The sequence below is a fragment of the Flavobacterium sp. B167r genome (assembly GCF_056824315.1).
Window position 1 is genome coordinate 2,330,344 of record NZ_CP124859.1, and the last position, 230,686, is coordinate 2,561,029.

A 230,686-nucleotide genomic window follows, 5' to 3' on the forward strand; every position below is an offset into this window, starting at 1 on the left:
TAATTCTAGATAATTTAATTGCAGAAAATAAAGCGAAAAAAATGGTTATCGTAATGCTTGACGGCAATATGGCAAGTACAGGAGGTATTGCAGGTTTTAGTGAAGAAACCTTAAAAGCATTTGAAAATGAATTAAAAAATGGAGCAATTCCTTATGTCGAAAGCAATTTTAAAGTAGCAACAGACAGTAAAAACAGAGCTTTAGCAGGTTTATCAATGGGAGGTTTACAGACACTTTATGCCGGAATTAAAAATTCGAATATGTTTTCAAGTCTGGGTGTCTTTAGTTCAGGCTGGTGGGCAAACAACCCAAAATTAGCAGAACCTCAATATGAATTTATGAAAAACAATGCACAGACTATTAATGCAAACCTGAAAACTTTTTGGATTTCGATGGGAGGAAAGGAAGATATAGCATACGAAAACTGTAAAATAATGATGAAAAAGTTCGATCAATTGGGCATTAAATATAATTACAGTGAATATTCTGGAGGACACAGCTGGCCAGTATGGAGACATGATTTATTTCTTTACTCTCAATTATTGTTTAAATAATAAAGTTTAGCTAATTGATTATTTCTGTCCGATATTTTTCTAGAAATAATGAAAATTGAAACCACGATGAAAACAAAAAGGTTTATATATACTTTTCTAGCAATTACATTGATCATTTTGACAGGTCAGGCTCAAAAGGGCAAAGCTCAAAATCCCATTATTTTTGCAGATGTGCCTGATTTATCTATAATCAGGGTTAACGACACGTATTATATGAGCAGTACAACAATGCACATGAATCCGGGCGTGCCAATTATGAAATCCAATGACTTGGTAAATTGGCATCTTGTCAATTATGCCTATCAAACCTTAGAAGATAATGATGACCGGCTGAATTTAGATCATGGAAAAAATGATTACGGAAGAGGTTCATGGGCAAGCAGTCTCCGTTACCATAATGGTGTATATTATGTGAGTACTTTTTCAGGAACAACGGGTAAAACCTATATTTTTTCAACAAAAGACATTGAAAAAGGGTCTTGCAAAAGAATTGTTTTAAAGAATTCCTATCACGATCATTCCCTTTTTTTTGATGATAATGGGAAGGTCTATCTTGTTTGGGGAGGCGGAAAACTTCAAATTGTGGAATTAAAAGAAGATTTGTCGGAAGTTAAAGAAGAAACTAAGAAAGTTTTAATCGAAAACGCCAATGCGCCTGCACAAAGCGATATTATGTTGCCAGCAGAAGGATCACAGCTATTTAAAATTAAAGGCAAATATTATCTATTTAATATCTGCTGGCCAGAAAATGGTATGCGTACGGTAATTATCCATAGAGCAGACTCTATTGAAGGACCATGGGAGGGCAAGATTGGACTTCAGGATTTGGGTGTTGCGCAAGGCGGACTTATTGATACTCCAGATGGCAGATGGTTTTCTTATTTATTTAGAGATGCAGGAGGCGTAGGACGAATTCCGTATCTAGTTCCTGTAAATTGGGAAAACGGCTGGCCAATCTTAGGAGAAAATGGAAAAGTACCTCAAGATTTAGACCTTACAGCCAATAAAAGCTTAATTCCCGGAATTGTAAACTCGGATGAATTTACCCGTAAAAATGGAGAAAACGATCTTCCTTTAGTTTGGCAGTGGAATCATAATCCAGATCATGCAAATTGGTCTGTCAAAGAAAGAAAAGGATATTTGAGATTAAAAACATCCAGAATAGATAGCAGTTTTACGCAGGTAAAAAATATTTTGACTCAGAGAACTTTTGGTCCCGTATGTTCTGGAACGACGATGCTGGAGCTTTCAAACATGAAAGAAGGCGATTTTGCCGGTCTTTCGCTGTTGCAAAAGGATTTTGGACTGGTCGGAGTAAAAGTTGATCAGGGAGCGAAAAGGATAATCATGATGGATGCTGAAAAAGGAAATCCGAAAGAAATTGAAAGTGTTTTATTCCATCAGAACAAAATATATTTTAAGGCAGAATGCGACTTTAAAAACCAAGCAGATCAAGGAAGATTTTATTACAGTTTAGACGGAAAAAAATGGATTAGTATAGGAAAACCTATCAAAATGCCATATACCATTCCTCATTTTATGGGCTACCGATTTGGCTTGTTTAATTACGCTTCCAAAACGATAGGAGGCTTTGCAGATTTTGATTATTTCCGAATAGATGATAAAATTTCGGAAAAGAATTAATCGCTATAAAAGGTTTTAAATACAATTTAAAATAGAAAAAATGAAAATAAGATGTTTGTTGGCCATAAGTTTTTTTTCAGCAGTTAGTGCAAGTGCGCAGTTGTTGCCTTATAAGAATCCTTCGTTAAGTTCTTCCGATCGGGCAAAAGATTTAATTTCAAGGTTGACACTCGAAGAAAAGGCGACGTTAATGTGCGATCAGTCTGATGCTATCCCGAGACTTGGAATTAAAAAATTTAATTGGTGGAGTGAAGCTTTACACGGTTATGCAAACAATGATAACGTGACTGTTTTTCCCGAACCTATAGGTATGGCTGCGTCATTTGACGACCAATTGCTTTATCGCGTTTTTGATGCTGTTTCCGATGAAGCTAGAGCCAAATACAACCAATGGATTAAAGATGGAAACGAGAACAAACGTTTTTTAAGCTTATCAGTTTGGACACCAAATGTCAATATTTTTAGGGATCCAAGATGGGGGCGCGGACAGGAAACGTATGGTGAAGATCCTTATCTGACCTCTAGAATGGGAGTTTCGGTTGTAAAAGGATTGCAAGGTCCTGCAGACGCCAAATACCGGAAACTTCTAGCCTGTGCCAAGCATTTTGCTGTACATTCTGGTCCTGAATGGAGCAGACACGAATTGAATTTGAATAATGTAAATCCGCGTGAGCTTTACGAAACTTATCTTCCTGCCTTCAAAGCATTGGTGCAAGAAGCCGATGTACGAGAAGTGATGTGTGCCTATCAGCGTTTGGATGATGAGCCTTGCTGCAGCAATACGCGATTATTACAGCGGATTCTTAGAGAAGATTGGGGGTACAAATATATGGTCGTTTCAGACTGCGGTGCAGTAACCGATTTTTACACCACACACAAAGTCTCTTCAGATGCGGTACATGCTGCTTCTAAAGCGGTATTGGCAGGAACAGATGTAGAATGTGTTTGGGAAAATTACCCTTTTAAAAATCTTCCCGAAGCTGTTGAAAAAGATTTAATTAAAGAAACAGACATCAATAAAAGTTTACAGCGGGTCTTGGAAGGACGTTTTGAAATAGGAGAAATGGATGACGACGCGATAGTGCCATGGGCTCAAATTCCAGCTTCGGTGCTTAATAGTAAAGAACATCAGCAGCTTGCGTTAGAAATGGCACAGAAATCTATGACATTACTTCAAAATAAAAACAACATTCTTCCTTTAGCGAAAGCAAAAAAGATTGCCGTTATAGGGCCCAATGCAGCAAATGAACCGATGTTATGGGGAAATTATAACGGAACACCAGTTAAAACCATTACCATTAAAGAAGGAATAGAATCTAAAATAGGAGCAGATAAAATCTATTATGATAAAACCTGTGATCTGGTAGAAGATAAAGTAACTCAGACTTATTTTGATCAGATTTCTTTTGAAGGTAAAAAAGGAATGAAAGCCACCTATTGGAACAATTCAAATAGAGAGGGAAATAGCGTTATTTCAACCCAGATTACAAATCCGATAAAAATGACAACAGCTGGACAGCACGAATTTGCTTCTGGAGTTAAATTGGAAGGCTTTTCTGCAAGATACGAAACCGTATTTACTGCAAAAACAACCGAAACACTTGTTTTTAAAACTGGTGCTACAGGTTTTTTTGAGTTATTCGTTAACGGAAAATCAATTGCAAAATATACAAATTGGAGAACAGTACCCGCAAATATTTCGTTTCCTGTAGAATCGGGCAAAACCTATAAAATTGAAATTCATTTTGCGCAGTCAAACAATTGGCAAGCGAATCTTGAATTTGATTTTGGGAAAGAATTTGACATCAATTTCAGCGCTATAATTCAAAAGTTAAAAGGTATCGATACGGTTGTGTTCGTGGGTGGTCTTTCTACTTTACTGGAAGGAGAAGAAATGCCAGTTTCTTATTCTGGTTTTAAAGGAGGTGACAGAACTAATATTGAACTGCCAGCCGTGCAGCGAAAATGTTTGAAAGAATTAAAAGAAGCAGGAAAAAAAGTGATTTTTGTAAACTGCTCTGGTTCTGCAATAGCTTTAACGCCCGAAACGTCAAGTTGCGATGCTATTTTGCAGGCATGGTATCCGGGAGAATCTGGTGGGCAGGCCGTTGCCGATGTGCTTTTTGGCGATTATAATCCAGCAGGAAAACTGCCAGTTTCATTCTACAAAAATTCGGAAATATTAGGCGATTTTGAAAATTATTCCATGAAAGGGCGCACTTACAGATATACTACAGATGTATTATTTCCTTTTGGTTTTGGATTAAGCTATTCTAAATTTGTTGTTGGCGAAGGTAAATTGAGCAAAACTAAAATAAAAGCAGATGAAAATATTCAGTTGAAAATTCCAGTGCAAAATGCCAGTAAGCGCAACGGAACCGAGATAATTCAGGTATATGTTAAAAAAGTAAATGATGCAGACGGGCCTTTAAAAACATTAAAAGCGTTTAAACGAGTGAATGTAAAAGCAGGAAATAAAGAAAACGTTCTGATTGATTTGCCCGCTTCTTCATTTGAATTTTTTGATGCTGCAACGATGGCTCTCAAAGTAAATTCTGGCGAATATGAAGTTTATTACGGCACTAGTTCGGCAGCAAAAGACCTTAAAACACTTAAAGTAGTGGTACAGTAAAACAACGCACAGAAAAAAAGCAGAACTTAAAATTGATTTTTTATCTTACCGAAGAATAATGAGAAGCTTCAGCAAGAAAAATAATCATTAGTAAAGCGATAAACAGTAAAAGGTTATGAATTTTAAAAGTCTAGTATTTTTATGTTTAGTTAGTTTCTTCAAACTAAACGCCCAATCTATAGTAAAAAGTCCAGATGGGAAGTTGGCAGTATCCGTTTCTGTAGAAAACGGAATCCCAAAATATAGTGTTTCATACAATGAAAAAACGTTTATTGAAAAATCGCCTCTTGGTTTAAAAACAAATGCAGGAGATTTTAGCTCTGGATTAATTTTAGAAACAAATGTCAGCCAGAATAAAATCGACGAATCATATCAGTTGCTCAACATAAAAAAAAGCAATGTTCAATATACTGCAAATGAAGCCGCTTTTTCATTTACAAAAGGTGGCAATTCTGCCTTTGATGTAATATTTAGAGTAAGCAATAATAATTTAGGATTTAAATATAAAGTATATCCGCAAAAAGAAACTCTCTCTTGTGTGGTTCAGGAAGAAGTTTCAGGTTTTTTACTGCCTAAAGGAACCACTACATTTTTGTGTCCGCAAAGTAATCCGATGACAGGATTTGCTAGAACGGCTCCCAGTTATGAAACCTCATATACCCTCGATGATGCAATCGGAAAAAATGGTTTAGGAAATGGATACACATTTCCATGTTTATTTAAAGTAAATAACAGCGGATGGGTTCTAATTTCTGAAACAGGTGTTGACAGTGGTTATTGTGCCAGCAGATTAATAGGGCATGATAACGGATTATATACGATTGGATTTCCGATGCAGGGAGAAAATAACGGAAACGGAACAACTTCTCCAGGAATCCCGCTTGCAGGAGAAACCCCATGGCGTACTATTACTATTGGAGAAACATTAGCCCCGATTGTGGAAACTACTGTTCCATTCGATTTGGTTAAACAAAAATACCAAGCTTCGAAAGAATATCAATATACAAAAGGCACTTGGAGCTGGATTATGAAAATGGATAATAACACCACTTTTCCAGTACAAAAGCAGTATATTGATTTCAGTGCTTCGATGGGATATGAAACCATTTTGGTTGATGCGCTTTGGGACACCCAGATTGGCCGTGATAAAATAGCAGAATTAGCAACATACGGCTCCCAGAAAGGCGTGGGGCTTTATTTATGGTATAATTCAAATGGATATTGGAATGACGCTCCGCAGGGACCAAAAGGATTGATGGATAATGCGGGTATTCGACGCAAAGAAATGGCATGGATGAAAAGTATCGGAGTAAAAGGAATAAAAGTTGATTTTTTTGGCGGTGATAAACAAGTTACCATGAAATTATACGAAGATATTTTAACAGATGCCAATGACTACGGAATAATGGTTATTTTTCACGGTTGCACACTGCCAAGAGGTTGGGAGCGAATGTATCCAAATTTCGCATCAAGTGAAGCTGTTTTGGCAAGCGAAAATTTGCATTTTGGACAGCAAAGCTGCGATAACGAAGCTATAAATGCTGCAACGCATACTTTTATTAGAAATACTGTGGGAAGTATGGATTTTGGAGGAAGTGCTTTAAATAAATTCTACAACAGCGACAATATTCCTAATAAAGGTTCAAAAAGAATGACTTCTGATGTTTTTGCTTTAGCGACTGCGGTGCTTTTTCAAAGTGGTGTGCAGCATTTTGCTTTAGCTCTAAATAATTTAAATGATGCTCCCGATTGGGCCATAAAATTTATGAAAGAAGTACCAACCATCTGGGATGAGGTTCGCTTTCTAGAAGGATACCCAGGGAAATATGTAATATTGGCGAGAAGAATAGGAGTAAAGTGGTATATCGTCGGAATTAATGCTGAAAATAAAACATTGAAAACAAAAATAAAATTGGATATGCTTATTGCCAACACCACAGTTAATTGTATTTATGATGATGAGCAGTTAAACGGAAAAATTAATTCTCTCAAAATAAATAAAAACAAAGAATTAGAAATAATAATACCTCATAACGGAGGAATTGTAATTACAAATTAAAAATTCTACTTAATTAGATTTTAAAGATTCAAAACATAAGCCAGCCCAATTTCGGGGCTGGCTTTTTATTTTATAAATAAAAGTAAAATAATAGAATTTTGGAATTTTTTTGTAGCAACCGATTGCTATTTGAACTTTTTTTACATAGTTATGGTCTATTTTACCATAAGTTATCGCCTAAAACTTACGTTAAAAAGACTTATTTAATAGTTCTTAACTTGTTAATTTTTATTTTTTTAAGGATTTTACCACAATTTTTAATATTATATTTTATTTAGAAAATTAATTAGTTAGCTAATAAATCTATAAATTTTATTTTTAAAATTATTTTCAAAATGAATAATCAATAATTATTTGCTTTTAAATTTATTTTTTATGTTTTTATTATAGAGTTTTTTTGCTTTATGTTTAACATAAATAAAATGCAACCGATTGTTTATGAAAGTTGTTTTTTTATATTTGTTTAGAGAGATGTAATACATTTTAATAGATTCAAATCGAGATCGTTTTAGTCGATCCAAAATTTTTTCAGCTAGTAAATAACCACAATAATATAATACAAACTTTTTCATGAATTAACAAAAACAACCATTAACTATTTAAACCAAACAAAAAACCATTATGAAGTTAAAATTCAAAATTGCAATAATCGGATTGCTACTTAGCAGTCATAGTATAATGGCACAATCGAAGACTATTCACGGCGTGATAACCGATCCGTCAGGTTTTCCTTTGCCAGGTGCCAGTATTAATGTAGACGGTACGCAGAATAGCGCATCAACAGATTTTGACGGTAAATACACTTTGCAAGGAGTTAATCCTACCGATAAAATAACATTTTCGTTTGTAGGCTTAATTTCGCAGACTATTACTGTGGGAGAAAGAAATTCTATTAATGTTGCTCTTGCTCAATCTACTCAAAATTTAAATGAAGTTGTAGTAGCCTATGGAACTCAAAAGAGAACTAAGGTTACAGGTGCGGTCTCGACAGTAAGTTCAAAAGATATTGCAGCTGTGCCTGTTACAAATGCTGAATCTGCTCTGCAAGGACGTGCGGCAGGGGTTACAGTCGTAAATGGTGCGCCAGGCTCTAATCCTACAGTTAGTATTCGTGGTTTAGCAACAATGGGAAACAGCACGCCTCTATACGTTATCGATGGGGTTTTAACCGGAAACCTTTCTGGCATAAGTCCTAATGATATTGAGAGTATTTCTGTTTTAAAAGACGCTTCAACAACTGCTTTGTACGGATCGAAAGCTTTTAACGGGGTAATAGTTGTTACAACGAAAAAAGGGAAGAAAGGTCCAGGTCAGTTAAGTTTCAGTACTTATGTTGGAGGACAAGAAGTGACTAAAAGATATAATGTTTTAAATACACAGCAATATCTTCAATACGCTAAAGATTTGGGAAGTGATTTGACGGCAAGAGCAGCAGAGTTTGGAAATGTAAATACGAACTGGCAGGATCAGATTTTTCAAACGGGAGTTATGCAGGATTATAATTTGAGCTTTTCAAATGGTACAGAAAATTCAACAGCACGTTATTCTGCAGAATACATGAAACAAGATGGAGCTATTGTAAATACGGGTTTCGAACGTTATTCTTTTAGAGCAAATAACACTCAGGATATTGGTAAACTTAAAATAGGAAGCAACATAGGAGTTTCTTTCAGCACCATTAATCCAGAACGCAGCGCAGGAGGAAGAACTTTATTGGAACATGCGATTAAAATGGCACCATACTTTCCTATCTACAATGAAGATAATGTAGGAGGATATCAAGGACCAAGCGCTATCGACAGTAATGATGCAGAAAATCCTGTTCGTGTTGCTAATTTAGGATTTCAAAAGATTAATAATTTATCTATAATTGGAAACATCTTTGCTGAAATAGAAATTTACAAAGGATTAAAATTCAGATCACAAGTTTCATTAGATTATTATACAGGAAAAGATCATACGTTTGTTCCTAGCTTTCAAGATGGTTCGGCGCATAAACAAGCTTTCTCTGCTACAAATGAAACCAATACCCAAGGACAGACCATTGTATTTGATAATAGTTTGAACTATAAAACAACTATTGCCGAAAAACACAACATTGAAGTCTTAGGAGTTATAACTAAAATTGATGGAAAAGGACAAAGTTTAGCTGCTGGAAGCCGTTATTATATTTCAAATGATATTGACCAATTGAGATATAACGAAGGAAGTTTAAGTTCTTCGAATTTCGTAGAAAAAAACATTGGTTATATCGCTCGTATCAATTATGATTATAACGAAAAATACCTGCTAGCCCTTTCAGGACGCCGTGATGCCTCTTCTCGTTTTGGAGGTAACAATCGCTGGGGGAATTTCTACTCAGTGGCTGTAGGATGGAATATAGCCAAAGAGAGTTTTATGGCAAATACTATTTTCAGTACACTAAAACTTAGAGCAAGTACCGGAACAACAGGAAATGACAGAATAAATAACTATCAGTACAGTGCTTCATTATTAGCAGATTATAATTATCCAATTGGAGGAGCTAACGCACAGGGAGTTTCGCTTAATAATGCGGCTAATCCAGATTTGAAATGGGAATCAAAACAAGATAGAAACATAGGTTTAGATTTTGGTTTATTTGATGAAAAATTCACTGGTTCTTTCGAATACTTCAACAATAAAAGTACAGATGTTCTTTTTGCAGTGCCTCTTGCCGCTTCTGTTGGATCTGCCGGTGGAACTCAGATTCAGAATGTTGCCGACGTAAAAGTTAGCGGATTTGAATTGTCATTGGGTTATAATGACAGAAAAGGAGATTTTACATGGTCTGCCATAGCAAATTTAGGAACGAGTAAAAACGAAGTTGTTGGTTTGGCTCCGGGAGTCTCAGGTGTTTTGGGCGGACCGTCTGCAAGAGCAGGTTTAGAAAATTTCTCAAGACTTGAAGTAGGTCAGCCGATGTTTTATTTTTATGGATATCAAACCAACGGAATTTATCAGAATCAAGCAGAAGTAGATGCTGTTTTCGGTCCTGGTCAGACAGCAATAAAACCAGGAGATCTTAAACTTGTTGACCGTGATGGCAATAAAATAATCAATGCTGAAGACAAAACAAATATCGGAAATCCATATCCTGACTTTACGTACGGTTTAAATCTTAATGCAGCGTACAAAAATTTCGATTTCAACTGTTTTATTTCAGGTGTACAAGGAAACGACATTTACAATGCAAATAAATTTGATTTAACAGGTATGAATCGATTATTTAATGTTGGAACAGAAGTTTTAGACAGGGCCATTGTAGTCAATGGAGTCGTGACCAATCCTTCTGCAACTTTACCAAGAGCACAAGGGGCAGATATTAACTGGTCATCTGCAAATCAGCGTTATATTGAAGACGGATCTTATACTAGATTAAAAAATATAGCTATAGGATATACATTAACGGGTGATGCGTTTAAAAGTTATTTTTCGAAAGCAAGATTCTATCTGAGCGGACAAAACCTTATTACAATTACAGATTATTCTGGTTTAGATCCTGAAATTGCTCGTGCAGATGCAAATGCAAATTCAGCCGGAATTGATTTAGGAAGGTATCCGCAGCCAAAATCAGTTATTTTCGGATTAGAGGTAACATTTTAATATTTAAAGATTAAAGATGATGAAAAAAATCAAATATATATTTATAGTATTGTCGGGAGTTTTAACAATGACTTCTTGTGACACTGGCGAATTAGAATTAACCAACCCCAATGCTTTATCTCCTGATACTTTCTTTCAGAATGAAACACAGGTGCAGTCTGCCGTAAATGCCTCGTATGCAAATCTTCAGACAAGAGGTTTGTATGGAAGAAATTTTTCTTTCGCTATGGATCTTATGGCGCATGACGCTTTAGGAAATCCGCAATTGGAAGGAAATAAGAAACCTTTTCAAGATTTTTCTTTTAACGCTGGAAATGATATTATTCAATTCTACTGGGAATCTTGTTACCTAGGAATTTCCAGAGCAAACTTTGTATTGGACAATGAAGCTAAAATCAATGCTTTGCCAACTTTTGTTTTATCTCAGGAAAGAAAAAATAAATATTTAGGAGAAGCTCATTTTTTAAGAGCATATTACTATTTTCTATTAGTGAAACGTTTTGGGGACATCCCAATTTATAAAACAAATACGATTATCGGTAATGCAAGAAGCCCGAAAGCTGAAGTATATGCCCTAATTGAAGAAGATCTTACATTTGCAAGTCAGAATTTGTTAGAAAAAGGATCAGAAGCAGCTGGAAGAGCTAATAAAGGAGCTGCATTTGCTTATCTGGGGAAAGTGTTGCTTTACCAAAAGAAATACGATCAAGCTTTGGCAGCTCTTAATCAGGTAGCAGGTTACAGTCTTGAAGATAAAGGCAATTTCTACAACAACTTTATGGAAGAAACCGAGCATGGTAAAGAATCGATTTTTGAAATCGAGTTTGACGAAAAAAATGGAACAGGAGATCAATGGGGAGCTGTGGGTGATAGTCAAGGAACTGGTTTTGAGGAGTCAACACTTAGAGGTCAAGAATATGGAAATCTTAGCTGGTACAATGTTTATCCTTCAGATGATCTTCTAGATTCGTATGAAGTAGGTGATAACCGCTTTGGTGATACTTTTTATGTACCTGGTTCTAGCTATTTAAAGGGGACTAAGGTAATGGTTGCAAGTAATTTTACCACCTCTGCAGGTATCAGAAGATCAGGCTGGAAAAAATATCAAAACTATTACACAAGAGAGGATGAGGCAACTCGATCAAGCATTAACTTTAAAGTAATGCGTTATGCTGATGTATTGCTTATGAAAGCAGAATGTGAAAACCAAAGAGATGGCGGTTCTCAAACAGCGGCGATAGCATATATTAAAGAAGTCCGTGACAGAGCAAATTTAACCACTGCAATTACTCCAACAAAAGAAGCTGTTTTTGCTGCAATTGTACACGAGCGCCAAGTAGAATTTGCTGGAGAACAATCTCGTTTTGATGATATCATACGTTGGGGTATAGCGAGTACTGCACTACAAGGTACAGGGTTTACTGCTGGTAAAAGTGAACTTTGGCCAATACCAAATAGAGAAACATCTTCAAATCCTAAAATAAAACCAAGCGATAACAATCCTGGTTATTAAGACAAATAAATTTTGGTTAGTTTAAGTTAAGTTAGTTTTTTTATAAACAGCGCAGTGATGCGCTGTTTATTGTTTAAGACAATTCGATTCGATATTTTGTACATTATAAATAAAGACGGAACCATTAATATAAGTTGTTGAAAGTGTTGGTTCTATAAATAATAATCTCATTTTTTTTTTTTTTTTCTGATGAATAATTAATATTTAAACAGACAAATATGATTTCATATAAAAAAAACTCAAACAGGCATGTCATTAAAATTTCCGTTTTGGCAACAATCTTGATGCTCACTGCTCCAATTTTAGTGATAGGGCAGAATAAAAAGAAGGCAGAAAAAACAGAATTTAAAAGGCCTCAATACCGAAATCTTTTTAAAGAAGCAGGCTACAGCCAAGGTGAAATAGACAAAAAAGTAGCCAAGGCTTATTATGATATTTTTGAAGGACCAAATAAGGTATATTTTGAAGAAGGAGATTCTCTCGGATACGTTTCTGATGTAAAAAATAAAGACGCCCGTACAGAAGGTATGTCGTACGGAATGATGATTGCTGTTCAGCTCAATAAAAAAGAAGTTTTTGATCGTATTTGGCGATGGTCTGTGAAATATATGCAACATCAAGAAGGGCCTAGAGAAGGTTATTTTGCATGGAGCGTTGATCCTCTTACTAAAAAGCAGAATTCTCCAGGTTCTGCTTCAGATGGAGAACTGTATTATATAACCAGTCTTCTTTTTGCTTCCAACAGATGGGGAAATGATACAGGAATAGACTACTATAAAGAAGCAAGAAAAATACTGGATGCCATGTGGAAAAAAGATGGCACTGGCAATGTGCATAATATTATAAATACAGAACACAAGCAGATTTCATTTGTACCTGAAGGCGGAGGCTACAATTGGACAGATCCCTCTTATCATGTTCCTGCATTCTACGAAATATGGGCATTATACGCCAAAGACGGCCATGAGGAGTTTTATAGAGAATGTGCAGAAGTTTCGCGTAATTTTTTGCATAAAGCCTGCCATCCCGTAACGGGTCTAACTTCAGATTATGCCGAGTTTACGGGTGAACCGCACCCGACTCCTTGGATGCCTCCAGGATTTCGATATGATTCTTGGCGTGTTCCTATGAATGTGGCAATGGATTATACTTGGTACGGGAAAGATAAAAAGTGGCAAGAAGAATATGCGAAGCGATTTCAAAATTTTCTCAGATCTAAGGGTTTGGACAAATTTGATGATCAGTTTAACCTAGATGGCTCTACTCCAGATTTCATACTTCAGGCTGGTCCGGTGAAAAAATTAAGGCATTCAATTGGGTTAGTTGCGACTTCGGCAACCGCATCATTAGTTAATCACGATAAAGAAAGTACGGATTTTGTTCATGCGGTCTGGAATGCAAAACTAGAGCCTTATGAAGACGGTTACTTTGACCCTTACTATGACGGGCTTATGTACTTTTTCAGTCTAATGCATCTAAGCGGAAAATATCAAATTATTGTTCCAAAAGTAAAATAACTTTTTAAGCAAAAAATTATGAAACAGTAAGGAAAAGAAAACTTAATTTTAGACAATCTGATTGTTTTAAAAAAGCGGTTCCAATGATTGTTGTGATGGACAATGTTAGACCAGCAGGGCATCAAATATGAATATTACGAATCGCAATAAACAGCCCATGAGTAGCTTACATGTAGAACATGTTTAAATGAGTTTATTTCTAAGTTATTCAAGTAGAAAAGCGATAAAACTAGGTGTATTTCTAAGATTTAAGGCATAAAAAAGCCTTTAAGCAATAACGCTTAAAGGCTGTTAATTTTAAAAAGTCACTTTTTCAGACTTTATCTGGCGGAGAAAGAGGCTCCGCCACCTGTATCGTAAGCACCAGCAAACACTGGGTGTCATGTTATGTCAAAAAAAGCAGGGCACTAATAGGGCACTCTTAAAATTTCTGGGTATATTAACCTTTGTAAATGTAGGGAAAAAAATCGAGAAATGGCTGGAGAATTTCAAGAAAATAGGATGTGATTTTTAGAGTTTGGAAAAAAATGTGCGTTTTGTTATTGATTCGCGGTGGTTTACTTTTAAATCTTCTACCAAAAAAGAATGCAATAAGCTTGATAGCTTTTTGTAAAAATATACTTAAAGATTAAAATATATCTTTATATAAAATTAAAGATTATTGACAATTATTTTTAATATGTTTCTGTAAAGATTTCATACAAATTTAAAGCTATGGTTCGAGTCTTGTTCCCGCTCAATTGGCTTGGAAATCTTCATTGCTATTACAGTAACATATGTCTCCTACAATTATGCGTGAGGCAGATTGGGGAACTTTACATCATTCCGTATTACATAGCCCTAAAATTTTCTATGTGGGGCAAGATTATGGAGATTCCGCAACCTGATGACAATCTTGTTTATCCAAATGTAATCGTGCATTACGCAAAAGGAATGGCTTATCTAGGAAAAAATGATATTGCCAATGCCGAAAAACAGCTTGCTTCTCTTAATGAATTAGCCAAAGACAAAACCTTAAAAGACGTTACGATTTGGAATATCAATAAAACGTATGATTTGGTTCAGATTACCAATAACGTCCTTTCAGCTAGAGTTGAAGCGAAAAAAAACAATTTATATAAAGCATTCGTACTTTTAAATAAAGCCATAGAAATCGAAGATCACTTAAACTACAATGAATCTCCTGATTAGTTTTTCTCTGTTAGACATTATTTAGGTGCTGTTTTACTTAAAGCATGAAAATATGTCGAAGCAGAAAAGATATACAGACAAGATTTGCAAACGCTCCCTAAAAACGGCATCGCCTTAATCGGACTTTATAATGCTTTAACACTACAGAAAAAAAAGAGGTCTTAAAATCAAAACCTCTTTTGATGATACTTGAAAATATGCAATGAGAAGATTACGGCTTCTTCTAGTATTTTGGAGTGAGTTTAGTTTTTAAGAAATTGATAATACATTTGCGCTTAATTTTATTTTTAAGAAACATTACTAAAAACGACAAACTTTTTATCAGGTTTATTTACAAATTTGTTTAAACTTTTGGGTGAAATCTAGAATGTTTGCGTAACTTTTGAGTTCTGACAATTCTCGCAAAGCTTGGAATCGTCAAATGATTTCTTTTTTTACATTCTAAAGTTAATAAAATCACTCAATGATCTAGTTTGTACTAAGTCACTCTGCATAAAATGTTCTACGCTTTCTGCTTTTTTTCTATCAGACTTTTTAAGTCTAGGTTCAATTATTTCATAATTAAACTTTGCGATTTCATTCCTTAATTTCTCAACCTCAAACCTATCAACTTCGTCTCCTGATAAAATCTTATCCAACTCTAATAATTTGCCTTGACAATAGCATCTTTCACCTAAACTTAAAAATGCTTGTCTTTTGAAAACAACTAAAAATCTGTTTTGTAGTAAAGTGATAAAGCTACTGCTAAATTCTGAATCAAATTCATAGTTTTCACAACATTTGACATCCATACATAGATATTCTGCAACTTTTCGAGGTTCAATATGTGTTTTATAAAAAGAAACCAGCTCCCTTAGGGAAACATATTTGCTTCTATCTAAAGATAAATCAGCTTGTCTCAAATAGGCATAGATAAAAACCAAGAAACTATATTTTATTTTATTTTTTTTCATCTCCACCAACGTATTACAAATTTGGGATTCGTATTCTTTAAACCAAAAGAGGCTCCATTAGTTATTATTTCACCATAATTACCTAACCCTTTATATACTTCTGGATAGTAAATACTAGATTTTAGAACTGAAAATTCAATGTAAGCACCTCTTTCCATTTGTCCAAAATGAGCTCTAGAAGGATTCATAAAGGGCTCAACTTCAAAATGAACACTTCCGTTTCTTGCCGGCCAAATAGACATCGTTCTTTTTATCCCCTTTGCACCAAGTGGACCAGTGTGATGACGCACTCTAACCATATCACCTGCTAAAGCCACTTCTTCATTAACTACGGAAAAATCAAAAGATTTTACTACTTTATTTGTTGCAAGACTTCTAGTATTAGATATTCCTACACCTGTGGCTCCAAAACCCAATTCATACAATTCTTTAATAGGTTCCATTTGTCTAGCCCAAATTTTTCCAGCTCCTATACTTGCATGAGCTGTACTATAGTCAGTTGCCCATTGGCTGGTAACGCCAACTATTTGTCTAGCATCGTTTCCAAAGGCATTATCTACCCATTTACTAGCAGAATCAGCCATCTGTCTAAAATTAGAGCCAATATTGTGAGTACTCATATTAGGAGCAGGGCTCTCACTTTTTTTGCCTCCAAACCTATTCCTCAGATTGAAGGTGTCCTTGGTCCATCGGCTTAGTTTATCGCCATTAATATTTTTGTTTGCCCAATCTTTAATTCCCCAGTTATCCCAATTTTGAGCGATGGTACTAATTCCGCTTCCAATAGCTGCCCCCCATCCGCAATCTACACAATCTTGTCCGGGCCCCTGAGCCGTATTCCCGCTTGGATCAGTATATTTCAAAGGATTGTTAAGAACGTAGCCATATTGGCTGTAATTTTGGGTATTTGTCGGATCCTGTATAAAATTATCGGTCTGCAAAAATCTATGAAGCATAGGATCATACAATCTTGCATTCATATTGATCAGCCCCACACTCTGCAAATGCTCATGTCCAGTGTAGCCTCTATCTAAGACCGTTAAACCGTTCAGTATATTTCCTGCACCATCCTGAACTTTTATAATGCTCCCCCAGGCATCAAACAATCTTTTTTCAACCAGATCACCATTGTCATTTGTTACCGCTAAAATAGTCCCCTGATAATCTCTGTGTAAATATAAATAATTTTGGAATGTTCCATTATATTTTGATACTATTGGAGCAGAATAACCGTCTCCGCCAATATACGTAATGAATTCAATAGAGCCTGTTTTGGTATTCTGTTTTACCTCCATGCTTCCATCTGCAGAATAGTATTTTCGAAGAGGGCGTTCGAATTTAACCGTCTGAAAACCTCCATAATACATTACGCTTCGCTGGTTGTCATCGTTATATGAGAAACTTACTTTATCAACATTCGTCTCCTCAATTTCAATTGGACTTTTAAATGCATTGTAAGTGATGTTCAATTTTCTTTCTAATGAAGCTGGGTCATTTGTTTTACGAATTTCCACATCATCAAACCAGACATTCCCCAACCCGTTATTGTCCAAACGCATACGCAGCTTTTTGATTCCAGCAGGAACCGTTACCGTCTTAGTGATAAAAGTCCAGCTCCCTTTCGCATCTGAAACCGCATTATCTGCTGACAGATTACCAGCACTGTCCTTCATGAATAAAAATACCTGAGACTGCGGATTGTCGCTAAATACCCATGCAGAATAAGTGTAATCTGTTGGCACAGCATTATCAATATCAATCCATTTGTCTAAAAAGACATACTGCTCTTCTGCACTTCCATTAGCCAATTTTAACGTGTGGTTCCCTGAAGCATGCCCTGCCTTTTGATCATCATAGCTGAAAAAGTCAGTATTTGGATATTTCTCAATTCCCCATCCTGTTTTATCCTCCATACTGTCATTAAAAATCCCTTCTCTGTTGGAGTAATACCCAGCAGTTTCTGGAGTCATGGTAATAGCAGTATTCTGATATTTTTTTTGAGGATCGTACTCATAGATGCCTAAACTATTGCTCAAGATTTTTCCCGATGCATCATAAGCTTGAACTTCTTGGATTCCTGATTTATTAGTAAAGGATATTAATCGGTCTAAATCATCGTACTCAAATGTTTCAGTATAATTTCCAAATGCGCTGTTTGTTCTATTTTTTAAATTATCTGTATTTTTATCAAATTTTGTGTCAAGTGTTAGCAGATTAGCGCCTGATGAAATTTTAGCATATTTTATCGCAGACAGATAGCCATCATCAGGATTGTAAACATTAGACATCTTGATTCCATTGCCGGTAATAGCTTCCTTAAGCAGTCCTTTCTCATTTAATTCATTGGTCTGCCATAAAACTTTATTGTTGGCATCAACTATCTGGTAAAGGTCTCCATTTTTATATACATAGCTTGTAAATACAGAACTTCTGGCCCCGCCAATTTCTGCTGTTTTCGTTTCTGTTGCTATGCGGTCAAGACCGTCATAAGTAAAAGTTTGGGTGAATTTATAGACATTAAACTTTTCTTCGACGATATCTGATATTCTTTTATAAGCGTCATATGATATAGTAGTGAGAGTTCTATTGCTCCCTGCCGGTTCAGTATTATCCGTAAAATCTATCGTAAGCGGCAGAGAATCTTCGTATGCATAACTAGTCTTACTGTCAGTACCTGAACCTTTAATTGTTTTTGTCACAGGTCTGCCTGTTTTAGGATCGCGTGTTATTGTGGTTGCAATTCCAGAGTTTTCCTTTGTTTCGGAAATAAGTTCCTGAAGATCGTTATAGCCATAATTGTAAGTCCCAGCAGATGGATCCTGCAGTCTGGTTTTATTTCCCCACCCGTTCTGCTCCATAGTTATAGCTATTCCATTATAAGCTGTTTTCCGCATATTGCCGTCAGCGAAATACTGGTAATCAATATTCCCTCCGGTGTTTTCTGTTGTTAAAATGGTATTTCCAGCAGCATTTTGCGTGTTCGTTTTTGATCTTTGCCCATCAGTAAATGTAGAGGTTAAGCTAGATGGATTATACGACATTGAAAAAGACCTTCCATTGTATAAAATGCCATCCGTATTTCTGCCATAAATATCATATTTAACTTCATTCCATTTTGAAGCGGAAGCTCCAAAATAAGGCTCGCTCGTTTTGTAGTTTCTATCATAAAGATCATAAAGATAAGATACATAAGACATGTTCCCGTTTAAGTCTTTCGTTCCTGATTTTATTTTTCTTCCCAAATCATCAAAAGTATCCTCGCTCACACTAGCATCCAAACCTGGCGAGGTTACTCTCGAAGTTAGAATTATCTTTTCACCGATAACTTTGTATGAAATAGAATCAATTCTGTTGATCTGATCATCGGTAGCTGTTGTATTCTTAAACCATGAGTCGTAAGTATACGATCGAGACACGCTATATGGATTTGTCTGTTTCTTCAGCAAACCGTTTGGGTAATATTCAAAAGCGGAAACTTTGTCATCATTGTCCTTAACTTTACTGACAAACCTGCCGGACGGTTCATATTCGTATTCCGTAACTCTTGGCTGCAAAGGCAGAGGCGGTTTTACTGTAGTTTTGGTCACATTCCCATAAGAATCGTAATCAGTTTTCTCTGATATTACCGCTGTGCCCGAAGCGCTTTTATCTAAATTGGAAAGCAGCTGGCTGCCATTGTAAGTATACTCTTCCTTATTGGCCATTGTATGTCCAGAGACAGATACGCTCTCATTTTTGCTGGCAGGCCTGCCCACTATATATGGTGATGAAATAGGAGATTGATAGACAATATCAGTTGTGGCCGTTTGGACAACTGCCGTGCCTTCTTTCTTTACTACTTTAGAGCTTACTATATCATTATTTTCATTAAATGCATTGATGTTCTGCACACTCGTGCCGTCAAGAGTATTAAATTGATTTGCCTCTGTATTCTGCAGTTTAAAGACTTTATTCGCGAGCAGCTCACTTTCGTAAGTTGAGATTGTTTTGGTTATAAAATCTGTTGGCGTATTGCTTGATTTATTTGCTTCCGGGTTTATTTTTGCAGAAAAAGTGCTTCCCGCTTTTATCCATGCCCCAGGCTGTAAAACAATGCGCTGCGTTGCGGTCAGATTATCAGAAGCTGTAACCGTATAATTTTCCCCTTTAGTAATTATCCTGTCAATTGGGTTTGGAGAAGCATATAATGGAGTGGATTGCCCCAGAACATTATAATTCTCTGTCACTGCACCACGCTGGTCCAGGTCAAACTTTCGAACATTTGAGATCATTTGAGAATCATTCTCGTGCCAGTTAGTCTCACTTATTGAGCGGAATCCCATAAAGCCGAGCCCTTCGAGGTTTGATACTGCTCCATAGTAGCCAAACAGCTTTTTTTTGTAAACGTCTTTGCTTTTCTGCTCAATTTTCGATACCACATATAGATTTGGGCCAGTCTGAATATCTAAATTAGGATACTTTGCAATGTACTGGCTTGGATTATAGATGGAATTGTATGCGTTTTTATAACTAGAGTTTAGAGGAATATAGCTTATGGCCTGTTCAACACCATTTCCTAAAGTAATATTGGTAAGCAGATTATTCCTCAAGTAATCGTTTTCATATGAAAAATAGTAAATTTTATTGTTATTGAGAAAAGCAACCTGAAGAGTAGAATCAGCTGTATAAACTCCTTTTTTTAAGGTCGGATGAGATGTAGGCAGATGCACTGGCTGGGCATATATATTGATGTCAGCCTGATTTCCCGTACTTGCCTCTCGCACGCTAGAAGGAAAATATCCACCATAATTGAGAAAACAATTAAGGGTAATGCTGTTGTATCCATTGGAGCTATAAGTGGTGGAAAAGATTACATCTGTTTTATTGTCATTATTTATATCAATTGATATATAGTCGAACGTTGTGTATGGACTATTTGTCCTGAAAAGAATACCGGAAGCCACTTCTTCTTTTAGCAATTTAATACCCGTAGAAGCAAACCTATACCACTTGGACGAATTCAATGCCTTTGGAGCCATAAAATCAGTTTTCCCATCTCCATTAAAATCCCCCATCAGAATGGGGCGATCCAGAATAATGCTTGGATCTGCCTTCTCATCCAGCAGTACAAAATGCAAAGTGTCATCGAGTCCAAAGATTTTAACCGATCCTTCGTTAAAGACAAACACATCAGATTTCCCGTCTCCGTTAAAATCACCAATTCTTATATCGCTGGCATCATTAGATTGAATGCTGCCCGCTCCGCTTAAACCAACACTGGCTCTTTTATCCAAATTTATAAAAAATGTTTTTCCTCCCTGATAAGTTTGAGTATAAGTTGTACATCCAATGCGATAAGGATAAGTAAAAGATTTTTCAACAGCAACCACATCTGTAATTCCATCTCCATTAAAATCTCCGCTTATAAACCTTCTGGGAATATCACTTTCATAATGTTCATAGGTTGGATTGTTAGGATCTTCTGGCGGCGGCCTTAAAGTACTGGTTTCTATCTCTTTTTCAGAACTAGATGCCTCTACGTCACTATTAAGGGAAGAGCTGACCCCTGCACATTCATACTGATAATCCAAAACAAATCTCGGAAAACTAAACCATTTTTGATCATTTTGTAAAATTCCCCATATGGGATGAAGATAAAAGGTGGTAAAAGTATTGCCCTTAACCACAGTCCACCCTTGCTTTGGCTCCATTTGCCCTTGACTATTAATGTATGTAGTCGGAAAAATTTCATCAAATGCCCCAACGTCGTGCGGTTTATTCATGTTAAATGGCCTAGTAGGGTCTACATCAGCAAATAGCCAATATTTTGCTTTTGCTGACGGTCCCGTAGTTGGATATAAAATGAAATCCATGTTCCCATCTCCATCAAAATCACCTGATACTGTTGCTGTATTTCTTCTTGTAATATTCTTGACATCAATCTCAATATCCTTCTCAGTATAACTAACATCCCTTGTGAGTTCACCATATTCAAAACTGGTTGGATTAAAACTCTTTGTATTATCGCCGTTTTTTTCAGTTACCGTACTAATTTTATCTCCGTAACGATATCCAAACACATAGTTTCTAAAACCTATGCCTTCGCTTTTTACATTAACATTTGTTAACTTTTTGTCTCGTTTATAATAAAGTCCTCCTATATGTCCCCACTCAGATGTTTCTCTTGCATCATAAACAAATTGGATTTCATTGATAGACGGCTCGGCTCCTAATGAGCCATATTTTATCGAATCAATAAAAAGAATGTTATCAGATGACGTATATGTATAATTGATTCTCACGCCTTGCGGATTTTCAATATGGGTCATTGACCATTCCATCACTGATCTGGAATCAGTAGAATTGCCATAATACGCTTTTGTTCCGTTTGGATATTCTACTATAAAATATTCCGGTCCAAAATTAGCTCCATTTGGATGGACGCCGCGAGAAGTAACTTTTACATTTGAAAAATATTCCGTTTCATATATTGCACCATCTGCACCATAATTTTTTGAAGTTCCATTTTTTAATATAAGGCGCTGTCCGTCTAAGGCAAACCGGTCAAAACTGTTAAAATCTACAGGATCAATTTTCCCGTCATGAAATTTTGTAGAAGGAATTCTGGTAATTGCAGACACTCCTGATATATCCCACCCATTTGCGGCATTACCTCCCAAACCTCTCTGGCTGTTATAGGTTATACTAATCTGCGGCTCAAAGCCATTAATCCCGGGGAGTGTCAATATCGGTATTGAATAGCTTGCATTACCTGTCAAAGAAACATTTAGAGATCCTTCTGTAACACCAGCTTCTGCTGAATTTCCAGTTGTTGAAGTAGATGCGCTGATAGGTCTGGCAGTTATCTCTGTCTTGGCGGGTAAATTTTCATTTTGAGCAGTAAGCATAATTGCAAAAAATGAAAATAAAAAAGTAAAGTAAAATTGCTTCATATAAATTTACTGCTTGATAATTTTAATTGTTTTCTGTTCTCCGTCTCTGTAATTAAGAACTACTAAATAGACTCCTCTCGGATATTCCCCAAAAGAAATAATCTGATTGTCAATGCTCTCTGTTCTTGAAAAATTCTGCAGAACCTGCCCCGATATTCCATATACTGCAATAGAGGCAACCTTGTTGTCGTTTATCAATTCCCATTTCAGATAAAGCTGTTCTTTTACGGGATTGGGATAATAGGAAATCACATCTTCATTCGAAAATTTAAGCAGATCGTCTTGGGTCACCGCTTCCATTTCTTTAAGCTCTTCAGCTGGCTTTCCTGTGGCATTGCAGCCTGAAATGCATAAGCTCCTAAGAATCTGGTTTCCTGCCGAATCATAATTGAAAGTGATTTTCTGCTGGGCATTTGAAAAAGCACTGATTCCAAGCAATAAAAGTGTAATTAGTTTTCTCATAGTTTATTTTCAAGTTTTTCTAAACGCTTGCTCTGTTCTGATATAATCATTTTTAGGCTTTCAGTTCTCTTTTCCTGTTCAATCATATATAGTGTTAGCTCTTCAATCTTCTGAAGAAGCTTGGCATTCATTTCGCCAAGATTGATTCCATTTTTTAAAACCTCTTCTTCACTTGGGATATTTTCCAAATGCCCTTTTTCAGCAATGTGCTTTTCAACTTCTCCAAGTGCAGGAAGAGCATAATCCTTTTTGAATACAAAATCTGGCCAGCTCCAGTTCATATCCACCTTTACTTCTTGCGAATGTATCGTTCCTTTGACATCTAATTTATTGGTTGGGTTAGATTTTCCAATCCCTACATTTCCATCTCCAGATATCTCCATCGCGATGGCTCCTGAAAAAACCTGATTCTCTGTAACTGGAGCAGGAATAGAAGTGTAGAAAAGAATCTTTCCTTGATTAGGTCGGCCATTTCCAGGCAACATAATTGCTCCTCCAGACAGAGACGGATGTGTATTTGCAGTTTTTAAATCTTCATTATTAGAAAAATATAGATTCGATGATATTAGAACACTTCCATGATTATTAGTGCTGAAATTTGCATAGTTTTTAGTACTTGTTTCTATATCCGACTGGCCAAATGCCGCATTGAAACTATTAATCTGCCCCGCAACCTCCAGTTTTGATTTTGGACTTAACGTACCAATGCCTACATTTCCATTTTCTATTAGCCTTATAAAAGCGCTATTCGGATTTTTGCCAACAACTCTTAATTCAGTGAAATCGCCAATTCCTGATGTCCAGCCGGTGTGAAGAATATTTTTATTTGCCCATCCTGTACCTCCTACAGACAATTTTATCCCGTGAAACTCTCCGACCGTCAATGGAGACGTTAGCTGATTAGTGCCTATCCCGATATTGCTGAAAATGACATCTCCATTGTCATTTAAAGCGTTACTAGTCAAATCTTGCGAAAAACATAGTGCATTAGAAAAGAAAAGCAATAAATAAAGTATTCTTTGTTTCATTTTTAAGATGATATAATTAATTATTCAATTGATTCTGTAATCCTGAGATCCTTTCTTGCATCGATTTTATAGCTCGATTTTCTTTTTTGAGAGTATCTATTTCGTCACTTTGCTTTTTGTTTATCTTTTGCTGTTCGATCATATATAAAGTCAGCTCTTCAATTTTCTGTAAAAGTTTGGCATTCATGCCCCCTAGACTGATTCCGTTTTTTAAAACCTCCGCTTCACTTGGAATGTTTTCTAAATGACCTTTTTCAGCAATATGTTTTTCAACTTCTTCGAGAGTTGGCAGTTTATAATCCTTTTTGAAAACAAAATCCGACCAGCCGTCTAAAGTAACCTTAACTTCTGTAGATCGTATTGTCCCATTTACATCTAATTTATTTGATGGCTTTAGAGTGCCAATACCGACATTACCATTTTGCTGAATACGGATCAAACCGTTGCTATATCCATAACTGGCTACTTTCAAATCTGTAAAATCACCCGTTTCAGCAGTATATCCGGTTTCAATTATCGCTGTATTACTCCAAACATTATTTCCAATTGACAGCTTTACTCCATGATTATTGCCTACTGAAAAGGGCGATGTAGATTGATATACGCCTACCGATAGCGTTCCTGCAATATTTTGGTTTCCAGCAAAGTAATTATCCCCAAGAGAAGTCACAATTTCATTCCATGGATTCCAGTATCTTTGATCCCCGTTTCTAGTTCTAAACGAGATGCGATTTTTTCCGTAATCAGAGCTAATCTGTGTATCGTAACCATTATCAGCAGCTCCGCCATAACTGATTAGCGAGCCAACCCAAGGCGCACCAGACGTGGCATGGGCAAGAGTATAACCTCCTCTAAAATTATCAGCACTTCCTGGCGCTGAAATGCTAGAAGTTGGATTTAAAGTTTGTGCCTGTACGGTCAAAAATAACAGCATGCATGGCAAAATAAATTTCATTTTTTTCATTACTTGTTTTTAAGATTTTTTATTTCTTTTTTTAGATCCCCAATAGACTTGTTCTGTTCAATCATATATAAAGTCAATTCTTCAATTTTCTGTAGAAGCTTGGCATTCATTTCTCCCAAATTAATTCCTTTTTTTTAAACTTCTTCTTCACTCGGAATGTTTTCTAAATGACCTGTTTCAGTAATATATTTTTCTACCTTTTCAAGAGTCGGCAGATTGTATTCCTTTTTAAAGACAAAATCTGGCCAGCTCCAGTCCATATCCACTTTTATTTCTTGTGAATGTATGGTGCCTTTAACATCAAGTTTATTCTTTGGGTTTGTCGTACCTATACCACCATAACCATTTGACTCAAAAGTCATTTTTGCTTCACTCTCCATTAAACCATCTGAACCTTCAAAACTTAATAATAATTTCCCTTGATCTAATGAGCTGTTAGGAATCCATTCAAATCCAGCATTCTGGATACCATATCCTCCAAAGCAAAGTTTTGAGGAAGGCTGTCCCGATACCGCAGCAGGATCTACAAAATAAATATGAGAATTATTTATTCCAGGATTTTTTCTAATAATCATACTGCCTATTCCCCTGTTGCCATTTGCATCTGTCATTAATAATTGTCCCCATCCTCCCCATTGTGAATCTAACGGATAAGCATTTCTGTAATAGATGCCGTCATTATTGAAATTCAATTGGTGATTTTTTTCACCACTGTTATCCGTCCCTACCCATTGGCCGATGCTAAGTGTAGTAGAATATCTGCCGTTGCCTGATAAGCCTGTAACGCTTCGATCTTTAAAGTCTGCTCTAATTGCATGTGCAATAAAATTGGGAGCATCATTATTATCTCTAGTATCATTGACAAGCAAAGATGTCGAACTTTGAGCGTAAAATAAATTAGACAGGCAAAATGCCAATAGAAGAAATGTCTTATTTTTTTTCATTAGAATATTGTTTATTTGAATTATTATTTAACAAATGAAAATCTATTAAATATAGAAACAGACAAAATAGAAAAGTGATTATACTACAAGCCTCGGTAAGGCTTCATTATGTATAATTCTCAAGGAAATGCAAAAAGGAAACAGTAAGTAAAGTTGTCGCACACACTTTAAAATTTAAGGTTGTTGTTCAAAATCCGGCGAAAGTAATCTAGTGGCATCAAAATTCCTTACGGTTTCCCGTAAAACCTTAACTTTTGTTCATCTTTATTTTCTGAATAGCTTATTCCTTACTGGAACAAAAGCATTATCCCAAACGAATTAGGCATTTGGGAAAATAAAAAATCTCTGATCAGAAAAATAGACAATTTCAGCGGTTTCCGAAGGCAATTGTAGGTGTAATAAGTGCTTTAATAGAAGCCAATATTCATGAAAGCGAGTTTGCCGTTAAGAACAAATTTTATAAATAATTGCATCTGTTTTTGCTTATAGAACTAGCAATAAAATATTATACGAGAAGAATTGAAAAAATCAATCTTGAATTAAATCTAATTTTGTCAAATCAGCTTGAAAATGGTTCGAGAATTGTCCCGTTAGGGCTACTAAGGTAAAAAGCTTTAGATTTCTCTAAAGCTTTTTAAATTTTAACTATTTATGGCTTTTTGGTATGTTCCCAAGACCTTCTAATTAGCTAAGATTAAGGAACATTTTACAAAACTCAAAAAAAGAACAACGTAGGTTTTTAATTTGCATTATTCCAGTTTGTAATTATCCAATCTGCAATTTTCTTATGAGTTCTTATCTCCGGAGGGACTGCATAACGTATCATTCTTTCGATTTTATTGTATGTAGACGTATTCGCAGGGGCACTTGTCCAATGTTTTTTACCAATATGATTTATAAAATAAAGAACCTCATAACCTTCAGTTCTGTTTAATTGCGAATAATCAGTTCCTTTTGTGTAATAAGGATCGTCTTCATCCGCTTTTGCAGTCCATTTATAATGCTTCCCATCATCATAAAGCATTTGTGATTTTAAATAACTCATAGTTTAATTTAATTAATTATTAATAATAACTTTCCAACCAAGAAAAGTATTAAAAACAAATAACATTAATAAAAACACAACTTTATTACGGAAAACCATAATGTTAAATAAAAACATTCAAAGCTATGAAGTATTGATACTCAAATTAAACTTTTCCTGCTAGAGTGCCTCTTTCTTTTATACATATACACGAAGAATCAATTAGCATAAGTTTCTAAAACAATTTTGCGTAAATATTTTAAACTTTTTAGAATAAGACATTTTTACGTTCACTAGTGTCTGAAGCTTTTTCTTAGTAGCGGGAAGCATCGAAATATCTAACCAGTTTTTTGAAGATTATTATAACATTATTGGATATGCATCTTGATGATTTAAAAAGAGAAAGATAAATTTTTCATAAGATATATCTGTTTAAGATTCATGAACTGGCTTTTGGTTTTTCAAGCCTTTCTAAAAAGTGGCTCATCAATTTCTTTATTATCTTCAGCAAATACTGAAAAGAATTTAGGATTATTTTTTATTAATCCGTCGAATTTACAATATTTCAATATTAGAGTTGTCACTAGAAAATGTAATTTGTACGTTATAAACTTTAGTTCATGATTTTGTTTTACACCTTCCTCATCTTCGAATGGAATTCTTCCATGCAAGAAATCATTTCTTTTGAGTAGTGCCAGTTCATCAATATCTGTTAATGAAAAGTCGCATAAAGAAAATGCAATTTTAAAACTATCTTTGTTTGTAACTTGATTAATTTGCTCAAGTTTATTAAGTATTGTTTCTTTACTGTTGAAATAAGAAATATCTATAGGTATAATAACTTCTTTTAAACTTTTAATTGCTTTACTAGCAACTTTTTTATCCTTAAAGGGATTGATCTTTTCACTGTGTTCTTCTAAAACGATATTTTTTACAGTTTCCAAAGCAATTGAATATGCTGATGCTCTTATTTCTAATGGATATTCATTGGCTTCAGAAATTATTTTTAATGCTCTTAAAAAACGTTTATCCTCGAACGCTTTAGTGACAAAATTTGAGAAAACCTCCAAATTAATATATCCTTTTGAATTATTTACTTTTGTAATCTCCCAAATTAAGTTAGGGGATACAACTTCCATCCCAGAGGATAGACTGTCTTCAATTCTTCTGAATTGAAAACCTGTAATCAATTTAAAGTCATTATTTGATGATTGTAGAATGTACATTTCATCTCTTATTACTTCACCAGTAATAGCACCTAAACTATAAAAGATAGCACCAATTGATTTTTCAAATTCATCATATTTTAGAGGAGTCATAGAATCAATAAATAAAAAATGTTGATCATTTTCGTCATAATCAAACAAATGAAATAAGTTAAGAGTACAATTAAATTCCGTAAGTCCTCTAAATTTTAATGATTCCTCTACATTAAAACTTTCACTTTGGATAAAGTTATAATGATCTTTAAGTGGATTGTGTTTTTTTGGTAGTGCTAATCTAAAATATTGTATTTCAGAAGTGTTAAATGAATTTTCTAAATGCCAAAGTTCTCCCTCTGTAGTTAATTTATCATTCATTTCCATGGAAAAATTAGCTACTCCGTTTGGAACTAACCAGCGAATTTTATCATTTTGAATTGAGAATGGCTTTGCTAATCCATAGCTGTCTCTTTGATATTTTGCAATGTCCGATACTAAATTAAGATAAGGGACTTTAAAGTTAAAACATCTTTCTCCTTTCTGAACTTCAAATTTAACCTTGTTAACAGGAGAGAAGTCAGAAAAACTTATAAATTTTTTAGGTTTACCTATTTCAATTATATAATCAAAAGTTTCTTTTAGGTACTTTCTTTTAGAATTTAGTCGAGCTTCTTGTAGATAATCAATCATTAGATCAGAAATTATTTTATAAGTTTAACAAGTTATCGATAAATTATTAATTAGCCCTATCTTCATTTACAGTTTAATTTGTGGTTAAATAACCGATTAAATTGTTTACTTATTTTTAAAATAAAATTATAAATCTTTGTAGTAATCGTAATCTTCGAATTTTTTAATTAGATAATCTTCAATTAGCAGGATTTCTTCAACATGATCTACCTGTTTTCTTATGTAAGATAATCTAAATTCGATTGATTTATTTGAGCCCCATTGTCGGCTTATTCTATTTCCATTCTCTTTTTGTTCAGAATAGTCAAGTTTTGACTCACGACAAATAATAAAGATATCATTCTCACGTTCAACAGGCTCATCCCATACGCCATGAATAAATAAATTTCTTATCTTTTTTATACTTGATATTTTTTGAATTAGTTTTTTTACAGTTTCATTCTCAAAATCTTTAAGATCATTTATGTTTTTAAGCATTTCAATATTAGATGCTAAAGTGTTTCTTTCAAAAAGAGTATTGGCTAAGACAAAATCAGAAGTAATATGTTTTCCTACTATTATTAGTAATTTTGATTCCATCTTGGCAAAAAGAGTAGATAATAAACCAAGATAAAAATAAACTTCTTTTTTATTTTCATCAGTATTTTTGAATTTGTATGTCATGTAAGTTTTTTTTAATTTCAATAAATGCAATATAAAGATTATAATCACTTCTTTGGTAAGTCAATTTCTTCAAATTCATTTTTTGATAGTTATTCATTTTTTCGTTTTATGATAGTCTTTTTAATTTAGATTATTAATCAAAAGTAAAAACACACTACGCAAAGATTTTGCGTAGTATCTGACGAATGGAGCAATTACAAAAAATAAATGCTCCAATTCCATTGTTTATAGTTTTTATGATTAGTGTCAAATGAAAAGAAGTTAAGAAATTACGATTGGATTATTTTACAATTCTTCTTCACGTACATAATCTATATAGGGCTTCATCCATTCTTGCTCATTTTCATTTGGGATATATTCCAAATGCATACTAATCAAAGCATAAATGGATAAAGTTTTAAATTCACTTTTAGTATTTACACTTCTATTTAAGTTTTTTTGCCATTTATCTAGATGATAGAAATCATTTGGATTATTTAATACTCGATATGTCCAAAACTTGTATGCAAATGGATATAGAACAAATAAATGAGCTCCTTTAGAAATCCCTTTAACAACCTTTTCTAAATATGGCATTACTGCAAGATGTAATTTCAGAGCATAATTTGTCGATAAATTTAAAGAACAGATTAAATAACAAATAATTTGGATAGTCCTTTTGTTTTCAGATTCTATGTCATTTACCCACCTAATTAATTTGTGACATGCATGATAATTTAGTGGAAAATTCTCTAAGATATATAGTATATGTTTTATTGCTTGTTTATCTAAATATAAAAAATCAGTATCACTTAAATGTTTTTTTAAATTAGCAAATATTATCTTTTCATTAGTTTTATTTTCAAACCAATGTGTTAATTCTTGTAGAAGAATTGGGATTAAATTATGTGTGAAATAATATTCATCTTTACCATTTAATTGAGGTAATTTATTAAGCAAAGCAAGAAACATTTTTCTTTGTAGTTTATTAATAATGTCATCGGCCATTTCAATATTAATGATATTTTCATACTCATTAAGTTCTTCTTCAACTTCAATTGTTTCTTGATATTTATTTTGTAAAACTTTATATACACCAATACTTCTTAATGTATTTTTAAAAGTTAAGAGATTTATTTTTTTATTTAATTCAAAAGAAACATTAGCCCATTTTATGGCGCTTTCTTTATCATTAAAATACTCAAATGATTGAACCAATAAATAACTATTCATATACTTTCTTTCTTCATAATACCACTCATTAAGAAGTTTTGAATCATAATTACTGTTAAAAACTCCTCTTGCGGGAACAAGATATGCTCCTCCATCTTCCGTTTCTGTGGGTGGATTTCCATAATATAATGTTTGATAAATGTAGTTTAAAGTACTCCCTATTTGAATAACAATTACATTGTAATCATCTACTGTACTAAAAGTGTCAATCTCGTCGTATGAACTTAATAATATTTCATAAGATTCAGCCAATTTATAAATTGCAGTTTTAGAATCTCTTAAAAGCCAAAATGAAATAGCATATTCACCTATTATTTTTGAGCGTGAAAGTTTTGTTGTTTTAAGTTTATCCTGCAGAAAATCAACAGCTTTTTTTGTGTAAAAATGCGCTATATTCTTGTCTTTGTCACCAAATATTTTTGCAATAGTAAGTAGACTATCAACTTTTGCGATTGTAAAAATCTCGACATCTAAAACATCTAATAAATTTATTAATGCTTCTTCTTTTTTTTCTTTATAAAATTGTTGTCTCCCAAATTCATCTTTTATTATAAACTGTGCTGAGGTTTTTATAAAAGAATTTTTAATAGAATTAAAATATAGTTCTGCTTCGGGCAAATTATTTAATTTTTCAGAAAGAATAAAAATTTTAGATTTTACCGCATAAGCTCCTAACAACTCTAGGTTATTAAGGATAGATTTATCAACAATAAGATCTAAAGTGACTATAATCTCGTCCCAATCTTTTTTACATTCAAGGATATTATCAAAAAGCCTTCTTGAAAATATATGTATTATATCTTCTCCATAAAAATCTTCAGGTTTCGCAATTTTGGCAAAGCTTTCAAACCATTTTTCAATTTCTGATTTTTCGGATATTTTATCTAATGTTAACCATAAATTATTAAGTACTGTTTTATCTGGCTCCTTATAATCGATTTCATTATATTCATTTAAGGAATTAAAATAATCTAGTGAACGAATAATGTTATCTTCTGTATAACTTTTAAACAGTATTAGACTAGCTAATTTTTTAAATTCAATTGGTTGAACATCTTCCAATTGAATTATATTTTCTAAATCCTCTCTAATAAAAAACTTATTTTTTTTATCAAACTTTTCATATTTTTTAAATTCCAAATCAACCAAAATATGCAATTGTAAAACCCTTATAGCCAATCTTAAAGTGAAACTCATCTCTTTTGGCAAATGCGTGTTCATCCATAATTTTGAAAATAATGTTTCAATAAAAGTCTCCGGATGATTAAAATAAAATTGTAAACCCATCGCCATTACCATTCCAGCATCATCAAAAGATTCTCCTTCTATAAAATGATTTATCGCAAACTGGGCATCATATTGTGAAATGTTTTTTTTAGATAATATGTTATGAGCTAGACTATTATTTATTTCTTTTTTTGTTTTTAGCAATAAGTTATTACTTCCTAATCTTTTTATTAAGGGAGAAACAGAATATGTCTGATCACTGTTTTTTTGTAACCATGTTCCAGATAAGTTGCTAATTTTTTCAAAAGAATGCTTGATAGGAGGTTCAACATTACAAACAATTTCAATTTTTTCATTCGATATTGTACCATTAATGATATTTAATCGATATAAAATTTCTCTTGCAGTATCATCTTGGGTCGTGTTAAGTAATTTTTGATATATATCATCGTCAAACTCATTAAATGCTTTTCCTGAAATAAACAAAGCGAATTTGTCTTCGGATAAACTCCAGTTTACACTTTCTAAGTATTTACAAATAATTTGAACATAGAGAGGAAACCCTAATGAAATTGCTTCAATAATTGTAGAATAAGAAGTTTTTGATTTGTCATCAGTATAAGTTAATATTATTTCCCCAATTTCTTCTTTATTCAATAGAGGAACTTGTAATTCTTTAAAACCATCAGTTATTTGTTCATGAATTTTGAAATGAATCTTATAATTAGAAGTTGAAAGTATTTTAATATTATTAGAGTTGCAATGTTCAAAAAGTTGTATAAAAAGTTGATTAATACTGTCATCAAATCCTAATTGAGGAATATCATCAAATATTATTAGTGGATTCGTTATTTTACTGAAATCATAAGAAATGATTTGCTTCGTTATTATTAAGAATATTTTTTTGAATTCTTCTTTAGATAAATCTTTAAAACTAAAGCTTAAATAATGGCAGTTTAAATAATTACTTAATAATAATGATATATGTGATTTCCCAGTATCATAACCTCCATAGATATTTAACCAAGTTTTCTCCTCCCATTTTTTTATAATATCAAGAATTGTTTTGTTCCTATAACTAATATTCTTTGATAAGATAGTTAAGGATCCATTATAAGAATTAGGGTCTTCAATAACTATATCAGTATAACGATTATTAAGAAAAAGGGAAGAAATATCTTTTAAATGTGTCTTAGAATCAATTTGTAAAATAAGAACATTAGAGTTCTTCAAATGACTGATCTCATAGCTTTCTGTTTTCTTTTTGGTATTAAATATTTTATCAAAAACCCCCACTAATTATTTGTTTTTTTTAATTTTTATATTTGAATTATTTCTTATATCAGAGATATCAAAATCCGAAGTATCATCTTTTGATGTGTCGATATCTACAGTAGAACTGAATACTTTTTTAATAGAAAATTTACTTTGTAAAGTATCTCCAAATACTAAAACTATTAAAGATAGTAATTGTCCTAAAAAAACAGTTATTGGTTCAATTTCAAAATTAGATTTCTTAATCCAAAAAATTGATAAAATAAAAATTGAAAAATTTACTACTACAGCTATATTTTTAATGCTTTTGCTCATATCCATAATTTATTACAAAGATTAAAAACAAATATAAACCATTGTGGGGAACTTAATCATGTAGATGATTATTATTTAATTTTCGAATGTAAAGGTTTTTGTAGTAAGAAATATAGAGTTAACTCTGACATAGATAGGAAGGAAATTGGTCATGCTTTAAATTATGAAATAGTTAAAGAGGTTAAATGTAATAATTTGATAATACTGTTGAAGAGGTTGATGAAAATTATAACAGTGAAGTTTGTTTTGAATATCAAATAATTATTGCCTTAAAATGAAACAGTATAAAATCTCTTATTCATTCTTCAGAAATTAAACTATAGAAATAGTAAGCTATATATTTTCACTTGATTATAATATTTTCGCAAATTGTAGTAAAAATATTTATATATTTAGCAAAAGATTAAGGTAATTAAAGTCGAAAATTGCTACTTAAATCTGTATGTTAATTAATTTTCACAACTTAATTTAAGCGTAAAAATGCATCACTAGACGGCATGACTCGATAACAAATTGGTTGGATCTTATATATACAAATAATAGAAAAAGATTAAGAAAAACGTAAGACCTTAAACAAATTTTAATTTTTAAAACCGAAGTTTTATAACGATTCGAAAGGGTAAAAAATAATTAATAATCCAATCCAGTATGTCAAATAAAGAGCCATTCTCTAATAATAACACAAAGAAAGGAATTGGGTTAGACTATCAGAAATTAATTGCATTAAGTTATTGTATTAATGCCAAAAAAAATGAGTCAATTTGGATTGAATGTTTTGGAGATATAGCTACTGATAGTGAGAGTTTAGAAGTTAAGCATCATTTAGGGGATCATAACTTAACTAGTAATTCCACTGATGCTTGGAAAACACTAAAAAATTATTTTGTTGAATTTAGTAAAATTATTGATAATGATAAATTGATTTTATTCACAACTTCTTCAATAAACTCTGACTCTATTTTTTATGACTGGAATAGAAAAACAGCTACTCAGAAATACTCAATTCTGAATAAGCATGATCCAGCTGAAGGAGTCAAATCATATAAGGATGATTTTTTTAAATTAGCGAAGAATGATGCTTTAAAAGTACTTGGTAAATTTACCATTAATTCAGATCAGCTAGGTATCATAGAATTAAAGAACGAGATATTAGACAATCCTTTTTTTGCTTTAATCAACGATGAATTTAAGGTTAGTGCTTTACAAAGTGCATATGGGTATATAAGTTTAAAAGCGTTGGACGATCTTGATAGATGGGAAATAAATTCCAATGATTTTATTAGAGATATGAAATTTCTATTAAGAAAATTTACTCAAAATAATATACCTTTTCCAATAGTAGAAAAAGATGAATTAAAAAAAGATGAGTTGGAAGATAGAAATTTTCTGTTTATTGAGAAAATAAAAAAAATTGGACTAAAGGATAAAGATCAAGCTAGTGCAGTAGAGGATTACATAAAAGCAAATTTAAGTGCTGAGAAGCTTTTAGCTATAACACCTATAATTTTTAAAGAGTTAAAAATATATGATTCTAATATTGAAAGAAGTTTAAATGACGAAAAGAGTAGAAAATCTTATAATTTAAAAAAAGATGATATTAGTACAGATAAAGCCATTTCAGAATCAAGGGAGGTTTTTTTTGAGTGCATAAATAAAGAGCATCCACAAATTATTAATGTGTCAAATACACAACGTTATTACAGAAATGGACGGATTCATAGTTTACTTGAGAATACATTATTTGATTGGGAATATAAAGAAAATGATTTATGAAAATAGACAATATAAATACTATTATTTTTAATCCAATATTAACAGCAAATTTTATCTTGTATTTTTTAAGCGGAACAAAAAATAATAAGATTAAAACTGAACTAATATATTTTGTATTGCCTATTTTGTATAATAATAAATTAAGATTAAAGCTGTCCACTTGTAAATCATCATCAAGCTTTAAAACTTTTCTGAGTGATGAAATAAAAATTGAACTAATTGATTTATCAAGGCAAGCAAGCGATTTTTTTACTTTAACAAATGAGTCATTAATAACTCTTTCAGGTTATTCAAATATGGAGTTGATGATTTCTGATTTTATAAAACTATCGCAAAAAAGCACTCTAAACTACAAAAATGAAAAAAATGAAATATTGAGAGAATATTATAAATCAGCTTTTTATTTAGGATTAATTTTTTCTAAAGAAAATTATAAATCAATATTTTACAAATTTTAATTAACGAATCATGGATATATATATATCTAGAATATTTCTTTTTAATTCTTCAGGAGAAATTAAAACAGTAAAATTAAATGATGGCTTAAATATTATAACTGGTGATTCGAAAACTGGTAAGAGCGCAATAATTGAAATAATAGATTATTGTCTCTTTTCAAGTCGTTCTACTATACCTAAAGGAATTATTAATAATTGGGTAGAACTATTCTGTATAGTTTTAAAAAACAAGGACAAAAATATTTTAATTGCGAGACCAAAAAGCAATTCAATAAACAGCAATAAAACATATTTTAGTATAGAAACGGATGAAGAATTTCTTGAAGATTTTGGCATTAGTTATTTTGACAATATTGAATTAAAAGATATTAAAGAAAATCAATCTGAATTTGAAAGACATTTAGGTATATCCGCATTAGATACTAGAATTGATGATGATGTTGATAAAAGAAAAACAGGATCAAAAGTGACCATGAGGAGTTTTATTCCATTTTTATTTCAACATCAAAACTTAATAGCCAATAAACATAGCTTATTTTACAGATTTGATGATCATTATAAAAGAAAGAAGACAATCGAGGATTTTTCTGTTTTAATGGGATGGGAGAACAGTAAGTATTTTATGCTCAAACGAGAATTAGAAGAAAAAACCAAAAAACTGCAGGCAGAGAAAAAAATTGTTGAAAAAACGAAAATTGATAATAATCAATTACAATCTCAATTATATCCTTTAGTAAAAGCTTATTATGGATTTATTGGGCAAGAATTAGAACAAAATCTTATTTTAAAAGATTTAAAGAGAATAGCTATAAACTTACCAGACGTAACTAGAAAATCATTTAGTAATTCTGAAATTAAATTAATCCATAGCAAATATGTTATAGAACGCAATGAATTGAAGGATAAATTAGATGGAGTACTTGAACTTATAGAAAAACTCAAATCAAACAGTGATCTTTCAAACGATTATAATGGTAGTTTAGAAAGGTTAAAATCATTTGTTTCGTTAAAAAATAATATTAGTGATTTACATTGTCCGCTCTGTAATCATGAAGTAACTGAAATTAAGGAAAAGATTAGTAAAGTCAATGAGTCAAAAGATAAATTACTTGAAGAATTTGGTAAAATAGGTAATTATACTAATGACTCAAGCAAACAGGTAGAAAATTTAATTAAAGAAAGAGATGAATTAAAAAAAAGTATTAATTCAATATCAGGAGAAATTTCTAATATTGAGAAACAACTAGGTGAAATTGACAACGATAACTCATTTTTTGAAAGAGCTTACATTTTAAAAGGTGCTACAAAAGCGAATGTTGAAAATTTGATTGAGCGTAGTATTTTAGCAAACTCTAATCCTCTTTTAATAGTTGAGCTTGAAGCTGAAATAAAAAGAATAAAAGGTGAATTGAGTGGATATAATATTGAAGAAGTAATAAGAGAAGCGGAAATTAAGTTAAATAATAAAATGACAGAGATTTGCGGTAAATTAGACTTTGAAAACGAGTTAAGACCAGGGAAATTGATTTTTTCATTCAAAGATTTCGCCTTTAAATATAAGTTTAATGGCAAAGAAAATATACTTCTGACTGAAATGGGAAGTGGATCTAACTGGTTGGCAGTTCATTTATCAGTATTTTTAGGATTTCTTAATTTAATTAGTACGTCTGAGAAATCGACCATCCCATCGATTTTAATTTTAGATCAACCTAGTCAAGTTTACTTCCCTTCTCAATATGGTAAATTACGAAAGGAAGAATTAGAGGAGGAAATTGATGATACATCTGAATTAGAAGTTAAAATTGATGAAAATATTGAACAGGTAAAGAACATCTTTCGAGTTTTACTTGAAGAAATAGAAAGTATATTTAGTTTAACTAATTACAAACCACAAATCATTGTTCTCGAACATGCTGATGAAGAAGAGTTCAAAGACTTTGTAAATTATAGATGGAAAAAAAATGGTGAGAAATTGATTTAAAACAGAAAAGGATAATTTCAGTCCGGATTATTTTAATATTTCATCTAAAAAATCTAATATCTCCAGACATTTAGAGTAATCATTATGATTTTCATCTTTATTGGATAAACTTTCATTAAAAATAGAACTAATTGAACTGTGAATAAAGTCGATCTTATTTCGATAATCATTGAGAGGCTCAAATTTATTTTTAGCTTGAATAGGGCTCCATTTTTTTTCAAGTAATAATACAGCATATACTTGTAAGCTAAGGCTTATTTTTCCAGTAAAACGATTTATTAGGGGGTTATTTGGTGCTAATTTTATTTTGCCAGCCTCATAATAATTATTGGAAGGATTATATTTTATTCCTACTTCAATATATCCTTCATTTTTACCCATATTCATCGTGATTAAGTCTTCTATAAAAATTGATCTGTTTTTTAAGACCCATCTATTATCGTTCATTTTGCCTTCATTTGTACCACTTTTAATCCAATTATCATTAAATGAATCTTTCACAATTTCTTCTAAAATTGACCAAAATACAATGAATGATATAATTTGATTGTTAAAAATTAAGTTTTCATTCTCAATAGCTGAAGTTTTTCTGAATAAGAGTCCGTAACCAATTTTAAGTTTTTCTTCAATTCTGGATTTAATATTTAAATTATCTATTATGGATAATTTTTCTTGAATTTTTTTAATCTTAAACCAGACCTCTCGTCTTCTAATTCCTAGCTTAATTAAGTCAGAAACAGTTAATTTTAATCTTTTGAAATTTTCTATTGAATATTCGGAATCAGAACTATAATCAGGATGTTCTTTGATGTAGTAATTGTCTGCTCCATAATGAATCATTGTATCAATATTCCATATTTTATTTGTTGCCGAAAATATAATTACAGGTGATGGGAAATTAATTGAATTGAAATTTTTTCTAATACATTCATTCATTATTTTAAATCCATTAAAATTCCTTATAGAGGTATGATTATGATCATCTTCATCTAATCTCAAATCTAAAAAAATTAGATCATAAATATTATTTTCAAGTTTTTCTTTAGCTGATCTAAAGTTTTCTGCAAATTCAATTACGTTATTTTCAAATAAGCTTATTTCAAGAATTTGTTTCCATCCTTTTTGAGCCTGATCATCAATTAATAAAACTTTCATCTCTTATTTTTTTTAAATTTACTTAAATCGATAATTGGAGCATTTTTAATTTTCTTTTCTAATTCTCGAAATTCATTACGATATTCTTTATTAATTTCTTCTACTTCATCATTTTTATTTTCTGGCTTATTATTTTTTGCATGCAGCCATTTGAAATATATGTTTTTTAAATCGTCAATATTTAAAGTCTTTATTTTTTGTATATCTATTTCAGCGATCTCTAAAAGTCGGAATGCTCCCCAAAGATTTGCGATACTGTGATTGTCAAAATAATTAGTTGGAATATTTAAATTTATTTTAGCTATTTCTTTTGGTAGATCAAATTTTTCAAGTTGAGTAATAAAGACTTCTGTTGATTCTTCAATATCAAATAAATTATAATCAATTAATGAGACGCCTTTAGTTTTAAGAATTAAGAAAAAATCATTATGAATTAGATTGTTTAAGCCTGTAAAACCATAAATAAATATATTTTTATTTTGGTTAATTGTTACAGTTGTTCTAATATGAACAGCTAATCTTAATCCTAAATAATCACTAAGAATATCACCAAAACATAAGGGTATAATTATATTTTGATATTCCTCTTCAGATAATAAATGCGTTATAATTCGATCAAATTCGATATCTACGTTTACATTTTTATCATACGATAGCGTTTTGCAAACAGATGATTTAAAATCATAAGGAGAAATATTAGAATTTTGAGAATATAAAATTAGACTTTTCATGTGCTTAAATGTCTTTTAATACCGATTTTAAAAATTCTAAATCTTGTATTTTAGTAATGTCAAGATTAGGATTTAGTGCCAATAACAAAGCGCTAAACTCCATGTTTTTTTTAGGAATTTCCTTTAGATCATAAACTAAATTCCATATTTTTTGTTTAATAAGTAAATTTTCTTCCTTCCTGAAGTTATTACCAAAAACTAAATATTTAATATTTACATCTTCTTTAGAAAATGAATCTAAAAACACTTTAAGATTAGAATATAGTATGTTGGTTGGTATATATGCAATATTATCGTTTACAGTTCTATTCCCTATAGAGCCACTAAAGAAGACCAAAATAGATTTACTTTTATTTGCATTATTAATTAAATCTTGTCTAATTCTATTAACCTCTTTTGAATGTTTGTTTTCTGGATTATCAAAAAAAGATTCGTGAAATAAAATAATTTTTGCATTTGAAAAAATATTATTCTTAACCTCGTCAGTTAATTCACTAACTGAGTAAATTGGGCATAAAATTTCTTTGTAATTTTCAAACTTTTCTAAAGTCCAACCATTGTCTTTTTGCCTTATCTTTTTGTCGTCTATTAAGTATATCATATTTACCTATAAAATATTAAATCATATTGAACTCCTTCAAAAGTATCTAATTTTTTTATCTCTTTTTCCTTTTCATTCCATAAGTTAATTTCTGCATAATCATTATTTCCAAAATCCGCTTTTAATATGAAATCACAAACTCCATTAATTTGATTTTCAATTATTTGTGTTATTTTTTCTCCTTGTCTTATTAAAATTGTTGTTGGTGTTTTACCAAAAATACTATTTAAGTGGTGAATTGAAAATACGATGGTTTCATTATGTTCGATTAATGAAAGTTTATAAAGGGGTTTATTTACGTGTGTTAAACTGTTATGGGATTCGTTACACATTTCAATGATCTTCTTATAAGCTTGTTTAACTTTGTCCATGTCTGTAAAAAATTCAATATTATCTCTAATATTAGTAGTGTCAATGATACTTATATTAGAAAAACTATAATTGTTTATTAATTCTATAGATTTTTTTAAAGAGTTGTCTCTTCTTACATGATAAAGGGATTTAAAATGAAGGACTAAGGCATCGAAATTTTGAACTCTTGTTTGTTGATTATTTATTTTAAAAGGTGGAAAATTAAATGGAATTGCATTTAATGTAGGATCAGGGTTAGGGCATTTTCCAGGATTAAGCTTTGCCCACTCTAATAGTTCTGGAGATGACCAAGTAATTTTAATTTTATCAGAAGACCATCCGATCGTCGAATAGTTATTGAGATAATTTCCCATAAGACCATGTATGTTTTTATTTATTTTTTCTTTGTATTTTTTTGTAAGTTTAAAAAATTCCTTTTTTATTATTTTTAGATGTTTTTGAAAATCGTACTCACTTGTTTTTGTTAAAATATTAATTTTTAATAATGCATCACCGTCTATTAAATGACAAGTATATTTTAAAATGTCATTCTGGTTGAATTCGATTAAAAAGTTTTTTAAGTCTTTTGGGGATATATATGTTGTTTTTTTCTTATCAAAGTTTTCAAAATTAGTATTTATTGTTTTTGCTTTTTGAAATTGTTGATTTGCATTTTCATCTTTTATTGTTGCGTCTGATGTATTTAGATTTTTACTGTTGGTGAACTTGTCATTATCGGCTATTTGATCAATTTTATTTTCAGAAATTTCAGCTTTTATAGTATTTAATTCAGGAGCGGTATTATTAGATATGCCATTTAGATTATTCTTGAAATATTGGTCAATTTTAATAGTAAATTCATCATCGGAAATTAGATGAGAGGATTGCAAAAAATCTATTTTTTTTTCTATTTCAGAAATTTTCATGTTTAAGAGATCATTTGAATCTCCTAATAAATTCAATTCTTTTTTTGTCAAAAGTAAAATTCTTTCTCGATGAGAATCGTTTAGTTTATTAGAATTTAATAATTCATATATAAAAGATATTTTGTTTTTCATGTGTAAATTATTTGAAACTACTGATTTCTTCTATTTCTTTCTTAATAGTGGTTTTGTTCATTAGGTTATTCGGTTTTTGTGAATAAAAGACATCCATTGCTTTTTCAATACCTTCGTTCTCCCAAATGTTAAGTATTTCTAATATCGAAGCTTTTGAATCAACTAGCTTTTCAAATCTGTCTCTTAGCTTAATATAAGTGGTGTCATTTACTCCTTTAACCATTTTTAAATAAAGTAATTTGCCACTAATAACCATTATCATATTTGGCTTTCCTTTTAATAAAGACCCCTTTTCTAATAAATAATTTTGAAGAAATATTATGTATGCCTTATCATATCCATAAGTCTCCCAGTAATATATCCATTGTCGCAATTGTTTAATATATCGACGAGGAACATTTACTTTATTATTTACAATTAGACCTGTTACTTCTTGGCGAAACCCTTCTTTTTGAAAACGTACTTTACTTTCATTTACATTAAAATTTTGATCTTCGATAATTCGTCGTACTTCTTTGTCAAATGTACTATCAGCAACAAATATTTTTTCGAAAACATTTGGTTTGATTTCATAAGTATTGTGTTTACCGCTAAAAGTAATATCATCTGCATATCGAGTGTAATTGATGCCAAAACGTTTGGAAACGCCCGTTAATTGTTTGTCTAGTTTTTCGCAAATGGCATTTGTTAAAATAGGAGAAGTGGGGGCTCCTTGAGGAAGAACAGAGCTGATTGTTTTTATCCAAATATCATCCACATGCCTCTCGACTTCTTTTAAAGTACAAGATAATCCGGATATCATATTGGCTATTTTTTTACGCTCTGGAGTTGTGCCTAGATTAAAGGGAGGAATTAAGAGTCTTCCCCAAATACGTGATTTGTCCACACTTGAGAAAAAATCTTTTAAGTCCAAGTTATAAACGTAAATTTGGCCTACATGCACTTTTGAATTATCTACAATGGATTTGCCTATAACAAACCCATTAGCATTAATATGGGGGTGATAAATACATTGTAGTATTACATTTAAAGCTTTTTGAAGTTCTTTTAAACCTTTAGTTGGTGAATGAATAATTCGATCTTCACCAGACTTCTTTTTTATATTAAATGTAATATAGGATGGTTTACCTAGATTATTAAGATCTATATTGTCTTCATTTAAAATAGATAATATTTTCTTTTGTGATTTTATACTTTTGAAATCATTTGCATAATTGTTTATATGGTAATTTAATTGCTTTTCTTCAAAAGGAATAGACTTTTCACCATATTCAATCTTCTTTGCTTCGTTTAGTAAAGCAAGAAAATCTATTTTACTATTCATGTTTTTGAATAGTTCTTGAATGTTTTTTGTTTGAGCAGGGGTAATTTTCATTTTACATAAATTTAGTTCTTATGATAACCGTAGCATATTCTTTCTTTATGTATTCTGAAAACTTAAATTGAATTAAAACTTAAATTGAATTAAAACTCAAATTGAAATAATATTAAAGCTAAAATTAAATTAAAACTCAAATTAAATAATATTAAAACTTAATAATTATAAAAAGATTTTTAAAAAGTAAAGATTGAAAAAGATATGTGTTCCAAAAATTACTCTAATAACATTCAGTTCTAGATTGCTCTAGAACCACCAGCCGATTTGAGATATTAATTAAATATTTCCAGCTGGCAAGCCAATCTTACGATTGGCATTTCAATATTTTTGCTACGGTTTTCAAAGAACTTCATTTTATTTTACAAACTTATAATTAAGGAAGTACTGGAGTTTATGGATTAGTTACATCTATTAGCCATAATTTATGAGGTAAATATATATAAAATCTAATGATGACAATTAGAAAAAAAATCTCTTTTCGTATTAATATATAATTTTATACCCATCAACTAAGTAATAATGACAAAAGCGTGTTGATCACCAAGAAAAAAAGAAAAAATAATGAGGTGTATAAAGGCAAGTTTTAATTTTCAAATTCGTTTACTAATTTTTCTTTTCTTCTTTGCTTTAATTGGTTTTGGCACATAATCTGTTGTATTTTCTATAATTAATAAAGTGTCGATCAGATTAATTTTTAAATCACTTGTTTCTAAATTTTGCATGTTTTCGGGAAAAATTAAAGCAGAATTTTTATAGTAGTGCTTTTCATTATTAGGATTGCTTGCTTCACAACGGTCCAAAATTCCTTTTGCACTGTACTGTTTTCCCAGAGTGCTACCATTAAAGACAGATTTAGTTTTATGATCTACAAAGGTAATTCCGTAAAGTTGTCCGTCCTTGCTCTTTCTCAAAACCGTATAAATTCCTTGCTTTTTTAATTTTTCTGCTAATTGCTCAGGAGAGTTAAATGTTTCATTGATGAATGTCTCTCTAATATTAGATCTCACATGTCTTTCATGAGACATTTTTTTTGTAGTATTAATTTTAAATCTTTCTTCTAGAAATTTCAAAGTAGGTTTGCTGTAAAAGTCACTTGCCTTAATTGGTACTCCAACTGGTTTACAATCTTTGTCAAGTATTTTATAAAGAAGTCCGTTATTTTTAAAAACTCTAGAATCTTCAGTTCCTCTGTCAGCATGAACATTGTACTGGTTTAAAACTACATTCAACTCTGGAAGGCTTGAATATTTATATTCCAATAAAACTTTGTTTAAAACTCCATTGATAGCCTTTTTGGACTCTGCTTTTCCATATTCTACTTTACGGTTTGCAATTGGCTGTAAAGAAAATTGCTCTTTCGTTTTTCTTCCATCCGCTTTTACAAGCCCAAAAGTTTCTTCAATTTGTTTCCTTGCAGGTTCTGATTTTCTAATCCCTAACAAATGAAGATCAATCCTTTTGCCGTCTCTCTGAATATTATTTGTAATCACATGCAAATGAGGATGTCCTGCATCATAATGCTGATAAACCAGATAAGGTTGTTTGCCAAAACCAATTTTCTCCATGTAAACCTTTGCAATCTCATTAAGCTTCTCTTTGGAATGGTTTTCCGAAGGATCAAAATTCAATGAGATATGTACAGCGTTTCGCTTAACGTTTTCGTTAAGCGAAGCCTGTTTTGTAAAACGATGAAGTTTTAAAGTAAAATTAAGCCTGTCGAGTTCCAGAGGAAAGTTAATAGCACTTATGCATTCAGCCTTTCCTTCTTTTACTTTTATCTCATTGTAGTTTAAAATTCGCTGTACTGAATTACTGGTTTTTATAATTGCAACCATTGCTCTGAGAATTTTTGAGAGTGGGTTTTAATTTCCTCTATTTTTTCTAATAGCTTCTTTTTATCTACTTCAAACCAGAATACCTGTGTTTTAAATTCGGATATAGTCTTAAATGAATTCATCCTTTTAGCAATCTGGTTGATGTTATTTCCTATTGAATTAAGCTCACTGTTGAGAGTCATTGTTTCTTCTATATAATCATCAAAAGAAGCATTGCGGTAAGTTGTTACAATAGGTTTGTTAAATAAGTGCCTTCTTATATGGTCACTTAATTTTCGACAGGTACTTGCTCTAAATCTTTTTTCCAGTTCGGCATACTCCAAAGGAGTTAATCGCAGTCCTACGATTCGTGTTCTGTTTGAATTTTCTCTTTTCATCATCTTTCATTTTCATTATTTTCAAACTCTTTTCTTTCTAGTGTCTCCACCACCGAGTTCCGAGGTAAAGGGTGGCAAGATATGCGGTTGTTTAACAACCGTTCATCTTGCCGACTGCAGGAACGTGGCAGTCTTTGGAGATTTTAAAAGTTAGAAACTAATTTAATGAGAATCTTCGAAATTTTGACAAGTAAAATTTACCTGTGATGACTTTAGACTATTACGATGAATAATACTTAAAAAAAGAAAAAGAGAAAAAAGAAAGCAGTCTTCAAATTGGATAAGCAGACAGTTGAAGTGCTATAAGTCCCGAAGGGTGACTTTTTGGAGGAACGAGAAAAGGTCATTATGCGCACTTCTCTGACTGTGTCCAATATTTTGCTTTGCTTTTTTTCTGATTTAAACAATGATTAGAGTTTCATTTTATTTAAGGACTGGTTATCATTTCAAAAACTTTAACTAAAAAAGCGTGTTTTAGAAAAATCTTGGCCTGTTTTTGATAACAAGCAGCTAAAAAGTGTATTGTAATTTTGTTGTAGCATTGATTAAAATAGCAAATTTTTAAAACTCGAAAAAAGCTCTTTAAAATCAGTGTTTATATGTGAAATAAAAACAAAACAAGAAAAACGCTACTTTATTTATAAAAAAAGCACGTTTTTGAATGTTTTTGGCTTGATTTTGATAGCAAGCGTTCAAATCAACAGCGGTAAATTTGTATCAACAGAAATCTTAACTACATAAACTTACCAAATTTGAATCACTTTCGTAATAGTCTACAGCATTTAATATTATATAAATAATGTTTAAAATGAAACTGGTATGTTTTTGATGTTTTTTGGTTTGTTTTTGATGTGTCTTTGTTAATAAGGCCGTTGTAATTTTGATACAGGTTATTGTCTGTATATCAATTTTAATTTATTGGTTATGTATTGTGAACAATTGAAAATAAAATTAAAGTCTCCATAAACAGGAAGGATTAAATCATTAACTAAAAATGAGAAATAATGAAACTTAATGCAGCTATTAAAAGTAAGATTCTCGATGCAATTAGTTTATTGTATGTGATTCTATTTGTATACGCAGCAGTAAGTAAATTGCTTGATTTTGAAAATTTTCGTGTGCAATTGGGACAGTCGCCTTTATTAAGTGCTTTTGCAGGATCAATTGCGTGGATTGTACCAATATTCGAATTACTAATAGCATTATTTATTGTTTTAAAAAGATGGAGATTAATCAGTCTTTTTGCATCTTTTAGCTTGATGGTTATGTTTACATCATACATCTATATTATATTAAATTATAGTTCTTTTATTCCTTGTTCATGTGGAGGCATCCTAGAAAAAATGGGATGGAAGGAACATTTCTTTTTTAATTTGGTTTTCATAATGCTGGCAGCAGCGGGTATCCTGATATCGGCCGGTAGGGTGTCCAAGACATCTTTTATTTCAAAACCCGCTGTTCTTGCCAGTTCTTTTGCACTTTCGATCTTTTTTAGTGTTGGTCTAGTGACTGTTTTATTTATTTCATCTGAAAATATCATACATCATCGGAATAATTTTGTACGCCGTTTTCCTCATCATCAGGCCGTAAAAAGGAGTGAAGTTGATCTGCTTTATAATTCGTATTATTTTGCTGGAACAGCAAATGGAAATTTATATTTAGGAAATAATACTGCGCCGTTACATCTCTTGTCATTCGATAGTGTTTTGCAAAAGAAAACATCATTTAAAATAGAATTGGATAGTAGCAATTTTGAATTTAAAGCTGTCAAAATTAATGTTTCAGCACCTTACTTTTTTGTTGCGGATGGAAATGTCCCTTGTTTGTTTAGAGGAAAAATCTCAGATTGGAAAGCATCGTTATTTATGAATCAAAAAGCGTTTTTTTCACTAATTACACCGGTCGATTCTCTTAATGTTGCCTTTAGAGGGCAGGCTGTAAAGAATAATGAAAATATAATTGGATCCATCTTTCTCGGAAAGACTCAAAAAGTAAAGCTAAATCCAAAACTGTTACAAAAACAAATTGATGGAATTTTTGATACAGACGGAATGCTGCATTACAGTCCAAAGATAAAATGTATTGTTTATGTTTATTTATATCGAAATGAGTTCGTTGTAGCTAATGATTCTCTTGACTTAAAGTATATAGGAAAAACTATAGATACTACAAGCCAGGCAAAAATTAAAATTTCCAACATTTCAAGCAGGAATCAAAAGAAAATGTCTGCACCACCGCTTATTGTTAACAAAGCCAGTACAGTATATAAAAACCTTCTTTTTATTTATTCGCCAGTTCATGGATTATATGAATCGAAAGATTTATGGAGCCAGGCAAGTACTGTTGATGTTTATGATTTGAATGATGCTTCTTATGTCTCAAGCTTTTATGTTTATAATATCGGAGACCAAAAAATAAAAAATATGATTGTTCATGAGAATTACCTCTATGCCCTTATTGGTAATTATATAGTTTGTTATCAACTTAGTAATTCACTCTTACAACATTACAAAAGTGAATTATGATTATCATATACTTAGCGCTCAGTATCAGGAATGTAGTCGAACACCTGTAAAAAAAGTAGATATTTTTTTAATTTAATTTTTATTATCATGGAAACATTAAATGTGAAAAAGCTTTTGCCTGTGGCAGCGTTTGCCTTTGCAATTGCAGGTGCTTTTGCCTCAAGTCCAAATGGCAAAGCAACTAATGTAAGTGCGCCTGAACAAGGATACATCAATAATCCGAATCCATGTTCTGAATCGATTGATTGTAACAATCAAGGGAGTGAAATTTGTACCATTGAGAACACAAATCAACAAGTTTTTGGTTTAAATGCCAGTGGTACTACTTGTAACAAAGTTTTATACAAATTAAACTAATCTTTAAAGGGCCTGACTAGAATGTTAGGTTCATTTACAATGCAGTTCTATTTTTATTAAGAACTGCATTGTTTTTATTTATAGCTAACCCAAGATGGAAGGCTTTTATTTTGAAGATAATAATCAAACCATTGTTTAATATGATTGCTGAGATCTTCCTGATCTTTTGGATTCATTACAACATGCTTTTCCTGAGGATACACTAATAAAATATGCTCTTTTTGCAGTCTTCGCAATGCTAAGTAAAATTCTATGCTTTGATACCAATGCACTTGCCGATCCTGCTTGCCTGTCCACGAGAGTAATGGAGTTTGAATGTTTTGTACGAATTCCAATGGAGAGTTGCGGTTGTATGCCTGCTTATCTTCAAAAAGTGATTTACCCATACGCCATTGCTGATTTTCAAAACGCCATATCTCTGGAGTACCAGTATTCCATCCCATTGTTAAATACCAGCTTGTTAAATCTGCTACACCTGCACCAGATACCGCAGCTGCAAATAAATTGGTTTGGGTAATTATAAAATTAGTTTCATAACCTCCAAAAGAGTGGCCTATCAAACCTATCTTATCTTTTTGAATAAAACCTTTGTCGATTACAGACTGAGTTGCTGAAACAACACAATCTAGTGCAGAAATGCCGGGATTCCCAATTTCGTATATAATATCAGGACATAAAACAAAATAGTCTTGAGCGGTATAATTCGTTACATTAAATCCCGTGTCAGAATACAGAGTGGGATTAACATATTGATACAATTCATGAGATTTTAGTTCATAGATGCTGACGATTAAAGGGTATTTGTTAGAGGGATTATAATTAGCAGGATAAAAAAGCGCTCCATTTAAAGATGTTCCATTTTTGTTAGAATAATGAATTTTTTCAGTTTTACCCCAATAATAATCTTTCTGCTGTCTGTTGCTTTGAACAATTAACTCGGCTTTGCTTTTTTTATTTTTTTTAAACCAGATTGATGGAGCATTTTGATAGTTCTGCTGCTGAAAAACATATCTTTCTCCTTTTGAAGATTTCATCAGATAGCTATTTTTCATTTCATTAAAAACCAGAGGCTTTTCTGCGTCGGTTTTATTCCAAATATAATAACCGCTTTTTTCATTGTTTTTTGCCTGAAGAATTAATGCATGATCGAGATCAATTTCTAAAGCATAGAAACCATTGTAGTTTTCCGTTCTAAAGTTTTCATACTGCTGTTTTGCTATCCTGAATTGTATGTTTTTTTCTCTTCCGTGTGTTAATCTTTTTGCTGAATTTCCTTCAGGAGAAACTTCCCAAATATCAAATTGATCATAAATTAATAATGAAGAGTCATTTTTTGTCCAGCCTAAAATCCCATATGCCGGAATTTCACCTGCTGAGTTATAGTTTTGATCAAATAGAGGCTGGCTAATATTTGCTGAACAGTTAATGTGAATCTTTTTCGATATATCATATACCCACCAATTCTGACCTTTAAAATATGTTATGAAATTACCTTCTGGGGATATAATAGTGTGATTTTTATTTCCAGAATGTTTGGTTAATATTAGACTTGAATCCCCTGATGTAAGATTTATTAAGCTGAGGTCGATATCTCCCTGCTGTTTGTATTGGGTTTCATATTGCCACGGATTAAATGTGATGGCAAACTTTTGGTTCCCAGCCAGGATTACTTTAGGAAGTTGATTGCTCGTTATTTGTTTAAATTTATTTTCATAAGGGAACCAAACACCTAGTTTGGCTACTTTATCCCATTGCCCAATTTCTTCTCGCTGCGAATATAATAACTTATCAGAGGCATTCCATATTTGTACTTGTGTTGAATCAATTACGGAATAATTATAGTCCCGTTTTTTTATTCCAAAGAAAACATGCTGTCCATCATCAGATATGGTCAATTTAGTCGTCACGGTAGGATTAATTGTGAAATCATCTTTAGGGTTTAAAAACTTTTCAGAATCGAATTCAAAAAGCTTATTATTTTTAAGGCTAAAGAAAAATAAATTGTTTTCACCGAGATCATCTTTTTTTTGTAAAAAGGCAACAGCATTTCCATTGCTTTGCCACGTTAAATTAAAAAATGGATTTTCGGATTTTTCAACAATTATAGTCTTTTCCAGTTTGTCAGTTAAAGTTATAAATCCGATGCAACGGCCATCAGTAAACATAACAGCATTTTCTTGTGGAGCTATTTTATATTCGCGAACATTATCAATTTTCATTATTGTTAATCCTGAGGATTTTTTTATTTCCAGAGAAGGATCTCCTGCTTTGCTGTATGTAATAATATATTTTTTATTTTTTGTGTATTTGTATTGGGTTATTCCAGCATAAGTATGCGATTTGCCAGTTTTTAAATTAAGTATTTGTAGTCCTGCTATTGGAGTAATGCAAGCGAAGCTTTCTTCCATATTGAAACTTCCATTAAACGAATTTGGAAAAACATACTGTATGTCCAGTTTTGTATTTCTAACAAAAAGAGTGTCTTTACCATTTGGATAAACAAGTTTGTAACTTATCCAGTTTCCATTTTCAGAAATATTTTCAGATTGCAGTGTGTGCCACAGATGATAGTCGGATTCCTGAAGCATCTTTTTTTGTTTTACCTGCCCCAATAAGGGGCAGGTTACTAAAACAAAAAATAAAAATGTAATACGGGATAAAAATGACTCAACCTGTACTAGTCTTTTGTTATTGATTTTCATTGGATGTGTAAATGTTTTTAATATCCGTCATTTTGAGGAAGCAGATTTGGATTTACCCTCAACTCAGAATCAGGGATTGGAAAGAGTCTGTCAGTAGTATTCCATCCAGGTTTTGTTCCAGAGAGAAAATTATCCAGGTTTGCTGTTCTTTTAAGATCGAAAAATCGATGTCCGAGCTCAGTAAATAACTCAAGCTTTCTTTCGTTGAGAATAGCCTGCAGAAGATTTTCAGTTGTCGTTGTCGTTGTGTTTTGAAGACCTGCACGATTTCTAATCTTATTTAAGTCTTCTTTGGCTTCTTCCAATTTATTGAGATGTACTCTTGCTTCCGCACGCATGAGATACTGTTCTTCTAAACGCATTATAATTGAATATTCAACTGAGGTTCCCGTTGGACTTTTTTGTTTGTATTTATTAGCGTGATACCAAGTTAAGGTTCCGTTGGTGACTGATTTTATCCAATGGGTTTTTCTTAAATCATCAGAACTAAAGGCTTTAAATAGTTCATTATTTAAAGCAACAAGTGGCGGCGGTCCACTGGTAAATACAAAAAGATTTCCTTCATCTGTATTTTTACCAGCTGTTGAGGGCATCAGCTGCCAAATGGTTGAGGTGCTTTCTTTTATAAATACTTTATCAATATTGCTTTCCCAAGGGTATAGATTCGTGTTATTAATTAGCAGAGAAGCGGTTTGTTCGGCCAATTCCCATCGATTATCGTACAAATATACTCTTGCTAACAACGCTTGTGCTGCTGATTTATTTGGACGAACACGACCCGAAGTAATATAATTAGACGGTAATAATGATATTGCTTTTTGTAAATCATTTATAACCTCAGAATATATCTCAGAGACAGGTTTCTTAGAAACGACAGCATTTGTTTGGTAAGAAGTGATTGTAATGTATGGTATATTCCCATAAATATTAGCAAGATAAAAATGAAGCAGTGCTCTGATAAAAAGAGCCTCGCCTAATAATTGATTTTTGTCTGATTCAATAAGTTTTGTATTATTAGATACTCCTTCAACTACAGCATTTGCAGCATATATTTGTTTGTATGTATTATTCCACCATCCTGCGATAGTAGTATTTGATGCTATGATAGTATTATTATAGAAATCTTTAGCAGCATTGCTGTCTGTTCCATAAAACGTTAATTCATCCGAGTAGTTTCCTAAAAGATTAGAAATTCCTGTCGGTTTTCCTGTTATTAATCCGTTGTCTCTTATCTGGGCGTAAACATTTACCAAAGCAGCATTGGCGGTATTTTTATTTTCAAATACTGTATTTCCCGTTAATTGAGAAGTCGGAAGATCCACATCTACAAAACTGTCACAGGAATAGAGTAAAGAGCAAAATATTGATACCCAGATGAAATAAATTGATAATTTTATATTATTACCATTAAAGAAAATTAGCTGTCTTTGTTGTATATAATTTTTCATAGTCGTTTCGTGTTAGAAAATAAGCTGTAATCCCAATGCATATATTTTAAGAGGAGGTAAAAAGCCAGATACTATAAACTCAGGATCAGCTCCTTTATATGAGGTGAAGGTTAGTATATTCTGGCCTTGAAGAGAAATACGGCATTTTAAATTTTTTAGACTGTTTTCAGGTAAATTGTAGGATAATGAGATGTTTTTAAGCCTAAGATATGACGCATCGGTTATAGCGGCATTACTGTTAGTGTACAGGTTATTTGTAGCTGTTACCAGTGAATTTGTTCCTGAACTATACATTTGATATGGACCAGTATCTCCAGGATTCTGCCAGCGGTTTAATACTTCTTCAGTTTTATTAGACATACCCCCAGGCAGGCCTAACATGCTTATTGAATTCCAATTTTCCTGTTTAACGTATTGAAATAGAAAATCAAGTTGCCATCTTTTTAAGTTGAACTGATTTTGCAAGCCTCCATAATATTTTGGACTGAAATCTTTAACCGTTTGCCTATCATCAGGGGATGAAATTTTTCCGTCTTTGTTGATATCTTCAAATTGATAAATTCCCGTTTGGGTATTGAGGCCTATATAATTGTAAACCTTTTGAATGTTGATGGATTTTCCAATTACATACTGATTAACATAAGTAGAGTTTTCCAATTGAGGGAACGCTATTAAATTATTTTTTGGAACGGTTAAATTCAGATTTGTTGTCCATTTGAAATTTTGTTTTTCAATATTTACTGTTCGAATAGTCAGTTCTAGTCCTGTATTTTCAACCGTTGCATTTAGGTTTGCTAATATTGAATTGAATCCTGTAGTTCCGGGCAGTGGAACTCCAACTAATTGGTTGGATGAACGATTGCGGTAAAAGGCAGTCGTTAAAAAAATACGATCTTGAATAAAGCCTAGATCTAAAGCTATTTCCATTTTTTTGTTGGTTTCCCATCCAAAGTTCGCATTATATAAACGATTGGGCTGCAGACCAACTGTTCCTTGATAATTGTTGCCTGCAGAGCTGTAGGTATCTAAGAAATTATAATCTCCGATTTGGTCATTACCAGTAGTTCCATAACTGGCTCTCAATTTCCCAAAGCTTATAATTTTATTTTCTAGCAATGGTTCTCTTGAAAATAACCAGGCTGCTCCAACGGCACCAAAATTGGCAAATTGATTACCCGGACCAAATCGACTTGAGCCGTCTCTTCGTCCTGTGAAATTTACAATGTAACGATCTTTCCAATTAAAATTTACTCTGCCAAAAAAAGCTTGATATTTATATTGTGTCTGCTGATTTGTAAACACATATAGGTATGTGGCTGAAGCAAGATCATAAATTAAGCTGTTACTTGCAAAACCATCTGCTTCTTGTACAAGCTGCGAAGTTTTTTGCTGTTGAAAAGTAGCGCCAGCCAAAAGTTCTATTTTGCCATTACTAATTTTTTTACTCCAGTTCAATTGAGGTTCAATAATCCACGATTCTCTTGTGCTGTTATTGACAAATAATGATGAAGATTCGCTTCCCAAGCCCAGTGAAGGATTATATATTGTGGATGGTGAAGTCCTGGTTTCATCATAATGCAGATTACTAAATCCAATGTTTGTTTTTATTTCTAGCTCTGGGATTATCTGGTATGATAAAATTGTATTTGCAATAAGATTAGCTGTATTGGCTTTGTATACTGCTTCGAGATTACGTAGGGGATTATTAAACGTTCCGTTTTCCCAATTGAGATTTCCAAAATTATCGTAGAGGGCGGGGGCATTTGGAGACAATGATCTTGCCTCTCTTGTAAAGTCGGTTGCGGGTAAATTGTTATTTTGTGAAGAATATGAGGCAGACAAATTTATCTTAAACTTATTATCTGCTGATTGATGATTTAGATTAAAGTTTGCTCCACCTCTTTTATATTTATAATCACCAGGAAAAACGGTTGTTTCATTATGATAATTCCCACTAAGAAGAAATTGCGTCTGAGCAGATCCGCTATTTATTGATATCTGACCATCATTTATTTGAGCCGTTCCTCCAATAAGTTCTTTCTGCCAGTCAGTATAGCGACTTTGATCCCAAGTGCCATTTATATCATAGGCTGCTGCTGGATATTTTACAATTCCATCATTTGCAAATGCTTCTTTTCGCATTTCCAAGTATTGATCCGTATGCATTAAATTCATGTAGCGAGTTACATTTCCTACGGCTGTGTTTGTATTGATTGTGAATCTAGTTTTTCCTTCTTTGCCTTTTTTTGTGTTGATTAAAATAACTCCATTAGCACCACGGGATCCGTAAATTGCAGTGGCATCTGCATCTTTTAAAACTTCAATGCTTTCAATATCAGAAGGATTAATTGTGCTTAGTGGACTGACATTAGAACTTGGAATTATAATTGACGAAATATTATTATTTGATATAGAATTCGACGCATAAGGTACTCCATCAATTATGTAAAGAGGCTGGTTTCCATCAGTACGTAAACTATTAGTCCCTCTTATCTGTACATCAAATCCACCTCCCGGTGTTCCGGTTGTTTGTGTAATTGTAACTCCTGCCATACGACCTTGCATTGCAGAAAGTATATTGGTAACAGGCTGTTTATCTATATCCTTTGCTGTTATTTTTGCTATACTGCCAGTACGTTCACTTTGTTTTACAGAATAATAACCAGCATTGATTTTTACTTCCTGAAGTGTTGTGGTATCTTCTTGCATCTGCACATTGACCATCAAGCGTTTAGCTACAGGGATTTCTATTGTTTTGTAGCCGATATATGTAAAAATAAGAATATCATTTGCGGACACTGTTATGACAAATTTGCCATCAAAGTCAGTAACAGTAATGTTTTTCTGGTTTTTCACAGAAATACTAACGCCTGAAAGAGGAAGAGCACCATCGGTAACAATACCAGAGATCTGTGTTTGTTGTTGGGAAAGCGGAGAATGCAAGGTATTCCTTGCTAAGGCTGGTGTGCAAAAGAGGTAGAATCCGAAAATAAACGGATACCAAAGTGCTGCCAACCCTTTTTTCAATGAATAAGTTTTCATAATTTTGGGTTAGTTAATTTGAAACGAAAGTTTTTATTAATTCGGCTCTCTAAACTTGTTTGATCGCGGGTTAGAGGGCTTTTTTTATAGTATTAGAAATAAGAAGTGCTTCTATACTATATTTAATTCTGCCTTTTTTTAATTCATAAGCATGTAGGTTGATTTGTTAGACAATAAATCTAAAAGCGAGACAATAAAAATAAAAGCGGTGCTAAGAATTTAGGTTAAGTAGTACGAATCTCTAAAAAAATAAAAGAGGCGCGGAACTCAACATATCCGCTTCCGAGGTACTGCTAAGAACCTTTTCACACGAATAAGTGAGCCCACGCCAATTATTAGAGGCGTGAGCATTTACACTTAGTCATCTCGCGTGATTAAAAATTAGCAGTTTTCGGAAACGAGACTCCAAGCGAATGCTTCATATGTTTTAAATGAAGAATCGCAAATATATTAATTCAGTGACAAATATAACAAAATAATCTATAATTCGGATTTTAATCCGAATTATTTTAAGCTTTAAAAAGTTACTTTGTTAATTATGAAGGATAAGAATCGTATAATCGTTGATTACATAGCAGTGGAGTGGGCTTCAAAAGCCAAATCTCAAAGCTCATTTGCTAGGGAACACAATATTGACGAAAAAACTGTTCGAGAAATAAAATATAATAAAGATTACACCATAAGTTTAAATACTATAATTAGAATTTGTGAAGCGAAAGAAATGAAGTTGTGTGATTTTTTTAAATTACTAGATATTTAATTAATCATTACAAAAGATTATCATCTAATTCTTTGATTACAGTTTTTTCAATTACAAATCACCCCCCTCCTTTTGGTCCTTTCCTCCGATTTGATTAGTAATATTTTATCGAAAAAAAATATTTTAAAAAAATATCTAAATGCTTTTTATGGCGCATTTGATGCATAGTTTTATTTCAGTCTTTTAATTAAATAAAGGGGTACAACTGGGGTACAACAAAAGTTGTACTTGTGGATAAATTTGTTTAATTGTTACTTTGATTTTTGTTGAATTCAAAGAGAAATAGGATGGATGAGTCAAAACCTTTATCAGATTTTTTTCTAGCTATTGAAAAAGATTTTCGAATCAATACTACTCATATTGCAATATTTGTAGCACTTATTCAATTTCGAAAAAATTGTGGTTCAATAAACCCTATACAAGCATACAGTTTTGAAATTCAGAAAATAGCTAAAATTGCTTCACCCAAGACTTATTATAAATGTATAGGAGAATTGCATGCATACGGTTACTTAACTTATGTTCCAACTAAAAATAAGCAAAAGCGTAGTACGATATATTTTCATTTCAAATAGGCGAGTAAAATGAAAAAAGTTAAAACATATGATATTATAGATAATTTTTTTAAACTCGATACGAGATTAAAAAATATAGAAAGCCTAGTACAAACTAATAGATTTAGTAATGTTCAGAGCGAAGCTTTCTCTTGTTCTAATAAATGTAGAAGCTCTTATACTAAAATTGAGCTTGCAAATCTTTTCTATATTTTAATGGATGAGGGAATTTTATATTTTGACTCAAATGATACGAAAAAAAACCGAAGCAGTTTTCAGAAATTTATGAGTGAAAATTTCACTTATAATGATAATGAGGGCAGCCAGAAAATAATAAGTACAATAAGCAGGCAGTTTTCCGAGTGTAAAGGCTACACCTATAAGGTGAAACAGATTAGATTTTTAGATGAATTTATTTCAGTAATGCAGGAACGTAAGAAAAGGCTAGAGAGCTGGTAGAATGGATTAGAGAGAAGATTAATAATATGTAAAAGACTCAATGATGATGAAGAAGGAAAAGTGGTTGTCCTATATGATGGAAATGAAGGAGTTGATAGGGCCTATAGTGGCAAAAGTGGAAAGGATTGATTCAAAAATCAGCCAGGGAAAAGTCTTGAGACCTGAATATTACCGTAATGAAGATTTAAAAAAGATATTCGGGCTGTCCAATAATACTATTATAAAATACAGGCAGACCGGAATTCTGCCCTACACTAAGCTTGGAGATATTTTTTTGTATGACAGCGGCAAGATCGATAAGATACTGAGAAGCAATGAATCATAATTCAGCATTTAGTTTGTTCCCCAGATTTTTAAAAAACAGTCTAAAATAAAGAGGGTAACTGGAATGAGGGCTGTTTTTCAAGCAGGGTTCGATACCATTCCAAATGAAAAAGCCTTTAAACACTGATGTTTAAAGGCTTTTAATTTTTAAAAGTCACTTTTCGGACTTTATTTGGCGGAGGAAGAGGGATTCGAACCCCCGGACCTGTTACAGTCAACAGTTTTCAAGACTGCCGCATTCGACCGCTCTGCCATTCCTCCAGTAAGATGCAATCATTTTCTCATTGCGGGTGCAAAGATAAAATCTTTTTTCGATTGTAGAAATTTTTTGGACACTATTTATAAAGAAAGATGTTATCCACATCAAAAGTGGAAGAAAGGATAAATGAATTGCAGTAGGAAGGAAATAAACCAATTTTTGTTCTCACTTGAACAACAAGCAATTTTGCAGATTTACGATGTGTTTAGTGAAAAAACAATTTAAAATGAGAAAATATTAAACATGAGTATCAGATCTGAATGTAGCTCTTGTCAATTCATAAAATAGGGCTAGAACCTTAAAAAGAAAAGATAACTTAAAGTGTTTTTTAAATATTCGAGACTAAGTGTTTAAGTGAATTTTTTTTATGATTTTTTATTCTAAATTATTGCTAAGAAGCTCTATGAGTTTTTAGTTTTTTATAAATTTAATCCAGTGAAAAAATTATGCACTGGATTAAACTTTTATTTTAAATTTTAATAATCTAAGCGGTCTCGTTTAGCCTGCTCGTCCTGTATTTTTGCTTCATGGAGATATTCAGATGCAATTCTGATAAAAATTTCACACAGGTTGGGATGTTTGAATTTATGTATATCAGCAAGCTTTTGGAAATGTGCAGCATTCTCTCTTTCAATATTCCCACCGTCAAATGGTCCTCTTGATGTAAATCCTCTTTTATTGGTTACGGTAATGGCAAAATTATTCTTAAGACTTTCAGTATTAATTCTTTCAACAATGGAGCTGATCTCGTCAGGGGGCCAATAATCCTTATTTTCTTCAGAATAGTGGGCAAGAACCTTGCCGATCTGCATATCAGCTATCTCAAGGCGGTCTTCTTTCTCAGCTAATGATCTCACTCGATTTACCCAGTCATTTAAATGCTCTTCATCAATTTTTCCGTCTTCCTGTTGGCCGGGTATAGTTTTAAAATTATATAATAATTTAAATCCCTGTTCAGCGTAAGTTTTTAAAGCGTCAGAAGACAATTTTTTCCTTTCCTCTTCCTTGCGCTTCTCATCTTTGGGCATATATACCCATTTTAGTATTTCAATGAAAAATTCCGGGTTTTTAGCTAGCTCTTCATTCAGATGTTTTGCCTTATAGGCAGAACTGTGCGATTCTAAAATATTGAGGTACTTCCATTCCAGAGGGATTAATGTGTCTTTAGGAAGGTCTGGTCTTTCTGATAGCTCTTTGAATAGACTCGAAACCTCATGTGTCCTCAAAGCATATTTTTCAGATGATTCCTCCGTAGCAGTTTTCTCCAGCATTACAATTAAAAGAGTAGTTGGGATATCTTTTTTAAACCTGTAGGCACTGTGAACGGCTGAAACAAAGCGTTTATGCTCTATTAAATAATTGATTCCCCTAATTTTTTCCTCCTCAGTGTTTCTAAAAAATTGTGGATTAGTATTCTGCCAGTATGTATTCTGTAATGCAATATCGGTATTGTCAATGAAATTCCAGAGACTTTCTGAATGGTCTAGGGGAATAAATAGCTGCGCGGCCTCTTCCTGAGAAAATCCTTTTTTAAGAATTGTATTATATGTTTCATATACCCAATCCAGACCATCTTTTACGCTTTTAATCTGTACATAACGATGTCCTAAAACCAAATTGGGTTTTTCCTTTTTTAGACTGTCCAGAACTTCAAGTGTTTCCTGTTCGTTCAGAGAAATCCTTGCCAGTGTTTCTCCAATTGCATCTGCACTGTCATAGGTATCTGCCAGAGCAATAGTCTCTGAAAGGCCAATTTCACCGATAATACTCCTTAATGCTGCTGTCCTAGTATCATCCAGCCGTTTAACGCTCTTTTGATAGTTATGCTCATCATCGTCGGGATATTTGCCATCAGGGAATGGAACATATGCAGATTCAAATAACCATATATGCTTTAGAACAATATTATCCGGATCCAAAGCGTCATAAAGCTTCTGATATCTCTCTAATATATTATCTGGAAGCGCCCAGTCCGCATCCGGATATGATCTGTGATGATTGAGTAGCTTACGGGTTTCATTTCGTGCTAGGATGCTGTCTGGCGGTAAACTGATGTAGGATTTCTCGATAAAAGAAAGTAATTTTTCACTGTCCTCCGCTGTAGCCATTCCTGGTGAGTTTTCAATGAGCTCTGCCATCTTGATGTCGGTATTATCGTAAAGCTCAAGTAGCAGCTCAAGTATAAAGGTATAGGTTTCGTATAATTCTTTTTTGGTATGGACTACGTTGGTATTTTTTTCAAAGAGCCTCCATCTCATCTTATGAGTAGGAGATGCAATAGAATGAGCCTGAGGCAGAAGCCTGATCAGGAGTTTCCAGCCTTCTTCTTTCTCAATTGATACAGCTTTTTTAAGTATTTCCATGCGCTCCGGCAGTTCTGTTAGCGTTTGAAAATGCCATGGTTTATAAATTTCAGTAAGGCTATTTTCAGGCCTGTTTACAGTATTACCACCTGGATCCAATCTTGATAGTCTTAATAAAATAAGCGTTGAATCATAGAGATATTCAGGTAGCCACGCAAGGCCTTCCAGCGCCCAAAGGAGTCCTGTATGATTAGTGCTTTCACCCAGAAAGCCTGACTGGCTTTTGAACATTTCCATTATCGTAGGCTCTTTCGTAGATAATGAAGCAGAAACAGCCTTCAAAAAACTTTTAGGAGATGCTTCTGCAATCAAAGGCAGTTTCTGGTCCAAACTTGTCCATAAACGGCCGTCTGCATTATGTAGAAGTTTTTCAACTAAATTATCTACCCATATGGCTGGCTGACTTAAACGCGGTATTCTAAGTCCTTGCCCGTAATGGCTAACTAAAATCAAGGACTGGACCAGACCTTCTTTGGCCCAGCCCGAATATTTTGAAGGTTTGCTGAATGACGATCTCAATGAAACCGTGTTGTCACGTATTTCATCCATTTCTGCAGATTCTGTAAATACAGTATGAACACATTCTTCTAGCATGGTAAAATCGCTTTCTTGTAGTGAATTTGCCAAGCTTCCCCAGAGGTCTAACGGAGACGCCAATCTCCAAGTATCGCCGATCTGCAGTAATGGAGAATCCTCAAAATCCCTCCACTTAGCAGCAATTTCCATATAGTCATCGTAAGATTTTCCAGATAGTTTTTCCAGCATTTCGCGGTCTCCCTCATTATATTTATTCCACCTTCCCAGAAAAAGAGCCGGTACAATTTCGCGAAGATTTTCGCTCTTATACCATTCCGCTTTATTGTCCCAAAACTTCAAAAGCCTTCTAAGTATGGTAATGTCATTTGCAGCCTCTTTGCAATATTTTTGCGCCTCTTCGCGGTTGTAGCCCATTTCATTAAGTGCTTTTAAAAGCCCGTCCTTTGAAATAGAGGGAAGTGTAATAACGTCCTGCGGAAATGGATCATCTCCGCCTAACGGGACAATTACGTGATGCCCTTTCGATACTGCATTATATAATATAGATTTTTCTTCAAATTTTGGAATTAAATTTAATGCACTTCGCTGGCTGTTTATAGAAATTGAACGATAGCTGTGTTCAAGTTCCACCAAAAGTGTTTTTGAGAAGAAACGATCTCTATAAAGCTCAGAAAATTGCTTAGCTGCAGCCACAATAAATGCCACGGCTTCATTTTTTGTACCCGCTTTAAAAGCCTTAATCCCAGGCGCGTCGTTTAAAAAATGAAAAAGCTGTTCCATTTCATTTTCTCTTCCCGCAGTGACCGTTTCAGGAAGCAGGGTACACATCTCGCTCTTCGACCATTCATCCCAAAACTGCTCTGGATCTAATATGCCGTTTGGCGGTACTACTGCCAAATGCACAGCAAACCATGATGCGACGGCAACTGAATTTTCGAGCCACTGGGAAATGTTGGTAGAGTCATATACAATAACATCTTTCCATATTCCTTCTTTTTTTCTATCCTGTTCCCAAGTGGTTTTGTTGGTCCATAATCTTGGGGTAACAAAAATATAAGTGCATTCCGATGGAGTATAGCCAAGAGGATCCTTTACCCTCTTTTCATAGTCTTCATCTGCTTTTCCCTTGACTGCGGAGTTCGTGCCAAATTCCCAAAGGGATATTCCTTCTGGAATAAATCTGGAAGCTTTCTCTGATTTGACGACTCCATCCCAGCCCCCAAGTGAGATGGCACTGCCAAGTGCAATATCAATGCTGGATGTTGGATGTGCAGTTGAATGTATTAGCTTGGAAATTAAATGAGGGAAATACTCATTAGAGGAATAGGTTTTAGCCCAGTTTTCAATGTGAGCTCTGTCAATATATATCATAAACTTTTCGACTCTTTTTGGTGTAGTTAATTTCTAGTAACCAAATTTAAAAAATTATCTCAGTGTTTGATGCAAACTATTAAAACATTTGCAAGTTAATTCTGTACTAGCACAATACAAACGAAGTCATAAGCTATGCATCTGGAACGGGTATGAGTACAGCCTGACATTTTTTAATACAGTAAAATTACTAGCTTATTATTTGCTGTACTTTGGCTAATGCCTCACTAAAGGTAAAAGTTTTGGACTGAGAATTCAAGTAACCTTTTTTAGATTCTTCGACAAGATGATTAATATAAAATAGTTCATTGTCCAATGAAGAATTCTTTAGGTTATCCTTTATCAATGATAATTCGCTTTGTACAGTATTGAAGCTTGTTCTCCCTGAAGATAAATTCGATACATAAGTTGACATAAAACTTTTCATATCAGACAGTCTAAATTTATCTTGATTTTCTAAATAGATTTTTTGGTATAGTTTAGATAAAACATTATAATCCTCTATTGCATTATAGTTTTTAAATGAGGTCTGATTTAATGCTGGAATATTTTCTAGATCCATAAAAGAAATAAGGTGATATACTGCATTTTTTGAATTTAATTCAAATTGAATGGATAAGGCAGACGAAAGATAATGCTTATCATCGTAATTTAAATTATTAAGGTATATGTTCGCTTTCTCAAGACAAAAATCAGGCTCTGCTTTTAATTGCATCATTATTTTTAGTGCTGTCCAGCATTTATGAGAATTTAAGTCGTCACAAAGTTTCTTCAGCAGTTCAGTATCGTTTGTTTGTTCAATATATTGGTTAAGGATTTTTTCTATATTGTAATTATAATTTTTACTGATGAGATGTTCGCCAATTTTCTTATAAGATTCTTGAAGGTTATGATCAAGGGCATATTGAATATGAGAACTTAAGGACAAAGAATATAGATTTTTAGCTGTTAAATTTTCAAGAATTCTACTCGTAACTGCTTCTCTATTTCTAATTCTACTCAGAAGTTGATTTAGCGTACCTTCCTGACCGGCAGTTCTGTTTATGTCTATGAACTCAATACTGTTTAAAAGAAACTCCTCAGGAAAATCAAATCTGAATTTAATAACGAAATACAATGTGGCTTTCAGTTTTTCGTAGTGGTCAAGCAGATTTAAAGAGTTATGATTAATTAATCTTATAATTTTTGTAAAATCAATTTCATCTTTGGTTTTATGGCACCATTTGTAAATTTCACGAAGATGGTCACTGTTAATTTCAAATAAAACGTTTGAATTGCTTAATTGCTGGATTTGTGCTTTTATTTCCTTAATTAGAAGTAAATCATCCTCTGTAATAATATGCTCAATCTGATCATAATTCAATGGAGTTTTCATTTTATGGACGATTCTGTTCAATAAAGAATGGGAAATTTCCATCGTGCCTGAACGACCATTTTCGTTGTACCAGTCCATTGTGATCTGACGAATCATTGTAGGATCGATATTTTTGCCGTATCGATCAAATATGGATTTAATTTTGGAGAGCAAGAGATGTTTATCGAAAAGAAAATCAAAGTTTTCTTGAGGTCTCTTTCTGTAATTTGCTGTTAAATTTAGATACTCAAGTTCATCTAGATAGATTTCCTCAAACTCAAAACCTTTCGCAATCATTACAGAATTAAAGTATTCCGCCAACTTTCGATCTTGTGTATAACCCAGAACATTTCTATACAGATCAATATTATTCGCATCTATGCTACCATCTTCAAATTTTTTGATGACTATTCCAATAGTTTCCTCATCTGTAACCGAGGCAAGAAAATATCCAAATGTCTTAAAGTCTGTGTTTGACGTAACATATTCAAAAAGGTTCAGTTTACTAATTCTGCTGCTTTTTGAGATTAAATCTTTTAACGCCGTTTCTCTGAAATGGCAGTCTTTTATTTCTTGAAAGGATTTAAATAGGTTTACCAAAAAGTTGGAATCCAAGCTTTCAAAATAGGAGCAGCGGTTGATAATTTCCTCAATATATTTACTGTCTATATAGTTGTCTTCATCTTCATCAAAGCAGTGCCTCGCCAGATCTATAAAATGGGAAGGTACATTAAATCTTAATATTAAACGGTCTAGAGCAAAACTGGTTCCTCGAATTACTTCATCTGCTGTTTCTCTTTTGCTAAACCCTCGTTCCCGGAAAAATTCAGACTTTACATACCAAAAAAAGCGATCAATATTCTCGTATACCTCAAGTAATGACAAGAGCGCTCGGTTGAGCTGCTTGTTGGTTTCGTTCTTAAATAAGTAAAATATGTCATCTAAAAGTTTTTCGTCATTGATACACAGCTTGAGATCATGAATACAATCTATAATATGAGATTTCACCATGGCGCCGTTTTCAGAGTTTTGCAGTAAGTAATAGAAAGTGTTTTTAAGTTCTTGCTTTTTATTTGGCGGAACTGAAAAATAACTTAGGAGTTCTAATGCTGAAACTTTAACTCTAAAATGGGTATCTGTATCATTTATAAAAGTCAGAAGGTACTCAAAGTTTGTTTCGCAGTTTGCAAATTCTGCTATTTCTTTAGTGGTAAAAGTTTTATTACTATTAATCCAAAAGGTTTTTTCTACACATTCTGAATGGAAATAGTGCTGAAAAACAGTCACTTTATAGCTATCGGTTCTATTGGAATCAGCTTTAAAAAGTAATTCGGGCTCGTGTTCTATTAGCCAGTTTACTAATTCATTATGTTTATCCTTATCAACAATATTAATTAAAAATGTTATGGTATTGAATAGGGAAGGATGCGTGTTATTTATTTCATTACCAATGAGTATAAAACTTTTGATTTTCTCATAAGATAATTTACTTAATGCAGTAGCTGCAAAATACTCCTGTAGATTTCGATGCTCAAAAGAATATTTATCTTGGTTAATCAGTTTAGTAATAAGCGGATTTTTCTTAAAATTTTCATATTCTTTACCACTGCTGTCAAGGGTTTCATAGAGATCATCTTCGTTGATGACGTTGCTTTTCATTAGTTCGTTGATCAATGAAACTTTCATTGACCATTTTTTAAGAGCAGGTACGTTTAGGGGAATTTTTTTTAGTTTTTCGTCCTTGTCATGTGAAAGTCTATTTTGAATGTACTGCTCCCAAAGGATATTTGTGTTCTGCGGCATTCGCCCATTGTTTTTAATGAACTCTGCTAAAATTTCTAACTGAAAAGGTGTTTTTAGAAAATTTATAAATGAGTTGTCGAAAGATAAAGTTTCAATTACATTGCCACACTTTCTCTTTAAGATTTCAAAACTTTCATTTGAATATAGATCCCTCAGATAAAATACCTTGAACTCTGGTATTCCTTTTACAATACTTTCGTAAACATTCGAACGGCAACTAATTATATACTTAATTTTTTTAGGTCCATTGGAGCTGTGAGCGATAAAGTTTTCTAATTTGGATTTGAAATATTCTATATCTGAGATTTCATCTATGCCGTCGAGTATAAAGATAATTTTATTTAAGGTTTCCCATCCGGATGGAAAGTAGTCGGCAATAGAATCAGTATTTGTAAAGTTTTTTAAAGTTTTAAAAATCGGTATAAAATTTTCATTCTCACCTGTTTTCCAGTTTTGAAGCGCAAATTTTTTTAGCTCGGTGGATTTGCCGATTCCAGGATTGCCAATAACAAAAAATTTATTTTCTTTATCCAAAATCTGTGAAAGAGTTAGATTCTCTTTTTTCTCTTTTTTAAATAGAATGTTATCATAATGAGGTTCTTGTGTAAAATATCGTTCTATATTGTCCTTATTTACATTTATTTCACCAATAAACTTATTTTTTTCGGTATTTGTTAATATTATTTTTTTGAAAGGTTTTCTAGAAAAAATAATGGCTTTAAATCGTTCTATTTCTTTTTCTTTATTTACGACAAAATCTACGTCTTTTCCATAAACAGACCTGTAGAAATTGTTATTTAATGCAAATAATTCCTTGATACCATTTGAAAGATCAAGTGCGTAGTAACTGAATTTAAACTTTTGGCTGAGAATTGGCGATAATTTTTCAGAATTATCTTCATTGCTGAAGTTTGATTTGGGATTTATTGCTATAAAAAGATCATTTTCATCAAGTTCATAATTTGATTCTAAGTTCAACCCTTTCTTGATGATATTCCCAATAGATAAATCAGTTTCATAATTTTTACATTCAATGAAAATCTTCTTTTCAGTGTAATCCTTGGATACGATAGCTAAAATGTCAAAACCATTTTGATTTCCTGATTTTTGGGACCTTGCTTTGATTACAGTCAAATCAATTTCCTCCAGTAGCCACACGAAAAAGTCTTTCGTTATAAGTTCGAAACTGCTTCCTAATTCCTGGCTTGTCATAAGATTGATCCTTTTTCCAAATATAGAGAAATATTTTTTATATGGAAATACATCAATAAATCTATATAACATGCCTTGCCAGGAATTCTATGAATCAGCACAAGGCAGCTGTAGGTGGGAATTCAGGAAGCGTAAATTTTTAAAATCAATTTAATGGAAGTCAAAGAAACAATTAACTTTTCAAAAAATATGTATAAAGAAAAACTGCACTGTAATAAAAATGAAAAGTTGCTTTGATCTGATAAATCTTATAAATTTATAGCATAAACAAAAAATTAGACAAATGCAATTAGGACTTAGACCTTCGTCATTTAATTTCGCCTATAACGCTGTTAATCTGTTAAAGAGAGACTTGCTTTACTTTGAGCAGGTGCATATCTGCAGCTTTAATAATTTTACAATTTTTGATGAGCTCGACACCAGTGATCCTCACTATCTTGAAAAGCTGCGCAAAGAGCTACAGCCCGCTTATGACGCAAATTTGCTGCACCATTTCAATTTGTCAGAAATGATAAATTTCGTTGTAAAAGAATTTAAGGGCGGAATAGTTCCGGAACTGTTGCCTTTGGTTAAGAAGGTATCAAAAATCAATAAACCGATGGACGTCAAAGATTTTCCAAAAAATCCTTCAAAAAAAATGATGGAAGAAATAATTAATCAGTACATGGAATCGGTTGATGCTTCTGAGAATGATGCTACCCGTATTTCTTCGATTTTTTTAAATAGTTTTTCCAGAGATCAAACGGCCGCTCTTTTGGATTACGGACTTGGGGAATCAGAAAAAAACGCATCGAAGGTTTTAGAAGTCGTGCTTTCTAAGCTGCCAGTTCCAGATGAGAATGTTTCCTGGCAGCAGATTCTAGATTACCGGTCTGATCCAGATTCAGCCGCGAGATTTACAGCGTTAAGGGTATGGATGCAGGATATCAGTAGACAGGATTATACCAAAAATGAAATTAGCGAAAGAATTGATCATCTTCTGCATGAATATGAAATGCACTTAAAATTTCACAAGTTGAAATACGCCCATAGCGGCATGCGTATTTTTGTAACTGCAGCAGCTGATATTATAGAGAATGTGGTTAAACTTAATTTTGGTAAAATTGCAGAAACAATGTTTTCGCTTAATGAAAAAAAAATCGAACTTTACGAAGCGGAATTGCAAGCACCGGGAAGGGAAATAGCTTATCTTTCTGCACCTAAAAAATTGTAAAGAAAATACAGCCTCTGCTGCTAGAATTTTATTGTTTGTTAATAGTGAAAGTAATTATTTGATGATTTTAAACCCCAACGAATTAAGTATCAGTTTTTTTGATGCACACGGAGGAGATGCGATATGGATAAGATATCTTGGAAATGACCAATTATGGCATAATATCTTGATAGACGGAGGTTATATAGGATCTTACGATCAGATATTTAAGCCAGTCCTCGATTCTATCTCTAAATCGGGAGAGTTTGTTGATTTATGGATAATTACCCATATTGATCTGGATCACATCGGCGCAGTTATGAGTTTTCTTACCGATAAAACTCATAATGAAAATGAAAAATTGATAAAGTTATTCTGGTTTAATCACGCAGAGTTTAAATTGCCTTCAACAGCCAGTAAAGTAGGTTACAAGCAAGGAATCGCACTTCGAACCTATTTAGAAAATACAGGCAAACTTCTCAAGGAAAAAATTACCATTGAAACGGGAACACTGGACTTTTACGGACTGGAACTAACACTTTTGGGACCGACCGTAGAAAAGATTGCAGCTGCCGATGTGGATTGGATCAAAAGAGAAGTAAGGGGAACAGCAAAAATTTCTCGCCGACAAAGTGACCATCATAAGAAAATTGAGGAGTTTTCCCTAACCGAATTTACAGAAAATGCAGATATTGTAAACGGATCTTCCATCATATTTTTACTGAAATTCAAATCAGTCCGTGGCTTATTCCTTGCAGACGGACATCCTTCAGACGCAGTAAGCGGACTTAAAGCCTTAGGCTATACAAAAAAGAATCCCATAAAAGTAAATTTTGTAAAAGTTTCGCATCATGGAAGCAAGAACAATACAAGTCCCGAGCTGTTAACTTTGATTGATACAGCTGTATACGTAATTTCTGCAAACGGAATAAGCAATAAGCATCCAGATAAAGAAACGATGGCAAGAATTTTACATCATCATCAGCAAAACGGGCGCGAACTTGAATTTAAGTATACCTCCGGAACTAAGCAGATCAGATCAATATTTGATTCAGATGAAAATCCCGAGCAGCGCTTTAATTTCATCCAGACCTTTATTGAAGAAGAGCATCCGGCAATCATTTTAAATTATCCCTCTTTAAATAACAGCATATGAAAAAGGAGTTATTTCAGTATGCTGCGGTAAAAATCAGGTGCAAAGAGGAAACGGGTACAGCCCTTCTGTATTCCCCAGGCGAGTCCTTTGACTATATTTATGCTTTTACGGCCAAACATTGTCTTGTCGGGCAAAATTTTGATCAGGATTACGTTAATGAGGATATAACATTAGAAAAGATTTTTAATCCTTCCGACAACACCTGGCATTCTTACACTGTTTCTCAAACCGATAAAGTAGTCTGCACCAGCAGCAATGAACTTGATCTTGCTTTAATCATAATCTCTAAAAGACATATTGAAGAATTGTCGGGGGTTAAGTATTTTTTTCCGATAATTGACAGAGCATCTTTAACAAGGGAATGTGTAATAAGAGGATTTGCAGATTTCAACAGCGGAGAAGAAGATCGTCCATACGAGCTGAATTTCGAAGAGCATTCTAAAGAGAATAAAAATCTATTCAGTCTAAATTTCGACGGGTCTCTTGATACACGATATCAGTCAGCGGTTTCAAATGTTCAGGGACTATCAGGAAGCGGAGTGTTTACTTTGATCAAAGATAACCTTTATTTGATGGGCATACTTCATACTTATGAAGAAAAAAGCAGGTTTTTTGCAACAGCAATTATGACCTACAATCATCTTGTGCCTGAAGGTTTTGTAAAATTGATGACTGTAAATCCTGAGGAAGATGATGCGGTAATTGCTGCGTTTGATAGAATAGAATTAAACAGATCTGCAGTAGATATTAAAACGCGCAACACGATTGGCGAAGTGCATATTGCAAGAGATATGAAAAGACCGTTGCAAATTCTTGCAGAGAGCAGTATGCTGGTGCTGCACGGCAAGGCCGGTACGGGAAAATCGGCGATGGCTAAAAGTTTAATCCATGAATTAGAAAAAAGCACCGACACCGTAGTTATTGCTTTTACTTCCGAGCAGCTTGCTTCGCCCTCGCTTCATGAAGCTCTCGATAAGGCAGGTTATGGCGTCAGCATCCAACAGATATTAGAGAGTCCCTTGGCAGGGAAAAAAGTTGTTTTTTGGATTGAAAGTTTTGAAAAACTTGCAGAAAGTGGATTTGGAGGAGCGTTTACAGAACTTTTGGCCCTGGTCAAAAAGAGTTCGAACATTGGAATGGTTGTGACGATTCGCGATTACATGCTTCAGAAGTTTAAAATTTTTTACAACCACGAATTCCCTGGGTCAGATCTATTTTACAAAATCAGTGAATTTAATGAGCAGGAAATGAAGCAGATTGAAGAATCATTGCCGCAAATCCGCCTGCTGCTTAAAAATCAAAAGCTGACCCATCTTCTTCGCACGCCATACTATCTTGATAAAGCCCTGCGAATCTACCCAATGGTTAAGGATGCGGAAAGCCTTGATGAAGCAGGCTTTAAAAAACTAATGTGGGAGGAGATTATAGAGGCAGGCGACAGCAAAAGAGGAGCCGCGTTTGCTGCTATCGCTCTGAAAAGGGCGAAGGCCATGGAGCTCTATACTTTTTATGAGGCTGACCACAACACTCAGGCACTTGTGCAAGATAATATAATCTATTCAGAGCCGGGAGAGCTGCAAAATAGGTTTTCTCCTTCGCATGATATATTGGAGGATTGGGCGCTGGTGCGTTACATTAAGCAGCAGCGGCAGAATGCCGAATCAGAAGAGCATTTTCTTTCGGGACTTGACAGCAGTCCGGCTGTCCGCCGGGCATTCCGATTGTGGCTTGAAGATTTTTATACCGAGCATCCCTCAGATGCCGATGATTTCAGCCGAGGTGTACTTCTCAGTGTTACTGTTGGAGATTCGTGGAAAAACGAATTGACAGTTTATATATTGCGTTCGGGAAATGCTTCCGGTCTTTTTTATTCTTTAAAGGAGTATTTTCTCGCGGATAATGCCAGTCAGCTCCTTCATGTTGTTTACTTTTTGCGAACGTGCTGTAAGAGCATCAGAGAGGCAGGCGATCTTGAAGACCTTATCCCTCTGGGCGCCGGATGGGATGCAGCAATTGATTTTGCGGCTAACAATAAAGAAGTCCTTTACGCAATTCCGCAAATGCAAGAAGCAGTTTTGGAGCTCATTTTTGACTGGGCTCTTCAGCTTGCTGAATTTAACACTGTGCTGCTGCCTATCGGTTCAAAAAGTGCGGCGGTTCTTCTAGAGGATTATCTAATAAAACATCAGGATGTATTTTCTGATTATTCAAGAAAAACAATTCCCAAAAACGACTTTAAAAAAGCGCTTAAAATTTTTCTAAAGTTGACCTCCAAGGCCCAACCAGCGGTAAAAAAACTGCTTGATGCAATTGTGGATCTCCAAAACAAAGGAAGTGAGTGGCATCATAAGGGCTTGCTCGAATATGTAAAAGAACTGATTATTGAGGATGTAAGCGGTGAGCAGATCTGCAGGTTTTATCCTGATATTATATTAACTCAGGCGATGCAGACTTGGATTGAAAAGAAAAGGGAACATCGTCCTGGCAGCCTGATCAGCAAGTTGGAAATCGAACCAGGACCTGATTATTATGGTTTGAGCGATGATATTGATTATGATTCGCCCAGTGCATACCGAACATTTTTTTACTGGATGTTTCTCCATCACCCTGATAAGGCGGTTTTATTTCTGACAAGCTTTTTAAACGATGCCTTTAAGAAAAATTATGAAGCCAGGCAACGGGATTTTGACCAGAGGAAGAAGATTGAGCTGCAATTTAAAGAACATGGAAGCAGAAGTTATTACGGAAGCTTGGAATACTGGACCCTTTATAGGGAAGCTAATGCTTCTAATATGCTGATAAGTTCGCTTCTAATGGGACTTGAAAAGGGTCTTCTCGATTTGGCTGCAAATGGAACTGAAGGCTTCAAAAAGGTTATGGAACTCAATGAGCAGCTGGTGCTTAATTCAAACAATGTTGCGGTTCTGGCTGTGGTAAGCAGCGTGGTACAGGCATACCCTAATCTTCTTGATTCGACTACTGCGCGGCTGCTTGGGAATCGCCAGCTGCTGGAATGGGATTCCTCCCGATACACCTCGGACTTTATGGGGCATAATTTTTATTATGGTGCGGATCTGTTTTTGAAAAAAGAGAGGATTGCTGCCGATAGAGAACTGCACCGCACGGCTTACCGCCGTGGCTTAATTGGTTTTGCAGCGAATTATATTTTTAGCTGCCGAACCATGAACCTTCAAATTTTTGAACAGCTGGATGTATTATGGCAGGAAGTTCCGGAGTCGGATTCTTCATGGCGCAAAGCTTTATTTGAAATGGACTTGAGGAAATATAAATTCAATGCTGTTGATGTTCCGGGAGCAAAAGGAGTGATTGAAATAAGCCCGGGATATGACACAGAAATTGAAGCGTCAATTAATGATATTCAAAGTATGTCATTTCCAGAGATTGGCACGGTTTGGGCTTCACAAGCTTTCAATAGGGAACAAGGGGGGGATATTTCATATGCCTCATGGAAAAAAGGCTACAGTTACCTGCAGGGTAAAGATGCGGAATTTGACATCATGACTGCACCGGGTAAAATGGCATGTTTGGGACTGCGTGATTATTTCGATGAGCTCAGTGAGGACGAGAAAGGCTGGTGCCACGAAAAGCTTATTTCACTTGGCAGTGAACTAGCGCGTAATATAACAGGATTTGCTACGGATCTTACAACCAGTTTCATCGACAAGGAGGCCGTATTGTACGGCATACCTCTTCTCTTTAAACTAGATTTGGATAAAGGTGCTGAGATGCAAGCCAGAGCGCTGGTTTTTCAGCTCCTTACAGCACGCATTGAGAACAGGTTTAAACACTATTTATACATCAGCATAAGTGAAAATTTATGGAAATTGAGAACGGAGTTTTCTTTAAACTGCTGGTATGGGCTTTTTGAATACCTAGAGAAAAGCAATGCGGATTATAACAGCAGGAGCGGTCACTTTTTTGCACCTCCAGAAGATAAAAATCCACTTTGGAAAGAGCACCTTCAGAAAGCTGTAGTTGCAGATGAACCTTTTATAACTTCCTCTGTAATCCCAGAGCTTGATCATGGTTCCCGCTGGCATCTTGACGGTATACTCGAAATGATTTCCACCGATACAGAGATTGAGGACCAGAAACGTTTTATTGCCGGGATGCTTTCCCTGCATCTTTCGCAACTGAAGTTACAGCAACGTAATTACGACGAGTATAATGAATGCAGGGAAGTATTTAAAAAGTTTTATTCCAAGTATCTCCTGGGGTGCCCCGGACAATATGCAGAAGAGCTTCTGGTCCAGCTTTTGGACATTACCCTTATAGGACCTGAGAGAAAAGACGGCCTTAAGGATCTGCTTTATATCAAAGATATACTAAAACAGTTGGTGCTGGATGTGATCTTCGCAGATTCCGAATCGCAGACGGTGAAGCAATTCTGGGTTTTATGGCGTAAGCTTCGAGACTGGATTTTATCAAGCGGCCGTATATTCCTCATTTCAGTTCTCCTCCTGGATATAGAGTGGAACGAAAATAGGGAGAAGTGGGACAATCTTAAAGGGGAAGAGCAGTTCTACAAAGATTTCATAACAAAATACGGCAGTTATGCCGTTAACGAATGTATGGATCTACTTGCCGGGGCGGGTTTCAGGAATTTTATGCCGAATTCAGTTTCATGGCTGGCTGCTCTTTTGAAAACTGATTTGAATGATGCGCCAACATACAGGAAACTTGAACGTTTTGTCCACAGGGCATTTTTCAATTATGCCGCCAGGATAAAAGGAAGCACTGTTTTGAATAGGGATTTTCTTTACCTGCTTGATCTGCTTATAGTCAAAGGTTCTCCTAAAGGATACATTCTCAAAGAAGAAATGATCCAGTTCAAGTAATTAAATGAAAAGCTTGAGCAGTTGCAAGCTGTAAGTCACACCACCTTGAGGTCTTCGGGAAAGATATTGAAGACCTCTTTGAAGTTCTTCCTTATCCAGTTTTTCATATCCTCTTCGCTGTGTTCATTTGTAAGCCACTGGTAATCGTATTTAAATTCCCCGTTTTCTTTTATCCATTTGAAGATCATATCGTGCATTGTATTGTGGGCATAGAATAGCTGGAAAGTAGCATCGATGTTTTCCTCTGTGCAGTTTTCAAACAGAATTGGTTTTATTATACCGTCCGATTCATCAATAAAAAGCGCCTGATGTTTATTGAAAATAGATTCCACCATTTCAAAATTCAATTCCTGGTCTGCTTCCACGGTCATTGATTTGCCAGTCCAGCAGAATATTTGAGGGTAACGCAGCTTGTCCTGCTGAAAACGTATATATTTGGAAACAAAGAGTCTGATTTCCATATTCTCGGGTTTATACTTCATTTCATTTTCTTCTCTTAGCAGCTCCTTCACAGATTCGTGGTTGTCTTCCCATTCAGCAACTATAACACTGCCATAAATGGGAGGCGGGCATACAATTAGGGCACATAGTTTCTCTGTAAGGTCGATATATTCATCCCGTGAATAGTTTTGGACCGCTGCGGCCCATTTGTTCTTATCCTGGCTAACAGCTCTGCAAAGAAGACTGAACCTTATGCCTGGATCATTGGAAATAATGAAGCTTTCATAATGGGTAATGTCGAATGGAAATCCATCAACGGGGTTAATAGCGATGTCGCAAAGCAGAAGAAAAAGACCAATTACAGGATTATTAAAATCCGCAGGGCGCTCTATTTCGGTAATTTGCAGGAAGAAGTCAAAGGCCTCTATATAAATACCGTGCAGCATTCCAAGTTTTCTAAAATCTTCATATACATATTGATTGTCAAAAGCTATCGCAAGGTACTGAAGCTGATTGAATCTGGCCTGACCTTCATATATCGCTTTGGTTCCGAGAGTCGAAGCCGGATTTGGAGAGTCAATATCAAAACCTAAGGCCTTTTCATCAGCCAGTTTTTTAAAATTTTCAGGCCACTGGTTGACTTTTGGAAGAAATGAATAGTCAGGGTCAATGGAAAGAGAAACAACGTGGATAGATGTGGACCATAAGATATGAAAACAGTGCCCGATGCAAAGAAAAAATCGGTTGTCTTGGCTAATCTTTTCGATGTATTTGTTATCTAAAATAAATAATTTAGCGTATTGTATATCATAATAGTAATTAAGGATAGTGTTGAGCTCGATGTTGCCAGTATTTCCATTCTCACTAAACGCAATCCGGTCATAATTGATCAATGGCTTAACTTTGTCACCTTTTTCTATCATTATCTTTAAGTCTCTGTGCGCTGAATGAGCCATTGCTGGATAACTCAGGCTCGTCAAAAATCCCAAATGCGAGCCTACATGCTGCCACCAATGGATGGTTTCATGCATATAGGTTGAAAAAGCCTGAATTTTTTCCGCGCTCATCCCTTCACTTTTTAATGCATCATTGATGTCGTCACGAAGCCTTATTACAAATTGCATTGGATTGTACACACCTTTGGCACCGGTGCCGTTTAAAGAAGATTCTAGTTCTTGGAAGGCAGTTTCCTCGGAAGTTAAAAGATTTGGATTTAATTTCATTTTGGAATGGATTACTATCTAATTAATATTTCTAAATTATTATACTGTTTAGTTCATTTGATAACTATTTATTTTATTCACCGAAGACTTTTTTGTTTTCATAATACTTAAAATAATTTTTTAAGTCGTCATCATGTTTGTTAATATTTTTTAGAAGGGCATACTTTTCTAAGAGAGGTTTGAATTTTACGCCGAATTCAGACAGACCGTCTAAAAATAGCCATTTTAATTCATAATCGGAAAATTGCGCACGGACGATAGAGGTATAAAAATATCTTTTTTGATGATCCTGCTCGGGGTCTTTTATTTTAAAATCGTATTGATCAATTATTTTAATAAGCCTGTAAAGGTTTCTGAAATAATTTCCAAATTGGTTATCGATCTCGTCGCGGTAATGCGCAGTATAAGCTTTTCTAAAATAAGAATACCGCGTTTCATTTGCTTCAAAATACCCAGGTTCAAATTCTTTAAGATATCTTTTTTTCTGATAGTAGGACTCCTCAATTAAGTCGCTAAATTGCTCGTATTCGATTTCAAAAACCTGCTTTCCTTTTGCAATAAATTCCGTTTTATTGTCAGAGTTGTATATCTTGCTGATGGGACTAACTTCACTTCTAATGTAGGTCTTTTCAATGCTGTTGACTATGTTGAGATGAAAATTTATTAGGTTGAAAAATGAATTTTCAAAGTTTTGAATGTTTTCTTTCTGCTGCTGCAACGAAAACTGATCGGTAATAATAGTGTTAGCATTTATCTGTGCTTTAAGTGCCATATAAACTAAAACGGATCCAAAAAAGCTTAAAAAAGGTGCAGTAGTTCCTCCTATGGCATCTCCGCTGGCAGAGGGTTGCGCAGCAAACTGAAAAAAAAGTATGGGCACTGAAACAAGTATAAGCCCCAAGCCGCCCATCCATATTTTTTCCTTTTTGGAAAGCTGAAAAATACTGTTTTTTTGTTTGTTGTCTTCCATAGATAAAAGTTAATCCTTTTCGGTTTTATACAGACTCTTTACACATTTCCCGCAGACGGTTCTTCCCAAATGAGCGGCCGTGTATCTTGCCTGGCTTTCATTAAGGCATTCTGTATCTGGAATTCTTTCTGCCTTAACGGCATCTTTTTTTTTGCATATGCTTTTAGTGTCCTGCCTGTAGGTTACTTTTAGCTTTGAATAGGTGCCTTGGAAGATGTGTATCTCATCGGTGTCTTTGCTTTTTTCAAAATTGTAAGCTATATCCATTTGTTTTTAGTTGAGATTAGTAAGTGGTGTAAAGGTCGCTCACGCAGGTAGCGCATACCAGTCGGCCCAGTTCCGCAGCTTTAAGCCTTGCCTGCTTTTCATCAAGACAGGTTTTAATCCAATCATTGTCTTTATTTTCATATTTTTGGCAAATTGAATTTGAGGATTCTGGATAAGGCAGAGTAGAATTGAGCTCTCTTTCAAAGATATGATGCTCCCCATCTTTTTTGTTTTCTGAGAAACTGTATGTTTTTGTCATAGATTCTATTAAATGGTTATACCATTATTAATGATTTTGTGTACTGCAAAAATCAAGTTTATAGTACACAAATTACTACGTAAAAACACCTGATTTTAGTAGTTGAACTTGATATTTTTTTAATCAGACCATTTCATGCAATGGCGGAGCATATCGCGAAGGACGATAATTTACTTTGGGGGCATAATATTATACTCAGTTAAAAAAAAGATTATATTTGGTTATATTAAAATGCAAATTAATATAGATCTTTCACAATTAAAAAAGAGATACAACAACGGAGTGAGAAAAGATTTGGATGCCTGCTAGCAGTACAGTATCCTAATAAACGGACTAAATCGGGAGGGCTTAATGCAGAGGACAAAACCACAGCTCAGGATGCGTGTGGGAGACAAATTTGTTTATGGACTGGTGAATGTGCGTACGGATGGCAGCAAAATATTATGTGCTGTTTTAAATGAAGGAAACAGCAGCTGGGAAATTAAGCCTTTTGAATCAAGATTTTAGGCAGGGTTCTCATTTTTTAGTTTTCAACATTTGTCAAAAACAGGTGTAAATACCTGCGGTTTTTCTTTTAATTCTCTTTATTTTGGTTTTATTTTATCAAGATTTTTTAAAACTATTCACCAAAAAATATGAGCTTAATGTTTGAGAATAAGACCGAAGGGCCTAAAATGCACGTGCTGTTAATAGGGATCGGAGGCTACAGATATCTTAAAGAAGGAATGCAGCCTATTGATCAGAAGTTTGATGTCGCAAAGGATCTTGAACAGCTGACCTCACCTCCTGTGTCTGTCGAGGCTTTATACAAATGCATAAAAGAGCTGGATGAAACTCAAAAATGGATAACACCATTGGGAAGTGTCCAAATATTATTATCCAAGGCTCCCGCTGGAAAAGAGGTGTTTCCGGGGGAGGATATAATTCCTGCGACAATTGATAATATTCAGCAGGAATACGAAAAGTGGAAAGAACGCTGCAGTGAAAATCCGGATAATGTTGCTTTTTTCTTTTTCTGCGGCCATGGATATGAGAAAGATTCCATGCACTACCTCTTAGCAGAGGACTTCGCTAAATCTACCCTAAAACCCTTTGCTGGAGCTTTTTGTTTTACGGAAACAAGGGTGGGTTTTCAGTCCTGTCAGGCAAAAACGCAGTTGTTTTTTATTGATTCCTGCAGAGGTCTTACAGAAGATATGCTGTTCAATAGATTAGCAGCACTTCCTTTGGATCCTCCTTCGCATGTCCAGACAAACTGTCTCTATGATCTTACCCAGCATTCCGTTGCCAGGAATAAGAGAGCCCAGGGTAAAAAGGATAGTGTCTCGCATTACACGAGATCACTTATTAAAGCGCTTAACGGCGGCATATCAAAAAAGAAAAACAAGGGCTGGGTTGTTTCAACCGAGGGGATCTGCGGGCAGATGAATACTCTTATGGGTATAGAAAACCCCGGAAATGACGGCATTGAGAAATGCAGCACTTCGTATAGTGACAGCACTGACCTGCTTCATCACCCGGATGCTCCAATGGCTTGGATAAATATAACATGCTCTCCTGATGAGGCGCATTCTGCTGCAGGTTTATCGTGCAATAATCTTGATACGCTGGAAGAGTTCAGCAGAGTGCCGCGTCCTGAGCCCTGGATATTTCCAGCCATGGCCGGAATGTATAGAATAAGTGCTGATTTCAGTGACGCGTCATTCTCAAATCATGTAGATTATTATCCGGTTGAACCGCCTTTAATGCAAACGAAACTTCCTATAAAATGAGCATGTCTTCCGTAAATATTCGTATGAATTTCCAAAATGATCGGGAATTAAAACAATTGGAGATTCTGGATTCCAATCTAAACATTGTGGCAACTGAATGGATTTCGGCAGCTGAATATAATATTCCTGTACAGGAAGGAGTATATGCTGTGAGGGTTACTGATCTCAGAGGAGTAAAATATCTGAGAAGCTTTACTGCTGGCAAAGAGCCAAATATTATTGTAAATATTGAAAATGAAGGCATTGAAAATGAAGAAAGATATAAAATTAAAACACATGGACGAGAACTGCTTGAAATAAAGAATTTAATGTATTTTCCGTATCCCTATGATGGAAAATTTAACTATGATGAGAAATTTATAGATGAATTTTTAATTGGTGAAAAATTTTTAAATATTTTTCCGGTAAGCATTTTCAATGAGGGAAATATAAACCAGGCGTATCAAATTAATACTGATGATAAGCCCAATTCCAGATTTTATCTGAAATATGGCACTATCAATTTCCTTGTTAAACTTCCTATAAATGAGCATTTGATTGTTGTTGCTTCTAAAAACCGCGGCATACAATCAACTCATGAACTCTGCTTCACAATCGAGCTTGAATCAAAAGAGACCGAAACACTCTTAAGAATGCTTTCAGCTGGGGAAGTGGAAAAAGCAAAAAGTCTTTTTGAACATATTAATTTTGCGGAAAAGCTTCTTTACGATAAAATTGAAAACCCTTCCTACGCTTCCTTAGGTGGCTATTTTCTTCTGCGTACCAATTCAATGGAAAATCTGCACCACTGGCCGAAAAATCTTGCAGATTGGTTTGACTGGCTTCCAGACGGATGCATTATACATGCAACTCAGTTGATGCGCGGGCTGAATCCCGATCTTGATGAAGTCCGGAAATATCTGCTGAAAGCTTATTACAGGGGTATTCCTCAGTTTACAGACGGTTTAAAGCTGCTGCATGAAGGTTTAATGAGGCTACACTATATAAACGATAAGGAGGAGGAAATTGCCGATGCGTATAAGGAAGTTCGAAACTGGCTTTCCTGTGCTGATCCTTCCAGTGCATTTACGGTTTTGCGAAGCAGACAGAAATTATAAATAAAAAAAGTAGTATGAAAAATGTTTTCAATGTTAATGCGCTTCCTGCCACATTTGGCGATTGTCTTCTTGTTGAATATGGAGACGAAAAGAAATTACACCGTATTCTCATAGATGGCGGGACAGGCGGGACAAAGGCTTCCATCAAAAAAATCTTCAGTCTTCTTCCAGAGCAAGATAAAGAATTGGAACTGCTTGTGGTAACGCATATCGACAAGGATCATATAGAAGGAATTTTATCCATTCTTGAAGAGGAGACCCTGCCTTTCAAAATCAAATCCATCTGGTATAACGGCTATCTGCATCTTCCCAGCGACGATACCGAAAGTTTCGGCCCGGGACAGGGTGAGCGTCTGACAGCGGCAATACTTAGGCATTCGCTCAAGTGGAACACTGAATTTAATGGAGAAGCGGTTGTAGTTCCTGATAATGGAGAGCTGCCGGCTGTAATATTGGACGGGGGGATGAAATTAACCCTTTTATCACCAACGAATGAAAAGCTCCGCCTTCTGCGCCCTGTATGGGAGAAAGAACTGGAAGAACATGGATTGAAAGCAGGTTTTGGATATAATATGGACACTAAAGACGAAGCGGATGATACTGAAAGTTTTGGTGCAGGCCTTCCTAATGTCAAAGCGCTTGCGGCCCATCCTTTTAAAGAAGATAGAAAGGAAGGAAATGGAAGCAGCATTGCCTTCAAAGCGGAATATTGCGGAAAATCAGTACTTTTTTGCGCAGATGCCCACCCTTCAGTATTAATTGAATCATTAGATAAATTGAAAAAAGAAGTTCATGAATTTGATTTGGTAAAAGTTTCACATCATGGGAGCCACAGTAATACCGGACCTGATTTTCTAAAAAAGATTTCCAGCCCCAGATTTCTTGTTTCAACTGATGGCAGCAGATACAAGCATCCTCATGCTGAAGCCATCGCACAGATAATTATTTCTGATAAAAATCAGAAGGAAATAATTTTTAACTATACAACTAGTTTCAATTCAATGTGGAATAAAGAGAGTCTGAAAAGCAGATATAATTACAAAACTGAATTTTCTGAAAACGGCAGCAACACCCTGATAGAATTATTTCCTAAGGACTAAAAAAGATTATAGGCCCCAGCAGTTTATCAAACTCTCAGATTTGAACTTTCAGATGCATGATTATTGCTGTTTTAATGTTCAAGTCTGACGGGGCTGTATGAAATTCGGGTTATTATAATTCGACGAAAAAATGATTTTTGTAATAATCAAAAATCAGAAATAGTCGGTTTTGAATTTAGGAACCTTTGCTATTGCTATTCTGGTCTGGACCCATTTCCGGAAGGATGGAAAAGTCAAGCTTAAAAAAGTCTTTTATAGACCACTCTGTTTTAGAATCCATCTGCTGGTCACTAAGCATCCGGTAGCAGTCAATCTTATTTTTTGCCATAAAATCCTGAATGCTGTTCATATGAAGGGTATATCTTCTGATAAATTCTTCATGCGGGGTGCCGCTGCTAAAGACAGGTTCATATTCTTTTTTTAATCCTTCGAATCCGTACAGATTTATGACCTCCAATATTTTTTCTTTCATGAGCTGGGCGGCCTGGTAATGTCTTGAGAAATGAAGAATCTCAAATTTAAGGACCATGCTTGAAATCATATTTTCCTTATATTCCATCGCTTCGTATAATTGGGCCAGCTGATCAAGCGAGCTGCATAATTTTTCCAGCATCTGCACCATCTTCTCATCAACAGACTGCAGCAGGTCAAAACTTCTGCCTTTCCAGCACGTTAAATAATGGTGGTGAAAAGCTTTTTGATAATTCCATTTTATGGATGTCAGCGTCAGGTTCCCAACACCTATATGATTGCCGCATTTATCGGCGTATGCGGCAATGCCATTAAGTCTTTCCACAAATTTTTTTTCGAGTTCCAGCCATTCCCTGTACGCCCTGCTTTGAAGCGGCTGTTTTACGCGGCCGATAAAATAGGCAAAATTCATTGCCAGATCATGGAAGAGAACTACAGATTCGGCATCAACAATTTTATTATAGGCCACAACACGTATAACACCGCTTTTTTCATTTTCAATGATCTTCGTCATTGAATCGTAAAACTCCCTTATGGAAACAGCGGGTTTTGTCTTGTTTAATGAAAGTTCTTCAAAAGCTTTTTCAATTTGAAAAAATGATCCTGCCTGTTCAAGACTGTTTATTTTTTTCATTTCCAAATCGTATACTTCCTTGGTTATCATGTCCAGGAGATATCTGGCGCTTAATATGGTGTGCGCAATAATAGCCTGGCCCTGGAGGTCGAACTCTGCGGAGTGTTTCTTTGCCTCGTTCAGCAGTTCCAAAGCCCTGTAAAGATTTCCCCGCTGAAAATACGCAATGCCGCAGAAAAGATAAAAGCGGGGCGTTGCATTGTTGCGCGGCCAGCTTCTTTTCTCAATTTCTATGACTGTATTAAAATAATGCCTATTTACCAGATCTGCCCCAAACTGGTCAATAAATTCTATGTTTTCCGAGACACTGTAGATCTCATGATCAGCATCAATGAGCAGTCTTTGGGGGTTTTGCTGGGCAGTATTAAATTTAAGGCGCTGATTGATTCTTTTCAGGATATTGCCGCTGGTATATATTTCTTGGTAAATTCCCTCAATTGCCTGCTGATCCAGTGTCTTTTTGAAATGGATTTTATGTTTTTCTTTATTATGCCACTGCGGGTTTTTGTGCTGCAGCTGCAACACAAAATTTTTGACATTTTCATAGTAAAAAGACTTGGTGGGATGGTGATAAAAGACATAATAAGCTGGCATGGCGTTATTTAGCAGATAGGTAATATTTGAAGAGAAAATCTGTATGCCGAAGCTTCCGTCAGCTGATGGCCGGATCGTATTGGTTGCTTTTAACTGTATCGCTGATCTGTAATTGGTGTACCGAAGGTCGCCGGAGGCCACTTCTTTTTTGAGTTCAATATGGAAATCAATTCCTTTGTCCCTGTATGTTTCAGCCCTGATCTCAAACTTTTCAACAGGAAACAGTGATCTGAACATATTAGCGGAAATTGTTTCAAGGCTTTCATTTGGGTTTGCTTTTGGAAGGTCAGCATCTTCAAAATTATTGAATACCATAATACGAGGATTTGATAGTAAAGTTAAATAAAATGGTAGGAAATTTTCTAATGAAAAAAGAAATGTTTCAACATTCATAAGAAGCTAAGAGTATCTAAAAGGTAGTTGGAGTTGCTGCACTTCTTTATGTAATGGGATTGGTTTTAATGGTGAATAGTACGGTTTTATAATAAGGCATCTAATGAGCGTTTAAAGATTTATTTTTGAGATTACATTCTATAATTAGTAATTTAGTGGTAAAGTAAGAGGTGGATAAATGAGAATCCATTTCCAATTTCTAATAAGAATCCCTGAAGATGAGTGATAATTGCCTTTTTCAGATCTTTTTCATAGTATGCAGCTTCGCGTTTTAAGCCTAAGAATTCTAAATAAATGGATCCTTTGTAGTTTCTCGGACATCTGAAGGTAGTTTTTCATTTTGTGCGACTGTCAGTATACTTTCTTGATCACTGCTTATTAGGAGTCGTTCAAATAAACTGCTGTTTATCTGGCGCTCCAGCTGGCGAACTGTCTAATTATTTTTTACTGTTTCTGCAATGTAAAATTCTCTTTTGCTTTGATTATAAATTGCTAATAGTAATTTGTACTGGCTCCAGCTCAATTGTGTCCACAGTGTAGACACAATTGGAAAAGTCCTGTAAGACTGTAGGTACGTATTTAACTGTCGGCATGAACAGCCGCTGCCATATTCAGGTTGCAACTGCTTTGCAAGATATTTGATTAAGTAACTTCTGTAATAAGCTCTTTCTTTCCCCTTTTGTTCTTCCTCAAAAATGCGCTTTCCGATGGATAAGTGTATCGCAGTTCTTTCATTATCGACAGCTCTAATTGCACGCTCTTTTGAAGTCTAAATTATTGCTTTTATATAAGGAATTAAGGATTGGTTTTGAAGCATTTTTTTTAAATTTAATAGTTAGGCGTAGTTGATTAAAGTATTTTATCTGAATTTAGATTTCAGTTTCTCCATGTCTTCCATTATGTTAACATCTAAAACTTTTGCATAATGCTGAGTTTGTTTAGTATTGGTATGCCCCATCATCGCAGATACATTTTCCAGTCTTACTCCGTTTCCTAAGGTTACGGTGGTGGCAAAGGTGTGTCTGGCAACATACCAAGTAAGGTGTTTATTTATGCTACACACATCAGCGATTTCCTTAAGGTAGGCATTCATTTTCTGATTAGAAATTTTCGGAATAAGACCTTTCTGCTGGTTTTTATATTTAGAAATAATTTTCTCAACGGTAGGCAGTACCGGAACATTAGCTCTGATGGCAGTTTTAGCTCTGCTGGTCATAATCCATAAATTTCCGGTAGAATCTTCGGATAAATTTCTTTCAGTCAGCTCCAGGGCATCAACAGGTGCGTATCCTGTGTAGCAGCTAAAGAGAAATATATCCTTAACTTTTTCCAGACGTGGCGTTGGAAATATTTTATTCTCAATTGTGTTCAGTTCCTGCTGTGTCAGGAAAACAGCATCTTTTACACTCAGCCTGCCGTCATAAATGTTGAATGGATTTTTTATGATTAAATCCATCTTGATGGCGTAATTGCAGGCAGTTTTGTACATTTTCATATATTTTACTACAGAATTGTTTTTGATGCCTGTCTGATCTTTAAAACTGCTCTCATATTTAAGATATTGCTCAAGTTTGAACACAAACGAGCTTGATATTCCAGACGCTGGCATATCTTCCTTCTTATAGTTGCTAGAGATGAAACTCAAAAGCAGGTCTTTTGCCCTTTTGTACTTCTGCAGTGAAGCAGATGCGCGCTCTCCAGTATCTACTCTTTTGGTGAAGAATTCATTGTATGTATCCATAATCTGAATTATGGTTGGGCCCTCAGGCTGGTCGATTTTGGCTTTTCCTGTGAGTTCAGCTTTTAATAATTGAAGGTCAACCTCTGGATCGATTCTGAAGAGTTCAGTAAATTTTTTGGCTGCATTGAGATGGAAAAGATCAAGCAGGTTTTTGATTACTATTTCCTTTTCAATTTTAAGCTGGTTTCTAAGGTTATTAGTGCTGGCCCATCTTTCTTTTGAAATGCTTTGTCCGGTTGACATGGAAATTTGTTTGTCATTGTAGCTAAAACGGGCATAGATCGGAGATTCGCCGTTCTTGTTTGCTCTGTCGGATTTCTGGTAAAAAATTACTTTTAACATGTTATCTAGTTTTTAAAATTAATAATCAAATTGAATTAAAAATTTTAAGAGAGCCTAGTGACAGCAGGGAATTCCCGGGGAATTCTTTCTTTTTAGTTACCCTTTTTTGAGAAAAAAGATTCAAAAAAAGATAGGGTAACTAATAGGGTAACCATTCTTTGATAAAACATGTGCTTTTTGAAAAGTGTGTAAAAACGAAAAAGCCTTTAAACACTAGTGTTTAAAGGCTTTTGACTTTTAAAGTTTCTTCTGAAACTTCTACTGGCGGAGAAAGAGGGATTCGAACCCCCGGACCTGTTACAGTCAACAGTTTTCAAGACTGCCGCATTCGACCGCTCTGCCATTTCTCCAGTATGTCGCTCTCATTGTTGATTGCGGGTGCAAATATAAGACGGTTTTTCGGTTCTGAAAACTTTTTTTGGACTTTTTTTTGAAGTTTTTTAAAATAATTCTCAAGTGTCTTATTATCAGTATTTCCGAAAATGATATTTTTTCAAAAATTAATCCAAATCGTCTGAAATTGGTGTTGGTTTTTTGTTTTCATCAACAGCAACAAATGAAAAAGTTCCTGAAACTACTGTTTCGCGAAGCTCAGAATACATTTGTTCCATAAAAATATCGACATGAATTTTGCAACTTGTTTTTCCAACACTGTCTACTTTTGCTACTAATTCGATTAATGTTCCTGCTGGAATTGCTTTTTTAAAGTCAATTTGTCCTGTAGAAATTGTTACAACTTTTTTACGGCTGAAACGCGTAGCACAGATAAAAGCAACTTCATCCATTAGATGTAATGCTGTCCCTCCAAATAAAGTATCGTAATGATTGGTTGTGCTAGGGAAAACTGCTTTAAAAATTCGAGTTTCTGATTTTTGAATTCTTTCTTCTATTGTTCCCATATTAATAATTAACGTATTCTGTTATTTCAAGTCCGTATCCAATCATACCAACTCGTTTTGTTTGCTCTGTATTCGAAACCAATCTAATTTTAGAAATATCTAAATCATGAAGAATTTGAGCTCCAATACCATAATCCTTACTATCAATAATAACTTTTGGAGCTTTTAAAGTTCCGGTTGCTTGTAATGATTTAAGTTCAGAAATTCTGTTTAAAAGATTAACAGCTGTCATGTCTTGATTAACGAAGATTACGGCGCCTTTTCCATTCTCATTAATAACTTTAAACATGTCGTCTAATTGCTGTTCAGCATTATTAGTCAGCGTACCTAATAAATCATTATTTACTTGAGAAGAGTGAATTCTCGTTAAAATAGGCTCACCAAGATTCCAAGTTCCTTTTGTTAAAGCAATATGGATTTGTTTATTCGTAGTCTGTTCGTAAGCTCTTAATCTGAAAATCCCAAAACGAGTTTCAATATCAAAATCTTCTTTTTTAACAATCAAGCTATCATGCTGCATTCTGTAGGCAACTAAATCTTCGATAGAAACTAATTTTAAATCGAATTTTTTAGCCACTTTAATCAATTCTGGCAAACGCGACATTGTTCCGTCTTCATTTAAGATTTCGCAGATTACACCTGCAGGTTTAAATCCTGCTAGACGCGCAAAATCAATTGCAGCTTCAGTATGTCCAGTTCTTCTAAGAACACCGCCTTGCTTTGCAATTAAAGGAAAAATATGACCAGGACGAGCTAAATCATGAGGCTTTGTATTGGGATCAACTAATGATTGAACTGTTTTTGATCTGTCAGCGGCAGAAATACCAGTCGTAACACCATTTCCTTTTAAATCAACAGAAACTGTAAATGCGGTTTCCATATGATCTGTATTGTTGGTCACCATTGCGCGAAGATCTAATTCCTTGCAACGGCTTTCTGTAAGTGGCGTACAGATTAATCCGCGCCCATGAGTTGCCATAAAGTTGATCATTTCTGGTGTTACTTTTTCGGCAGCAGCCAAAAAATCACCTTCATTTTCGCGATCTTCATCATCGACTACAATGATTACTTTACCTTGACGAATGTCTTCTATAGCTTCTTCAATGGTATTCAGTTGTATTTTTGTTGTTGACATAATTATTTTTGCTTTTGAGCAGATAAAAACCGCTCAGAGATTTTCTGAAATAGTTGTGAAATCGGAGTTGTAATTGCATCAAAATTAATTAATCCATTGTCATTTGTTGCGCGATAGGTTAATAATACTGCGAGTGGCGACAAGATGAAAGACGACATCCATGATCCTATAAAAGGAGTCATTCCGCCTTCTTGAGACAGCCTTTTTCCGAATGTATTGATGAAATGGAAAGTAATAAAGATTAAAACTGCGAATACAATAGGAAGTCCAAGTCCTCCTTTTCTAATAATAGCACCAAGCGGAGCTCCAATAAAAAACATTAAGAAGCACGCAAAAGCAATAACGAATTTCTCGTATAACGCATTATAATGTTTGTTGATTTCTCGCTGTTTTTCTTTTAAGTCCTTCTGAGTAGTTTCTATAGAATAGATGTTGCTAGTGATATTGCTTCCAGCCATTTTAAAAATATCTACTTTGTCTTTATTGGAATAAATAGATAAGACATCATTAGGAAGCGGTTTTTTCTTGATGTCTTTTTGTGAATTAGCAAATCTTTTAATTCCAACTCGCTGATTTATGTTTTCAGAAAAAGAAACAATTTCGTTATCTAAATTTTTGCTCAATGAGTCTAAAGTGTAACGTAATTCATTAACATTCAGCATTGCATTTGTTCCTGCAATACTTTCTTTACTTTCGTCTACTTTGTTAAGTTCAGATAAGTCGATGTTGATGATCTGCTTTTTAAATTTTCCTTTTATAAAAGGCACTTTTGCACGATCTTCATATTTTTTAGGGGTAACATCCTGATAGTAATAACCATCATTTAAAACCAGTTTTAAAATACTAGATTTTTCGTTGCTTACTAATTCACCAGTTTTAGCTTTAATTACGGTTTTGTTTTCACCCATATTATTCGCTTTTTCGTGAATAGTTACGCCAGTTAAGTGATTACCGTTTTCGCCAGATTTTTTATTTACTTTAATGTTATAAGTGCCGACATCGTTAAACTGACCTTCAGCAATAGCCATCGCTGGTTTAGCTTGAGCAATATTTTTTCTAAAGTTCACAAATTTATATTCGGCATAAGGAATAACATTGTTTGCAAACCAAAATGCGACAATACTTAAAACGAAAATAAAAATAATCAAAACTCTCATTGCTCTTTGCAGTGAGATTCCTGAAGATTTCATGGCTGCGAACTCATAATTTTCGGCTAGATTTCCGAAAGTCATAATCGATGCTAATAATACCGATAATGGCAAAACTAGCGGTATAATTCGTGGCATAGAAAAAAGCAGGAATTTCACGACCAATAATAAGTCGAGATCTTTACCTGCTAGTTCTGAAATAAATAGCCATACTGTTTGAAGTATGAATATGAAAAATAAGATTACAAATACAGTAGTAAATGTAATTAAGAATGTTTTTAATAAGTATTTGTCTAGTATTTTCAACCTTCTGATTAATCTAATTTATTGATGTAGTATTTCGGGTATTTACTCGCTACAAAGGTAAATTGATTTTTTGATAATGGCTGATTGGTTTTAAAAGAATTAACGGTTAAAGTTGTTTTTGTTCCGTTTTTTCCAGTTTCAATCAAATTGTAGATGTGTTTTGTCTGAACGTCAATGCCTAACAAAATTTCTTTTCTTTGGTCTTTTCCGCTTGTAGGAACTAATTTGATGTATTGAATTTTTCTTCCTTTTACATTCTGAACAATGTCCATATTGTATTTGTAACCAGAATTGAAGAAAGTAAGCATTTTAGAAGGAGTGATAGCGTTATCATCTTTCTCATTCACTTTAGAAATAGTAACTTCTTCGTCTTCAGGAACAATAGTGTATGTTTTTTGACCGTCGAAAATTTTAGTAACGCCCATGAAGTTCAAAACATATTGATTTCCTTTCATGGTTACGTTTCCTTTGCTGTCTTGATTGATGTTTTCTTTGGCATTATTCAAAGAATATTTAAAGTCGATAACAATATTGTCGTAGCTTTTTATTTTAGAAGTTACTTCGTTCAATAAATCTTTCGCTTTTTTATCTTGAGCCTGAATTGAAGTGAAGCTCAAAAGCAATATAACTGCCATTTGAAAACACTTTTTAGTCATTTTTGTGATAGAATTGTTATTGATTTCTTGAATTTTTGCTTTCATGATTGGATTAATTTTGTTCATTATTAAAAAATTGATCAAGAGCACTTAAATCTAAAATATTTACACTTCTGGCTTTACTGCCTTCAAACGGACCAACAATTCCGGCTGCTTCCAATTGATCGATCAATCGTCCGGCTCTGTTGTAACCTAGTTTTAATTTTCTTTGCAATAATGAGGCAGAACCTTGCTGTGCGTTGACAATTATCTCTGCTGCTTCTCTAAATAAAGTATCTCTTTCGGAAATATCTATATCAAGATTAATGCCACTTTCTTCACCAACAAACTCCGGAAGCAAATAAGCGGTGGCATAAGCTTTTTGACCTCCAATAAAATCTGTAATTTTTTCGACTTCTGGCGTGTCAATAAAAGCGCATTGAACACGAGTCACGTCGTTTCCATTTGTGTATAATAAATCTCCTCGTCCAATAAGCTGATCTGCACCTTGAGTATCCAAAATTGTTCTTGAGTCAATTTTAGAAGTTACTCTAAAGGCAATTCTGGCAGGGAAATTGGCTTTAATTAAACCAGTAATTACGTTTACAGAAGGTCTTTGTGTTGCGATAATCAAGTGAATACCAATAGCACGTGCTAACTGAGCCAAACGCGCAATCGGAACTTCGACTTCTTTTCCTGCAGTCATAATCAAATCGGCAAACTCATCGACAACCAAAACAATATATGGTAAAAATCGGTGACCCGCTTCTGGGTTTAATTTTCTAGACTTAAATTTTTCGTTGTATTCTTTAATATTACGAACCATCGCATCTTTTAATAAAGAATAACGATTGTCCATTTCTGTACAAAGTGAATTCAAAGTATTTACAACTTTTGCATTATCTGTAATAATAGCGTCTTCTGTATCAGGAAGTTTGGCTAAATAATGTCTTTCGATTTTGTTGAAAAGCGTAAGCTCTACTTTTTTCGGGTCAACCAAAACGAATTTTACTTCTGCTGGATGTTTTTTGTATAAAAGCGAAGTTAAAACGGCATTCAATCCAACAGATTTTCCTTGCCCAGTTGCTCCAGCCATCAATAAGTGAGGCATTTTTGCTAAATCGACAACAAAAGTTTCATTAGAAATAGTTTTTCCTAATGCAATTGGCAATTCCATTTCGGCTTCTTGGAACTTCGCAGCTCCAATAACGCTCTTCATAGAAACCATAGTTGGGTTTTTGTTCGGAACCTCAATACCGATAGTACCTTTTCCAGGAATTGGCGCAATTATACGGATTCCTAGCGCTGATAATGATAAAGCGATATCATCTTCTAAACTCTTAATTTTAGAAATTCTAATGCCTGCTTCTGGCACAATTTCATATAAAGTAACTGATGGTCCAACGGTTGCTTTGATCTGTGCGATTTCAATTTTGTAGTTACGAAGCGTGTCTACAATTCTGTTTTTATTTTCTTCTAATTCTTCCTGATTAATTGTAATTCCGCCAGTCGAATATTCTTTTAATAAATCGATGGTTGGGAATTTGTAATTTGATAAATCCAAAGTTGGATCAAACAAGCCGAAATCTGCAACTAGGCGAGAAGCTAAGTTTTCTTCGATAATGTCCTCTTCTTCCGATTTTTCTATTACAAATGCTTCCTCTGGTGTGGCTGTAATTTGTGTAGGCGGTTGAATTGGCTTTAAAGTTGGAGTTAACTCGATTTCTGATGAATGAGAAATGGTCGGTTTTAAAGCTTCTTTGTTGATTTCGAATTGAGAATCGACAGTTTTGAGATGAATATTATCCAATTCAGGATCATTTTCTTCTTCTGCTTCTTCTTTAATAGAAAATTCTTCGAGATTATAAGCGCTTTCAGGCTGTTGAACAGCTGGTTTTAAAGTGTCTAATTCTGATTTTAGTTCTTTTTTTGTAGAATCAAAATACGACTGAATTTTTTCTGGAGATAATTTGATTTTGAAAATCAGATAAACAATTAAACCAAAAAGCAGCGTAAGCAAAGTACCTGTTTTTCCAATGTAATCTTGAAGGAATAAATTTAGTTCATAACCGATTGTTCCTCCTAATTCTGGTGCAGAAGTAGCAAAGAAACCAAATAGTACAGAAACGATAATAATGGCGAAAATATCCCAAAACCAAGTGTTTTTTAGTTTATGGGTCGAAAGCTCCAAAGCTAAAAACATTCCCGTAAGGAAAAATAAACGTACAAAAATGAAAGAAGCAAGTCCGAAACCTCTGTAGATAATCAAATCGGCAAGATAAGCTCCGAATTTACCTAGCCAGTTTTCAGCCACTTCAGTGCGATCTCCAAGCTGATTTACAACACTTTGATCATTTTGCCATTGTCCGTTAACATAAAAAGAAATAAATGCGACCAATAGTGCAATAGAAAAAAGAACCAAAAGACATCCTAGAACAAATTTTTGCTGTTTGGATATCTTAAATGATCTTTTATTTCCTTCTTGTTTGTCGTTTTTTTTTTCTACAGTTTCTTTTTTACTTTTTGCCATTCTTGCGTTTTCCTTTGCCTAAATAAATTTTGGAATATAAATAATCAAGCCTATTGCTATTGCAGTCATTGCAGCAAAAAATACTGCCCCTGCAGCAATATCTTTAATAAAACCGATTCGTTTGCTGTAGTCAGGATGGATAAAATCGGCAATTTTTTCAACTGCGGTATTTAATCCCTCGATAGCTAAAACTAAACCGATTGCCAATGTTTGACAAAGCCATTCGGTTTGTGAAATATGAAAATAAAAACCTAAAATAGTCATTATGATTCCCAATGAAAATTGAACCATAATACTATGTTCGGTCTTAATTAATTTTACAGCGCCGTTAAAAGCATAAGTCATGCTTTTTAAACGGCCTGTAACAAAAGTATTGTCTTTTTGAAATTCCATAAAGGGTATTATAGTGCAGCTAAAGCAGCTTCGTAATTTGGTTCGTTTGCAATTTCTGCAACTTGTTCTGTGTGAAGAACTTTTCCGTCAGCATCAACAACAATGATTGCTCTTGAATGTAAACCTGCTAAAGGTCCGTCAACGATTTCTAATCCGTTTGCTTTTCCGAAAGCACCTGTTTGAAAATCTGATAAGTTTACTACATTTTCTAAACCTTCAGCACCACAAAAACGTTTTTGAGCGAAAGGTAAATCTCTAGAAATACATAAAACAGTAGTGTTTTCTAAATTGCTTGCGCTTGCGTTGAAAGTTCTAACAGATGTTGCGCAAGTTCCAGTATCAACACTTGGGAAGATGTTTAAAACTAATTTTTTACCAGCGAAAGTGCTTAATGAAGCAACTGATAAATCGTTTTGAACTAATTTGAAGTCAGCTAATTGTGATCCAACTGCTGGCAATTCGCCTGACGTATGAACTGGATTTCCTCCTAATGTGATAGATGCCATGATTTTTGTTTAAAATTAATGAGGTTCAAAAGTAAGGATTAATATTTGAATCTAAAAGTATTTGTTAACGGTTTAAGGAGAGATTAAGGACTCTGTTTTGATAGTCATGAATTCACGAATTTGGGATTTATTTTAGCAGATTATCTCTAGATAGTAACTTTTATTTTAGGAGAATATTGTTCTTCTGGTTTTTGCACTCTTTGAGTTCAACTTTGATAAAGTTTTTAGACTTTGACAAAGTTTATTTTTCAATTGCCTCCTGCTTTAGCTGGAGGTTTTGTAGGTGAAAGAAATGGCTTTAGCCAAAAAATGCGCATTTCGGCTAAAGCCATTTCGTGACTTATTTGTCTACCTCCAGCTAAAGCTGGAGGCAATTGATTGTTTTTTCTTTGTTAGGAAACGTTAGACCAGAGATTTCAATTGAAACCGTTTGCTCGCGAGAGGGATAGGAGCTAGCTACCGAAGTAGCGCGGATAGCCCGACAGCATTAGGAAAAGGGGCTGATGTAGACAAAGTGTGTTTGGCCCCTTTTCCTAATGGTGGCTCGCCCTAATGATTTTAGATTTTAGAATGTAGATTTTAGATTTATGTTGATAGTGGGTTTAGCTTTGTCAAAGTTTTAATTCAGATTGTGGAGCTACTCGCGTGGGCTTCGACTTCGCTCAGCCTGACAATGCGTGAAGACTGAGACTGAAAACCGCGACTGCGACTAAAAAAAAAGCGTCCCTAAAATAGAAACGCTTTCTCAGTCATGTTTTTTTGTTTTTTCTTTGAAAAAGAGATCGATTTATTTATCGATAGAACCTAAAACACGTTTCATGAACGTATTTAAAGCTTCTTTTTTATCAGTTCCTTGCGCGATAAGTTTTTGCACTTCAAGGGCACCGTACATATTTGAAATCAATTCGCCGATTACGTCTAATTCTTCGTCTTTAAGAGAAGAAATTTCAGTCATCGCTTCAAGGACTTCGATCGTTTCAATGATATAATCCTGATCGTTTTCTTCAATGAATTGCGTTAAGTGCTTAATTACTGGTAATTTCATGTTTAGATTTCTTAGATTTTTAGACATTTTAGACTTCTTAGACCTAATTAAATTTCATAGACAGCATCTGAAGTCTAAAAATCTAAGTCAGTCTAACCAATCTAATTAAGCAATTGCGTTTACTAAGTCGATTAAAACTTCTTGTTTGTTAGTTTGCGTTTCGCCAACTAATTGTCCGTTTACGAAAGTAGCGAAAGTAGGCAAGTTGCTCACATTAGCTAATTTTCTTGATTCAGGAGAATTTTCTGCATCAACCAAAACAAAAGTGATAGCTTCATTTTCTGTTGCTAATTTTTTGAATTTTGGTTTCATAATACGGCAATTTCCACACCATGAAGCTGAATATTGTACTACTACTTTTTCGTTTTTAGCAACTAAATCTGCTAACGTATCTTCGTTTAAGTCGATTAACATTTGTTTATTTTTTTTAGGTTCAAAGTGGCAAAGGTTCAAAGGGACAAAGTTTTTAGAAACTTTGCCTTTAAGTATTCTGCAAAACCAGGTTGTTTTGCATTTTGACCTTTGTTGTATTTAATCAGAAAGGATTTTAAAGTAACAAAAGTTCAGGGGCAAAGTCTTAGACTTTGTTATTCGCAGCAAAAAAGCCTTTGCCACTTTGTACCTCTGAACCTTTGTACCTCTATAAAAAATTAGTTTGCGCTTAAGTATTCAGCAGTACTAACTCTGTCAGCAGACATTGCTTCTTTACCAGCTTCCCAGTTTGCTGGACAAACTTCACCTTTAGTTTGGATGTGTGTGTAAGCGTCAACCATTCTTAAGTATTCGTTTACGTTACGTCCTAATGGCATATCGTTTACACTTTCGTGGAAAATTTTTCCAGTTTCATCAATTAGGTAAGTAGCTCTGTAAGTTACGTTTGAACCTTCGATGATAACTGAATCAGTATCTTCGCTATAGCTTGTAGATTCGATATCCAAAATACCTAAGATGTTAGCTAAGTTACGGTTTGTATCCGCTAAGATTGGGTAAGTAACACCTTCGATTCCACCATTGTTTTTTGCAGTGTTTAACCAAGCAAAGTGAACTTCGTTAGTATCGCAAGAAGCACCAATTACGATAGTATTTCTTTTTTCGAATTCTGGTAATGCAGCTTGAAAGGCGTGTAATTCAGTTGGACATACAAAAGTAAAATCTTTTGGGTACCAAAATAAAAGTACTTTTTTATTGTTGTTTACTGCTTCTTCAAAAATGTTGATTTTTAAATTGTCACCCATTTCTGAGATAGCATCTACTGCAATACTTGGGAATTTTTTTCCTACTAAAGACATAATATTCGTTTTACGTTAAAAATTTATTTCTGGTGCAAAAGTAGGGCATAAGTGCAGGTACTTACAATAAGATGTGATTATAAAAATTTATAAGTTGATAAGTTTTGACTATTTTAAATTGTAATTTATTGAATATCAATATTTACGGGTAAAACACCGTTCCAGCTATTTTTGTCTAAAAATTGAATTCCTGCTGTTTTTTGAAATTCTTCAAAATCTTGATACGCCTGAATTAATCCAGAAGCCTTTTTCAGATTCGGAATAAGTGGTAAAACATATGGATTTCCGAAAACGTAAACAATGCATTTTTTTGTTTGAAGTAAATCAGAAAGCAGTTTTAAAACTTCATCGTTTACTTCGAAATTATTCAAAGGTTTTGCTTTCGGAACAAATAATGAAATGATAAGCGTTTCGAATTTTTCTAATTCATTTTTAATTGATGAAATATCCGAAGCTTCTAAACTTTCAAAAGCAAATTCTGGTGAAGATAATTTGGTATTTAAGGTTTTGAAGAATGTATTCTCAGTATTTTTATACAAACTCAGTTTAGCTAATTTATTGTTTTTGTGAGCTTCTAAAGCTAAATCTGAAATTCCATTATCGATTATTTTGGTAATTGCATTTTGAGCAATTTCAAGATTTAAATCGGAAGTTTTTTCGAAATTTAATTCGCCCGAAACGGCCGTATTTCCAGAAAGAATTCCAGCTTTTTCTTTAGCTTTCATAATTCTGTTATAACTTTCAAAAATACGATCTGGCGATGCATTTTTATATATAGCTTCAATTCCTTCTGGAACATTTTCGGCGAAACATAAAACATCATTTCCAGCGTTGAAAGCTTCCCATTCTAATTGACCTTTTGTTTCGTACAATTTAGAAACGCTGTGCATGTTTAAAGCATCAGAAATTACCAAACCGTCATAACCCAATTTGTCGCGCAAAAGATCTTGAATCACTGCTTTTGATAAAGTTGCCGAAGTATCTTTTCCGTCATTTAAACTCGGAACAGCCAAATGTCCGATCATAATCGAATCGACATTATTTTCTATTCCTTTAATGAAAGGATATAATTCGTTTTCTAATAATTCTTCTAAAGTTTCTTTTAAAACCGGTAATCCTAAGTGTGAATCGACATTCGTATTTCCGTGTCCGGGAAAGTGTTTTAGGCAACCTAAAATTCCAACTTCCGACATTCCGTTTAAATATTCAACTGCAAAATCGGCTACTTTTTCTTTGTTTTCACCAAAAGAACGATAGCCAATTACAGGATTATTCGGATTGTTATTGATGTCTGCCAAAGGCGATAAATTATATTGAATCCCAGCTGCTTTTAAATCTAAACCAATCTGTTTTCCAACTTCATAAACCAATCTTGATTTATTTTCTGGTAAAGCGCCAAGCGTAATTGCATACGGATATTGCGGTGTTTTTTCGATTCGCATTGCCAAACCCCATTCGGCATCAATACTAATTAAAAGTGGAGTAGGAGCGGCTTTTTGATAACGAACAATTAAGGCTTTGATTTTTTCGTAACTATCATCATTAAAAACAACTTTTTTCTTGCTTTCGTAATTTGTCGCAGCGCTCGCACGACTGTGAAAAAAGGTCAATCCACCAATATTATGTTCTGCAATAAGGCGTTCTGTTTCCTGAATATTTTCTTCGGTATCGTTCATGAATACTGCAGGAAAGAAAAATTGTCCTACTTTTTGTCGTAATGCTTCGGCTGTAATTTTCATTATTATAAAGTCTTTTTCATGCATATACTATTATCCATTTCCTCGTAAGGCGGATAATTCGGTATTTATAGTATAGTTGTTTTTTACCATTAAGGCATTAAGTAATTTAAGCCAAGCTTCATCAACTTAATCTCTTAATGGTAAAAGAAAATTAGCTTAATTTAGTTATTTCAACTTAGCTTTCTTTTGTTTTGCTAATTGTTTTTTGGTTTCAATTGCTTTTTCCAATCTGTTTTTGAAACGGAAAAGTTTTGGCAACCCTTCTAATCGGTCTTCAATGGTGATAATTTCGTAAACCACAATTGCTTTTTCTAAAACGCGGATTTCATTGTCCAGATCGTTTTCGTTTTTGTAGATCGTTGCTAATCGATCGTAAGGATGATTTCCTTTAAAGCCTTCCGCAACATTTTCTTCATACAACTCAATTGCTTTTTCAAGATTTCCATTTTTCTCGAACTCAGATCCTTTCAGATTGCGTTCGTTCTGCAAATTTTCATTGATTTCCATAGGTAAAGTTTGATTTGGGGTTTAAACTTCTTCTGATTTTTTCCCAAAATCTTTCGGGAAAATTAAAAAACGTGATAAAATAAGACCTGGAATTGTAGCTAAGAAAACCCAAATAAAGAAATTTTGATAGCCTAAATATTTTTGTATAAAACCGCTTAACATTCCCGGAAGCATCATTCCTAATGCCATAAAACCAGTTGCCAGTGCATAATGTGCTGTTTTTGATTCTCCTTCGGCAACATGAATTAAAAACATCATGAAGGCCGTAAAACCAAAACCGTAACCGAATTGCTCTACAATTACAACGGCATAAATATAATAAATTGATGTAGGATGAAAGAAAGCCAATAATATAAATCCTAAAATTGGAAGGTGCATTGCTAAAAACATTGGAAACATCCATTTGGTCAAGCCTTGTTTTGAGATTGCGATTCCGCCTAAAATACCTCCGATAGTTAAGGCTGCAACACCGCAAGTTCCGTAGATAATTCCTACGGCTTCAGTATCTAATCCCATTCCGCCTAATTCTTTCGAATCTAATAAAAACGGACTTAACATTTTAAGCAATTGAGATTCTCCTAATCTGAAAACCAAGATAAAAGCCAGAATTAAGCCAATTTGCTTTTTCTTGAAGAAACTGATGAAAATTGTTCCAAAATCCTGATGGTGTACGGTTTCTTTATTTGCTACAGTATTGATTTCGTTTTTTGGTGTGAAAATGAAATTATAAATTGTTATAAATGTCATTAATAAACCAACGCAAATCATGGTGTAAGACCAAGCTTTGGTATTGTCTCCAAATTTATGTTCTAAATAACCTGCAAAAAGCACAACCAATCCGTTTCCTGCAAGCATCGAAAGTCTGTAAAAAGTACTTCTGATACCAATAAAGAAAGATTGTTTGTCTTCTGGCAAAACCAATAAATAGAAACCATCGCTTGCAATATCGTTAGAAGCCGAAGCAAAAGCTGCGACCCAGAATATAGACAAAGTCATAATGAAGAACCCATTTGTCGGAATAGTGACACCGACCAGTATGAAAGCAATTGAAATGATGAATTGCATTAACAAAAACCATTTTCTTTTGGTTCCGATTAATTCAATAAGCGGACTCCAAAGCGGTTTAATAACCCAAGGCAGATAAAGCAAACTGGTGTAGACACCAATATCTTCATTAGAAATCCCTAGATTTTTATACATAATTACCGAAACGGAAATAATTATGGCATACGGCAATCCAGAAGCGAAGTTAAGAAGCGGAATCCAAAACCAAGGTTTGTTATCTATTTTCATTTGGTTGAGCTGGTATATAGTTTTTTAATGGCTTTTTTAAATCTATTGCAATTGGAGAACTTTCGTTGGCATAATAATCAATAAAAGTTACCGCACAGGCTTTATAAAGATTCAGTTTTCCGGCCGCTATTGCGAAATAGATTTTTCCGTCAACTTCTTTAACCGTTACTTTTTCGATGATTTTTGTCGCGTCGTTAACGTCAATTTTCGAAATATGTTCGCCTCCATAAACCACCATATAACGAACTTTTGTATTCAGCGGACTTTTGAATGTAAAGTTATATTTAATGCTGTCTTTATTGTACTCCAATACTTTTGGCGTATCAATAATGACATGTCTTAAATTTGGAACTGCAGCGGGAAGCGCAGGATATTTATATTGATTTTCTTCTAAATGGCGAACAACATCAAAGTTTTTGCCCATAAACCATTTTGAACTGAAATAAGCGCTTCCAGATACATTTTTGAAACTTCTTAAATAATCAATTTGGGTTGGAATTTCAGTCATATAATTCCAGTTTTTATCTCCGTCAGCTCTAATTTTGTATGTAGCGTGACCAATATAAACCGCTGTATTATTGGAGTTTTCAGACCACCATTTCACTAATTTTGAATACGAAGCCCTCGGATTATTCATGCTCCAATACAATTGCGGCAGAATATAATCGATCCATTTTTGGTCCATCCACAACATAGGATCTGCGTATAAATCGTCGTAATTTGAAGTCGACTGCGTTTCAGAACCTCTAGGATCTTGAGATTTATTTCGCCAAACCCCAAACGGACTGATTCCGAATTGAACCCACGGTTTACTTTCTTTAATGGTGTTTGAAATAGCATGTACAAAGTTGCTCACATTCGCACGGCGCCAATCGGCACGGCTTAAACCTGAACCAAATTTTTGGTAAGAAGCATTGTCGTTAAATGTTTTTCCTGGAACGGCATAAGGATAAAAATAATCGTCAAAATGAATCGCGTCGATATCATATTTGTCAACTACTTCTTTTACGACTTTAGTTAAATGCGCTTGAACTTCAGGAAGAGCGGGATCATAATAGTATTTTCCGCCGTATTCAATCATCCATTCTGGATGTTTAAAAAGATCGTGATTTGGACTTAAAAGGTTTTTATTTAAATCGAAAGTCGCGCGATAAGGATTCAGCCAAGCGTGAAATTCAAAACCTCTGTTGTGAGCCTGTTCAATCATCCAAGCCAATGTATCGTAATACGGGTTTGGAGCTACGCCTTCTTTTCCTGTCAAAAATCGAGACCAAGGCGCAAAATCTGAAGGATAAACCGCATCACCAACGCTTCGAACCTGAACAATTACAGCATTAAAATTTAGTTTTTTATAAGTTTCTAAAATTTCAAGGTAATCAGCTTTCTCTTTTTCAACATTGTCAATTGCTGTTTTAGGCCAGTCAATATTAACAACCGTTGCAATCCAGACACCTCTAAATTCATTTTTAGGATACATTATTTTTTCCTGCGCATGTGTAATCGAAGTAATGAAAAATGAAAATAAAAGAAAATATATTAAGTGCTGATTTTTATGCATTTCAATGTTTTTTAACAGGAATCAAAAATAGTTTGTTTTTGCCACGAATTACACTAATTGCACTAATTTTTGTTCTTAATTATTCTTTTAAAAAATAATTCGTGAAAATTCGAGTAATTCGTGGCCATTTTTTAGCCACAGATTAGAAGATTAAAATGATTAATCCTTAAAATCCGTTAAGCTGTGGCAAAAAAATAATTCGTGCCAATTTGTGTAATTCGTGGCAGTTTTTCTTAATCAGGAAACGAAATTTTTCCCATTGTGACCGATGGAATTCCTTTGCTGTTTCCGAAATTATAATCGCCTCCAGAAACGGTTTCATTCGCTAAAAGCGCAAATAAAACAGCTTCTTTGGCATCGCTTAAAATACCCAAATCGTCGCTGGTGTGAAACTGACAAGGCAATAATTCCTTTAACCATTTTACCAACAACGGATTATTTGTTCCGCCGCCAGACATATAAATATGAAAATCTTCTGCTGGAATTGGAGTATTTTTTATGCTGTAATAAATTGCTTCTGCAATCGTTTCTGCACTTAAACGTGTTAAAGTCGCCAGCAAATCTGATGCCGAAATGTTTTCTAAATTCAATTTTGCCAAAGCCGATTGCACAAAATCGAAATTAAACAACTCTTGTCCAATCGTTTTTGGAAAGCTTTTCTGGAAGAAATCATCATTTTTAAGTTCGCTTAAAAGTTCTTGATTTACAGTTCCTTGTTGCGCGATTTGGGCATCTTTATCGTAACTTTTTTCAGGGAAATAATGTTTAGTGAAAATATCGATTAACGTATTTGCCGTTCCAGTATCGGTTACAAAAACTTCCTCGGCGTTTAGAGAGGCTGGGAGATAAGTATAATTCCCGATTCCGCCCATGTTGAGCATGATTCGGTTTTCGCCTTTTTTTCCAAACAATAAATAATCGCCGTAAACTGCAAGAGGCGCGCCTTCGCCACCCGCCGCAACGTGTTTTTGTCTGAAATCTGAAAGCGTGATAATTCCCGTTTTAACCGCAATATGATCACCGTCTCCAATTTGTAAAGTCGCATTTGGAAATTTTTCCTGCTGATGCAAAAACTTCGGCGCGTGCAAAACCGTTTGTCCGTGCGAAGCAATTAAATCTACTTCGCTTGACGAAATATTCCATTTTTTTAAACAATCGTTAATCATGCCGCTGTGCAATATTCCGATCCACTCATTTAATAAAGCCAAATGCTGAAAATCGATTGTTTTCTTGGCAAATACTTTTCTGATTTCATTTTTAATGTCTTCAGAATAAGAAATCGTTTCAAATTCTAGGATTTTTACCTCTGTGTTTTCGCCAGAACCAGAAACAGCGCACAAAGCAATATCAAGTCCGTCGAGAGAAGTTCCAGACATTAAACCGAGTATTTTTCGGGTTTCTTTTTGAGCTATATTGTAAAGTGCAGATATATTTTTATTCATTTAAAATGATGGTTTTTAATAGTCAGTATATTGATAACGCTAAAATGGGATTATTTCGGATATAAATTTAGAAAAAAGAGAAATTTTTGTTGGTTTTGATTGTTTGGAGATAATTTTTTAAGATTGTTTAATTTATTTGATTTTTTAATGGATAAACAGGTATATGTACCTGTTTTTTTAGAATTGATAATTTATATTTTTGATGAATTACAGATTTTGATAGTAGATAATATAAATTAAATTTAATAGATACATGGGGTTTCAAGTAAATGTGGCAATTGGTTATAAAGATATTTTTGATGATTATGAAACGATTGATATCACCGAGTTATTGAAAGATATCCCAACAAAAAATTCATTACAGATTTTGGGCTATTTTATGGCTCAATTGCATTCACAAGAAAGGGAGCGAGATTTACAAATTGAATTCTTAAATATGTGGGTAAAACGGTTACCACTTAATGTGCATCAATATATTGAAAAATTTATGCAAAGAGTAAAAACTAAGAATTCAACTTATTCATTTCTTGATAACGCTTCACTTTTAATTTTTGTTGAAAAAATTTTATCAAATGGCAATGATTTAGAAATTGTTGAAGATTTAACACCAATACAAGAATTACAACTTTTTAAGGCTTATTTACTATGCTGTCAGGAATGGATTAATAAACAATCTCCAAGCTTTGAACTTTCAGAAATTAAAAATGAATTAGATCTTATAAAAGTTCTATTACCTTCTCAAATACCATATCAAGAAGTTCAAGAATTAAAAGATTTTAGAATTCAATTTATTAAAGCCATATATTTTTTTAAATTTTGCGAAAAAAATGCTGATTTTGAACAATATTTGAAAATATTTCTAAATGAGTATAATCTTCCTTCATGGCAGGAATACTTAAAAAAGCTATTAACTTTATATGTGCGAAGATTTGAAGAATTAAAAACTCCTTCTGTTATAAACGTACCTGAAGAATTCCCAGAAGTTATTAATTTTTTGAAAGATTTGAGTATTGATCCTATAAATTATGAGCCAAAAATAGACTTTTTGAATTTAAGGGAAAAACCTGTCTATCAAATTGACGAAACTAATTTTGCATTTTTAAATTTAAATTTTTTAGTAGATAAAATATATCAAGGAATACAATTTGATTTTGCAAAAGTTCTTTTAAAAAATTCCGCTACATATAAAGGAAAGTTAATAAGGAGCACAGGAGATTTTTTAGGAATTTTCGGAAATGAATTTTCAGAAAATGGTTTGTTCTATAGTGTAATGAATTTTGCATTTGAAAAATCAGGCTATGTAAAATTTGAAGGTGAATTTATGAAGCAATATATAAAAGCTGAGCCTGATTACTATATTCGGGATAAAGGAAAAATATATCTTTTTGAATTCAAGAATGTTTATTTAGCTGCTGGTGCAAAACATAGTTATGATTTAGAACTAATAAAATCTGAAATTTTTAAAAAATTTGTTCAAAACGAACAGGGGAAGCCTAAAGGAATTACTCAATTAGTAAACTCAATTGATTTAATTAGAAATGGTGAATTCGAAAAAGTTGATTCTTTTGATTATCAAAATGCAATTATATATCCAATTATTGTTTACGTAGATTTTTCATTTAACTTGGCTGGTATTAATTATATGCTTAATAAAGAATTTAAAAAACAATTAGAAGACAAGGGAGTAGATCATCTTAAAAATGTTGAAAATCTTACGATGATAGATTTAGATTCTTTTATTAAATTTCAAGACCTATTTAGAGATAAAAGATTGAAATTGAATAATTGTCTTAACGAATACTTTAATACACTTACAAATCATAAAGATATTTTTGATAGGATAGGAACATTTAATGTTTTTATCCATTGGAAAACAAATAAAATAAAATACAGTTCACCTTTAATGTTGATGGAGGAAATTGGTAAAATTATGCCTGAAGAATAAAGATGGGTTTGTTTTATGGATTTCCGTAAAATAATAAAACTATAGCGTGTTAACTTTCTCGATATTAATTTTAAAACATAATATTATGGCGAAAGTAGCTCCATTTTACAGCGTAAAACAAGCTGTGCATCACAACAACAGTAGTTGTACTGAGGGTAACAACATTGAGAAAGAGAATCTTCGATCAGGAACTGGAGGAAAACCTCTTTGTAGTCGTTGCAGTAAGCTTTAATTTTTAAAGCCGCTTTTAAATAAAGCGGCTTTTTTATTGGTTTTAACATTTTAAATCACTCCACCTCCAAATAAGGATTTAAAGTTTCTGCTAATTCATTGAGCCAGAAAAAGCTGTCTCTTAGTTTGAAGATTTCGCTTTGAAATGTTTCATGTTCGCTCAAAACGCATAATGCCAGTGTAAAATTTACTTGCCTTAATGTTTTAGCCATGTCTAAAGGATCGATTCTGTCGTTGAAGAAATTCAAAAGCTTGATTTCGATTTCTTTTGAAACTGTGTTGGTACTCATAAATGTTGTAGTTTAAGAATAAAAAACCCTTGTAAATTAGTGTTTCTAACGCCTACAACAGCGCTTACGGTCGTTTCCGATACCGCACACATAATACAAGGGCAAATCTTATTTCGTTCTTAATGTTGTAGTTTAAGAGTTGTAAATGTATCAAAAAAAAACAATAAAAAGTAAGAAAAATATTATATTCATTTAGAAAGAACAATTTTATTTCCAGCAGTAAATCATCTCTGCGCGGTAAATATAAAACGTTATTTTGAGAAAAGATAAATGGAGGTAAATTTCCAGATAGTTTGTCATTTCGAGGAACGAGAAATTTCCGCAAGAAGCTCGACAAAGATTTGCGATTTTGCTTGCGGAGATTTCTCTCTTCGTTCGAAATGACAAGATTGTGAAAAATAACCCTAACAAAAACAAAAAAAGCACAAGATTTAAAACCTTGTGCTCTTATCGCAATTAATTCCTAAAAAAATATTATTCGTAGACTAAAACACACTGACTACTTGTAAATCGAGTTGTGTTATTAAACCTAGCAGATAGACCTGTTCCCCAACCGCATCTCATATCAACTATAATATAATCATTTGCATTAACATTTCCTGTATGAAGAGGAAGATTAAACGTTATATTACCTCCGCTTCCAGGTATATCTGTTGTAGGGCAATACATCTCGAATTCATCTTTTACTACTCCATTAACTACTACACGCATATGAAAAGGTAGTGTTCTTGAAGAATTAGCTGCCAAACCAACTACTAAAAACCACAATCGCGTTTCCACTCTGAATCGACCTGTTGCTGGAGCTCGAAAACCAAAGATGCCTAGTGTACTGTTATTGCTAAGATTCAGTAGTGCAGGAGGAGCAGTAAAGGTATCTGCTAGTCCCCCAGCAATGCCATTCCAAGTTCCTACTCCATTGGCATCACTCATTAATACTTTACCTGCTCCTTGCGTCCCATCAACAATTTTAATAGCTCCAGAAGTTGCACCGTTATTAACTTCAAATCTTGCGCTTGGTGCTCCAGTACCTACACCAACATTTCCATTCGAAGCAATAGCAAAAGCATGAAGATTAACATGTTGACCATCTTTATCGTATACTGAAAAAGCAAGATTAGAATTGTCGTTAGTAATCTGATAAGCTGGACTTGTTTTATCAAAAATAGCCTCATTTGCTACGTCACGATTAAAACCCATAGCGCCTGCACCAAGTGAAGTAAAAGAACCTCCTCTGGCAATTCCTATCTGAGCCGCTAAATCTTTTGGATACATACCAAAACCAATATTACCGTTTTCTCCGATAGACATAGCATTCCAAGCAACATTGCTTCCGTCGCCTTTGTACACTTGAAAATCAAGTCTGTTATTAAATTTATTTATTTGAAAGGCAGATTGTGTTGGGTCAAAAATATGTCCATCATAAGCTTCACGGTTAAAAGCAATATTTCCACCATCAATAGTTACAGCCGTATTTCCGTTCCAAATACCTAATCTCGATTTTGTTGCTTTCATACCAATACCAATATTTCCCATTTGATAAATATCCTGTGTATTGCTAGTTGCTGCAATATCTGTAGCTGAATTGTACCAAGGCTCTGTGTTGCTTGCCCCACTTCCTTCGGCTGCAATGCGCACCCATTTTGTGCCATCGTAGTAATATTCCCCAGGTGAAACGGCTGTTGCGCCAGTTCCTGCGGTAGCGAGATTATAGACTTTCATACCAGAAAGAACAGTTCCTATAAGTGGCGCTACATTATCGGTGGAAACCAAAGAAACTCTTGGCAATAGTAAACCTTTGTTGTTTTGACTATTGGCACCATTCAAATCCAATTGTGCATTTCTTTGAGGGTTGTTGGTTGGCATTCCAACTTGTGCAATGGTGTTTTCTGCGCTTAAGGCGAGGAGTATGGTTAGTACTCCAATAAATGTATTGATTTTAGTATTCATTTTGGTTATTATTATTGCTTGTTAAAAATCATTATATCAATTTGTTACTTCTAATTTTTTAAAAATGAGCATAGAAATGCCCGATGAAAAAAGCTTCTTTTTTCACTTTAAAAATGTATTTTTTGAGAATTCGAAAACAATCGCGCCCAATAAGTAGCTGAGAAGAATCTCATTGCTTTATTGCATGATCTGGTTAGGTTGATTTTGCAATAATTAATTGGGCGGTAATTGTTTTCTCAATAGTTAAACACGAATTTGTATAGACTCCCCTCTAAATTTTGCTTTAAAACTATTGTTGCTTTTGAAAAGATTGAAATATTGCTTTCTAATATTGAAAGTTTCCCTGATGTGTTTTTGGAAGGTTTAATAAAAAGGAGGTAACAATTGCGGAGTGGTATTTGTCAATTGTCCTGATAACCTTTTTAAAAATGGCATTATTAAGCTGTTCAAAGCCTGCTAAACGTAAATTCTTTAAGTTAATTCAAAAAATATTTACTTTATTTAGCTACTTTTAAACCTTTTTCTTGTCTTATATACTTACAGAAATTCAAAAATCGGCAGGTTTTTTCTGCGGGATATTTTTATACTGTAAGTTTATCGTGACAAATATAATACACAATATTGTGTATTTGCAAATTTTTTGTAATAAATTTTACACAATACTGTGTTTTTATGATTTTAAAAGATAAATGGATTCTGTAGAGTTAAGAGAAAAACGCAAGTTGTTAGGGCTTACGCAGAAAGAATTTGCGGCCTTAATTGGTGTCTCAGGTAATACAATTATAAACTGGGAGCAGGGAAAAAAAATACCTGCTTCAAAACACCCAATATTGTGTTCTGTTTTTGATAAATATATAGATAACACAAAAAATGAAATTGGAAATTTGAGTTCAGAAAAACTCACAGGCTATTATTATCCTGATGTTTCTGTAAAATCAGGTCTTGAAAAAAGCCTAAAAAAAGACAAACTAAAACGCTTGCCCGTAAGTCTTCCTGATTGGGACGAAGAGATAGAATTTATCAATGTCTATGGTGACAGCATGTATCCTGAGTTTTGCCCCGGACAAATTATCGGGATTAAGGAAGTCAACACAGAATATATGAATTACGGTTATGCTTATGTCGTGGTTTTAGGCGACGATCAGGTTTTCCTTAATTATATCAAAAAAGGCAGTAGCGATGAATATTGGCTTCTTTCATCAGAAAACCCAAAATATGAAGAAAGAGAGTTTCATAAATCTCTGATCAAAAAAATATTTATCATAAAAGGGGTAATTACTAAAACTACGATGTGATTAAAAATATTTTAGCAAAAGATCTTTAGATTTCTTGATTTCGTTTAGAATTTTACGTCTCGTTCCTCGAAATGACAAAATTGTGAAAATTCGTTGCGAAAATTTTAAGTTTCACAAGCCTTCTCCCGAAGCTTCGGGATCGCACAGGATGACAATTAAGAGAAAAACCTTTGTCACTTTGTAACTCTGAACCTTTGCCCCTTATTTAAGCACAAAGCCATTCTCTTTCAACTTCTTCAAAACCACAGCAATAATTTTAGAACGGCATTCTGAATTTTCAGTCGTTGAAGCGGTTTTAACCCAATACCGAATATTAAGCTGAATAATACCGCCAGCAATAACATCGGTAATTACGGCGGCGTTTTCGTGGTCTTTTTCGGTTACGTCTTCGCTGTTTCCTAGAATTTCTTTTACGAGTTCGATGGCGCGAGTATAATCAGAACCATATTCAAGTCCGACCGTAAAAGTCTGGAGCAGAAAACCTTCGCTGTTATAATTGATAAGCGTGTTTTTTATAAGAAGCGCATTTGGAATATAAATGATTTTAGAATCGCTTTTGACTTCGGTATCGCGAAGGTTGAGGTTGATGACTTCGCCTTTTACGCCGTTGCTTTCAATAATATCGCCAATAGAAAAAGGTCTTTTAAAAGCCAGCAGAATTCCGGCAAGGAAATTTTCGCCAATATCTTTCAGCGCAAAACCAATTACAAAAGCCGAAATTCCCGCACCTGCAAGCATACTTTGCGCAACGCCTTCAAGACCAATAATTCGGAACATAAACAAGATTCCGATAATAATCAAAATAGATTTAATTAGACGGGCAATAAAAACCGCCAGAAGACGATCGTGCATTTTCGCTTTGAGTCGGTTTCCTGCAAAAATACCCACACGGCTTGCGATAAACCACGAAACGAGAATGACCAAAATCGCCAGAATAAATTTTGGCGTAAGATCGACAATGCTATTGTAATACCCTTCGAGGTGATTGATGACGTCCTGAAAGAAATTTTCCATAATAATGAGGCGTAAAATATTTAAAACTCTGAGTTGATTTTTTTAACACATAGAGACATAGTTTTTCTTTGCGTTTAAAGGCATTTCATTTATTTAAAAGCACATAGCTTAACGTAAAATGCTATGTGTTAAAATCTAGATTTTTTAAACTATTCTCAGAATTTAAAGAAATAAATCTATGTTTCTATGTGTTTAAATTTTCATCCAACTTTGCAAAATCTTAAAATTACCTTTTTAGTAACTGGAATGCCTTACAGTATTCTCTCAGAATTTTATAAAATATGACGAAGTTGTTAGATAAATTCACAAAATAGAATCATTTTGCCCTGCTATATTTTTATCTTTGCGGTCTGAGTTTTTTCAGGAAATATTTTTATAAAAAGCACGATTTACATGTTGACGCAATCTCATTTAGAGCAATTAGCCAGTACGCTCGAAGGCACACTTTTATTCGATGAGCTTCATAAAACCCTTTATTCTACAGATGCTTCGGTGTATAGGATAAAACCAAATGCGGTGGCAATTCCTAAAACAACAGAAGATATTGCAAAACTGATTCGGTTTGCGGCGCAGCACAATATTTCGATTACGCCAAGAACTGCTGGAACTTCATTGGCAGGACAAGCGGTTGGCGACGGATTGGTGATCGATGTTTCGAAGCATTTTACTAAAATTATTTCGTTTGATGCCGAAAAGAAAACCGTTACGGTTCAGCCGGGCGTAATTCGCGATGAGCTGAATTTGTTTTTAAAACCTCACGGCGTATTTTTTGCGCCTATTACATCGACTTCAAATCGTGCGATGATTGGCGGAATGGTGGGAAATAACTCTTCGGGAACAACTTCGATTCGATATGGTGTTACGCGTGATAAAATTGCTGAGGTAAAAGCAATTCTAAGCGATGGTTCTGAAGTGGTTTTTAAAGACCTGACTTCGGATGAATTTATCGAAAAAACAAAAGGCGATTCTTTAGAAAATAAAATATACAAAACGATTTACGACGAGCTTTCAATAAAAGAAGCGCAGGAAGAAATCGTAAAACAGTTTCCGAAACCCGAAATTCACAGAAGAAATACAGGGTATGCCGTTGATATTTTGCTAAAATCGGAATTATTTGGAGGAACTGAACCAACCATAAATCTTGGAAAATTGCTTTGCGGAAGCGAAGGAACTTTGGCTTTTACAACCGAAGTTACACTGAAAGTCGACGATTTGCCTCCGCCGCATAGTATTATGGTTGTGGGGCATTATCACACGATTCAGGAATCGTTAGAGTCGGTTGTGGTGGCGATGAAACATCATTTGTACACTTGCGAAATGATCGACGACACGATTTTAGATTGTACCAAAACCAATCGGGAACACGTAAAAAACAGATTTTTTCTCGTTGGAGAACCAAAAGCAATTATGTTGTTTGAAGTCGCTTCACACACTTTAGAAGATGCCGAAAAACAAGCCAATGCTTTAATTGCAGATTTAGAAAAACATAATTTTGGATACGCGCAAGTAAAGATTTACGGCGCAGATATTGACAAAGCAAACGAACTTAGAAAAGCCGGTCTTGGACTTTTGGGAAGTATTGTAGGCGACAACAAAGCAGCCGATTCCATTGAAGATACGGCGGTTGAGTTGAGTGATTTGCCTGCTTATATTGCAGAATTTTCAGCGATGATGTTAAGTCACGGGCAAGAAGCGATTTATTACGCGCATGCTGGAGCGGGAGAATTGCACCTTCGTCCGGTTTTGAATTTGAAGAAAACAGAAGATTTAAAATTATTCAGAACCATTGCGACGGATGTGGCGCATTTGGTTAAAAAATACAAAGGTTCATTAAGCGGTGAACACGGCGACGGAATCGTGCGCGGTGAGTTTATTCCGTTTATGATTGGCGACAAGAATTATGAGTTGCTGAAAAGACTGAAATTGGCTTTCGATCCGAATTCGGTTTTGAATATCGGGAAGATTGTAAACGCCTTGAAAATGGACGAAAATCATCGTGTAATTTCGGGAAGAGTTGAACCAGATATTAAAACATTTCAGGATTTCTCTGATAGTTTGGGAATTCTGCGCGCTGCCGAAAAATGCAACGGTTCAGGCGATTGTCGAAAATTACCTTCGGCGGGAGGCGCAATGTGTCCGAGTTATCGTGCGACCAAAAATGAAAAAGAAACGACGCGTGCGAGAGCAAACGCGTTACGAGAATATTTAACGTATTCTGAAAAGGAAAATAAATTCGATCAAAAAGAATTATACGAAGTTTTTGAATTATGCGTAAGCTGTAAAGCCTGCGCAAGCGAATGTCCGAGTAATGTTGACGTTGCGACTTTAAAAGCCGAATTTTTATACCAATATCAAAAAGCAAACGGATTCTCAACCCGAAATAAGATTTTTGCCAACAACGCCAAATTGAATAAAATGGGAAGTAAATTCCCAGCGATTACGAATTTTATTTCGAATCAGTCTTTGGTGAAAAAGACAATGGGAATTGCGCCGGAAAGACAAGTTCCGTTATTGGCAAAAAAGACGTTTAGAAAATGGTTTTCAAACCGAAAATCGACAACGACTGATTTTCCAAACGGAAGATTGTATCTTTTTGTAGATGAATTTACCAATTATTACGATGTGAATATCGGAATCGATGCTTTCGAATTGTTGACTAAATTAGGTTATCAGGTTTTGATTGTCGATCACGAAGAAAGTGGAAGAACGTATCTTTCAAAAGGATTTTTGGAAGAAGCGAAAAAAATCGCGAATCATAATGTAACGGTTTTCAAAGATTTGGTTTCAGGAAATTCACCTTTAATCGGAATTGAGCCTTCGGCGATTTTGACTTTTAGAGATGAATATTTGCGTCTGGCCGATGATAATGAAGCGGCGGAAAAATTATCTGGAAATGCTTTTACAATTGAAGAATTTTTCAAAAAAGAAATCATCGACGGTAAAATTACAGCCGATTCTTTTTCGGAAGAAACCAAAGAAATTAAAATCCACGGGCATTGCCACCAGAAATCATTGAGTTCAGTTGAAGCGACTTTCGCCATGCTGAATCTTCCAAAAAATAATACAGTTACGATTTACAATTCGGGTTGTTGCGGTATGGCGGGATCTTTTGGTTATGAAAAAGAACATTATAATGTCAGCATGCAAATGGGCGAGGACACATTATTTCCTAAAGTTCGAAACACAGCTGAAAATGTAAAAATCGCCGCAGCAGGAACAAGCTGTCGTCATCAAATTTACGACGGAACAAAAAGAGAAGCGCAACATCCAGTTAGTATTTTGAGAAGCTGTCTTAAAATTTAGATTTTTTTGTCTCTCGCAGATTTGGCAGATTGAGCAGATTTATTTTTTATTTCACGCAGATTCTACAGATTTAAGCCGATTTTGCCGATTTAATTTTAAATAAATCTGCAAAAATCTTTATCACAATGAAAATCCGCTAGATCTGCTAAATCTGCGAGAGAAAAAAATAGCCATAGATTCGAAAAAATAATTCGTGAATTCGTGGCAGAAAAAAACTATTTCAAACTAACTTTCTTCCCTGTTTCAGCAGCTTTATAGATCGCGTTAATGACTTTTATATCTTTGAGGCCTTCTTCGCCAGTAATGTGATTTGGAAGTTTTTTGTTTTCTAATAACAATTTAGCAATTTCATCCATTTGGGTTTGTTGCTGGTTAATTGGAGGAAATTTTATAGGTCCGCTTGATGATTTTCCGTCATAAGGGCCATAACTTAATGCGGGACTTAATTGAAAAAAACCTTTATCGGCTGTGGCATAAATTCGATCAATATTATAACCGCAGGAAGTATTGCAGTTTGCCATTGCACCACTCGGAAATTCCATTTGCCATGAAATACTTTCCTCTGTTTCTGAAAATCTATCTTTATTATTTACAGTGCCAAATTGTGCAGTAACAGAAATTGGTTCTTCTCCTAAAATATATCGGCTTGCCTGAATGCAATAAATCCCTAAATCCATTAAAGGTCCGCCACCAGATAATTTTTTATTAAGTCGCCATTCAGTCGGATTGTTTTTGTCAACTATTGATTTGGTATCAAGAGTGTCGTATGTTTTATATCCCAATGAAGTTTCGATGTAACGAATTTTTCCAAAAACTTTATCCTGCCCCAAACGTTTAATTTCTAAATGTGTCGGTTCGTAATGTAAACGATAACCAAGCGCTAACTGTACTTTATTGTCTTCACAAGCCTTAATCATTTCTTCGCATTCTTTGACCGTTATAGCCATAGGTTTTTCAGTAATGACGTGTTTGCCAGCTTTTGCAGCACGAATTACAAACTCTTTGTGCATGCTGTTTGGCAATACAACATACACTAAATCAATATCTTTATTATGAATAATTTCGTCGAAGTTTTGGTAATTGTAAATGTTTTTTTCGGGAATATTATATTGTTTTTTCCATTTTGTTGCTTTTGCTGGTGTTCCAGTAACAATTCCTGCAAGAGTGCAATATTCTGAAATTGCAATTCCCTCAGCTAGCAACGAAGCGTAAATTCCTAAACCGCAAAGCGCAACATTTAATTTTTTTCCGCTATACGTAAATTGTTTTTCTGGTGCTTCTAAAAAGGAGGGAAGCGTTGTCATAACTATTGAAGCTCCAACTCCAATACCAAATTTGTTTACAAAAGAACGTCTTGAAATTTTTTCCATAAAATGATTCTATAAAATTAAATATGTTTGTTAGTAAGCTGATTTTTAGAAATGTTACATTTGCGTTTGAAACAATAGTTCAACCTAAAGATAAGTAAAAAGTTACGCAAGATGTGCGAAGATTTTTAGTTTCTTACAGATTTAATTTTTTAAAAATCTGTATTATCTGCCATTCTGATAGCTATCGGGAGCGATAGAAGATTATTAACAAGATTTGAAAAAATAATTCGTGAATTCGTGGCGAAAAAAACGCTAGAAAAACAAAATCGTTTTATATATTTGAAATCAGGATAATTTTTGCATTATTTGCAAAATAAAACCACAAGGACTGAATTAAATCAATTTATAATAGCAAAACATATATGGCATTTTCAAGTTTATTCCGAAAAAAAACAGTGCAGGATATTCTGAAACAGGTTGCAAAAAATGAGGCAGACGGACATGGAGCATTAGGAAAGCACCTTACAACCAAAGATTTAACTGCTTTCGGAATTGCTGCGATTGTTGGTGCGGGAATTTTTAGCACCATAGGAAAAGCGAGTGCAGACGGAGGACCAGCCGTAATATTTTTGTTCCTTTTTACCGCTCTTGCGTGTAGTTTTGCTGCTTTTGCTTACGCAGAATTTGCATCGATGGTGCCAGTTTCAGGAAGCGCTTACACCTATTCGTATGTAGCTTTTGGAGAAATTATAGCCTGGATTATCGGATGGGCTTTAATCATGGAATATGCCGTTGGAAACATAACCGTCGCCATATCGTGGAGCGATTATTTTACCGGACTTCTCCAGAGTGGCGGAATTCATTTACCGCAATGGATTCAAATGGATTACCTAACTGCTTCAAGCGGTTTTAAAGATGCCGAGGCTTTAATGCGCGGCGGAAAATCATTCGACAATTTAAGTGTTGCTTTACAACAGGCGCACACGGCATGGACAACAGCTCCAACTATAGGATCTTTTCATTTTGTAACTGATATTCCAGCTTTGTTTATCATTATTTTGATTACCGCTTTGGTTTATAGAGGGATGAAAGAATCTCGTAATGCAAGTAACTTAATGGTTGTTGTAAAACTTTGCGTAGTACTTTTAGTAATTGCGGTTGGAGTATTTTATGTAGATACAGCAAATTGGGATCCGTTTGCTCCAAATGGAGTTGGCGGTGTTTTAAAAGGAGTATCGGCTGTTTTCTTTGCTTATATTGGTTTTGATGCGATTTCAACAACAGCAGAAGAGTGTAAAAATCCGCAAAGAGATTTACCTCGCGGTATGATGTGGGCGATTATCATTTGTACCATTTTATATATTGCTATTGCTCTGGTTTTAACAGGAATGGTGAAATATCACGAACTAAATGTTGGAGATCCTCTTGCATTTGTTTTCGATAAATTAAATTTAAAATGGATGTCTGGAATTATTGCCGTGAGTGCGGTTGTGGCAATGGCGAGCGTTTTATTGGTTTTCCAAATGGGACAACCTCGTATCTGGATGAGTATGAGCCGTGACGGTTTATTGCCAAAGAAATTCTCAACGGTTCATCCAAAATTCAAAACACCTTCTTTTGCAACGATTGTAACAGGCTTTGTAGTAGCGATTCCAGCATTATTCTTAAACTTGACAATGGTTACAGATTTGTGTAGTATTGGGACATTATTTGCCTTTGTATTGGTTTGTGCAGGAGTTTTAGTTTTACAGAATAAACCTGAAATTCCAAGAGGAAAATTCAAAACGCCATATATCAATTCAAAATATATTTTACCGCTTTTAATCATTGCTGGATTGTATTATGCTTTTGCTTTCAATAGCAAAGCGACAATGGCTTTTATTAATAATGAAGCGCAAACGTATGATGCTACAACAATTGTAACATCATTAGATAAAGAAGAATCAACAAAAGTTTTTAATTATTTAAAAAGCATCGATGCAACAAATAAAACTTCTGAAACTTCAGATTTAGAGCATTTATTGAGCCAATATCAAGATGATGAGGTTAAATATGCTGAGGTTGTAAAAGGACTTCCAATAAGTGATTCTTTAAAATACGAAACAGGTTTTCAATTATTCAAACACAAAATTCCGATGTGGATTTTCTTATTTGTTTTAGTTGGATTAACGGTTTGGGCTTTCAGAAAAAATCTTTCTTTGATTCCGCTTTTAGGATTAATTTGCTGCTTGTACATGATGGCCGAATTAAGCGTTTGGAACTGGATTTATTTCACAGTTTGGTTAATAATCGGATTGCTGATTTACTTTGGCTACAGCCGAAAAAATAGTAAACTGAATTTTGTCGAAAAAATATAAGTTTAAATTTATATGTTAAACGAAAGCCGTTTTGAGAATTCTCAGAACGGCTTTTTTGTTTCACGCAGTTTATAAATGTTTATAAAAGATTTAGTTTGGATTTTTATATAAAATAATCCTGTGAGAATGTGTCTTAATCTCTTTAAATCTGCGTGAAATAAACTTTCAAACTTTAACTCATTCGCACTGAGAGTGTTTTGAAATGTTTTGATTTTTATACAAATATTCTTAAGTTTTAAAGAGGCTTTTCCTTAAGTTTGTTTTTCGCAAAATTTTAAATTTATTTTTTAATACATGAGTTTTCTTGATAAAATATTGGGACAAAATGACGTTCCAATACAATCTTATAATGATTTCTGGAATTGGTTTTTAGCAAATGAAAAAGAGTTTTTTAAAACCGTTCAAAACGGAGAAAATATACACCAGGGCTTTTTTGATCAACTAGCTCCAAAGTTGGATGAAATTCACGAAGGAATTTATTTTCTTACTGGAATGTTCGACGATCAAACTGCCGAATTAGTCTTAACGCCCGACGGTGCAATTAGAAATATTTATGTTATTGAAGAATTGGTCAATGCCGCTCCTCAAATTGACGGATGGAAATTTACCGCTCTAAAACCAGCTTCGGATATTAATGGTATAGGCATTACTTATCAGGGGTTTGAATTCAGTAAAGAAAATTTAAAATTTTATCCTTGTGTTCATGAAGGTTATCCAGACGAAATTGATTTGGTAATTGTTTACGATCATTTTGTTGAAGAGAAAAAAGCTAATGTAACCAATGGAGTATATATTTTTCTGGACAATTATTTGGGTGAACTGCATTCTGTTACCTTAATTGATAATTTGGTTGTTATAGGTCCAGAAGATGTTTCTGAAGAATTAATTCCGATCGAAAAATTAAAAGATTATTTAATTTGGAGAGAAAAAGAATTTGTTGAGAAATATGAAGGGACACGACATAATACAGAAAATGATGGTTACGCCAATTTCGAAGGCAAAAAACAGGATGGCTCAATTGTTCTGGCTTTAATAAATACCACTATTATAGAATGGGATAAAAAAGCATCGCATCCTTGGGTTTTTATAGTCTCAGTTCCTTTTGACGACTGTGATAACGGCGGATTGCCAGATGAAAAAACGTACAAGCTCTTAGACGAAATAGAAGAAGAAATCATCTTAAGTTTGCCAGATTCAGAAGGTTATTTAAACGTAGGTAGAGAAACTGCAAACAACAAGAGAGAAATCTTCTTCACATGCAAAGACTTTCGTAAGCCCGCTAAAGTTGCTGACGAATTAATTAAAAAATACAGCGGAGCTTTTGAAATAGGCTACGAACTTTATAAAGATAAATATTGGCAGTCGTTTAGACATTTTGAGCCTAAATAAATTGCAAAGCCGTTCCGGATTATTCAGAACGGTTTTTTTATTGAAATTTCACAAAAAAAATCCGCTTAGAGAAAAGATCTCCAGCGGATTTAAACAAACTAAAAAAAATCGTGCAAATTTATTTATAGAGTAATGTTTCCTATTATTAGGGTAATTTTTTCTCTCGCAGATTGAGCAGATTATTTTGTTAAGGAAAAGATCAATCCGATCTGCTAAATCTGAAGTGAAAAAACTTAGAATCTTAGCAACTCAGAACCTTAGAATCTTTTTTCAAAACTCCAAGCTCTTTCATGCAAGCTTTCATCATTTCGTAAGTGCGTTCAATATCGTTATCCAAACCAATAGAAAAACGAATTAAACCATCAGTCAATCCCATTTTTTTTTGCTCTTCTAACGGAATCTCACTCGAAGTCGAAGTTCCCGGCGCGCTGAATAATGTTTTGTAAAAACCTAAACTAACTGCTAGATAACCTAAGTTTCGCTCTTGCATTAATTCCATTAACTCATTGGCTTTTTCTAAAGTTCCAACATCAATCGTCAGCATTCCGCCAAAACCATATTCAGGATTAATCATCGTTTTGTACAATTCATGACTCGGGTGACTTTTCAATCCTGGATAGACCGTTTTCAATCCATCTTTTTCAAATTGATCGGCCAAAAAATGTGCATTATGGCTGTGCTGTTTAATTCTAATATGAAGTGTTCTCAGATTTTTCATCACGCTTGCAGAACGTAAACTGTCCATTGCTGGACCTAAAAGCATGCTCGCGCCAGAGTTTACATTTTTCAAAGAATTAATAAATTCTTTAGATGCGCAAGTCACGCCGCCAACCGTATCGCTGCTTCCGTTGATGTATTTTGTCAAACTGTGAATCACAATATCAGCACCCAGTTTTGCTGGAGAAACAGACAAAGGCGAAAACGTATTATCGACAACTAATTTCAAATTGTGTTTTTTAGCAATTGCTGCCAAACCACTAATATCAGCCACTTCCAATAAAGGATTACTCACCGTTTCGCAATACAAAACTTTTGTTTTAGAAGTAATCGCGGCTTCTACAATGTCCAATTTTGTAATGTCAACAAACGTAGTTTCAATACCAAAACGAGGCGTAAAATTCTTTAAAAATGCATAAGTTCCACCGTAAATAGTTCGACTTGAAACAATGTGGTCGCCCGCACCGCACAATTGCAATAGAGTAGGCGTAATCGCTCCCATTCCCGAAGCCGAAACATTTGCCGTTTCTGTTCCTTCCATCGCTGCCAAAGCCTGATCCAAATACAAATTACTTGGCGAAGAATGGCGCGAATATAAATAACAGCCTTCCATGTTTCCTTCAAAAGTATCGAACATGGTTTTCGCCGATAAAAAAGTATAAGTCGAAGAATCAGAAATCGATGGATTCACACCGCCAAATTCCCCAAAGTATTGCAAATCCTGAATTTTGTCTGCTGGATTAAAGTCTTTCATATGTTTTAGTTTTTTTTGTTTCAAGTTTCAGGTTTCAAGTTCCAACAACCTGAAACTTGAAACAAAATTATCAGGAGCTATTTCCTGCTATCCGTTTCAATCTTTTGTGCCGAACCCCGGCACAAAAGGATTTCCACTTCTATCAGGGCTAGGGCACTCGTTTTCAAAAGAAATTCATGTCAAAGAAAAGTTTAATTAGAAAAAATGTCAATAAGAGATTGTTTTTATAGAATTTAAAACTAGTAAAGTGTCTTTTGAATGATTTTTAATCTAATTTTGTTACAGAAAATATGTTTCAATAGATTTTCTTTCGTTTTAATAAAACCATCAACGATCAACCAAAAACAATCAACCAAAATGACTCTAGACGAAATCGATAAAAAACTCCTCGTTTTACTCCAAACGGATAGTAAAAAGACAAATAAGGAATTGTCTCTAAAATTGAATCTTTCAGTAACAGCAGTTTACGAACGAATAAAAAAATTAGAGCGCGAAGGCATTATAAAAAGCTACGCGGCTTTAGTTGATAAATCCAAAATCGAAAAAGGATTTGTGGTTTTCTGTCATTTAAAACTCATTCAGCATACCAAAGAATTTCTAACCAAATTTGAAAGCGAAGTCATCAAACTAAACGAAGTTTTAGAATGTCATCACGTAAGTGGCGATTACGATTATATTCTGAAAGTTCTAGTAAAAGACATGGAAGCCTATCGCGAATTTTTAGTAACCAAACTAACTTCGCTACAGCACATTGGAAGTACACAAAGTATGTTTATGATAAGCGAAGTGAAGAATTCAACGGTGATTTCTTTTTAAAGATGCTAAGGTTCTGAGATACTAAGATTCTAAGTTTTCTTTTCTTTATCTTGAATTGCTAAACGCATTTTTTTCTAAATGGCATACTTTGAAACGGAAAAAAAACAAAAACACTTAACATATTCCAATTATTAAAAACCTTAAATTTGAGTTCAAATAAAAATCAAAATGGAAACTAAGGAATTAAGACGTAAGCTTATAAATGATTTTGGTAAATTCATAGAGGATGATTCTAAATTAGAAATTTTGGAAAGTGTTTTCGATGCCATTAATCAAGATGAAAAGGAGTCAATTATCTCAGATTCACATTACAATTTAGTTGCTGAAGAAAGAGAAAAATATCTGTCTGGAGAAAGACAAGCGAGTTCTTGGGAAGAAGCGGAGCAACGTTTGAATGCGAAATATGGTTTTTAAAATCAAAATTTTACCATTAGCAGAAAAAGAAATTGATGAATCTATCGAATTTTACGAAAGTAGAAATAAGGGTTTAGGTAAGCAATTTCTAACCTATTTAAAATCTTATCTAAAAGTTTTAAAAACAAATCCAGAATTATATAAAATAAAAAAGGAACCAAGTTATCGAGAAATGACTTTGGTTAAATTTCCTTTTGTTATTATTTATGAGATTATCGGAACAGAAATAATTATTTATTCTGTGTTTCATACTTCAAGAAATCCTGACAAGAAGCCTTGAGTTTTTTAAAAAGTGCTAAGATTTTAACGATTTGAGTTTTTTTTAATATGAGAATCATTGATTTGCGTCCAGCTTTAGCTGGATGTAAAAATAATTCCTATGAAAAAGGCTTTAGCCCAACTTTGAGAGTTTTGGCTAAAGCCTTTTTTGTATTTCAATATTGGACCTCCAGCTAAAGCTGGAGGCAATTCAAAAATATTTTGCGACTTAACGCCTTTGCAAGATTAAAAACAAAACTTAGCGAACCTTGCGTAAAATCTTAGCGCCCTTTGCGGTTAATAAAAACCCCACATTTCACACAAAAAAACATTGAAATTTAAACTTTAAAAAGAACTTTATTCCTTAAATTTGTGACGCTTAAAATAAAAAAGACAAAACTATGAGTTCATTTGACGTAGTCATTATAGGTTCAGGTCCTGGCGGATATGTATCAGCAATTCGTTGCGCACAATTAGGTTTCAAAACTGCTATTGTAGAAAAGTATAATTCATTAGGAGGAACTTGCCTTAACGTAGGTTGTATTCCTTCAAAAGCATTATTATCATCTTCTCACCACTATGCAGAAATTGCTCATTTTGCAGATCACGGAATCGAAGTTTCTGGTGATGTAAAAATCAATTTAGAGAAAATGATCGCGCGCAAACAAGCAGTTGTAGATCAAACCGTAGGTGGAATCAACTACTTAATGGATAAAAATAAAATTACAGTTTTCAACGGTTTAGGTTCTTTCGTAGATGCAACTCATATTGCTGTTGCAAAAGCTGACGGAACTTCAGAAACTATCGAAGCAAAATATACTGTAATTGCTACAGGATCAAAACCATCTTCTTTACCATTCATCAAAATTGATAAAGAAAGAATCATCACTTCTACTGAAGCTTTAGCTTTAAAAGAAGTTCCAAAACACTTAGTTATTATTGGTGGTGGAGTTATCGGAATCGAGCTTGGACAAGTTTACCTTCGCTTAGGCGCTCAGGTTTCTGTGGTTGAATTCATGGACAGAATTATTCCAGGAATGGACAGTTCTCTTTCTAAAGAATTAACTAAAGTGTTGAAAAAACAAGGAATGAAATTCTACGTTTCTCACAAAGTAAAATCAGTTGAAAGAAACGGTGACGCTGTTACGGTTCAGGCTGAAAACGCAAAAGGAGAAACAATCACGCTTGAAGGAGATTATTCATTAGTTTCTGTTGGTCGTCGTCCTTACACAGACGGTCTAAACGCTGACAAAGCTGGAGTTAAAATTTCAGACAGAGGACAAGTTGAAGTAAACGATCATTTACAAACTAGCGTTCCAAATATTTACGCAATTGGTGACGTTGTTCGTGGAGCAATGTTAGCGCACAAAGCGGAAGAAGAAGGAGTAATGGTTGCTGAAATTTTAGCAGGTCAAAAACCACATATCGATTATAATTTAATTCCTGGTGTAGTGTACACTTGGCCAGAAGTTGCTGCAGTTGGCCAAACTGAGGAGCAATTGAAAGCTGCGGGAGTGAAATACAAATCTGGAAGTTTTCCATTCAAAGCTCTAGGGCGTGCGAGAGCAAGTGCTGACTTAGATGGATTTGTGAAAATCTTGGCGGATGAGAAAACAGATGAGGTTTTAGGAGTTCACATGATTGGTGCTCGTACAGCAGATTTAATTGCTGAAGCGGTTACTGCAATGGAATTTAAAGCTTCTGCTGAAGATATTTCAAGAATGAGCCACGCGCACCCAACTTTCGCGGAAGCCGTAAAAGAAGCAGCATTGGCAGCTACAGAAAACAGAGCTTTACACGTGTAATTTACGTTCAAAGATATTTAAACCGTCAGATTTCGAGACTTCGGAACTGACGGTTTTTTTATGCAATAATTTAAGCTTTAGATAATATAAAAATCAAAAATAATTTTGTAAATTAGATGTGTATTTCAGGTGCTATCTTTATGATAATTAAAAAGATAGTATTATGAAAAGTAAATATATAGCTCCGATTTTAATTGGAGCAGGAATTGGAATCGCATTGTACTCTTGTGGAGGCGGAATTCCAAAAAATGCAAAAGCTGTAACAAACTTTGACGGCAATAAATATCTCGGAAAATGGTACGAAATTGCCAGATTAGATTACAAATGGGAAAGAGATTTGAACAATGTAACTGCCGAATATTCTTTAAACGAAGATAAAACTATAAAAGTCGATAATAAGGGCTATAATGTCAAAAAAGACAAGTGGGAACAAAGTGTCGGGAAAGCTAGATTTGTCAAAAAAGACAATATTGGTATGCTGAAAGTCTCATTTTTTGGTCCTTTTTATTCTGGTTACAACGTCGTAGCAATCGATCCGGATTATAAATACGCGCTTGTGGCTGGAGAAAGTTTAAAATACATGTGGATACTTTCGAGAGAAAAAACAATTCCAGAAAGCATAAAAGCAGATTTTCTTATTAAAGCTCAGGAAATTGGATATAATGTAACCGATTTGGTTTGGGTAAAACACGATAAAGCAAATTAAACAAAAAGCCCGTCGGATTTAATCTGACGGGCTTTTTGGTCTTATTTAAAAAGGATTTACGCAGTAAAAATACTTTTATAATTATCCCAGTATCTGTAAATCAAAAATAAGTTTCCTATAAAAAGAAGCACCGCAATTGGCAAGCCTTCGGGAGCTAAAAAATAATTGATAAACAAAATATTTACCGTAATGGGTAAGATCAAGATGTTTGCTAAAGTGACGTAACGCCCAGTTACAAATGCAATTCCACACAGTAATTCGATAGATTTTGCCAGTGGCATTAAATACGTCGAGGCCATTAAGCCTACATTGAATGCTTTGAAGTTTCCTGTAGTTTCAGGCTCTGGCATTAGATGGAAAAAATAACTGATTGAGGCAAAAAGCAGCAAAAGGCCAATTAAAACGCGGACAATAATTGTGGCAATTTTCATAATACTTAGGATTTTTTAAGGTTAAAAAATATAATTAAGTCATTGGAAAAGATGCAATCTAAAGCTCAAATGAGAATCACAAATTATTTTTTTTGAGGTTCTTTTTTAAGGATTTTGCAATCAAATTAGTACTGTTTTAGGATTAATCTAATTGTATATCAAATATAACGAATTTTTTCTTATAAAAAGAATGTCTTTTTAACAGTTTTACAAATGTAATTCAAATCAATTGATTATTTTTTTTGCTTTCCGCTAATGAAAGATTTTTGTCGTAATTTTGACTTTTAAAATTACCATTTTTGAGAATTTCCATCCATAAAAATATTGCCAATCCGAAACTGTTTAAGGAGCAACTTTTAAGTTGGGCGCAACAATTTCGCGAAGTCGTTTTTTTAGACAGCAATTCTTATCCGCAGCAGTATTCAAATTTCGACTGCATATTAGCAGTAGATGCCTTTACTTCTTTACAAACAGATTATTTCAATGCTTTTGAAGATTTAAAACAATATCAGCAAAATACAAAAGACTGGCTTTTTGGATATCTTTCGTATGATTTAAAGAATGATACAGAAAAGCTTCAATCTAATAATTTTGATGGATTGCATTTTCCAGATTTGTTTTTCTTTCAACCCAAAAAGATTTTTATTTTAAAAGGGAATGAACTTGAAATCCAATATTTAATGCTTTGTGACGATGAAATTAATGAGGATCTTAATGAAATTGAAAAAACGCAAACAGAAACATTTGTCACACTGATCGGAGTCGAAGTGCAACAGCGTATTCCTAAAGATTTATATGTTCAAAAAGTAAACAAAATACTGGAACATATTCATGTTGGAGATATGTATGAAGGCAATTTTTGTATGGAATTTTATGCTGAAAATGCTGTTATAAATCCGCTAGAAAAATTCCAGAAGTTGAATGAGATTTCGCGGCCTCCTTTTTCAGTTTTCTTTAAAAATCACAAGCAATATCTGCTTTCTGCTTCGCCAGAACGTTATTTGAAAAAAGAAGGAGAGAAGATTATTTCGCAGCCAATTAAAGGAACTTCCAAGCGTTTTTCTGATCCGATTGAAGATGAAAAATCGAAAAATATTCTAGTTTCAGATGCGAAAGAAAGAGCTGAAAACATCATGATAACCGATTTGGTTCGAAATGATTTATCGTACACCGCACAAAAAGGTTCGGTTGAGGTTGAAGAACTTTGCGGAATCTATTCTTTTCTGCAAGTGCACCAAATGATTTCGACGATAATTTCAAAATTAGATCCGCAATATTCTGCCGTAGATGTTTTAAAAACAACCTTTCCGATGGGAAGTATGACTGGCGCGCCAAAGATTTCTGTAATGGAAATTATTGAAAATCTCGAAGAAACCAAAAGAGGATTATACAGTGGAGCAGTTGGTTATTTTACGCCTGAAGGCGATTTTGATTTCAATGTCGTAATCAGAAGTATTTTATACAATCAAGAGAATAAATACGTTTCTTTTTCAGTCGGAAGTGCCATTACATCGCAATCTATCCCAGAAAAAGAATACGAAGAATGCCTGTTGAAAGCAAAAGCAATGCACGAAGTTTTGCAATAAAAAAAATAGCCACGAATTTGCTTCGCCTGTTCGCTATCGCTCGAGCCACGAATTATTATTATCAATTTGATATGAAAATAATGCCACAGATTAGAGGATTAAAAAAAATCTGTGTAAATCTTTTTAATCTGTGGCTATTTAGTTGAAGAAAATAATTCGTGGAAATTTGTCTAATTTGTGGCAAAAGAAAATATGCGCCATCATTATAAAGAATAATTCGTGAATTCGTGGCGAAAAAAAATAATCCAACGCTTAACATTTCATTTAAAAATAGATAGCGTTTAATTTTTTACATTTATCAAATGTTTTCAAAATTTCAAAATCATATCGTTTCAAGATTTCCTTTTTTAGCCGAAAAAAAGCTTTTTCTAGCTGTAAGCGGCGGATTAGATAGTATGGTTTTGTTGCATTTATTGCACAAACTGCCTTATGAAATTGCTGTTTTGCATTGTAATTTTCAACTCCGCGGATTAGAAAGTTTTGGAGATCAGGAATTTATTCAGAACTATTGCGATCAAAATAATATCCCGATTTTTACGACTCATTTTGATACCGAAGCTTTCGCTAAAGATTATAAATTGTCGACTCAAGTTGCTGCAAGAGAACTTCGCTACAGTTGGTTTTATGAACTTTTAGAAGAAGAAAACTTTGATTATATCTTAACAGCACATCATGCCGATGATAATCTGGAAACTTTCATTATCAATCTAACGCGCGGAACAGGACTAGAAGGTTTAACTGGAATTCCGGAACAAAACGATAAAATTATCCGTCCGCTTTTGCCTTTTTCTAGAGAAGAAATTTTGAAATATGCAGAAGAGCATAAAATAGAATGGCGAGAAGATAGCAGTAATGCTTCAACGAAATATTTGCGAAATAAAATCCGCCATAATTTGGTTCCTGTTTTAAAAGAAATCAATCCTAATTTTTTGGATGCTTTTCAGAAAACGCAGTCGTTTCTTCAAGAATCAAAAGAAATGGTTGAAGACGCTTCGATTATGATTTATCAGCAAGTGGCTAAAGAAGCAGGTGACGATATTCATTTCGATTTAAATCAATTAAAAAAACTTCCAAATTATAAATCGTATTTGTATCAATGGCTGAATGAATTTGGCTTTTCGGCATGGAATGATATTTACGATCTAGTTGAAGGACAATCGGGGAAACAAGTACTTTCAGAGGAATTTAGATTGCTGAAAAATAGAGAAACGCTTATTTTGAGTCCGTTTTCAGGAATGCCAGAAAACGAAGAATATGAAATTAGTGAACAGGATACAGAAGTTAATTTTCCCTTAAAAATGAGTCTTTGTAACGTAGGTCACACAACATTCGGTTCAAATAGGGTTATATTTGTCGATTCGGAAAAAATCCGCTTTCCTTTAGTTTTACGTAAATGGAAAGAAGGAGATGTTTTTCAGCCTTTTGGAATGAGAGGAAAATCTAAAAAAGTCAGCAAACTCTTTAAAGACGAAAAATTATCATTGATCGAAAAAGAAAAAACATGGATTTTATGTTCTGAAAATGAAATCGTCTGGGTTGTCGGAATACGACAGGACGAGCGTTTTAAAATAGAGAAAACCACAAATCAAATACTAAAAATAGAATTACAATAATGAACTTTACTCGAAATCTTCAGACAAATTTGTCAAAAAATGTTTGGACTAAAACCATTTTAATTTTCGTGTTTTTCTTTGCTTTTGCAAAAGGTAATGCACAAATATTAGAGCCAGTAAAATGGACTTCTAAAATTGAGAAAAAAGGAAACAATGCCGTTTTAATTTTTGATGGAACGATCGAAAAAGACTGGCATATGTATTCGCAGTTTACTCCAGACGGCGGACCTTTGGCTTTAGAAATAGCTTTTAAAAATCAGAAAGGGAACTACGAATTAGTTGGAAAAGCAAAGGAAGGTAAAACCAGAACTGCTTTCAACGATGTTTTCGGTGTAGATGAAACTTTCTTTGAAGGAAAAGCACATATTGAACAGGAAATTAAAATCATCAATCCAAACTTAAAAACGGTTGATGTAGATTTTGATTTTCAGGTTTGTAAAGAGGTTTGTATCAATTCGAGTAAGAAATTCTCGATTGCAGTTCCTTCAACTTTCAAAATGGACGAAGTTCCTGTTGTAGCAGAAGTAAAAGCTGATGAAACAAAAGTAGTTGGACTAGCTGTTGATACAGTTAAAAAAGAAGAAGCAACTCAGGCAAAAATTGAAAAAACAGCAGAAACAGCAAAAGAAGAAGTTCCTGTTCCGGCGGCTTCAAGAAGTTTATGGTCAATCTTTTTTCTTGCTTTCTTAGGGGGTTTTGCGGCGTTATTTACACCTTGCGTTTTTCCAATGATTCCAATGACGGTAAGTTTCTTTACCAAACAAAGTAAAAGCCGTGCAAAAGGAATTAGAAATGCGATTATCTACGGACTTTCTATTATTGCAATTTATGTGATTTTAGGACTTGCAGTCACTAAAATATTTGGTGCTGATGCGTTAAATGCTTTATCTACAGATGTTTGGTTTAATCTTGTTTTCTTTGTGATTTTAGTTGTTTTTGCAACATCATTTTTAGGCGCATTTGAAATTATGCTTCCAAATTCTTGGGCAAACAAAGCCGATCAACAGGCAGACAAAGGCGGTTTAATCGGAATATTATTTATGGCTTTGGCTTTGGCAATTGTATCATTTTCTTGTACAGGACCAATTGTTGGAACTTTATTGGTTGATGCAGCTTCAAATGGAGGAATCGCTCCAATTGTCGGAATGTTAGGATTCTCATTGGCATTAGCGCTTCCGTTTATGTTATTTGCGATGTTTCCAGGTTGGTTAAATTCATTACCAAAATCTGGAGGCTGGTTAAATACGGTTAAAGTTGTTTTAGGATTTTTAGAATTAGCATTAGCATTCAAATTCTTATCAAATGCAGATTTAGTTTTACAATTGCATTTCTTAGAAAGAGAAGTTTTCATCGCAATCTGGATTGCCATTTTCGGAGCTTTGACTTTATATTTATTCGGAAAAATTACATTGCCTCACGATAGTCCGACAAACCATATTTCTGTTGGAAGATTGTATTTAGGGTTATTAACTTTTGTATTTACAATGTATTTAATTCCTGGACTTTGGGGAGCACCTTTAAAATTAATCAGTGCATTCCCGCCACCTCCAACATATAGCGAAAGTCCGTTTGGAGTTGGAGGATCTGGAAATGGAGCAGTTTCTGCAGAAGCAGGAAAAGGTTTGCCAGCAGGAGCAGAATTAGGTCCGCACGGAATTATGGTTTTCCACGATTACGAAGATGGTTTAGCGTATGCGAAACAAATTAACAAACCAATCATGTTAGACTTTACAGGTTATGCTTGCGTAAACTGTAGAAAAATGGAAAACAACGTTTGGTCTGAACCGACAATTTTACCAATTCTAAAAAATGATGTGGTTTTGATTTCTCTTTATGTTGATGATAAGCGTGAATTGCCAAAAGAGCAACAGTTTACAACTACTGCCGGAGATAAAATCATTACAGTCGGTGACAAATGGACTGACTTTATGATCTCAAAATATAAAACGAATACACAGCCTTTATATGTTATTACAGATTTGGAAGGAAAAAATATAAATACTTCTAAACCGACAATTAGCTACGTAAGCGCTGATGAATATTTAGAATGGCTGAAAGAAGGAATTGCTAATTTTAAATAGAGAGATAATAGAAGCAAGAAGCAAGATGAAAGAAAATAGAAAATAGATGAAAGGTATGTGCCAGAGTCTAAATCTAAAATCTGCAATCTAAAATCTAAAATAAATAAAAGGGAAGTTAATTCAAGCAAAAAGCACTCTAAGTCAAATTTAGAGTGCTTTTTTATTTATCAAGTAATGTGAGAAAGGGAATTTATTTTTATAAGAATTCTCCGTGTTGAGAGATGTCTAATCCTAGTTCTTCTTTTTCTTCAGTAACTCTTAAAGGAGTAATTTTATTTACAATGAAGAATAAAGCATAAGAAGCTACAAAAGCAAAGATTGAAACGATAACCAAAGCAGTTAATTGGTTGATGAATAAAGTTGGAGTTCCGAAGATTAAACCTTGATTATCACCAACTGCAGGGTTGATTGCTTTTGAAGCGAAAACACCAGTTAAAAGCATACCTACCATACCACCAACACCGTGACAAGCGAATACATCTAGCGCATCGTCGATTTTTCCTTTAGGGAATTTGCTAACTACAATGTTACTTACAATTGCAGAAAATAAACCGATGAAGATTGCGTGAGGAATACTTACGAATCCCGCAGCAGGCGTGATTGCAACAAGACCTACAACAGCTCCAATACAAGCTCCAAGGGCAGATAATTTGTGTCCTAAGATTTTGTCAAGGAAAACCCAAGCCATTGCAGCAGCAGCGGCAGCAACAGTAGTTGTCCCTAAAGCTTGAGTTGCAAGACCATTTGCACCTAAAGCAGAACCCGCATTGAAACCAAACCATCCGAACCAAAGTAGACCTGTTCCTAATAATACATAAGTAATTCTTGCGGGATTTGCTTTTTGAATTTTTCTTTTTCCTAAGAACATAGCTCCAGCCAATGCAGCCCATCCAGCACTCATGTGTACTACAGTTCCTCCAGCGAAGTCAAGAACTCCCATTTTGAAGAAAACTCCATCAGGATGCCAAGTCATGTGAGCAAGCGGAGCGTATATTAAAATGATGAATAAAACCATGAATAATAAATATGCCCAGAAACGTATACGTTCTGCAAAAGCACCTGTAATTAATGCAGGTGTAATGATAGCAAATTTTGCCTGAAATAATGCGAATAACATAAAAGGAATAGTTGGGGCAAGGCTCCAAGCTGTATTTGTTCCAACACCTTCAAAGAATAAATTAGAAGATGGATTACCAATTATACCGCCAATTGTTGGTCCAAAAGCTAATCCGAAAGCAACAACAACCCATAAGATAGTAACAATTACCATCGCCATAAAGCTTTGCAGCATAGTACTAATTACGTTCTTCTTACCTACCATACCTCCGTAGAAAAATCCTAATCCTGGTGTCATTAGCAAAACAAAAGCAGTTGCAACGATCATCCAAGCAGTATCTCCTGTATCAAACTTTACAGCTTCTGCAGGAATTGGGTTGTCTGCAATAATAAAGTTTGAAATAAAGGTTAGCACTAAAATCGTGATAAGAATCACACTTAAAATAATTTTTCGCATAGTTATTTAGTTTTAAATTTTTTATAAAAGTATAAAATCATTTAATACCCCCTAAAAAAATAGGGTTATGTGCTTGATTTTTGTTAAATTTAAAATTTAACCCCTTTCATTTTGCGTGAATTTCTTAAAACAAACTTAAAATTTACAATTTGGCAACATTTTTTTTTCACTTACCAACATTTTTGATAATTTTTGGGGTAATTGATTGCTATTTTTTGTAGGATAATAGATATTTGTTGTTTAAAAAACGTCTAGAGTTAATTGTAAAGGATGTTTTTTTAACCTTTTAACAATTTTGATGATTATAATTTAAAGATGGAAAATAGAAAAATTAAGTGGGGAATCGTAGGACTGGGAAATATTGCAAGTCAGTTTGCTTCAGATTTATTATTAGTTGAAAATGCTGAGCTTACGGCAGTTGCATCCAGAGATTTTTCTAAAGCAGAACAGTTTGGCGGAAAATTTAATGCTTTAAGAATGTATAATTCCTATGATTTACTTTTCGAAGATCCAGAAGTTGAGATCATCTACATTGCAACTCCTCATAATTCGCATACCGAATTGTCTATAAAAGCATTAGAACACGGTAAACATGTTTTATGCGAAAAACCAATGGCATTATCGTATAAAGATGCCGAAAGAATGATTGAAGCTTCTAAAAAATACAATAAATTTTTTATGGAAGCATTTTGGACGCGATTTATTCCATCAGTTCAAGATGTTTTGCAGAAAATAAATAATGGAGCAATTGGAAACGTAAATTATATAAAAGCTGATTTTGCCTTTCACGGAAGTGAAACAGAAAACAAAAGACTTTTTGATAAAGAACTTGGGGGCGGAGCATTATTTGATATTGGCGTTTATCCTTTATTTCTGTCCTATATACTATTAGGATACCCAAAAGAGATTTTAGCGAAAGCAATTAAACACAAAAATGATATAGATTTGCAAACTTCTATGATTTTGCAATACGAATCAGGACAATCTGTTTTACATGCTTCTATAGTTTCAGAATCTGATATGAAAGCTGTTATTTCCGGAACAGAAGGAAGAGTAGAATTAAATGCGCCGTGGTTTGTTGCAGATGGTTATTCTTTATTTAAAAATGAAGAAAAAGAAGCAACGTTTACTTTGGCAACTCTTGGAAAAGGATATTCTCACGAAATTATCGAATGCCAAAATTCTATTTTGAATAATGAAATCGAAAGCAAACTTTGGTCACATCAGAATTGTTTAGATTTGAGTAGAATAGTGGAGGAGATTAAAACTCAGATTGGGTTAAATTTTTAAGCGAATTTTTTTACTCATATCCAAAACCAACATAATCTATTTGCTTCTCTTTAAAGAATTTTTTGAAAATATTGATTTCATTATTGATGTTATTCAAATCTTCCTCAATTGTCTTTCTATCAAAATTCCATGTTCGATTATGATCAGAATCAATCCATTTAATAGTATTATTTTCATGGATAACTTCTATTCCATTATTCCATCCGCTACATTGGGGAAGACCGCAGCAACAAGAGAATATGAAATGTTTTCCGTTTGATTCTAAGCTTTTTAACAGAACGTCAGAATCAACAATGTCACTATTGCTGTATGGTTTTTCTCCATTGATAATAATCTCAATATCGCCCTGCATCCAGATATCTGAGTCTACTTGTATAGCTGTAACTTTTAGTTCAATTAATATATTATCCAATAGGTTTATTTTAAAGTAGTAAAATATTTACAAAAATAACGATTTTTCATATTTAATTAAATACTTTTACTTTTTTATAAGAATTTATTTATGTTAGTAAAAGTTTACGGAAGTGCCGTTTTTGGAGTTGAGGCCACAACAATTACAGTTGAGGTTCATATGGATAAAGGAATTGGTTATCATTTAGTTGGACTTCCAGATAATGCGATAAAAGAAAGCAGTTATAGAATTGCTGCAGCTCTCAAAAATAACGGATTCAATCTTCCAGGAAAGAAAATCACAATCAATATGGCGCCTGCCGATCTTCGAAAAGAAGGTTCATCGTATGATTTGACTTTAGCGATGGGAATTTTGGTTGGTTCTGATCAGATTAAAGCTCCTGAAATTGAACGATATATTATTATGGGAGAACTTTCTTTAGACGGAAGTCTGCAACCTATTCGAGGAGCATTACCCATTGCAATCAAAGCGAAAGAAGAAGGTTATAAAGGTTTTTTTCTTCCGATTCAAAATGTAAAAGAAGCGGCAATTGTAGCGGGATTAGATGTTTATGGAGTAGAAAATTTAAAAGAAATCATTGATTTTTTCTCAGGAAAAGGAACGAAACAGCCAACCATTATTGATACAAGAGCAGAATTCTACAAAACATTAGATTTTCCAGAACATGATTTTTCAGACGTGCGCGGACAAGAAAGTATCAAACGCTGTATGGAAATCGCAGCAGCTGGTGGACATAATATTATTTTGATTGGTCCGCCTGGAGCGGGAAAAACAATGTTGGCAAAACGTGTTCCGAGTATTTTACCACCAATGACTTTGCGCGAAGCTTTGGAAACTACTAAAATTCATAGTGTTGCAGGGAAATTAAAAGAAGTTGGATTAATGAATCAAAGACCATTTAGAAGTCCGCATCATACTATTTCTAATGTTGCACTTGTCGGCGGAGGAAGTTATCCGCAACCGGGCGAAATTTCGATGGCACATAATGGCGTTTTGTTTTTGGATGAATTGCCAGAATTTAAACGAGACGTTTTAGAAGTAATGCGTCAACCTTTAGAAGATCGAGAAGTTACTATTTCGCGAGCTAAATTTACGATAACATATCCTTCGTCTTTTATGCTTGTGGCAAGTATGAACCCAAGTCCAAGCGGATTTTTTAACGATCCGAGTATGCCCAATACTTCTTCGCCACACGAAATGCAACGTTATATGAGCAAAATCTCGGGGCCATTGTTAGATAGAATTGATATTCATATCGAAGTTACTCCCGTTCCATTTGATAAACTCTCAGATGAACGAAAAGCAGAAAGCAGTGTAGAAATTCGCAAACGAGTTACAGCGGCGAGAGAAATTCAGACCAAAAGATTTGAAACGGTTGAAAATGTCCATTACAACGCTCAAATGAGCAGCAAACTAATTCGAGAATATTGTGTTTTGGACGAACCTTCAAAAGAATTATTAAAAACCGCAATGGAGCGATTGAATCTTTCAGCAAGAGCTTACGACCGAATTTTGAAAGTTTCGAGAACGATCGCCGATTTAGATCATTCCGAAAATATTGTTTCTTCTCATATTGCTGAAGCGATTCAATATAGAAGTCTGGATAGAGAAGGGTGGTTGGGATGATTTTCTTTCATCTTGATATATGCTAATTGACAGAATCGTAAATTAGCATATATCAAGCATATGCTTAAAATTTTGCAACATTCCAAAAGCTTATTTTTCTTCTAGTAGTAAAACCTAGTTTTTCATAAAGTTTTATGGCACCAATATTATTTTCTACAACATGCAAAAATGGAATTCTTTCCTCATCAAAAATTTTGTTCACTACATGCGCAACCAGCTGTTTAGCGTAACCTTTTCCAGTATGTTCAGGATGAGTTATTATCGCGCTTACTTCTGTGAAATGATCCATTTTCATACGTTCTCCCGCAATGGCAATTAATTGTCTATTTTTAAAAATGCCAAAATAATCACCTAATAAAAATGTTTTAGGTTTAAAATATCCCGGTTGTACTAAATTGACTAAATCGAATAATTCATCACTATGTTGCTCCGTCAATTTTATTATTTCATTTTCTGCCGTTACTTGAATTTTATCTCGAAGAATCATTTGAAGACAAACCAATTCTTTAACAATTTGAAGAGAATCAGAAACTTTAGGATTTTCCCCAACAATAAAGAAATTATCACAAAGTTGTGCATATTGACTAGTTGCTTCTAAAGTATTGCCATTTGCAGCAAATCCTCCAAACGGACAGTAATCAGGATTGTAAAACTTCGTTCCATCGTAATTTAAAGTGAACTTCTCATGACTTTCCGACAAAGAATGCCAAACAGGATTATCTAGTTTATTTTCGTCAGGAGTTTTCATATTTATTGTTTATTTTTAGAATAAAAAAATTTGAAAGCATTGCCAACAGCAGTATGTAAAATCGATCCGTGAGTTTCTTCAGGGAAATAATCGAAAAAGACTTTTACATTTTTACTTTTAGATTCTTTTAATTTTTCGGCTAGTAAATTAGCATCGACTTCCATTACGTGCGGAATTTCTGTTGGAGCTAATCCTTCTTTTCCAACTGCAATGTAAATTTCGGTTTGCTGGTTGAAATTTTCTTTTAGCATTTCAGAATCTAAATTCAGCAAAGAACCATTATTCCACCATAAACTTGGACTTACAATAACATATTTATTAAAAAGAAATGGTTTTTTAAGCAAGATTTCTGTTCCTAACAATCCCCCTAAAGACTGGCCAATGATAGTTTTAGACTCGTTGGTTTTGTATTTTTTTTCAATGAAAGGCTGTAATTCTTTTTCGATAAAAGCAATAAATTGATCAGAATGTCCGGTTGTCGGAAAACGAGTTTTATCTTTTTCGATTGTTGTTGGAGAAGTAAAATCTCTTTTTCGGTCAACTGTCGCAATTCCAACCACGATTGATTTCGGAACCTGATTAATCCATTCAAAACTGTTGAATTGAACCAATCCAGAAATATGAATAAAATCTTCATCGGCAGAACCGTCAAGTAAGTAGATAACAGGATATTTTGTTACTTCAGCAGGATTGTAACCTTCAGGAAGATAAATGTTTAGAATTCGTGTTTCGTTTAATTCTTTAGATTGAATTTCGTCAATCACGCCCAATACAAAAGGCTTAGAATTTTCTGTGGTTTTAGTTTTGTTTTTTTGGCTGAATACTGCGGTAAAAAAGAAAAAAGAAAAGGCTAGAGCAAAAAGTTTGTTCATTAAATTAGAAGTAAATGGTTTTTAGATAAACGAAAATACAAATTTAATGTCAGTTAATTTTTTGTTCTGGCCTTTATTTATGATTGATTAAATTTAAGCTTTCTCAGCAAAAATAGCATCTAAGCCTTCCATAGCAATGGTGAAACCTTCTTTGAATCCCATTTGAATAATCATTTCTAAATCTGATAGTTTTTCATGTTTAATTTCAACATCAACAAAAGTAGAACCGTCTTTTTCAGAGAAAGTAACGTCCCAGTCAGAGCGCGGAAATTCGTCGTTTAAATTTCCTTCGCTATCGCAAAAAGCGTCAAGCCATTTTACATTCGTTTTCGGATTTATGGAAGTATAATCTGCAAGTGCCCAATGCTCTTCACCTTCTGGACCAACCATTGCGTATAATCTTCGTCCGCCTTCTTCAAATTTCATTCTTTTCGTTCGTGATTTCCACGGAGCTGGCGCCCACCACAAATCTAGAATTTGAGGTTCTGTCCAAGCCGACCAAACTTGAGCAAGCGAAGCATTAAATTCACGTTTTACATTTACAGTATTATTTTCTTTATCTACAGTAAAATTCATTAAAAGATTTGAATTCATTTTCTTTAGATTTTTAGTTCGTTAATAGTTCATTGGATACAATTAAAACACATAGAAACATAGATTTTCTGCCATAAAAAAGGAAATAAAAGAAACTAGTTTCCACACATAGCTAAACTATGTGCATTTAGATTAGTGAAACGCCTTTTCTAGATATTTAAAAGGCTATGTTTCTATGTGTTTAAAAATTAAATAATTCAGTTAAACAGATTTTACTTTTCGGCTAAGATTTTATCCAAACCTTGCATTGCAGAAGTAAATCCTTCTCTAAAGCCCATTTCGATAATTTTTTGCAACTCTTCAAAACTGTCACGTTTGATTACAATATCAACAATTGTAGAATTGCCTTCTTCAGAAAAAGAAATATCCCAATACGAGCTTCCAAATTCAGAATTTGGATTTCCTTCTCCGTCAGAAAACGTTGCCGAGTGCTTAAAGTTTGTTTTAGGAGAAATCGAAGAATACTCAAAATAGCTCCAGCGCTCTGTGCCGTCTGGTCCGACCATGGCATATAATCTTCTTCCGCCTTCTTTAAACTCCATGGTTTTGGTTTTAGATACAAACGGAGCCGGTGCCCACCACAAATCTAGAATTTCAGGTTCTGTCCATGCAGACCAAACATTAGACAATGGCGCGTCGAATTCGCGTTTTACATTTACCGTTTTATTTTCCTTGTCTACAGAAAAATTCATTAATAAATCAGTTCTCATTTTCTTTAGCTTTTAAGTTTAGTAATACTTGATCCAATTGACTAAAGCGCTGTTCCCAAATTGCTTTAAACTGCTCCAGCCATTCATCAACTTCTTTCATTTTTTCAATTTTGAGCTGATAATAGATTTCTCTGCCCAATTTCTTTTCTTCCAATAAATCACATTCATTCAGTATTTTAATGTGTTTAGAAACCGCCTGTCTTGTAGTTTGAAACTGCTCTGCAATTGCATTTGGTGTTAATGCAGTAGAAGAAATCAAAACTAATATTGCTCTTCTCGTCGGATCGGCAATAGCTTGAAAAATATCTCTTTTCATTTTTTTGAATATAAATTAGCAACTAATCAGTTGCAAATATACGCAACTTTTTGGTTGCGCAATTAAAAACATGATTTTTTTTGAATGAAAAGAACCTAAACAAAAAAAGACGCATCAAAAATGCGTCTTTTCCTCTATAATCGTGTTGTATAATTATCGTCTAAATTTATTCTTTACAATAATGTCTTTTAGCTTGGCTTTCAGGTCTTCACCTGTATCATAAACCATCTGTTCGTTATTTGGAAACGCAACGGCACGTCTGTCAAAATAAGACAGATAATTATCATCGCAAGCACCTCTATTTCCTTTATAAGTCGAATAAATATTTTCAAAAATATACTCGCTACTTATCGGGAAAGTCTGAACCAGCTGATTCGTTTTCAAATCTAAATAATCAACTTTTGCAGTTACCAAACAAGATTTAAACTGTCTGGATTCGTAAACTGTTGCACGAAGTGTTTTGTAATTATCGACTTTAATTTCTTTGCCCAAGCTATCTTTTACAGGTCTTCCGCGGCTGTCCAAAAGTGTTTTTACGCCATCTTTAACTTGCTTTTCTTTTATAAATTCTTTCTCCTTAATCTGTTCTGGCGAAATGGCAATCTGTCTGAAACTAAGAATCAAACTATAATCATACAACACATTTTTTTGTCTTGCACTATGATAAACGGTCCATTTATCATTTAATCCGTAAGTTTTAAAATCCAATAAATCGTCCTGAAGCGTTTTCGGAATCACCATATTCGTTTCGTTTTTTGCATAAACATCTACGAAATCAGTTCCTTTAAAAAGGGCATCATCCATTAACTTTTTAGTGTTTTTATAATTTGGATTAATGCTTTCCAAATAAACAAAATCATCGTATGCTTTTCTAAAATCTAATTTATTATTCGATTTCAAAAGGGCAGAAGCATTTTCATACAAATATTTAGAAAGTGCATTTTTACTGTTTGCAAGCTCATCAGAATAATTATCAAAAGGGAAATAAGCATTTTTTCCCAACTTCAATAAAGGCAACGGCAAAAGCGGTCTAATTTTTTCCTGACGGTTATTTAGCTGTAAATAAGTGTTATAGATGCGTTCCGCATTTGCAGGATTATTCTCTTTATTCATCATTTCCAAATTACGGAGATCTCGGTCTTTAGCTTTTGCAAAGGCTTCTTCTAGCAAATAAACGTAGTCTTGTTTGCCTTTAGAATCTTTTTTTGTTCGCAATGCTTCAACAGCGCGATCGATTGCACCATCATAATTTCCGTCGCTAAGCATTGATTGTGTTGTCTTTACGCCGCAAGAAGAAAAGGCTAAAAACAATATAGAAAATAGAAAAGTAATTTTTTGCATCGTATGTTTTTGAAGGTGTAAATATATCTTTTTAAACTTTCAACAACTATGCCTTCTTTATTTTTTTATTTGAGGAGCAGAAAAGCTATTCAAAGACTTCTTTTTGCATATTCCATTTATAGATTTTTTTTCTAAAATTGAGATACTTTCCATATTCTTTTTCAAAGTATTCAGGAGAAGACATTGGGTTTTCTTCAAATGAAACGGTCATATTTTTTCCATTTCGAGGAAGTTCTATTGTAAATTGAGATTGAGTTAAATTCTCTTTGATGGATTGTTTTGTATTAGTCTTTGTAAATTCACTAACAAGATTATTTATAAAAACATCAAAATTTGAGGTATAGCTTTTTAGGTATCCTGTTCTAACTTCAGTTAAATTATCATTTTTGTATTCAAAAAGTTTAAAATTTCGCTGATGAAATCCGCCATTACTTCCAGAAACTGCTGAAAGAGCAATTAATTTTTTACCTTTTAAATTCCAATACGCCATTTCATAAATTGCATATCCAGAAGTACCGTCTATATAATCTTGGCTTAATCGCAGATACCCATTTTTAGTATCGATTTCTACATTATATTGATTATCACCATATTTTGTAAGCGTTTTGTTTTTTACCAATTTTTTCTTTTCGAGATAGCTTAATTCATCAACATAAGATGACGGAATCGAATAGAAAAAGTCAATAATATTTTGCGCGCTTATATTTTGAATCGATAAAATCAGTATTGCGAAATAAAGTATTTTCTTCATATTTAATTATAGATAATGTTTAATCTATTTTGATTAGGTTGAATTTTTTAGTTAAGGGATTAAATTCATAGTTCAATGTATTCCCTTTAAAACAATCTTTATTTTCATCTAAATACGAATTGCTCATTTTTATCTTTTTTGTACCGATATAGGAATATTCAAATAGAATTCTGTTATCGTCAAAGATTTCCATACATTTTTCATCGTTCGGATCAATTACCAACGCGGTTATAAAATGATCAAATAAATCTCTGAACGGAATATTGGTAAGTTGGCCATCTTCATATTCAAATGCATGAAAATCATTGCCGTCTCCCACAATATCGTCTGTAATTACAATGTAATTGTTGGGTTTTATTTTATAAATAGATAAAATCCAATATCCGTCAACGACTTGAATTCCAATTGTGTTAGGTTGCAATAGTTCTATGTGAGAAAAATGTTCGCGCGAAGCAGTTGCATAATTATTTAATTTGATTTTTTTTACAAATTCTAATCGGTCATTTTTGGGCCAACCCCAGCTTGCCATTGTGCTATCTGGTAAAATAGTCAAAATATCAAACAGATTTTTATGATCTTGATAAGTGATCTTTAATGTATCGGTCTTTGTTTCATTATCGGCTTCTGTTATAGTTTCAGGACCATTTGAGACTTCTTTCTTTACAATTATGGTTTGTTCATTCTTTTTACAAGAAAAGAATGTAAGGATTATCAGGAGTAAGATTGTTTTTTTCATTTTAAGCTTTTAGTGCTTTTGCAAGTTTAGTTTTCCCATGTTTCGATTAAATTCTCAGACCATAATTTTTGGGCAAATTCTTTAAAAACTTTTTGACCTTTTTTAAAGTTTTCATCAAACTTGAATTCACCTCCTAAAAATTGTTTTTCACCATTATCCAGAACTCCAACTTGAACTTTATTTTCTCCACGCATAGCATATTTTTTACTTCCTTCGTACATAATAATTTTCATATCCGACGGACTTACATCTCCATGACAAACCGTTTTATACATCAGCCAAACTTCGGCAATTCCGTTGTTGTTTAGATCTGTAACTTGAAAAGTGTTTTTGACAAATGAAGCAACAAGATCGACAGGACAATCTGAAATAAAATCGTAAACTTGCCAAGTTCGTTTTACCTTATTTCCTGAAATGATATAATGATAAGCAAATAATTCAGCATCAGAACCATCAGATTCGTGTTTGAATTTTTCGTTGATGTGATAACCTGTTTCAGTAGTAATTACAATATTGTCTCCCAATTTGTCCTTCCATCGAACGGCATTTTTTACAAAGCCTTCATATTTTATTGACTTAGGAAATTGAGTAGAATCGATTTTTTCAACCGTTAAAACAAATGGCTTTTCTGTTGATTTCTCACTTGAAACATCAGTTTTGATTTCTTCTTTTTTATCTGATTTGCAACTTGAAAACAGAACGATAAACAATAACAGGATTGTAATTTTTTTCATGAAAGGCATTTATATAATTTAATAGGAGAGTTGTTTTTTTATTAAAGAAAATTAATCGAACTGCATTCCACTTTCTTGATCAAATTGTTTTCTTTCCTCATCATTCATTCGGTCTCTTAAAACTCGAATTGTATAACCTCCATATAATTTTCCATTTACGAGATACATCCAGTCACTAATTTTAGAAGCGTCAATATCTATTTTGTCTCCTGCTTTATATTCTGTAATGTATTCAGGATCATTATTTAAAATTCCAGAATAATTTCCATCTTTATAATGAATAGCTCCAATCCACATATGCTCCGCACCTTTCGAATTAGAAAACTTAACTTTTAAAGCATGGTTATCAGCATTAACATCAGATAATCCTTTATTGAAATCATTTAATGTTTTGGTTGCTTCTAAAATTGCAGCATTCATTTCTGGGTCTTCTTTTTCGACGCCGTAAATTGTTGGTTCATTTTCTCTTTCTATTTTATTAGATTCTTTACAACTAACTAAAAAGGAAATGCTGATTAAGATTAAAAAAAAATTTTTCATTATTATACTACTGTTTGATTTTGGTTTGTTATTTGTTTTTTAATCAGGACAACCTGCCCCAAATGATAATAACTATGTTCAATCATAGCTTCGATATTTCTTTTATAAGTTCCGTATTTGACATCTACAAAACCTTCATTGAGTTTTTCGTCGGGCATTTGTTCTACTGACAAAGCAAATTGCTCGGCATCATTCCAAAATTTATTTAGAAAAATATTCCATTGTTCTTGCGATTGAATGGGTGGAAAATCGAAACTAAATTTGTCTTTTATATCTAAAGTTCCACCTTCAAAAACTTGATTGATTCCGTTGATGTAATAATGAATATGTTGCGCCAGAACTGCAATTGTATTTAAGTTCTGAACCGGACTAACGGCAATTTTCCAATCCAGATTTTCGAGCTGATCTTTAAAATTGGTGTTCGCAATCCAAGTTCCGTTTAAAATGACTTCTCTAAAACGATTTGCAATTTCAGTTGTACTTTTCATATTCAAAATAATTTAGAAGTTAAATCACATCAATTTATTCCCGCTGAATCCATTCGTATTTGCCATTTTTGAGATAAATGACACCGCCACCACAGCTTTCATAAGCGTGGATGAAGATTCCATCATTTGGGAGTTTTATTTTGTTTTCTTCTTTTATATCTTCCTCGCCAATAATTTCGCCGTCTTCATTTACATTTTCAAAATAAATTTCATTTTTTGGTGCTTTTTTAAAAATGCCAACCCAGTCAATTTCATCAAAACCTTGATTTAGAACATTATTTCCAAAACCGAAATAATCTGTTCGATTTCCATTTCCAAAAATTATTCGTAAACCGCTTTTATCATTTTTTGTGCTTCTTGCAATTTCAACGGTTTCATTTTTTCCGTCGCCATCCAAATCACATAAAATTGTATTGGTTTTATGTTTTGTCGAAAGCACAATTGTATCTACTTTTTGTGTTTCGGGTTCTTTTTTAGCAGTAACTTCTAAAGAATCTTTTGGAGTAATTTTTGGAGTTTCGGCTTCGGTTTTCGTTTCTTTTTTGCAAGAAATAGCAAGTACAGATAAAAGGAGTAGAGTTCTAATTTTCATATTAGGCTTAGACAAAATTTTAAAACGCTAATATAAAAAAATACGTACGAAAATCATTATTTTTTATTCTGCTCTAGAACATGCTGAAATGCATTTTTCAAAGAATTTCTAAATAATCTTAAATATATTTCAGCCACCAATATTGATTTTCAGCTTTATATTTTCCAAACCATTGGCAAGGTTTGTAAAGAATTGCTACAACAAAAATCCAGATTAAATAGATTGTCCAAAGTGGCAGACCGCTTTCTAAGTTTTTTGGTCTTCCGAAGGTTCCTGTAGCAAATTCAAATTGTGACCAATTAAAACCTTGTATAAAAAGCATGATTAGAGTAAGAATATGAATAACATAAAAATGAACAACGAAGTAAAACAAAGGCACTTTCCCATAAACTAAAGTTACTTTTTTGATGCCGTTTTGGAATTTTTCCGCGAAAGCGAGAAACAAAAATAAAATCCCTAAAGTTGCCAGACAAAATAGGAGTGAAGGCGGATATTTGGTGATATTCATGAAGGACAAAAATGTAAAAACAGCATCTTTCTGTGAAGTCCATAATGCGGGATCTCCGTAAATATTAATGGAGCGGAGGATGACAAATAAGATTATAGAATTTAAACCAATTTTGACGAATAGTTTTTTTCTTTTTTCTGCTTCTAATGAAAAGAATTTTCCTGTTGCAAAACCAACAAGCATGATACCTAACCATGGTATTGGAGGATAGCCCATAACAAATGCTCTTCCCGAAAATGGAATTACAATTGGACTAAAAAATGGCGCTAAAACGGTTTTTAAAACCGAGTTTTCTTCAAAGGGAATAAGCGGTAAAAGATTGTGACAAATTATAATGGTTAATCCGATAATTCCCAGTGTTTTGGGTCTGATTTTTAGCAATAATCCTAAAATGATGAAACCGAAACCTATTGCGGCTATGACTTCGAATAGAAGCGTGTGAAAACCAATATCGAAAAACAATCCGAAGTTGACAATGGTAAATTCTAGAACGATGAGCCAAAATCCTCTTTTGATTAAAAGCGCTCTTTTTTCGGCGATATTATTTTTGTTTTGAAGCGAAAGATAAACCGAAGTTCCTGCCAGAAAAACAAAGATTGGCGCACACAAATGCGTAATCCATCGTGTGAAAAACAGCAAAGGCGAAGTGGTCGACAAATCGGTTGGACTTTCTGTAATCGAATCAATATGCATCAAATCTCGAACATGATCGAGCGCCATAATAATCATTACAATTCCGCGGACTATGTCGATTGATAGCTGTCGTTTCATGAGTTTGATTTTTAAATACTTAAGAGTAAATCTAATGAATTATTTTTTAAGTTTTTGTAATCAATGCCTTGGTTTTAAGAATATTAAATCTTGTAAAGTAAAAATGAATTAACTGGAGAATAAAATGAAACAAAAATAAAAGGCTTTAGCCAAAATTTATTCATTTGACTAAAGCCTTTTGAGACTTTTATAAACCTCTAGCTAAAGCTAAAGGCAATTGAAATTTATTTTTGTTTTCTAATTTTCACCTGATACACAATCTCCCAAAAAATAATAGAGAAAATAGCATTAGCAAATATGGCGGTTTTAACCTGATACGGATCGTAATTGACAAACAAATGTAAATTGGTAAACTGTAAAGCCAAAAACATAGCTAGAGCTGCAATTGCAACAGCGCAAAGTGCATTAAGCAAAGGTTTCCATTTTAGCGTTGTAAAAGCATAAATAAGATTTAGAACGCCAAAACCAACTCCTAAAGTTACAAACGGATCACCTTTAAATTTCTCATTTAATTCAAGCAGAAAATGCGTGGATGTAAGGTATAAAAAGAAGAGTATGGAATAAATCAGGATTCTTATTTGTGGTTTCATTTTGTATTTTTTTTATCGCGCAAAATTACTCATTTAAAATGAAGTTGCCATTAGGATTTTATTCTAAAATTGCCTCGACTTTAGTTTCCGATTTTTCTTTTAACGGACTATCTGGCTGTAAGCTCCAAATAACCAAGAATCTTCCTTTTGCAATATATTCTTCTGGATGTTCTGCTGTTGGTTCTCCTGCTTTTCCCCACAACAAACCTTGAAGAAAACGATCGCCTTTAAAAACATGATCAAATTCAAAATACATTATAGAACCGCGATCGGCTTTACTTTTAAAACTCTGAATTGCTTTGCTTTTTACAGTTCCAACAATGTTGCTGTAAGTTGCAATATCTTCATAAAAAGAGCAGGCTTGAGGCGTTATACAAACATTACCGTCACTTACAATATAACCGCCTTTCGGAATTTCTTTTGGTTTTAGTTTTAAATCAGCGAGAGTTTGGCTGAATAAATTGGTTGTAAGGAGTAGGAGTAGGGTTGATAGGGTAATTGTGAATTTCATTTGTTTTGGGGATTATAGTATTAGATTTGGTTTTACAAAAAAAGCACAAAATCATTAGATATTTGTGCTTTTGCAGAATTTTATTATTGAAGAGTTATTTTTCTTATTGTTGGCTATTGCTAGAAGCAGGATCCCGTTAGTAACTGCGAAATTTTGTTTTTTGCTCGGCTGTCTTGTCCTAAAATAGGTTTACACAAAAGTGTAAAAATATGGAAAGATATTCAAGGACATCACCTTCAAAATGGCAGTCTCAATATAGCGAAGAATTTAAAGGATTTGTCTGTAATGATTTTTTAACCGGAACTTTGACAAAAAGAGAAATTGAGAATAAATATAATATTGGACATTCAAGATTAACTTACTGGCTCAAAGAAATAGGTTTTGATTATTCTAAACCCAGTATTGTATCTTTACCTAGGATGGAAGACTACACTAAAAAAATAGGAAATAAGGAAGGTGAAGAATCTGTATCTCAGTTAAAAAAAGAACTGCAGGAAGCTCGACTTTTAGCAGAAGCTTATCGCAAAATGATTGAAATTGCTGAGCAGGAATTCAAGATTAAAATTGTAAAAAAGTCCAATACCAAGTAATTCAGGAGATGAAACACAATTATCCCAGAATTGGTTTAGGCAAATTTTGTCAATTACTTGGCGTAACCAGACAGGCATATTATCAGCACTTTTGGTATCAGCAGCAGCTTGCTTTTGAAGATGAACTAATTGTTTTTGAGGTATTGAAAATTAGAAAAAAACATCGTCATATGGGAGGAAGAAAGTTATATGAACTTTTACAGCCTTTCTTATTAGAGCATCAGATAAAAATGGGCAGAGATAGACTTTTTGATATTTTGTCTGCTAATTTTTTATTAGTCAGGCGTAAGAAAAAGCCAAATATCACTACTGATTCGTTGCATAGATTTAAGAAATACCCCAATCTTATCAAAGAATTTGCACCGATTTGCCCTAATCAATTATGGGTAAGTGATATAACATATTGGAGAATAAAGGATAGTTTTATGTACATAAGTTTTGTCACTGATGCTTATTCTAGAAAAATTATCGGTTATCATTTGGCGAATAATTTACAAACCTCAGAAACGATTCAAGCTTTAAAAATGGCAATATCAAATCTTTCAGAAGAATCTAAAGATGAATTACAACTGATACATCATTCAGATAGAGGGCACAATATTGCAGTAATGAATATGTGAGGCTCTTAGAAGCCAATAAAATTGGCATTAGCATGACAGAAAATGGAGATCCTTTAGAAAATGCAATAGCAGAACGGGTTAATGGCATTATAAAAGAAGAATATTTAGATGATTATCAAGTTGATAATGCGCAAGAGGCTAAAGAATTATTAGACGCGGTTATTAAGTTATATAATAACGAAAGGCCTCATATGAGCATAGGAAACCTTACACCAAACTATGTGCATCAAAACAATATAAAAATTGAAAAATTATGGAAGAATTATTATGTAAAAAGTCCTACTATTGTAAACAAATAGCAGGACTAAAATATAGTTGTAAATCTATTTTAGGATTAAGTGTAAATATGTAAACTTTTTTCAGGACGAGACAGGCTTTTGTTCACGAGCGGGACGCTCGCGCTAGCTGGTGAAACAAAAAAAGCTACTCAATTTAAGAGCAGCTTTTAAAGAATAAAATGAAAAATTATTTTACTTATTTTACACCTACAATGAATTAAATCTGATGTTAATTGCAGATCCTTGATTTACAATTGAGTAATTAACTGAACCTGGCTCATCCGAATAAATTTTAAAATTATAAGTACCAGGTGTAAGATATAATACCTCCGTTACTACTTTTCGAGTATTTGAATCTATAGAAGCAACAGGTCCCATTAATATTCGACCATTAATACTTGGTCCAGTCATCTCATAATAAAACCTTCCAGTAACTTTTGCCAATACATAATTATCAATTTCAATTCTGTAAAAACCAGCTTGAGTTATTACAGGAGGTACAAAGCCATTATTTATATCATAAGTTAGTCCATAACCAGGGAAAAATATCGTAACAGCTTTGGTAATAGTGGTTCTTGACCAAATAAATTGAGGGCTACTAGGTCTTAAATATGTCGAGGGTTGCCATGTACCAACTCCGTTTGCATCAGATGTTAATACTTTTCCGGCGCCTTGTGTTCCATCAACAATTTTAATAGCTCCTGGTGTTGCACCAGTAGTAACCTCTAATTTAGCGCTTGGTCTATCAGTACCAATTCCTATATTACCTGCTCCACCTCCTGTCATACCTGTACCAAACATAACATTGCCAATATTCATTTGGTTGGAACCATTATTATCTGCAACACCAGTATTTGTACCAATAAAAATATTATTGCTTCCTTGAATTTGGTTTGAACCAGCACCACTTCCGAGAGCTGTGTTGTTGCTTCCTGTGACATTGATAAGTGCACTTATACCCACTGCTGAATTATAAGAACCTGTAGTGTTATTTAAAAGTGAATTAACCCCCATTGATGAATTATAACTCCCCGTTGTGGCATTCGCAAGCGAACCTGTACCCACTGCTGAATTCCAAGTACCTACAGTATTTGCTACAAGCGCATCAGCACCTACTGCGGTATTGAAATCGGCTGTTGTGTTTGCTTGAAGCGCTCTAATACCGACTGCTGTATTCTTTTTTCCTGTTGAGTTTCCTGCAAGCGCTGCATAACCCAAGGCTGAATTCTCTTCCCCTGTTGAATTATGTTGCATAGCAGCAGCACCCATTGCTGAATTTCGGGCTCCTGTTGTGTTTTCATTAAGTGAATTACCTCCCGTTGCTGTATTTTCTGATGCAGTATTATTTGCTAATGCAGCATAACCTACAGATGAATTCCAATTCCCAACCCTGTTAGTTTGTAGAGAGCCATTACCCAATGCTGTATTCTGGTTTCCTGTTGTGTTTGAAGTAAGTGAATTAACTCCAAATGCTGAATTATTTTGCCCTATGGTGTTATTTAGAAGTGAATTAACCCCCATTGATGAATTATAATTCCCTGTTGTATTATGCGCAAGCGCACCCGTACCCACCGCTGAATTCAAAGTTCCTATAGTGTTTGCTACAAGCGCATCTGCACCAATGGCTGTATTGAAATCGGCTGTTGTGTTTGCTTGAAGTGCTCTGATTCCTACTGCAGTATTCTTGTACCCTGTTGTGTTTTGATTAAGCGCATTGACACCCAAGGCTGAATTCTCGTTTCCTGTAGTGTTTGATCCAAGCGCAACATTCCCCATTGCAATATTAGACCCGCCTGATGTGTTTAGTTGAAGCGCCGATTCACCTACTGCTGCATTAGAATTTCCTATCGTGTTATTAATAAGTGCACGTGAACCTATTGCAGTATTCCAACTCCCTCCCTGATTTGCAGAAAGTGCATTAGAGCCTGTTGCTGTATTATAGCTTCCTCCGGTATTTAGCTTAAGTGCATTGTTTCCCACTGCCGTATTAGTAGCTATTTGTCCACCCGCCAAACCAACAGTAATACCATTAATCAAAGCATCTTTATTTACATCTAATTGTGCCTGAGGATTGTTTTTTCCAATACCTACTTTTCCCATTTGGTAAATATTCTGAGTATTGGCTGTTGCTCCTGCTTGAGTTGCTACATCGTACCAAGGTTCTGCGCCTCCTGATGATCCTGATCCTTCGGCTGCAATGCGAACCCATTTTGTGCCATCGTAGTAATATTCTCCAGGTGTTACGGCGGTTGCGCCGGTTCCTGCGGTAGCAAGATTGTAAACTTTCATACCAGACAAAACGGTTCCTATAAGTGGCGCTACATTATCGATCGCGACCAAAGAAACTCTTGGCAATAATAAACCTTTGTTGTTTTGACTATTGGCACCATTCAAATCTAATTGTGCATTTCTTTGAGGATTGTTGGTTGGCATTCCAACTTGCGCGTAGGTATTTCCTGCGCTTAAGGCAAGGAGTAAGGTTACGGCTCCGACAATTTTATTCATTTTGTTTTTCATTTTTTATTGCCTGTTAAAAATCATTATATCAATTTGTTATTTCCAATTTGTTGAAAAACGGGCATAGAAATGCCTTGCAAAAAGGTTTCTTTTTCACCGTTTGTAATTAAAAAATGTTTTTTTGGGATTTTGAAAACAACAGCGCCCAATAAAATAGCCACAAGTAAAAGCCTCGATGGTATTGATGCATCAAGTTGCTTTTGTAATGATTAAAATTGGGCGGCTAATTGTTTTCTTTAATAGTTAATGCGTCATAATAATTGAATCCCATTCTAAACTTTTGCGTTTAACTATTAATGTTTTGGAAAGATTGTGATCTGCTTTACAGCAAAAAATGATAAGTACTTCTAAAGCTTATTTACGTTCGGTATCAACGTTAAGGACGCGTATAGATTATATTTTAGCAAACATAAATATATTATGATTACTTTTGCATTTACCACTAATAATAACTTCTGCAAATATATAGGATATTATTTATATATACAAATTTATTGTAGGATATTTTTTATAATGCTAAAATTTTACATGGAAACTACTCTTCAGAGAATAAAGAAATACATTGATAGTAAGGGTATTAGCACACGTGCTTTTGAAATGAAAATTGGTTTTTCAAATGGCGCTTTTGCAAGTCAATTGAAAAACAACAAAACAATAGGCGTTGATAAATTAGAAAATATTCTAAATTCTTTCCCTGATTTAAACCCCGTTTGGGTTTTGACCGGTCAAGGAGAAATGTTGGCAGATCATGATGGGAGCTTACAGTTGCCCGAAAACGAAAAACAATTGTTTAAAGATCTTGTCGAATCTCAAAAAGGCGAAATCAAATCTCTAAGACTTAACGTTAAACTTTTGCAAGAGAGCTTAAATGATAAACTTCTTACGATAGGAGAGTTGCGTAAGGGGAAGGGGGAATAGGGTTTTTAATTTTTCTGCAATCTTTTTTTCATTGCCTTGCCATCGTTTCGCTCTCTAATTCCTCATAATATTGTCATTTCGACGTAAGGAGAAATCTCCGCAAGAAGCTCGACAAAGATTGACGATTTTGATTGCGGAGTTACTTGCGGAGATTTCTCTCTTCGTTCGAAATGACAAAAAATAAACTAAATAGAAAATCTTTGCGGAGCTACTTGTGGAAATTTGCTTCGCCTTTTGGCTATCGCTCGGGTCTCCTTACGTCGAAATGACAATATTGGAGATAATTCGGAACCAAAGAAATCTCCGCAAGAAACTTTACAAAGATTGGAAGACTAAGTTTGAAATCATGTAAATAAATAATTCAGAAAATTAAGATCTGGATTAATAGTTTTTATCAATTCAATTTTCTTTTCTCTTCGCCAGTCTTTTATTTCTTTTTCTCGAGCTATTGCTTCTTGAATCCACGTGAATTTTTCATAGTACAATAAAAATGTGGTATTGTATTTTGCTGTGAAAGTTTTGTTTCCGTTTGTATTGTTATCCTTATGCTGAGTTAGACGAATTCTTAAATTGTTTGTAACTCCAGTGTAAAAGACTGTTTTAGCTTTGTTTGTTAGAATGTAGATGTAATAGGTGTGATAGCCTTCTTGTAATTGCATTTGAGTTTTTTTTACAAAGTTAAAAAAAATAAAGAATTTTCTTTCTTTTTTATGTAATAGATGTTTCAAACGTTACGGAGTTGCTTGTGGAGATTTGCTTAGCCTGTTCGCTATCGCTCGGTCTCCTTACAACGAAATGACAAGATTGTGGGGGATAAAATCTTAACTCTAAAATCAAAAACAAAAAAAATCCCGCCTCAATTAAGAAACGGGATCAATATAGATATTCTCTTTTTTTTTTTATTTTAAACTGTTGCTGCAATTTCTTGTGGCAACGGAATTTGATTTTTAAGTAGATCTTCAAATGTTTCAGCTTGACGAATTAAGATTCCCTGACCGTTCATCCATAAAACTTCGGCTGGTTTGTATCTTGAGTTGTAGTTCGAAGACATTGAGAAACAATATGCTCCTGCATTTCTGAAAGATAAAATATCTCCTTCTGTAATTTCCTGAATTCTGCGGTTGTTTGCAAATGTATCAGTTTCGCAGATGTATCCTACAACAGAGTAAAAACGCTCTTTTCCTTTAGGGTTTGAGATGTTTTCAATATGGTGTGAAGATCCGTATAACATTGGACGAATTAAATGGTTGAAACCACTGTCAACTCCAGCAAATACTGTAGAAGTCGTTTGTTTTACTACGTTTACTTTTACTAAGAAATGACCTGCTTCGCTCACCAAGAATTTTCCTGGTTCGAAAATCAATGTTAAATCTCTTCCGTATTCTGTACAGAAAGCGTTGAATCTTTTAGATAATTTTTTACCTAATTCTTCAATATCAGTTTCGATATCGTCTTTTTTGTAAGGAACTTTGAATCCGCTTCCGAAATCTAAGAATTGTAAATCTTTGAAATGTTTAGCCGTATCAAACAGGATTTCAGCAGCATACAAGAATACTTCGATATCTAAAATATCAGATCCTGTGTGCATGTGAATTCCAACAATGCTCATTTTTGTGTTCTCCACAATTCGCAAGATATGCGGAATTTGGTGAACAGAAATTCCGAATTTACTATCGATATGTCCAACAGAAATATTAGCATTTCCACCCGCCATTACGTGCGGATTGATACGAATACAAACTGGAATATGTGGATGTTTTGTTCCGAATTGCTCCAGAATAGATAAATTGTCAATATTGATTTGTACACCCATTGCAGCAACTTCTTCAATTTCTTCTAAAGAAACTCCGTTTGGTGTAAAGAAAATTCTTTCGGGTTCATAGCCAGCGTGAAGCCCTAACTGAACTTCCTGAATTGATACAGTATCTAAGCCAGACCCCATGTTCTTTAATAACTGAAGAATTGCAACGTTAGACAATGCCTTCATGGCATAATTAACTCTTAAGTTTTCTACCTTAGAGAAAGCTTTAGTTAACCTGTTGTACTGAGATTGGATTTTTTCGGCATCGTAAACATACAATGGACTTCCAAATTGGTCTGCTAACTGCAGTAAATCTTTTGCTTGCATTTTTCAAATTATTTTGAGCAAAGTTATTACTCTTTTGAGTAACTGCAAATTAATTGCAGAAAAATAACAAATTATAACAAATTGTTTAATTTTAAACAAAAAGTTGCTGTTTTTGGAATTCTATAACTCTTTTTGAGATGCTAAGGTTCTAAGATGCTAAGATACTAAGTTTTTTTGCTGCGAATTCACGAATTTTTCTAATTTATATAGGGACGTATAGATAATTTTAAACAATTCTTTCGCAATCATTGTAAAACATAGCCCACGGTTTCAACCGTGGGAAACTTATTGTTTCACATCGTTGAGGATTTGCATTGCGTCCCCACGGTTGAAACCGTGGGCTATGTTTGAAATTGATTGAATAAATAAATTAGTTAAAATTAGTGCAATTAGTGGCAAATAAAAAAATCCATTTTAATCTGTGAAATCTGTGGCATAAAAAACAAAACCCCTGAATGGAAATTCAGGGGTTTGTCAATAGTATGTGTTGTGTTTTTATAGTTTCAATTTTTAGTTCTCTAGATGAAGCATATAAGAAAACCTTAGTCCCTTAGAATCTTAGCATCTCAGAACCTTAAAAATTACAAGCTAGGAAGATCTCCTTTTCCTTTAGTAGGCAAGTTTGTAGATCCCATTAGGAATAAATCTACTTCTCTTGCTGCTTCGCGACCTTCTGAAATAGCCCATACAATTAATGATTGTCCTCTTCTCATATCACCAGCAGTGAAAATGTGAGGAACATTTGTCTGATAGTTGTGCGCTTTATAGTTGCTTCTCATATCAGTTTCGATGCCTAACTGCTCGCTTAACGTTTTCTCCGGACCTGTAAATCCAAGAGCTAATAAAGCTAAGTCGCAAGGCCAGATTTTCTCAGAACCTTCTTTTTCAATCAATTCTGGTCTTTGGCCTGGAGTCATTTTCCATTGCACTTCAACCGTTTTTAATCCAGTTAATTCACCTTTTTCGTTAGAGATGAATTCTTTAGTATTGATTAACCAGTTTCTGTCGCAACCTTCTTCGTGAGAAGATGAAGTTTTCAACTGTAACGGCCAGAAAGGCCATGGAGTTGACTCGCTTCTTCCAACTGGAGGTTTTGGCAAAATCTCAAAGTTAGTTACCGATTTAGCTCCGTGTCTGTTAGAAGTTCCAATACAGTCAGAACCTGTATCTCCACCACCAATAACGATTACGTCTTTACCAGTAGCTTTAACTTGATCAGGAATAGATTCTCCAAATAAAACTTTAGTTTGTTGAGTCAAGAAATCCATTGCTTGAACAACGCCTTTGCTTTCGATTCCTTTAGTTGGCAGGCTTCTTCTTTCAGTTGCTCCTCCGCATAAAACAATAGAATCAAATGCATTTAATTCTTCAACGCTAAAGTTAACCCCAACATTTACATTTGTTTTGAAAGTAACTCCTTCTGCTTCAAGAACCACTACACGACGGTCGATAATTCCTTTTTCTAATTTGAAATTTGGAATTCCGTAACGTAATAAACCTCCAATTGCATTGTCTCTTTCAAAAACAGTAACCGTGTGACCCGCTCTGTTTAATTGTTGAGCAGCAGCAAGTCCCGCAGGTCCTGAACCAATAACTGCAATAGTTTTTCCAGTTCTAGTTTTTGGTGGCTGAGGTTTGATCCATCCTTCTGCAAAACCTCTTTCAACGATGTTTTTCTCGATGTTTTCGATCGCTACAGGATCTTTGATGATTCCTAGTACACATGATTTCTCACATGGAGCAGGGCATAAGCGGCCTGTGAATTCTGGAAAGTTGTTTGTAGATTGTAAAATCTCCAATGCACTTTGCCATTCTTCCTGATGTACCATGTCGTTGAAGTCAGGAATTAAATTTCCTAACGGACAACTGCTGTGGCAAAAAGGAATACCACAATCCATACATCTTGATCCTTGTTCTTTTATTTTTTCTTTTGATACCGGAATAGTAAATTCATTATAGTTGGAAACACGTTCTGCAACTGCTAAATTACTTTCGTCGGCTCTATTATATTCTTTAAATCCGCCTATTTTACCCATGACATTTTTAATAAATTTAGTTGTGAGTTGTAAAATGTAAAATGTGAGAGGTGAGTTGAAAGCTCAAACTTAGCACCTCTGCACCTTTGTACCTCAGAACCTATTAATTAGCTATTAATTCTTCTATTTGTTTTTCTTCTGCAATTCGTTTTAATGCTTTTTTGTAATCAATTGGCATTACTTTTACGAAGTGCTGTTGTTGATTTTCCCAGTCTGCTAAAATTCTTTTTGCTAATGGACTGCTGGTGTACAACGAATGGTTTTTGATCAGTTTTCTTAGTTTAGTAACGTCCTCTTCTTCCAACGGATCGAATGCAACCATTTCCATGTTACAAACTGTCGAATCGAATTTCTTGTTCGGATCGTAAATGTAAGCTACACCACCGCTCATACCAGCAGCGAAGTTTCTTCCAGTTTTTCCTAAAACTACAACTGTACCACCTGTCATGTACTCGCATCCGTGATCTCCAATTCCTTCTACAACTGCTGTTGCTCCAGAGTTTCTCACACAGAAACGCTCTCCTGCGATACCATTAATATAAGCCTCTCCGGTAATAGCTCCGTAAAGGGCAACGTTCCCAATAATGATGTTGTCTTCAGGTTTGAAAGTCGCAGTAGGAGGTACTTTTACAATTAGTTTTCCTCCAGAAAGACCTTTTCCTAAATAGTCATTACAGTTTCCGTGAATTTTAAATGACAATCCGTTTGTTGCAAATGCACCAAAACTTTGTCCGGCAGAACCTTCAAAATCAACTAAAATAGTGTCATCCGGTAATCCTTGTGCGCCATAAATTTTTGAGATTTCGTTACTCAAAATCGCACCTACAGAACGGTCTGTATTTTTGATTTTGAAAGTAACTCTCGTTTTCTCTTTTCTATAAATAGATGGAATAGCTTCTTTGATGATGTCAAAATCCAATACATTTTCAAGTTGGTGATCTTGTTCTGTAGTATTGTGAATTGGTACATGTTTCGCTTTTTCCGGTTTGTATAGAATAGTTGATAAGTCTAAACCATTAGCTTTATAATGTTTGATCGCTTTGTTCACATTTAATTTTTGTGACTGACCAACCATTTCTTTTAAAGTTCTGAAACCTAATTGCGCCATGATTTCTCTTAACTCTTCAGCAATAAAATACATGAAGTTGATTACGTGCTCTGGAGTTCCTTTGAAATTTTTTCTCAATTCAGGATCCTGAGTTGCAATACCAACCGGACAAGTATTTAAGTGACAAGCTCTCATCATGATACATCCAGAAGCTACAAGCGGAGCCGTAGCAAATCCGAATTCTTCTGCACCTAATAAAGCTGCGATCGCAACGTCACGTCCAGTTTTCAATTGTCCGTCACATTCTAAAACTACACGACTTCTTAAGTCATTCAGGATTAAAGTTTGTTGTGCTTCAGCTAAACCAAGTTCCCACGGAATACCTGTGTGTTGCAATGAAGTTAATGGTGCAGCACCAGTTCCTCCGTCATAACCAGAGATTAAGATCACGTCAGCTTTTGCTTTGGCAACACCGGCAGCGATGGTTCCAACTCCAACTTCAGAAACTAATTTTACGTTTACACGCGCTTCACGGTTTGCATTTTTCAAATCATAAATCAACTGAGATAAATCCTCAATAGAGTAAATATCGTGGTGAGGCGGAGGCGAAATCAAACCTACATAAGGAGTAGAGTTTCTAGTTTCAGCAATCCAAGGCACTACTTTTTCTCCAGGTAACTGTCCACCTTCTCCAGGTTTTGCTCCCTGAGCCATTTTGATTTGGATCTCTTTAGCGTTTGTCAAATAGTTGATCGAAACCCCAAAACGTCCTGAAGCAACTTGTTTGATTGCAGAGTTTCTAGAATCTCCGTTAATTTCTTTCTGGAAACGTTTTGGATCTTCTCCACCTTCTCCAGAATTACTTTTTCCTCCAATTCTGTTCATTGCAATTGCTAAGTTCTCATGCGCTTCTCTAGAGATAGACCCGTAAGACATTGCTCCAGTTTTGAATTTCTTCACAATTTCTGTCCAAGGCTCAACTTCATCAATAGAAATTGGATCTAAATTATTGAATTCAAATAAACCTCTAATCGTCATTAAATTAGAACTTTGCTCGTTTACGGCATTAGAGTATTCTTTGTAACTTTCAGGGCTATTTAAACGAACCGCTTGTTGTAATTTAGAAATAGTGGTTGGATTAAACATGTGTTTTTCGCCACCACGTCTCCATCTGTAAATACCTCCAATTTCAAGAGAAAGCAAACTTGCAATTTTTGAATTTGGGAAAGCTTTTTGGAAACGTTTTTTCACTTCTTTTTCAACTTCCATTAAACCAATTCCTTCAATTCTAGAAGGTGTGTAAGGGAAATATTTAGATGTAAATGTTTTGTTTAATCCTAAAATCTCGAAAATCTGAGCAGCTCTGTACGAATGTAAAGTAGAGATACCAATTTTGTTCATGATTTTTACGATTCCTTTTGCGATCGCTTTGTTGTAGTTTACAACAGCATAATCCGCTTTTACTTTTGTAATGAAACCTTTTTCAACTTGATCGTGAATGATTTCGTTTACCATGTAAGGGTTGATCGCACTTGCGCCATATCCGAACAATAAAGCAAAATGATGCGGTTCGCGTGGTTCAGCAGATTCGATGATGATTCCGAATTTAGAACGAACTTGTAAAATGTTCAAAGAGTGGTGAATGTAAGAACAAGCCAATAACATAGGAATTGGAGCTAATTCTTCGCTTACGCCTCTATCTGATAAGATAATGATGTTGCATCCTTCTTCAACTGCTTTAAAAGTTGCCTGAACGCATTTTTCAAGTGCTCTTTCCAAACCGTTAACTCCTTTTTCTATTTTATATAAAGTAGAAATGGTAGCCGATTTGAAATCTGCGTGATCGATATTTCTAATTTTATCCAAATCCTCATTAGAAATAACTGGATTTTGGATTTTTAATTTTTTACATTGTTTAGATTCAATTTCGAAAATATTGAAATCTCCTCCAATTGCTAAACTGATATCAGTAATGATTTCTTCACGAATACCATCCAACGGCGGGTTAGTAACCTGAGCAAACAATTGTTTGAAGTAGTTGTACAACAACTGTGGCTGGTCTGATAAAACAGCTAAAGGCGTATCGTTACCCATAGAACTGATTGCTTCAGCTCCGTCGCTACCCATCGGGTTGATGATTGTCTTTAAATCTTCAATAGTGTAGCCAAACAATTTTTGTCTTGTTAAGAAATCTAATTTTTCAACAGGAGTAGGGTTGTTTGTGTAAGGAACTTTAGCAAGTGGCAATAAGTTTTCCTGAACCCATTGCTGGTAAGGACGTTTTGTTACAATCGCTTTTTTAACTTCCTCGTCTTCGATGATACGACCTTCATTCATATCAACCAAAAACATTTTTCCTGGCTCTAAACGACCGTGCTGAATTACATCTTCTGGATCGATGTCTAATACACCAATTTCAGATGACATAATTACGAATCCACTATGCGTTAAAGTATAACGAGAAGGACGAAGACCATTTCTGTCCAATAAAGCACCAATTACGTTACCATCAGTAAACGGAATAGAAGCAGGACCATCCCAAGGTTCCATGATACAAGCGTTGAACTCATAGAAAGCTCTTTTTTCGTCAGACATAGTTTGGTGTTTTTCCCAAGCTTCAGGAACTACCATCATCATTGCCTCAGGAAGAGAACGACCAGTCATTAATAAAAGTTCAACCACCATATCCATAGAAGCAGAATCTGATTTTCCTTCTAATATAATTGGGAATAATTTTTTAATATCATCGCCAAAAACCTTGCTTTGCATAAGCTCTTCACGAGCACGCATACGGCTTACGTTTCCACGAAGTGTATTGATCTCACCATTATGACACATGTATCTAAACGGTTGAGCTAAGTCCCAAGAAGGGAATGTATTTGTTGAGAAACGTTGGTGTACAAGCGCTAAACGCGTCACCAAGTCCGGGTCTTTCAAATCGATATAATAACGGCTGATGTCTTCCGGCATCAATAAACCTTTATATATGATGGTAGTTGTCGATAAACTAGTAAAATAAAACATGTGGCTTTCAGAAGTTTTAGATCCTCTTACGGCATGTTCAGCAATTTTTCTAGCTGCAAAAAGTTTTGCATTAAATTCTTGTTCAGTTAAATCTTGCCCATTTTTAGAAACGAAAACTTGTTTAACTGTTGGTTCTTTTTCTGCGGCGATTTCACCTAAATTTTCAACGTCAACAGGCACATCTCTCCAACCTAAAACTTTTAAGTTTTGGTCTTTAATAGTTGCCTCAAATGCATTAATACAGAAAGAAACCTGGTTTTTGCTTTTTGGTAAAAAAACCATTCCTACTGCATATTCACGCGTTTCAGGGATTTCAAAGTCACAAACTTTCTTAAAAAAATCATGAGGAATGTCGAATAAAATTCCGGCACCGTCTCCAGTTCTTCCATCAGAACTAACTGCACCACGATGTTCTAATTTAATTAAGATGTCTAATGCTTTGTGAATAATATCATTTGACTTAATACCATTCAAATTACAAATAAATCCTGCACCACAATTGTCGTGTTCAAATTCAGGCAGATAAAGCCCTTGTTCTTTAACTCTCATTCTTGATATTTTTTCTACAAAAATAAAGATTTCGTTAAACATAATGTAGTGAATTTATGTATTCGCTTTCATTTTTATAGTAATATTAGAAAAAGGGTTCTTAAATGATAAAATTATCATATTAAGCATTGCGAATTATCAAAATCATAATTGCGATTAAAATATATTAAGAAAAATCGTCGCTAAGGTATTGATATCAGTGAAGTTTTTGTTAAATATCAAACGTTTTGGCGGTTTTGTGTTAACTTTCTAGATACAATTGTTTAATGATTTTTTTTCTTTGAGATTAAATAGTTGCGAGAACGATAAAGAAGGGATTATTAATTTAAAAAAGATTTTACTATTAAGTTGAATTTTGCTACTTTTGTCGCACTTTTATTCTGAAATAAATTCAGAACCAGACAAATTCTATATTATGAACATACACGAATATCAAGGAAAAGAAATTTTAGCGAGTTACGGAGTACGCATTCAACGCGGGATCGTGGCTAATAATGCAGTTGAAGCTGTGGCTGCTGCAAAACAATTAACTGCCGAAACTGGAACAGGATGGCACGTAATTAAAGCACAAATTCACGCAGGTGGTCGTGGAAAAGGTGGTGGAGTTAAATTGGCTAAAAATTTACAACAAGTTGAAGAAATTGCAGGACAAATTATCGGAATGCAATTAATCACTCCTCAAACTTCTGCTGAAGGTAAAAAAGTAAACAAGGTTTTAGTTGCAGAAGATGTATACTATCCTGGAGAAAGTGAAACTTCTGAATTTTATGTTTCTGTTTTATTGAATAGAGCTACTGGACGTAACATGATCATGTATTCTACTGAAGGTGGAATGGATATCGAAGAAGTTGCTGAACATACTCCACACTTAATCTTTACTGAAGAAGTTGATCCTTCTGTAGGTTTACAAGGTTTTCAAGCTAGAAGAATTGCTTTTAACTTAGGACTTTCTGGAAATGCTTTCAAAGAAATGGTGAAATTCATCGATGCATTATACAATGCTTACATTGGTTCTGATGCTTCTATGTTTGAAATCAACCCAGTTTTGAAAACTTCAGACAACAAAATTATGGCTGTTGATGCTAAAGTAAATATCGATGATAACGCTTTATACAGACAACCTAAATATGCTGAAATGAGAGATGTCCGTGAGGAGAATCCAATCGAAGTTGAAGCTAAAGAAGTTGGTCTTAACTATGTTGACCTTGACGGTACTGTAGGATGTATGGTAAACGGAGCAGGTCTTGCAATGGCAACCATGGATTTAATTAAATACGCTGGTTTTGAGCCTGCTAACTTCCTTGACGTTGGTGGAACTGCTGATGCTAAACGTGTTGAAACTGCTTTCAGAATTATCTTAAAAGATCCAAACGTAAAAGCTATCTTAATTAACATCTTCGGAGGAATCGTTCGTTGTGACCGTGTTGCTCAAGGTGTTGTTGATGCTTACAAAAACATGGGAGACGCTATCAATGTGCCAATTATCGTTCGTTTGCAAGGAACAAATGCTGAAATTGCAAAAGAATTAATTGACAACTCTGGTATGCCAATCTTATCTGCAGTTCAATTCCAAGAAGCTGCTGACCAAGTTAAAGCTGCTCTTTCTTAATTAAATAAGAAATCAAATTATATAGAAAATCCATTCCGTTTTCGGAGTGGATTTTTTTTTAACCGCAAAGGGCGCAAAGTTTTTTACCTGCAAGATTTAATATAAACGCAAAGTTCGCAAAGCTATGCGCATAAAAAAAATAGCCACAGATTAAACGAATTATCAGATTTCTAAAACCCTTCTAATCAGTGTAATCTGTGGCTAAATATCTTTGCGAACTTTGTGTAATTCTTCGCGTGCTTTGTGGTTAAAACTTTAAGATTTTTTCTTATTGCCGTTTTTGAAAACCACTTTTTCTATAATAGATGGTTTTCCATTTCCTTTCGGGAATGCTTTCTTTTTAGGTTTTCCAGCTGATGAACCTGATTTTGATGAACTTTGATCACCTCTATATTTTTCAGAATCTTTTGGAGTCGCTTTAAATTCAGCTCTTTCTTTAGTGTTTTCTTTCTTTGGAATTTCGGCTTTATGTTTAGCCAAAACATCATTTGGGTTTTTAGGATTTTCTTTAGTTCCTCTCAAATGAATAACCAATCCGTTTAAGAAATTACGTAGAATCTGATCACCGCATTCCATGTAATTTGGATGATCTTCGGCTCTAAAAAAAGCACCCAATTCTGACTTTGTAATTTTAAAGTCTACTAATTCTAAAATCTCAACTATTTGGTCATCACGGAGCATCAAAGCCACGCGAAGTTTTTTAAGTATATCGTTATTTGTCATAATTTTTTGTTTCAGGTTTTTTTGTTTCAAGTTTCAAGTTTTTCCAATTTTGTCGGAAAATAAAACCATACATATTTTCTACAAAGGTACGGTTTAAAAACAATTACGAAGATTTATTTTTAACCACAAATTACACAAATTTGCACAAATTCAATAAGTTTAAAGAAAAAGTAATTTGCGAAAATTTGTGTAATTTGTGGTTAATAAATTTAATTGTTTAAAACGTTTATCAGTTTGTCTAAATCTTCTTTCAAATGATTTGCGGTTATCACAATACGATTCAAAGGTTCAGCTTCTTTGGTATATTTAAAACTGGCAATAATAATATTTTCTTCTTTTAATTTATGGACTAACTTATTCGATAACAAATAAATTAACGGATAGTTTTTATCAAACTTAATATTGTCATTCTTAATTAAAATCGAATCAATATAGCTTAAATTGTCAAGCAATTTTTGATGTTGAACTTTATAGATTTCCGAAGCATCTGAAATTGTTTGTACAAAAGCTGGATTCATTCCTGCAGCACTTGTAAAAGTCTCGATTTCTTTTATTTCTTGAATAAATTCAGAATCTGATGCAATTACGCCCCCTGTTAATCCGAAAGCTTTTCCTAGAGACGAAACCAAGATTTTTCTTTTTACTGGAAAATCAATTGATAAATAAATTCCAGAACCATTTTCGCCAATAATTCCTAACGAATGGGATTCATCCACAACCAATGTAATTTTTTTATGATTTGAAATTTCGTTTAAAAAAGACAAATCAGCAGGTTTGGTTTGAAACGAAGAAACTCCATCAGTCAAAATCGTTATTTTTTCAGGTTTTGAATCTAATAAACGATCGTTCAATTTTTCATTTATAAAAACAGGAAAACTATTTTCAATTTGGATTGCTGAATGGATTTCATTCAAATGATAAAAACAATCGGTTTGTTTTTTTAATTTTTCTAAAACTAATTTTCCAGCCAACATTCCAGAAGAAATCGTAACAGTCTCTTCAGAACCAATATGTTGAGCTAAGAACTTTTCTCCCGCAGTGTAAGCGCTTAATTTGATGTTTGCAGTTCTGGAACTTCCGTAAGTGGTTCCCCATTGTAAAATGTTCTGCACCACTAAATTTTGAAATTTTTGGTTTGTTGGAAGTCCTAAATAGGCAGTTCCTCCAAAATACAAATATTGTTTTTGGTCAATTTCAATGATTCGATCTGGAAATTTTTCGACTATCATTTTAAAGCAGAGTAACTCCCGTTCCGTTAAGATTGGAGTAATTGATAATACCGTTTTCAATGGTTACGCCTGTCGCAATGTCTTCTGCCAAAAGCAATGCGCCGTCCATGTCAACATAATCCAATTGCGGAAGTAAATGCGCAATCGCAGAAATTCCAACCGTTGATTCGGTCATACATCCAACCATTGTTCTTAAACCTAATTTTTTAGCTTCTTCAATCATGCGTTTTCCAGGGGTTAAACCGCCGCATTTTACGAGTTTCACATTCACGCCATGAAAATTATTGAAACATTTTGCTACATCTTCTTCGATAATACAGCTTTCGTCAGCAATTACAGGAAGGACAGAATGTTTGGAAACTTCTTTATGACCTTCCCAATTGTCAGCTTTCATAGGCTGTTCTAGAAATTCAACGCCTAGTTTTTTTAATTCGACTGCATTATTTATGGTTTCGTCAACTGTCCATCCACAATTGGCATCAATTCTAAAAATAGCGTTGGTATGTTTTCTGAGTTCTTTTACAATGGCAATATCTTCCTTTGTTCCCAATTTAATTTTATAAATAGGCCAAGGCAGTTCTTGCATTTTAAAAACCATTTTTTCAATAGTATCAATTCCGATTGTATAATCAGTTAACGGATTATGATCGGTTTTGTAATTCCATAATTCGTATAATTTTTTGCCTTTTTTACGAGCATACAAATCATTATAAGCCAAATCTAAAGCGCATAAAGCAAACATATCGTCTTTTAAATACGGATGCATTTTTGACCAAAATTCCTCCGGAGTTTCATTTTCCGTATTTTCAATAATCGATCTAATTTTCTCCAAATCAGCAATCATCATCGGAACCGTAATATGGTAATACGGATTTGAAGTAGCTTCTCCGAAACCAGAAAAACCATCGCTTTGCAATTCTACGATTAATGAAGGCTGAAAATCAATAGATTCTCTAGAAATCGTAAAAGTGTGTTTTAGTTTTAGATTGTATTCTCTTAAAATAAGTTTCATTTTTATAGGAGTATTTTTTTATTTTTTGGTTAATAGCCCAGCCAAAGTAGCGTTTCAACAAAGTGATCACGCCAAAGTTTTTCATTATGTTCTCCGCCTTTTACAATTTTCGTTTTATCAAGGTGAAGACAATAACAACGTTTGGAATCTAATAAACGTTTCATTTTAGTTAAATCGTTTACCATGTCCTCACTTTCGTTATCGCCGCACAGAAAATAGATTTTAGTCTTGATTTTGGATTGCTTTTCGGTGAAAGCATAAATGTCATTAGAAAACCAAAAAGAAGGCGAAAAAGCACCTGTTTTGCCAAAAACATCAGGGTATTTTAAAGCACCGTAATACGAAACCAATCCGCCAAGCGAACTTCCAAACAGAATCGTATTTTTAGCTTTTGTTTTGGTTCTGTAATTTTTGTCGATATGCGGTTTTAGTGTTTTTACAATAAAATCTAAGTAATTGTCAGCATTTCCTCCGCCGTATTTTTCGTTTTTGAAAGGCGTATGTTCGTCAATTCGTTTTTCATTTCCATGCTCTATTCCCACGACAATTACGGGAGCTTTTAAACTGTCTAATTTTTCATCGACATTCCATTCTCCAGAAAAAGAAGTTTTTGCATCAAACAGATTCTGAGCATCGTGCATATAAATAACGCTGTATTTTTTCTTGATGTCTTTGGAATAATTTTCAGGAAGATAAATCCAGATTTTTTTTGTGGTATGAAGTTGAGGAGCTTCAATTGTAAAAGTAGAAACGTTTTTTGAAGCCGTACTTTGTGCTTTTCCAATTAGAGTAAATAGAAGTAAAACTGCCAAAAAGATCCTCTTCATTATCCGTATTTTGTATTTTTATTTAAAAGCAATATTTTAGCTAAAAATAAGAAATTGATGAATACAGAAGCAGAAAAAAGAAGTTTACTTTTAGAAATGATTATGTTCGCCACAGTTGACGGACATTTGCACAAACGTGAGCTTGATTTTTTAAGACTCGTCGCTTTGGAATTGAGTATTAGTGAAGAAGAATTTAAGGATTTATTTCATCAAGAAAACAAAACAATTCCAATAAAATCAGAATTGCAGCGTATTAATCAGTTTTACAGATTGGCTTTATTGATGCATATTGACGGCGTTTTGCACGAAAGAGAACATAATTCCATTCAGCAGATTGCCTTAAAAATGGGATTAAATCTTTCGGCTGTAAAACGTGTTTTGGCAATGATGAAAAAAGCACCAAATACAATGATTAATCCAATTGTATTATTGGAAATTTTTCAGGAACAGCATAATTAAGCAAGCTGTTCCTGTAGTTTTTTAATTTCGTCACGAAGTTTAGCCGCTTGAAGGAAATCTAATTCTTTAGCTGCTTTTTCCATTGTTTTGCGCTTTTCGCGAATCATTTTCTCTAATTCTGATTTAGATAAATAAGCCGTATTTGGTTCAGCAGCCACAGGAATAGGATGCCCTAATTCATATTCAACCAATGGATTTTTAGTGAATGCGCTTTCGATTTTCTTGTTTAAAGGCTGCGGAACAATATTGTTTTCTACATTGTAGTTGATTTGTTTGGTTCTTCTATAATTGGTTTCATCAATTGTTCTCTGCATACTTTCTGTAATTTTGTCCGCATACATAATCGCTTTTCCATTGACGTTTCTAGCCGCACGACCAATGGTTTGTGTTAAAGATTTTCTGTTACGCAGAAATCCTTCTTTGTCAGCATCCAGAATGGCAACAAGAGAAACCTCGGGTAAATCTAAACCTTCACGAAGCAAGTTTACTCCAATTAAAACATCAAAAATACCTTTACGCAAATCTTGCATGATCTCGATACGTTCTAAAGTGTCGACTTCAGAATGTATGTAACGGCATCTAATATTTACTTTTGTTAAGTATTTGGCCAATTCTTCTGCCATTCTTTTGGTTAAAGTTGTAACTAAAACTCTCTCATCCAATTCGCAGCGTACTTGAATTTCTTCAATTAAATCATCAATCTGATTCAAACTTGGACGTACTTCAATAACAGGATCTAATAATCCAGTCGGACGAATAATCTGTTCGACATAAATACCATCCGATTTTTGAAGTTCATAATCTGCTGGCGTTGCAGAAACATAAATTACCTGATTTTGTAAAGCTTCAAACTCTTCAAATTTCAAAGGACGGTTATCCATCGCAGCAGGCAAACGGAAACCATATTCAACCAAATTTTCTTTTCGGCTTCGGTCACCTCCGTACATGGCGTGAACTTGCGAAACCGTTACGTGACTTTCGTCAACAACCATTAAAAAATCACTTGGAAAATAATCTAATAAACAGAAAGGTCTTGTTCCTGCTTCACGACCGTCCAAATACCTTGAGTAATTTTCAATTCCAGAACAATATCCTAATTCGCGGATCATTTCTAAATCGAAATTGGTTCTTTCTTCCAAACGTTTGGCTTCCAGATGTTTTCCGATTTCTTTAAAATAGTCAACTTGTTTGACCAAATCCTGTTGAATTTGCCAAATTGCACCTTGTAAAACTTCTGGAGAAGTTACAAACATGTTGGCAGGGTAAATGGTTAAACGTTTGAATTTCTCTATTACGTGAGATGTCTTCACATCAAACGATTCTATTTCTTCGATTTCATCTCCAAAAAAGTGAATTCTGTAAGCATCGTCTGCATAACTTGGATAAACTTCAACTGTATCTCCTTTAATTCTGAAAGTTCCCGGATTAAAATCGGCTTCTGTTCTGGCATATAAACTCTGAACTAAACTATGTAATAATTTAGTTCTCGAAATAACCTGATCTCTTTGGATTTCGATTACGTTTTTCTGAAATTCGACAGGATTTCCAATACCATATAAACACGAAACAGATGCCACAACCAAAACGTCACGTCTTCCTGAAAGTAGGGAAGAAGTAGTGCTTAAACGCATTTTCTCGAGTTCTTCATTGATAGATAAATCTTTCTCAATAAAAACTCCAGTAACAGGCATAAAAGCTTCTGGCTGATAATAGTCGTAGTACGAAACGAAATATTCAACGGCATTGTTTGGAAAGAATTGCTTGAACTCTGAATACAATTGCGCGGCTAAGGTTTTATTGTGTGCCAAAACAATAGTAGGCCTTTGGACTTCTTCAATTACATTGGCAACAGTAAAGGTTTTACCAGAGCCCGTAACTCCTAATAATGTTTGGTATTTCTCTCCGTCAACCACACCCTGAGCCAATTTTTGTATGGCTTGCGGCTGATCTCCTTTAGGACTATATTCTGAAGAAACTTGAAATTTCATTTTTGTATACTGAAAATTTGGTTTTGTAAAGATACGAAGTTTGAATGCTAATCTAAAAAATTAATAACCGCGTCATTTACAACTTTTGGCTGATCAATGGTTAGAAAATGTCCAGCATCTTTTATCATTTTAGTTTTACTGTTAGCTAAATGTTTCTTTGCTGTTTCTAGACTTTCTTCCGAATTAATAACGTCTTTATCTCCAATTAAAACTAAAACAGGATTTTGAATAGATTCTAATTCTTTGTTCGAAAACGGCATCATTTTTAGCATGCTTGAATTTGATTTTGCATATTTATTGGCCAAATAAAATTGCCTTTTGTAAATACGGCTTATGTTTTCTGGGTGAGTTGAAAAAGTGGTTAATGTTTTGGTGAATTTCTTTTCGCTTGGAAAAAGTTTCAGCATCAAAGCAGAAGTTGTTTTCCCGACTTTATCGATAAATTTAAACGTTTGTGCCGGACTTAATAAAACTATTTTATCAATCGAATTTGGTTTTTGTATGGCTAGTAATGTCGCAATCCATCCACCTCGCGAAGCGCCGATTACATCAAATTTCTTTAATTTATAATGATCAAAAATTTCGTTGTAATAAATAACAATATCATCTGATGAAAGCGGTTTTGCAGCTAAATTTGATTTATTCGGTTCCATTATAAAATCGATGGCGTAAATACGGTGATTTTGGCTTAATGCTTTTATATTAGGATACCACATGGTTGAACTGGCGTCCATTCCGTGGAGTAAAACCAAACTTTTTCCTTTTTTTGGACCTGCGATTACAATATGTGCCGTTCCAAAACTAGTCTTGACGTCTTCTTCGGTATAGGGAATATTCCAAAGTTTTAAGGCTTTATCGTAAGCAGTTTGGTATTTTGTCTCTTCGCTTCGAGTTTTAAAAACATAGTCTTCAAATTTTGCTTTTTTTGAAGCGCAACCCGAAGCTAAAAATAGTACAATTAAAAGTTTGGAATAATGTTTTAACATGGTCATAAAATTCAATTTTCAGCTTAAAGTTACGATTAGAGTAGGTGAAAAACGTATCAGAATTTTATTTTAAAATATCATAATTTTAAGATTTGTCATTTTTTGAGGTCAGATAATAAATCTGTACAAACGCCAAAATCGCATTCGGAATGATTACAGGCCAAAGCCATTGATTGAAATCGTGATAATCATTTAGAAAAATGCCATAAATGACAAAGCAGATGCAGCCAAACATATTAATAAATCGAATTGTTCTGAGGTTTTTCAGTAAGAAACCGCCAACAATAAAAACAGATGCGAGATAACCAATGTATTCTGCCATAATCTTGATTTTAAAATGTTTACAATAAATGTACTTAAAGTAAATTGTAAAATCAAAGTTTTGGTTTGGAAATCAGTTGTTTAAAGTTATTTGGTTATAGTTTTTTAGGATTTCGACTCGTATGTCGAATTCTTAGAATATGAATTTCAGAAGTTACTTTGTATGAAATACGATAACTGTAAATCTCAAAAGCACGATAATTTTTATTATTTGGAATTTTCATCTCGTCCAATTCATAAATTTCCCAATTCGTTTGTAAAATTGAAACAGAATTATAAATGGCATCAATTACTTTATTTGAAAGGGTTTTACTTTTAGATTCTTTAAAAATATGGAGATAGATTTTTTCAAGTTGATTTTGAGCAGTTTTTGACCAGATTATTTCTTTTTCCATTGCTCAATTTTGTCTCTCATTTCACTATGAGAATAGGAATAACCATCTCTAATATCTTCTTCTGCTACTTTTAAATCATTATTGTATTCTTCAGAATAGTCTTTAGGAGAAGCTTTCCTGCTGTCTAAAATCGTTTTTAATGCTGATAAAAAAGTATCATCATCAATTTTTTCAATTTCAGAAATCAAAATATTTTTAAGTTGAAGAGTGTTCATAATGCTATAATTTAATCGAAGTTACGAAACAAAATTTAATATTGAGACTTAAGAAATCTTAAAATTTCCAAGAATTTTGCTGAACATTATTTAAAAAACTCCAAGCCACAATACGGCTGTTTTTCTGTCCTTGTGCCATATCGATTGTTTTGACAGAAATAGCATTTACTTTCTTCAAAGTTTTATAAATCGATGGAAGATTTTCTTTTTTAGAAACTAAAGTCGTGAACCACAAAACCTGCGAAGCATATTTAGCGCTTTCGTAAATCATTTGGGTTATGAATCCGATTTCGCCGCCGTTGCACCATAATTCGGCATTTTGTCCTCCGAAGTTTAAAACGGGATTTGCATTTCTTTTTTCTTTCGGATTAAGATTGGAAACCTTTCTCGAAGCACTTTTATTGGCTTCTTCCGCAGAGGCATGAAAAGGCGGATTGCACATCGTAAAAGTAAAACGTTCTTCTGGCGTAATTATGTTTTTGAAAATAAAGCGAGATTCGGTTTGCTGCTGTAAACTAATAGCTTCGATTAATTTAGGATTGGCTTCAATAATTTTGCTGCAGTTTTCAATTGCTTTTTTGTCAATATCGGTTGCGACGAAACTCCAATTGTAAATAGCATTTGCTAAAATAGGATAAATGCAATTGGCTCCTGTTCCGATATCTAAACCTAAAACGTCTGAATTGTTTGGAATTTTGCTTTCCGCTAATAAATCGGCGATATAATGAATGTAATCGGCACGGCCAGGAATTGGCGGACAAAGGTAATTTTTTGGAATATCCCAATTTTGAATTCCGTAATACATTTGAAGTAAAGCGCTATTTAAAGTTTTTACAGCGTTTGGATTACTGAAATCAATTGTTTCGATTCCGTGTTTGTTTACTGAAACAAAAGCTTTTAATTCAGGACAATTTGAAATTAGTTTTTCGAAATCGTATCGCTCTCGATGAAGATTTCTTGGGTGTAAAATATTTTTTTCAGAATTGTCGTTTGCTTTCATTTTCTTTTATTTCGTATGCAAAGATAGGTAAGAAAGTCTTGTTTTGAAAATGAGTTCCCTAGCCCTGATGGAAGCGGCATCCTTTTGTGGTGGGGTTCACCACAAAAGATACAGCGGACAGTAGGAAATAGCTTCTAATCAAAACACTCCATTAAAAGAAGATCTCCTTCACGATGTGTAATGGTTACAATGCCGTCTTTTTCGACAGAATTACTGCTTCCGGTTCTGTAGCCCATTGTGAGGATGTCGTCGTTTAATTCGTATTTTAAATTTGTTGAATTAATTCCGTTTACAACTCCAATTGGAATAAGAGAAATTGGAGTATTTGCGGTGTACCATTTCTCAAATTTTGTAGGCAGAAGAAATATTTTAGAATGATCGTCTAGAATTACAATTTTTAATAAATTTCTATAATGAACAATTTGTGTGAGGTTTGTAATCGTATGATCGGCACGTTTTCCTGTTGCCCAAACGACATTTACGGCAGGAATTTTTCTTTCGATAAGATAATCAAAAGCTTTTTCCAAATCGGTTTTGTCTTGATCTGGAGTATGAACGATTTCGATTGGGAATTGCGTTGTTTTATAAATTTCAGGATCAAAACCATGGTCAAAATCGCCTAGTAAAACATCGACTTTTATGCCTAATTCAATCACTCTTTCCATAGCCGAATCTAAAACAATAACCAAAGGAGACCACTCTAGCAATTGACCTAATAATTCTGGATCGCAAGAAGCGCCATTTGCAATTATTAAAGCGGGTTCTTGATCGTCGCGAACTATATGATGTGATGACATAGGCATTTTTTTAAATGTAGTGCAAATGTACGGTTTACCATTGTAGATTTTAGATTTCTGATTTTAGATTTTTTTGGAATCTTTAAAATAAAAATCCAAAATGTCTTATTTAATTGGCTTTAAAGGCAACTGCATCAACTTCGATCTGCATTCCGTCGAGTGCTAATTTTGGAACAGGAATTAATGTGCTGGCAGGAAAAGGTTTGTTTTTCCATACTTTACTGATTTCTTCTTCCCAGATTTTTAGTTTTTCTGAGGAATGGTCAACAATTAGAATTGTGATTTTCATTACATTTTCTGGTTTTAGTTCGTAGCTTTTTAGAATAACGGTTAGATTTTCAAGCGCAGTTTTGACTTGTGTTCTAAAATCGGGACTTAAAATATGCTGTTTTCCTAAACCACCGCTTTGACCTGAAATATAAATAAATTCGCCAGGTGTTTTTACCGAAGAAGCATGGCTGAAACCATAAGGCGCAGGGTTGAATAAAGATTCGGGATTTTTAAAAGATTGCGCTTTTGCTTGAAACGCAAAAATAAGTAGTAAAAAGGAAAATAAATGTTTCATGTTTTTAAAATTAGAATTGATGGGACAAAGGTTTATCAATTCTAATTTTAAAACATTTACATATGTTGAGAAGTTATCTTTTAATAATCTAAAACCTTCTGTGGTAATTAATTTGCCCTAAATGATACGCTAAATGCGTTGAAAGATGAATTAAAAAGAATCCCGTTGTCATTTCTTTTTCAAAAACAATTTGAGGATAAATCTGTTCTAAATCTGTTTCGGTTAAAGAATCTAAACTATTGTTTACGACTTCGATTGTGTTTTCAATTTTAGAAATCAGTTCTGATTTTGAAATGTCTTTTAATGAAAATTCTAAAGGACGATTTCGCACATAACCCGTTTTGCCTATTTCTGCGCCAATATACGTGTTCAGATTTCCAATTAAATGAAGGCATAAGTTTCCTGCTGAATTTGAAATGTTTTTGTCAATTGCCCAAAGTTGTTTTTCAAATTCGTAAGATTCGATTTCGAATTTTAGTTTGTCTAAATCCCTATTGAAAAGTGTTTTTAAAGTTTGTAGAATCATAATTAATTTCTGCTTTTTATCGGAATCCAGATTTCTTCTTCAGAATCAGGATCGTCTTTTTTATATTTTTCATTCATAACAGCAAAATGCGGTCTGTTGTCTACTGTATATTCTGAATTTGGAAGCCATTCTGCAAAAATATAGTGATACGTTTTGTGTGCTTCTATGGCTGGACCTAAATGAAGAAAAACAGCATATAGACCATCAGGAACAATTAAGGTTTCCATTCCTTCTGGAATAGTTACATAATCGGAAACCTCAACGGTAGCCCATTTTTTGAAGCTTTCATTAGGATCAAAATTATCAAAATGGTTTTCTTTATAAACTTCTAAAGAATACAAATTGGCGTCAATTGCATTTTTTATTTCTTTTCGATTTGGCATAAAACCACTCCATAATTGAAAAGTTTTGTTCTCGATAAATGACATTTCTATAGAATGTCCAACGAGTTTTTTTTCGGTTAAGGTTTTGATTGTCGGTTGCATAATTACTCAATTTTGTACTTTTTTGTACTGGTTTCGCTTAAAGAGAAATAACCCAGCGGATAATCATTCTTGTCTGTTGTATTGATGATATTCCCTTTTACGGTTGCAGGCGGAGATTGAAAAGGGCCTCCAAGATTGCTTCCGGCGATACTGACTAAGATATTCATATAATTGTAATATTGCTTAGAAATTCCGAAATGTGTCACCTCAACTTCGTCTCCAGCTTTTAAATCTTCATCAATAGCACTGCTGAAAATTTCATTCCCCTGATAGAATTTATCTTCAGAAACATAATAATTTGAAGTTATTTTATTCGAATAAACATATTTAAACAAATAGAAATTGTCTTCATCTGCGGGATCTATAAAGTAAGCTTTTATTTCGATATCTTCTCCCGTAAAACCGCCGTCGTTTTTTTGTTCGATTCGTGTAATCGGAGCAACTGATTTTAAAACTTCTGAAGCGGTATAAGTATTTCCTTTGCTAACAACAGTCAAAGTATATTCTTCATTAAGTTCAGGCTTGAAATCATTACAAAGATAACGGCCCGATTTATTAAATTCAGTAAAATTAAATTTTTGGCTTTTGCTGTTTGTTACATAAACCACAGCATTTGACACTACAGGAACTTGAGTCTCAAAATAACCTGTTGTGGTAGAAAGTTTGATAACCTGCTGTTTTCCTGTACTGCCTTTTTCCCAATTTAGAGAAGCTTCAATTACCAATTTTGGTGGGGCAGTATCTAAATCTACATCAACCACTTCTTCACAGCTTGTAAAAAATAGCGAGGCAAAAAATGCGATTAAAAAAACTAATTTTCTCATAATTATATCTTTAGTTTTTGAACTGATTTTTTAGAATTTGAAATTATAGCTTACCGCAGGAACGATTCCGAAAATGGATAATCGCACCGCTTCGTTTGCACCTGTATCGACATTTTGCCTGAAATTGATTGAAGCCGCATTCATACGATTGTAAAGATTGTAAATGCTGAAAACCCATTCGCCTTTCCAATTTCTGTCTTTATTTTTGCGTGGCGTTAAAGTCGCTGAAACATCCAAATGATTGTAAGAAGGAAGTCGGTTTTCATTTCGCAAACCATAACTTGGAACTACAATTCCTAAATATTCGTACTGCCCATTCGGATACGTTACCGGCTGTCCCGACTGCAATACAAAGTTAGCGCCAAATGACCATTTTTCGTTTAGATTATAAGCAGAAGTAATCGCTAAATTATGGGTTTTATCGTAAGCCGATGCGTACCATTTTCCATTGTTAATTCCGATTTCTTCAGGCGTTCTTCCGGGAGTTTGCTGTTCAGATCTTGAAAGCGTGTACGAAATCCAGCCATTAAATCGGCCTTTGTTTTTCTTTACCATAAGCTCTAAGCCATACGAACGCATGCGACCATTTAAAATAACCTGTTCTATGGCATTGTTAGCAATTAAATCGGCGCCGTCTATGTAGTCTAATCTGTTTTGAATCTTTTTATAATAAGTTTCTACTTCTAAAGAATAAGCGTCATTATAAAAATTTCTAAAATAACCAACGGCAACCTGATCTGCAAGTTGAGGTTTAATATAATTGTCACTTGGCATCCAAACATCAAGTGGAGTAGGAGATGAGGTGTTAGAAATTAATTGAAGATATTGTGCCATTCTATTGTAACTCGCTTTCAAAGATTGATCTTCATTTAATTGATAAGAAATGGAAAAACGCGGTTCAAGATTATTATAGTTCTGAATGACTTTGTTTTTGCTAAAATATTGTGTTGAAGTTGGTGTGCCTTTTTCGTAAATCTGCATGTCGGTATTAAAAACTACGGCTTCATTATTAGCGTAATAATTAACAGTAGAAGAACCCAGTCGGTAAAATAAACTGTAGCGTAATCCGTAGGCAATAGTGATTTTTTTAGAAAGCTGACTTTCGGCATCTAAATAAACAGAAGGTTCAAAAGCATATTTTTTATCCAATTGATCCGGATTGATGCCAGAATCGTCGCCAGTTGGTTTTATAGTCCCAGGATTAAAATCATAATAGATTCCGTTTACGCCATAATTCAGTTTTAGTTTATCTGAAATGTAATGTTTGAAATCGTATTTTAAGTTATAATTTTTGATTCCTGAATCCCAATTGAATCCCACAAAATCAAGATCTAAACCGTAATAATAATCGCTGTAGATTAAAGAAAGATTGGAGAATAATTTATTAGAATACAAATGATTCCATCTCAAGTTTAAAGTTGAATTTCCGTAAGTGTTTGTGAAACTTTTGTTTAATCTAAAAACGTCTCGTCCAAAATAGCCAGACAAATATAAACTGTTGTTGTCATTGAGTTTGTAATTTAATTTGGTATTTAAATCGTAAAAGTAAGCGGCATTGTCTTTATTGTCTTCAGAAAGCTTCAGAAAAAGATGTGCGTAAGAAGCTCTTCCGCCAATTAAAAACGAACCTTTGTCTTTTACAATCGGACCTTCAGCCAAAAGACGGCTTGAAATTAATCCGATTCCGCCACTCATATGAAAATCTTTACTGCTTCCGTCTTTTTGGTAAATTTCTAAAACAGAAGAAGCTCTTCCGCCATAACGTGCAGGAATTCCGCCTTTGTATAATTTTAAATCTTTAATCGCATCAGGATTAAAAACAGAAAAGAATCCGAAAACGTGAGACGAATTGAAAATTGTGGCCTCATCTAAAAGAATCAAGTTTTGATCGGCACCGCCTCCGCGAACATTAAATCCAGAAGCGCCTTCACCTGCATTGGTAACGCCTGGAAGTAATAAAATAGATTTTAAAACATCAACTTCTCCTAAAACAACTGGCATTTTTTTTATCGTTGAAATAGAGAGTTTGTTCACGCTCATTTCGGGAGTTTTAATGTTTGATTTGCCTTTGTTTTCTGTAATGATAACTTCTTGCAATTCTTCGCCACCTTCTTTAATAGAGAAATTGCTTTTTGTATTCTGATTTAAAACAATATTTTTCTGAATGGTTTGATAGCCAATGTAACTGATTTCGATTTCGTATTCTCCTTTTGGCGCAGAAAGAGAATAAAAGCCGTATTCGTTGGTTGTAGTCCCTATTTTTAAGGCTGGAATAAAGATGTTAACTCCAATTAAAGTTTCATTGTTTTTGCTGTCGCTAATGATTCCGCTTAAAGTAAATTTTTCTTGTGAGAATGAAGTATATACAGTTAAGATTAATACAGCTATTAGATTAATTTTTTTTGAAATCATTATTGTGGTATTTTGATTTGCTTGGCTAAAATCCTTACTAATCTATTAAAACAAGTTTATATAAACAAAAAAGACAGTCTTTTTGGGACTGTCTTCTTTTTATCTTGAGCAAAATAAATATTGCTTATTTGATTTTAGCAACAATAGCGTTGAAAGTTTCACTTGGACGCATTGCTTTGCTTACTAATTCAGAGGTTGGTTGGTAGTAACCACCAATGTTCTGAGCTTTTCCTTGAGCAGCAATTAATTCTGCATCGATTTTAGCCTCATTAGCTTCAAATTCAGCAGCAATTGGAGTAAAGATCGCTTTCAATTCAGCATCTTTAGTTTGAGCAGCCAAGGCTTCAGCCCAGTAGAATGCTAAATAGAAGTGAGAACCACGGTTGTCAATTTGACCTACTTTACGAGCTGGAGATTTATCATTAGCCAAGAATTTATCATTAGCTTGATCTAAAGTCTCAGATAAAACAATTGCTTTAGAGTTGTCTAAAGTTTGTCCTAAATGCTCTAAAGAAGCACCAAGAGCTAAAAACTCTCCTAATGAATCCCAACGTAAATATCCTTCTTCTGTAAATTGCTCAACGTGTTTAGGAGCAGATCCACCAGCACCAGTTTCGAACAATCCGCCACCGTTCATTAAAGGAACGATAGAAAGCATTTTAGCAGAAGTTCCTAATTCTAAAATTGGGAATAAATCTGTTAAGTAGTCACGTAAAACGTTTCCAGTTACAGAAATAGTATCTAAACCTTTAATGATTCTGTCTAAAGTAAATTCTGTAGCAGCAATTGGGTTTAAAATACGGATATCTAAGTTTGTAGTATCGTAGTCTTTAAGATATTTTTGAACTTTTACGATCAATTCTCTATCGTGCGCTCTGTTTTCGTCTAACCAGAAAACAGCAGGAGTACTAGATAAACGAGCTCTGTTTACAGCCAATTTAACCCAGTCCTGAATTGGAGCGTCTTTTGCTTGACACATTCTGAAAATGTCATTAGCTTCAACGTTTTGTTCCATTAAAACAGTTCCGTTTGCATCAACAACACGAACAACTCCGTCAGCTTTCATTTGGAAAGTTTTGTCGTGAGATCCGTATTCTTCAGCTTTTTGAGCCATTAATCCAACGTTAGGAACACTTCCCATTGTTTTAGGATCAAAAGCACCGTGTTTTTTACAGAAATCGATAGTTGCAGTATAAACTCCAGCGTAAGAACGATCAGGAATAACAGCGAATGTATCTTGTGCTTTTCCTTCTTTGTTCCACATTTGTCCAGAAGTACGGATCATTGCTGGCATAGAAGCATCAACAATTACGTCAGATGGAACGTGTAAGTTTGTAATTCCTTTATCAGAATTAACCATTGCTAAAGCTGGACCGTTTTCGATTGCTTGTGCGATAGCAGCTTCAACTTCAGCTTGCTCAGGTTTTCCAGCGATTTTTGCGTAGATATCACCTAAACCGTTTCTTGTATCAACGTTTAATTCAGCGAATAAAGTAGCGTATTTTTTGAAAACATCTGCAAAATATACTTCAACAATAGCGCCAAAGATAATTGGATCAGAAACTTTCATCATTGTAGCTTTCAAGTGTACAGAAAGTAAAACTCCTGCAGCTTTAGCATCAGCAATTGCATCAGCAGCAAAGGCTTTTAATTTGCTTACGCTTAAAACAGAGCTGTCAATAATTTCGCCAGCTTTTAATGGAGTACTTGCTTTAAGAACAGTTGAAATTCCGTCTTTAGCAACAAATTCGATTTTTACATCGTTTGCTTCGTTTACAGTTAATGATTTTTCACTTCCGTAAAAATCACCGCTTGTCATAGAAGCAACTTTAGTTTTTGAGTCAGCAGACCAAGCACCCATTGAGTGAGGGTTTGCTTTTGCAAAGTTTTTAACGGCTCTTGGAGCTCTACGGTCAGAGTTTCCTTCACGTAAAACTGGGTTTACAGCAGAACCTAATACTTTTGCATATTTTGCTTTAATTTCCTTTTCAGCATCGTTTTGTGGATCTTCTGGGAAATTTGGTACGTTGTATCCGTGTGATTGTAATTCAGCAATAGCCGCTTTTAATTGCGGTACAGATGCCGAAATGTTTGGTAATTTGATAATGTTAGCTTCTGGCTGAGTTGCTAATTGACCTAATTCTGCCAATGCATCTCCAGTTTTTTGAGCATCAGTCAAAGATTCTGGGAAGTTTGATAAAATTCTTCCTGCCAGCGAAATATCTCTGGTTTCGATTTCAATTCCAGCTGTCGCTGTAAAAGCTTGTACAATTGGTAAAAGAGAGTAAGTTGCCAATAACGGCGCCTCATCAGTTAAGGTGTAAAAAATTTTTGATTTATTCATTTTCTTTTTTTTTTATAATCGTATCGTCAGGAGTTAACGATGTCAAAGATATATTCGGCTCAAAATGAGCGGAGCAAATATAATAAAATCACAACGAAATCGGTTGAGTTTTGGAGAGAAAAGATGAAATTAACAGATTGTTATTTCGAGCTCATAATATTGCTAAATCGATGATTTTGATATTAAAAAATTACGGTTTTGTTAGTGATGAAAATAGAACATAAAAAAAAACTCGTTTCAAATAATATGAAACGAGTTTTTTATAACATTTAGATAAATGATTATCTTCTTTTGTCTTTAATCTTAGCTTTTTTACCAGTAAGTTGTCTGAAGTAGAAAATTCTAGCTCTACGAACAGCTCCTTTTTTGTTGATTTCAATTTTTTGTAAAGCTGGTAAGTTTACTGGGAAGATACGCTCAACTCCAATAGCTCCTGACATTTTACGGATAGTAAAAGTTTCTGTGTTACCAGAACCTCTTCTTTGAATAACAACTCCTTTAAAAAACTGAGTTCTTGTTTTTTCACCCTCTTTAATTTCGTAGAAAACAGTAATTGTGTCTCCAGCTCCGAAATCTGGGAAATCTTTTCTAGTAACGAATTCGTCTTGAACGAATTTTAATAAATCTGCCATGATAATTTAAATTATGGTTTTTATATTAGAGCAACATTCACGGATCTCGCCAGAGGTTGGTCAAATTCGGGTGCAAATGTAAAAAATAATTATGAATTATGAATTGTAAATTGTGAATTATTTTTTGAGTCATAAAGCCTAAAGTTGTAAAGTTATAAAGGTTTCAAAATGAAGACTCTAAATGATGGGCTTTAGGACTTTAGACTGTACAACTTTATGACTTATTCCAATAAATCAGGTCGTCTGTTTTTAGTATGTTCGTACGCCATATCTTCGCGCCATTTATCAATTTTAGCAAAATGTCCGCTGGTTAAAACTTCTGGCACTTTCCATCCTTTATAATCTGCAGGTCTTGTATAAATCGGACCTGATAATAAATTGTCCTGAAAGCTATCGGTTAGAGCTGAGGTCTCGTCGCTTAAAACACCTGGAATTAATCGGATTAACGCATCAGACAAAACCAAAGCGCCTAATTCTCCTCCAGATAAAACATAATCGCCAATTGAAATTTCTTTCGTAATAAAATGATCTCTAACTCTTTGATCGACACCTTTATAATGTCCGCATAAAATAATGATGTTTTCATACATTGACATTTTATTGGCCATTTTTTGGTCTAAAGTTTCGCCATCTGGCGACATGTAAATGATTTCGTCATATTCACGCTGACTTTTCAAATGCGTAATACAATCATCAATTGGCTGAATCGTCATTACCATTCCTGCGCCTCCTCCGAAAGGATAATCATCTACACTTTTTTGTCTGTTGGTGCTATAATCTCGTAGGTTATGAAAATGCACTTCCACCAAACCTTTGTCAATGGCACGTTTCATAATTGAGGCCTCAAACGGACTTCTTAATAATTCAGGTAAAAGTGTAATAATATCAATTCGCATCTTTATTCGATAATTTTTCTTGTCTGCAAAGATACAAATAAAGCCATTGAGTCTTTTCGTAATAATTATATAACATAGATATTAAATTATGTAAAGTTATATAGTTTAACTTTATTTATTATTACAGTGTTAATAATCAGTTAAATAGCAATCAAAATCCGAACATAAATTCAATACTTAGTTATGAAAAAAGCAATATTAATTCCTGCTGTACTTGCGTTCTTTATGTCTTGTGCAAGTACCAATTCAGCGACCGTCGCTGCAGGAGAAACCAAAACAAAAGTGCTTAAAACTTTAGGGAGTCCAATAAGAACCTTGGACAATAAAGAGAATGGAGAAATTCTTGTTTATGCAGATCAAGTGTTTGTTAAAGATGGATCTCAAACTGCAGAGTCAAATTACTGGAACTACAACTATGTATATATAAGTAAAGAAGGCAAAGTCACCTCAACAAGACAAGAAAAACAGAATTATCCGCCACAAGCTATTGATTCTGTAAAAATGGAAGGACTGCATCTATTGACTTCTAAATAATTTTTTTTCTTTTATTTTTTAAACAATTCGTATTTTTAGATTTATTTAGAAATACGAATTGTTTGTTTAATGGCTTCAACAAAATCGTATCAAAACAAACTGCAGAAGCACTTCAAAATTTCACAGAAAACTTTAAGAATCAATTTTTATAATATATTTACTTTCTGAAATTTATTTATCATAAAAATGATTAGCAGAAGAAATTTTATCGTAACCACAGGTTTGGTCACTACAGCAGTTTTGGCTTCACCATCATTTGCACTTTCTATGAATAAAAAAGAAATAGGTTTACAATTGTATACGCTTCGTGAAGAACTTCCGAAAGATGTAAAAGGAACTTTAGAAAAAGTAGCTAAAGCGGGCTATACAACAGTTGAGACATACGGTTTTTCGACTAAAGATCAATTTTGGGGATTAACACCTCATGAATTGAAAAAGATTTTGGATGAAAATGGCTTGAAGGCAGTCAGCGGACATTACAATTTAGGAAGCTTTTTATATGACGGAAATACAACAGAATTAATTGCTTCGATTGAAGCAGCGAAAATTCTAAAAAGCGAATTTCTAACCGTTCCGTGGATCGATGAACCCTTTAGAAGAAATATAGAAGATTATAAAAAGATTGCGGCTCGTGTAAATGAAGCTGCAAAAATGTGTAAAAAAGCAGGTTTAAAACTGGCGTATCACAATCATGATTTTGAATTTCAGAAATACAATGGAGTTACGGGTTTTGAAATTTTATTAAAGGAAACGGATAAAGATTTGGTCTTTTTTGAATTGGATTTGTATTGGGTAATTCATTCAGGAAATGATCCTTTACAATTATTTAAAGAAAATCCTGAGCGTTTTAAAATGTGGCACGTAAAAGACAAGGATAAAAACAATAATGATTTAAATACTGAAGTTGGTTCTGGAACAATAGATTTTAAACCTTTATTTGCTGCAGCAAAACAATCGGGAATGATTCATTTTTTTGTGGAGCAGGAAAACAATTTTGCTTCCAATTCTTATGATTCCATCAAATCGAGTTGTGATTTTATTTCGAAAAACTTAATCTGGTAAATTCAATTTATGAAGAAATTTCTTTTGTTGTTATTGGTAATTCTTTGTTCTTGTGAATCAAATAAAAAAGAAAAATCAAATTCAAATCCGGAGCCAAAACAGGAGTTTAATTTAAAACTAGATCCATATTTTGTCGCTATCAAAAATAATGATGTTAAGCTTGGTGAGCCTGTTTTTGGTGATTGGCTTTATTCTCGCAATGAAAAAGGACAGACTTTTGAGAAGTTCATCAAAACAAAACATGTTATTCCAACCAAATAAGAAAACATCGTTTATTTGCAACCTATAGGAACGTTTAATTCGTTGCAGATCAAACAAATTGAATTAGTTCGTCAATATTTGGAAATATTTTTTCAGTTAGAAACCAGAGTTTTAAAGGGCGTCTCAAATGATATTATTCCGAACAATGCTAGAAGAATTGGCGATGTAGGACAGGAGCAATTTTTAGCGGGTTATATTTTAACTGATGTATTGAAGGAAGAAAAACCTGAAAAAGGTGTAGCTTTAATGGCAATAACAGAAAAGGATTTGTATCCAAAGCCAGAATGGAATTATGTTTTTGGATTAGCGTCTTATAGAGATAAAATTGCGGTAAGTTCCATGTACAGAATGCAAAAAGAAGCCGATTTTAATTTATGTTTAGAGCGATTATTGAAGATTTGTTCTCATGAAATCGGACATATGTTTGGGCTTCATCATTGTATTGATGCAAATTGTGTAATGAATGGAACAAATAGCATGATTGAAACCGATAAACATACATTGAGATTATGTTCAAATTGTCAGAGAAAATTAAATTCAGGTATAAAATACGACAATACAAAAAGATTAAAAGAACTAGAAAAATACTTTAAGGATAACAAATTAACCAACGGTGTTGAGTTAATGGAAAAAGACCTTAAAAGCATTCAATAAAATAAAAAAGATTATGAGTTTAGGAACAAGCAAAGAATTTATAAAAGGAGACGAAATCGAGTGGGAAGTAGTCGGCGAAGGAATCAAAAGAAAAATTTTAGCTTTTGATGAAAGAGTGATGCTCGTAAATGTACACTTTGAAAAGGGTGGAATAGGCACTTTACACGACCATTACCATTCGCAAGTTACATACATCGCAAGCGGAAAATTTGACGTAACGATTAGCGGCGTAACACAAACTTTAAAAGAAGGTGATAGCTTTTATATCCCGCCGCACGCTGTACATGGAGTTGTTTGTTTAGAAACAGGTATGCTGACAGATGTTTTTAGCCCTGCAAGAGAAGACTTTTTGAACTATTAAAACTTAAAAAAAATAACCATATAAGTGATATAAGAAATTTAAGTTTTCTGATACTTTAAATTCGTCAAGCTATTTTAAATGAACTTATATGACTTATATGGTTTATAAAAATCTTAAAAAATTATATTTTTTTTAAAGTTCTGCTAAAGATAAGAGTGGTATTTTTGCAACATGAATTTATCAAAAACTAATGTACTGTTTATGGCAGTTTGCACTGGTCTTATAGTTGCAAATCTTTATTACTGCCAGCCTTTGATTGTTTTAATTGCCAACGAATTTAAAATTCCTGAAGCCAGCGCCGGAACAATAACCTATCTAACTCAAGCTGGTTATGCCATCGGACTATTTTTTATGGTGCCGCTTGGCGATAAATTAGAACGAAAAAAGCAAATTTTAATGACCACTATTGCAACTGTAATTGCCTTATTAATTGCAGCAACAGCCAAAAGTTTTCTTGTTTTGCAAATTGCTTCATTGCTAATCGGAATTACGTCGATTGTACCTCAGCTTATTCTTCCTTTAGCCGCTTCTTTAAGTGCGCCCGAACAGCGAGGAAAAGTTGTAGGAACGATTATGAGCGGACTTTTAGTCGGAATTTTGCTTTCGCGAACTTTAAGCGGATTTATTGGTCAAGTTTTTGGTTGGAGATCAATGTTTTATATCGCAGCTGGAATTTGTCTTTTGATCTTTTTTGTAATGCAAAGTAAATTTCCGCAAAACAAACCGCAGTTTCAAGGAACTTATGGACAGTTAATCAAATCGCTTTTCACACTTATAAAAACACAGCCTGTTTTGCGTGAGGCAACAGCAATCAATGTTTTCAGTTTTGCTCAGTTTGGAGCTTTCTGGACGACAATGGTTTTATTGCTTTCTGGAGAACCTTTCCATTTTAATAGCGCAACAATCGGATTGTTTGGAATTGTTGGAGCGTCTGGAGCATTAGCAGCGCCTTTAGTTGGAAAACTGGGAGATAAAGGGAACTCGAGAATTGCAGTTGGTTATGGCTGTTTATTAATTTTAATCAGTTTTATAACATTCTATTTTGCTATTGAAAGCGTAGTCGGAATTGCAATCGGAATTGTCTTTATTGATATAGGAATTCAAGGAGTTCACATTTCAAACCAGACACGCGTTTATTCGTTATTGCCAGAAGCAAGAAACAGATTAAATACGGTATTTATGTCGCTTACCTTTTTAGGAACAGCCGCAGGATCTGCTTATGGTTTATTGCTATGGAAATTGGGCGGATGGCCAGCCGTAACAATCGGATGTATGGTTCTATCTTTAATTTCATTGACTATTTACGGACTTACTTATAAATCAAAATCTAAAAAAGCAAAAGCGCAAATTGATTAAAAAATTAATTTGTAAATTTGCGTTCAAATTAAAAATAACAACATGGAAAACGGAATATACGCTAAATTCAATACTAGCAAAGGTTCAATTTTAGTAAAATTGACACACGATTTGACACCGGGAACTGTAGGTAACTTTGTTGCTCTTGCAGAAGGAAATATGGAAAATAAAGTGAAGCCTCAAGGACAAAAATTCTATGACGGATTAACCTTCCATAGAGTAATTGCGGATTTCATGATTCAAGGTGGTTGTCCAAAAGGAACAGGAACTGGAGATCCAGGTTACAAATTTGATGATGAATTTCACCCAACTTTAAAACACGATCGTCCAGGAGTTTTATCTATGGCAAACTCTGGTCCTGGAAGTAACGGTTCTCAATTTTTTATCACTCACGTTCCAACTCCTTGGTTAGACGGAAAGCATAGTGTTTTTGGATATGTTGTTGAAGGACAAGATATCGTTGATGCTGTTGCTCAAGGTGATAACTTAGAGTCTGTAGAAATTATCAGAGTTGGAGAAGAAGCTGAAAAGTTTAATGCTATCGAATCTTTCATTGGTTTAAAAGGTGCTCGTCTAAAAAGAGAAGCGGCTTTAAAAGCTGATTCTGAAGCAAAAATGGAACAATTAGCTGCTGGTTTTGATAAAACTGAAAGCGGTTTACGTTATAAAATGATTCAAAAAGGAGAAGGAAAAAGAGCTGAAGCAGGAAAAACAGTTTCTGTTCACTACGAAGGTTCTTTAGAAAATGGAAAAGTTTTTGATTCTTCTTACCCACGTAAAAAACCAATCGAATTCAAATTAGGAATTGGACAAGTTATCGAAGGATGGGACGAAGGTATCGCTTTATTGCAAGTTGGAGACAAAGCTCGTTTTGTAATTCCATCTGATTTAGGATACGGACCATCTGGTGCTGGAGGAGTTATTCCTCCAAACGCAACTTTGATTTTTGACGTTGAATTAATGGACGTAAAATAAGACTTTAGAAGCAATTTAGTATTGTTATAAATAGAAATCCGATATGCCTCAGCATATCGGATTTTTTTATATTTACTAAAAAATAAAGCCAATGAAAAACATTTTAATCCTTGCGGGACTTGCATTATTTGTGGTTTCTTGCGGAACTCAAAAAACAACTGCAGTTGCTTCAACTCCAGTTACAGAAACTGCAAAAGTAGCATTGACACCTGAATTAGAAGCGGGTAAAAATTTATACGATAATAATTGTGCAAAATGTCACAAATTGTATGAACCAAAAAAGTTTACAAAGGAAGAATGGAAACCTATATTGGTAAGAATGGGTAAAAAGGCGAAGTTAGATGATACTCAGATGGCTTCGATTACGAATTACATCGATTCTCAGCTATAAAACGATAAAAAAGCATTTCATAATTGGGATGCTTTTTTTTTGGATGAGGTATAAAAAAAACACCGTCACAGAATGAGGTGTTTAAAAAATTTTATGAATGATGCTGTACTTCAGTATTATCGACTGCAACTATTTTTAAAGTTTTGATTCCGGCAGGAAGTTCCCAATCAACCTGATCATTTTCTTTAAAACCAATTATAGCAACGCTTAATGGTGCTAAAATTGAAATTTTTGATTGTTTTAAGTCTGCTGCTGAAGGCAAAACAATTTGAATTTTCATTTGTTTATTGGCTTTTACGTCTTCAATAGTAACAAACGAATTGATGCGAATAACCGAGTCTAATTCGCTTTCCTTGCTTATTACGGCGCGGTCTAATTCTTGCGAAAGCAAATTGGCTTCTTTTGTATTTGTTTCGTTTTTACTTTTTAAAATCAATTCTCTTAGAAATTGATAGTCTGCTTTACAGAAAGTAGGTATTGGTTTCATAATCGTATTCATTTATATTATTAAAAAATTATTTATTCATTATATACTGTTTCAAATCTTGAAAGGAATTTTAAACTGATAGAAAAGCGAAAATCATCTGAAAGAGCAATGCTTTTTCAAATAAAAAAACGAATTAAAAAATCTGATAAAAATCCTCCGTCAAAAAGAAGAAAAAATGAAGTAGACGGAGGCCTAAAAAATAAAGGCCTTATTATGCGAAATAATTACAGCAGGAAGAGGTTTTGCAACGCAAAACGACTTTGAAGAGGCTGTAAATGGTATTATATTTCCCATAAGGATGATTAAATTGATCTGCAAAGATAGTTAATATTTTTGAATTTAGTGAGGATTTACCTCCATTTAATGCCACAGCCCAAACTTGGCTTCTGTAGTTCTTTAAGACTTCTGTTGTAAATTAAAGCATCTATGGCGCCTCTAAGATCGCTTCCACTAAGAGGAATTCCGTTTCCTGGCCTAGAATCATCCAATTGTCCGCGATAGAATAATTTGTCTTGACTGTCAAATAAATAGAAATCAGGAGTACAAGCTGCTTGATAAGCTTTGGCCGTTTCCTGACTTTCATCGTACAGGTAAGGAAAATCAATTTTGTTTTCGATTGCAAATTCTGTCATTAATTCTGGACCATCTTGTGGATATTTTACAGCATCGTTGCTAGAAATAGCAATAACTCCAAGTCCTTGAACACGATAATCATTCGCAATCATTACAATTTCATTAATAACATGATGCACAAACGGACAATGGTTACAGATAAATAGTACCAAAGTACCTTTTGAACCCTTTAAATCTTCAAAAGAAAAAGTGTCATTAGAATTGGTGTCTTTTAAATAAAAATCAGGAGCAATAGTTCCTAATGGAAGCATTGTAGATTCTGTTCGTGCCATTTTATTTGAAATTTGATTTTCAAAAATAGCTTTAAAAATCTGTAAATAAAAGAGCACAAGAATAAAAAATATCCAAAGAAAGCAGTTAGTTGCGAGAATTTGCTTCTTTGGATACTCTTTTAAAATTTTATGAGTTTAAAAAAGCTAATAAATCTTCATTTAACTTTTCTCTGTCGGTATAAAAAAGTCCGTGTGGTGCACCTTCATATTCAATATAAGTATTGTTTGCTATAGATTTTGCCGCTTTTCTTGAAGTAAGATCAATAGGTACAATTTTATCGTCGTCTCCGTGAATAATCAAAGTTGGTACTTTTATAAAATCTACTTCATCCCTAAAATCGGTATATGAAAAAGATTCAGCACATTTTAAAGTAGCTCTTGGAGAAGCAGCAGAACATAGATTTCGATAATATTCTAATAAAGGCGTGCTTAAAGGTTTATTGATAATATTAACTCCAAAAAACGTTTTTCCAAAATTATCAATAAATGCGATTCTATCTTCTTTTATTGCCATAGCAGTATTATCGCTTTTTTCTTTCGGATGACCATCTGGATTGTCATGAGTTTTTAGAAGAAAAGGAATTATCGACGAGATCAAAGCGGCTTTGGTAACGCTTTTTCCTCCATGACGGCTAAAATAACGAACCACTTCGCCGCCACCCATTGAGAAACCAACAAGTGTTACATTTTCTAATTCTAATTGTTCGATAATTTCTTTAAGATCATCTGCCAAAGTATCATAATCATAACCATCCCAAGGCTGAGAAGATTTTCCGAAACCACGGCGATCGTAAGCAATAACGCGATAATTATTTTGTACTAAATGATCAATTTGATATTCCCACATTTCATTGGAAAGTGGCCAACCGTGAATTAAGATAACAGGTTTTCCTTGACCATAATCTTTAACGTACAGTCTTACATTTTGGGCAGTTTCTATATATTTATCAGTATGAATCTGTTTTAAATTAGATTCAAAATCTTTAATTGACATGCATGCATTTGGTTCTGTATGTTCCATGTTATATGTTTTTTGCGTGAGTTTAATTCTTTATTCAGGTAAAATTAGACTCTTAATCAAAGAAATAGGTTATAGAATTAGGTACATTAATTACAAAATTTATAGGTTTGTAAATCTAATACTTGAAAAATGGATTTAACTTGGAATGAATTTGAAAGAACTGACATGCGCGTCGGAACTATTATAGAAGTAAATGATTTTCCTGAAGCGAGAAAACCAGCCTTTCAGCTGACAATTGATTTTGGTTCGGAAATAGGAATTAGAAAATCATCAGCACAAATCACAAAAAGATATCAGAAAGAAGATTTAGTAAATCGTCAGATTGTAGCGGTTGTCAATTTCCCAAAAAAACAAATTGGAAAATTTATGAGTGAATGCCTTGTTTTAGGAGCTGTAGGCGAGGAGGGAGATGTAATTTTATTAGCTCCCGATTTTAAAATAGAAAATGGATTGCGAATTGGATAGTTTTTAGTCGCAGTATTCAGTCTCAGTTTCAGTCTCAGTTTCAGTCACAGTTTTACACTGAAAACTGCGACTGAAAACTTATTTTATTTTTTCAATAAACTGTTGCAAAATCAACTGTCCCTCTTCCCAATATTTCAAATCAGAATCAGAGTTGATGTGACCTTGTTCTCCGATATTTACAAAATTGCTTCCCCATTTTTCTGCGAAGTATTTTTTTCTTTCAAATAACGAATAAGGATCATTTTCGCTTGCTACAACAACCGATGGAAAAGGCAGTTGGTAAAGAGGCATTGGCGAAAAATTTCTAATGCATTCGGGTGTGTGTTCTGGCGAATCTACATCCGCAGGAGCGACCAAAAAGGCACCAATAATATTGGGATTGCTATATTTTCCTGCCCAATGCAAAACCAATGAAACAGCTAAACTATGCGCTACTAAAATAGTTGGTTTATCTAATTTTAAAATGTTCTCGTTTAGTCTCTCAAGCCATTCTTCTCGAATTGGCTCATCCCAATTGTCTTGTACAACACGAATAGAATTTTCGAATTTTTTATGCCAAAAAGTTTGCCAGTGTTTTTCTCCAGAATCTCCAAGTCCTGGTATAATTAATAGTTGTGTCTCCATTGCCGTGGAATTTTATTTAGGGATTATTTTTTACGTTCTTTTAAAATTCGGTTTACTTCATTAACCAAAAGCGGAAAACCAGGTTCTGTCATTCCGTGGCCGTAACCGTCTAATTCGTATAACTTAGTTTGCGTATGTCCAACCAATTTCATCATTCTAGCCATGTATGCGTTTTCTTCGTAACGTCCCAACATTTCTAATTCGCGATCTCCAGTAATTAATAATAAAGGCGGAGCATCGGCACGAACGTGGTACAAAGGAGCGAATTCATCAACTGTTGGCTGTTTTTTAGGAATTCCGTTTTCTCTTCTAATTTCGAAATGCGTAATGCATTGACTGCTAAACGGAATAAGTCCAGCAATTTGATTCGCATCAATGTTTTCTTTTTGGAGCCATTTTTTGTCTAAACCAATCATCAGACCTAAATATGCTCCCGCAGAATGTCCAGAAACAAAAATCTGGGTTTTATCGCCTCCATAATTGGTAATATGGTTAAAAGCCCATGCAACGGCTGCAGCAGCATCTTCAATACATTTGACAGCTTTAACTTTTGGTGACAATCTGTAGTTTACTCCAATAATGGCAAAACCTTTATTTTTTAAAGCTTCAGGAATTTCTTTATTTCCGCCAGTTAATCCGCCGCCGTGAAACCAAACGATTGTAGCAAATCCAGTTTTGTTTTTTGGATAGTAAATGTCTAAAACACATCTTTCGCTAATATACTTATCTGATTTATTTGCAGCAGCATTATAATATTGAATATTATTTTTCGTTTCATATTCTATATTCTGTGCAGAAGTAGAAATTCCGAAAAAGATGAAACTGAAAAGAAGAATTAATTTTTTCATTAGAAGTAAAATGTAATTTGTGAAATGTTAGAAGTGAGTTGAAGAAATATGAATTGCAAATCTCAAATTTTTACAAATCACATCTCACAAACATAAATATATAAAAAAAGTCCAAAATGCAGAACAAATTGGACTTCTATTTATATCGATGATTTTGATTAAATATCATCAAAATCAATATCTGTAAAACTAGATCTCTCAGATTTTTCAGAACTGTATTCTTTCTTAAAATCTTTTTGGTGTCTTTCAGAAATTACTTCTTCGCCCTTGTGGTTCAGAACATAAGAAGTCATTTCTTCTAATATTTCGGCGAAAGCACTAAAATCTTCTTTATATAAGTAAATTTTGTGTTTTTTGAAGTGAAAAGAACCATCTTCCTCAGTAAATTTTTTGCTTTCGGTAATAGTAATGTAATAATCATCAGCTTTGGTTGCTCTCACATCAAAGAAATAAGTTCTTCTTCCTGCGCGTAATACTTTAGAAAAAATCTCTTCTTTTTCTAACATGTCATTTTCTCTCATAATACGTTCTATCATTTTTGGAATTAATAGTACTCAAAAATCATAAAAAATTATCTATTACGCAACAATTAAAGTAATTCTTTTTCCGAAAGTTGTTTTAAATATAACGCCGAATAATATCCTTCTTGATTTATTAATTGATTATGAGAGCCTTGTTGAATTATCCTACCATCTTCTAGGATAATAATTTTGTCTGCATTCTTTGCAGATGAAACGCGATGACTTACAATTATGGTTGTTTTATTTTTAGAAATTTCAAATAAATTATTCAAAATCAACTCTTCAGTTTCGGTATCAACCGCAGAAAGACAGTCGTCAAAAAGTAAGAATGCGGGATTTTTTATAATTGCTCTTGCAATAGAAACACGCTGTTTTTGTCCGCCCGAAAGTGTAATTCCTCTTTCTCCTAAAATGGTGTCATATTGTTTATTAAAAGCAATAATATTGTCATGAACAACAGCATTTTTTGCAGCTTCAATTACCTCTTCATCTGTTGCATTTTGATTTCCGAATTTGATATTATTTTTAATCGTATCTGAAAACAAGAAAGCATCTTGAGGAACAATTCCGATATTATTTCGAAGATCATTTAAATTTAAAGTACTGATTTCGTTTTTATCAATTTTGACTTCGCCTTCTGTTGTATCATACAGTCTCGAGATTAAAGAAAGAATAGTCGATTTTCCAGAACCTGTTTTTCCTAAAATGGCTAATGTTTCTCCTTTTTTTACTGTGAAAGAAACATTTTTTAACGCTTCAATATTGGTGTCTTTATAAGTAAAAGAAACATTTTCGAAAGCAATATTTCCTTGAATGTCTGATGAGTTTTCGTTGTTGTTTTTAATTTCAGGTTCAATTTTCAAAAATTCGTTCAAACGCTTTTGCGAAGCTTCTGCTTCCTGGACCATCGAAGAAACCCATCCTAAAGAAGCAACTGGCCAAGTTAGCATGTTTACATATAATATAAATTCGGCAATGGTTCCAATGTTTGAAATAGTTCCATTAATGTACATAACGCCTCCGAAATAAATCACAACCAAATTACTGATTCCAATAAGCGCAATCATTAAAGGGCCAAATAAAGATTGAACTCTTGCAAGGCTTAAACTTTTGCGTTTGCTTTCTTCAGCCAAATCAACCATGTTATTTTGATGCTGATTTTCTAATGAATACGCTTTGATAACGCGAATTCCAGAAAAGATTTCCTGAGTAAAACTTGATACTTTAGAAAGATATTGCTGAAAAGTCGTACTTCGTTTGTTGATTTCAGAACTTAGTTTAAAAATACAATAAGAAAGAATTGGCAACGGTAGTATAGTGTATAAGGTAAGTAACGGCGATACATTATACATATATATAATAACGATTGCAAAACGAATAAATGTATTAATAGTATACATTACCGCTGGACCTACATACATTCGAACTTTAGAAACGTCTTCGCTAATACGATTCATCAAGTCACCGGTACGGTTTTGTTTGTAAAAAGTCTGAGAAAGATTCTCGTATTGTCTGAAAACTTCATTTTTTAAATCAAACTCTATATGACGCGACATAACAATTAAAGTCTGGCGCATTAAAAATGTCAAAAATCCAGCAACAATCGTAGTTCCTATGATAAGTAGCACATTATGAATGAGATCCTGACGAAAAGTGGAGATTATTGCTTCAGAATTTTGGTCCGCTATTGAAAGTTTATCAAAATTTTCAATAGCATTTAAAGACTTACTGATAAGCTTTGGAGTAAATAAAGAAAATATTTGTGCGATTATGGTGATTAAAATACCTAGCGAAAAACTATATTTATATTTAACGAAATATTTATTTAAATAGCTTAATTCTTTCATTTTTTTAAGAAATCTGATATTGAATTGATTTGTATTTAAGAATTATTATTAAATAAAATTATAATAATTTGCGATTTAATCAAAACAATTATATTGTAAAATTGTTATTTTAAAGATAAAAAATTAGCACATGTGTATTTTTTAATTATGTTTGAGAAGTCTTTTTGACGAATTCATAATTTAACCTAATTAATACTAGCGCTATGGATGCAACTTTCGCAACTGGAAAGGAACTTCAAAAAATGGATCCTGTTTTTGGTCAATTATCTTTTGACGATCACGAACAAATTGTATTTTGCAATGACAAAGATACAGGTTTAAAAGCAATTATTGGTATTCATAATTCAGTTATGGGACCAGCTTTGGGAGGAACCAGAATGTGGAATTACAACACAGAATGGGAGGCTTTAAATGATGTTTTACGTCTTTCAAGAGGTATGACTTTTAAATCAGCTATTACTGGACTGAATATTGGTGGTGGTAAAGCGGTTATTATTGGTGATGCTAAAACGCAAAAAACACCTGAATTAATGCGTAAGTTCGGAGAGTTTGTTCACTCTTTAAGCGGAAGATATATTACTGCAGAAGATGTCGGAATGGAAACTAAAGACATGGATACAGTAAGAGACGTAACGCCTTACGTTACTGGTATTTCTGAAGAAAGAGGTGGTTCTGGAAACCCTTCTCCTGTAACAGCTTACGGTGTTTATTTAGGTATGAAAGCTGCTGCTAAAAGTCAGTTTGGTTCTGATGTTTTAGATGGTAAAAAAGTTTTGGTACAAGGAATTGGTCACGTGGGTGAAACTTTGGTTGAATATTTAACTAAAGAAGGAGCACAGGTAACTATTTCTGATATTAACGAAGAAAAATTATACCAAGTTGCTTCAAAATACAATGCAACAATTTATACTGGTGAAGATTTGTATACTGCAGATGTTGATATCTACGCGCCATGTGCGATGGGAGCAACAATCAACGATAATACAGTAGATAAAATTAAGGCTAAAGTGATTGCTGGTGCTGCCAACAATCAATTAGCTGATGAAAATGTTCACGGTGCAAGATTACAAGAAAGAGGAATTTTGTATGCTCCAGATTTCTTAATCAACGCAGGTGGAATTATCAATGTTTACGCTGAATTAGCTAACTACGGTAAAGCTGAAATCATGACTAAAACAGAGAATATTTATAATACAACTTTAGAAATTATTGATTTCGCTGCTAAAAACGGAATCACAACGCATAAAGCGGCTCTAACTATTGCTCAAAATCGTATTGATCAAAGAAGAATCGAGAACGCTGCTAAATAATTTTTTTAGTTTAAAGTCTCAGTCTCAGTTTTCAGATCTACTTGAAGCTGGGACTTTTTTTTTAGTGTGCAGTCACAGTCGCAGTTCTCAGTATTTGCGAAAACGGAGAACTGCGACTGTGACTGAATACTGTGACTAAAAACCGCGATTGCGACTAAAAAAATGAATTAAACGGAAAACTGCGACTAAAAACTGTCACTTTTTTACGAAATAATTTTAAAATACGCATCAAAAGTTTTACTTTTGCAGACTAATTTTTAAATGTTCTTACACGGTGGTAAATAGAAGACACATACGCGTTAAAGTAATGCAATCCATTTATGCAATGCATCAAAGCGGTTCTGATAACATGGAAAAAGAGGAGAAATTCCTTTTTTACAGCATTGATAATATTCAGGACTTATACCTTATAATGCTTTCTTCATTGATAGAAATTTGTAAAAAAGAATCTGTTTTTTTACATCTGTCAAGTAAAAAACACCTTGCTACTGCAGCAGAACGTAACCCGAACGAAAAATTTATCAAGAACAAAATTTTTCAACTTCTTGCCGAAAGCAATTCTCTTAGCATCGCTTTAGAAAATCGTAAAATCAATAATTGGTCTTTAAACGACGATTATATTATTTTGCTTTTAAATGATGTGAAAGCTAGCGATTTGTACAAAAAATACATGAGCAACAATACAAATACATTTGAAGAAGACAGACAATTTGTAATTGATTTGTTTGAAAATGTTATTGTTCCAAATGAAAAATTATACGAATATTTAGAAGACGATAAATTGACTTGGGTTGATGATATTCCGGTTGTAAATACTCATATTGTAAAACAATTGAAAGCAATCAAAACTGAAGATTCAGACGATTTTAGAGTGCCTAAATTGTATAAAGACGTTGAAGATAAAGATTTTGCAAAAGATTTGTTTAGAAGAACGATTTTAAATGAAACGGCTTTTGCAAAAGAATATGAAGATAAAACACCAAATTGGGATAGCGATCGTATTGCTGAAATCGATACTATTATCTTAAAAATGGCAATTTGCGAGTTTGTAAAATTCCCTTCAATTCCAGTAAAAGTAACTCTTAACGAATATTTAGAAATTGCAAAAGAGTATTCTACACCAAAAAGTAGTATTTTTATCAACGGAATTTTAGATAATCTTGTTAAAGAACTGACTGCCAATAAAAAGATGGTAAAAGTTGGAAGAGGGTTAATGTAAGATATTTAAATATCAATTTTTTTGAATTCCAAATACCAATAACTTTGTCACTCTGAGCGGAGTCGAAGAGCAAAAAAGAATATTAAATATAAATCAAAAACAAATTTAAATTATGGGACAATTAACTCAATTTGCGCCATTTCTTCTAATGTTCGTGGTAATCTATTTCTTCATGATTAGACCACAACAAAAAAGAGCTAAAAACGAAAAAGAATTTGAAAGCAGCCTTAAAGTAGGTGACAAAATAGTAACAAAAAGTGGTTTCCACGGTAAAGTTGTTGAATTAGCAGAAACTACTGTTGTAATTGAAACAATGTCAGGAAAATTAAAATTAGAGCGTTCTGCAATTTCTTTGGAAATGAGCGCGGCTTTGAATAAAAAGGCTTAAGTTTTTAAAATTCCAATAAAAATTTAAAATCCCAAATTCCAATTTTACAACTTGGAGTTTGGGATTTTTTCTATTTTATATTTGACTTAAAGCTTAATGACAAATTAATAGTATGAAATCTCTCGTTCAAAGTAGCTTCCTGTACCATTGTCATTTATAATTTTTTTAATTATCCAATTTCCGTATCCATCATATTCATATTGATATTTTGTTACAGATTCATATTTTTTTGTTTTGTAAAGAGATTTTATAATATCATTATGATTATTGTATTCGATATCATCTGAGGATTTTTCTTCTTCTTGAAATCTTCGCTCCACAAAAGCGCTATTAATGCGATTATTGTTTTTGTCATATTGATGATATTCTTCTCGATATATTTTTTCGTCAATATCTTTATAAATGGTCTCTAAGATATTGTTGTTTTTGTCTTTTTTAATTAATTCATAATGATTAACTACATACTTTTTTGTGATGGTGTCCAATGTAAAGTCTGTCATTAGAATTGGATTTTTATCGTATATATAAACCTGTAAAGAACTTTGAAAGCCTGCTGAGTTTTTATTTACTATATATTCTGCTTTTTCTAGTCTGCTTTGCTTGTCATATTCATATGTAGTAGTGGAAAAAATAGTGTTTCTGTCTGTATAACGAACTTCTGATAAAAGTTGATTTTTTTTATTATATTCATTTTTAGATCTTAAAACAAACTTGAGTTCAGGTGATAAATTAGATATGCTGTAAGTTTCTTTTAAATTTCCAGAAGGATCAAAATTCTCAATGTGATCCTGACCAAAACCGGTTAAACTTATTCGATCCCCTTTTGAATAGCTTATAAGGGAATTATTTAGATTGTATTCAATTTGTTTTGTGGATTTTATATGTCTTTTTTCTGTTTTTTCTTGTGAGTTGCAACCCGCTAAAAAAATTAAAAATAAAAGACTAAAGAGGTATTTTTTTTCATTTCACTCGTGTTGATTTAAAATTATGATAATCAGGTTTTTTGTTTTTAAATAAAGATTAAAATTCTATGTTATTGTTTTTTTCTTACAACATAAGTAACAAATGAGAAAAATAATGTAAAGACACCAAGTACTAAAGTTGGTAACCACAAACTTGAAAAATCGTTTATTTGTGCATCGCTACTATCATCAGGACTGTACATGATTTCAATTTGTTCACCAATATTATAGGCAGGAGAATTTCCTTTGCCGGCGTTTGATTTTATATTTACTAACTGTCCTGTTTTATCTTTAAATTCAAATTCAGGATAATAAAAGGTTGTTCTTTTTGTACGCTTTTTTTCTCTCTTTTCTTCAATTTTTTTTTGTAAAACCTACAATTTTACCAGTAGTAAAAACTGCTCTTTGGATTTTAGCATATCTGTAATAAGTGACATACAAGGTTATTGCTAAAAAAACGATACTTATTATTAGAAGTATTCTTGCGGCTTTACTTTTTTCTCTTTTCATTGTATTATTATTTGGTTTTAGGTTTATGATTATTTTTTATTTAGTCTATGTATTTTACAAGTATTATTAGCTTGAAGTGGCTGTAAATTCTCTTTTAAATTTTATAAAGGAAAGATTATATGGGTATTTTAGATAATAATTCTTTATCGGGAATAATGCTTTTGAAGATATGTCAAGCATTTGTTCTACGAGCAAATTGTATTCTTGCTACTTAAATAGATTTGTTTTCTATATTATCTCAAAAAAAAGACTATTATAAGTATTACGAGATGTAAAGTTTATTGGAACTTGATAATGAGCTTCTTTGTTAAATATTTCACTCTCAAAATCCCGATAATTGTATCCGTATTTTCTTGTTTCATGAAAATTGCTATGTATTAATTGGCGATCATTATAAAAATTATTTTTTTCTATATTGAACATATACTAAGAAAAGGCTTGTTATTTTTTGAACGCAAATGTAGGATTTTGTTTTCAAAGAAAACTAGTGTTTGGTTTGAATTTGATAATAATTTTATAAAAAAAAACCTTTGTCAAAGTTTAAAACTTTGACAAAGGTTTTCATATAGCTTGGAATTTGGAATTTTTGAAAAAACTACCTGTATTTATCATTCAACCCAAAATTCGCTAAAATCATCGGAAGCACTTTTTCAATTCTCGAGAGCTTCGTTTTTTCCTGTTTTGCCGATTCAATATATTCTAAAAACTCATATTGTTTATAAGGAGAAAATTTTGCGAAAGCTTCTTTTAAAGCAGGATTTTGAGCCATTTCTTTTTCTAAAAGCTCAGAAACAATCGCTTCTTTTTTAGAAGGTTTAATTACTTTTCCCTGTTTTTCGTTTTCAATTGCTTCGTAAATATATTCTAAAACGTCCTTTTCATTTACTTCTTCTTTCGAAGTAAAACGCCATTGTCTCAAAGATTTTGTAACTTCTTCTTGAGCATTTATGAGTTTCTTTTTTTCGTCTTTTAAGAAAACGCCATTAAAAAACCATATTGCAAAATAATCTTTAAATCCGCCAAGGCCAACTACGTTTTTCTTTTCACAAACATAAACTGGACCGCCCCATTTTGTGGTTTCTGCCAGTTCGGTTTTGTCAAGAATCGATTTTAGAAAAAGTAATTCCTCTTCCCATTTATCGCCATATTTCCAAATGCCTTTATTTTCGGATTTTGTTTCCAATTATTTGCCTTTTTTAGATTCTGCTGCATCAAAAACACCAGGAATCGCAGTTAATTCAGCAATTTTCACAATAACATCAGTTGCTTTTTGGATGCTTTCTGCTGGAACATATTCGTATTTTCCGTGGAAATTATGTCCGCCCGCAAAAATGTTCGGACAAGGTAATCCCATAAACGATAATTGAGAACCGTCAGTTCCGCCGCGAATTGGTTTAATGATCGGTTTGATGTTTAATTCTCTCATTGCTTTTTCAGCAATATCTACAATATATTTTACAGGAAGAACCTTTTCTTTCATATTGTAATATTGATCTTTAACTTCAGCAGTTACAATATCTTCACCGAATTTCTTCGCGAATTTTTTATTGAATTGTTTCGCCAATTTATGGATCAATTCTTTTCTTTTTTCGAATTTCTTTCTGTTGTGATCACGAATAATCAATTCTAAAACAGTTTCTTCGATATTTCCTTTTATGTGATGTACGTGAAAGAAACCTTCGTAACCTCTTGTTTCCTGCGGAGTTTCGCCTTTCGGAAGTTCGTTGATGAAATCATTTGCTAAAAGCATTGAATTGATCATTTTTCCTTTTGCATAACCGGGGTGAACGCTTTTTCCTTTAAAAGTAATTTTAGCTCCAGCGGCATTGAAATTTTCATATTCTAATTCACCAATCTGACTTCCGTCCATTGTATATGCCCATTGTGCCCCGAATTTTTCAACATCAAAATGATGTGCTCCACGTCCGATTTCTTCATCAGGAGTAAAACCAATTCTAATTTTTCCGTGTTTGATTTCTGGATGCTGAATTAGATATTCCATTGCCGAAACAATTTCTGTAATTCCAGCTTTATCATCAGCACCTAAAAGAGTCGTTCCGTCAGTTGTGATGATCGTTTGACCTTTATAAAGCAATAAATCTTTAAAGTAATCTGGAGATAAAATAATATTTTTCTCGGCATTCAAAACGATATCTTTTCCGTCGTAATTTTCAATAATCTGAGGTTTGACATTGGCTCCGCTAAAATCTGGAGAAGTATCAAAGTGAGAAACAAAACCAATTGTTGGAACTTCATGATCAACATTGCTAGGAAGCGTTGCCATGATATAGGCTTTGTCATCAATAGTTACATCTTCTAAGCCGATTGCTTTCAGTTCGTCAACTAATTTATTAGCAAGATTCCATTGTTTTTGCGTACTTGGAGTTGTTTGTGAATTTGGATCCGATTCCGTATCAATCGTTACATAACTGATAAAGCGATCTATGATATGTTGCATTTTTTTGAATTTTTAGCAAATATAGAAAATTTTTTCTGGGTGAAAATTTAGCTTTCAATATCTGAATTAATAAAAAAGGGATTCTAAATTGAATCCCTTTTTGGTATTTTTAATTTGTTATTTACTTTTTACGCATCTAAAACCAACGTGGTTAGCCGCAGATCTGATTTCTCCTTTTCCTCTTGTTCCCACCATATATCGAGTACAATATTGATCAGTACATAGAAAAGAACCGCCACGATGTACGCGTTTTATTTCAGAAGGATCGTTAGGATCATAATAAGCATCTGGCCCCTGCGGATTTTTTGTTACTTTTCCGCTTTCCGCTAATGATTTGTAATACTCTACACTGTACCAATCGTGTACCCATTCCCAAACATTTCCAGCAATATCGTACAAACCGTAAGCATTTGGAGCAAATTGTTTTGTTGGAGCAATTCCTTTAAATCCGTCTTCTCCTGTATCTCCATCTTTTATTGGAAAATGTCCTTGATAAATATTAGCCTGAAATTTTCCTTTAGGTTTTAAATCATTTCCCCAAGCATAAAGATTTCCAGTTTTACCGCCTCTTGCTGCAAATTCCCATTCTGCTTCAGTTGGAAGTCTTTTTCCAGCCCATTTTGCATAAGCTTCAGCATCTTCGTAAACAACATGAACAACAGGATATTTTTCTTTTCCTATAATGGTGCTTTGCGGACCTTCAGGATGTCTCCAATCTGCACCTGGTTCGTAACGCCACCATTGCAAGAAATTATTCAAATTTACTGCTGAAGGTGTAGGAGTGAAGACCACAGAACCTGTTATTAAATCTTCCTCATTTGCTGTAGGAAATTCTTCTTTAGTTGGTTTTTGCTCTGCAACCGTAACATAACCAGTTGCTTTTACAAATTTTTCGAATTCTTCGTTGGTTACTTCAGTTTCATCCATATAATAACCGTCAACATAAACTCTATGAATCGGAGCTGCGTCTTTTGTAACTCCTTTTATACTGCACAGACTTTCGTCTTCAACATTTGTTCCCATTGAGAATTCTCCGCCAGGAATCCAAACCATTCCTTTTGGTACTTTTGCATTTGGCTTGAATTTGTTTTCGACAGTCGGCTTGAATTCAGATTCTAGGTTACTAGGTGTTTCATGACATTCAGCAATTGTTTTTTCTTCTTTATTATTTGTAAATCTAGTATAACTGTAAGCAATTGAAATGATGGATAATGTGAGAAGCACAAAGATCCAAAAGGTTTTCTTTTTCATGGTTTATTATTTGAGCTTATATGGTTTTTAATAGCAGGGATAAATTTAGATAAAATAATTTTATAATTATATTAGTTTTATAGAATTAATAAACATTACTTGTCTTCTTCAACAAAAACAACTTCATATTTGTCTTTTCCATCTACTTGGACAGGTTGGTAATACGTTTCTCCAAATTTGATGTATTTTACATCTCCAATAGTAACTTCTTCGCCACCTTCAGGTAAATTTTCTACGATTGTTCCAGCCGTAGGGGCTACAACTTTGTAGTTATTTCCGTCTTTTTCGTAATAAGTTCCTCCGTAATAATAATTATTGACAGTTCCCGTATTGACGGTTTGTGCTCCACTCGGAATATTGTTTACCGTACCGCCAACTGGTGCAGGTACAGCGGTATAACCTCCGCTTGACGGCGCATACCAAACGCCTTGATCATAATGATATTGAGTGCTTTCTACGCTCACAACAATTGCTGTAACAGCCAAAGTTGCAACGAAAAAGCCCCAAGGATGCCAAACTGGTCCCCAATAAAAAGGTCTATACGGATGGTAATAATATGGATGATAGCCATAATATCGGTATCCGCCATATCTGTAAGGAGGACGTGTGTAAATTACTGTATTTCTTCTTACTACAGTATTTCGGTTATTGTTGATGGTGATATCTCGGCTTCTGTCAACATTGATGTTGTTTCTGTTTACAGTATTACCGTTATTTCTGTTGCCAGTATTATTTCGATTGACTGTATTATTCCTGTTTCCAGAGTTGTTTCTATTTACAGTATTATTTCTGTTGGAATTGTTTGCAGGTCTGGTTACTTGAGTTCCAGAATTGTTTGCTCCAGGTCTCGTTGTCGCTGGCCTTGTGTTACTAGGTCTAGTTACATTTGGTCTGGATTGCGTAGCAGGTCTTGCTTGTCTAGTATGAGTTGCTCCACCGCCACGAGTTCCGCCACCGCGAACTCCACCGCCATGACGTTGCGCTAAACTATCAATTGAAATAAAGAAAAGAGTTCCAATTAAGAATATTAAAAGCGCTGGACTTTTTATTATTTTGGCTATGTTTTTCATATTCAATAATTTATGTGATTTAAAGTTATGAAAAAAAATGTAGGATTTGTGTTAAGGAATTAAAAGTTTGGTTTATAGTGAAATATCCCATTGTATTCTAAATCGCCATCCTCCTTGTAACGGAAGTGTTTTGTCCTGAAAACTAAAATAGCTTACTTCTGAAGTTAGTTTGTTTTTATGTCCTTTAAAAAACCAATTGAAAGCTATTGTTGATTCCTCTTGTCTATTTTCTCTTATCGAATTATCGGGTCTGTATGCGGCGTGTCTTCCTGCCATTTCAAGATGTTGTGGCCACCATTCAAAAACATTATGAAAAAAATATCCAGCCTGAATGTAATATCCTTTCATTACAGTAGTGTCATCGTTGTTTATTTTATCGATGATTTGTTTGTTGTGCAATTCACTTTGCCATGAAAAACCTCGGTACATAAAAGCGGTTTCAAAATTCCATTGATTGACTCTGTATTGCCCTGGAAGTCCGTCTTCAAATCCGTCAAGCGAACCTCCTCCAGCTTGTGAAAAGCGTGTATATGGGCTACGGTTTGTTATAGCGGAGAAAGCTATAATTGGCGTCAGTTTTTCGTGAAATTCCAAATCGCAACCTTCAAAGTCGAGAGTTCTTCCTAAAAAATTCCATTGGGCTCTTCCAAAATACATTAAATGATTGTCATCGTTGGAACTATTTCCTCGTCCAGTTCCTGTTAAAGCGGCTGCCCAATAATTGAAATCGGCAATTCCGGCGCCTTTTAAATGACCGTAAACTTCAACTCCCAATTGTCTGTCTACTGTAAAAGGCCGATTGATTAAAGAGCGATCTACCATTTGCTGTTCGCCACTGCTAATGTAACGTTCACGAGTAAATTCGGTTTTCCATTGTCCTACTTTAAAACTTAGCCAATCCCATTTTTCAATCATAATCCTAAAATCAAGCAAATTGGACTGACTTAATTCGTATTCCCAATAATATTTAAGCCAAGGTTCAAAAGCATGACCGCCAATTTTAAGTCTTGCACGGTTTATTTTAAAAGTGGTTTGAGCATCTCTGCTATAATCGTCATAAGTTAAAGGATCTGTATCATTTGGTGTAGAAAAACGAAACTGCAAACGGCTTGCTAATTGAAATAGAAATTTTTTGTCTCGAGTTTCCAGTTCAATTCCTTTACTGCCATAATGAACATTCATTAATTTTGTAGTGTCTTTTTCTTGTTGAGAAAGTCCTTTAAAACCAATTAATAAAATAAAAATAAAGAATAGATTTTTAAAAATACGATTTGCGCTATACATAAGATTAATAGGTTTGTATGCATTCTTAAAACATTTATTTAAGAAGAAAAAGAGGCATTCTGATCACAAAATAGAATCGGGAATACCTCTTTTTAATATTTTAATCTCTTCCTAAAGCCCTTTTTGCTTCATTGTTTAAGTCAGAATATTCAATTTTTCCAACGTTTACACCAACGCCATAAATTTCTCCACCTTTAAATTCGCCAGGAGTTTTGTATTCTTTACTAACGGCATCACCGCTATCAAAACCAACACAAAGTCCGTCGCCAGAAAGAGTGAATTTACCAGTCTGCGTTCTCATTGGGCCAGAAGCGACTTCTTTACCGTCGATGTATAATTTCATTGTTCCGATAGATTCACCGTTTGGCCCCTGTTTTTCGCGATTAAATTCCATTCCGAAAACGTGTTTTCCAGGAGTTATAGCCACATTAGAAGTGAATTTCTGTTCTGGTTGAATTCCTAAGAAATTGTACACATAGTTTAGTTTTTTATCTTTAAGGAATAAAGTATGACCTCCAAAACGAGAACCGTGAGCAAATAAAACTCCCGAAGCATTGGCATCTTTTACATCTACGTCTGCAACTATTTTATAAGAACGTCCGCGAACATTTACCGCAACTCCTTCTGGTACAGGCGAAGTTCCCGGATAATAGATATATTGATCGCGAGGCTCTTCAGAAGAAGGTCTTTCTGTTCCTAATATTTCAATTGCAGAACGGTCGTCCAACGGAAGAACTAAGTTTTTGGCCGCTTCGCTATTCCAATCGGCTATTAATTCTTTTAATTTATCTGGATTTTTTTTAGCCAAATTATTAGACTCTGAACGGTCAACATCTGTATTGTATAATTCCCAAACGTCTTTGTCAAAATTTCCTTTTCCTGATAATGGTGCGTGCAATGCAACAGCTTTCCAGCCATCTTTCCATAAAGCACGGCTTCCCAACATAGCAAAATATTGGATGTGTTTTTGAGTTTTTGTATTAGGAGCAGCATCAAAAGTATATTTCATTGAAACACCAGACAAAGGATACTGAGGCGTACCGCGATATTCCTTCGGCATTTCTAATCCGCAGATGTCTAAAATTGTAGGCACAATGTCTGTTGAATGATGAAATTGATCGCGAACAACACCTTTTGATTTAATTCCTTTTGGCCAAGAAATTACCAAAGGATCGCAAGTTCCTCCAGCATATTGGCTGTATCTTTTAAACATTTTAAAAGGAGTAGAAAACGCTGCGGCCCATCCAGTTGGATAATGCTCGTAAGTATCTGGACTTCCTAATTTATCTAAATATTTCAAGTTTTCTTTTAATTCATCTGGATAACCGTTAAAGAATTTATTTTCGTTTACAGAACCAGATTCAGATCCTTCTCCAGAAGCACCATTATCAGCAGCATAAATAACTACTGTATTTTCAAGTTGCCCTGATTTTTCTAAATAATCGATAATTCGTCCCACTTGAACATCTGTATATTCTGAAAATCCAGCATATACTTCAGCCAATCTAGAAAACAGTTTTTTCTCTTCAGGTTTCAGTTTATTCCAATCGAGTACATTATCTGCTGGATTAGCAACTCCGGGAGGCATTGGATTGAAATTGTCCAATTTTGTTCCAGCTGGAATAACGCCTTTGGCAATCATTCGAGGCAAAACCCATTTGCGGTAAGCATCGTAACCATCGTCAAATTTCCCTTTGTATTTAGCAATATATTCTTCTGGAGCATGGTGTGGAGCATGATTTGCTCCAGGACAATACCACATGTACCAAGGTTTTGACGGATTTGTTGCTTGCTGATCTTTAATATAAGCTAAAGCATGATCGGCCAAATCTTTAGATAAATGGTAACCTTCTTCTGGAGTTGCAGGTGGTTCAACAAAATGATTGTCTTCAACTAAATCTGGATACCATTGGTTGGTTTCTCCTCCAAGAAAACCGTAAAAACGGTCAAATCCCATTTGAAGTGGCCAAGTAGCTCTTGGTCCGCCAGAAGCAATATCTTGTTCAGGAACGTTGTGGTTTTTTCCAATCCAAAAAGTGCTATATCCGTTGTCTTGAAGAATTTGTCCAATTGTAGCGGCTTGTTTTGGAATTCTTCCGCTCGCGCCTGGAAAACCATCGGCAGTTTCTGTAATAGCAGCCATTCCATTGAGATGATGATTTCGCCCTGTAAGCAATGTAGAACGAGTTGGAGAACATAATGCAGTAGTATGCCATTGAGAATAAGTGATTCCATTGTTGGCTAATCGCTGCATTGTTGGCATATTAATGGCACCTCCATAAGGTGACCAAGCGGCTAATCCAGTATCATCATATAAAATGAATAAAATATTCGGATAACCTTTAGGGGCTTTTTTAGGCAAGTACGGAGCCCAGTCACTTTTCGAATCTCTAATGTCTAGAGCCATTTTTCCTTTAAAAGTTTCTTTGGTAACTTGTTGAGGATCTGCCTGAGCAACTATTTTCGAAGTAATTCCCAATGAAAGAAAAGACAGGAATGCGAAAATACTTTTCAGAATGTGTGATTTGCTAACTTTCATAATTTATTTGATTAATTAATATTGATCGTATGAGGGTTTCTCGTGAACTTTTGTCTAAAAAATAATCTAAAAAATGCAGTAATCTGAAATGGAAATACTTAAAGTCGAGTAGGGCTATAAGTTTGAAACGAAAATTTTGAAACGGAACTTCTCAAAATTAGCGATATATAATAGCAAAGAGTTTTTTAATAGGACAGAACATGTTTCATATTATAACTTGCAACACAAAAACAGGCTTTTGAACAGATTTTTTAGCTTTTACAAAAAGCAGACATTTTTTATAGCAGCGTATATTTTTAGAAATTTTTAAACTGAAAAGAATAATTAAACAAAATTGAAATTATTTGTTTTCGTAAAAAAGTACCTTTTTAAACTATAATATTTAAATTTGCATCCGAAAAAACAACAACACACAACTCTTATGTATAAATTTATAATTCGTCCGATACTTTTTTGTTTTGATCCTGAAAAAGTGCATTATTTTACCTTTTCATTCGTTAAATTCATTTCAAAAATACCTGGAGTTTCGGCAATTATAAGATCGATTTATGAAGTAAAAGATGCTCGATTAGAAAGAGAAGTTTTCGGAATTAAATTTAAAAACCCAGTTGGACTTGCAGCTGGTTTTGATAAAGATGCGAAGCTTTACAAAGAACTTGGTGATTTTGGTTTTGGTTTTATTGAAATCGGAACTGTAACGCCAGTAGGACAAGAAGGAAATCCAAAAAAACGTTTATTCCGATTAAAAGAAGACCAAGCAATTATTAACCGAATGGGATTTAATAACGGCGGTGTTCTAGAAGCTGTAGAGCGTTTGAAAAAGAATACAGGCGTTTTAATTGGTGGAAACATCGGAAAAAATAAAGTTACCGATAACGAAGATGCGGTTAAAGATTACATCATTTGCTTTGATGCACTTTTTAATCATGTAGATTATTTTGTGGTGAATGTGAGTTCGCCAAACACGCCAAATCTAAGAGCTTTACAAGATAAAGAACCATTAACGGCATTATTGCAGACTTTGCAAAATAGAAATGTCGAAAAGCAAAAAACAAGTACTCAAAAAGTAAAACCAATTCTTTTAAAAATTGCTCCAGACTTAACAGATGAGCAATTGTTAGATATTATTGATATTGTGAAAACAACTCAAATTGCGGGTGTTATTGCAACAAATACCACGATTTCTAGAGAAGGCTTGCAATCTGCAAACCAAACAGAAATGGGAGGGTTGTCTGGAAAACCATTAGCAAAACGTTCTACTGAAGTAATTCGTTTTCTTTCGGAAAAAAGTAACAAAGCATTTCCAATTATTGGAGTGGGAGGAATTCATTCTGCAGATGATGCAATTGAAAAATTAAATGCGGGAGCAAGTCTAGTGCAATTGTACACAGGTTTTATTTATGAAGGTCCAGCTTTAATTAAAGCAATTAACAAAAAGGTTTTAGGGCAATTGTAAAAGCAATGCTTGAACCAAAAGGCCAGCAATTATTGCAATTCCAAAACTGATTAAAGTTCCGATCATTACATATTCTGTCAATTTTCGGTCTTTGGCTTCCTTTAAATCTCCGAATCTAAAAATAGATTTAGCGGCAAGCAGAAAACCAATCGCTTCAAAATGTCCGGTTAAGATAAATCCGAAAACAAACAAGCGTTCTAAAATACCAATATAATTTCCAGCAGCTATCAGAGAATTATCCTGATGGCTGTTTTGGCTTTCAGGAGCCCACATCGAAATTATAGTTTTTATGAAAATAGAAGTTGGTTTCGTTATCAGGATTAGTCCAGTAATTAGAATCCAGAATGTATTATCCTGCCAAAAATTGATTATTGTTTTGCTTTCGTACAGAAGGACAACACCAATTAAAATAAGAATGTGTGCAATTTGATCGACTACAAACCAAGTGCGTTTGGTATTGTTTTTCTGGAAATTCAATTTGATTAAATCGATAATTCCGTGCGTAACTGCAATTAAAACAGCATATGGTATAAAATTGATTTCTCCCGCTAGAATTGCAGCTAAAACTCCATGAAGCAAAATATGAGCATATAAGTAAATGCTTTTATGTTTTTTAACTTCTTTATCAGCGACCCAAGAATTTGGCTGCCAGATAAAATCTCCTAATAAATGAGCAAGAAACAGTTTTATAAATAAAATCATGAGGCTGTAAATTGTTTTATTTGTTTTCTAAAATATCGATCTAAATTCATAACCAAATCAAACTGAGCTCGTTTTTGTCTTCGGCTTACCGCAGCTTGGTTAATCCCTAGTTTTTGCCCTAATTCTTCCTGAGATAATGTCGGATTTTCGATGGCAACTGCAACAAATTCTGCTGATTGTACCAGCCAGCTATCCATAAAAGTCAAAGCCAACTGGAGCATTAAATTCAGTTTTTCGTCGAAATCAATATCGCCTGTTCGCAAAGCTAAAGTCACTTTCTGCTTTTTTAAAGTTTCAAAAAGTTCTCCAGAATTGATAAATGCAGAACCATTGCTTTCAGATATTCTTTCGGCATTGTGTGTTTTATCTCCAAAACCAATACTCATTCGGGCATCAGATTTTATGGCTCTCAAATGTGCTTTCACCAAAATTGCGGTTAACAAAGCCTCCTCCGGATTGCGGACTTCAATTTGAAATTCGTCTCCTCGATATATTTCCCACTGATTTGGCGTTTTGCCAAATGGAGTCAAGATTTTCTTTAAACCCTCCACCCAATGGTCTGATTGCTGCTGTCTTGAACCAATTATGTCGCCCGTAATTACACTAGTCATAACTCAAATATAATTAAAAAAATTATAAACTTTCTATTACAAATATACGTAATAAAATTTAGTATTACGTTTTTTGGTAATAATTAAAATTATTACATTTTTTGGTAATAATGAAAGATATGATTGTTTTTTGTAATAATAGAGTTCAATTAAAATTATCTTTTATTTGTTTAAAAAAGAAACTAACTTAGCCTTTAGAAAAGAATACACTTTGAACAAAGAAATCAAAATCATCGAATGCCCTCGAGATGCCATGCAAGGCATTAAGGATTTTATTCCGACAAAAAATAAAGTTACTTACATACAAGCTTTGTTGCGAGTTGGCTTTGATACCATTGATTTTGGAAGTTTTGTTTCTCCAAAAGCGATTCCGCAGATGCAGGATACCGCTGCCGTTTTAGAACAGCTTGATTTGTCTCAAACAACAAGCAAACTACTTTCTATTATTGCCAATACGCAAGGAGCTGTTACCGCTGCAGAATACGAACAAATTCAATATTTAGGTTTTCCTTTTTCTATTTCTGAGAACTTTCAGATGCGTAATACGCACAAAACAATTGCAGAATCTTTGGTTACGCTCGAAGAAATTCTAGAAGTCGCCGATAAGAAAAAGAAAGAAGTAGTAACTTATCTTTCAATGGGTTTCGGAAACCCTTACGGAGATCCCTGGAATATTGAAATTGTATCAGAATGGACCGAAAAACTGGCAGGAATGGGCGTGAAAATTCTATCGCTTTCCGATACTGTTGGAACTTCAACACCAGAAGTTATTACTTATTTATTTTCAGATTTAATTCCTAAATATCCTGAAATTGAGTTTGGAGCACATCTTCATACAACACCCGAAAGCTGGTTCGAAAAAATCGACGCTGCAGCAAAAGCGGGTTGTACTCGTTTTGACGGCGCAATTCAAGGTTTTGGAGGCTGTCCAATGGCAACCGATAAACTGACAGGAAACATGCCGACAGAAAAATTGGTTTCTTATTTCACTGCCAATAAAAAAATAACGGGCCTTAATTCGCTTAGTTTTGAAAGCGCTTACAACGAAACTTCAAAATTGTTTGGAAAGTTTCATTAAAAAATAGTTATATTTTCTTACCTTAGATAATGATTGTAAGTATATTACGTTACATTTATTATTTACATATAACTATTTGCCATGAAATTAAGATCGATTAGAAAAATATCAAGCATAGTATTTTCACTGTTTCTATTGTTTTCCTGTTCAAGCGATTTGAATTTTGATCAGGTAAATGATTTTAAGATAGAACCCGTTTTTGTAGCTAACCTTGCTTATTTTAATATTCCTGCCAATAGACTTTTAGACGATGGCGGAAATAATATTACTTATGATGTTAGAGATTTTGATATTTTTAAAGATAAATTCTTTAGGGAAAATCTTGCAAAAGCCGAGTTTGATTTTGAAGTAGAAAATAACATAGATCGCGATTTCGTGTTAAATATACTTTTGATTAACGATAAAAACAGGGTTTTAGAAACAATATCATTTACAGTCCCTTCCTACAAAGGAACACCAAATGTTATAAAATACCCTACAGAAGTTTTTGAAAACGTGCGATTAAATCGTTTAAAACATACAGAAAGAATTGGTTTTGGGGTATTAATAGCAGCCGGACCTCCATTAAATAGTGAGAGTCAAGGAAATTTAAAGTTAAGATCAAGTGCAACAGCTTATTTAGTAATCGAATGAGAAAAGCGCTAATTTTTTACTTGTTTTTTCATCTTTCTTGTTTTGCACAAAACAGGGAGCTGTTATATAATTTTACTTCAATTCCGCAGTCTTCACTTGTAAATCCAGGAGCTGATGTTTCATATAAATATTATTTTGGATTTCCGGTTTTGTCTGGAGTTTCAGCTAATATTGGCTCTAGCAGTTTTTCGGCTTATGATTTGTTTTCAAATGATGGAGTCGATTTTAATCAAAAAGTTAGAGACGTTGTCAATAAATCTTCAAGCAGAGATAAAATAGTAACCAATCAGCAGTTGGAAATATTTTCTGGCGGATTTAGAATTGGAGGAAAAGAAAGCCGTTCTTATGTTTCGTTTGGATTGTATCAAGAATTCGATTTCTTTATGTTTGTTCCAAAAGATTTGGCTTTGCTGGCTTTAAACGGAAATCGAGATTATATTGGAAAATACTTTAATCTGGGTGATTTAAATATTAAAGCCGAAGTGCTTTCTGTTTTTCATGTCGGTTTTCATAAAAAGCTCAATGATAAATTTGTTTTCGGAGGACGCGCTAAAATCTACTCAAGCGGTGCAAATGCAACTTCCACAAAAAACTCAGGTTACATTTTTACTGGCGAGGAGGCAGGAACTCCCAATCTTTATAATCAAATCATTTCTTCCAATTTAGAATTAAGAACCTCTGGACTTTCCCGTTTTACGAAAGATGAATACGAAGGAAATATTGTTAATGATATTGCCCATAACACCTTTTTTAATGGAAGTTTAGGTTTAGGAATAGATGCTGGAATTACCTATTATATAAAAGATAATTTACAAGTTACCGCAAGTGTTATAGATTTAGGTTTTGTAAGGCAAACCAAAGACATCGAAACCCTTACTTATAAAGGAAATTACCGATACAACGGTGCAAATCCTGATTTCTTAGGTTCAGATGATCCTGAAAATGTCTTTGACGAATTTGATAAAGCAATACCAAGAGATACACTATATAATAAATACACAACTTGGCGTCCGACAAAAATTTATACGTCCGTTCAATATTCTTTTGGAGAAGCTCGTCCTGATGATGAATGTAGTTGCAGAGGTAAAATAGATAAATATTATAAAAATGCTGTTGGACTTCAGGTTTTCGGAATGTCTGCTCCGCGTGAACCTTTAGTCGCTTTGACTGCTTTTTATAGAAGAAACATTTTTAGAAAATTGGATCTTAAAGCAACTTATACCGTCGATAGTTTTTCGAATACAAACATTGGTTTAGGACTCGCAGGAACAATTGGTCCAGTAAATGTTTATGCTCTGGTCAATAATGTTTTAGAATATAAAGACATTTCCAAAGCAAGTAGCGCGGCCTTCCAACTCGGAATCAATTTTGTTTTTCAAGATAAAGACGATTAATTTCTCAATATTTAGAAGCTATTTCCAGCTGTCCATTCCAAGCACTCGAGCCAAAACACTTTTTTTCAAGATTTAAAAAGAGCTTCCGTTGGTCGCTTTTTTAAATCAGAAAAAAATGATTTTTGGCTTTTCGTGGCTTTTCATTTCCATCTGGGCTAGGGAATTTTTTTTATAAGATTATTCGTGTAAATATAAATTTATGAATAAGTTAGTATTCAAGTTAGCAATTAATTCACTATATTTGCACGCAATTCAACTAGAAATTGCAACATGATAGCACACAACTCCAAGATTATCGGCGAAGGTTTAACTTACGACGATGTATTATTAGTACCTAACTACTCGAATGTGCTTCCTCGCGAAGTGAGCATTAAATCAAAATTCTCAAGAAACATTACATTAAACGTTCCGATTGTATCTGCTGCTATGGATACAGTTACAGAAAGTGCAATGGCAATTGCTATGGCGCAAGAAGGCGGAATAGGTGTTTTACATAAAAATATGACGATCGAACAACAAGCAGGAAAAGTTCGAAAAGTAAAACGTGCAGAAGCAGGTATGATTATCGATCCGGTAACTTTACCAATGAACTCTACTATTGCAGACGCAAAAAACGCAATGAAAGAATTCGGTATCGGTGGTATTCCAATCGTTGACGAAAACAGAATCTTAAAAGGTATCGTTACAAACCGTGATTTACGTTTTGAGAAAAACGGTGCAAAACCAATCGTTGAGGTTATGACAAGCGAAAACTTAGTAACTGTTGCTGAAGGAACTTCTTTAGAGCAGGCAGAAGTAGTTTTACAAGGTCATAAAATCGAAAAATTACCAGTTGTAAATGCAAATAACGAATTAGTTGGTTTAATTACTTTTAGAGACATTACAAAACTAACTCAAAAACCAATTGCAAATAAAGATTCATTTGGACGATTGAGGGTTGCTGCTGCTATTGGAGTTACTGGAGACGCAGTTCAAAGAGCTGAAGCTTTGGTTGCTGCAGGTGTAGATGCAATTATTATCGATACAGCTCACGGACATACAGAAGGTGTGGTAAATGTATTGAAAGAAGTAAAATCAAAATTCCCTCAAATAGATGTTATCGTTGGAAACATCGCAACACCAGAAGCGGCTAAATATTTAGTAGAAAATGGAGCTGACGGAGTGAAAGTAGGAATCGGTCCTGGTTCTATCTGTACTACGCGTATCGTTGCAGGTGTTGGTTTTCCTCAATTCTCAGCAGTTTTAGAAGTTGCTGCAGCAATTAAAGGAAGCGGAGTTCCAGTTATTGCTGATGGTGGAATTCGTTATACAGGAGATATTCCTAAAGCAATTGCTGCAGGTGCAGACTGTGTAATGTTAGGTTCATTATTAGCAGGAACAAAAGAATCTCCTGGAGAAACGATTATTTTTGAAGGAAGAAAATTCAAATCTTACCGTGGAATGGGATCTGTTGAAGCAATGCAAACAGGTTCTAAAGACCGTTATTTCCAAGATGTTGAAGACGATGTTAAAAAATTAGTTCCAGAAGGAATCGTTGGACGCGTTCCTTACAAAGGAGAATTAAACGAAAGTATGCTTCAATTTATAGGAGGTCTTCGTGCAGGTATGGGATACTGTGGTTCAAAAGATATTCCTACTTTGCAAGAGTCTGGACGTTTTGTTAGAATCACTTCTAGCGGGATTACTGAAAGTCACCCACACAACGTAACTATTACAAAAGAAGCTCCAAATTATTCTAGATAATTTTGAGATTTCAACATAAAACAAAAGGCGTAAGATTTATTTCTTACGCCTTTTTTAGTTGATTTTTAACTGTTTAAAAACGACTATTTAAAATATCTTCAGCAACGATATTCGAATGCAATAGATCTTCCATTTTTTTAGTCATACGCTGCGCTTCTAGAGCATAACCAAACATCTTTTTCTCGTAATCTTTTATTGCTTCATTAATAGTATTAAATTTTCCATTCGTAAGATTTTCAGTTAAATGAAAAGCATCGTAAAGCCCCATATTTACACCTTCACCTGCAAAGGGAGGCATTAAATGCGCAGCATCTCCAACAAGAGTAATATTTGAATGTTCTTTCCAAGGTTCTTCTAAAGAAAACAAACGCAAAGGCAAACCAGAAAATTCAGTTGAGGCGGCGAAGAATTTTTTGTAATCATCGCTCCAATTATTAAATTTTTCATTTAAAAAAGAAATAACAGACTGATCGTCTTCGAAGTTGATTCCGTGATTAGAAATCCAATCTTTATCGGCTTTAAAAGAAACTCCGAAATGAACAGAACCATCGCGCATAGTATGAGTGTAAAACATTTTTTGTTCTCCCATTGCCATTACATTTCCGTTTCCGTATTTTGGTTTAAATTCAGGATAATCCAAGTCTGGATTTACAATTTCGCCTTGAATAATATAAGTTCCAGAAAGTTGAGGTTCTTGATCGCTCACAAATTTTCTTGCATTCGATCTTCCGCCGTTTGCCACAATTACAAAATCGGCAGTTACTTTATTACCGTTTTTAAAATCTAAAATATATTGATTTTCAGATTTTTCAATATTAATTAACTGACTGTCCCAAACAACGGTGTTTTCTTTAAGATTCTCCAGCATTATTTTTCTCAAATCATTACGATCTATTTCTGGACGAGAAAAAGCACTGCTTTCATTAGGCATTTCGTCAGAAGTAATATTACCGTCCATATCAGCCATTTTTTCTCCAGTCGGTCGCGCATATTTATAAAACTCATCCATTAATTCCGCTTTCTGAATTGCATATTGCCCCGAATCGGAATGAATATCCAAAGTTCCGCCAGAAGTTCTTGCTTCTGCGTTAATATCTCTTTCGTAAACCGTAACATCGGCACCATTAATTTGTAAAATTCTTGCAGTTGTTAATCCAACGGGCCCGCCGCCAATAATGGCAATTTTTTTATTTTCTATAATTGAAGTTTTCATTTTATTGAAATTATATTGTACTTGAATTTTGTTATTAATTTCTGTAATTGAATCACGGAGTAAGTGCTTTTAAAACAAGATTGAAAGCTTCGTCTTTCAGTTTGTCACTAAGTGTAAAAGGTTTTCCAGACATTGATTTTCCTTCTCGATGAAACTCCAAAAGAGAGTAAAGTGGTCCATAGGCTATGCTCCAGAATATTTCATAAGGAATTGAAATAAGTTCTTTTCTATCAATTGCGGCAAGCATAAATTCTGTCATCATTTGTTTATAATCGCCTGTTATTTCTGCTACAATCGCATCGCCATAAGTAGAATGTTTTAAAAGCTCAAAACAAGTCGCTTGCAGTGTGAAATTTAAATTGAAATAAATACGATTCTCCCATTGATTTCTCAATCCAGCTTTGAAAGACATATCAGTAGAAAATCCATCAAACATTTTTTCAAAGAAATTCTTGCCGATTTCGATTCCGATTTTTTTGATCAAATCTTCTTTATCTGAATAATAAATATAAAGAGTTGCAACAGAAATACCGCATTCTTTAGCGAGCCGATTCATTCCAAAACCTTCTATGCCCTGTGTAACGATCATTTCAATTGCTTTTTGCTTTACAATTTCTTCTTTATTGATATCTCGTGTTCTCATCTTTCTAACTAATTATGATACAAAGATATAAATAATAAATGAACGATCGCTTATTTATGGATTGTTTTTTTAAGATGCTAAGATTCTAAGGTGCTGAGGTGCTAAGTTTTTTTTTTAAGGTTCAAAGTGACAAAGGAACAAAGGGAAAAAGATTCAAAGGTTTGAAAATCTGAATTGCCTCCAGCTTTAGCTGGAGGTTTTTTGATAGGAGTGTGGTGGGGGCTTTAGCCAAAAAAAATCAGCTGAAACAATATTTAACTGCTTCAGCTGATTCTATATTTATAGTAAAATATTTTACAAAGTTTTTGTTGGTTCGGCTTCTCTTAGGTTTTGGTTTTCTAAAATTTCTTTTAAAAACGGTTTTACCTGATTTTCAATTTCAGATACCGAAATATTTAAAGCTTCTGGATCCGAAGCTAATTTTAACCAAGGTTTTGGAGCCTCAAAATCATAACTTCCAAAAACAATTACTGGAGTACCTTTTACCTTTACATTTTCTTTGTCTTTTAGAATCCATTCGTCGGCAAATTTGTAAAGATATTTGGCATCTTTTTCTAATAATCTTAAGCAAGAATGTGAGGCTGGATATCCAGGCAAATCATATTCATGAAAACCAACGCCTAATTTATTTTCGATATTGAAATTCCATTTTAAGTCCCATTCGTCATTAAAAGTACTTGTTGTTTTTTCTGCTTTCCAATTCGTAAAAAACAATCCAGTTGGCGTACGATCTTTTTTTCTTCCCATGTTTGTTGGGCCAGTATGAACCAATTCGCCGTTTTCATAAGCCGCAAATGTTTGTGTCGGATAAGAAAAAAGAATAATTTTTGAAACTTCTTCTAAAGCCGAAACATGAACTGGAAACGGCATATAATAAACCAAATCCCCACTAAAATCTGCTGGAATTACAACGGAGTCTAATTTTTTGAAATTAGCTTTATCTGTTCGGTTTAAAGCGTAAACAATTTCTGTTTTTGAACTGTCGGTTTCATTGAGCTTCAGCCATTCTTTGGTTTTTTCTATTTGGTACGAAACTGTTTTGGGTTTTTTATATTCAATTACTTCTTTTTTTTCTTTTTTATTTTCTGTCAATGTTATCGTATCGGTCTTTTTACAAGAGCCTAATAAAACTAATGTCAATAAAAGTAATCCGTTTGCTGTGTAATATAACTTTTTCATAGGTGGTATTTTTATGAAGATAAAGTTATAAATCTGATAGCTCAAAAGGGTTACATAATTTTTTGAATTGGTTTCGGGATTTTCATTTATTTAAAACAAAGCGACATAATTAAATCAATCCTTTTATTTTCGCATGCTGTAATAACATAATAGTTTTAGCATCTGTAATTTCTCTAGATTCAATCATGGCATAAGCTTCGTCAAAAGTAAATTCTAAAACTTCAATATTTTCTTGTTCTGCATCTAATCCGCCGCCTTCGCTAACTTTTAGGCTTTCGTCATATTCACCAACGAAAAGATATAGAATTTCAGTTACAGAACCTGGAGACATATACGTTTCAAGAACTTTCTCGACTTTGCTTAAACGATAACCTGTTTCTTCTTCTGTTTCGCGGATAATAGCTTGTTCTGCGTTTTCTTTATCTAAAAGTCCTGCGCAAGCCTCAATCATCATTCCTGTTTTATTCCCATTCAAATAAGTTGGTAAACGAAATTGGCGGGTCAGGATAACTGTTTTTTTAGCAGAATTATATAATAGAATTGCAGCGCCGTTTCCACGATCATAAACTTCACGAATATGTGATTCAACAGGCTGATTTTCTTTCTTATAATTAAAAGTTACTTTGTTCAGTACGTACCAATTATCAGACAATAATTTGGTTTCTTTTATTTCGATTTCAGGATTTTTTCTCATAAAATTATGTTTCAAAAAAAAACGCTCTGATTATCAGAGCGTTTAAAATGTATTATTTTGTTATTGTTTGTTTTCTATCTGGCCCAACCGATACAATTTTGATTGGCACTTCGATTTCTTTTTCAATAAACTCAATATATTCTTTTAGCTCAATTGGCAACTGATCGTAAGTTGTTAATCCAGTTAAATCTTGTTTCCATCCTTTAAATTCTTTATAAACGGGAGTAACGTTTTCTGGCTCAATGTTGTAAGGGAAGTGAGCAATGTTTTGTCCTTTGTAGTTATACTCAGTACAAACTTTTAAAGTTTCAAAACCAGAAAGTACATCGCCTTTCATCATCATTAATTGAGTAACTCCATTTACTTGAACTGCATATTTTAGAGCTACTAAGTCTAACCATCCGCAACGTCTTTGTCTTCCTGTTACAGAACCAAATTCGTTACCCACTTTTGCCATTGTAGCACCAACTTCGTCAAAAAGTTCAGTTGGGAAAGGCCCGCTACCTACACGTGTAACGTAAGCTTTGAAAATTCCGTAAACTTCTTTGATTTTGTTAGGAGCAATTCCTAAACCAGTACAAGCTCCAGCAGCAGTCGTGTTTGATGAAGTTACGAAAGGATAAGTTCCGAAATCAACATCAAGTAAAGATCCTTGAGCACCTTCGCAAAGAATAGATTTTCCTGCTTTTTGAGCTTGGTGAATGTATTCTTCACTGTCAATGAAATCTAATTTTTTAAGTTCTTCAATAGCTTCAAAGAATTCTTTTTCTAATTCCGCTAAATTATATTGAATAGCAACATCGTAAAAAGCAATCATTGCCTCATGTTTGTCAGCTAAAGCTCTGTAACGCTCTTTGAAATCTTCTAATTCGATATCACCAACACGTAAACCATTTCTACCCGTTTTGTCCATGTAAGTTGGTCCAATTCCTTTAAGAGTAGAACCAATTTTTGCTTTTCCTTTAGAAGCTTCAGAAGCTGCATCAAGCAAACGGTGAGTTGGTAAAATTAAGTGTGCTTTTCTAGAAATGATTAATTTACTTTTGATATCAAGGTTAAATTTCTCTAAACCTTCGATTTCTTTTTGGAAAACTACAGGATCAATTACAACACCATTTCCGATGATATTAATTGAATTTTTATGAAAAATTCCAGAAGGAATCGTTCTTAGTACGTGTTTAATTCCGTCAAATTCTAATGTATGTCCTGCATTTGGTCCTCCTTGGAAACGTGCAATAATATCATAGTTTGAGGTAAGTACGTCAACAATTTTTCCTTTACCTTCATCTCCCCATTGTAATCCTAGTAATAAATCTACGGTCATTCTGTTTTTAATTTGCGTTGGGACAGTCTAAGCTGTCCTACTGATTATGTAGTTAATTTTCTTTTTTTTAATTTTTTTTCGAAAAGTCTAATTTGAAAAGACTATGAATTTGAATTTTGCTTTTTGTTTCCGTAGAAATAAAGCGAGTGATTTGTAATTTCGATATCAAAAATTTCTTCGATAGTTTTTTTGATGGTTTGAATTCTTGGATCACAAAATTCGATTACCTCACCAGAATCTGTCATAATGATATGATCGTGCTGTTTATCAAAATATGATTTCTCGTAGTAAGCCTGATTTTGTCCAAATTGATGTTTTCTAACCAAAGCGCAGTCCAACAATAACTCGATCGTGTTGTATAAAGTAGCTCTACTCACACGATAGTTTTTGTTTTTCATTTTGATATAAAGGTTTTCTATATCAAAATGCTCTTCGCTATCGTAAATTTCCTGAAGTATAGCATAACGCTCAGGAGTTTTGCGATGCCCTTTTTGTTCAAGATATAGTGTAAAAACATTTTTTACAATTTCTTGATTCTTAGTGTTGTCAGTTGAAATAAGTGTCATATCCGGCAAAGATAATTTTTTATTTTTAATGAATAAAAGTTTCGGGTTTAAAGTTTCGTTACAAAATTCTTATAGTTTCCCTAAAAAGTTAGGTTCTATACTCTCTAGTAACCTTATCAACCCCGTCAATTTTCTTAATTGCGCTTATCATTTTTTTCAAAATTGTATTGTTTTTAACAATTACAGCAATTTGGCCATGAAAAATTCCAGCATCGGTACTAAGCGAAATACTTTGGATATTTACGCTCATATTGTTTGAAATTACTTTTGTCAATTGGTTCGTAAGTCCTAAAACATCCATTCCAGTAATATTAATGATGGCTTTAAATTCCTCTTGAGAAGAATCAATCCATTTGGCGCTCATGATTCTGTACGCGTAATTAGACTGCATTCCAATTGCATTCGGACAATCTTTTTTATGCACTTTTATTCCTTCATTAATCGTTACAAAACCAAAAACATCATCACCAGGAATTGGGTTACAGCATTGTGAAAGTTTATAATCTAATTTGTCATGTTCAGTTCCAAAAACCAGCATGTCATAGTTGCTGCTGATAACTTGTTTGTGAATGTCTTCATCTGCAGTATCTTTAGTTCGTTTAATTTTATTTTTGAAGAAATTAATAAACGAGTTGCTTTTTTGTGCCGCAAAATCTTTTAGCTGCTGATTTTCGATTGCACCAATTCCGACTCTATAAAATAAATCTAAACTTGTTTTTAGTTTGAAGAAGTTAACTAACTCGTTTGTAACTTGTTCATTAAAAGTAACTTTTAAATGTTTTAGTTTTCTAACAAGTAATTCTTTTCCTTCTTCTGCAATTTTTTTAGTGTTCTCATTAAGAACGTTTTTAATTTTATTTTTAGCTCGCGAAGTGGTTACATATTCTAACCAGTTTATCGTTGGTTTCTGGTTTGCAGAGGTTATAACTTCAACCTGATCACCACTTTTTAATTCATAATTTAAAGGAACTAATCTTCCGTTTACACGAGTTCCGCGAGTTTTAATTCCGATTTCAGAGTGAATACTGAAGGCAAAATCCAGAGATGTTGCACCTTTTGGCAGTGATTTGATTTCTCCTTTTGGCGTAAATATGAAGATTTCTTTTGAATATAAATTCATTTTGAAATCTTCTACAAAATCAACTGCATTAGTTTCAGGATTTTCTAACGCTTCGCGAAGAAGATTCAGCCAAACATCTAGGCCGCTTTCTTCTGTTGCTCCATTTTTATATTTGTAATGTGCAGCGTAACCTTTCTCTGCGATTTCGTCCATACGTTCGCTTCGAACCTGAACTTCAACCCAGCGTCCTTTTGGTCCCATTACGGTAATGTGAAGTGCTTCATAACCAGTTGATTTAGGTGATGAAATCCAATCACGTAAACGGCTGGGACTCGGTCTGTAGTGATCTGTTACGATAGAATATATTTTCCAAGCGATGAATTTTTCTTCATGGGTATCAGCTTTATACACAATTCTAAGAGCGAATTTATCGTAAACTTCATCAAAAGTTACGTTTTGCGCACGCATTTTTCGACGAATCGAATAAATAGATTTTGGTCTTCCTTTAATTATATAATCTACACCTTCAGTATCTAAAGATTTCTTTAAAACATCTGAAATATCTTTGATGTAAGCGTCTTGCTCTTCTTTGGTTTCACGAATTTTACTTACAATGTCGTTGTAAACTGCCGGCTCCGTATATTTTAATCCTAAATCTTCTAGTTTAGTTTTAATATTATAAAGTCCCAAACGGTGGGCTAGAGGAGCATAAATGTATAGCGTTTCAGAAGCGATTTTGGTTTGTTTGTATTCCGCCATCGAATCCATGGTTTGCATGTTGTGCAAACGATCGGCCAATTTGATTAAAATTACACGAACGTCATCATTTAATGTCAGAATCATTTTTCTGAAATTCTCAGCCTGCATTGAAGCATTCAAATCTTTTTGAACTAATGAAATCTTGGTTAAACCTTCAACAAGCTGCGCCACTTTCGGATTGAACAAACGTTCAATTTCTTCAACAGTTATAGGAGTGTCTTCAACAACATCGTGCAATAAAGCCGCGGCGATAGATGTCGCTCCCAGACCAATTTCTGAGGCAACAATTTTTGCAACTGCAATAGGATGAAAGATATACGCCTCGCCTGATTTACGTCTCTGTTCTTTGTGAGCGTCGACAGCGACATCAAAAGCTTTTCGAATTAATTTTTTGTCTGCTGGGCTTAAAGTTTGGTAACTTATTCGTAGTAATTCCTTGTATTCCTGTGCAATAGCTTTGTTTTCTTTTTCAATATCTATTTCTGTCATAACGGCATAGTTCAAGTACTAAAAATAAGAATTAGTTTGAACATACGCAAGGGGGAAGATTGTTGATTTTAGATTGTTGATTGCAGATTTTAGATTGGTTTTACTGAGGTGTAAATCAAGGTTCTATTTTAATTTGGCGTAGCCAAATTAAAATCTAAAATCTAAAATCAGAACCCTCGTTGTCTTTTCGCTTCAAAAATTAAAATCGCAGCAGCAACAGAAACATTCATGCTGTCGATTTCTCCTTGCATCGGAATTATGATATTTTGAGTTGCAGCATCACGCCATTCTTGTGTTAAACCAGTTGCTTCTGTACCTACAACCAAAGCAGTTGGAGTAGTGAAGTTTTGTGTGTGATAGGAAGTCGAATTTTGCAAAGTAGCGCTGTAGAAATTGATCTTTTTTTCTTTTAAAAACGAAATGATTTCAGTAGTTGTTCCAGTCGCAATTTGGTTTGTAAACAAACAGCCGACGCTAGAACGCACAATATTCGGATTGTATAAATCACTTTTCGGGTTAGCAATTATAACTGCATCCAAATTCGCAGCATCTGCAGTACGCAAAACAGCGCCAATATTCCCTGGTTTTTCAAGAGATTCAACAACCATTATCAATGGATTGTCAGATAATTTTAAATCGGATAATTGTAAAGATTTGCTTTTCGCTACCGCTAAAATTCCTTCTGTAGTATCGCGATAGGCTAGTTTTTGGTAAACTTCCTTATTAATTTCTATAATTTGAAACGGATTTTGAATCATTTTATTGATTTCCGATTCAGAAACTAATTCAGGTAAAAATAAAACCGTTTCAATTTCGTAACCGCCTTTTATGGCTAACGAAATTTCTCTTAAACCTTCAATCAAAAATGTTCCGGTTTGTTTTCTGGCCTTGGATTTTTCTTGAAGTAAAACCAAAGATTTGATAAACGGATTTTGAATTGAAGTGATTTGTTTCATTTTTTTAAGGCTCAAAGTTGCAAAGGGACAAAGTTACAGAGTTTTTTTCTTCCTGCAAGGTTTTTAAAACCTTGTAGGTTTGCTTTAAAAGTTTTTTCGCCACGAATTCACAAATTCTGGTTTTAAATTAATTCGTGAATTCGTGGCAGAAAAAAACTATTTCTCAAAAACTTCTTTTACCTCTTCATTAACAGGATGATCTGTTTTGAATGTGTAGCCTAGAAATTTTGCTATTGTTTGGGCAAATTGTTTTTGGTAGAATTGAGCATTTGATTTGATTTCGCCTTTTGGAGCAATTTCAGGTCCCATTGCGGCGAACCAAATTTCAGACGCTCCTGGAACATCAGCACCGTGATCTGTCCATTGCGATTTTACTTTGTCGCCGCGTCCGTGATCTACAGTTATAAATAAGGTTGTTTTGTTTTTGTATTGCGGATCATTTTGAACAAAATTCCAGATTTCCTGAATCCATTTATCAACCTGATTTGCAGCATCCAAATACGAACGATACTGTGCATGATGCGCCCATTCGTCGGTTTCGCCGTATGCGATGTAAAGTACTTTTGGTTTTTTAGTTTTTAATTCGTCTAATGCTTGATAATGTGTAAAGACATCTAAACATTCATCTTCATGAAAAGGTTTAAACGAATTATCACGCATTTCATTAAGTAATTTTTGAGAAGCTGTTGGTTTGTTTCCTCCCACTTTATCAAAAGCAGAAATCACAGGAAAACCGCTTCTTTCTTCGTTTAAAATTCTATCGAAAGCATCCCAAGCTCCAAATGCAGCAACCTTTCCTTTTAGTTTAGGCTGTTGATTTAAAAACTCTAAAACATTCACATTCGGATTGGCTTTGTAGCTATTTGAATTGACTTTTACATCCACATTTCCAGTCATGATTTCGCTATATCCAGGATAGCTAAACCAATAAGGATTGGTAACATCGACTTTGTTTCCTAAATCTCGATTTCCGTAAATTTGGCCTTTTGTTGCAATTTCAGACCAGAAAAAAGGCATTAGTTTTTTTCGTGATTCCTTGATGTCTGGACTGCTGTATTTTTTGTAAATATATGTGCTGTCTCCCTGATTGAATTTTTTATCATTTGCAATTGCTGCATCTACTCCTTTAAAAACTTCCTGCCATCTAAAACCATCAGTTGTAATGATAATGATGTTTTCTGTTTTTTGAGCTTTAGATTGAATGCTTAGTACGATGAACAGAAATAGAATTGCTTTTTTCATTTGGATCTGTTTTTAAATTATAATCAGATTGTTATTTCTTTCAAAACTAATTTAATAATAGCGATAACAGCGAAGCCAATCTATAAAATAACCATAAGTTAACAGATTAAGGTTGCTACAAAATTCCTCTAGATTTAATTTCTAAATATTTATTGATAGCATCTAAAGTCAGATTTTCGGGCTGAGTTAGAACCGAATGAATTCCGTATTTCTTCAATTCGTTTACGATTAATCGTTTTTCGAACATGAATTTTTCGGCGATAACTTTGTCGTAAACTTCTTGAATTGTAGTTGTTTTTTTATTGATGATGCTGTTTAATTCTGTATTACTAAAGAAAACAACGACCAATAAATGACTCTTCGCAATTCCTTTTAAATAAGGCAATTGACGATTTAAACCATCCATTGTTTCGAAATTCGTGTACAGAATAATTAAACTTCTTTGATTGATGTTTTTCTTAATATCGACGTACAATCTGCTGTAATCACTTTCGAAGAAATCTGTTCTTACGTTATACAAAGCTTCCAAGATTTTCTGCATTTGAGAACCTCTTCTTTCTGCAAAAACTCGGTTTTCTACTTTTTTAGAAAAAGAAAAAAGACCGGCTTTGTCTTGTTTTTTCAAAATGACATTCGACAGAACCAAAGCCGAATTAATAGCATAATCCAATAAGCTTAATCCGTCAAAAGGCATTTGCATTACGCGACCTTTGTCGATTGCCATATAAACCGATTGCGATTTTTCGTCCTGAAACTGATTCACCATCAAAGAGTTTCTTTTTGCAGTCGCTTTCCAGTTCAGCGTTCTTAAATCGTCGCCTTGAACATATTCTTTAATCTGCTCGAATTCCATTGTATGGCCAATTCGGCGTATTTTTTTGATTCCGTATTGAAATAAATTATTAGAAAAAGCAATCAAATCATACTTTCTTAATTGAATGTAAGAAGGATAGGTTGGCACCATTTGATTGTTATCAAAAGAAAATCTTCTCGAAATAAGTCTTAAAGGTGAAGAAACATAAATATTTAAAGAACCAAAATGATATTCTCCACGTTCTGTCGGGCGAAGGTCGTAACCAACTTCTTTTTGCGAAGCTGCTTTTATCGTCTTTACAATTTTAAAATCGCGAACTTGAAATTGAAACGGAATTTCATCAATAATCTTAACCGAAATAGGAAAAGTATAATGATTTTTTAGATTGATTGTAACAGGATTTAAATCTCCGTTTGATAATTTTTCAGGTGTAATTCTTTCTGCTTCAAGACCTGTTCTGGCCAAATATAAAAGCAAAATGTCAAGACCTAAAAAAGTGCCTAAACCTAAAACCAGCAGCCAAACCGCATTATACATATTTGGAAAAATAAAGGCACAGATAAACAATCCTATAATGCCGATAAGCATATAGAAAAAGAAATTGTTGAGATATAGACTTTTTATAAATTTCAAGTTTTCTTAGTTTTATATTTTCTAATAAATTTTAGTGAAGTCATTAAAATCAAAGCCTTCGAGAGATGCTATTTTCCAAATCCCATTTTCTTTAACTGTTTTCACCTTATATTTAAAATCACCTTTCCACGACCAAGTCCAATCAAAAGAAGCAGTATTGTTTTCAACTTTGAAATGGTTTAAAGTCATTGTTTTCCAATAATTATCTGGATTGTCTTGGCAATTGCACCACGGATTAGCATCATTTCCAAAAGGAGGCAAATATCCTTCAAACCATTCTATTTTCTTAGTTTTAAGATTAGAATCTATTCTTAAAGCAATTTTATCGTAATTGTATAAAAATTGTTGTGAAAAGAAATTGGTTTTCTTTAGTTCTTCCAGCCTTTTTTTATGTGCATTTAAATCTAAACCAATGTATTTGTCTCCCTTTTTGTTTGCAAGCGGTTTGAAATCATTGTTGCTGTTTTTGGTTTCAACCCATTCGTACAATTTCTTCACTAAAATTTCAATTTCCTGTTTGTCACTTTGAAAATAAAAAGATTCTTTTTTGCCTTTTATGATACCAGCATTTGCAGATTGAAAAGCAATCAACAATAGGAGAGAGAATGATATAAGAAGTTTAGACAGTATCAATTTTTTATATTTTAATTGTTTCAGGTTTTATTTTTTTGTCTCGAAACTTGGGTTTTCCTGCAAGGTTTTTTAAAACCTTGTAGGTATAATATTGAAAATTTTGGAGGATAGAAAAATAATACCTACGAGGTTTTGAAAACCTCGCAGGAATATAAGTGTTACCTCGGAATTTCTACCGTTTCAATAATCTGTTTTATGATTTCAGAACTTGTAATTCCTTCCATTTCGCGTTCTGGCGCAACAATTACACGATGCTGTAAAACTGGAATTGCAGCTTCTTTAATATCTTCTGGCGTAACAAAATCACGTCCGCGGATTGCGGCAAAACCTTTCGAAGCATTCAAAATAGCAATCGAAGCACGAGGCGAAGCTCCTAAATATAAAAGGGCATTTTCGCGAGTGTTTACTACGATTCTAGCAATGTATTCCAATAAGTTTTGTTCTACTCTAATTTGTTTTACCAAACCTTGGTATTGTTTGATTTCTTCAGAAGAAAGAATCATTTTAATGGCATCTAATTTTCCGTGATCTTGTAATGTATGCTCTCTCTGGATAATTAAAATCTCTTCATTCAATTTTGGATAATCGATTGTGATTTTAAAAAGAAAACGGTCCAATTGCGCTTCAGGCAAACGATACGTTCCTTCTTGTTCTACAGGGTTTTGGGTCGCAATTACCAAAAACGGAGCTTCTAATTGATAAGCAGAACCATCAATCGTAATTTGGCGTTCTTCCATAACTTCAAAAAGAGCAGCTTGAGTTTTTGCAGGAGCACGGTTGATCTCATCAATTAAAATCAAATTAGAGAAAATTGGTCCTTTTTTGAATTCAAATTCTGAGTTTTTCAGATTAAAAATAGAAGTTCCTAAAATATCAGAAGGCATTAAATCTGGTGTAAATTGGATTCTGCTGAAACCAATATTTAAAGTTTTAGCCAGTAATTTAGCCGTAATTGTTTTGGCAACTCCAGGAACACCTTCCAAAAGAACGTGACCGTTTGATAAAATAGCTACCAAAAGCTGGTCAACCATTTTGTGCTGACCTACAATTACCGTTTCGATTTCTTTTTTAATCGTGTTTACGTGTTCTAAAAGAGGCGTTAAATTAATTCTCGTTTCAAAATTCACATTTTCGTTTGTGATTTCGTTTGATGTTGTATTGATGTCGTCCATAATTTGGTCTATTTTTTCTTTTTTAGCCACTGATTTCAAGTATTAAAAGGATTTTTTAAGTTAATCTGTGGAAATTTTTTAATCTGTGGCAAAATATTTAGTTAATGTAAAATCTTTTCTATTGCTGTGTTTATTTTTAGAAGATCTTCTTCAAGACTTCCATGATAACTATTTCGATGGTCATTAATTAATTGAATCAATTCTCGAATATCTTTTTCGTCTTTACCTGTTTTATAATGCAATTTGGTGATAAAATCGTCATCTAATTTAGTTGTATCAATCAAATAATCGTTTCTTATTTTTTCTAAAAAGTAAATAATTTTTTTATCGATTATATTGGTATGATCGCCTTCTTGATAATATAAATTCCCGACCGTTTTGGTAAATTCAACGGTTAAATTCTGCAACGGTTTTATGATTGGCACAATACGCTGTTTACGTTTTGCATTAAAAAGCATAAAAATCAGAATTCCGATTAAGCCTAAATACCAAGCCGATTTTAAAGCAGGCTGACTCCAAATATAGCGCAATGGAGAACTTGAAATTCGCTGGTCATTAAAGCTTTTATTGTACCAATAGATATTTCCTTTTGGAATATACGAAACCAAATTTTCAGTATACTGATGTTGATTTTTTTTCAGTAAATTATAGTTGGTAAAAGCCACGGGCTGCGTGTGCAGATAGAGATAACCGTTTTTATAAGGAACTTCAATAAAATTAATTTGTCTTTTGTTTTTAGCGCTGTTTTGATAGCCTAAAACGGTGGTGTTTAAAGTGTCTATTTTCGAAAAATAATCACTTAGTCCTGTATTCAGAGTATATTTTTTTGAACTTACTTTTTTATTTGCCATCCAAACAGACGCGCTGTCAGCAGGCATAAAATCTGTTTTTAACTCAATCTTTAAAGAATCCATTAATACTTTCGGAAATACTTTCATACTTAAAAAAGCATTATTTCCGTGAGAAACAAAATATAAAATCTCTTTCATCGACTGTTCGTCAATATTGTTGGCTTCAGAAATATTAACGAAAGTGCCTTTAATTTTATAAGTTTCTACATTCTCTCTTGCATCATACTGAGAATCCAGATATTCGTAAGGAGTTTGTGTCGAAATTCGTTCTACTTTTTGCTTAAAAAGAGCATCCGCTTCATGATCAAAAACGTATAATCCGAAGGGGATTTTATCCTCGACAGAATACGTAGGATTCCAGTCAATAGGTTTTGGCTGTCCTTTGTCTACCAATAATGTTATTCCGAAAATTAAAAACAGAATAGCAATGTATATTTTAACTTTATTATCCATTGCCAAAGGTTTTTAATGCTTTTTTAAATCTGTTTTCAGTTTTTCTGAATGTTGCATCATCAATTTCAAATTCGCCGTACCAAATATAATTGTACAAATAAGAAAGATAGGTAAACTCTTCTTTATGAGCAGGATTATACAATTCGTACAAATAATCGGAATTTGTTTTTTCGATATCCCATTCAATATAATTGTTCTGCGCCATTACCTTTAAAAGCCATAAATAATAATATCGAATTGCAATTCTTCTTTCTCCAGATTCAATGCTTTCTTTAATAAGTTTTTCAAAATCTAAAAGATGAATGTTTTTCTCAGCATCAGAATAAAACAGGGTTCTCTTGGCATTTTTTCCAAAAATCCATCTTCCTTCTTGTTTGACTAAAGCTTTTACAATAAAATAAATCAGAACAATAACGACCAAAACAGCAATTACTCGAAACAAAATAGCGACAAAATTCAACGACGTTTTTACACTGCTGAAATTAAATAAATTAAAAATTTGTCTTGCCAGCCAATGCTTAAAATGATCCCACCAGTTTTTTTCTGGAGCTTTATATTCGTAGACGAACTCTTTATCGGTATATTTTTTCTTGAAATTCTTTTCAAAATGTTTTGCTTCAACAGTTCCAGAATCTACTTGAATGTCTTTTTCTGTATATTTAATTGAGGTAATTTTTGGAGGATCTTCGGTAAAAGAAATAGTGTCCTGAGCCTGAGAAATACCGCAGCACAAAAGAAAAGATAAAATAAATAATAATCTTGTCATTACTTGGTCTTAAAGGTTTTCGGCGGTTAAAGAATGAAATTTTTTGTGCACAATAAAAGGGTAAAACAAGTAATAAAACGAAATTATTGCAAGTGTAAATAAGATAATAAAACTGCTTAGCCAATTGGGCATATCAATAGAATATCGTGTTATAAAACCTTCTAAAAATCCGGCACTTATCGTGAAAGGAAAAGTACTTAAGAATATTTTGAAACTGTTTTTAAAACCAATTTTAAACGAATTTAATCTTGAAAAAGTTTTAGGGAATAGGATAGAAGCTCCTAAAATAAATCCAGCAGTTGTTTCGATTACAATCGCGAAAATTTCCATCGAACCATGAATCCAGATTCCTCGGACGCTTTTCCAGAAAACACCTTGTTCGTAGAAAAAATACTGAAAAGAACCCAACATAATGCAGTTTTGAAGAAAGACATTGAAAGTTCCGATTCCGGCAAAAATTCCGTAGAAATAACATTTAGCACCCACAAAAAGGTTATTTACAGTAATGCCAATAAAACTTCCCCAATTGCTACCCGAACCATACACAGCCATTGGATTGCCTTTTTTGATGTTTTCTAAAGTCATATTTACGTATTCGTCACCCAAAATCAGACGCACGAAATCCCGATCGTAGCGAGCAGAAAGAACTCCAATTGAAACCGTAATAAAAAACAAAACAAAAGCATAAGCTAAATACCTTTTGTATTCATAAACCAACAAAGGCACTTCAATTTTAAAGAAATCTATAATTCGATTCTTATCTGTGCGTTTGGTTTTGTAAATCTTTTGATAAATCTGAGAAGCAAGATGATTCAAATACACAACCGTTTTACTTTTAGGATAATACGTTTGGGCGTAAGATAAATCATTCATCATTTGAATGTACAAATTAGCTAATTCATCAGGATTTTTTTTAGCTTTACCAAAAATTGCCAGCTCAAACTCGAGCCATTTTTCTCTGTTTTGTTTTATAAAGGCGATTTCTCTCATTGTAGGCTAAAATATGAAATATGTCAGAATTATCTATTAATACGACACAAAATGTCAAAATAAATTTTATTGCCGCTTCTGTAGGCGAAAGACTCGGAGCTTTTTTTATTGATTTGTTTATAATAATCTGTTATATAACAGCACTTTCGATTGTACTTTTTGATTGGTTGCAACTGGATCGGTTGATGGTTAATTTGGACGGTTGGTCTCGCGGCGCGATTTTCTTAATGCTCTATTCGCCAGTAATAATTTACTCGCTAGTTTTAGAAAGTGTTTTTGAAGGACAGTCACTTGGAAAAAAACTATTGAAAATTAAAGTCGTAAAAATTGATGGCTATCAAGCCGGTTTTGGAGATTATTTGATTCGCTGGTTTTTTAGAGTAATTGATTTTTTTACTTTCTTCGGACTTCCAGGACTTATTTCGGTTATTACGAGTCAGAAATCACAGCGATTGGGAGATATGGCTGCGGGAACAGCAGTAATTACTTTAAAGAATAAAATTAATATCAGTCATACCATTTTAGAAGAAATTGGAGAATCTTACGTGCCGACTTATCCGTTGGTCATTAAGCTTTCAGACAATGATATGCGTATTATAAAAGAAACTTTTCAAAAGGCTGCGGCTAAAAACGATCACGAAGTTATTTACAAATTAGTGGCAAAAATTGAGAGTGTAACGGGCATCAAAAATCAATCTGGAAACAACAGTGATTTTATACGGGTAATTTTAAAAGATTATAATTTCTATACCCAAAATATGTAATTTTTTTCTGTAACGATTAATAGTGATTTTTGGTTTTTAATGATAATTTTTTAAAATTTATTCGTAAGTTTATTCATATAAAATTAAATCGTAAACTTCCAAACAAATGAAAATTACAAAGCCTTTACTCGTATTGTTACTATTATTGTCTGCTTGTGTTAGTTTTGCTCAAAGCGGAAAAAAATTAGATAAAATTATAAAAAGAGACTATCAGATTATAGAATGTACAATTTCAAAAATGTCTGATAAAACCGTAGAATATTCACTTCCTGGCGAGACGATGCAAATTTCATTAGATGTATCGCAAATTGCGAGAATCGATTTTGCAAGCGGAAGATCTCAAACTTTTGATGTTTCTCCAAGCACAGGCGCAACAGATCAAAATGTATCATCGCCAAACATTGTAAGTGCAGATATGCACCATAATACAATTGCAGTTTTGCCAATTCCTTACATAAATGCAGATAATCAGCAAGGTTCTGAAGATATGGCAAAATTTGCTCAAAACGATTTGTACAACAAGTTGTTGGATAAATCGGCTAATATTTTTCCGTTGACAGTTCAGGACTTAAGAATAACAAACAGCTTATTGCACAAAGCGGGAATTGACCACACTAATATAGACGAAACACCAATACAAGATCTTGAAAAAATATTAGGCGTTGATAATATTGTTGCAGCAAAAGTTTCGTACACAATTGGAACTGCGACTACAGCAACCACTTATAACAGCGGAAATGCAAAAGTGAGCAATAACAATAAAAAAGTTACAACAAGCGACATCTCGACCACAACCGCAAACAATCAGACGTATTACTACTATACAGTTTATTTTGATATGTACAGAAACACAGATAAAATCTATTCTCAAACTCGTAAACCTTTTTTGGCAGTAAAAGACAGCTGGATGGAATCTATCACATATTTGCTGAAAAGAAGTCCGATTTACGTGAAAAAATAATAACTATTTCATGAGCCAGATTTGCTAAGATTATTCCTTACAACTTTGTAACTTTGCCCCTTTGCATCTTTGTAACTCAAAAAAAATGTTTCACCTACTTGATATTATTGGTACAATGGCGTTTGCTATGTCTGGCGCCTTAACAGCAATGCACAAAAAACTAGATCCGTTTGGGGTTTTTATCATTGCATTTGTTACTGCGGTTGGAGGCGGAACGCTTCGTGATGTCTTAATCGGAAGAACTCCTGTAGGCTGGATGCGCGACATGCAATACGTGTATGTGATCATTTTAGGATTTTTTCTCGCGATTCTTTTCAGAAAAAGCTTTGATAAACTTCGAACCTCATTGTTTCTTTTTGATACAATCGGGCTTGGAGTTTTTACATTAATAGGACTTGAAAGAGGAATTTTAACCGGACTTCACCCAGCAATTTGTATCGCTTTAGGAACAATGACAGCTTGTTTTGGAGGTGTAATTCGTGATATTTTGTGCAACGAAATTCCAAATGTTTTTAGAGAAGAAATCTATGCGACAATCTGCATTTTTGGCGGAATCGTATTTTTTGGATTGCGACAATTAAATTTAAACGACGACATTTTATATTTAGTCACTTCTCTTATAATTATTACGATTCGATTAATGGCAGTTAAATACAAATGGCATTTAAAGGCATTTGATCATATGTAGCATGAAATATACTATTAGAAAATACACTCAAGAAGATTATTCGGTTTGGAACGATTTTGTCGCTCAGGCCAAAAATGCTACTTTTTTATTTCATCGCGATTTTATGGAATACCATAAAGACCGTTTTGAAGATTTTTCACTTTTAATTTTTGAAGGAGAAAAACTGCGCGCCATTCTTCCAGCCAATAAAAAAGGGAATTCACTTTATTCTCATCAAGGTCTGACTTATGGCGGATTGGTTTTTTTATCCAAATTGAAAGCAGAAAGTATAGAATCGATTTTGGATGAAATTTTGCTTTTTTTGAAAGAAAATAAATTCGAAACTTTTTATTATAAGCCAATTCCAAATTTTTATTTTTCGGAAGGTAATGCTACAACGGACTTTTTTCTAATGAAAAGAGGAGCAGTTTTAGAACGAAAAGAAATGAATCTGGCGGTTAATCTGACGGTTCCTTTGAAGATTTCAAAAAGTAAGATGAAACACTTCAGACGAATTGAAAATCTTGATTTAGATATTTTTGAAGAAGAAAACTTCGATCCGTTTTGGGATAAAGTTTTAGAGCCAAGACTATTAGAAAAATTTGATGTAAAACCCGTTCATTCCAAAGAAGAAATGGCGTTTTTGAAATCTAAATTCCCTCAAAATATCAAACAATATTCGGCCTACAGAAACGACGAAATTATCGCCGGAATAACCATTTTTGAAACCAAAAATCTAATTAAATCACAATACGGAGCAACTTCCAAGACAGGAGAAGAATTTCGAGCTTTGGACTTTTTATTCATTAATCTGATTCATAAATACAAAAGAAAAGGAAAACATTTCTTTGATATGGGGACAGTTAATGAAGAAAATGAGTCAGGTTATAATAAAGGACTTTTGAGTCAAAAAGAAGAGTTAGGTTGTTCTGTCTACAATCAGGATTTTTATAAAATTGAAATAAAGTGATACCATTTTTAGATCTAAAAAAAATAAACGAACCGTATGAAATTGATTTTCAGGAGAAACTGAAATTGGTTTTAGAAAACGGCTGGTATATTTTAGGGAAAGAAGTGGAAACATTTGAAAAGGCTTTCGCCGAATATTGTCATTCTAAATATTGCATTGGAGTAGGAAATGGTTTTGATGCTTTGGTTCTTATTTTTAAAGGATATATAGAACTCGGAAAACTCAAAAAAGGTGATGAGGTAATTGTTCCTGCAAATACTTATATTGCGAGTATTTTAGCCATTTTACAAGCCGATTTAGTTCCAATTTTGGTAGAACCAAGATTAGAAACCTACAATATAAATCCAGATTTAATTCAGGAGAAAATTACTCTAAAAACAAAAGCCATTTTAGCTGTCCATTTATACGGACAATTAGCTGAAATGGAAAAAATAAATGAAATTGCCACACAAAATGATTTAATAATTGTAGAAGACGCAGCGCAATCTCACGGAGCTGAAAATCTATCCCGACGCTTCGGGACTAAAATCGATAATATAAAATCAGCAATCGCTTACAGCTTTTACCCAGGAAAAAATCTTGGTTGTTTGGGCGATGGCGGTGCAATTACTACAAACGATTCTGAATTGGCAAAAGTGCTTTTTTCGCTTCGGAATTATGGGTCAGAAAAGAAATATTATAACGAATATATTGGTGTAAATTCAAGACTGGACGAATTGCAAGCAGGTTTTTTAAATCTGAAACTTCCCAATTTGGATTCAGATAATGAGAAAAGAAGAG

The 230,686-nt window shown here is 33.8% G+C and carries 192 protein-coding genes and 2 tRNA genes (2 of these 194 running past the window's edge); 68 read left to right on the forward strand and 126 right to left on the reverse strand.

Going from position 1 to position 230,686, the window contains the following annotated elements:
- The 8 genes from QLQ96_RS10375 to QLQ96_RS10410 form a co-directional block, all read left to right on the forward strand.
- A protein-coding gene (locus tag QLQ96_RS10375; RefSeq protein ID WP_482496591.1) for an alpha/beta hydrolase-fold protein crosses the window boundary here: on the forward strand, positions 1 to 554 show its 3' portion. The gene continues 2,164 nt to the left of window position 1, outside the view; only the last 554 of its 2,718 coding nucleotides appear in the window; its start codon lies off the left edge, out of view; the stop codon is at positions 552 to 554.
- Between the two features lie 66 nt (positions 555 to 620).
- Positions 621 to 2,198: a glycoside hydrolase family 43 protein gene (locus tag QLQ96_RS10380; protein WP_482496592.1), complete on the forward strand. Its 1,578-nt coding sequence runs from the start codon at positions 621 to 623 to the stop codon at positions 2,196 to 2,198.
- Between the two features lie 40 nt (positions 2,199 to 2,238).
- On the forward strand, positions 2,239 to 4,830 hold the full coding sequence (gene xyl3A / locus QLQ96_RS10385; RefSeq protein WP_482496593.1) for a xylan 1,4-beta-xylosidase: 2,592 nt from the start codon (positions 2,239 to 2,241) through the stop codon (positions 4,828 to 4,830).
- A 115-nt stretch (positions 4,831 to 4,945) separates the two neighbouring features.
- Positions 4,946 to 6,889 (forward strand): glycoside hydrolase family 97 protein, encoded by a 1,944-nt coding sequence (locus QLQ96_RS10390; protein ID WP_482496594.1) that lies wholly within the window; start codon positions 4,946 to 4,948, stop codon positions 6,887 to 6,889.
- Positions 6,890 to 7,510: 621 nt separating this feature from the next.
- Positions 7,511 to 10,513, forward strand: coding sequence for a SusC/RagA family TonB-linked outer membrane protein (locus QLQ96_RS10395; RefSeq protein WP_482496595.1), 3,003 nt, complete (start codon positions 7,511 to 7,513; stop codon positions 10,511 to 10,513).
- A 16-nt stretch (positions 10,514 to 10,529) separates the two neighbouring features.
- On the forward strand, positions 10,530 to 12,026 hold the full coding sequence (locus QLQ96_RS10400; RefSeq protein WP_482496596.1) for a RagB/SusD family nutrient uptake outer membrane protein: 1,497 nt from the start codon (positions 10,530 to 10,532) through the stop codon (positions 12,024 to 12,026).
- Between the two features lie 218 nt (positions 12,027 to 12,244).
- The gene (locus tag QLQ96_RS10405; protein WP_482496597.1) at positions 12,245 to 13,543 is read left to right on the forward strand and encodes a family 8 glycosyl hydrolase; all 1,299 of its coding nucleotides are present in this window, start codon (positions 12,245 to 12,247) and stop codon (positions 13,541 to 13,543) included.
- Between the two features lie 852 nt (positions 13,544 to 14,395).
- Positions 14,396 to 14,734: a hypothetical protein gene (locus tag QLQ96_RS10410; RefSeq protein ID WP_482496598.1), complete on the forward strand. Its 339-nt coding sequence runs from the start codon at positions 14,396 to 14,398 to the stop codon at positions 14,732 to 14,734.
- A 434-nt stretch (positions 14,735 to 15,168) separates the two neighbouring features.
- On the opposite strand, the gene QLQ96_RS10415 is transcribed toward QLQ96_RS10410, so the two are convergent.
- From QLQ96_RS10415 to QLQ96_RS10465, 11 genes are all read right to left on the reverse strand, one after another.
- A complete protein-coding gene (locus tag QLQ96_RS10415) occupies positions 15,169 to 15,687 on the reverse strand; it encodes a hypothetical protein (RefSeq protein WP_482496599.1) in 519 nt (172 codons plus the stop codon).
- Positions 15,684 to 22,619 carry an RHS repeat-associated core domain-containing protein gene (locus tag QLQ96_RS10420; protein WP_482496600.1) on the reverse strand — a complete coding sequence of 2,312 codons (6,936 nt, stop codon included), beginning with the start codon at positions 22,617 to 22,619 and terminating at the stop codon, positions 15,684 to 15,686. Before QLQ96_RS10420 ends, QLQ96_RS10415 begins: the two co-directional genes overlap by 4 nt.
- Positions 22,620 to 22,625: 6 nt before the next feature.
- Positions 22,626 to 23,081, reverse strand: a complete 456-nt coding sequence (locus QLQ96_RS10425) for a T9SS type A sorting domain-containing protein (protein ID WP_482496601.1) — start codon at positions 23,079 to 23,081, stop codon at positions 22,626 to 22,628.
- Complete coding sequence (locus QLQ96_RS10430; protein WP_482496602.1) at positions 23,078 to 24,109, reverse strand: hypothetical protein; 1,032 nt, start codon at positions 24,107 to 24,109, stop codon at positions 23,078 to 23,080. Before QLQ96_RS10430 ends, QLQ96_RS10425 begins: the two co-directional genes overlap by 4 nt.
- Before the next feature lie 16 nt (positions 24,110 to 24,125).
- A complete protein-coding gene (locus tag QLQ96_RS10435) occupies positions 24,126 to 25,073 on the reverse strand; it encodes a hypothetical protein (protein ID WP_482496603.1) in 948 nt (315 codons plus the stop codon).
- A gap of 134 nt (positions 25,074 to 25,207) precedes the next feature.
- Positions 25,208 to 25,942 (reverse strand): hypothetical protein, encoded by a 735-nt coding sequence (locus tag QLQ96_RS10440; RefSeq protein WP_482496604.1) that lies wholly within the window; start codon positions 25,940 to 25,942, stop codon positions 25,208 to 25,210.
- 814 nt (positions 25,943 to 26,756) lie between these two features.
- Complete coding sequence (locus tag QLQ96_RS10445) at positions 26,757 to 27,062, reverse strand: hypothetical protein (protein ID WP_393047525.1); 306 nt, start codon at positions 27,060 to 27,062, stop codon at positions 26,757 to 26,759.
- Positions 27,063 to 27,502: 440 nt separating this feature from the next.
- Positions 27,503 to 28,933, reverse strand: coding sequence for a hypothetical protein (locus QLQ96_RS10450; protein WP_482496605.1), 1,431 nt, complete (start codon positions 28,931 to 28,933; stop codon positions 27,503 to 27,505).
- Between the two features lie 126 nt (positions 28,934 to 29,059).
- Entirely contained in the window at positions 29,060 to 29,596 is a 537-nt protein-coding gene (locus QLQ96_RS10455; RefSeq protein WP_482496606.1) for a hypothetical protein, read from the reverse strand.
- Between the two features lie 285 nt (positions 29,597 to 29,881).
- Entirely contained in the window at positions 29,882 to 33,331 is a 3,450-nt protein-coding gene (locus tag QLQ96_RS10460) for a hypothetical protein (RefSeq protein WP_482496607.1), read from the reverse strand.
- A 3-nt stretch (positions 33,332 to 33,334) separates the two neighbouring features.
- Entirely contained in the window at positions 33,335 to 33,625 is a 291-nt protein-coding gene (locus QLQ96_RS10465) for a hypothetical protein (RefSeq protein WP_482496608.1), read from the reverse strand.
- Positions 33,626 to 34,273: 648 nt separating this feature from the next.
- Between QLQ96_RS10465 and QLQ96_RS10470 the strand changes: the two genes are divergently transcribed.
- From QLQ96_RS10470 to QLQ96_RS10480, 3 genes are read left to right on the forward strand one after another with little or no spacing between them, the layout of a single operon-like run.
- Positions 34,274 to 35,398 (forward strand): hypothetical protein, encoded by a 1,125-nt coding sequence (locus tag QLQ96_RS10470; RefSeq protein WP_482496609.1) that lies wholly within the window; start codon positions 34,274 to 34,276, stop codon positions 35,396 to 35,398.
- Positions 35,395 to 35,856 carry a three component ABC system middle component gene (locus tag QLQ96_RS10475; protein WP_482496610.1) on the forward strand — a complete coding sequence of 154 codons (462 nt, stop codon included), beginning with the start codon at positions 35,395 to 35,397 and terminating at the stop codon, positions 35,854 to 35,856. The genes QLQ96_RS10470 and QLQ96_RS10475 overlap by 4 nt, the downstream gene beginning before the upstream one ends.
- A gap of 10 nt (positions 35,857 to 35,866) precedes the next feature.
- Positions 35,867 to 37,837, forward strand: a complete 1,971-nt coding sequence (locus QLQ96_RS10480; RefSeq protein ID WP_482496611.1) for a DUF3732 domain-containing protein — start codon at positions 35,867 to 35,869, stop codon at positions 37,835 to 37,837.
- Positions 37,838 to 37,864: 27 nt separating this feature from the next.
- On the opposite strand, the gene QLQ96_RS10485 is transcribed toward QLQ96_RS10480, so the two are convergent.
- From QLQ96_RS10485 to QLQ96_RS10515, 7 genes are all read right to left on the reverse strand, one after another.
- Entirely contained in the window at positions 37,865 to 38,992 is a 1,128-nt protein-coding gene (locus QLQ96_RS10485; RefSeq protein WP_482496612.1) for a response regulator, read from the reverse strand.
- Positions 38,989 to 39,723: a hypothetical protein gene (locus QLQ96_RS10490; RefSeq protein WP_482496613.1), complete on the reverse strand. Its 735-nt coding sequence runs from the start codon at positions 39,721 to 39,723 to the stop codon at positions 38,989 to 38,991. The genes QLQ96_RS10485 and QLQ96_RS10490 overlap by 4 nt, the downstream gene beginning before the upstream one ends.
- Before the next feature lie 4 nt (positions 39,724 to 39,727).
- Positions 39,728 to 40,324, reverse strand: coding sequence for a hypothetical protein (locus QLQ96_RS10495; protein WP_482496614.1), 597 nt, complete (start codon positions 40,322 to 40,324; stop codon positions 39,728 to 39,730).
- A 2-nt stretch (positions 40,325 to 40,326) separates the two neighbouring features.
- Positions 40,327 to 41,733, reverse strand: a complete 1,407-nt coding sequence (locus QLQ96_RS10500) for a hypothetical protein (RefSeq protein WP_482496615.1) — start codon at positions 41,731 to 41,733, stop codon at positions 40,327 to 40,329.
- Between the two features lie 7 nt (positions 41,734 to 41,740).
- Positions 41,741 to 43,108 carry a reverse transcriptase family protein gene (locus QLQ96_RS10505; protein ID WP_482496616.1) on the reverse strand — a complete coding sequence of 456 codons (1,368 nt, stop codon included), beginning with the start codon at positions 43,106 to 43,108 and terminating at the stop codon, positions 41,741 to 41,743.
- Positions 43,109 to 43,701: 593 nt separating this feature from the next.
- Positions 43,702 to 44,946: a relaxase/mobilization nuclease domain-containing protein gene (locus QLQ96_RS10510; protein WP_482496617.1), complete on the reverse strand. Its 1,245-nt coding sequence runs from the start codon at positions 44,944 to 44,946 to the stop codon at positions 43,702 to 43,704.
- A complete protein-coding gene (locus tag QLQ96_RS10515; RefSeq protein ID WP_482496618.1) occupies positions 44,931 to 45,326 on the reverse strand; it encodes a plasmid mobilization protein in 396 nt (131 codons plus the stop codon). Before QLQ96_RS10515 ends, QLQ96_RS10510 begins: the two co-directional genes overlap by 16 nt.
- A 1,001-nt stretch (positions 45,327 to 46,327) precedes the next feature.
- On the opposite strand from QLQ96_RS10515, the gene QLQ96_RS10520 reads away from it, so the two are divergent.
- Both QLQ96_RS10520 and QLQ96_RS10525 read left to right on the forward strand, forming a co-directional pair.
- Positions 46,328 to 47,848, forward strand: a complete 1,521-nt coding sequence (locus QLQ96_RS10520) for a MauE/DoxX family redox-associated membrane protein (RefSeq protein ID WP_482496619.1) — start codon at positions 46,328 to 46,330, stop codon at positions 47,846 to 47,848.
- 87 nt (positions 47,849 to 47,935) lie between these two features.
- Positions 47,936 to 48,205, forward strand: coding sequence for a DUF6520 family protein (locus QLQ96_RS10525; RefSeq protein WP_393047569.1), 270 nt, complete (start codon positions 47,936 to 47,938; stop codon positions 48,203 to 48,205).
- A 74-nt stretch (positions 48,206 to 48,279) separates the two neighbouring features.
- On the opposite strand, the gene QLQ96_RS10530 is transcribed toward QLQ96_RS10525, so the two are convergent.
- The 3 genes from QLQ96_RS10530 to QLQ96_RS10540 form a co-directional block, all read right to left on the reverse strand.
- Positions 48,280 to 50,793: a S9 family peptidase gene (locus QLQ96_RS10530; RefSeq protein WP_482496620.1), complete on the reverse strand. Its 2,514-nt coding sequence runs from the start codon at positions 50,791 to 50,793 to the stop codon at positions 48,280 to 48,282.
- A 131-nt stretch (positions 50,794 to 50,924) separates the two neighbouring features.
- Positions 50,925 to 52,355 carry a RagB/SusD family nutrient uptake outer membrane protein gene (locus QLQ96_RS10535; protein ID WP_393047575.1) on the reverse strand — a complete coding sequence of 477 codons (1,431 nt, stop codon included), beginning with the start codon at positions 52,353 to 52,355 and terminating at the stop codon, positions 50,925 to 50,927.
- Between the two features lie 12 nt (positions 52,356 to 52,367).
- Entirely contained in the window at positions 52,368 to 55,397 is a 3,030-nt protein-coding gene (locus tag QLQ96_RS10540; protein WP_482496621.1) for a SusC/RagA family TonB-linked outer membrane protein, read from the reverse strand.
- Positions 55,398 to 55,935: 538 nt separating this feature from the next.
- On the opposite strand from QLQ96_RS10540, the gene QLQ96_RS10545 reads away from it, so the two are divergent.
- The 4 genes from QLQ96_RS10545 (at position 55,936) to QLQ96_RS10560 (ending at position 57,495) form a co-directional block, all read left to right on the forward strand.
- Positions 55,936 to 56,157 carry a helix-turn-helix domain-containing protein gene (locus tag QLQ96_RS10545; RefSeq protein WP_099720025.1) on the forward strand — a complete coding sequence of 74 codons (222 nt, stop codon included), beginning with the start codon at positions 55,936 to 55,938 and terminating at the stop codon, positions 56,155 to 56,157.
- Positions 56,158 to 56,444: 287 nt separating this feature from the next.
- Entirely contained in the window at positions 56,445 to 56,732 is a 288-nt protein-coding gene (locus tag QLQ96_RS10550) for a hypothetical protein (protein WP_482496622.1), read from the forward strand.
- Between the two features lie 9 nt (positions 56,733 to 56,741).
- Positions 56,742 to 57,170: a hypothetical protein gene (locus tag QLQ96_RS10555; RefSeq protein ID WP_482496623.1), complete on the forward strand. Its 429-nt coding sequence runs from the start codon at positions 56,742 to 56,744 to the stop codon at positions 57,168 to 57,170.
- A 43-nt stretch (positions 57,171 to 57,213) separates the two neighbouring features.
- Positions 57,214 to 57,495 (forward strand): helix-turn-helix domain-containing protein, encoded by a 282-nt coding sequence (locus tag QLQ96_RS10560; protein ID WP_482496624.1) that lies wholly within the window; start codon positions 57,214 to 57,216, stop codon positions 57,493 to 57,495.
- A 172-nt stretch (positions 57,496 to 57,667) separates the two neighbouring features.
- Here QLQ96_RS10560 and QLQ96_RS10565 read toward each other — a convergent pair.
- The 3 genes from QLQ96_RS10565 to QLQ96_RS10575 form a co-directional block, all read right to left on the reverse strand.
- Positions 57,668 to 57,755, reverse strand: a tRNA-Ser gene (locus tag QLQ96_RS10565).
- Between the two features lie 474 nt (positions 57,756 to 58,229).
- Entirely contained in the window at positions 58,230 to 62,024 is a 3,795-nt protein-coding gene (locus QLQ96_RS10570; RefSeq protein WP_482496625.1) for a hypothetical protein, read from the reverse strand.
- 190 nt (positions 62,025 to 62,214) lie between these two features.
- A complete protein-coding gene (locus QLQ96_RS10575; protein WP_482496626.1) occupies positions 62,215 to 66,393 on the reverse strand; it encodes an NACHT domain-containing protein in 4,179 nt (1,392 codons plus the stop codon).
- Positions 66,394 to 66,676: 283 nt separating this feature from the next.
- Here QLQ96_RS10575 and QLQ96_RS10580 point away from each other — a divergent pair, with 283 nt between their 5' ends.
- From QLQ96_RS10580 to QLQ96_RS10590, 3 genes are all read left to right on the forward strand, one after another.
- The gene (locus tag QLQ96_RS10580; protein WP_482496627.1) at positions 66,677 to 67,606 is read left to right on the forward strand and encodes a hypothetical protein; all 930 of its coding nucleotides are present in this window, start codon (positions 66,677 to 66,679) and stop codon (positions 67,604 to 67,606) included.
- Positions 67,607 to 67,667: 61 nt separating this feature from the next.
- The gene (locus QLQ96_RS10585) at positions 67,668 to 68,741 is read left to right on the forward strand and encodes a ComEC/Rec2 family competence protein (protein WP_482496628.1); all 1,074 of its coding nucleotides are present in this window, start codon (positions 67,668 to 67,670) and stop codon (positions 68,739 to 68,741) included.
- Complete coding sequence (locus QLQ96_RS10590) at positions 68,738 to 73,600, forward strand: P-loop domain-containing protein (protein ID WP_482496629.1); 4,863 nt, start codon at positions 68,738 to 68,740, stop codon at positions 73,598 to 73,600. Before QLQ96_RS10585 ends, QLQ96_RS10590 begins: the two co-directional genes overlap by 4 nt.
- A gap of 35 nt (positions 73,601 to 73,635) precedes the next feature.
- Here the strand turns inward: QLQ96_RS10590 and QLQ96_RS10595 are convergent, their stop codons facing one another.
- The 4 genes from QLQ96_RS10595 to QLQ96_RS10610 form a co-directional block, all read right to left on the reverse strand.
- Entirely contained in the window at positions 73,636 to 75,264 is a 1,629-nt protein-coding gene (locus QLQ96_RS10595) for a hypothetical protein (protein ID WP_482496630.1), read from the reverse strand.
- A 73-nt stretch (positions 75,265 to 75,337) separates the two neighbouring features.
- Complete coding sequence (locus QLQ96_RS10600) at positions 75,338 to 76,234, reverse strand: putative phage abortive infection protein (protein ID WP_482496631.1); 897 nt, start codon at positions 76,232 to 76,234, stop codon at positions 75,338 to 75,340.
- Between the two features lie 9 nt (positions 76,235 to 76,243).
- On the reverse strand, positions 76,244 to 76,501 hold the full coding sequence (locus QLQ96_RS10605) for a hypothetical protein (protein WP_482496632.1): 258 nt from the start codon (positions 76,499 to 76,501) through the stop codon (positions 76,244 to 76,246).
- Between the two features lie 16 nt (positions 76,502 to 76,517).
- Entirely contained in the window at positions 76,518 to 76,760 is a 243-nt protein-coding gene (locus QLQ96_RS10610) for a hypothetical protein (RefSeq protein WP_482496633.1), read from the reverse strand.
- A gap of 351 nt (positions 76,761 to 77,111) precedes the next feature.
- On the opposite strand from QLQ96_RS10610, the gene QLQ96_RS10615 reads away from it, so the two are divergent.
- From QLQ96_RS10615 to QLQ96_RS10630, 4 genes are all read left to right on the forward strand, one after another.
- Entirely contained in the window at positions 77,112 to 77,267 is a 156-nt protein-coding gene (locus QLQ96_RS10615; RefSeq protein ID WP_482496634.1) for a hypothetical protein, read from the forward strand.
- 137 nt (positions 77,268 to 77,404) lie between these two features.
- A complete protein-coding gene (locus tag QLQ96_RS10620) occupies positions 77,405 to 78,532 on the forward strand; it encodes a caspase family protein (protein ID WP_482496635.1) in 1,128 nt (375 codons plus the stop codon).
- Positions 78,529 to 79,629, forward strand: coding sequence for a hypothetical protein (locus QLQ96_RS10625; protein ID WP_482496636.1), 1,101 nt, complete (start codon positions 78,529 to 78,531; stop codon positions 79,627 to 79,629). Before QLQ96_RS10620 ends, QLQ96_RS10625 begins: the two co-directional genes overlap by 4 nt.
- A 14-nt stretch (positions 79,630 to 79,643) precedes the next feature.
- The gene (locus tag QLQ96_RS10630; RefSeq protein WP_482496637.1) at positions 79,644 to 80,729 is read left to right on the forward strand and encodes a ComEC/Rec2 family competence protein; all 1,086 of its coding nucleotides are present in this window, start codon (positions 79,644 to 79,646) and stop codon (positions 80,727 to 80,729) included.
- A 175-nt stretch (positions 80,730 to 80,904) separates the two neighbouring features.
- Here QLQ96_RS10630 and QLQ96_RS10635 read toward each other — a convergent pair whose 3' ends face one another.
- From QLQ96_RS10635 to QLQ96_RS10730, 20 genes are all read right to left on the reverse strand, one after another.
- On the reverse strand, positions 80,905 to 82,743 hold the full coding sequence (locus QLQ96_RS10635) for a DUF4365 domain-containing protein (protein WP_482496638.1): 1,839 nt from the start codon (positions 82,741 to 82,743) through the stop codon (positions 80,905 to 80,907).
- 230 nt (positions 82,744 to 82,973) lie between these two features.
- A complete protein-coding gene (locus tag QLQ96_RS10640) occupies positions 82,974 to 83,117 on the reverse strand; it encodes a PDDEXK nuclease domain-containing protein (RefSeq protein ID WP_482496950.1) in 144 nt (47 codons plus the stop codon).
- 137 nt (positions 83,118 to 83,254) lie between these two features.
- On the reverse strand, positions 83,255 to 83,572 hold the full coding sequence (locus QLQ96_RS10645) for a DUF1016 N-terminal domain-containing protein (protein ID WP_482496951.1): 318 nt from the start codon (positions 83,570 to 83,572) through the stop codon (positions 83,255 to 83,257).
- 108 nt (positions 83,573 to 83,680) lie between these two features.
- Positions 83,681 to 84,904, reverse strand: a complete 1,224-nt coding sequence (locus QLQ96_RS10650; protein WP_482496639.1) for a site-specific integrase — start codon at positions 84,902 to 84,904, stop codon at positions 83,681 to 83,683.
- 262 nt (positions 84,905 to 85,166) lie between these two features.
- A tRNA-Ser gene (locus QLQ96_RS10655) sits at positions 85,167 to 85,254 on the reverse strand.
- Between the two features lie 150 nt (positions 85,255 to 85,404).
- Positions 85,405 to 85,803, reverse strand: a complete 399-nt coding sequence (locus QLQ96_RS10660) for an acyl-CoA thioesterase (protein ID WP_482496640.1) — start codon at positions 85,801 to 85,803, stop codon at positions 85,405 to 85,407.
- 1 nt (position 85,804) lies between these two features.
- Complete coding sequence (gene ribB, locus QLQ96_RS10665; RefSeq protein WP_482496641.1) at positions 85,805 to 86,938, reverse strand: 3,4-dihydroxy-2-butanone-4-phosphate synthase; 1,134 nt, start codon at positions 86,936 to 86,938, stop codon at positions 85,805 to 85,807.
- A gap of 2 nt (positions 86,939 to 86,940) precedes the next feature.
- Positions 86,941 to 88,392, reverse strand: coding sequence for an LptF/LptG family permease (locus QLQ96_RS10670; RefSeq protein WP_482496642.1), 1,452 nt, complete (start codon positions 88,390 to 88,392; stop codon positions 86,941 to 86,943).
- An 8-nt stretch (positions 88,393 to 88,400) separates the two neighbouring features.
- Positions 88,401 to 89,027, reverse strand: a complete 627-nt coding sequence (lolA1, locus tag QLQ96_RS10675) for an outer membrane lipoprotein periplasmic chaperone LolA1 (protein ID WP_465254288.1) — start codon at positions 89,025 to 89,027, stop codon at positions 88,401 to 88,403.
- A gap of 73 nt (positions 89,028 to 89,100) precedes the next feature.
- Positions 89,101 to 91,557, reverse strand: coding sequence for an FtsK/SpoIIIE family DNA translocase (locus QLQ96_RS10680; protein WP_482496643.1), 2,457 nt, complete (start codon positions 91,555 to 91,557; stop codon positions 89,101 to 89,103).
- A gap of 18 nt (positions 91,558 to 91,575) precedes the next feature.
- Entirely contained in the window at positions 91,576 to 91,950 is a 375-nt protein-coding gene (locus QLQ96_RS10685) for a diacylglycerol kinase family protein (RefSeq protein WP_345158041.1), read from the reverse strand.
- Between the two features lie 8 nt (positions 91,951 to 91,958).
- Positions 91,959 to 92,456: a thiol peroxidase gene (gene tpx, locus QLQ96_RS10690; protein ID WP_482496644.1), complete on the reverse strand. Its 498-nt coding sequence runs from the start codon at positions 92,454 to 92,456 to the stop codon at positions 91,959 to 91,961.
- A 787-nt stretch (positions 92,457 to 93,243) separates the two neighbouring features.
- The gene (locus QLQ96_RS10695) at positions 93,244 to 93,501 is read right to left on the reverse strand and encodes a DUF6952 family protein (protein WP_482496645.1); all 258 of its coding nucleotides are present in this window, start codon (positions 93,499 to 93,501) and stop codon (positions 93,244 to 93,246) included.
- 105 nt (positions 93,502 to 93,606) lie between these two features.
- Complete coding sequence (locus tag QLQ96_RS10700; RefSeq protein WP_007805605.1) at positions 93,607 to 93,915, reverse strand: thioredoxin family protein; 309 nt, start codon at positions 93,913 to 93,915, stop codon at positions 93,607 to 93,609.
- A gap of 236 nt (positions 93,916 to 94,151) precedes the next feature.
- Positions 94,152 to 94,790: a peroxiredoxin gene (locus QLQ96_RS10705; protein ID WP_482496646.1), complete on the reverse strand. Its 639-nt coding sequence runs from the start codon at positions 94,788 to 94,790 to the stop codon at positions 94,152 to 94,154.
- A 125-nt stretch (positions 94,791 to 94,915) separates the two neighbouring features.
- Entirely contained in the window at positions 94,916 to 96,529 is a 1,614-nt protein-coding gene (locus QLQ96_RS10710; protein ID WP_482496647.1) for a glycoside hydrolase family 3 protein, read from the reverse strand.
- A 165-nt stretch (positions 96,530 to 96,694) separates the two neighbouring features.
- Positions 96,695 to 97,036, reverse strand: a complete 342-nt coding sequence (locus QLQ96_RS10715) for a tetratricopeptide repeat protein (protein ID WP_091131146.1) — start codon at positions 97,034 to 97,036, stop codon at positions 96,695 to 96,697.
- Between the two features lie 21 nt (positions 97,037 to 97,057).
- Positions 97,058 to 98,329 (reverse strand): MFS transporter, encoded by a 1,272-nt coding sequence (locus QLQ96_RS10720; RefSeq protein WP_482496648.1) that lies wholly within the window; start codon positions 98,327 to 98,329, stop codon positions 97,058 to 97,060.
- Positions 98,316 to 99,887, reverse strand: a complete 1,572-nt coding sequence (locus tag QLQ96_RS10725) for a glycoside hydrolase family 10-like protein (RefSeq protein WP_482496649.1) — start codon at positions 99,885 to 99,887, stop codon at positions 98,316 to 98,318. Before QLQ96_RS10725 ends, QLQ96_RS10720 begins: the two co-directional genes overlap by 14 nt.
- 233 nt (positions 99,888 to 100,120) lie before the next feature.
- Positions 100,121 to 101,329 carry an anhydro-N-acetylmuramic acid kinase gene (locus QLQ96_RS10730; RefSeq protein ID WP_482496650.1) on the reverse strand — a complete coding sequence of 403 codons (1,209 nt, stop codon included), beginning with the start codon at positions 101,327 to 101,329 and terminating at the stop codon, positions 100,121 to 100,123.
- A gap of 253 nt (positions 101,330 to 101,582) precedes the next feature.
- Here QLQ96_RS10730 and QLQ96_RS10735 point away from each other — a divergent pair, with 253 nt between their 5' ends.
- Positions 101,583 to 103,274 carry a hypothetical protein gene (locus QLQ96_RS10735; RefSeq protein ID WP_482496651.1) on the forward strand — a complete coding sequence of 564 codons (1,692 nt, stop codon included), beginning with the start codon at positions 101,583 to 101,585 and terminating at the stop codon, positions 103,272 to 103,274.
- Between the two features lie 85 nt (positions 103,275 to 103,359).
- Positions 103,360 to 103,506, forward strand: coding sequence for a hypothetical protein (locus tag QLQ96_RS10740; protein ID WP_482496652.1), 147 nt, complete (start codon positions 103,360 to 103,362; stop codon positions 103,504 to 103,506).
- 55 nt (positions 103,507 to 103,561) lie between these two features.
- On the opposite strand, the gene QLQ96_RS10745 is transcribed toward QLQ96_RS10740, so the two are convergent.
- Together QLQ96_RS10745 and QLQ96_RS10750 are read right to left on the reverse strand one after the other, a co-directional pair.
- Positions 103,562 to 103,795 (reverse strand): hypothetical protein, encoded by a 234-nt coding sequence (locus tag QLQ96_RS10745; RefSeq protein WP_482496653.1) that lies wholly within the window; start codon positions 103,793 to 103,795, stop codon positions 103,562 to 103,564.
- A gap of 474 nt (positions 103,796 to 104,269) precedes the next feature.
- The gene (locus tag QLQ96_RS10750) at positions 104,270 to 105,742 is read right to left on the reverse strand and encodes a hypothetical protein (RefSeq protein ID WP_482496654.1); all 1,473 of its coding nucleotides are present in this window, start codon (positions 105,740 to 105,742) and stop codon (positions 104,270 to 104,272) included.
- Positions 105,743 to 106,431: 689 nt separating this feature from the next.
- Between QLQ96_RS10750 and QLQ96_RS10755 the strand changes: the two genes are divergently transcribed.
- Positions 106,432 to 107,037, forward strand: coding sequence for a S24 family peptidase (locus tag QLQ96_RS10755; protein WP_482496655.1), 606 nt, complete (start codon positions 106,432 to 106,434; stop codon positions 107,035 to 107,037).
- 201 nt (positions 107,038 to 107,238) lie between these two features.
- On the opposite strand, the gene QLQ96_RS10760 is transcribed toward QLQ96_RS10755, so the two are convergent.
- Positions 107,239 to 108,051: a mechanosensitive ion channel family protein gene (locus QLQ96_RS10760; RefSeq protein ID WP_482496656.1), complete on the reverse strand. Its 813-nt coding sequence runs from the start codon at positions 108,049 to 108,051 to the stop codon at positions 107,239 to 107,241.
- Positions 108,052 to 108,444: 393 nt separating this feature from the next.
- Between QLQ96_RS10760 and QLQ96_RS10765 the strand changes: the two genes are divergently transcribed.
- Positions 108,445 to 111,354: an FAD-binding and (Fe-S)-binding domain-containing protein gene (locus QLQ96_RS10765; RefSeq protein ID WP_482496657.1), complete on the forward strand. Its 2,910-nt coding sequence runs from the start codon at positions 108,445 to 108,447 to the stop codon at positions 111,352 to 111,354.
- Positions 111,355 to 111,569: 215 nt separating this feature from the next.
- Here QLQ96_RS10765 and QLQ96_RS10770 read toward each other — a convergent pair whose 3' ends face one another.
- A complete protein-coding gene (locus tag QLQ96_RS10770) occupies positions 111,570 to 112,724 on the reverse strand; it encodes a Gfo/Idh/MocA family protein (RefSeq protein ID WP_482496658.1) in 1,155 nt (384 codons plus the stop codon).
- Positions 112,725 to 113,086: 362 nt separating this feature from the next.
- On the opposite strand from QLQ96_RS10770, the gene QLQ96_RS10775 reads away from it, so the two are divergent.
- A complete protein-coding gene (locus QLQ96_RS10775) occupies positions 113,087 to 115,021 on the forward strand; it encodes an amino acid permease (RefSeq protein ID WP_482496659.1) in 1,935 nt (644 codons plus the stop codon).
- 294 nt (positions 115,022 to 115,315) lie between these two features.
- Positions 115,316 to 116,410, forward strand: coding sequence for a DUF695 domain-containing protein (locus QLQ96_RS10780; RefSeq protein ID WP_482496660.1), 1,095 nt, complete (start codon positions 115,316 to 115,318; stop codon positions 116,408 to 116,410).
- A gap of 241 nt (positions 116,411 to 116,651) precedes the next feature.
- Here the strand turns inward: QLQ96_RS10780 and QLQ96_RS10785 are convergent, their stop codons facing one another.
- On the reverse strand, positions 116,652 to 117,881 hold the full coding sequence (locus QLQ96_RS10785; RefSeq protein WP_482496661.1) for an aminotransferase class I/II-fold pyridoxal phosphate-dependent enzyme: 1,230 nt from the start codon (positions 117,879 to 117,881) through the stop codon (positions 116,652 to 116,654).
- Between the two features lie 357 nt (positions 117,882 to 118,238).
- Between QLQ96_RS10785 and QLQ96_RS10790 the strand changes: the two genes are divergently transcribed.
- From QLQ96_RS10790 to QLQ96_RS10810, 5 genes are all read left to right on the forward strand, one after another.
- Positions 118,239 to 118,697, forward strand: a complete 459-nt coding sequence (locus QLQ96_RS10790; RefSeq protein ID WP_482496662.1) for an Lrp/AsnC family transcriptional regulator — start codon at positions 118,239 to 118,241, stop codon at positions 118,695 to 118,697.
- A 168-nt stretch (positions 118,698 to 118,865) separates the two neighbouring features.
- Complete coding sequence (locus QLQ96_RS10795; protein ID WP_482496663.1) at positions 118,866 to 119,111, forward strand: hypothetical protein; 246 nt, start codon at positions 118,866 to 118,868, stop codon at positions 119,109 to 119,111.
- Positions 119,101 to 119,391, forward strand: coding sequence for a type II toxin-antitoxin system RelE/ParE family toxin (locus tag QLQ96_RS10800; RefSeq protein WP_482496664.1), 291 nt, complete (start codon positions 119,101 to 119,103; stop codon positions 119,389 to 119,391). Before QLQ96_RS10795 ends, QLQ96_RS10800 begins: the two co-directional genes overlap by 11 nt.
- Before the next feature lie 379 nt (positions 119,392 to 119,770).
- Entirely contained in the window at positions 119,771 to 121,174 is a 1,404-nt protein-coding gene (lpdA, locus tag QLQ96_RS10805) for a dihydrolipoyl dehydrogenase (RefSeq protein ID WP_482496665.1), read from the forward strand.
- A 163-nt stretch (positions 121,175 to 121,337) separates the two neighbouring features.
- Positions 121,338 to 121,880 (forward strand): lipocalin family protein, encoded by a 543-nt coding sequence (locus QLQ96_RS10810; RefSeq protein WP_482496666.1) that lies wholly within the window; start codon positions 121,338 to 121,340, stop codon positions 121,878 to 121,880.
- Between the two features lie 56 nt (positions 121,881 to 121,936).
- Here the strand turns inward: QLQ96_RS10810 and QLQ96_RS10815 are convergent, their stop codons facing one another.
- Positions 121,937 to 122,311 carry a DoxX family membrane protein gene (locus QLQ96_RS10815; protein WP_379700086.1) on the reverse strand — a complete coding sequence of 125 codons (375 nt, stop codon included), beginning with the start codon at positions 122,309 to 122,311 and terminating at the stop codon, positions 121,937 to 121,939.
- A gap of 299 nt (positions 122,312 to 122,610) precedes the next feature.
- Here QLQ96_RS10815 and QLQ96_RS10820 point away from each other — a divergent pair, with 299 nt between their 5' ends.
- From QLQ96_RS10820 to QLQ96_RS10830, 3 genes are all read left to right on the forward strand, one after another.
- Positions 122,611 to 123,897 carry an anthranilate synthase component I family protein gene (locus QLQ96_RS10820; protein ID WP_482496667.1) on the forward strand — a complete coding sequence of 429 codons (1,287 nt, stop codon included), beginning with the start codon at positions 122,611 to 122,613 and terminating at the stop codon, positions 123,895 to 123,897.
- 302 nt (positions 123,898 to 124,199) lie between these two features.
- Positions 124,200 to 125,510 carry a tRNA lysidine(34) synthetase TilS gene (tilS, locus tag QLQ96_RS10825; protein WP_482496668.1) on the forward strand — a complete coding sequence of 437 codons (1,311 nt, stop codon included), beginning with the start codon at positions 124,200 to 124,202 and terminating at the stop codon, positions 125,508 to 125,510.
- Positions 125,510 to 127,591, forward strand: a complete 2,082-nt coding sequence (locus QLQ96_RS10830; protein ID WP_482496669.1) for a protein-disulfide reductase DsbD family protein — start codon at positions 125,510 to 125,512, stop codon at positions 127,589 to 127,591. Before tilS ends, QLQ96_RS10830 begins: the two co-directional genes overlap by 1 nt.
- 196 nt (positions 127,592 to 127,787) lie before the next feature.
- Here QLQ96_RS10830 and QLQ96_RS10835 read toward each other — a convergent pair whose 3' ends face one another.
- The gene (locus QLQ96_RS10835; protein ID WP_482496670.1) at positions 127,788 to 129,104 is read right to left on the reverse strand and encodes an ammonium transporter; all 1,317 of its coding nucleotides are present in this window, start codon (positions 129,102 to 129,104) and stop codon (positions 127,788 to 127,790) included.
- A gap of 315 nt (positions 129,105 to 129,419) precedes the next feature.
- On the opposite strand from QLQ96_RS10835, the gene QLQ96_RS10840 reads away from it, so the two are divergent.
- Positions 129,420 to 130,394 (forward strand): Gfo/Idh/MocA family protein, encoded by a 975-nt coding sequence (locus QLQ96_RS10840; RefSeq protein WP_482496671.1) that lies wholly within the window; start codon positions 129,420 to 129,422, stop codon positions 130,392 to 130,394.
- A 10-nt stretch (positions 130,395 to 130,404) separates the two neighbouring features.
- On the opposite strand, the gene QLQ96_RS10845 is transcribed toward QLQ96_RS10840, so the two are convergent.
- The gene (locus tag QLQ96_RS10845; RefSeq protein ID WP_482496672.1) at positions 130,405 to 130,806 is read right to left on the reverse strand and encodes a hypothetical protein; all 402 of its coding nucleotides are present in this window, start codon (positions 130,804 to 130,806) and stop codon (positions 130,405 to 130,407) included.
- A gap of 90 nt (positions 130,807 to 130,896) precedes the next feature.
- On the opposite strand from QLQ96_RS10845, the gene QLQ96_RS10850 reads away from it, so the two are divergent.
- Positions 130,897 to 132,432, forward strand: a complete 1,536-nt coding sequence (locus QLQ96_RS10850) for a YifB family Mg chelatase-like AAA ATPase (RefSeq protein ID WP_482496673.1) — start codon at positions 130,897 to 130,899, stop codon at positions 132,430 to 132,432.
- A 64-nt stretch (positions 132,433 to 132,496) separates the two neighbouring features.
- Here QLQ96_RS10850 and QLQ96_RS10855 read toward each other — a convergent pair whose 3' ends face one another.
- The 15 genes from QLQ96_RS10855 to QLQ96_RS10925 all read right to left on the reverse strand — a co-directional run bounded on the left by QLQ96_RS10855 (position 132,497) and on the right by QLQ96_RS10925 (position 143,234).
- On the reverse strand, positions 132,497 to 133,180 hold the full coding sequence (locus tag QLQ96_RS10855) for a GNAT family N-acetyltransferase (protein WP_482496674.1): 684 nt from the start codon (positions 133,178 to 133,180) through the stop codon (positions 132,497 to 132,499).
- 2 nt (positions 133,181 to 133,182) lie between these two features.
- The gene (locus tag QLQ96_RS10860) at positions 133,183 to 134,052 is read right to left on the reverse strand and encodes an alpha/beta hydrolase (RefSeq protein ID WP_482496675.1); all 870 of its coding nucleotides are present in this window, start codon (positions 134,050 to 134,052) and stop codon (positions 133,183 to 133,185) included.
- A gap of 93 nt (positions 134,053 to 134,145) precedes the next feature.
- Positions 134,146 to 134,646: an SRPBCC family protein gene (locus QLQ96_RS10865; protein ID WP_482496676.1), complete on the reverse strand. Its 501-nt coding sequence runs from the start codon at positions 134,644 to 134,646 to the stop codon at positions 134,146 to 134,148.
- A 212-nt stretch (positions 134,647 to 134,858) separates the two neighbouring features.
- On the reverse strand, positions 134,859 to 135,356 hold the full coding sequence (locus tag QLQ96_RS10870; RefSeq protein ID WP_482496677.1) for an SRPBCC family protein: 498 nt from the start codon (positions 135,354 to 135,356) through the stop codon (positions 134,859 to 134,861).
- Entirely contained in the window at positions 135,346 to 135,672 is a 327-nt protein-coding gene (locus tag QLQ96_RS10875) for an ArsR/SmtB family transcription factor (RefSeq protein WP_198856796.1), read from the reverse strand. The genes QLQ96_RS10870 and QLQ96_RS10875 overlap by 11 nt, the downstream gene beginning before the upstream one ends.
- Positions 135,673 to 135,825: 153 nt before the next feature.
- On the reverse strand, positions 135,826 to 137,013 hold the full coding sequence (locus QLQ96_RS10880) for a hypothetical protein (RefSeq protein WP_482496678.1): 1,188 nt from the start codon (positions 137,011 to 137,013) through the stop codon (positions 135,826 to 135,828).
- An 85-nt stretch (positions 137,014 to 137,098) separates the two neighbouring features.
- Positions 137,099 to 137,764: a hypothetical protein gene (locus tag QLQ96_RS10885; RefSeq protein ID WP_482496679.1), complete on the reverse strand. Its 666-nt coding sequence runs from the start codon at positions 137,762 to 137,764 to the stop codon at positions 137,099 to 137,101.
- Positions 137,765 to 137,783: 19 nt separating this feature from the next.
- Positions 137,784 to 138,500 carry a hypothetical protein gene (locus QLQ96_RS10890; RefSeq protein WP_482496680.1) on the reverse strand — a complete coding sequence of 239 codons (717 nt, stop codon included), beginning with the start codon at positions 138,498 to 138,500 and terminating at the stop codon, positions 137,784 to 137,786.
- A gap of 26 nt (positions 138,501 to 138,526) precedes the next feature.
- Positions 138,527 to 139,234, reverse strand: a complete 708-nt coding sequence (locus QLQ96_RS10895) for a M949_RS01915 family surface polysaccharide biosynthesis protein (RefSeq protein ID WP_482496681.1) — start codon at positions 139,232 to 139,234, stop codon at positions 138,527 to 138,529.
- Between the two features lie 51 nt (positions 139,235 to 139,285).
- Positions 139,286 to 139,774 carry a YegJ family protein gene (locus tag QLQ96_RS10900; protein WP_482496682.1) on the reverse strand — a complete coding sequence of 163 codons (489 nt, stop codon included), beginning with the start codon at positions 139,772 to 139,774 and terminating at the stop codon, positions 139,286 to 139,288.
- Between the two features lie 2 nt (positions 139,775 to 139,776).
- Complete coding sequence (locus QLQ96_RS10905; RefSeq protein ID WP_482496683.1) at positions 139,777 to 140,262, reverse strand: DUF1572 domain-containing protein; 486 nt, start codon at positions 140,260 to 140,262, stop codon at positions 139,777 to 139,779.
- 34 nt (positions 140,263 to 140,296) lie between these two features.
- Positions 140,297 to 140,854 carry a hypothetical protein gene (locus QLQ96_RS10910; RefSeq protein ID WP_482496684.1) on the reverse strand — a complete coding sequence of 186 codons (558 nt, stop codon included), beginning with the start codon at positions 140,852 to 140,854 and terminating at the stop codon, positions 140,297 to 140,299.
- 118 nt (positions 140,855 to 140,972) lie between these two features.
- Positions 140,973 to 142,133: an acetyltransferase domain-containing protein gene (locus QLQ96_RS10915; RefSeq protein ID WP_482496685.1), complete on the reverse strand. Its 1,161-nt coding sequence runs from the start codon at positions 142,131 to 142,133 to the stop codon at positions 140,973 to 140,975.
- Positions 142,134 to 142,357: 224 nt separating this feature from the next.
- A complete protein-coding gene (locus QLQ96_RS10920; RefSeq protein ID WP_482496686.1) occupies positions 142,358 to 142,723 on the reverse strand; it encodes a hypothetical protein in 366 nt (121 codons plus the stop codon).
- A 58-nt stretch (positions 142,724 to 142,781) separates the two neighbouring features.
- Positions 142,782 to 143,234 carry a hypothetical protein gene (locus tag QLQ96_RS10925; protein ID WP_482496687.1) on the reverse strand — a complete coding sequence of 151 codons (453 nt, stop codon included), beginning with the start codon at positions 143,232 to 143,234 and terminating at the stop codon, positions 142,782 to 142,784.
- Between the two features lie 209 nt (positions 143,235 to 143,443).
- On the opposite strand from QLQ96_RS10925, the gene QLQ96_RS10930 reads away from it, so the two are divergent.
- Genes QLQ96_RS10930 through QLQ96_RS10940 form a run of 3 tightly spaced genes read left to right on the forward strand, consistent with a single transcriptional unit; the run spans position 143,444 to position 144,743 of the window.
- Positions 143,444 to 143,824, forward strand: coding sequence for a hypothetical protein (locus QLQ96_RS10930; protein WP_482496688.1), 381 nt, complete (start codon positions 143,444 to 143,446; stop codon positions 143,822 to 143,824).
- Between the two features lie 8 nt (positions 143,825 to 143,832).
- Entirely contained in the window at positions 143,833 to 144,444 is a 612-nt protein-coding gene (locus QLQ96_RS10935; protein WP_482496689.1) for a transposase, read from the forward strand.
- A complete protein-coding gene (locus QLQ96_RS10940) occupies positions 144,441 to 144,743 on the forward strand; it encodes an integrase core domain-containing protein (protein ID WP_482496690.1) in 303 nt (100 codons plus the stop codon). Before QLQ96_RS10935 ends, QLQ96_RS10940 begins: the two co-directional genes overlap by 4 nt.
- Before the next feature lie 186 nt (positions 144,744 to 144,929).
- Here QLQ96_RS10940 and QLQ96_RS10945 read toward each other — a convergent pair whose 3' ends face one another.
- Positions 144,930 to 147,227: a beta strand repeat-containing protein gene (locus QLQ96_RS10945; protein ID WP_482496691.1), complete on the reverse strand. Its 2,298-nt coding sequence runs from the start codon at positions 147,225 to 147,227 to the stop codon at positions 144,930 to 144,932.
- Between the two features lie 540 nt (positions 147,228 to 147,767).
- Here QLQ96_RS10945 and QLQ96_RS10950 point away from each other — a divergent pair.
- Entirely contained in the window at positions 147,768 to 148,157 is a 390-nt protein-coding gene (locus QLQ96_RS10950) for a hypothetical protein (protein ID WP_482496692.1), read from the forward strand.
- 344 nt (positions 148,158 to 148,501) lie between these two features.
- On the opposite strand, the gene QLQ96_RS10955 is transcribed toward QLQ96_RS10950, so the two are convergent.
- From QLQ96_RS10955 to gltB, 4 genes are all read right to left on the reverse strand, one after another.
- Positions 148,502 to 148,816, reverse strand: coding sequence for a GIY-YIG nuclease family protein (locus tag QLQ96_RS10955; protein WP_482496693.1), 315 nt, complete (start codon positions 148,814 to 148,816; stop codon positions 148,502 to 148,504).
- 245 nt (positions 148,817 to 149,061) lie between these two features.
- Entirely contained in the window at positions 149,062 to 150,285 is a 1,224-nt protein-coding gene (gene lysA / locus QLQ96_RS10960; protein ID WP_035649189.1) for a diaminopimelate decarboxylase, read from the reverse strand.
- A gap of 581 nt (positions 150,286 to 150,866) precedes the next feature.
- Entirely contained in the window at positions 150,867 to 152,321 is a 1,455-nt protein-coding gene (locus tag QLQ96_RS10965) for a glutamate synthase subunit beta (protein WP_482496694.1), read from the reverse strand.
- Positions 152,322 to 152,424: 103 nt separating this feature from the next.
- A complete protein-coding gene (gene gltB / locus QLQ96_RS10970) occupies positions 152,425 to 156,942 on the reverse strand; it encodes a glutamate synthase large subunit (RefSeq protein ID WP_482496695.1) in 4,518 nt (1,505 codons plus the stop codon).
- Between the two features lie 415 nt (positions 156,943 to 157,357).
- Here gltB and sucC point away from each other — a divergent pair, with 415 nt between their 5' ends.
- Positions 157,358 to 158,551 carry an ADP-forming succinate--CoA ligase subunit beta gene (gene sucC, locus QLQ96_RS10975; protein ID WP_482496696.1) on the forward strand — a complete coding sequence of 398 codons (1,194 nt, stop codon included), beginning with the start codon at positions 157,358 to 157,360 and terminating at the stop codon, positions 158,549 to 158,551.
- A 255-nt stretch (positions 158,552 to 158,806) separates the two neighbouring features.
- Here sucC and QLQ96_RS10980 read toward each other — a convergent pair whose 3' ends face one another.
- From QLQ96_RS10980 to QLQ96_RS10995, 4 genes are all read right to left on the reverse strand, one after another.
- On the reverse strand, positions 158,807 to 159,274 hold the full coding sequence (locus QLQ96_RS10980) for a DUF1456 family protein (RefSeq protein ID WP_482496697.1): 468 nt from the start codon (positions 159,272 to 159,274) through the stop codon (positions 158,807 to 158,809).
- 209 nt (positions 159,275 to 159,483) lie between these two features.
- The gene (locus QLQ96_RS10985) at positions 159,484 to 160,503 is read right to left on the reverse strand and encodes an aminotransferase class I/II-fold pyridoxal phosphate-dependent enzyme (RefSeq protein WP_482496698.1); all 1,020 of its coding nucleotides are present in this window, start codon (positions 160,501 to 160,503) and stop codon (positions 159,484 to 159,486) included.
- Between the two features lies 1 nt (position 160,504).
- Positions 160,505 to 161,515, reverse strand: coding sequence for a dipeptide epimerase (locus QLQ96_RS10990; RefSeq protein WP_482496699.1), 1,011 nt, complete (start codon positions 161,513 to 161,515; stop codon positions 160,505 to 160,507).
- 29 nt (positions 161,516 to 161,544) lie between these two features.
- Positions 161,545 to 162,342 carry an alpha/beta hydrolase gene (locus QLQ96_RS10995; protein ID WP_482496700.1) on the reverse strand — a complete coding sequence of 266 codons (798 nt, stop codon included), beginning with the start codon at positions 162,340 to 162,342 and terminating at the stop codon, positions 161,545 to 161,547.
- Between the two features lie 57 nt (positions 162,343 to 162,399).
- Here QLQ96_RS10995 and QLQ96_RS11000 point away from each other — a divergent pair, with 57 nt between their 5' ends.
- Positions 162,400 to 162,801, forward strand: a complete 402-nt coding sequence (locus QLQ96_RS11000; protein WP_482496701.1) for a TerB family tellurite resistance protein — start codon at positions 162,400 to 162,402, stop codon at positions 162,799 to 162,801.
- On the opposite strand, the gene uvrB is transcribed toward QLQ96_RS11000, so the two are convergent.
- The 15 genes from uvrB to trmD all read right to left on the reverse strand — a co-directional run bounded on the left by uvrB (position 162,798) and on the right by trmD (position 177,187).
- On the reverse strand, positions 162,798 to 164,789 hold the full coding sequence (uvrB, locus tag QLQ96_RS11005) for an excinuclease ABC subunit UvrB (RefSeq protein ID WP_482496702.1): 1,992 nt from the start codon (positions 164,787 to 164,789) through the stop codon (positions 162,798 to 162,800). The two genes, QLQ96_RS11000 and uvrB, sit on opposite strands and share 4 nt — an antisense overlap.
- Before the next feature lie 47 nt (positions 164,790 to 164,836).
- Entirely contained in the window at positions 164,837 to 165,781 is a 945-nt protein-coding gene (locus tag QLQ96_RS11010; RefSeq protein WP_482496703.1) for an alpha/beta fold hydrolase, read from the reverse strand.
- Between the two features lie 79 nt (positions 165,782 to 165,860).
- Positions 165,861 to 166,097 carry a uroporphyrinogen decarboxylase gene (locus tag QLQ96_RS11015; RefSeq protein WP_379700124.1) on the reverse strand — a complete coding sequence of 79 codons (237 nt, stop codon included), beginning with the start codon at positions 166,095 to 166,097 and terminating at the stop codon, positions 165,861 to 165,863.
- A 94-nt stretch (positions 166,098 to 166,191) separates the two neighbouring features.
- A complete protein-coding gene (locus QLQ96_RS11020; protein ID WP_482496704.1) occupies positions 166,192 to 166,491 on the reverse strand; it encodes a type II toxin-antitoxin system RelE/ParE family toxin in 300 nt (99 codons plus the stop codon).
- A complete protein-coding gene (locus QLQ96_RS11025) occupies positions 166,476 to 166,706 on the reverse strand; it encodes a hypothetical protein (RefSeq protein WP_482496705.1) in 231 nt (76 codons plus the stop codon). The genes QLQ96_RS11020 and QLQ96_RS11025 overlap by 16 nt, the downstream gene beginning before the upstream one ends.
- 58 nt (positions 166,707 to 166,764) lie before the next feature.
- Entirely contained in the window at positions 166,765 to 167,706 is a 942-nt protein-coding gene (gene rlmF, locus QLQ96_RS11030; RefSeq protein ID WP_482496706.1) for a 23S rRNA (adenine(1618)-N(6))-methyltransferase RlmF, read from the reverse strand.
- 134 nt (positions 167,707 to 167,840) lie between these two features.
- On the reverse strand, positions 167,841 to 168,503 hold the full coding sequence (locus QLQ96_RS11035; protein ID WP_482496707.1) for a thiamine diphosphokinase: 663 nt from the start codon (positions 168,501 to 168,503) through the stop codon (positions 167,841 to 167,843).
- A 109-nt stretch (positions 168,504 to 168,612) separates the two neighbouring features.
- The gene (locus tag QLQ96_RS11040; protein WP_482496708.1) at positions 168,613 to 169,068 is read right to left on the reverse strand and encodes a RidA family protein; all 456 of its coding nucleotides are present in this window, start codon (positions 169,066 to 169,068) and stop codon (positions 168,613 to 168,615) included.
- Between the two features lie 88 nt (positions 169,069 to 169,156).
- The gene (locus QLQ96_RS11045; RefSeq protein WP_482496709.1) at positions 169,157 to 169,594 is read right to left on the reverse strand and encodes a DinB family protein; all 438 of its coding nucleotides are present in this window, start codon (positions 169,592 to 169,594) and stop codon (positions 169,157 to 169,159) included.
- Positions 169,595 to 169,596: 2 nt separating this feature from the next.
- Positions 169,597 to 170,079, reverse strand: a complete 483-nt coding sequence (locus QLQ96_RS11050; RefSeq protein ID WP_482496710.1) for a GyrI-like domain-containing protein — start codon at positions 170,077 to 170,079, stop codon at positions 169,597 to 169,599.
- Between the two features lie 2 nt (positions 170,080 to 170,081).
- On the reverse strand, positions 170,082 to 170,903 hold the full coding sequence (locus tag QLQ96_RS11055; RefSeq protein ID WP_482496711.1) for a DUF4249 domain-containing protein: 822 nt from the start codon (positions 170,901 to 170,903) through the stop codon (positions 170,082 to 170,084).
- Between the two features lie 30 nt (positions 170,904 to 170,933).
- Positions 170,934 to 173,315 carry a TonB-dependent receptor gene (locus tag QLQ96_RS11060; protein ID WP_482496712.1) on the reverse strand — a complete coding sequence of 794 codons (2,382 nt, stop codon included), beginning with the start codon at positions 173,313 to 173,315 and terminating at the stop codon, positions 170,934 to 170,936.
- Between the two features lie 124 nt (positions 173,316 to 173,439).
- Complete coding sequence (locus QLQ96_RS11065; RefSeq protein WP_482496713.1) at positions 173,440 to 175,659, reverse strand: NADP-dependent isocitrate dehydrogenase; 2,220 nt, start codon at positions 175,657 to 175,659, stop codon at positions 173,440 to 173,442.
- A 281-nt stretch (positions 175,660 to 175,940) separates the two neighbouring features.
- Positions 175,941 to 176,291: a 50S ribosomal protein L19 gene (rplS, locus tag QLQ96_RS11070; protein WP_482496714.1), complete on the reverse strand. Its 351-nt coding sequence runs from the start codon at positions 176,289 to 176,291 to the stop codon at positions 175,941 to 175,943.
- A gap of 221 nt (positions 176,292 to 176,512) precedes the next feature.
- On the reverse strand, positions 176,513 to 177,187 hold the full coding sequence (gene trmD / locus QLQ96_RS11075) for a tRNA (guanosine(37)-N1)-methyltransferase TrmD (protein ID WP_482496715.1): 675 nt from the start codon (positions 177,185 to 177,187) through the stop codon (positions 176,513 to 176,515).
- A 183-nt stretch (positions 177,188 to 177,370) separates the two neighbouring features.
- Here trmD and QLQ96_RS11080 point away from each other — a divergent pair, with 183 nt between their 5' ends.
- The 8 genes from QLQ96_RS11080 to QLQ96_RS11115 all read left to right on the forward strand — a co-directional run bounded on the left by QLQ96_RS11080 (position 177,371) and on the right by QLQ96_RS11115 (position 182,781).
- Positions 177,371 to 177,721, forward strand: a complete 351-nt coding sequence (locus QLQ96_RS11080; protein ID WP_482496716.1) for a hypothetical protein — start codon at positions 177,371 to 177,373, stop codon at positions 177,719 to 177,721.
- Between the two features lie 186 nt (positions 177,722 to 177,907).
- Positions 177,908 to 178,783, forward strand: coding sequence for a sugar phosphate isomerase/epimerase family protein (locus tag QLQ96_RS11085; protein ID WP_482496717.1), 876 nt, complete (start codon positions 177,908 to 177,910; stop codon positions 178,781 to 178,783).
- A gap of 9 nt (positions 178,784 to 178,792) precedes the next feature.
- Positions 178,793 to 179,044 (forward strand): hypothetical protein, encoded by a 252-nt coding sequence (locus QLQ96_RS11090; protein ID WP_482496718.1) that lies wholly within the window; start codon positions 178,793 to 178,795, stop codon positions 179,042 to 179,044.
- 15 nt (positions 179,045 to 179,059) lie between these two features.
- A complete protein-coding gene (locus tag QLQ96_RS11095; protein ID WP_482496719.1) occupies positions 179,060 to 179,698 on the forward strand; it encodes an archaemetzincin family Zn-dependent metalloprotease in 639 nt (212 codons plus the stop codon).
- Positions 179,699 to 179,708: 10 nt separating this feature from the next.
- A complete protein-coding gene (locus tag QLQ96_RS11100; RefSeq protein WP_379699114.1) occupies positions 179,709 to 180,059 on the forward strand; it encodes a cupin domain-containing protein in 351 nt (116 codons plus the stop codon).
- Positions 180,060 to 180,260: 201 nt separating this feature from the next.
- Entirely contained in the window at positions 180,261 to 181,415 is a 1,155-nt protein-coding gene (locus QLQ96_RS11105) for an MFS transporter (RefSeq protein WP_482496720.1), read from the forward strand.
- Between the two features lie 42 nt (positions 181,416 to 181,457).
- Positions 181,458 to 182,390 carry a peptidylprolyl isomerase gene (locus QLQ96_RS11110; RefSeq protein ID WP_482496721.1) on the forward strand — a complete coding sequence of 311 codons (933 nt, stop codon included), beginning with the start codon at positions 181,458 to 181,460 and terminating at the stop codon, positions 182,388 to 182,390.
- 91 nt (positions 182,391 to 182,481) lie between these two features.
- On the forward strand, positions 182,482 to 182,781 hold the full coding sequence (locus QLQ96_RS11115; protein ID WP_482496722.1) for a c-type cytochrome: 300 nt from the start codon (positions 182,482 to 182,484) through the stop codon (positions 182,779 to 182,781).
- A 91-nt stretch (positions 182,782 to 182,872) separates the two neighbouring features.
- Here the strand turns inward: QLQ96_RS11115 and QLQ96_RS11120 are convergent, their stop codons facing one another.
- From QLQ96_RS11120 to QLQ96_RS11130, 3 genes are all read right to left on the reverse strand, one after another.
- A complete protein-coding gene (locus QLQ96_RS11120) occupies positions 182,873 to 183,268 on the reverse strand; it encodes a GreA/GreB family elongation factor (RefSeq protein ID WP_379698900.1) in 396 nt (131 codons plus the stop codon).
- A 350-nt stretch (positions 183,269 to 183,618) separates the two neighbouring features.
- Positions 183,619 to 184,173 (reverse strand): thioredoxin family protein, encoded by a 555-nt coding sequence (locus QLQ96_RS11125; RefSeq protein WP_482496723.1) that lies wholly within the window; start codon positions 184,171 to 184,173, stop codon positions 183,619 to 183,621.
- Positions 184,174 to 184,300: 127 nt separating this feature from the next.
- Positions 184,301 to 185,194 carry an alpha/beta fold hydrolase gene (locus QLQ96_RS11130; RefSeq protein WP_482496724.1) on the reverse strand — a complete coding sequence of 298 codons (894 nt, stop codon included), beginning with the start codon at positions 185,192 to 185,194 and terminating at the stop codon, positions 184,301 to 184,303.
- A gap of 129 nt (positions 185,195 to 185,323) precedes the next feature.
- Here QLQ96_RS11130 and QLQ96_RS11135 point away from each other — a divergent pair, with 129 nt between their 5' ends.
- The gene (locus tag QLQ96_RS11135) at positions 185,324 to 185,659 is read left to right on the forward strand and encodes a tRNA-binding protein (protein WP_306157015.1); all 336 of its coding nucleotides are present in this window, start codon (positions 185,324 to 185,326) and stop codon (positions 185,657 to 185,659) included.
- A 78-nt stretch (positions 185,660 to 185,737) separates the two neighbouring features.
- Here the strand turns inward: QLQ96_RS11135 and QLQ96_RS11140 are convergent, their stop codons facing one another.
- The 4 genes from QLQ96_RS11140 to QLQ96_RS11155 form a co-directional block, all read right to left on the reverse strand.
- The gene (locus tag QLQ96_RS11140; RefSeq protein WP_482496725.1) at positions 185,738 to 186,283 is read right to left on the reverse strand and encodes an RBBP9/YdeN family alpha/beta hydrolase; all 546 of its coding nucleotides are present in this window, start codon (positions 186,281 to 186,283) and stop codon (positions 185,738 to 185,740) included.
- Positions 186,284 to 186,306: 23 nt separating this feature from the next.
- Positions 186,307 to 187,131: an alpha/beta hydrolase gene (locus QLQ96_RS11145; RefSeq protein WP_482496726.1), complete on the reverse strand. Its 825-nt coding sequence runs from the start codon at positions 187,129 to 187,131 to the stop codon at positions 186,307 to 186,309.
- A gap of 158 nt (positions 187,132 to 187,289) precedes the next feature.
- Positions 187,290 to 187,652, reverse strand: a complete 363-nt coding sequence (locus QLQ96_RS11150; protein WP_379699116.1) for a PUR family DNA/RNA-binding protein — start codon at positions 187,650 to 187,652, stop codon at positions 187,290 to 187,292.
- Between the two features lie 68 nt (positions 187,653 to 187,720).
- Positions 187,721 to 189,499, reverse strand: a complete 1,779-nt coding sequence (locus tag QLQ96_RS11155; RefSeq protein WP_482496727.1) for an ABC transporter ATP-binding protein — start codon at positions 189,497 to 189,499, stop codon at positions 187,721 to 187,723.
- A gap of 203 nt (positions 189,500 to 189,702) precedes the next feature.
- On the opposite strand from QLQ96_RS11155, the gene QLQ96_RS11160 reads away from it, so the two are divergent.
- The 3 genes from QLQ96_RS11160 (at position 189,703) to yajC (ending at position 192,416) form a co-directional block, all read left to right on the forward strand.
- A complete protein-coding gene (locus QLQ96_RS11160) occupies positions 189,703 to 190,809 on the forward strand; it encodes a Glu/Leu/Phe/Val family dehydrogenase (protein WP_482496728.1) in 1,107 nt (368 codons plus the stop codon).
- Between the two features lie 307 nt (positions 190,810 to 191,116).
- Positions 191,117 to 192,028 carry a transcription antitermination factor NusB gene (nusB, locus tag QLQ96_RS11165; RefSeq protein ID WP_482496954.1) on the forward strand — a complete coding sequence of 304 codons (912 nt, stop codon included), beginning with the start codon at positions 191,117 to 191,119 and terminating at the stop codon, positions 192,026 to 192,028.
- A gap of 112 nt (positions 192,029 to 192,140) precedes the next feature.
- Positions 192,141 to 192,416 (forward strand): preprotein translocase subunit YajC, encoded by a 276-nt coding sequence (gene yajC, locus QLQ96_RS11170; RefSeq protein WP_482496729.1) that lies wholly within the window; start codon positions 192,141 to 192,143, stop codon positions 192,414 to 192,416.
- A 104-nt stretch (positions 192,417 to 192,520) separates the two neighbouring features.
- Here yajC and QLQ96_RS11175 read toward each other — a convergent pair whose 3' ends face one another.
- The 7 genes from QLQ96_RS11175 to QLQ96_RS11205 form a co-directional block, all read right to left on the reverse strand.
- On the reverse strand, positions 192,521 to 192,916 hold the full coding sequence (locus QLQ96_RS11175) for a hypothetical protein (protein WP_482496730.1): 396 nt from the start codon (positions 192,914 to 192,916) through the stop codon (positions 192,521 to 192,523).
- A 1,567-nt stretch (positions 192,917 to 194,483) separates the two neighbouring features.
- Positions 194,484 to 195,071, reverse strand: a complete 588-nt coding sequence (locus tag QLQ96_RS11180) for a YdeI/OmpD-associated family protein (RefSeq protein ID WP_482496731.1) — start codon at positions 195,069 to 195,071, stop codon at positions 194,484 to 194,486.
- On the reverse strand, positions 195,072 to 196,346 hold the full coding sequence (pepT, locus tag QLQ96_RS11185; RefSeq protein WP_482496732.1) for a peptidase T: 1,275 nt from the start codon (positions 196,344 to 196,346) through the stop codon (positions 195,072 to 195,074).
- Positions 196,347 to 196,463: 117 nt separating this feature from the next.
- Positions 196,464 to 197,597 (reverse strand): formylglycine-generating enzyme family protein, encoded by a 1,134-nt coding sequence (locus tag QLQ96_RS11190; protein ID WP_482496733.1) that lies wholly within the window; start codon positions 197,595 to 197,597, stop codon positions 196,464 to 196,466.
- Between the two features lie 95 nt (positions 197,598 to 197,692).
- On the reverse strand, positions 197,693 to 198,667 hold the full coding sequence (locus QLQ96_RS11195; RefSeq protein ID WP_482496734.1) for a DUF6515 family protein: 975 nt from the start codon (positions 198,665 to 198,667) through the stop codon (positions 197,693 to 197,695).
- 72 nt (positions 198,668 to 198,739) lie between these two features.
- Positions 198,740 to 199,951 carry an OprO/OprP family phosphate-selective porin gene (locus QLQ96_RS11200; RefSeq protein WP_482496735.1) on the reverse strand — a complete coding sequence of 404 codons (1,212 nt, stop codon included), beginning with the start codon at positions 199,949 to 199,951 and terminating at the stop codon, positions 198,740 to 198,742.
- A gap of 100 nt (positions 199,952 to 200,051) precedes the next feature.
- On the reverse strand, positions 200,052 to 202,490 hold the full coding sequence (locus QLQ96_RS11205) for an arylsulfatase (protein ID WP_482496736.1): 2,439 nt from the start codon (positions 202,488 to 202,490) through the stop codon (positions 200,052 to 200,054).
- A 421-nt stretch (positions 202,491 to 202,911) separates the two neighbouring features.
- Between QLQ96_RS11205 and QLQ96_RS11210 the strand changes: the two genes are divergently transcribed.
- Positions 202,912 to 203,946 (forward strand): quinone-dependent dihydroorotate dehydrogenase, encoded by a 1,035-nt coding sequence (locus tag QLQ96_RS11210; RefSeq protein ID WP_482496737.1) that lies wholly within the window; start codon positions 202,912 to 202,914, stop codon positions 203,944 to 203,946.
- On the opposite strand, the gene QLQ96_RS11215 is transcribed toward QLQ96_RS11210, so the two are convergent.
- Together QLQ96_RS11215 and QLQ96_RS11220 are read right to left on the reverse strand one after the other, a co-directional pair.
- The gene (locus QLQ96_RS11215) at positions 203,932 to 204,648 is read right to left on the reverse strand and encodes a DUF3307 domain-containing protein (protein ID WP_482496738.1); all 717 of its coding nucleotides are present in this window, start codon (positions 204,646 to 204,648) and stop codon (positions 203,932 to 203,934) included. The two genes, QLQ96_RS11210 and QLQ96_RS11215, sit on opposite strands and share 15 nt — an antisense overlap.
- Entirely contained in the window at positions 204,645 to 205,259 is a 615-nt protein-coding gene (locus QLQ96_RS11220) for a hypothetical protein (protein WP_482496739.1), read from the reverse strand. The genes QLQ96_RS11215 and QLQ96_RS11220 overlap by 4 nt, the downstream gene beginning before the upstream one ends.
- A gap of 211 nt (positions 205,260 to 205,470) precedes the next feature.
- On the opposite strand from QLQ96_RS11220, the gene QLQ96_RS11225 reads away from it, so the two are divergent.
- From QLQ96_RS11225 to guaB, 4 genes are all read left to right on the forward strand, one after another.
- A complete protein-coding gene (locus QLQ96_RS11225; protein ID WP_482496956.1) occupies positions 205,471 to 206,337 on the forward strand; it encodes a beta/alpha barrel domain-containing protein in 867 nt (288 codons plus the stop codon).
- A gap of 81 nt (positions 206,338 to 206,418) precedes the next feature.
- Complete coding sequence (locus tag QLQ96_RS11230; RefSeq protein WP_482496740.1) at positions 206,419 to 206,970, forward strand: hypothetical protein; 552 nt, start codon at positions 206,419 to 206,421, stop codon at positions 206,968 to 206,970.
- A complete protein-coding gene (locus QLQ96_RS11235) occupies positions 206,967 to 208,364 on the forward strand; it encodes a DUF5723 family protein (protein WP_482496741.1) in 1,398 nt (465 codons plus the stop codon). Before QLQ96_RS11230 ends, QLQ96_RS11235 begins: the two co-directional genes overlap by 4 nt.
- A gap of 270 nt (positions 208,365 to 208,634) precedes the next feature.
- On the forward strand, positions 208,635 to 210,107 hold the full coding sequence (gene guaB, locus QLQ96_RS11240; protein ID WP_482496742.1) for an IMP dehydrogenase: 1,473 nt from the start codon (positions 208,635 to 208,637) through the stop codon (positions 210,105 to 210,107).
- Positions 210,108 to 210,180: 73 nt separating this feature from the next.
- On the opposite strand, the gene QLQ96_RS11245 is transcribed toward guaB, so the two are convergent.
- From QLQ96_RS11245 to QLQ96_RS11315, 15 genes are all read right to left on the reverse strand, one after another.
- Positions 210,181 to 211,320 carry an FAD-dependent oxidoreductase gene (locus QLQ96_RS11245; RefSeq protein ID WP_482496743.1) on the reverse strand — a complete coding sequence of 380 codons (1,140 nt, stop codon included), beginning with the start codon at positions 211,318 to 211,320 and terminating at the stop codon, positions 210,181 to 210,183.
- Between the two features lie 52 nt (positions 211,321 to 211,372).
- Complete coding sequence (locus QLQ96_RS11250) at positions 211,373 to 211,963, reverse strand: TetR/AcrR family transcriptional regulator (protein ID WP_482496744.1); 591 nt, start codon at positions 211,961 to 211,963, stop codon at positions 211,373 to 211,375.
- Between the two features lie 294 nt (positions 211,964 to 212,257).
- Complete coding sequence (locus QLQ96_RS11255) at positions 212,258 to 213,142, reverse strand: L,D-transpeptidase (protein WP_482496745.1); 885 nt, start codon at positions 213,140 to 213,142, stop codon at positions 212,258 to 212,260.
- A 109-nt stretch (positions 213,143 to 213,251) separates the two neighbouring features.
- Positions 213,252 to 213,836: an NUDIX domain-containing protein gene (locus QLQ96_RS11260; protein ID WP_482496746.1), complete on the reverse strand. Its 585-nt coding sequence runs from the start codon at positions 213,834 to 213,836 to the stop codon at positions 213,252 to 213,254.
- 52 nt (positions 213,837 to 213,888) lie between these two features.
- Positions 213,889 to 215,160: an adenylosuccinate synthase gene (locus tag QLQ96_RS11265; RefSeq protein WP_482496747.1), complete on the reverse strand. Its 1,272-nt coding sequence runs from the start codon at positions 215,158 to 215,160 to the stop codon at positions 213,889 to 213,891.
- A 101-nt stretch (positions 215,161 to 215,261) separates the two neighbouring features.
- Positions 215,262 to 215,726 (reverse strand): Fur family transcriptional regulator, encoded by a 465-nt coding sequence (locus tag QLQ96_RS11270; RefSeq protein ID WP_008462215.1) that lies wholly within the window; start codon positions 215,724 to 215,726, stop codon positions 215,262 to 215,264.
- An 88-nt stretch (positions 215,727 to 215,814) separates the two neighbouring features.
- A complete protein-coding gene (locus tag QLQ96_RS11275) occupies positions 215,815 to 218,034 on the reverse strand; it encodes a RelA/SpoT family protein (protein ID WP_482496748.1) in 2,220 nt (739 codons plus the stop codon).
- 167 nt (positions 218,035 to 218,201) lie between these two features.
- The gene (locus QLQ96_RS11280) at positions 218,202 to 218,990 is read right to left on the reverse strand and encodes a TrmH family RNA methyltransferase (protein WP_482496749.1); all 789 of its coding nucleotides are present in this window, start codon (positions 218,988 to 218,990) and stop codon (positions 218,202 to 218,204) included.
- A 156-nt stretch (positions 218,991 to 219,146) separates the two neighbouring features.
- Positions 219,147 to 220,232 (reverse strand): phosphoglyceromutase, encoded by a 1,086-nt coding sequence (locus tag QLQ96_RS11285; protein WP_482496750.1) that lies wholly within the window; start codon positions 220,230 to 220,232, stop codon positions 219,147 to 219,149.
- Between the two features lie 115 nt (positions 220,233 to 220,347).
- Complete coding sequence (locus QLQ96_RS11290; RefSeq protein ID WP_482496958.1) at positions 220,348 to 221,634, reverse strand: DUF58 domain-containing protein; 1,287 nt, start codon at positions 221,632 to 221,634, stop codon at positions 220,348 to 220,350.
- A gap of 66 nt (positions 221,635 to 221,700) precedes the next feature.
- Positions 221,701 to 222,312 (reverse strand): hypothetical protein, encoded by a 612-nt coding sequence (locus tag QLQ96_RS11295; protein WP_482496751.1) that lies wholly within the window; start codon positions 222,310 to 222,312, stop codon positions 221,701 to 221,703.
- Positions 222,313 to 222,470: 158 nt separating this feature from the next.
- Positions 222,471 to 223,484, reverse strand: coding sequence for an AAA family ATPase (locus QLQ96_RS11300; protein WP_482496960.1), 1,014 nt, complete (start codon positions 223,482 to 223,484; stop codon positions 222,471 to 222,473).
- A 101-nt stretch (positions 223,485 to 223,585) separates the two neighbouring features.
- Positions 223,586 to 224,788 carry a DUF4350 domain-containing protein gene (locus QLQ96_RS11305; RefSeq protein ID WP_482496752.1) on the reverse strand — a complete coding sequence of 401 codons (1,203 nt, stop codon included), beginning with the start codon at positions 224,786 to 224,788 and terminating at the stop codon, positions 223,586 to 223,588.
- Positions 224,781 to 225,554, reverse strand: a complete 774-nt coding sequence (locus QLQ96_RS11310; RefSeq protein WP_482496753.1) for a DUF4129 domain-containing protein — start codon at positions 225,552 to 225,554, stop codon at positions 224,781 to 224,783. Before QLQ96_RS11310 ends, QLQ96_RS11305 begins: the two co-directional genes overlap by 8 nt.
- A gap of 9 nt (positions 225,555 to 225,563) precedes the next feature.
- The gene (locus QLQ96_RS11315) at positions 225,564 to 226,544 is read right to left on the reverse strand and encodes a stage II sporulation protein M (protein ID WP_482496754.1); all 981 of its coding nucleotides are present in this window, start codon (positions 226,542 to 226,544) and stop codon (positions 225,564 to 225,566) included.
- A gap of 20 nt (positions 226,545 to 226,564) precedes the next feature.
- Between QLQ96_RS11315 and QLQ96_RS11320 the strand changes: the two genes are divergently transcribed.
- The 5 genes from QLQ96_RS11320 to QLQ96_RS11340 all read left to right on the forward strand — a co-directional run.
- Positions 226,565 to 227,308 carry an RDD family protein gene (locus QLQ96_RS11320; RefSeq protein ID WP_482496755.1) on the forward strand — a complete coding sequence of 248 codons (744 nt, stop codon included), beginning with the start codon at positions 226,565 to 226,567 and terminating at the stop codon, positions 227,306 to 227,308.
- A gap of 106 nt (positions 227,309 to 227,414) precedes the next feature.
- Complete coding sequence (locus QLQ96_RS11325) at positions 227,415 to 228,269, forward strand: hypothetical protein (RefSeq protein ID WP_482496756.1); 855 nt, start codon at positions 227,415 to 227,417, stop codon at positions 228,267 to 228,269.
- Positions 228,270 to 228,354: 85 nt separating this feature from the next.
- Complete coding sequence (locus tag QLQ96_RS11330; RefSeq protein ID WP_482496757.1) at positions 228,355 to 228,957, forward strand: trimeric intracellular cation channel family protein; 603 nt, start codon at positions 228,355 to 228,357, stop codon at positions 228,955 to 228,957.
- 1 nt (position 228,958) lies between these two features.
- On the forward strand, positions 228,959 to 229,906 hold the full coding sequence (locus QLQ96_RS11335) for a FemAB family protein (protein ID WP_482496758.1): 948 nt from the start codon (positions 228,959 to 228,961) through the stop codon (positions 229,904 to 229,906).
- Positions 229,903 to 230,686, forward strand: the 5' portion of a protein-coding gene (locus QLQ96_RS11340) for a DegT/DnrJ/EryC1/StrS family aminotransferase (RefSeq protein WP_482496759.1). It continues 326 nt past the right edge of the window; the window shows 784 of its 1,110 coding nt (coding positions 1-784); its start codon is at positions 229,903 to 229,905; its stop codon lies off the right edge, out of view. The genes QLQ96_RS11335 and QLQ96_RS11340 overlap by 4 nt, the downstream gene beginning before the upstream one ends.

Excerpts from the sequence above, each read along its gene's own strand:
- QLQ96_RS10380 (WP_482496592.1), top strand. The coding sequence starts at position 621 with ATGAAAACAAAAAGGTTTATATATACTTTTCTAGCAATTACATTGATC.
- xyl3A (WP_482496593.1), top strand. The coding sequence starts at position 2,239 with ATGAAAATAAGATGTTTGTTGGCCATAAGTTTTTTTTCAGCAGTTAGT.
- QLQ96_RS10390 (WP_482496594.1), top strand. The coding sequence starts at position 4,946 with ATGAATTTTAAAAGTCTAGTATTTTTATGTTTAGTTAGTTTCTTCAAA.
- QLQ96_RS10395 (WP_482496595.1), top strand. The coding sequence starts at position 7,511 with ATGAAGTTAAAATTCAAAATTGCAATAATCGGATTGCTACTTAGCAGT.
- QLQ96_RS10400 (WP_482496596.1), top strand. The coding sequence starts at position 10,530 with ATGATGAAAAAAATCAAATATATATTTATAGTATTGTCGGGAGTTTTA.
- QLQ96_RS10405 (WP_482496597.1), top strand. The coding sequence starts at position 12,245 with ATGATTTCATATAAAAAAAACTCAAACAGGCATGTCATTAAAATTTCC.
- QLQ96_RS10410 (WP_482496598.1), top strand. The coding sequence starts at position 14,396 with ATGTGGGGCAAGATTATGGAGATTCCGCAACCTGATGACAATCTTGTT.
- QLQ96_RS10415 (WP_482496599.1), bottom strand. The coding sequence starts at position 15,687 with ATGAAAAAAAATAAAATAAAATATAGTTTCTTGGTTTTTATCTATGCC.
- QLQ96_RS10420 (WP_482496600.1), bottom strand. The coding sequence starts at position 22,619 with ATGAAGCAATTTTACTTTACTTTTTTATTTTCATTTTTTGCAATTATG.
- QLQ96_RS10425 (WP_482496601.1), bottom strand. The coding sequence starts at position 23,081 with ATGAGAAAACTAATTACACTTTTATTGCTTGGAATCAGTGCTTTTTCA.
- QLQ96_RS10430 (WP_482496602.1), bottom strand. The coding sequence starts at position 24,109 with ATGAAACAAAGAATACTTTATTTATTGCTTTTCTTTTCTAATGCACTA.
- QLQ96_RS10435 (WP_482496603.1), bottom strand. The coding sequence starts at position 25,073 with ATGAAAAAAATGAAATTTATTTTGCCATGCATGCTGTTATTTTTGACC.
- QLQ96_RS10445 (WP_393047525.1), bottom strand. The coding sequence starts at position 27,062 with ATGAGTTATTTAAAATCACAAATGCTTTATGATGATGGGAAGCATTAT.
- QLQ96_RS10450 (WP_482496605.1), bottom strand. The coding sequence starts at position 28,933 with ATGATTGATTATCTACAAGAAGCTCGACTAAATTCTAAAAGAAAGTAC.
- QLQ96_RS10455 (WP_482496606.1), bottom strand. The coding sequence starts at position 29,596 with ATGACATACAAATTCAAAAATACTGATGAAAATAAAAAAGAAGTTTAT.
- QLQ96_RS10465 (WP_482496608.1), bottom strand. The coding sequence starts at position 33,625 with ATGAGCAAAAGCATTAAAAATATAGCTGTAGTAGTAAATTTTTCAATT.
- QLQ96_RS10470 (WP_482496609.1), top strand. The coding sequence starts at position 34,274 with ATGTCAAATAAAGAGCCATTCTCTAATAATAACACAAAGAAAGGAATT.
- QLQ96_RS10475 (WP_482496610.1), top strand. The coding sequence starts at position 35,395 with ATGAAAATAGACAATATAAATACTATTATTTTTAATCCAATATTAACA.
- QLQ96_RS10480 (WP_482496611.1), top strand. The coding sequence starts at position 35,867 with ATGGATATATATATATCTAGAATATTTCTTTTTAATTCTTCAGGAGAA.
- QLQ96_RS10485 (WP_482496612.1), bottom strand. The coding sequence starts at position 38,992 with ATGAAAGTTTTATTAATTGATGATCAGGCTCAAAAAGGATGGAAACAA.
- QLQ96_RS10490 (WP_482496613.1), bottom strand. The coding sequence starts at position 39,723 with ATGAAAAGTCTAATTTTATATTCTCAAAATTCTAATATTTCTCCTTAT.
- QLQ96_RS10495 (WP_482496614.1), bottom strand. The coding sequence starts at position 40,324 with ATGATATACTTAATAGACGACAAAAAGATAAGGCAAAAAGACAATGGT.
- QLQ96_RS10500 (WP_482496615.1), bottom strand. The coding sequence starts at position 41,733 with ATGAAAAACAAAATATCTTTTATATATGAATTATTAAATTCTAATAAA.
- QLQ96_RS10505 (WP_482496616.1), bottom strand. The coding sequence starts at position 43,108 with ATGAAAATTACCCCTGCTCAAACAAAAAACATTCAAGAACTATTCAAA.
- QLQ96_RS10510 (WP_482496617.1), bottom strand. The coding sequence starts at position 44,946 with ATGGTTGCAATTATAAAAACCAGTAATTCAGTACAGCGAATTTTAAAC.
- QLQ96_RS10515 (WP_482496618.1), bottom strand. The coding sequence starts at position 45,326 with ATGATGAAAAGAGAAAATTCAAACAGAACACGAATCGTAGGACTGCGA.
- QLQ96_RS10520 (WP_482496619.1), top strand. The coding sequence starts at position 46,328 with ATGAAACTTAATGCAGCTATTAAAAGTAAGATTCTCGATGCAATTAGT.
- QLQ96_RS10525 (WP_393047569.1), top strand. The coding sequence starts at position 47,936 with ATGGAAACATTAAATGTGAAAAAGCTTTTGCCTGTGGCAGCGTTTGCC.
- QLQ96_RS10530 (WP_482496620.1), bottom strand. The coding sequence starts at position 50,793 with ATGCTTCAGGAATCCGACTATCATCTGTGGCACACACTGCAATCTGAA.
- QLQ96_RS10535 (WP_393047575.1), bottom strand. The coding sequence starts at position 52,355 with ATGAAAAATTATATACAACAAAGACAGCTAATTTTCTTTAATGGTAAT.
- QLQ96_RS10540 (WP_482496621.1), bottom strand. The coding sequence starts at position 55,397 with ATGAAAACTTATTCATTGAAAAAAGGGTTGGCAGCACTTTGGTATCCG.
- QLQ96_RS10545 (WP_099720025.1), top strand. The coding sequence starts at position 55,936 with ATGAAGGATAAGAATCGTATAATCGTTGATTACATAGCAGTGGAGTGG.
- QLQ96_RS10550 (WP_482496622.1), top strand. The coding sequence starts at position 56,445 with ATGGATGAGTCAAAACCTTTATCAGATTTTTTTCTAGCTATTGAAAAA.
- QLQ96_RS10555 (WP_482496623.1), top strand. The coding sequence starts at position 56,742 with ATGAAAAAAGTTAAAACATATGATATTATAGATAATTTTTTTAAACTC.
- QLQ96_RS10560 (WP_482496624.1), top strand. The coding sequence starts at position 57,214 with ATGATGAAGAAGGAAAAGTGGTTGTCCTATATGATGGAAATGAAGGAG.
- QLQ96_RS10570 (WP_482496625.1), bottom strand. The coding sequence starts at position 62,024 with ATGATATATATTGACAGAGCTCACATTGAAAACTGGGCTAAAACCTAT.
- QLQ96_RS10575 (WP_482496626.1), bottom strand. The coding sequence starts at position 66,393 with ATGACAAGCCAGGAATTAGGAAGCAGTTTCGAACTTATAACGAAAGAC.
- QLQ96_RS10580 (WP_482496627.1), top strand. The coding sequence starts at position 66,677 with ATGCAATTAGGACTTAGACCTTCGTCATTTAATTTCGCCTATAACGCT.
- QLQ96_RS10585 (WP_482496628.1), top strand. The coding sequence starts at position 67,668 with ATGATTTTAAACCCCAACGAATTAAGTATCAGTTTTTTTGATGCACAC.
- QLQ96_RS10590 (WP_482496629.1), top strand. The coding sequence starts at position 68,738 with ATGAAAAAGGAGTTATTTCAGTATGCTGCGGTAAAAATCAGGTGCAAA.
- QLQ96_RS10595 (WP_482496630.1), bottom strand. The coding sequence starts at position 75,264 with ATGAAATTAAATCCAAATCTTTTAACTTCCGAGGAAACTGCCTTCCAA.
- QLQ96_RS10600 (WP_482496631.1), bottom strand. The coding sequence starts at position 76,234 with ATGGAAGACAACAAACAAAAAAACAGTATTTTTCAGCTTTCCAAAAAG.
- QLQ96_RS10605 (WP_482496632.1), bottom strand. The coding sequence starts at position 76,501 with ATGGATATAGCTTACAATTTTGAAAAAAGCAAAGACACCGATGAGATA.
- QLQ96_RS10610 (WP_482496633.1), bottom strand. The coding sequence starts at position 76,760 with ATGACAAAAACATACAGTTTCTCAGAAAACAAAAAAGATGGGGAGCAT.
- QLQ96_RS10615 (WP_482496634.1), top strand. The coding sequence starts at position 77,112 with ATGCAGAGGACAAAACCACAGCTCAGGATGCGTGTGGGAGACAAATTT.
- QLQ96_RS10620 (WP_482496635.1), top strand. The coding sequence starts at position 77,405 with ATGTTTGAGAATAAGACCGAAGGGCCTAAAATGCACGTGCTGTTAATA.
- QLQ96_RS10625 (WP_482496636.1), top strand. The coding sequence starts at position 78,529 with ATGAGCATGTCTTCCGTAAATATTCGTATGAATTTCCAAAATGATCGG.
- QLQ96_RS10630 (WP_482496637.1), top strand. The coding sequence starts at position 79,644 with ATGAAAAATGTTTTCAATGTTAATGCGCTTCCTGCCACATTTGGCGAT.
- QLQ96_RS10635 (WP_482496638.1), bottom strand. The coding sequence starts at position 82,743 with ATGGTATTCAATAATTTTGAAGATGCTGACCTTCCAAAAGCAAACCCA.
- QLQ96_RS10650 (WP_482496639.1), bottom strand. The coding sequence starts at position 84,904 with ATGTTAAAAGTAATTTTTTACCAGAAATCCGACAGAGCAAACAAGAAC.
- QLQ96_RS10660 (WP_482496640.1), bottom strand. The coding sequence starts at position 85,803 with ATGGGAACAATAGAAGAAAGAATTCAAAAATCAGAAACTCGAATTTTT.
- ribB (WP_482496641.1), bottom strand. The coding sequence starts at position 86,938 with ATGTCAACAACAAAAATACAACTGAATACCATTGAAGAAGCTATAGAA.
- lolA1 (WP_465254288.1), bottom strand. The coding sequence starts at position 89,027 with ATGGCAGTTATATTGCTTTTGAGCTTCACTTCAATTCAGGCTCAAGAT.
- QLQ96_RS10680 (WP_482496643.1), bottom strand. The coding sequence starts at position 91,557 with ATGGCAAAAAGTAAAAAAGAAACTGTAGAAAAAAAAAACGACAAACAA.
- QLQ96_RS10685 (WP_345158041.1), bottom strand. The coding sequence starts at position 91,950 with ATGGAATTTCAAAAAGACAATACTTTTGTTACAGGCCGTTTAAAAAGC.
- tpx (WP_482496644.1), bottom strand. The coding sequence starts at position 92,456 with ATGGCATCTATCACATTAGGAGGAAATCCAGTTCATACGTCAGGCGAA.
- QLQ96_RS10695 (WP_482496645.1), bottom strand. The coding sequence starts at position 93,501 with ATGAAATTACCAGTAATTAAGCACTTAACGCAATTCATTGAAGAAAAC.
- QLQ96_RS10700 (WP_007805605.1), bottom strand. The coding sequence starts at position 93,915 with ATGTTAATCGACTTAAACGAAGATACGTTAGCAGATTTAGTTGCTAAA.
- QLQ96_RS10705 (WP_482496646.1), bottom strand. The coding sequence starts at position 94,790 with ATGTCTTTAGTAGGAAAAAAATTCCCAAGTATTGCAGTAGATGCTATC.
- QLQ96_RS10710 (WP_482496647.1), bottom strand. The coding sequence starts at position 96,529 with ATGAAAATTACAGCCGAAGCATTACGACAAAAAGTAGGACAATTTTTC.
- QLQ96_RS10715 (WP_091131146.1), bottom strand. The coding sequence starts at position 97,036 with ATGGAAATCAATGAAAATTTGCAGAACGAACGCAATCTGAAAGGATCT.
- QLQ96_RS10720 (WP_482496648.1), bottom strand. The coding sequence starts at position 98,329 with ATGAAAATAGATAACAAACCTTGGTTTTGGATTCCGCTTCTTAACTTC.
- QLQ96_RS10725 (WP_482496649.1), bottom strand. The coding sequence starts at position 99,887 with ATGCATAAAAATCAGCACTTAATATATTTTCTTTTATTTTCATTTTTC.
- QLQ96_RS10730 (WP_482496650.1), bottom strand. The coding sequence starts at position 101,329 with ATGAATAAAAATATATCTGCACTTTACAATATAGCTCAAAAAGAAACC.
- QLQ96_RS10735 (WP_482496651.1), top strand. The coding sequence starts at position 101,583 with ATGGGGTTTCAAGTAAATGTGGCAATTGGTTATAAAGATATTTTTGAT.
- QLQ96_RS10740 (WP_482496652.1), top strand. The coding sequence starts at position 103,360 with ATGGCGAAAGTAGCTCCATTTTACAGCGTAAAACAAGCTGTGCATCAC.
- QLQ96_RS10745 (WP_482496653.1), bottom strand. The coding sequence starts at position 103,795 with ATGAGTACCAACACAGTTTCAAAAGAAATCGAAATCAAGCTTTTGAAT.
- QLQ96_RS10750 (WP_482496654.1), bottom strand. The coding sequence starts at position 105,742 with ATGAATACTAAAATCAATACATTTATTGGAGTACTAACCATACTCCTC.
- QLQ96_RS10755 (WP_482496655.1), top strand. The coding sequence starts at position 106,432 with ATGGATTCTGTAGAGTTAAGAGAAAAACGCAAGTTGTTAGGGCTTACG.
- QLQ96_RS10760 (WP_482496656.1), bottom strand. The coding sequence starts at position 108,051 with ATGGAAAATTTCTTTCAGGACGTCATCAATCACCTCGAAGGGTATTAC.
- QLQ96_RS10765 (WP_482496657.1), top strand. The coding sequence starts at position 108,445 with ATGTTGACGCAATCTCATTTAGAGCAATTAGCCAGTACGCTCGAAGGC.
- QLQ96_RS10770 (WP_482496658.1), bottom strand. The coding sequence starts at position 112,724 with ATGGAAAAAATTTCAAGACGTTCTTTTGTAAACAAATTTGGTATTGGA.
- QLQ96_RS10775 (WP_482496659.1), top strand. The coding sequence starts at position 113,087 with ATGGCATTTTCAAGTTTATTCCGAAAAAAAACAGTGCAGGATATTCTG.
- QLQ96_RS10780 (WP_482496660.1), top strand. The coding sequence starts at position 115,316 with ATGAGTTTTCTTGATAAAATATTGGGACAAAATGACGTTCCAATACAA.
- QLQ96_RS10785 (WP_482496661.1), bottom strand. The coding sequence starts at position 117,881 with ATGAAAGACTTTAATCCAGCAGACAAAATTCAGGATTTGCAATACTTT.
- QLQ96_RS10790 (WP_482496662.1), top strand. The coding sequence starts at position 118,239 with ATGACTCTAGACGAAATCGATAAAAAACTCCTCGTTTTACTCCAAACG.
- QLQ96_RS10795 (WP_482496663.1), top strand. The coding sequence starts at position 118,866 with ATGGAAACTAAGGAATTAAGACGTAAGCTTATAAATGATTTTGGTAAA.
- QLQ96_RS10800 (WP_482496664.1), top strand. The coding sequence starts at position 119,101 with ATGGTTTTTAAAATCAAAATTTTACCATTAGCAGAAAAAGAAATTGAT.
- lpdA (WP_482496665.1), top strand. The coding sequence starts at position 119,771 with ATGAGTTCATTTGACGTAGTCATTATAGGTTCAGGTCCTGGCGGATAT.
- QLQ96_RS10810 (WP_482496666.1), top strand. The coding sequence starts at position 121,338 with ATGAAAAGTAAATATATAGCTCCGATTTTAATTGGAGCAGGAATTGGA.
- QLQ96_RS10815 (WP_379700086.1), bottom strand. The coding sequence starts at position 122,311 with ATGAAAATTGCCACAATTATTGTCCGCGTTTTAATTGGCCTTTTGCTG.
- tilS (WP_482496668.1), top strand. The coding sequence starts at position 124,200 with ATGTTTTCAAAATTTCAAAATCATATCGTTTCAAGATTTCCTTTTTTA.
- QLQ96_RS10830 (WP_482496669.1), top strand. The coding sequence starts at position 125,510 with ATGAACTTTACTCGAAATCTTCAGACAAATTTGTCAAAAAATGTTTGG.
- QLQ96_RS10835 (WP_482496670.1), bottom strand. The coding sequence starts at position 129,104 with ATGCGAAAAATTATTTTAAGTGTGATTCTTATCACGATTTTAGTGCTA.
- QLQ96_RS10840 (WP_482496671.1), top strand. The coding sequence starts at position 129,420 with ATGGAAAATAGAAAAATTAAGTGGGGAATCGTAGGACTGGGAAATATT.
- QLQ96_RS10850 (WP_482496673.1), top strand. The coding sequence starts at position 130,897 with ATGTTAGTAAAAGTTTACGGAAGTGCCGTTTTTGGAGTTGAGGCCACA.
- QLQ96_RS10855 (WP_482496674.1), bottom strand. The coding sequence starts at position 133,180 with ATGAAAACTCCTGACGAAAATAAACTAGATAATCCTGTTTGGCATTCT.
- QLQ96_RS10860 (WP_482496675.1), bottom strand. The coding sequence starts at position 134,052 with ATGAACAAACTTTTTGCTCTAGCCTTTTCTTTTTTCTTTTTTACCGCA.
- QLQ96_RS10865 (WP_482496676.1), bottom strand. The coding sequence starts at position 134,646 with ATGAATTCAAATCTTTTAATGAATTTTACTGTAGATAAAGAAAATAAT.
- QLQ96_RS10870 (WP_482496677.1), bottom strand. The coding sequence starts at position 135,356 with ATGAGAACTGATTTATTAATGAATTTTTCTGTAGACAAGGAAAATAAA.
- QLQ96_RS10875 (WP_198856796.1), bottom strand. The coding sequence starts at position 135,672 with ATGAAAAGAGATATTTTTCAAGCTATTGCCGATCCGACGAGAAGAGCA.
- QLQ96_RS10880 (WP_482496678.1), bottom strand. The coding sequence starts at position 137,013 with ATGCAAAAAATTACTTTTCTATTTTCTATATTGTTTTTAGCCTTTTCT.
- QLQ96_RS10885 (WP_482496679.1), bottom strand. The coding sequence starts at position 137,764 with ATGAAGAAAATACTTTATTTCGCAATACTGATTTTATCGATTCAAAAT.
- QLQ96_RS10890 (WP_482496680.1), bottom strand. The coding sequence starts at position 138,500 with ATGAAAAAAACAATCTTACTCCTGATAATCCTTACATTCTTTTCTTGT.
- QLQ96_RS10895 (WP_482496681.1), bottom strand. The coding sequence starts at position 139,234 with ATGAAAAAAATTACAATCCTGTTATTGTTTATCGTTCTGTTTTCAAGT.
- QLQ96_RS10900 (WP_482496682.1), bottom strand. The coding sequence starts at position 139,774 with ATGAAAAATTTTTTTTTAATCTTAATCAGCATTTCCTTTTTAGTTAGT.
- QLQ96_RS10905 (WP_482496683.1), bottom strand. The coding sequence starts at position 140,262 with ATGAAAAGTACAACTGAAATTGCAAATCGTTTTAGAGAAGTCATTTTA.
- QLQ96_RS10910 (WP_482496684.1), bottom strand. The coding sequence starts at position 140,854 with ATGAAAATTAGAACTCTACTCCTTTTATCTGTACTTGCTATTTCTTGC.
- QLQ96_RS10915 (WP_482496685.1), bottom strand. The coding sequence starts at position 142,133 with ATGAAACGACAGCTATCAATCGACATAGTCCGCGGAATTGTAATGATT.
- QLQ96_RS10920 (WP_482496686.1), bottom strand. The coding sequence starts at position 142,723 with ATGAAACCACAAATAAGAATCCTGATTTATTCCATACTCTTCTTTTTA.
- QLQ96_RS10925 (WP_482496687.1), bottom strand. The coding sequence starts at position 143,234 with ATGAAATTCACAATTACCCTATCAACCCTACTCCTACTCCTTACAACC.
- QLQ96_RS10930 (WP_482496688.1), top strand. The coding sequence starts at position 143,444 with ATGGAAAGATATTCAAGGACATCACCTTCAAAATGGCAGTCTCAATAT.
- QLQ96_RS10935 (WP_482496689.1), top strand. The coding sequence starts at position 143,833 with ATGAAACACAATTATCCCAGAATTGGTTTAGGCAAATTTTGTCAATTA.
- QLQ96_RS10945 (WP_482496691.1), bottom strand. The coding sequence starts at position 147,227 with ATGAATAAAATTGTCGGAGCCGTAACCTTACTCCTTGCCTTAAGCGCA.
- QLQ96_RS10950 (WP_482496692.1), top strand. The coding sequence starts at position 147,768 with ATGGAAACTACTCTTCAGAGAATAAAGAAATACATTGATAGTAAGGGT.
- QLQ96_RS10955 (WP_482496693.1), bottom strand. The coding sequence starts at position 148,816 with ATGCAATTACAAGAAGGCTATCACACCTATTACATCTACATTCTAACA.
- lysA (WP_035649189.1), bottom strand. The coding sequence starts at position 150,285 with ATGCAAGCAAAAGATTTACTGCAGTTAGCAGACCAATTTGGAAGTCCA.
- QLQ96_RS10965 (WP_482496694.1), bottom strand. The coding sequence starts at position 152,321 with ATGGGTAAAATAGGCGGATTTAAAGAATATAATAGAGCCGACGAAAGT.
- gltB (WP_482496695.1), bottom strand. The coding sequence starts at position 156,942 with ATGAGAGTTAAAGAACAAGGGCTTTATCTGCCTGAATTTGAACACGAC.
- sucC (WP_482496696.1), top strand. The coding sequence starts at position 157,358 with ATGAACATACACGAATATCAAGGAAAAGAAATTTTAGCGAGTTACGGA.
- QLQ96_RS10980 (WP_482496697.1), bottom strand. The coding sequence starts at position 159,274 with ATGACAAATAACGATATACTTAAAAAACTTCGCGTGGCTTTGATGCTC.
- QLQ96_RS10985 (WP_482496698.1), bottom strand. The coding sequence starts at position 160,503 with ATGATAGTCGAAAAATTTCCAGATCGAATCATTGAAATTGACCAAAAA.
- QLQ96_RS10990 (WP_482496699.1), bottom strand. The coding sequence starts at position 161,515 with ATGAAACTTATTTTAAGAGAATACAATCTAAAACTAAAACACACTTTT.
- QLQ96_RS10995 (WP_482496700.1), bottom strand. The coding sequence starts at position 162,342 with ATGAAGAGGATCTTTTTGGCAGTTTTACTTCTATTTACTCTAATTGGA.
- QLQ96_RS11000 (WP_482496701.1), top strand. The coding sequence starts at position 162,400 with ATGAATACAGAAGCAGAAAAAAGAAGTTTACTTTTAGAAATGATTATG.
- uvrB (WP_482496702.1), bottom strand. The coding sequence starts at position 164,789 with ATGAAATTTCAAGTTTCTTCAGAATATAGTCCTAAAGGAGATCAGCCG.
- QLQ96_RS11010 (WP_482496703.1), bottom strand. The coding sequence starts at position 165,781 with ATGACCATGTTAAAACATTATTCCAAACTTTTAATTGTACTATTTTTA.
- QLQ96_RS11015 (WP_379700124.1), bottom strand. The coding sequence starts at position 166,097 with ATGGCAGAATACATTGGTTATCTCGCATCTGTTTTTATTGTTGGCGGT.
- QLQ96_RS11020 (WP_482496704.1), bottom strand. The coding sequence starts at position 166,491 with ATGGAAAAAGAAATAATCTGGTCAAAAACTGCTCAAAATCAACTTGAA.
- QLQ96_RS11025 (WP_482496705.1), bottom strand. The coding sequence starts at position 166,706 with ATGAACACTCTTCAACTTAAAAATATTTTGATTTCTGAAATTGAAAAA.
- rlmF (WP_482496706.1), bottom strand. The coding sequence starts at position 167,706 with ATGAAAGCAAACGACAATTCTGAAAAAAATATTTTACACCCAAGAAAT.
- QLQ96_RS11035 (WP_482496707.1), bottom strand. The coding sequence starts at position 168,503 with ATGTCATCACATCATATAGTTCGCGACGATCAAGAACCCGCTTTAATA.
- QLQ96_RS11040 (WP_482496708.1), bottom strand. The coding sequence starts at position 169,068 with ATGAAACATTTATTTTCCTTTTTACTACTTATTTTTGCGTTTCAAGCA.
- QLQ96_RS11045 (WP_482496709.1), bottom strand. The coding sequence starts at position 169,594 with ATGATTCTACAAACTTTAAAAACACTTTTCAATAGGGATTTAGACAAA.
- QLQ96_RS11050 (WP_482496710.1), bottom strand. The coding sequence starts at position 170,079 with ATGCAACCGACAATCAAAACCTTAACCGAAAAAAAACTCGTTGGACAT.
- QLQ96_RS11055 (WP_482496711.1), bottom strand. The coding sequence starts at position 170,903 with ATGAGAAAATTAGTTTTTTTAATCGCATTTTTTGCCTCGCTATTTTTT.
- QLQ96_RS11060 (WP_482496712.1), bottom strand. The coding sequence starts at position 173,315 with ATGATTTCAAAAAAAATTAATCTAATAGCTGTATTAATCTTAACTGTA.
- QLQ96_RS11065 (WP_482496713.1), bottom strand. The coding sequence starts at position 175,659 with ATGAATAAATCAAAAATTTTTTACACCTTAACTGATGAGGCGCCGTTA.
- rplS (WP_482496714.1), bottom strand. The coding sequence starts at position 176,291 with ATGGCAGATTTATTAAAATTCGTTCAAGACGAATTCGTTACTAGAAAA.
- trmD (WP_482496715.1), bottom strand. The coding sequence starts at position 177,187 with ATGCGAATTGATATTATTACACTTTTACCTGAATTATTAAGAAGTCCG.
- QLQ96_RS11080 (WP_482496716.1), top strand. The coding sequence starts at position 177,371 with ATGAAAAAAGCAATATTAATTCCTGCTGTACTTGCGTTCTTTATGTCT.
- QLQ96_RS11085 (WP_482496717.1), top strand. The coding sequence starts at position 177,908 with ATGATTAGCAGAAGAAATTTTATCGTAACCACAGGTTTGGTCACTACA.
- QLQ96_RS11090 (WP_482496718.1), top strand. The coding sequence starts at position 178,793 with ATGAAGAAATTTCTTTTGTTGTTATTGGTAATTCTTTGTTCTTGTGAA.
- QLQ96_RS11105 (WP_482496720.1), top strand. The coding sequence starts at position 180,261 with ATGGCAGTTTGCACTGGTCTTATAGTTGCAAATCTTTATTACTGCCAG.
- QLQ96_RS11110 (WP_482496721.1), top strand. The coding sequence starts at position 181,458 with ATGGAAAACGGAATATACGCTAAATTCAATACTAGCAAAGGTTCAATT.
- QLQ96_RS11115 (WP_482496722.1), top strand. The coding sequence starts at position 182,482 with ATGAAAAACATTTTAATCCTTGCGGGACTTGCATTATTTGTGGTTTCT.
- QLQ96_RS11120 (WP_379698900.1), bottom strand. The coding sequence starts at position 183,268 with ATGAAACCAATACCTACTTTCTGTAAAGCAGACTATCAATTTCTAAGA.
- QLQ96_RS11125 (WP_482496723.1), bottom strand. The coding sequence starts at position 184,173 with ATGGCACGAACAGAATCTACAATGCTTCCATTAGGAACTATTGCTCCT.
- QLQ96_RS11130 (WP_482496724.1), bottom strand. The coding sequence starts at position 185,194 with ATGGAACATACAGAACCAAATGCATGCATGTCAATTAAAGATTTTGAA.
- QLQ96_RS11135 (WP_306157015.1), top strand. The coding sequence starts at position 185,324 with ATGGATTTAACTTGGAATGAATTTGAAAGAACTGACATGCGCGTCGGA.
- QLQ96_RS11140 (WP_482496725.1), bottom strand. The coding sequence starts at position 186,283 with ATGGAGACACAACTATTAATTATACCAGGACTTGGAGATTCTGGAGAA.
- QLQ96_RS11145 (WP_482496726.1), bottom strand. The coding sequence starts at position 187,131 with ATGAAAAAATTAATTCTTCTTTTCAGTTTCATCTTTTTCGGAATTTCT.
- QLQ96_RS11150 (WP_379699116.1), bottom strand. The coding sequence starts at position 187,652 with ATGAGAGAAAATGACATGTTAGAAAAAGAAGAGATTTTTTCTAAAGTA.
- QLQ96_RS11155 (WP_482496727.1), bottom strand. The coding sequence starts at position 189,499 with ATGAAAGAATTAAGCTATTTAAATAAATATTTCGTTAAATATAAATAT.
- QLQ96_RS11160 (WP_482496728.1), top strand. The coding sequence starts at position 189,703 with ATGGATGCAACTTTCGCAACTGGAAAGGAACTTCAAAAAATGGATCCT.
- nusB (WP_482496954.1), top strand. The coding sequence starts at position 191,117 with ATGCAATCCATTTATGCAATGCATCAAAGCGGTTCTGATAACATGGAA.
- yajC (WP_482496729.1), top strand. The coding sequence starts at position 192,141 with ATGGGACAATTAACTCAATTTGCGCCATTTCTTCTAATGTTCGTGGTA.
- QLQ96_RS11175 (WP_482496730.1), bottom strand. The coding sequence starts at position 192,916 with ATGACAGACTTTACATTGGACACCATCACAAAAAAGTATGTAGTTAAT.
- pepT (WP_482496732.1), bottom strand. The coding sequence starts at position 196,346 with ATGCAACATATCATAGATCGCTTTATCAGTTATGTAACGATTGATACG.
- QLQ96_RS11190 (WP_482496733.1), bottom strand. The coding sequence starts at position 197,597 with ATGAAAAAGAAAACCTTTTGGATCTTTGTGCTTCTCACATTATCCATC.
- QLQ96_RS11195 (WP_482496734.1), bottom strand. The coding sequence starts at position 198,667 with ATGAAAAACATAGCCAAAATAATAAAAAGTCCAGCGCTTTTAATATTC.
- QLQ96_RS11200 (WP_482496735.1), bottom strand. The coding sequence starts at position 199,951 with ATGTATAGCGCAAATCGTATTTTTAAAAATCTATTCTTTATTTTTATT.
- QLQ96_RS11205 (WP_482496736.1), bottom strand. The coding sequence starts at position 202,490 with ATGAAAGTTAGCAAATCACACATTCTGAAAAGTATTTTCGCATTCCTG.
- QLQ96_RS11210 (WP_482496737.1), top strand. The coding sequence starts at position 202,912 with ATGTATAAATTTATAATTCGTCCGATACTTTTTTGTTTTGATCCTGAA.
- QLQ96_RS11215 (WP_482496738.1), bottom strand. The coding sequence starts at position 204,648 with ATGATTTTATTTATAAAACTGTTTCTTGCTCATTTATTAGGAGATTTT.
- QLQ96_RS11220 (WP_482496739.1), bottom strand. The coding sequence starts at position 205,259 with ATGACTAGTGTAATTACGGGCGACATAATTGGTTCAAGACAGCAGCAA.
- QLQ96_RS11230 (WP_482496740.1), top strand. The coding sequence starts at position 206,419 with ATGAAATTAAGATCGATTAGAAAAATATCAAGCATAGTATTTTCACTG.
- QLQ96_RS11235 (WP_482496741.1), top strand. The coding sequence starts at position 206,967 with ATGAGAAAAGCGCTAATTTTTTACTTGTTTTTTCATCTTTCTTGTTTT.
- guaB (WP_482496742.1), top strand. The coding sequence starts at position 208,635 with ATGATAGCACACAACTCCAAGATTATCGGCGAAGGTTTAACTTACGAC.
- QLQ96_RS11245 (WP_482496743.1), bottom strand. The coding sequence starts at position 211,320 with ATGAAAACTTCAATTATAGAAAATAAAAAAATTGCCATTATTGGCGGC.
- QLQ96_RS11250 (WP_482496744.1), bottom strand. The coding sequence starts at position 211,963 with ATGAGAACACGAGATATCAATAAAGAAGAAATTGTAAAGCAAAAAGCA.
- QLQ96_RS11255 (WP_482496745.1), bottom strand. The coding sequence starts at position 213,142 with ATGAAAAAGTTATATTACACAGCAAACGGATTACTTTTATTGACATTA.
- QLQ96_RS11260 (WP_482496746.1), bottom strand. The coding sequence starts at position 213,836 with ATGAGAAAAAATCCTGAAATCGAAATAAAAGAAACCAAATTATTGTCT.
- QLQ96_RS11265 (WP_482496747.1), bottom strand. The coding sequence starts at position 215,160 with ATGACCGTAGATTTATTACTAGGATTACAATGGGGAGATGAAGGTAAA.
- QLQ96_RS11270 (WP_008462215.1), bottom strand. The coding sequence starts at position 215,726 with ATGACACTTATTTCAACTGACAACACTAAGAATCAAGAAATTGTAAAA.
- QLQ96_RS11275 (WP_482496748.1), bottom strand. The coding sequence starts at position 218,034 with ATGACAGAAATAGATATTGAAAAAGAAAACAAAGCTATTGCACAGGAA.
- QLQ96_RS11280 (WP_482496749.1), bottom strand. The coding sequence starts at position 218,990 with ATGAAACAAATCACTTCAATTCAAAATCCGTTTATCAAATCTTTGGTT.
- QLQ96_RS11285 (WP_482496750.1), bottom strand. The coding sequence starts at position 220,232 with ATGAAAAAAGCAATTCTATTTCTGTTCATCGTACTAAGCATTCAATCT.
- QLQ96_RS11290 (WP_482496958.1), bottom strand. The coding sequence starts at position 221,634 with ATGCTTATCGGCATTATAGGATTGTTTATCTGTGCCTTTATTTTTCCA.
- QLQ96_RS11300 (WP_482496960.1), bottom strand. The coding sequence starts at position 223,484 with ATGGACGACATCAATACAACATCAAACGAAATCACAAACGAAAATGTG.
- QLQ96_RS11305 (WP_482496752.1), bottom strand. The coding sequence starts at position 224,788 with ATGGATAATAAAGTTAAAATATACATTGCTATTCTGTTTTTAATTTTC.
- QLQ96_RS11310 (WP_482496753.1), bottom strand. The coding sequence starts at position 225,554 with ATGACAAGATTATTATTTATTTTATCTTTTCTTTTGTGCTGCGGTATT.
- QLQ96_RS11315 (WP_482496754.1), bottom strand. The coding sequence starts at position 226,544 with ATGAGAGAAATCGCCTTTATAAAACAAAACAGAGAAAAATGGCTCGAG.
- QLQ96_RS11320 (WP_482496755.1), top strand. The coding sequence starts at position 226,565 with ATGTCAGAATTATCTATTAATACGACACAAAATGTCAAAATAAATTTT.
- QLQ96_RS11325 (WP_482496756.1), top strand. The coding sequence starts at position 227,415 with ATGAAAATTACAAAGCCTTTACTCGTATTGTTACTATTATTGTCTGCT.
- QLQ96_RS11330 (WP_482496757.1), top strand. The coding sequence starts at position 228,355 with ATGTTTCACCTACTTGATATTATTGGTACAATGGCGTTTGCTATGTCT.
- QLQ96_RS11335 (WP_482496758.1), top strand. The coding sequence starts at position 228,959 with ATGAAATATACTATTAGAAAATACACTCAAGAAGATTATTCGGTTTGG.